This window comes from Microbacterium sp. ZKA21, assembly GCF_050434165.1.
Lineage (GTDB): Bacteria > Actinomycetota > Actinomycetes > Actinomycetales > Microbacteriaceae > Microbacterium.
Map to the genome: position 1 here is coordinate 223,145 of NZ_JBNPVV010000001.1, position 225,530 is coordinate 448,674.

Sequence of the window (225,530 nt, forward strand, 5' to 3'; positions counted from 1 at the left end):
CGAACGCCCGGACGACGGCATCCTCGGCGAGGAGTACGGCACCGACGGCTCCACCCACCGGCAGTGGATCATCGACCCGATCGACGGTACGGCGAACTTCCTGCGCGGCGTCCCCCTGTGGGGGACGATGATCGCACTCGCGATCGACGGTGCGCCGCAGGTCGGCGTCGTCAGCATGCCGGCCCTGGGACGGCGCTGGTGGGCAGCGACCGGGCTGGGCGCGTGGACGGACACCGCGGAGGAGCCGCGGGCGTTGCACGTGTCGTCCGTGGACTCGCTCGACGACGCCAGTGTGAGCTTCCAGAGCATCGCGCAGTGGGCGGATGCCGGCAAGCTCGACGACCTGCTCGTGCTCGCCTCTCGCGTGTGGCGCGACCGCGCGTACGGCGACATCTATGCGTACATGCTGCTGGCCGAAGGCCGCATCGACATGGTGGCCGAGTTCGATGTCAAGGAGTACGACATCGCGGCCGCCGTCCCCATCGTCCGCGAGGCGGGCGGGCGCATGACGTCGTACGACGGAGTCGAGACGCTGTCCGCACTCTCGACACTTGCCACCAACGGGGTGCTGCACGACGCATTCCTCGAGCTTCTGCATCCGTCCGACTGACACCGAAACGACAAGGCCCGTGATGATCCCCCGCATCCCTGCCGCCGCCGCCGCCCTCCTTCTCGCCGCGACCCTCATCGCGTGCGCGCAGACGCCCGCGGCGGTCGAGACCGACGACGCGACGCCCCCGCCGGCGGTCGAGACGACCGCGCCGATCGCGAATGAGCCCACCGGCGAGCCGGAGCCCGCTGCCCTGCCCACCTGCGAAACCCTCGTCACACCCGGAACCGTGAGCACGCTGAGCGAGCTCGGCTGGAGCGCCAGGCAATCCGAGTTCCGCATCGGCGAGACGGTGATCGAGAAGGGCATCTACTGCTCCTGGGCCGATTGGGACGAAGCATCCGACCACGGTCAGTTCTTCGCGTGGGGCGAGCTCACGCCCGACCAGGCGTCCGCCGCTCAGAGCGAACTGCTCGCGCAGGGGTGGAAGCGGGAGGACGAGAACGGCGCGCTGTACTTCACGGAACCGCCCGAGTCCGCCTTCCAGACCGATGAGGACGGCTACGGCATGACGTACCTGTTCGGCGACGGCTGGGTGCGCTTCGCCGACACGAAGCAGAGCCTGGTCCTGATCAACTGGTCCTGACCGACAGCCTGTGATACACGACGAGGCCCGCCCCTGCAGGATCACAGGAGGCGGGCCTCGTCGTTTCGCGACAGCGGTCTGTGGAGCTGGGGGGAATCGAACCCCCGTCCAACGCTGAGTCTCCACGCCTTCTCCGGGCGCAGTCTGTGCAGACGTTCTACTCGGCTCCGACCTTTGTCACAGACACCTAAGTCGACAAGCCCAGCCTGGGAAGAGTCCCGCGTGACGTCCAGACGCCATCACGCAGCAAGATTCCTAGATGACGCCAGGATCCGTATCGGAATCACATACGGCCTGACGGACTATCGGGCTCGCTTATGCAGCGAGGGCGAAGTCGTTGCGCTTTGTTTCGGCAACTATTGTTTTGCAGGGAGCGTTCACGAGATAACCCTGCATCCTCGGCCCGCTTCTCGTGGATTCACAGGCGCTGTCGAAACCGATCAGCCCCGTGGGCCTTCTTGCGAAGGAGCCGCTGTCGCTCTGTGGATTTATCAGCTCGGATGCTGGAGCACCCGAGCATTACAGCCTACAACGTATCGGAGCGCTGCGCCATTCCAGCGCCGCTCGCGTAGAGTCGCCATCATGAGCGACGTCACCATCACCGTCCGCGGCGAGAGCGAAGCGCGCATCGCTCCCGAGCGTGCCACGATCCGCGTATCCGTCCGTTCCGATGGGCCGGATCGCACGGCCGTCGTGGACCACGTCCTGCGCCTGGCCGAGCCGGTGCGCGCCGGGCTCGTCGAGCGAGCGGATGCCGAGAGCATCGCCGAATGGACGAGCAAGCGTCTCTCGGTGCGCGCCGAGCGGCCGTGGAGCAATGACGGCAAGCGCCTCGCGCCGATCTACTACGCGAGCGTCGATTTCACCGCGACGTTCACCGAAGCATCCGAACTCTCCGTGTGGGTGTCCGATGTCTCCCCCTGGGAAGGCGTCGAAGTGGGCGGGGTCGACTGGCACCTCACGCCCGCGACGCGCGCTCGGATCGAGCGCGAAGTGGCGGCATCCGCCGTGGGCGTCGCCGTGACACGCGCAGAGGCGTACGCCGGCGCTCTCGGCCTGTCCACCGTCGTTCCGCTGGAGATCGCCGACGTCGGACTCATCTCCAGCGGGCCGCAGCCGCCGCAGATGGCCGCGTTCAAGGCCCGCGGTGCCGCGTTCGCCGCGGACTCGTCGCCCGCGATGGAGTACGAGCCCGACGAGATCGTCGTCTCCGCCACCGTCGAGGCGCGCTTCACCGCGAGCTGAGCCGTCGCGCGGCACCACCGCACCACGCTGGTTCTGCGACACCTTTCCGCGATCGCGTCACGAAGACCACGTCGCGGACTCGGAGAAGTGTCGCAGAACGGGTCGGGTCAGTTCGCGACCGCGAACGGCGCCAGTTCGGCGGCGAGCCGCTCGGAGACGCGAGCGTGCACCGCTGTGCCGTGCTCGCCGTGCTCCGACGACAGCAGCATCCCCGTCTCATGGATCGCGGCGACCAGGTCTCCGCGGTCATAGGGCACGAGGGCGTGGATCTCGATCGCCGGCTTCGGCAGCGCCTCCTCGACGGCGACGCGCAGTTCGGCAATGCCCTCCCCGGAACGCGACGAGACGAAGTGCGCCGTCGGTTCGAGTCCGCGCAGCACGAGGCGCTCATCGTCGTCGATCAGGTCGGCCTTGTTGAACACGACGATCTCCGGCATATCCCGTACGCCGACATCGCCGAGGACATCGCGCACAGTCTGCAGCTGGCCGGCGGGATCGGGGTGCGATCCGTCGACGACGTGCAGCACGACGTCGGCCTCGCCGACCTCCTCGAGCGTCGAGCGGAACGCCTCGACGAGCTGGTGCGGCAAGTTGCGGACGAACCCGACGGTGTCGGTCAGCGTGAACACGCGCCCGTCGGCGGTCTCGGTGCGGCGCACCGTGGCATCCAGCGTCGCGAAGAGCGCGTTCTCGACGAGCACTCCCGCGTTGGTGAGCGCGTTCAGCAGACTCGACTTGCCCGCGTTCGTGTAGCCGGCGATCGCAACGGACGGGATCGTGTTGCGCTTGCGCTCGGCGCGCTTGGCCTCGCGAGCCGGTGCGAAGTCACGGATCTGACGTCGCAGCAGTGCCATCTTGGTGCGGATGCGGCGACGGTCGAGTTCGATCTTGGTCTCGCCGGGGCCGCGTGACCCCATACCGGCGCCGCCGGCACCGACCTGGCCACCTGCCTGGCGGCTCATCGAGTCGCCCCAGCCGCGCAGACGCGGAAGCAGATACTCGAGCTGTGCGAGCTCGACCTGCGCCTTGCCCTCTCGGCTCTTGGCGTGCTGGCTGAAGATGTCGAGGATGACGGTCGTGCGGTCGATGACCTTGACCTTGACCACGTCCTCGAGCGCACGACGCTGGCTCGGTGCCAGTTCGGTGTCGGCGATCACGGTGTCGGCCCCTGTGGCGGCGACGATGCCCTTCAGCTCCTGCGCCTTGCCGCGCCCGATGTACGTCGCGGGGTCGGGATACGGACGCCGCTGGAGCAGGCCGTCGAGCACGACCGCGCCGGCGGTTTCCGCGAGCGCGGCGAGCTCGCGCAGCGAGTTCTCCGCGTCCTCCTGCGCGCCCTGCGGATACACGCCGACGAGGACGACGTTCTCGAGCCGCAGCTGGCGGTACTCGACCTCGGTGACGTCCTCGAGCTCGGTGGAGAGCCCGGCGACGCGACGCAGGGCGTGACGGTCTTCGAGGTCCCACTGGGCGCCATCGGCATCCGTGTGCGTCGCGGTCGCGGCATCCTGGATCGCTTGTGCGGCGCCGAACACGTGCGCCTCGGTGCGTTGCCCGGCGTTCGCCAGAACTCGATCCACTGTCTCGTCCGTGCGCTTGTCGTTCGTGGTTTCCGTCATCCGTCCCTGTTCTCTGCTTCTCACGTGGAGCGCCTTAACCTTAACCCCCACTGTCCGGTACGCTCGCCTCTATGGGGTCCGACCATTACTTCACTGCGGCCCCGGCAAGCCCCGAGAATCTGCGCACCATCGATGTGACGCTGGCCGGTCGGCCGGTTACGGTGACGACAGCTGGGGGTGTTTTCAGCCCCGAGCGGCTGGATGCCGGCACTGCAGTCCTCTTCGCCAACATGCCACCTGTACCACCGGGGGGAGACTTTCTCGACCTCGGGGCCGGGTGGGGTCCGATCAGCCTGACCATGGCCATGCTCGCACCTCACGCGACCGTGTGGGCGGTCGATGTCAATGAGCGGGCGCTCGATCTCGTCCGACGCAACGCTGCGGCGTTGGGGCTCGATAACATCAACGCCGTGCGTCCGGAGGATGTTCCCGCCGACATCTCCTTCCGCACCATCCGTTCGAATCCGCCGATCCGCGTCGGCAAGGACATCCTGCACGACATGCTCGAGCAGTGGATCCCCCGTCTGGATGAACGCAGTGACGCCTGGCTGGTCGTCCAGCGCAACCTCGGTGCGGATTCGCTGCAGCGCTGGATGGCATCGACGTTCCACCCCGGCTACAGCGTCTTCCGTGCGGGAACAGGCAAGGGGTATCGCGTGCTCAAGGTGCGCAAGCACGGTACACCGCCGACGGAGCCGATCGACCTCGCCTGATCCGCTATCTCGTCGCCAGGCCGAGCAGGTCCGGCAGACGAGCCATGTCGTCGAACACCGTGGTGTTCTCCCCTTCGAGCCACGCTCGCGGAGTGATCCCGCCGGCGTACCCGAACGCGCGCATACCCGCCGCACGGGCCGCCGCGACGCCGAACCTGCTGTCCTCGATGACGACGCATGCCTCGGGAGCGACTCCCATGCGCGCGGCTGCATGCAGGAAGAGGTCGGGTGCGGGTTTGCCGTTGACAACCTCCACTGCGCTGAAGATGCGCCCCTCGAAGAGCGGCAGCAGTCCGGTCAGGCCGAGGGTGCGGTCGAGCTTCTCGTATGAGCCGCTGGACGCGATGCAGGTCGCAACGGCCGGCGCGATGCGATCGAGTGCCTCGACGACCCCCGCGACCGCCTCCAACTCGCGTGCGAATGCGTCGTCGTACAGGTGCTGGTAGGGCGCTTCCCAGTCGTCAGCGAGGGGACGCGCGAGGTATGCCTCGACTTCGGCGCGGAAGTGCGTGGCAGAGCGTCCGACGAAGCGATGCACGATGTCGCGCTCACTCAGTTCCCATCCGAGATCGGCGAGCACGTGTCGATCGACGCGCACGGCGAGCTTCTCGCTGTCGACGAGAACCCCGTCGCAGTCGAAGATCACCAGCTCGATCGGGCTCTCGTCACCCACGCGCTCTACGGACTCAGACCAGATCGATCTCGCCGCGGAAGACCAGTTGCGCGGATCCCGAAAGGGCGACGTGCTCGCCGTCCTCGGCGGGGAACATGCGCACGCCGAGCGTTCCACCCGGAACTTCGACCCGCCAATTGTCCGGCGCCCGGTCGCCGGCCCAGTGCCGCACCGCGAGCGCAGTGGCTGCGACGCCCGTGCCGCAGCTGAGCGTCTCGCCGACGCCGCGCTCGAAGACGCGCATCGACACGTGGCCGATGCCGTCGCGGACCAGCGGCTCTCCCGGGACGACGAACTCGATGTTCGCGCCCGCGGGCGGCTGCGGATCGAGGATCGGCGCGTACTCGAGTTCGAGACCGGCCAGCTCCTGGTCGGAGGCGAGAGCCACGACGACATGCGGGTTGCCGACATCGATTCCGGTGCTGGGTCGTGCGACGTCGAGCCCTCGGGCCCGCACCAGCGGATCGTCGCCGGAGAGCTTCCAGCGGCCGAGGTCGACCTGATACCCGGTCTCGCTGCGGGTCACATCGCGCACGCCGGCTCGCGTGCCGATCGGCAGCGTCGAGCCCGGCTCGATGGAGGCAAGCCCCGCACGCACCAGGTAGTGGGCGAAGACGCGGATGCCGTTGCCGCACATCTCCGCGATCGACCCGTCCGCGTTGCGGTAGTCCATGAACCACTCGGCGGCGGGCTCCTCCGACAGCGACGCGGCGCCCTCCGCGATCGCCTGGGAGCGCACGACGCGCAGCACGCCGTCCGCACCGATGCCGAAATGCCGATCGCAGATGGCGGCGACCTGATCCGCACTCAGCTCGAGCTGGCCATCAGGGTCGGCGATGATGACGAAATCGTTGCCCGTGCCGTGACCCTTGGTGAATGCGACCATGGGTCCAGTCTATTGACCGAACCTCATGAGCCCGCGATCACGCGCTTGCGCGACGACAGCATCGGCATCCGGACGATCGAATACCCTGATGACCGCGGTCACGATCCGAACCCGAACGTCGACTCCAGCGGCAGATCGCCCGCGCCCAGACCGCGCAGCACCGACAGTTCGTAGTCGGGGATCGGGTCAGGTAGGCCGTCCAGGGGCCACCAGCGCGCCTCGACGGCCTTGTGCGGCTCCTGGATCGCCGGCTCACCCTCCCAGGAGCTCGCCGTCCAGAACCACTCGATGCGCTGCTCGCGCGGCGCATCCGTTCCATCCGTGCGGTGCATGATCGTCACGAGCTCCAGGTCATCGGAGCGCAGGACCACGCCGAGCTCTTCGGCGGCCTCGCGGACGGCCGCTTGCCTGGCCGTCTCCCCCGGTTCGAGGTGGCCCGCAGCTCCCGCCACCCAGTGCCCATCCATGTAGCCCGTGTTCTGGCGCAGCTGCAGCAGGACCTCGCTCCCCCGACGCAGGAACACGTACGAAGCCGGGATGAGGGCGAAGGTGTGTGCCACCGCACCAGCCTATTGCGGCGCGAGGACTCGATAACGACCGCAGAGGAAGTTCCGGTTGCGCGCTGTCTCGACGAGTTCCAGATCGAGTGCGCGCGGAAGCACCGGCGACCCCGCACCCAGTGTGACGGGCGCGTACTGCAGCCAGACCTCGTCGAGCAGACCGGCATCCGCGAACTGCCCGGCGAGGTCTCCCCCGCCGACGATCCACAGATCCTTTCCGCCCGCGGCCTCGACCATCGCGGCGTGCACCTCGCGCACGTCGGACTGAGTGAGCCGCACGTCGCCCGTATCGGGCAGCGACAGTTCGCGATGCGTGAACACCCACGTCGGCTGCTCGTACCCCCAGACGCCCTTCTCGTGATCCATCACCCACTGATAGGTCGACGCCCCCATCACCAGCGCACCGATGGTCGTGATGAAGGAGGGGTACGCCATCGGCCCCTGCTCGTCGAAGTCCTGCTTGAGCAGCCAGTCCAGGGAATGCTCGGGCGTCGCGATGAAGCCGTCGAGGCTGGTGGCGGTGAAGTAGTGGGTGGTCATGCGTTCAGCATGTCACCGGCATCCGACATCGGTTGAACCCACTCGATTCCGGGATAGCGCTTGAACCACGACACCTGCCGCCGGGCGTAGCGGCGGGTCAGCGCCTGCGTCTCCGCGATCGCCTCGGCCTCGGTCTTCTCCCCCGACAGCTGCGCCAGCGCCTGTGCGTAGCCGATCGCCCTCCGCGCCGTCACGCCGTCTTCCAGCCCTCGATCCCGCAGCGCGGCGACTTCGTCGAGCATTCCCTGCTCCCACATCCGCTCCACGCGCCGATCAAGACGCTGCACGAGTTCGGAGCGCTCGACGTGCACGCCGAGAATACGCGTGTCCGGCTGCCACAGCACAGGCGCCTCCGGCAGCATCGCCCCGTGCGTCGGCGCACCCTGCTCCAGCACCTCCAGCGCTCGCACGATCCGACGTCCGTTCTTCGGATCCACTCGGGCCGCCGTCGCGGCATCCATCGTCGTCAGGCGTGCGAACAGCGCGCCGGCGCCCCGCGTCTCGAGTTCCTGCTCCAGGCGCTCGCGCACCGCGGCATCCCTGGGCGGAAACCGGAAGTCGAAGATCACGCTGGACACGTACAGACCCGAGCCGCCGACGAAGATCGCGTCGCCGCCCCGCGCGTGGATGCCCTCGATCACGCCCCGTGCCAACGGCTGATACCAGGCGACGGCCGCCTCCTCTGTCACCTCCCGCACGTCGAAGAGGTGATGAGGGATGCCGTGGCGTTCGTCGACCGGCAGTTTGGCGGTTCCGATGTCCATGCCGCGGTACAGCTGCATCGCATCGGCATTGACGATCTCCGCCGGGTTGCCGCGCTCGCGCAGCGCGGCGGCCAACCGGAGCGCGAGGTCGCTCTTGCCCGTGCCGGTGGCTCCGACGATCGCCCAGACCCGGTTCACGATGCGCTCCGGTCCGATGACCGAGACGCGAACGCCCTCCCGCCACGCATCGAGACCCCGTCGTATCGGCGGGGCCACGTCGGATTCGCGCTGACAGGACGGGGTTTCGCAGACAGCACGGCGTCTCGACGAGGGATCAGGGCGGTCACACCCCGACGCGCAGCGTCGGTAGGCCGAGCGACACCGCACCCGAGGAGCCGGACACGGCGCCCGCCTGCGCAGGGACTCCGCAGGACTCCGCCTGGGCGCGGTCCCACGCATCGCCACCCCTGGTGCGACGGATCCGCAGCGGCGCGCCGGTCGGGTCGTCGGCGAGCAGGTGGAACGGCGCGCCGTGAGTGATGGTGACGGTCACGACATCGCCGGGACGCGGAATCTCCGAGCCCTCGGTCACTTCGAAGTGCACCAGCCGGTTGTCCTCGGCGCGCCCGGTCAGACGGTGCGTCTCGGCATCCTTCTTGCCCTCGCCGACGGAAACGAGCACCTCGACCTCGCGACCGACCTGGTTCTGGTTCTCCTCCAGCGAGATGCGCTCCTGCAGTGCGAGCAAGCGGTTGTAGCGCTCCTGGACGACCTCTTTGGGGACCTGATCCGCCATGGTCGCCGCGGGCGTCCCCTCGCGGATCGAGTACTGGAACGTGAACGCGTTCGCGAATCGCGCCTGCTCGACGACCCGCATGGTGTCTTCGAAGTCCTCGTCCGTCTCGCCGGGGAAACCGACGATGATGTCGGTCGAGATGGCCGCGTTCGGAATGCGCTCGCGCACGCGGTCCAGGATGCCGAGGAACTTCTCGCTCCGGTAGGAACGACGCATCGCCTTGAGGATGCGGTCGCTGCCGGACTGCAACGGCATGTGCAGCTGGGGCATGACGGACGGTGTCTCCGCCATCGCGGCGATCACGTCATCCGTGAACGCCGCCGGGTGCGGGCTGGTGAACCGGATCCGCTCGAGTCCTTCGATCTCGCCTGCCGCCCGCAGCAGCTTGCCGAAGGCCTGACGGTCGCCGAACTCGACGCCGTAGGAATTCACGTTCTGGCCGAGCAGGGTGACCTCGATCGCGCCGTCTTCTACGAGCAGCCGGATCTCGTTCAGGATGTCGCCAGGACGGCGGTCCTTCTCCTTGCCGCGCAGGCTGGGCACGATGCAGAACGTGCAGGTGTTGTTGCAGCCGACCGAGATCGAGACCCAGCCGCTGTGCGCCGAATCCCGCTTCGTGGGCAGCGTCGACGGGAAGATCTCAAGAGACTCCAGGATCTCGAGCTCGGCATCGCCGTTGTGACGTGCGCGCTCGAGCAGACCGGGAAGCGAACCCATGTTGTGCGTGCCGAAGACGACGTCCACCCAGGGCGCCTTCTGCTGCACGACATCCTTGTCCATCTGGGCGAGGCAGCCGCCGACGGCGATCTGCATACCGTCGTGCTTGTCCTTGATCGACTTCAGGTGCCCGAGCGTGCCATAGAGCTTGCCCGCCGCATTGTCGCGCACGGCGCACGTGTTGATGATCACGACGTCGGCCTCTTCGCCCGAAGCGGCCTTGACGTAGCCGGCGCTCTCGAGCGACCCGGAGAGACGCTCCGAGTCGTGCACGTTCATCTGGCACCCGAACGTGCGCACCTCGTACGAGCGCTGTCGGCCGTCGTCGCCGGTGGCTGCAGAGGAGGGCGCGATGATCGTCGGTTCGCTGCGCGGAGTAGTCATGATCCGTCCATTCTACGAGCGATCGTGCGTCCCCGAGCTCGGCGGATTCAGTCGGAGTCGACGAAGCGCACGCCCGGCGCGGGCCCGCCGGAGCTCGCCTCCGCCAGGGCCGTCTTGGCCGCGGTCATCGCGACCGCGCCGTTGTATCCGCGTCGCGCCAGCTGGCCGACCAGGCGCCGAAGCGCCGTCTCGTGGTCGAGCCGGGCGAGGGATCGGGCCTTCGTCCGTGCGAACTCGAGGGCACGGTCCGCGTCATCATCCGGCAGTTCATCGAGTGCGGCATCGATCACGTCACGGGGAATTCCGCGCTGAGCAAGGGCACGGCTGAGCGCGATCCGCCCCTGACCCTTCCGCTCCACCCCAGAGGTCACCAGATGTCCTGCCAGGATCGCGTCGTCGAGATAGCCGCGGCGACAGAACTCGTCGATCACATGATCGATCTGCGCTGCATCGACGCGCTGCCCCTGCAGCTCGAATCCCTTCAGCACGGCGCGCGCCTCCGAGATCGAAAGCGAGCGCGCACGGAGCTTGCGCACCAGCACTTCCTCCGCTCGTGCACGGATGCCGTCCGGGTCGGCCACATCGTCGCCTTCGGGCGCAGACGTCTCATGAGGGCGCAATGCCCTGAGCTTCGGCGACCTTCGAGCCTCCGCACCGTACGCCGGGTGATGCGCACTCGGCGTACCGGCGTCCGCGTCTTCGCCGGCGGCCCAGGTCGGATGCCACGCATCGGCGCCGGTTGCGCGACCGACGACCGGTGCCGCTTCCCCGGACGATGTCGAACTCGCGGCGCGATCAGCTGCGGTGTGTGACGGAGACGGCCCGTCCTCTGCCGACGCGTGGCGACCGAAGAGCGGGATCACGGGGGCGAGGTTCTCCTCGCCCCCGTTCTCACCGGTCATCAGGCCGGACGACGCTGCGCGAGCTCGTCCGCAGCCTCCGGAGCGGCAGCGGCACCGCCGATGCCCAGCTTCTGCTTGATCTGCGTCTCGATCGTGCGCGCGATGTCGGGGTTGTTGATGAGGAACGTGCGGGCGTTCTCCTTACCCTGACCGAGCTGATCGCCGTCGTAGGTGTACCACGAGCCCGACTTCTTCACGATGCCGTGTTCCACGCCGAAGTCGATGAGGCTGCCTTCGCGCGAGATGCCGATGCCGTACAGGATGTCGAACTCCGCCTGCTTGAACGGCGGCGCCATCTTGTTCTTGACGACCTTGACGCGGGTGCGGTTACCCACGGCCTCGGTGCCGTCCTTCAGCGTCTCGATACGACGGATGTCCAGTCGTACCGAGGCGTAGAACTTCAGCGCCTTACCACCGGCCGTGGTCTCGGGAGACCCGAAGAAGACGCCGATCTTCTCGCGCAGCTGGTTGATGAAGATCATCGTGGTGTTGGTCTGGTTGAGGCCACCGGTGAGCTTGCGGAGCGCCTGCGACATCAGACGAGCCTGCAGTCCGACGTGCGAGTCGCCCATCTCGCCCTCGATCTCGGCACGCGGCACGAGAGCGGCGACCGAGTCGATCACGACGAGATCGATCGCACCGGAGCGCACGAGCATGTCCGCGATCTCGAGCGCCTGCTCACCCGTGTCGGGCTGAGACACCAGCAGCGCGTCGATGTCGACGCCGAGCTTCTTGGCGTAGTCGGGGTCGAGTGCGTGCTCGGCATCGACGAACGCGGCGATGCCTCCGGCGCGCTGGACGTTCGCGATCGCGTGCAACGTCAGTGTCGTCTTACCCGACGACTCCGGGCCGTAGATCTCGATGATGCGGCCGCGCGGCAGTCCACCGACGCCGAGGGCGACATCCAGCGCGATCGAGCCGGTGGGGATGACTTCGACCGGGGCGCGCTCGTCGCTGCCCAGCCGCATGACCGAGCCCTTTCCGAACTGGCGGTCGATCTGGGCGAGGGCCGATTCGAGGGCCTTCTCGCGGTCTGCGGGTGATGGCATGGTGTGCTCCTTCTGCTCGCGCTGCTGCCGCCTGTAGGCTGTCGCGGCCTCCCCTGGCTGGGTCGACTCTCCGACAAGGCGTATGGCTTTCGGCCATGTCCCTCACGGTATGCGGAGCCTCCGACATCGCGTCGGGAGAGATCCGCAGACTGTGGAGAAGACGGGGTCGATCACCACTTGTGCAGAACGATACGCGCATCTCGAACAGATCTTCGACGACACGCCGATCCGGCGATCGAAGATCGATACGTCAGACGACGTCGCGCTGAGCGCTCAACGTCCGCGCGGTTCCAGACGCCCGGCACCATGACGACGCTCGAGCGGCACTTCCGTCTCCGCGCACAGCGCGAGCCAGATCTCGCGGGGAGGGACGCCGGCCGCAAGCGCTTCGGAAGCTGTCCTGGAACCGATCGATCCGAGCACCAGATCGCTCATCAGCGACGCCGAACGCGCGCCGAATTCGGCCTCAACGGCACGGAGGAATTCACTTCGTCGCATCGAAACGGTGTCGCCGGGCTCAGTGCAGCGAGAGCTCGGATTCCATCGACGCGACGAGGTCGTCCGGAACGACATCCGGGAACACCTGCAGGCCCTCGAGGACCGAGATGCGATCGCCGACCTCCCGCATGATCGTCGAGATGGGTACGTCGAGCGCTTCTGCCACCGAGGCGAGAATCTCGCTCGAGGCCTCCTTCTGACCGCGCTCCACCTCGCTGAGGTAGCCGAGTGCGACGGAGGCCTTGCTGGCCACCTGACGGAGCGTGCGCCCCTTCTGAAGGCGGAAGTCCCTCAGCACATCGCCGATCTCCTGGCGTACAAGAATCATCGGAACCTCCTCTCGTTCCCCGTCGTCGAATTCGACGTCGAGCGGATCGCCAGTCTAACCCGACCGGCTGTGGAAAAAACTAGCGTTTCAAGCTGTGGTTCGGTTGTGAGCACGTCATCCTGAGCATTCAGCACATGAGTGATAACCGCGAAACGGGTCCCGCTATTCCTGCAGCATCCGAAGCGCCGCCGAGATCGCGGCATCCACTGACTGGCGGCGGATCTCCTCGCGATCGCCACCGAACCGGAACGAGACGCTCCGCACTCCAACCGGTGTCGCCACCCCGACGTGCACGGTTCCGACGGGTTGACCGTCCGGTGAGGCAGGACCGGCGATGCCCGTCGTCGCGATGCCGACGTCCGCAGGCCGGCCGTCGACCGCGACTGCCGCGCGTACGCCCTCGGCCATCTGCTCGGCCACGCGCGGATGCACGGGACCGTGCTCGTCGAGCAGTTCCGCGTCGACTCCGAGCAGCGTGTGCTTCACGGGGGTCGCGTAGGCGACCACGGCTCCGCAGAGCACGGCCGATGCACCGGGAACCGCCACGACCGCCGAGCTCACCGCTCCCCCGGTCAGCGATTCGGCGAGGCCCAGCGTCCACCCGCGATCGGTCAGCAGCGTCACCAGCGCCGCAGCGCTGGTCACGACCGTCCTCCCGTGCGAGCACCCCGAACCTGAGCGATGACGTAGTCGATTCCGCTCAGCACCGTCAGCAGAAGCGTCGCGTACATCAGCACCACTCCGATGCCCGTCCACCAGTCCATGCCGACGAAGACGTGCAGCGGAAGCAGCCACCAGCTCAGGGTCACGCCCTGCAGAGCGGTCTTCGCCTTGCCCATCCATGCCGCGGCGACGATGTGCTGCTTCGCCACGACGAAGCGGTGCACAGTGATGCCCCATTCGCGGATGAGGATGACGATGACGACCCACCACGGCCACTCGCCGAGGATCGCCAGCCCCACGAAGCCCGCCCCGGTGAGCAGCTTGTCGGCGATCGGGTCCCACAGCTTGCCGAAGTCGCTGACGATGTCGTACCGACGTGCGAGATACCCGTCGACCCAATCGGTGGAGATCGCGAAGACGAAGAGAATGCCGGCGATCCACCGCAGCACGAGATCATCGGAGCCGTAAGCGCCGCCGAGCAGCAGCAAGACGAAGAAGACGACCGCGAGCGGGATGCGGGCGATCGTGATCGCGTTCGGCAGTTGACGCGGGATGGCCATCAGTCGCGGCCCGTCAGACCCCAGGCGTCTTCATCGCCTTCGGCCTCCACCACTGGCAGGTCGCGGAACTGATCTTCGACCGGATCGTGCTCCACGGCCTGCGGAGCCGGAGCTGCCGGCGATGCAGCAGGCGCGGGCGGATCATCGCCGCGGATGTGCGCTAGCACCTCGGGCAGCTGCTCGGCCGTCACCAGGACGTCGCGTGCCTTGGAGCCCTCGGAGGGGCCGACGATCTCGCGCGACTCCAGCAGATCCATGAGGCGCCCTGCCTTGGCGAAGCCGACTCGGAGTTTGCGCTGCAGCATCGATGTGGAGCCGAACTGGGACGAGACGACGAGCTCGGCGGCGGCGAGCAGCAGCTCGAGGTCGTCTCCGATGTCCTCGTCGATCTCCTTCTTCTTGCCCTCTACGGCCTCGGCCACATCGGGGCGGTACTCCGGCCTGGCCTGCGCCGTCACGTGCTTGACGACCGCGTCGATCTCGCTCTCGTTGACCCACGCACCCTGCAGACGGAACGGCTTGGACGACCCCATCGGCGAGAACAGCGCGTCGCCCTGACCGATGAGTTTGTCGGCGCCGGGCGAGTCCAGGATGACGCGGCTGTCCGTGACGCTGGTGACGGCGAACGCGAGACGGGACGGCACGTTGGCCTTGATGAGGCCGGTGACCACGTCGACGCTCGGTCGCTGCGTCGCCAGGACCAGGTGGATGCCGGATGCGCGGGCGAGCTGCGTGATGCGGACGATCGAATCCTCGACGTCGCGCGGCGCCACCATCATGAGGTCGGCGAGCTCGTCGACCACCACGAGCAGGTACGGGTACGGCTTGAGGACACGCTCGCTGCCGACGGGCACCTCGACCTCCCCGGCACGGACCGCACGGTTGAAGTCGTCGATGTGACGGAAGCCGAACGACGCGAGGTCGTCGTACCGCATGTCCATCTCCTTCACGACCCACTGCAGCGCCTCGGCCGCCTTCTTGGGGTTCGTGATGATCGGCGTGATCAGGTGCGGTACGCCCGCATAGCTGGTCAGTTCCACCCGCTTCGGGTCGATGAGCACCATCCGCACGTCCGCCGGCTTCGCACGCATGAGCAGACTCGTGATCATCGAGTTCACGAAGCTCGACTTTCCCGAGCCCGTGGAACCCGCGACCAGAAGGTGTGGCATCTTGGCCAGGTTCGCGACGACGATGTTGCCGCCGACGTCCTTCCCGACACCGATCGTCATCGGATGCGTGCTCTTCTGCGCGGCCGGCGAACGGAGCACATCCCCGAGCGCCACCATCTCCTTGTCGGCATTCGGGATCTCGATGCCGATCGCGCTCTTGCCAGGGATCGGCGACAGGATGCGCACGTCGTTCGATGCGACGGCGTAGGCGAAGTTGTTGCTGAGCTGCAGGATCTTCTCGACCTTGACGCCGTGACCGACCTCGACCTCGTACTGCGTCACCGTCGGCCCGCGAGAGAAGCCGGTCACCTTGGCGTCGACCTTGAACTGCGTCAGCACGCTCGTGATCTGCTCGATGACGCGATCAGTGGCTTCGGAGCGGACGACGGGTGGCGGCCCCTCCGCCAGCACTGTGGCCGGTGGCAGATGGTACGGCGTCACCGGGGCCTGACGCCCGCGGTCCCCGGAGCCCTCGGTGCCGAATCCATCGAGGCCCGGCAGTTCCGGCTGCTCTCCGGTGTCGCCGGTGTCGTCCATGAGCGCTGTCGTCTGCTGCTCCGACAGCATCGAGGTCAGCGCCTCGACGTCCGTGAGCACCTCGGTCGCGGCATCCTGCGGATCGGCGACCACGACGGCCTGATCGTACGCGGGTGTCGCGCGCGTCGGCGCCGTCTGCGTCGGAAGAAGTTCGGTGAGGTCCTGGGATCCTGCGGACTGGTCGGGGTCCTCTTCGCGCCCGGTCTTGTTCCGGCGCCACCAGGGCAGCACGTCCGGATCGTCGGTCTTGTCCGCCTCGTCGACCGTCGGCTGCGCCACGGTCGCCTTCTCGGGGCGCTCGGCGTCGAACATCCAGGCGTACAGGTCGCCGAGGCGCTGACCGATGCGATTCGGCGGCGTCTTGGTGAGGATCAGGATGCTGAGCACGGCGAGCAGACTCAGCACGATGTAGGCGCCGATCGGCGTCAGATAGGACAACGGCTCGCCGATCATCCAGCCCGCCAGGCCACCGGCCTCGCTCAGCGCGGGCATCCCCTCCCGCGGCTGCGGGCGGACCAGGTCGCCCGCCGCGTTCGCATGCCCGGCCGCCACATGGCAGAACCCGGCCAGCGAGAGCACGAAGAGCCCGAACCCGATTCCGATGCGCCCGTTGTCGTGCACGGAGGACGGATGCCGGAACAGCCAGCCCGCGAGGAGGAGCAGCAGGACGGGCATCACGAACGCGACGCGGCCAACCAGCGCCCCGACGGAGTAAGCGCTGATGGTCGCCGCGACGTCGTTGCCGATGAAGAACCACTCGTTCACGGCACCCGCGACCGCGAGCAGCACGAGGAACAGGGGGAACCCGTCCCGGCGATCGTCCTTCTCGAGCGTCTCCGGTCCGAAGGCGCGGAACAGACCGCCGACGCCGTGCGCGAGCCCGGTCCATGCACGGACGACGAGAGGCGGCTTGTCGGCGTCGTCGATGTACTTCTTCGGGGCGGGGGCGGCCTTCGCTGACGACCGCGATCCCGTCTGCTGCTTCGAGCGCGCTGACGCGCTCTCGGTCGCGCGCGCGGATTTCGTGGTGCTTCTGGCCATGTGGTCTACGGTATTGCGGGGGTCAGACGTTTGCCCGCAGTGACGCGGCTTTCCGCGGGATCCCGGAGCATCGCGCTCACCCGATCCGGTGCACCATCGTCTGCCTGAGCAGCCCGTTCTCCGTCACGACGAACCCCTCGCCGCGGTAGAGCGATGCGGCGTGGTTGTCGCGTTCGACGCTGAGGCTGATGCGGCGATGGCCCTGCGCCGCCGCATGCGCGACGAGCGCGCGCAGAAGGGTCCGTCCGACGCCGCGCCCCCGCCAGATCGGGCGGACGCCGATGATGAGCTCGGGAACGCCCGTCCCGATGTATCCGAACCCGGGGTCGCTCCGCGGCAGCATCCGATACCAGGCCGCGCCGATCGGGACGCCGGAGTCCACCAGCGCGACGAATCCGGCATCCGCGGGGCGCATCCATCCCGCGATGTACCGGCGGTGCTCTGCGGACGCGACCACCTCATGTCGCGGCCGCGTGCTGCTGGCACGCCAGTTCGCCGCCTCGACGACCATGTCGGCTAGGAAGGCGGCATCCGCCTGGACGGCGGGGCGGAGCTGATGCGGGTCCGACATGACAGGAGCGTAGTGGCACCCTGTTACGTCGTGATGACGCTCAGCCGTGAATGCGGAGCCGCACGCCTCGTCACGCCTCGATGACGAGCGGGACGATCATCGGACGCCGACGCAGCTTCTGATTGACCCAGCGGCCGATCGTGCGACGGACGACCTGCGAGAGCGCGTGCGTATCGCGGACCCCGTTGCCCGACGCCTCCTTGAGCGCGGCGACGATCTTCGGAACCACGTCGTCGAACACGGCGTCGTCCTCCGCGATGCCCCGCGCGTGGATCTCAGGTCCTGTGATGATGCGGCCCGTTCCGGCATCCACCACCACGATGACCGAGACGAAGCCCTCTTCGCCGAGGATCCGGCGATCCTTCAGATCGGCATCCGTGATCTCGCCGACCGTCGAGCCGTCGACGTACACGAAGCCGAGATCGAGCTGACCGGCCACGCGCGCGTTGCCGTCCTTGAGATCGATGATGGTGCCGTTCGAGGCGATGATCGTATTCTCCTCGGGGATGCCGGTGTCCTGCGCGAGCTTCGCGTTCGCGATCAGGTGCCGGTATTCGCCGTGGACGGGCAGCACGTTCTTGGGCTTGAGGATGTTGTAGCAGTAGATCAGCTCGCCGGCGGCGGCGTGGCCGGACACGTGCACCTTGGCGTTCGCCTTGTGCACCACGTTGGCGCCCAGCCTCGTGAGGCCGTCGATCACGCGGTAGACGGCGTTCTCGTTCCCCGGGATCAGGCTCGAGGCGAGGATCACGGTGTCGCCTTCGCCCACCTCGATCGCGTGGTCCAGGTTCGCCATGCGGCTCAGCACGGCCATCGGCTCGCCCTGGGACCCCGTGGACATGAAGACGATCTGATCGTCTGGGAGATCGCGCGCCTTCTTGTAGTCGATCAGGACGCCATCCGGAACGCTCAGGTAGCCGAGCTGCTCGGCGATCGTCATGTTGCGCACCATGCTTCGGCCGAGGAAGGCGACACGGCGCCCGTTCGCGTGAGCGGCGTCGATGACCTGCTGCACCCGGTGCACGTGGCTCGAGAAGCTGGCGACGATCACGCGTCGCGGCGCCTTGGCGATGACCTGATCGAGCACTGGACCGATCGAGCGCTCCGTCGGCGTGAAGCCGGGGACGTCCGCATTCGTGGAGTCCACCAGGAAGAGATCGACGCCCTCCTCGCCCAGACGCGCGAAGGCGCGGAGATCGGTGATGCGTCCGTCCAGCGGGAGCTGATCCATCTTGAAGTCACCGGTCGCGAGCACGAGGCCCGCTGTGGTGCGGACGACGACGGCCAGGGCATCCGGAATCGAATGGTTGACCGCGACGAACTCGAGGTCGAACGGGCCGACCTGCTCCTGCTGGCCCTCCTTCACCGTGAGAGTGAAGGCCTTGATCCTGTGCTCCTTGAGCTTCGCCTCGACGAGCGCGAGCGTCAGTCCGGAGCCGATCAGCGGGATGTCGTTCTTCAGGCGCAACAGGTAGGGAACAGCGCCGATGTGATCCTCGTGACCATGCGTCAGGACCACACCGACGATGTCGTCGAGACGATCGCGGATCGGCTCGAAGTCGGGCAGGATCAGGTCGACGCCTGGCTGGTGCTCCTCGGGGAAGAGCACGCCGCAGTCGACGATCAGGATCTTGCCGTCGATCTCGAACATGGTCATGTTGCGGCCGATCTCGCCGAGACCGCCGAGCGGTGTGACGCGCAGGGTCCCTTCCTCGAGAGGTGCTGCTTCGGCGATCGGGATGGACATGCTGTCTCCTCTGTCGGGCGCGTCGCGCGCCCGGTCGTGCGTCAGGCGCGCTCCGCGCCCGTGATGTCTCAGCGCGTCGTGCCGTGCACCTTCGGCAGCGCACCGCCGGCGGCCGCGTTGCGGTCGGGGCGGAAGTTGGAGAAGTCGGCGCCTGGCACGTCGGTGACGAGAGCGAGCTCGTCCTCGATGAGCGCGGCCTCCCACTCCTCCGGTCCCACGAGGGGAAGGCGGACGCGGGGGCTGGAGATGCGTCCCAGCCCGTGCAGGATGTACTTCGCCGACACCGTGCCCGGCACGTGCGTCATGACTGCCCGGACGAGCGGCTCGAGCCGCTTGTGCTCGGCGGTGGCCGCCGCGAGATCACCGCGGTTCACGGCATCGACGATGGTGCGGTACGGCGTCGCCGTGATGTTGGCCGTCACGCCGATGAGCCCGGTGGCACCGATCGAGAGGTGCGGCAGCGCGTTCGCGTCATCGCCGGAGAAGTACATCAGGTCGGTCTGGTTGAGCACCCGGCTCACCTCGCTGAAGTCGCCCTTGGCGTCCTTCACCGCGAGGATGTTCGGGTGCTTCGCCAGACGCAGGATCGTCTCGTACTTGATCGGCACACCGGTGCGGCCGGGGATGTCGTACAGGATCACCGGAAGGTCGGTGGCGTCGGCGACCAGACGGAAGTGCGTCAGGATGCCGGCCTGAGTCGGCTTGTTGTAGTACGGCGTGACGATCATGATGCCGTCCGCGCCGGCCTTCTCGCTCGCCTTGTACAGCTCGATCGCGTGCGCGGTCTCGTTCGAGCCTCCGCCCGTGATGATGCTGGCGCGGCCGGATGACACCGACTTGCCGACCTCGACGAGCTTGAGCTTCTCGGCATCCGTCAGGGTCGAGGTCTCACCGGTCGTTCCCGTCACGACGACGCCGTCAGCACCCGCGGTGATGACGTCGTCGATGTGCTTCTCGACGGCGGGCCAGTCGACTTCGCCGTCGGCCGTCATCGGAGTGACGAGCGCGACGAGAACCTGTCCGAAAGGGTTGCCCGAGTGCGTCATGCTCCCAGCGTATCGGTTCGGCACCGGCTCCCGTGCGGAGATACACTCGCCCGCATGACCTGGCAGACCGAGGATTCCCGCGTCGTGTACGAGAATCCGTGGATCTCGGTCCGAGAGGATGCCGTGACCGGCCCCGGTGGCCGCGGGATCTACGGTGTCGTGACCATGCGTCATCCGGCCGTGTTCATCGTGGCCGTCGACGACCGGGAGCGCGTGTGCCTCGTCGGCCTCGATCGGTACACGATCGGCCGGTCGATCGAAGTCCCCGCCGGCGGCAGCGACGGCGAGGATCCGCTTGTGGCCGCCCAGCGGGAGCTGCGGGAGGAGACCGGGTTTCAGGCCGCCCAGTGGGTGCCGTTGGGCACCATGAATGCGCTCAACGGCGTCACGGTCGCTCCGGAGCACGTCTTCCTCGCCCGCGATCTCCACAGCGTGGACGGCGGCGACGCCCGAGCCGAAGAGGGCATCGACGAGGTGTCCTGGGTGCCGTTCGACGAGGTGCTCCGCATGATCGCCGACGGCAGGATCACCGACGGCGAGACGATCGCGGCGATCGCCTACGCCGGGATCGGCCTCGGGCGATTCCGCTGAGCGCCCTGCGCGGCTCCGGTCAGACGCGACCGCGGCGGGCCACGCGCGAGGTCAGAGAGGCCGGAAGCACCGTCGTCAGCGCGACGATCGCCTTGTAGCGCAGCGACGGAACCGACACGGCGCGTCCGCGTGCGGCATCCCGCAGGCCATCCCGGACGACGTCTGCCGCATCGAGCCACATGAGAGACGGAACGCCCTCCTCGCCCGGCGCCAGGCCCATCCGCTCGTGGAAGGTCGTGTGCGTGAACCCGGGGCACAGCGCGGTGACCGTGACGCCGTCCGATGCGTACTCCGCGTTCGCCCAGCGGCTGAACCCGATCAGCCAGGACTTGCATGCCGAATACGTGGACCGGGAGATGAAGCCGGCGACCGATGCCACGTTGATGATCCGTCCGCCACGGCCGCGCATGACCCCGAGCGCCGCATGCATGAGACGCATCGACACCTCGACGTGCAGCCGCAGGTGCCGCACCTCGTCGTCGATGTCGTTGTCCGCGAAGTGCAGCGGCAGACCGAATCCGGCGTTGTTCACCAGCAGGTCGACCGGATGCTCGGTGTCGCCGATCCGAGCGACGACACGAGCGAGGTCGGCGTCGACCAGAAGGTCGGCCGCCAGCACCTCGACGGCCACCCCGTCGTGCGCCCGCAGTTGTTCTGCGAGGGCGTCCAGTGCTCCGGCGGAGCGCGCCACGAGAATCAGGTCGGCCCCGCGCCCGGCCAGCTGCCTGGCGAACTCGGCCCCCAGCCCGGCGCTCGCTCCGGTGATCAGCGCGGTGGGCATCAGCGCTCGTAGCGGAGGAACCGATAGCGGACGCCGGTACGGGAGGTCTGCCAGTCGCCCTCGGAGACGAGGCGCCAGCCCGTCTTGTCGGGCGCGAAGGCGTCGCCGTCGACGTCGAGATCGACTTCCGTCACCTCAAGGCGATCGGCGTCTCCGATGACCTGCGCATAGATCTCGGCACCGCCGATGATCCAGACCTCGTCGAGACCGCGAACGGCTTCCGCCACGCTCGCCGCGCGACGCGCGCCGTCGGCCGACCAGTCCTGCTGGCGCGTGATGACGACGTTCTCCCGCCCCTCGAGCGGCCGGAACCGCTCAGGAAGGGAGTCCCAGGTCTTTCGTCCCATGATCACGGGAGCGCCGAGTGTGATGTCCTTGAAATGCGCCATGTCCTCAGGGATGCGCCACGGCATGCCGCCTTCGGCGCCGATCACTCCCCCGCGGGCTTCGGCCCAGATCAGGCCGACCCAGGTCATACCGCCACCGCCGCACGGATCGGCGGGTGGTGCTGGTAGTCCTCGATCACGAAGTCGTCGTACGCGTAGTCGAACACCGACTCCGGCCTCCGCGCGAAGCGGAGCTTCGGATACGGATACGGCTCGCGGGTGAGCTGCTCGCGGACCTGCTCGACGTGGTTGTCGTAGATGTGGCAGTCGCCGCCCGTCCACACGAAGTCACCGGGCTCCAGCCCGACCTGGTGCGCGATCATCTGCGTCAGCAGCGCATAGGAGGCGATGTTGAACGGGACGCCGAGGAACAGGTCGGCGCTGCGCTGGTACAGCTGGCACGACAGCCTGCCGTCGGCCACGTAGAACTGGAACAGCGCGTGGCACGGCGCGAGCGCCATGTCGGGGATGTCCGCCGGGTTCCACGCCGAGACGATCAGGCGACGCGAGTCCGGCGACTTCCGGATCTGCTCGATGACGTCCGAGAGCTGGTCGATGTGACCGCCGTCCGGCGTCGGCCACGAACGCCACTGCACTCCGTAGACCGGGCCGAGGTCGCCCGAGGCATCCGCCCACTCGTCCCAGATGGTGACCCCGTTGTCCTGCAGCCAGCGCACGTTGGAGTCGCCTCGGAGAAACCAGAGCAGTTCGTAGGCGATGGATTTGAAATGCACGCGCTTGGTCGTGATGAGAGGGAAGCCCTGCGACAGGTCGAAACGCAGCTGCCTGCCGAACACGCTGACCGTGCCCGTGCCGGTGCGGTCGTCCTTGTGCGTGCCGGTCTCCAGCACTTCACGGAGCAGGTCTTCGTACGGCGTCGGGACGGCTTCGCTCATGCTCCACACGATACCGCCACCCCGACGACATCGGCGTTTCGTCACGCTTCGCAACAACGGCCAAGGATCTCGTGGTCCGGTCGTACTCTCGATCCATGTCGCCCGCACTGGCCATCGGGATCGCGGGAGCGCTGATCGTGCTCACCGTGATCATCGGCGTGACCCTGCGCCTGCTCGACGGCCGACGCCGCGGCGGGGGTCACCTGCGGGTCGACCCCGCCGACACAGCCGGCGACTGGGGGTCCAGGGCGACGCTCGTCCAGTTCAGCACCGAGATGTGCGCGCGATGCCCGCAGGTGCGGCGGATGCTGGGCGGTCTCGCCTCGAGCGAGGAAGGACTCGCCCACGTCGAGGTCGATCTGACCCATCGTCCCGACCTGTCCAGCCGGTACCGGGTCCTCCAGACGCCGACGACCTTCGTCGTCGACCGCACGGGCGCGGTCCGCGCCCGTTTCAACGGCGTGCCGCACCCGCACGCCCTCGTCGAAGCCCTCGCCGCCGTCTGAGACGCGCAGACCGGAGCAGTCATGTCCCACAGTCCCTCACCCGCAGGCATCGATCCCCGAGGTCCGCGGTTCGCCGCCGGTATCACGGCCGTGCTGCTGCTGATCGCGTTCGTGCTCGCCCTCGTCGACACGTCGCTGCTGAGCGCCGGCTTCCTGCTGCTCGTCGTGATCGCGCTGCTGTTCCTCTGGGGCGCCGCCCGGCCGCGCACGGCGCCGTGGGGTGTGCTCTTCCGCCGCTTCGTCCGCCCGCGCCTCGCACCGCCGGCCGAGCTGGAGGATCCTCGCCCGCCGCGATTCGCGCAGGGCGTCGGGCTGTTCGTCACCGGCATCGGCATCCTGCTGCACCTGTTCGGTGTGCCATGGGCGCTGCCGATCGCGGCCGCTGCCGCGTTCATCGCCGCGTTCCTGAACGCCGCGTTCGGCTTCTGCCTCGGCTGCCAGATCTATCTTCTGCTGCAACGCGCAGGAATCGTCGGGCGCGAGGCGCCCGCCGCCTGATCGACCGGTTCCGCGGGCACGGCATGGTCGATAGGCTGACCACACAGCCCGCCTGACCCTTCGGAGGAACATCATGCCCGTCACCAGCGAAGCCGCCACCACCTGGACCGGTTCTCTCACCGAGGGATCGGGTACCGTTTCGTTCTCGTCGTCGCATCTCGGCACCTTCCCGATCGACTGGAAGGCCCGCAGCGAGGGCTCCGAGACGACCACCACTCCCGAGGAACTCATCGCCGCTGCGCACGCGTCGTGCTTCAGCATGGCGCTCTCGAATGCGCTCGCCGAGAACGGCACTCCGCCCGAGCGCGTCAACACCACGGCGTCCGTCACCTTCAAGCCCGGCACAGGCATCACCGGCAGCCACCTGAACGTGAACGCGTCCGTCCCCGGCCTGTCGGCCGAGGCCTTCCAGGAGATCGCGCAGGGTGCCAAGACCGGATGCCCCGTCTCGCAGGCGCTCGCAGGCATCGAGATCACGCTCGAGGCCACGCTCGCCTGAGCTTCCCGCTGGAGAAGCAGGCCTCAGCGGGTCTGCTTCTCCACCCGGATCGCTTCGCGGATGCCGGCGCGGGCGTCCTTGCGACGCCCCGCCGCATCCAGCACCACACCGAGACGGTACTGCGCCCTCCAGTCGTCCGGTGCATCCTCCGCCGCCGTGCGGTACCGGGCGACGATGCCTTCGGCATCCTCCTTGCCGATCTTCCCGCTCGGAGTGAGCTCGGTCTCGGCCTCCGGCATCCCGCCCTCGGCATCGAGCCGTCGTCCCAGCCGGTCAGCCGAGATGCCGAACTGGATCTCGCGCACGAGCGCCCACACGCCGATCAGCGGAAGGACGATGAGTGCTGCGCCCATGACGATCGCGATGGGCTCCCCCGTGCTGATGTAGAGGAACGCCTGCTGGCCCGCGACGACGAAGTACAGGATCAAGCAGACGCCCATCAGGGCGACGCCGATGCGTGCCATCACGACCTGGCTCGGATGCCGATGTCGACGATGTTCTCCAGCCCCACGACCACTCCGCGCGCATTCAGGGCGAAGGGCACGGCGAGACGGATGCCGGGGGCGTACGCGAGCGCGGGCTCGACCGTGTCGTGCGTGAACGTCAAGGATTCGCCGGGGCCCGCGAGCACGATGTCCTGGCGGGCGATCACCCCGGGTCGCCGCAGCGAATGGATCGGGACTCCGGCGACCTGCTGCCCGCGTGCGCGCTGATCGACGTGCGGGGCGCTCACGGGTCCCTGCTCGACACGTGCGGCCGCGATGAGTTCGGCGGTGCGCACCGCTGTTCCGCTGGGCGAGTCGATCTTCGTGTCCCGATGCGCCTCGACGATCTCGGCCGAATCGAAGAACGGTGCGGCCGCGGCCGCCAGGGCGGATCCGAGGACGGATCCGAGCGAGAAGTTCGGGATGAAGACCGCGCCGGTCTCGGCGGCATCCACCAGCGGGCGCACCAGCGCGATGCGCTCGTTCGACCAGCCGGACGTGCCGACCAGGACGTTCAGACGACGATCGACCGCTGCCCGGACGACATCGACGCTGACCTGCGGAGTCGACGCGTCGACGACGAGGTCCGCGCCGTCGAGCTCGGACCAATCGCTCGTCGAGGTGAGGACACGGGCGACCTCGAAGCCGTCGAGTTCATCGATCACCGTGCCGATGATCGAACCGAGTTTCCCGGTTCCGCCGACGAGTGCTACCTGCATGGTCATGCTTCCAGTCTATTTCGCGGTGGGTGCCGCCGGTCACGCGGCACGGGTGCGCGTGCCGAATTCCGGATGGGTCGCCGCACGATCGGTGTGGCACGGGCGCGACACGCCGAGGAGACACCCGAGCATCCGCGATTCGGCGCACGATCGGCGCGGGTAGCGTTGTTCGCATGCTCGAATTCCGCGCCGTCTCTCCCGCCGATCCCGAGGCGCACGCGACCCTCACCGAATACTTCGACCTTCGGGCCGCGGAGTTCCCTGGCGGCACGTACACGCCGACGTTCCCGATCCCCGCAGCGTTCGAGCCCCCGGCCGGCGTCTTCCTGCTGGCCGGACCTGCCGGTGCCGCCATCGGCTGCGGTGGCATCCGGCGCCTGGAGGATGCGGATGCCGGCATCCGCTACGAGGTCAAGCACCTGTTCCTTCGGCCCGAGACCCGCGGAAAGGGCTGGGGGCGCGCGATCCTGGAGGAGCTCGAGCTGCGGGCCAGGCAATGGGGTGCCGCCGAACTCGTGCTCGACACGCACCACACGCTCGAGGCCGCCGGCGGGCTCTACGCGCGCAGCGGGTTCCACCAGATCGACCGGTACAACGAGAACCCGAACGCGACGCGCTGGTACCGCAAGCGCCTCGACTGAACGCCGGTCAGACCGGGACGGCGTCCGGGAGGCCGGTGCGCAGTTCGACAGGCAGATGCCCCAGGTCGTTGTGGGTCAGCAGGGTCCAGGGTCTCCCCTGCTTCTGCGCGATGACCGTCAGACCGCAGTGCGCCTGATTCAGCGTCATCCACCGCCACTCCGGCGCCCCGAGGACTTCGCGCACGAACCATGAGATCACGAAATTGTGCGTGATGAGCACCTCGTGCACGTCCCCCTGCTTGCGCACCAGGAACTCGTTGACCGCGTCGGCCATCTGCGCCCCGCCCGCTTCGATCTCGGCATCCGTGACGGCGCCGAAGAACGGCTCGAACGCCGCAGGAGTGTCCTCCGTCAGCCCGGTCGGCACGCAGTCGAACAGCAGAGCGGAGGGCTCAGGGTCCACGGCGGGCAGCCGCGCCGCGATCGCGCGCGCCGTCTCCGTCGCCCGCACCAGCGGAGAATGCCACACCGCGTCGAGCGGGAGTCCCGACAGCCTGTCGGCGATCAGCTCCGCCTGCCGCTGCCCCCGAGGAGAGAGGGGTCCGTCATCGACGCCGTGCTCGGCATCCTGATGTTCGCCATGCCTGACCAGATAGATGTAGTGCGTCACAACCCGCTCGCTTCGTCGCCCGCCACCTTCGGTGGGCTCATCCAGCCTAACCGAGCAGCGCGGATGGTCAGTCGCCCGCGCGGGTGAGGTCGGCGATCTGCTGACGCGACAGAGCGACACCGGCGCCCTGCATCAGCTCGTCGACGTGCTGCACCGCGAACGTGTTCACGATCGGGGCGACGACCGTGCGCTGCGCGAGCAGCCACGCGATCGACACCGCGGCGACGGGAACCTGCACGTCGCTCGCCACCTGATCGAGCGCCTTCAGAATGCGGTTGCCTCGTCGGTTCAGGTGTTCGCGCAGCTGCAGTCCTCGCACACCCTGTGCCGCGAGAGCCTTGCTGCGGTGACGTCCCGAGAGGAATCCGTGCTCGAGCGCGTGCGACGGCGTAACGGCCAGTGTCTGCGCGCCAGCCACCAGCCGCATGTCGCCTTCGAACGGCTGACGGCGTACGAGGTTGTATGGCGCATCGAGCACCTCGATCCGCGGGTATCCGGCCGAGGCCAGGATACGCGCCTCGACGAGCCGTTCAGGGCTGAATCCGAATGCTCCGACCGAGCCGATCTTCCCCGCCTCACGCAACCACTCCACGGTCGCCAGCGTGTCTTCGACGTTCGTCGTCGCGTCGAACGTGGCGTCCAGATAGAGCACATCGATGCGCTCGACTCCGAGGCGCGTGAGCGATCCTTCGACAGCGCGCACGAGGTTGACCGAGCCGAGACCGGGGTTGTCGGCGTGCGATCCGATCCGCGCACTGAGCACGATCCCGTCGCGACGCCCGCGCGAGCGCAGCCACTGACCGATGATGTGCTCGCTGCGTCCGCCGGAGAAGCCGTCCGCCGTGTGCACGGCGTTGCCACCGAACTCGACATAGCGGTCGAGGATGTCGTGACTCGTCTCGAGATCGACGTTCCAGCCGAACTCGGCAGCACCCAGCATGAGCGGGAAGGTTTCGAATCCGGTCTCGCCGAGCGGGACCCGCATCGTCTCGCCGACGCCCGGTCCGACCACTGGGATCGGAGCGGACGGATGCTGCGACAGCGCGCGCTCGGCGGCTTCGGGTGTCCCGGCTGTACCGACGCCGAATATCCGCATGCTCTCACCCCCGCGAGTCGACCTGCACTTTCATGCGCTGTGTGCACCCCCGGTGCTTTCCTTACGAGAGTAAAGGACGATCCCGCCGTGCCCCGCCGATCCGGCGAACGCCAGGAGAATTCGTCATAACGTTTTCATCACGTCGCACACGAAGAAGACCCGGATCCTCCCCTCGGCGGGGTGGATCCGGGTCTTCGATCGATCAGAGGATCAGGCCTCGGCGGCCTCGGTCTCCGGTGCCGCGTCGGCCGCGGGAGCGTCGTCCAGGACGGGTTCGAGCGACAGCTTGCCGCGGTCGTCGATCTTCGTGATCTTCACGAGGATCTTCTGGCCGACCGAGAGCACGTCGTCGACGTTCTCGACGCGCTTGCCACCGGCGAGCTTGCGCACCTCGGTGACGTGCAGCAGGCCGTCCTTGCCGGGCAGCAGCGAGATGAAGGCGCCGAACGTGGCGATCTTCACGACGGTGCCGAGGAACTGCTCGCCGACCTCAGGGTTGGTGGGGTTGGCGATCGCGTTGACCTGCGCACGGGCGGCCTCGGCCGAGGGGCCGTCGGTCGCGCCGATGTAGACGGTGCCGTCCTCCTCGATGGAGATCTGCGCACCGGTCTCATCCTGGATCGCGTTGATCGTCTTGCCCTTCGGGCCGATCAGTTCGCCGATCTTGTCGACCGGGATCTGGACGCTGATCACGCGCGGAGCGGTCGGTGCCATCTCGTCGGGCGCGTCGATCGCGGCGTTGAGCACGTTCAGGATCGTCAGACGCGCGTCCTTCGCCTGCGTCAGGGCGCCGGCGAGGACCTCGGACGGGATGCCGTCGAGCTTCGTGTCCAGCTGGATGGCCGTGACGAACTCGCTCGTACCGGCGACCTTGAAGTCCATGTCGCCCAGGGCGTCCTCGGCGCCGAGGATGTCGGTCAGCGCCGCGTAGCGGGTCTGACCGTCGACCTCATCGGACACCAGGCCCATGGCGATGCCGGCGACGGGTGCACGCAGCGGCACACCAGCGTTCAGCAGCGACAGGGTCGAAGCGCAGACCGAGCCCATCGACGTCGAGCCGTTGGAGCTCAGCGCCTCGGAGACCTGACGGATCGCGTAGGGGAACTCCTCGCGGCTGGGCAGCACGGGTGCGAGTGCGCGCTCGGCCAGGAAGCCGTGCCCGATCTCGCGACGCTTCGGCGACCCGACGCGTCCGGTCTCACCGGTCGAGTAGGGCGGGAAGTTGTAGTGGTGCATGTAGCGCTTGCTCGTGGTCGGGGACAGCGAGTCGATCTGCTGCTCCATCTTGAGCATGTTCAGCGTGGTGACACCCATGATCTGGGTCTCGCCGCGCTGGAAGATCGCCGAACCGTGCACGCGAGGGATGACCTGGACCTCGGCATCCAGCGGACGGATGTCGGCGAGGCCGCGACCGTCGATGCGGATGCTGTCGGTGAGGATGCGTCCGCGGACGATCTTCTTGGTGACGGACTTGTACGCCGCCGAGAACTCGAGGGTCGCGACGGCCTGCAGCTCGCCGGCTTCGACAGCCGCGATCAGCTCGGCGTGGACGCGCTCCTTGATGGCGTCGTCGGCGCTCTGACGCTCCTTCTTGTCGGCGATCTGGTAGACGCCGACGAGATCGTCGTACGCGCGCTGCGCGACGAAGTCGTAGGTCTCCTGGCTGTACGGCAGGAAGACGGGGTAGACACCCGGCTCCTTGGATGCCGTGGCTGCCAGCTCGGCCTGAGCCTTGACCAGCTGCGCGATGAACGGCTTCGATGCTTCGAGGCCCTGCGCGACGACCTCCTCGTTGGGCTTGGTGGCGCCGCCCTTGATGAGGTTCCAGCTGTTCTCGGTGGCCTCGGCCTCCACCATCATGATCGCGACGTCTTCCGTGCCGTCGGCCTTGGTGACCACACGACCGGCGACGATGAGGTCGAACACGGCCTCCGAGACCTGCTCGGCGGTCGGGAAGGCGACCCACTGGTCGGCGTGCTGGCCGTGGCCGGGGATGAACGCCAGGCGGACGCCGGCGATCGGGCCGGAGAACGGCAGTCCCGAGATCTGGGTCGACGCGGATGCGGCGTTGATCGCGAGCGCGTCGTAGAACTCGCCGGGGGCGATCGACAGGACGGTGATGACGATCTGGACCTCGTTGCGCAGTCCGTCGACGAACGACGGACGCAGCGGACGGTCGATCAGACGGCAGACGAGGATCGCCTCGGTGGAGGGGCGGCCTTCGCGGCGGAAGAACGAACCGGGGATCTTGCCCGCGGCGTACGAGCGCTCTTCGACGTCGACCGTCAGCGGGAAGAAGTCGAAGCCCTCGCGCGGGTGCTTGCCTGCGGAGGTCGCCGACAGCAGCATGGTCTCGCCGTCGAGGTAGGCCGCGACCGAGCCCTGAGCCTGCTGAGCGAGGCGTCCGGTCTCGAAGCGGATGGTGCGGGTGCCGAAGCGGCCGTTGTCGAGAACGGCCTCGGTGGCGGTGATTTCAGGACCTTCCAAGAGGTCTCTCCTTCTTTGTTTCCTCTCGCGGGTCCGTGTGATCCGCGAGCGTGCATCGGAGTGAAGACGGAGAGTCCGGGCGCGCGGGCAATCCCGCGAATCTCACCTGCGCTGGCCACCAGTAGAAGACCACCCGACGCGTCGTGCCGAGGAACCCACCACAGGGGACCAGCTTCTCACCGGTTCCACTCCCCGCCAGCCTACCAGCGAGGGCGGCGAATCCCGCGATCACAGCGGGAATCCGCGGTCGGGACTCACCGTACGTGCGCCTCGCGCAGACTCGTCGAGCGACCGATGTACACGTAGTCGTCGTGCTTGGCGACCCGACCGTCTCCGGCCACCCGGCCGCGCATCCGGCGCCAGGCCCACGGCAGCGCGTGCTCGCGCCACCACGCCGCCCGCGTCGTCGGCTCGGCATCGTGCAGCACGGCATCCAGAGCACCCAGCGTCTCCGCATGCGGGACGTCGAGGATCTCACCGGCCCGGTACGCGAGGAACCGATGTCCTCTGCTGCCGAGGTGGACCAGGTCCTCGCCCCAGTTCGAACGATCGGCGAGCGAGGAGTGCAGGTCGGTGTCCAGCAGCATCGCACCGGTGCGCTCGGCGACTGCGGCGAGCGCGCTCGCGAAGGCGGCGAAGCGCCGCGCGAACAGTCCGGCAGCACGGCGGTCGGGGAGGAACGGCGTCACGAGCAGCACATCGGCGCCATCGGACCGGAGGGTGCGCACCGCGTCCTCGACTCGAGCGGCGAGTGCGGCGACGTCGGCCCGGGAGCGGACCAGGTCGTTCGCGCCCACGAGGATCGAGACGAGATCCGGCCGAAGCTCCCGCGCCCGCTGCAGCTGCTCACCGCACACATCGTCCACCCTCCGCGAGCGTACGGCGAGGTTCGCGTAATGCAGGCCGCCGCGCGCGGCCAGCAGCAGTGCCAGGCGGTCGGCCCACCCGCGCAGCGCGCCGTCGGGTGCCGGATCGCACAGTCCCTCCGTGAGCGAATCCCCCAGCGCCACGTAGCGGGTCCACCGACGAGGGGGATGCGTCACGACGGGCTCCGGCCGACGCACCCGCGACGAGCGCAGCGAACCGTCCACACGGTGCAGCGTCGCCGCCTCGTCGAAGTGATCCAGCAGCTGCGCGCACACCGCACTCCAGGTGCGCCCGGTCACGGCATCCCGTCCGGCTTCGCCGAAGGCGCGCCGCTTGCGCGCGTCGCCGGCGAGGTCCGCCACGCGCATGCGCAGATCGCCCAGGTCGCCGGGGCGATAAAGCCACCCGTCGATCCCCATGCGGACCAGGTCCAGCGGACCTCCGCGGCCCGTGGCCACGATCGGGACCCCGCTGGCGTGGGCCTCCTGCAGGGTCTGCCCGAAGGTCTCGCTCTCCCCCGGGTGCACGAAGATGTCGAACGACGCCATCGCGTCCGCAAGGTCGTCGCCGTCCAGATGCCCGAGGAACAGTGCACGCGGAAGGACGGTCTCGAGACGCGCACGCGCCGGCCCGTCTCCCACGATCACCAGGCGCACGCCGGGGATGTCCTGCAGGACGCGCAGATCCTCGACCTGCTTCTCGGCGGCCAGCCGCCCGACGTAGCCGACGAGGACGTCGCCGTCCGTGACGCGCTGCCACCCGGCGTCCCGGCGACCCGGATGGAACCGATCGGCATCGACGCCTCTGCCCCATCGGCGGATCCGGTCCACGCCGAGATCCTGAAGCTGCCGCTCGGACTCCGTCGAGGGAGCCAGCGTGAGGGTCGCGCGTCGGTGCAGCCGCAGGATGTGGTTCTGCGCGAACGCGGTGGTCGCGGCGAGGCGATAGCGCTCGGTATAGGCGGCGACATCGGTCTGATACGCGGCGACGGCCGGGACATCCAGTCGTGCGGCCGCGAGCGCTCCGCGCCAGCCGAGCGCGAAGGGCGAGGCGAGATGGACGACATCCGGGCGGAACTGATGGAGGGATGCCGCGACCCGGTGCGCCGTGGCCGCACCGACACGGACGTTGCGGTAGCCGGGAAGCGCGAGGCTCGGGACCGGCTCGACGCGGGCGCCGAAGAGGGAAGCGGGGATGCCGACGGCATCCGGGGCGAGCACGTGGGCGGAGTGCCCCTCGCGCTCGAGGTGACGGAGGATCTGCAGGACAGATCCCGTCACACCGTTCATGTGCGGCAGGAAGGATTCGGTCACGATCGCGACTCTCACGCTGCCAGGATGCCGCGCCGGATCGCCCTCAGCCGCCGACGGCACCCGTGGTCGCGGAGAGTTCACCCGTTGCACGACTGCCCGTCACCCGCTATCCCCGATTCGGTTGCCGTTCACCTCGGACGGCCACAGTGTCCGGGTGATCACGGATGGCGTCGCCGAACTCGTCACCGGCCCCTGGGCCCTCGCGGTGATGTCCCTGCTCGTACTCGGAGACGCGTTCTTCGTCGTGGTGCCCGGCGAGATCGCCGTCACCGCCCTCGGGGCGCTCTCCATCTCCACGGGGGCGCCACCGCTGTGGTCCGTGGTCCTCTGCGCCGCCGCGGCCGCGATGACCGGCGATCTGCTCTGCTATGCCATCGGCCGCTGGGCGGGCATCGACCGATGGCGCTGGATGCGGGCGGAACGTGTCCAGCGCGCGCAGCGATGGGCACGCGGGCGACTGGAATCCGGCACGACCGTGGTGCTGTTCACGGCGCGGTTCATCCCGTTCGCCCGTCTCGCGATCAACCTGGTCGCCGGCGCCACCCGCATCCCGCTGCCGCGCTATTGCGCGCTCGTTGCACTGGCCGCCACCGGCTGGGCGGCGTACCAGTCGGCGATCGGTGCCCTCATCGCCGCTGTCCTGCCCGGCGGGCCGGTCGTCGCGATCGTGGTGTCCGTGATCTGCGCTGTCGCGATCGGCGCGCTGATCGATCTCGCGCTCCGGCACCGGGCGCGCCGGAAGATGTCCTCCCCCTCCGACCCGGCGTCCGGCTAGGCTGACGGCATGAGCACGCCAGACGACGCCGTCTCCTCTTCGGACGAGATGAAGCGCAAGTTCAAGGAAGCGCTCGAGAAGAAGAACGCGCAGAGCCGTCAGGGAGAGGCGCACCTGGATGGCGATTCCGCCATCCACGGGACGCATTCAGCCCAGACGCACCGCGAGTTCCGACGCAAGAGCGGTTGACCGCACCGAGAAGGCCGCCCCGATGGGGCGGCCTTCGTGCTGTGCACCGATGCTCGGTTCACTCCCCCGCGAGACCGCCGAGCAGGTGGCCGAACGAGCGTCCCTCGCCCAGATAGGTCGCCGGGTCGAACGGGTCGCCGGCGGCCACGGCATCCTTCCGCGAGATCGCTACGGCGAGCTCCTTCGCCCCCTTCTCCACGCGCTTGGCCAGCGGGGCGACGTCATCGGCCGCGCTGCCCCAATCGCTGGACGCCGCGAACACGCCGGTGGAGACGGGTTCGGCATGCAGATAGGCGAACAGCGGACGGATCGCGTAGTCGATCGCGAGCGAGTGCCGTGCGGTCCCGGCGTTCGCGCCGATCAGCACGGGCTTGCCGGTGAGCGAGTCCGGATCGAGCACGTCGATGAACGACTTGAACAGTCCGGAGTAGCTCGTCGAGAAGATCGGCGTGACGGCGATCAGCGCATCCGCGGAGACCACCGTGTTGATCGCGGTCTCCAGGGCGGGCGGTGCGAAGCCGGTCAGCAGATTGTTCATGATGTCGTGCGCGAGATCGCGCAGCTCGATCACGTCGACGCTGACCTCGTCGCCCTGCTCGGTCAGCATCCGCGCCGTCTCGGCGGCGAGTCGATCGGCGAGCATGCGGGTCGACGACGGGTTCGACAGTCCTGCCGAGATGACGGCGATGCGGCGCGTGGTCATGTCATGCCTCCGTCCGGCCGAGACCGAAAGCGGCACCCGCGGGCTGCGGAGTGTCCTGGTACGGCGAACCGGCGGTGAGGTTGTCTCCGCGGTTGGCGCCGGGGCGGGCCTCGCGCGTCGGGCCGTCGCCGTAGGCCGCCGCGACCAGGGAGGCGTGCGTCGGGGCATCCGGTGTCTCAGCGGGCCGATTCTTCGCCAGCTCGCGACGCAGTGCGGGGACGACCTCGCCGCCGAGGATGTCGAGCTGCTCGAGCACCGTCTTCAGCGGGAGCCCGGCGTGATCGACGAGGAACAGCTGACGCTGATAGTCGCCGAACGTCTCGCGCATGGCCGCGTACCGATCGATGACCTGCTGCGGCGACCCGACGGTGAGCGGCGTCATCTCCGTGAAGTCCTCCATGCTCGGACCGTGACCGTACACGGGCGCGTTGTCGAAGTAGGGCCGGAACTCGTTCACGGCGTCCTGCGAGTTCTGTCGCATGAAGACCTGTCCGCCCAATCCGACGATCGCCGTCTCCGGAGCCCCGTGCCCGTAGTGCGCCCAGCGCTGGCGGTAGAGCTCGATGAGGCGCTGGTAGTGCTCCTTCGGCCAGAAGATGTTGTTCGCGAAGAAGCCGTCGCCGTAGTACGCGGCCTGCTCGGCGATCTCGGGGGTGCGGATCGACCCGTGCCAGACGAACGGCGCGACGCCATCGAGCGGACGGGGGGTCGATGTGAAGCCCTGCAGCGGAGTGCGGAACTTGCCCTCCCAGTCCACGACGTCCTCACGCCACAGCCGGTGCAGCAGGTTGTAGCTCTCGATCGCGAGCGGAAGGCCCTGACGGATGTCCTTGCCGAACCAGGGGTACACCGGGCCGGTGTTGCCTCGGCCGAGCATGATGTCGGTGCGTCCGTCGGAGACGTGCTGGAGCATTGCGAAGTCCTCGGCGATCTTCACCGGGTCGTTCGTGGTGATGAGCGTGGTCGACGTGGACAGGATGATCCGCTCGGTCTGACCGGCGATCGCGGCGAGTGTCGTCGATGGCGACGACGACCAGAACGGCGGATTGTGGTGCTCGCCGATGGCGTACACGTCGAGGCCCACCTCTTCGACGTGCTTCGCGATCGTGATCGCATCCTTGATCTTCTGCGCCTCACTCGGCGTCTCGCCCGTGACCGGGTTCTGCGTGATGTCGCTGACACTGAAGATGCCGAACTGCATCCCCGCGGTGACGTCCTGCTCGCTCATGTGCTGCTCCGTGTCCTTCGGAGCGGATGCCGTGGCATCCGCTTGTATTCGTTTGAATGTATCTGTGTCAACGCGATGCGCACAACTTTATTCCCGTCCGGAATGTAGCCTCGGAGGATGAGCAGTGCCGCACAGTCTCCGACCGGCCCGATCACCGGATCGATCCAGCGGCCCCGCCGACGCGTCCCCTTCTGGGACAACGCCCGCTACGCCTGCATCGTCCTGGTGGTCCTGGGGCATGCGATCCAGCGTCTGACCTACGACTCCGACATCGCCATGGCGCTGTACCTGTCGTTCTACGCGTTCCACATGCCCGCGTTCGCGATCATCGCCGGCTACTTCTCGAAGTCCGCACCGCCGACCAAGCGCCAGATGGCGCGCGTCATCACGGACATCCTGGTGCCGTACGTCATCTTCGAGATGCTGTGGACCCTGACGAAATGGCTCGTCGAAGGCCAGGCGTCCCCGAATCTCACCGAGCCGTCCTGGACGCTGTGGTTCCTGCTCGCCCTCGGCATCTTCCGACTCGTGCTCCCCTACCTCGCCCTGCTGCGCTGGCCCCTGCTCTGGGCGCTGCTGATCTCGATCGGGGCCGGCTACCTGCCCAACGTCGACAGCACCTTCTCGCTGTCGCGGACGCTCGGCTTCCTGCCGTTCTTCGTACTCGGATGGTGGCTGCGCGAGCACGACATCGTCGACAGGTTCCGATTGATCGACTTCCGGCCGTGGTGGCTGCGTGCGCTCGCCGTCGTGCTCTTCGCGATCGACGGCTTCGTGGCGTGGAACTGGGTGGAGATCTGGGCGAGCATCGACCTGGACAAGTGGTTCTTCTACGACGACGCGTACTCCGCCCTCGGGGTCGATACGTGGTGGTCCGGCCTCGTGCGACTCCTGCTGATCCTGATCGGGCTGCTGCTCAGCGCCGCGTTCTTCGTGCTCATCCCCCGGCGCACCACCTGGTGGACGCAGTTCGGGCAGTACACGATGTACGTGTACCTCCTGCACTCGTTCGTGCTGTATCCGTTCCGCGAATCCGGCATCCTGCGCGACGCGGAGCCCACCTGGCTCTGGCTGCCCAGCGTCATCCTGCTCTCGGTCGCGATCGCCGTCGTGCTCGCCACCAAGCCGGTGCGGTGGCTGTTCCGGCCGCTCGTCGAACCCCGACCGGCATGGCTGTTCCGGGACCGCTCGCTCGTTCCCGATCCGGCGCGGCGCAACGACCCGACCGGATCCCGCCGGCCGCGGGCATAGCGCCGCCGGAACGAGGCGTCAGGCGAACAGACCAGCCCCGACGAATGAGCCGGCCCGCGCTCCCGGCGGGATCGCCCAGATGCCCGAACCGACGTGCCGGATGTACTCGTTCAGCAGATCCGTCGCCAGCCGCCGCTGCACGGCGACGAACTGGGCGGGGTCGCGCTGGTAAGACAGGAAGAACAGTCCGGCATCCAGCCGACCGAGCTCGGTGTTGCCGCCGACGTAGTTGAAGCCGCGCCTCAGCAGCCGGATGCCGTCGTTCGCCTCGGGATGCGCCAGCCGGACGTGACTGGCGGCGTCGATCGCAGTTCCGGAGAAGTCCGGCGCGGTGAATTCGTCGCCGCCGGACAGCGGCGCGCCGACGCCCTTGTCCCGGCCGATGATCGTGTTCTGCTCGGCCAGTCGCACGCGATCCCACGTCTCGATCAGCATCGCGATCTTGCGCGCGACGAGGTAGGAGCCACCGGCCAGCCATGCCGGCGCGTCGGACTCGGACACCCAGACGTGCGCGCGCAGGGCGTCCGCATCGGTGCCGAGGATGTTCGCGGTGCCGTCCTTGAATCCGAACAGATTGCGCGGCGTGGCCTGATCCGTACTCGTGCGCGAGGTCTTCCCGTACCCGAGCTGCGACCAGCGCAGGCGCGCACGACCGAAGGCGATGCGGGAGAGATTGCGGATCGCGTGGACCGCGACCTGCGGGTCGTCCGCGCACACCTGGATGCAGAGGTCGCCGTCGCTGCTTCCCGGATCGAGATCGTCTCCGAGGAAGGCCGGCAGCGGCGCGAGCGCCTTTGGTCGGCGATCCGCGATACCGAACCGGTCCGCTCCCTCGGCCTCGAACAGCGATGCGCCGAAGCCGAACGTGATCGTGAGAGATGCCGATGGCAGGCCGAGCGCCTCGCCGGTGTCGTCCGGAGGCATCTCCGGGTCGCCTCCGACCGCGCCGGTCGCACTCACTTCGAGCCCCTGGGTGAGCCGGGACGCGGCGTAGGACCAGTCCTGGAGCAGCGAGATGAGATCCGCGCGGTTCGTCCGCGGCATCATGTCGAAGGCGGCGAAGTGCAGGTGCTCCTGCACGGGCGTCGCGATCCCGGCCTGGTGCTCGCCGAAGAAGGCGTGCGAAGCGGCGGGCTCCGCCGCAGTGCTCGCCAGGGCGGCGCCGACGGCGGCACTCGCACCGACACCGGCGACGATCCCTGCCGCACCGGCGCCCAGGGCGATCCCGAAGAGCCCTCGGCGGCTGAGACCGGAGGATGCTTCGTCCGACGGCTGATCGGTCACGTCAGGAGAGCGGTGAGCTGCGACAGCGGCTCGGCCAGTGCGTTGATCAGGTCGGTGAACTCGCGCTTGTCCTCGTCGGTCAGCTCGCCGTACGAGACGAACCCGTCGACCAGTGATCCGTGGGCTGCGAGCGAGGTCTCCAGATCCGCGTAGCCGGCATCGATCCGATCGACCAGTGCGGCCCCGTCCTCGCCCTGTGCCGCGGCGAGGTCGCGCACCAGCGAGAACGCCATCTTCGAGCCTTCGACGTTGGCGGCGAAGTCCCACAGGTCGGTGCCGGACCACCAGTCCTCCTCACCGCTGATCTTGCCGGTGGCGACCTCGTCCAGCAGTGCGATCGCACCGTTCGAGATGCCGGCGATGCCCTGGGCGTCGAGCGCGTCGGTGAACTCGGCGGAGTGCACGTAGTCGTAGAGCTCCTGGACGTCGGCGAGAAGGGTGTCGCCGAAGTCGGCGCGCTCGACGGTCGTCGACGGCGCCCAACCCTGCCATGCCGGAGTCGCCGCGTCGGCGTTCAGCGCCGTCTCGGCGGGGACCCAGAGATCCTTCTCGATGCGGTGGAACCCGGTCCAGTCGAGTCCTTCGGCCACGGCATCCACTTCCCGGTAGTCGATGCGCGGGTCCAGGTCTCCGAGCGATTCGGCCACCGGTTCGATGCGCTCGTAGAACGCACGCGTCTGCGGGAACAGTGTTCGCGCGGTCTCGTCATCGCCCGACTCGTAGGCGGCCACGAGGTCCTCGGTCGCGGGAACGAGCTGGCCGACCTGGTCCTTCACGAACGCGGCGTACAGGTCGACGGCCTGCTGCTTCTGCTCGGCGTCCTCCCCCTCGATCGCGACGGTCTCGCCGCTGACGGTGAAGGCGGACTTCCCGACTCCCGCCCCGATCATGCCCGGCTTGCAGAGGGTGAAGTACTCCCCGGGCTGGGCGACGACGGTCAGGGTGCGGGATGCCGATGGTGCGATGTTCTCGACCTCGCCGACGATGCGCAGGCCGTCTTCGGCGAGCAGGTAGAACTCGGTGATCTCGTCCGATTCGTTCACGACCTCGAACGTCAGGGTTCCGCTCTGCGCCGACGCATCCGACACGGCGCACTCCGAGGCCGTCGACGAGACCGTCAGTGCCGCTGCGCCTTCGGTGTCGCTCTTGGGGACGCACCCCGACAGGACGAGCGCCGCCGTGGCGGTGGCGGCGAGCACGCCGACGAGCCGAAGGGATGTGTTCATGATGCTCCTTGGATGAGGGATGGCGCGGATGCCGCGACGGCGGCGTCCGAAGCGGAGGAGGTTCGGCGTGTGCGCGGCATGATGCCGCGCACGTAGAACACGCCGACGAGGACGACGTACAGGGACCACGCGATGATCTGCAGCCACGTCATCGCGGGCATGAATCCGAAGACGGCCTGCAGGACCGCGGCGAGCGCGCCACGCGGTGGGACCGCAGCGCTGACGTCGAAGGCCCAGCCGAACGGGAAGCCGGAGAATCCCGCAGCCACGGCACCGGTGACCGGATCGATCGGCGCAGCCGCCGTGAACGGACCGGGCAGCACGCCGGCCTCCTGCAGATCCATGACCGCGTAGGCGAGGACGCCGGCTGCCACGATGACGAGGAAGGCGCCGGTCCACGCGAAGAACCGGCGCAGATCCAGGCGCACGGCGCCTCGAGCGATCAGGACCCCGGCGACGGCGGCGCACGCCAGGCCGAGCACGGCCCCCAGCAGCGCCTGCGGTGCGCTGCCGAACGACTGGACCATCGACCAGAGCAGCAGAGTGGTCTCGATGCCTTCGCGCGCCACGGAGACGAATCCGATGAGCACGATCGCCCACATGCCCCCGGTCGCCAGCGCACGGTCGATCCCGCCCTCCAGCGTCCTCTTCATGGTGCGACCGGCCTTCTGCATCCAGAAGATCATCCAGGTCACCATCGCGACGGCGAGCAGCGAGAGAAGACCGCCGATCAGCTCCTGCGCGACGAAGGTCAGCTCATACGCTCCGAAGGTGAGCACGGCGCCGATGCCCAGCGCGAGGGCGATGGCCAGACCGACGCCGCCCCACAGGCGCGGAAGGACGTCGCGCCTGTCGAGCCGTGACAGATACGCCACGAGGATCCCGACGACGAGGGCCGCTTCGAGGCCCTCTCGGAGGCCGATGAGGAAGGTCGCGAGCACAGGCGGAACTCTCTGAGATCGGAAAGGTTAGGGATGCCTAACCTCAAGTAAATTAGCACGTCGCGCGTCGATCTCCGCACGCCCACCTCCGGTAACGCGGCGCAACACTGTTCGCGCGGCATCCCGTCCTCGACCTAGCCTCGGGTCATGGCCGACCTGAACCTTCCGATCCTCGATCTGTCCCGCCTCGATGCCGGACCCGAAGCAGCTGCGCAGTTCCGTGACGATCTGCGCGCGGCGACTCACGACGTGGGGTTCTTCTATCTCACGGGCACCGGTGTTCCGCCCGAACTGACCGAGCGCCTCCACCGGGCGGCGCGGGACTTCTTCGCTCTGCCCGTCGAGGACAAGCTCGCGATCGAGAACATCAACAGCCCGCACTTCCGCGGATACACCCGCGTCGGCGGCGAGCGGACCCAGGGCGAGGTGGATTGGCGCGAGCAGATCGACATCGGACCTGAGCGCGAGACGGTCTCCGGTGGTCCCGCGTTCAACCGTCTGATCGGCCCGAACCTGTGGCCGGCCGCTCAGCCCGAGCTGCGGGATGTCGTCCTCGAGTGGCACGCGAAGCTCAGCGATGTCGCCCGGAAGCTCTTGCGGGCATGGGCTCTGGCGCTCGGCGCCGAAGAGGACTACTTCGAGTCGAACTTCGGCGAACCGTCCACGCTGATCAAGATCGTCCGCTACCCGGGAACAGATGAGCCCGAGCCTCAGCAGGGCGTCGGCGCGCACAAGGACTCCGGCGTCCTGACCCTGCTCTGGGTGGAGCCGGGAAAGGGCGGCCTCCAGGTCGAGCGCGACGGCGAGTGGGTCGCGGCTCCCCCTGTCGACGGCGCGTTCGTGGTGAACATCGGCGAGCTGCTGGAGTACGCCACCGATGGTTACCTCAAGGCCACCAACCACCGGGTCATCTCACCCCAGGCGCCCGATGAGCGCATCTCGGTGCCGTTCTTCTTCAACCCCGCCCTGGACAGAACCCTGCCGATCATCGAACTGCCCGCGGAACTCGCCGCTCAGGCCCGCGGCGTCACCCAGGATCCGGGCAACCCGATCCACAGCCTGTACGGCGAGAACGCCCTCAAGTCGCGGCTGCGCGCCCACCCGGACGTCGCCGCGATCCACCACGCGGATCTCGTCGAAGCGCGCGTCTGAGACGACGACGGCGCCCACTGCCCCCTGAGCGGGCGGTGGGCGCCGTCGCTGTCGTCGGAGACGGTCCAGGCGCCCGTCGAACCGCGAAGGTCCAGCCGATCGGATGATGCGCAGTGCACCCCTCATCTGCGAATCTGGCCTACCCGAACGCGAAAGGCGACCGATGCCCGTCTCTCTCCGAATCCCCCGCCGACGTCGACGCGTGAACATGGCCGCTGTTCTCACGGCTGTGGTCGCGCTCACCGCGCTCACGGCAGCCGCGTGCGCACCGAGCGATCCCCCGCCGGCGGAGGCGTCCGACACTGCGACCGACGCTCTCCGGCGCGCCGTCGAGAGCGACGACACGACGGCGATTCGACAGGCCGTCGACGACGGGGCCGACATCGAGGCGCGCGACGCCGGAGGCGCCACGCCGCTGATCACGGCCACGAAAGCGGGACGGACGGATGCTGCGCTCGCGCTGCTCGACGCCGGCGCTGACCCGAACGCGAAGGACAGCATCCGGGACTCCGCCTTCCTGTACGCCGGCGCCGAAGGGCTCGACGAGATCCTCATCGCCACGCTGGAGCACGGCGCAGACGTGACGAGTACCAACCGGTTCGGCGGGACGGCCCTCATCCCCGCCAGCGAGCACGCGCACGTGTCGACCGTTCGCATCCTCATCGAGGCCGGTGTTCCGCTCGATCACGTGAACGACCTGGGGTGGACGGCCATCCACGAGGCGATCGTCCTCGGAAACGGCTACGCCGAGCACGTCGAGACGATCCGCCTGCTGCTGGAGGCCGGCGCCGACCCGACGCTTCCGGACGGCGACGGGGCGACTCCGCGCGAGCTCGCCGCCCGCGCCGGCTACGACAGGATCGTCGCGCTGCTCGACGCGGCAGCCTGATCACCCCGCACACGATGAAGGCCTCCCCGCACCGGCGGGGAGGCCTTCTCAAGAATGTTCTGCGCGATTGAACGCTGGAACGCGGTGCGTTATCGACGGAGGCCGAGACGCTCGATCAACGAGCGGTAACGGTTGATGTCGATGTCCTGCAGGTAACCCAGCAGGCGACGGCGCTGACCGACGAGCAGGAACAGGCCACGACGCGAGTGGTGGTCGTGCTTGTGCTCCTTGAGGTGCTCGGTGAGGTCCTTGATGCGCTGCGTCAGCATCGCGACCTGCACCTCGGGGGATCCGGTGTCACCGGGGTGCGTCGCGTACTCTTCGATGATCGCCTTCTTGACGTCTGCTTCCAGTGCCATAGATTCGATCCCCTCTCTGCTTGTTGCGCGGCGCCCGACGCCTGATGCGTGGGCTCTCTTTATCCGCGGCCGATCGAACGGCAACCTGAAGAGTCTACCAGCCCGCGGCGGCACCTGAGACGCCCGAGGCCGATAGCCTCGTGAGGTGCCCTCCGCTCTGATCGATCTTCGCCCGTTCCGGGCCAGCGGAGCCTTCACCCGGATGTGGATCGGGTCCACGCTCGCGGGACTCGGCGGGCAGCTGACGATCGTCACCGTGATGCTGCACGTCTTCGATCTGACGGGCAGCACCTTCGCCGTATCCATGGTGGCTTTCGCCGGACTGGCGCCGATGATCCTCGCCGGCCTGTACGGCGGGATGCTGGCGGATGCGTTCGATCGCCGGACCGTCGCGCTGGTCGCCGCCGTCGTCACGTTCGCATCCACTGCCGCGCTGGCCGCTCTCACGTGGTCGCACCTCGAGACCATCTGGTGGCTGTACGCGCTGAGCATCGTCATCTCCGCGGCGAACTCGGTGGGGATGGCGACGCGCACGGCCATCGTGCCGCGCCTGCTCCCCCGCGATCTGCTCGCGGCCGCCTCCGCGCTGAACGGCATCACACTGGGGCTCATGGTGATGGTGGGTCCGGCGCTCGCCGGCATCCTCGTGGCGACGACCGGCTACGGCTGGACCTACACGCTCGATGTCGTCCTCATGCTCGCCATGTTCCTCGGACTCTGGACCCTTCCGGCGCTTCGGCCCGAAGGACCCATCGTCCGACCCGGCCTGGAATCGCTGGTGGACGGCTGGCGCTTCCTCAAACGCGCGGGCAACATACGGATGCAGTACCTGCTCGACATCATCGCGATGACATTCGGCCAGCCACTGGCACTCTTCCCCGCTCTCGGCACCGTGCTGCTGGGCGGCGGCGCGGTGACCACCGGTGCACTCACGGCGGCCGTCGCCGCCGGCACGTTCCTGTCGAGCCTGTTCTCGGGACGCGTCGTGCGCTACCGCTGGCACGGACGCGGCATCCAGCGCGCGATCCGCGCCTACGGCGCCGCGATCCTCGCGTTCGGCCTGGTGCTGCTGGCAGGCACCGCGCTGCCTGGCGCAACCGAGGCGGAGCCTCATCTCGCGCTCATCGCGCTGGCCTGCACGGCCCTCGCCGCATCGGGAGCCGCCGATAACATCAGCTCGATCTATCGGAACACGATGATGCAGGCGTCGGTCCCAGACGGCATCCGCGGGCGTCTGCAGGGGATCTTCATCGTCGTGGTCGCGGGTGGTCCGCGGGTCGGCGCTCTGTATGCCGGAACGCTCGCCACCCTGACCGCGCTGTGGTGTCCGCCGCTGCTCGGCGGGCTGATCGTGATCGTGCTCGTCGCGCTGCTGGCTCGACGGCATCCCCGATTCGCCGCCTACGACGCGGAGAACCCCGAACCCTGACGGGTCCGGGGTTCTCGAGAACCGCACTCAGTCCTGCTGGAGGGACCCCTGCAGGTCGAGGTTGATCGTGATGTCCTTGCCGACGAGCACACCGCCGGTCTCGAGCGCGGCGTTCCAGGTGAGGCCGAAGTCCTCCCGGTTGATCGTCGTGGTCGCCGACGCGCCGGCCTTGTAGTTGCCCCACGGGTCGACGCCGAAGCCGCCGAAGTCGAGGGCAAAGGTCACCGGCTTCGTGGTGCCGCGGATCGTCAGGTCGCCGTCGACGAGGAAATCGCCCTTCTCGACACGAGCGCCCGTGGAGACGAACTCCATGGTCGGGTGGTTCTCGACGTCGAAGAAGTCGCCGGAGCGCAGGTGCGCGTCGCGGCCCTCGTCCTTGGTGTCGACCGAGGTGACGTCGACGCTCGCGGTGACCGTGGCGTCGAGCGGGTTCTCGGGAGCCACGAGCGTCGCGCTCTTCACACCGAAGGTCCCGCGGACCTTCGAGATCATCATGTGGCGGACACTGAAGGTGACCTCGCTGTGCGCGGGGTCCAGCACCCAGGTGCCTGCGCGATAGCCGGGAACGTCGATGGTGGTCATGTGATCTCCTCGAGAAAGTCGGGCCGCGTTCGCGGCGTTCGATACAGGGTAACTCGTATGCGCATGAATGTATTCCGAACAATCGGCGACAAGGCGAAGGCCCCCGCCCTGATGGGCGGAGGCCTTCGGATCCCTGATCAGCCGACGGCGACCAGATCGATGATGAAGATCAGTGTCTTGCCGGAGAGGAAGTGGCCGGCGCCGGCCGGGCCGTATGCGAGCTGCGGCGGGATGACGAGCTCGCGTCGTCCGCCGACCTTCATACCGGGAATGCCGTCCTGCCAGCCCTGGATCAGGCCCCGCAACGGGAACTGGATCGTCTCGCCGCGCCCCCAGGAGGAGTCGAACTCCTCGCCGGAGTCGAATTCGACGCCCGCGTAGTGCACGGTCACGGTGTCGCCGGGCTTGGCTTCGGCGCCGTCGCCTTCGATGATGTCTCGGACCACGAGCTCCACGGGAGCGGGACCGGTGGGTGCGTCGAACTCTGGCTTCGTGCGTTCAGTCATGCCCTCCATACAACCGGAGGGCCGATCGAGGGTCAACGCGACAGGACGTGCCCAGAGCGAACAGCACCAGCAATGCACCCCTGGACAGACTCAGCGCCCGGTGCTGCGGCGATGCCTGCATGACTCCCGGGCGCTGAGTTGATCTGAGACCAGGGTGCACCCGGCCCGGACCGGTGTCAAGTACCTGATTCGATCAGTACGCGAGCAGCGCAGCCCGCGCGGCTCGCGTGCGCATCAGGAGCGCACGCTCGTCCTCGGCGGCATGGACGTCCCGTCCGGCGATCGCACGCTGGCGGACGGCGGCGAGCGCCGTGGCGTCCTTGATGAACCCGCGCATGATCGGACGCCGATCCCCCCGCAGCGTGGCGGCCCAGGCGAGGCCGGTCTTGCGCCCGGCCGGTGTCGCGAGCATATCGACCTCTTGCGGCGTGAACCAGCCGGCGACCGCGTACTCGGACAGGCGCTCCCTCGTCAATCGCGCCTCCTCCCGCTTGAGTGCGACGATGCCGAAGATGAACCCGACGAACAGCGGCACCTGCAGCGTCACGTACAGCAGGAAGAAGTTCGCGAACGTCGCCGAGCCGTTCCAGAATCCGTGCAGCAGCATCGCGCCGAGCATGCCGAGCGCGCCGGCCCCGAGGACACCGCCGACCGAGGCACCGCGTCGCGCCGCGAGGCCGATGGCGAAGCCGGTCAAGGCGGTGAACATGGCGTGCGCGAACGGCGACATGAGTCCGCGCAGGACGAACGTCACGGTGAGCTGCTCCCCGCCGCCCTCGATCAGACTGATGGCGAAGTACTGGATGTTCTCGGTGAACGCGAAACCGGCCCCGACGAGGGCACCGTAGACGATCCCGTCCACGGGGCCGTCGAACGTGCGCCGCGCCATGAGGTAGATGAGGAAGACGCCGAGTCCCTTGAACAGCTCCTCCACGATGGGCGCCTGCAGCACCGCCGCAGTGTTCTCGTCCCGGAAGGGGAACATCACGGTCACGCCGATGTCGACGAGCAGCGTGAGCCCGACCGCGGCGATCGCACCCCACGCGATCGCGAAGAACACGATGCGCTTCGGCTCCGGCTCCCAGCGGTCGATGAGCCGCACGCCGAGGAAGACGATCGCCAGCGGAATCAGCGCCAGCACGAGACCGATCATCGACGCCACGGAACCCAGCGCCCAGACGAAGTAACCGGCCAGGGCGATCAGGACGAAGCCGAGCACTCCGAACAGCCAGATCGACACCGTGCGGCCCTTTCGCACCGGCACCGGAAGCTGCGGGATGGCCGGTGCCGGCGATGGGGCGGCTGGGGCGGCGGGCGGTGCGTAGCGCGCCGGTTGAGCCAGGGCGGAGGCGTACACCGGGCGCGCGAACTGCGCGGGGGTGTACTGCGCCTGCTGCGGAGGCGCGTACTGCGGCTGCTGCTGGGGCTGGGGCGTGTACTGCGGCTGCTGCTGAGGCTGGGGCGTGTACTGCGGCTGCTGCTGGGGCTGCTGCGCGTACTGCGGCGGCTGCGGCGGCGGCGCATACTGCGTCGGTGCGTGGAGCGGCTGCGGCTGCGCGGGCTGCGGAGGGGGAGGCGCGTACTGCGGCCGCGGCGGGGGCGGCGTGTACGGCTGCTGAGGCTGGTCGGATCCTCCGGAAGTCATAGCTAGAGCCTAGAGGCACCTTCACCCGGGTCCGGCAGTCGTGCCGGTACCGTAGACGCATGCGATTCGCCCATCTGGTGCGTTCCGACTCGCCCGACGCCGCGCTCGCGGTCGTCGACGGCACGGACGCGATCCTCGTCTCCGATCTCCTCGATGCGCCGCCAGCGACGCTGCAGCATCTCATCGACGCAGGTGACGAAGCACTGGATGCTGTGCGCGCCGCGCTGGCGAAGGGCACGGCACCCCGGCATCCGCTCTCCGACTTCGGCTGGGCCTCGGCGGTCGTCTCCCCTCCCGTCGTGCTCGCCGTCGGGCTGAACTACGCCGCGCACTCCAGCGAACTCGGGCTCAAGACCGACACCGCGCCGACTGTCTTCACCCTGTGGCCGAACTCGCTCACCGGGCATGAGCACACCACCGGCTGGCCGCGCTCGCTCAGCGAGTCCGTCGACTACGAGGCGGAGCTGGGCGTCATCATGGGCCGGCCCGCCAAGGATGTCTCCGTCGAGGACGCGCTCTCCCACGTCTGGGGCTACACCGTCGTCAACGACATCACGGCACGCGACATCCAGTTCGCCGAGGCGCAGTGGTCCCGGTGCAAGTCGTTCGACGGCTTCACTCCGACCGGCCCCGTCGTCGTCACCGCGGACGAGATCGCGGATCCGCAGGATCTGCACATCTGGACCATCGTCGACGGACGCACCGTACAGGATGCGTCGACGGGACAGATGGTGCGATCGGTGGCGAAACTCGTCGCCCATCTGTCCCAGTCGATCACGCTGCTCCCCGGCACCCTGATCTCGACCGGCAGCCCCGGAGGGGCCGGCTACTCGCGCGATCCGCAGATCTTCCTCCGCGATCGCTCGACGGTCACGGTCGGGATCGACGGCATCGGCGAGCTGACCACCCACTGCCGCATCTACGACTGAGCGCGCACTCCCGTGGTCATCCCTTGACGATCGGGATCGCCTGCGTGACGGCCTCGAGGCCGGACAGCCGCGCCGGCGAGAGCTGCTTGGTGACCTCGTCGCGGGTCATCAGCTCGGCCTCGACGACGAGGTCGGCCACGTTGCGGTTCGTGAGCAGCGCCGTCTTGGCGAGAGCCGCCGCGGCTGCGTAGCCGATGAACGGCGTGAGCGCCGTGATCACGCCGACCGATGCTCCCACCATCGCGCCCAGGCGGTCGGTGTTGGCGGTGATCCCGTCGACGCAGTTGACCCGGAGGGTCCACATCGCCTGGCGCATCCAGGTGATGGACTGGAAGATCGAGTGGGCGATGACCGGCTCGAACGCGTTGAGCTGCAGCTGCCCGCCCTCGACGGCCATCGTGACCGTCGCGTCGGCGCCGACGACGGAGAACGCGACCTGGTTCACGACCTCGGGGATCACCGGGTTGACCTTGCCGGGCATGATGCTCGAGCCGGCCTGCTTGGCGGGGAGGTTGATCTCGCCGAAACCGGCCTGCGGACCGGAGGACAGCAGACGGAGGTCGTTGCAGATCTTGGACAGCTTGATGGCGTTGCGCTTGAGCGACGACGAGAAGGACATGAACGCGCCGGTGTCGCTGGTGGATTCGACCAGGTCGGTCGCGGTCGACAGATCCAATTCCGTGATCGCGCGCAGGTGCTTGATCACCGCTGGGGCGTAATCGGGATGCGTCGTGATCCCCGTACCGATCGCGGTCGCCCCCATGTTGACCTCGAACATCAGCGATGCGTTCTCGGTCAGCCGGCTGTGGTCCTCGCCCAGCGTCGTCGCGAAGCCGTGGAATTCCTGACCGAGCGTCATCGGCACGGCATCCTGCAGCTGAGTCCGTCCGACCTTGAGGATCGCATGGAACTCCCCCGCCTTCGCCAGGAACGAGCGGCGCAGCAGGTCCAGTTCGTCCAGCAGCGAGCGCAGAGTCAGGGAGAGACCGACTTTGATCGCGGTCGGGTACACGTCGTTCGTGGACTGGCTGCGGTTGGTGTGGTCGATCGGAGACAGGTACGCGTAGTCGCCCTTCGCGTGGCCGGCCATCTCGAGCGCGATGTTGGTGATGACCTCGTTCGCGTTCATGTTGGTCGACGTCCCCGCGCCGCCCTGGATCACGCCGACCGTGAACTGATCGTGGAACTCGCCGTCGATCACGCGCTGCGCGGCGGCATCGATGAGGTCGGCCCGTTCGGCATCGAGGACGCCGATCTCCTTGTTGGCGCGCGCGCTCGCCTGCTTCACCATCGCGAGAGCGCGGATCAGGTCCGGATACACCGAGATCGGCCGCTTGCTGATCGGGAAGTTCGCATCGGCACGGGCCGTGTGGATGCCCCAATAGGCATCCGCAGGGATTTCCATGCTGCCGAGCGAATCGGTCTCGGTACGGGTCAGGGCAGGCGCATCGGCGGCCATGTGTCACATCCTCGTGGGTCGTGGCTGAGTGGGAGGCGGGGGATGCTCCCAGTCTAGACCGCGGCGCTGGTCCATCCCGGCTTGCGCGAGAACGCCTCCAGCCGCTCCGCCGGTGACAGCTGCGCCATCCGCTCCAGCCACCCCGCGGAGAAGGTGTCGGCCGTCTCGGCATCCGTCACGGGGACGACAGTGTGCGTGATGGTGTCGTCGTACAGGTGCACGAGCTGGAACGACTGCGCCGCATCCATGCCGTTCACGTCGGGCGCAGGCTTCGCCACGTTCATCGTGTAGCAGGTCGCGGATGCCACGCTCACCGGGACGCCCGCGAACGTGCCGTGCGCCGAGTAGTGCAGGTGCCCCGCGAGGATGCCGCGGACATCCGTACCGCGGATGACAGCGGCGAGATCGTCCTGGTGGCGCAGCTCGAGGATGTCGAACAGCGGGACATGGCTCGGCAGCGGCGGATGATGCATCGCGAGCAGCGTCCCGTGCGGTGCGGGGACGCGCAGCTGATCCTCGAGCCACGCCAGCTGCGATTCGTCGAGGTCGCCGTGATGCCAGCCGGGGACAGACGTGTCGAGAGCGATCAGACGCAGACCGTCGAGATCCCAGACGCCAGTGACAGGCTCCTCGGTGGCTGCGGCATCCAGAAGCTCGCGGCGCAGCGTCGGCCGTTCGTCGTGGTTCCCCGCCACCCAGACGACGGGCGCGTGGAGCTCTGTCGCGACCGGCTCGACGGCAGCCCGCAGACGCCGGTACGCATCCGGCTCGCCGAGGTCGGTCAGGTCGCCCGTGATCACGATCGCCGAGGGCGACGGGTCGACGGCGCGGATCGCCTCGAGCGTGCGACCGAAGGTCCGCTCGACGTCGAACCGTTCCGCCAGATGCGCACCGCCGGCGAGGAAGTGCGGATCGCTGACGTGGATGATCGTGTGCGACGCCGGTTGATGGACGCCGAAGACCTGGGGGCCAGACATGCCCCCAGCCTACGGCGCGGTCAGTGACCGACGACGATGAGCAGGATGCCGGCGACGACGGCCGCCGCGCACATCGCGAAGCACGCGTACGCACCCACGAGGGCGAACTTCTTCTGCCCCTCGGTGAGGGGACTCTTCTTGGCCGCCTTGGCCGCCTGCTTCTCGGCGCGCTTGAGCTCCTTGTCGCTGATCACCGTGATGGCGTCCGTGAACTCGGCCGGGCTGACGACCGGTGCGTGCCCGCTGCGCACCAGCAGGCGCAGTCCCAGCGCGTAGAACGTGACGATCGCCGCCGCGCCGACGAGAGCCGCGACGAACACCTGGAGGAAGGCCAGCCAATCGATGGAGACGCTCATTCGCTCTTCTCCTTCGTCGTGGACTGCTGCTGCTTCTTCTTGTTCGCTTTCGCGCCGGCCTGAGCGCTGGCCTTGGTCTTCGCTTCGGCCTTCGCCTCCGCCTTGGCCTTCTGGCGCGCCTTGGCCTCGGCGCGTGCCTGCTCGATGCGCTGCTGCCGGCGCGTCGGCGGCGGCGAGTCGGGAAGCTCGACCGCGTGGCCGGATTCGGCGACATCGCTCATCGCGTTGGCAGAGGTGACCGCGTTGCGCCGGGAGCGGAGGAAGAGTCCGAGGATGATCAGCACCGCCAGCACGGCGTCGATCGCGACGCCCCACGGGCCAAGGAGCACGACGAGCAGGGCGGCGAGTGCGCCGACGGCACCGGCCGCCGGCAGCGTCAGCAGCCAGCCGATCGCGATGCGTCCTGCGGTCCGCCAGCGCACCGTCGAACCGCGGCGTCCGAGACCCGAGCCGATCACCGATCCGGACGCGACCTGGGTCGTCGAGAGCGCGAAGCCGAGGGCGCTGGAGGCGAGGATGGTCGCCGCGGTCGAGCTCTCGGCCGAGAACCCCTGAGCCGGCTTCACATCGGTCAGGCCTTTGCCGAGGGTGCGGATGATCCGCCATCCGCCCAGGTACGTGCCGAGGGCGATCGTGAGTGCACACGCGACGATCACCCAGAACTCGGGCTCGTGATGCTCACTGGACTGCCAGCCGATCGTGATCAGCGCGAGCGTGATGACACCCATCGTCTTCTGCGCGTCGTTGGTGCCGTGTGCGAGCGCGACGAGCGATGAGGTGAAGATCTGGCCCCAGCGGAAGCCGTCGCGGCCGTCCGGCTTGTTGTCGTAGCGCCGCGTGATCGCGTAGGCGATCTTCGTCGCGATGAACGCGATGATGCCGGCCGTCACGGGCGCGATCAGCGCGGGGAGCACGATCTTGGACAGCACCATCCCGAAATCGATCGCGCCGAGGCCGGCGCCGACGAGGGTCGCGCCGATCAGTCCGCCGAACAGGGCGTGCGACGAACTCGATGGCAGGCCGAGCAGCCAGGTGAGCATGTTCCAGGTGATGGCGCCGATGAGTCCGGCGAAGATCAGTGCGAGGAAGAGTTCGGCCCCGGAGTCCAGGATCGCGTCTTCCCTGATGATGCCACCGGAGATCGTCTTGGACACCTCCGTGGACAGGAAGGCGCCGACGAGGTTGAGCACCGCGGCCAGGAGCACGGCGGTCTTGGGCTTGAGAGCACCGGTCGCGATGGGCGTCGCCATCGCGTTCGCGGTGTCGTGGAAGCCGTTCGTGAAGTCGAAGAAGAGTGCCAGCAGGATCACCAGCACGACGATGAGGGCTGCGGTTTCCACCGTTCGCTTTCGGTCGTTCGGGAAGAGGGAGGTGTCGACGTGATCGACGTGGTGAACGAAGAGTTCACCGTGGGTTTTACTTCCGTTTACCGGCCCCTGAGAATCCTCCCACCCTCCTCGACGCCGGTCAACTCGGGCTCGACTAACGTGGAATCGTGACCGACGCCCCCGCAACCGCCCGCCGTTCCCATGTCCGCACTCATCACGGCGACGTGTTCGACGATCCGTACGAGTGGCTCCGCGACAAGGACTCCGCCGAGGTGATCGCGCACCTCGAGGCGGAGAACGCGTACACCGATGAGGCGACGTCGCATCTGGACGAGCTGCGCGAGCGGATCTTCCAGGAGATCAAGGGCCGCGTCCAGGAGACCGACCTCTCGGTGCCGACCCGCCGTGGTGAGTGGTGGTACTACAGCCGCACCGAAGAAGGCGCTCAGTACGGCATCCACTGCCGAGCGGCTGCGGTACCGGACGATTGGACTCCCCCGGTCCTCGCACCCGGCGTTCCCGTGCCCGGGGAGGAGATCCTCCTCGACGGCAACCGCGAGGCAGAGGGCCGCGAGTTCTTCGCGCTCGGCGCGTTCGACACTTCGGACGACGCGACGAAGCTCCTGTGGTCGACCGATTTCGCCGGTGATGAGCTGTACACCGTGCATGTGCGCGATCTGGCGAACGGCGAGCTGCTCGCTGACGAGATCCCGAACACCTCGGGCGCGTTCTTCACGCCGGATGGCACCGGCATCCTGTACACGACGCGCGACGACGCGTGGCGGCCAGACACCCTGTGGCTGCACCGCCTCGGCACTCCGGTCGACGACGACGTGCAGCTCTTCCACGAGCCGGACGAGAAGTTCTGGCTCGGTGCGGGCATCACCCGCAGTCGGAAGTATCTCGTGATCGGCGTCGGCTCCAGCATCACCAGCGAGGAGTACCTCGTCGATCTGTCCGGAGATCTCACCGCGGAGCCTCGCCTGATCTGGCCGCGGAGCGAGGGCGTCGAGTACTCGATCGATCACGCCGTCGTCGACGGCGACGACCGCCTGCTCATCCTCCACAACGACCAGGCGCTCGATTTCGAGCTCGTCTCGGTCGCGGCGTCGGACCCGCAGGGCGAGAAGCGCGTCGTCATCGCGCACGAGCCGGGACGGCGCCTTCTCGGCATGGATGCATTCCGCGACTTCGCCACCGTCGAGTACCGCCGCGACGGGATCGAGCGGGTCGGTCTGCTCGACTACGCCACGGATGCCGTGGACGAACTGCACTTCGACGAACCGCTGTACTCAGCGGGAGTGAGCGGCAACCCGGAATGGCATTCGCCGTTCCTGCGCCTCGGTTACGGATCCTTCGTCACACCGGGCACGGTGTACGACCTCGACCTGCGCACCCGTCAGTTCGTGCTGCGCAAGCAGCAGCCGGTGCTCGGCGGGTACGATCCTGCCGAGTACGGGCAGGAGCGGGCGTGGGCCACGGCATCCGACGGCACGAAGGTGCCGATCTCGCTGGTGTGGAAGCGATCCTTCGGAGCACCGGGCGACGCTCCTCGCCCGATGCATCTGTACGGCTACGGGTCGTACGAGCACTCGATCGACCCCGGCTTCTCGGTCGCGCGACTGAGCGAACTGGACCGCGGCGTGATCTTCGCGGTCGCGCACGTGCGCGGCGGCGGTGAGATGGGTCGCCAGTGGTACGAGGACGGCAAGCTGCTGCACAAGCGGAACACGTTCACGGACTTCGTCGCGTGCGCCGAGCATCTCGTGACGGCCGGAGTGACGACGCCCGATCGCCTCGTCGCCGAGGGCGGCAGCGCCGGCGGGCTGCTCATGGGTGCCGTGGCGAACCTGGCTCCGGAGCTGTTCGGCGGAGTCCTGGCCGCCGTGCCGTTCGTCGATGCGCTGACGACGATCCTCGACCCCTCGCTGCCGCTCACGGTCATCGAGTGGGATGAGTGGGGCGACCCGCTGCACGACGCCGAGGTGTACGCGTACATGAAGTCGTACTCGCCCTATGAGAACGTGCGCGAAGGGGTGCGCTATCCCCGGATCCTTGCGATGACGTCGCTCAACGACTCGCGCGTGGCCTACGTGGAACCCGCGAAGTGGGTCGCGAGGCTCCGTGAGGCCGGGGCCGCGGACGTACTCATGAAGTGCGAGATGGTCGCAGGCCACGGCGGTGTCAGCGGCCGGTACAACTCCTGGCGGGAGCGAGCGTTCGAACTCGCCTGGATGCTGGACGTGCTGGGGCTCGCCGAGTAGATCGCGCTGCGCGCCTGCGGCTCGTCGCTACGGCGGTCGGTCACGGGTGAGGTGAGGTTCGCAGCAGCGAACCCGCCCGACGTGTGACGAGCGCATCGGGGCTGGACCCCGATCGGATCAGCCGAAGAGCGCTGCGGCCTCGTCGTAGCGGTAGCGCGGCACCGTGTTCAGCTCGCCGAGGGCATCCGCGAACGGCACCCGCACGATGTCGGTGCCCTGCATGGCGACCATCTGGCCCCACGCGCCGTCGACGATCGCATCAGCGGCGTGAAGCCCGAGTCGCGTAGCCAGCACGCGGTCGAACGCGGAGGGCGAACCGCCGCGCTGGATGTGCCCGAGAATGGTCGCGCGCGTCTCGATCCCGGTGATGCGCTCGATCTCGGGCGCCAGCTGGTCGCCGATCCCACCGAGGCGCGGACGGTTGAACGCATCGAGGCCCTTGTCGCTGAAGGCCTCATCCATGCCCTTGAGCTTGAAGCCCTCGGAGACGACGACCAGAGGCGCACGTCCACGGTCGTGGGCACTGGTCACCAGTTCGGTGATCTCCTCGATCGACATCGGGACCTCGGGGATGCAGATGACGTGCGCCCCGGCGGCCATTCCCGCGTGCAGCGCGATCCACCCGACATGCCGACCCATGACCTCGGCCACCATGCAGCGCTGGTGCGAGTCGCCGGTGGTCCGCAATCGGTCCATGGCGTCGGTCGCGATGTTCAACGCGGTGTCGAAACCGAACGAGTAGTCGGTCGCCTGGAGGTCGTTGTCGATGGTCTTCGGCACGCCGATGACCTTGATGCCGTCCTTGGCGAGCCGGTCGGCCGCCGCGAGCGTCCCTTCGCCGCCGATGGCGATGATGCCGTCGATCTTGTGTCCGTAGAGCGTCTTGGCGATGTTCTCCGCACCGCCGCGCTCCCCCTCGTACGGGTTGGTGCGGCTGGTCCCGAGGATCGTTCCGCCGACCTTGGACAGGCCCTTCACCTCATGGCGGGTGAGTGGCATGAAATCACCCTCGACGACGCCGCGCCACCCGTCTCGGATGCCGACGAATTCGAGGTCGTAAGCGGTCGTGCCCTTGAGCACGATGCCGCGGATGACCGCGTTGAGGCCGGGGCAGTCGCCGCCTGATGTGAGGATGCCGATCTTCATGCTGCTGCCTTCACTCGTTCGGGTGGGAGAGGGGGGACGAGGCGACGCTGCCTGCGATCGACACTAGTGCCGATCGCACCTCTGGCGCCATTCGAGCCGACGAAAACCGCGGTTCTTGCGGCTTCTTGAACACAAACTCGACGATCTTCCCGACATCACGGTCAGAGCGACCGCAATGCCTCTCAAGAAACGCTGTTCTTGCGACCTACTCGCCGCCCAGCGCCTGCCTCAGCAGATGCATGAGGGCCGCGAGCTGAACCGATTCGCTCGCCGTCTCCGCCACGGCCTCGCCATCCAGCGCGCGGGCCGCGAGACCCTGCTTCTGGTCGATGAGTTCGGCGATCTTCGTGTCGATCGTGTGCGCTGCGATGATGCGCCACGCGGTGACCGGCTCGTCCTGCCCGATGCGGTGCACGCGGTCGATCGCCTGCGTCTGCTCGGCCGCCGTCCAGCTGAGCTCGGCGAGCACCACGTTCGACGCGGCCTGCAGATTGAGGCCGACCCCGGCCGCGGTGAGCGAGCAGACGGCGATGCCGACGCCCTCGTCGTCGTTGAAGTCGTCGATGGCCTGCTGGCGCGCCGGCGTCGTCTGGTCGCCGCGGATCGAGACGTAGCGGATGCCGGATGCGGCGAAATGCGCCTCTGCCTGATCCATCACGTCGATGTGCTTCGCGAAGAAGACCACCTTGCCCACCGAACGCTGCAGCTGCGCCGCGTAATCCGCTGCGAGCTGCGCCTTCGCCTGACCGATCTTGCGCACCATCGTGAAGACGTTGTCCCCGCCGGTGCCCGCGGCCTTGGACTCCTCGAGTTCGCCGGTGGCGACCAACCGGACGATGTCCTCGTCGATCTCGCCCCTCGACAGGCTCAGGGAACGCTGATCGCCGCGGTCACCTCGCGACTGGATGATCCGGCGGTACTTCGCCGCCAACCGCTCGCCCAGTTCCCGCTCAGCCTGCCGGATGCTGCGACCGTATTCGTCATCCAGCTGCACGGGCAGATCGGCGATGAGCTTGTCTGGCAGGTCGGCGGCGACGTCCTTCTTCTTGCGCCGGACGATGCCCATCGAGATGACGGCATCGCGCGCCTCGGCGTAGAAGGCCTTGTCCGCCGGGGTGAGGCCCGTCGCGTCGAGCTTCTCCATCAGCTCGGAACCCGGCTTGTCCCCCGTCGTCCAGCCGAGGAAGCGCCAGATCGCGTCGAAGTCCTCGACGTCGTTGATCAGCGGCGTTCCGGTCAGAGCCAGCATGAGCGGATTGCCGCCCGGCGTCTGCGCACGAACGCGCGACGCCAGCGCCAGCACGTTCTGCGACCGCTGCGAGGTGAGGTTCTTGATGAAGTGCGCCTCGTCCACCACCATGCCGCGCAGCCCGATCGAGCCGAGCCAGGACAGATGACGGTCGAGGATCTCGTAGTTCACGATGAAGACGTCGGCGAACGCGTCGATGTCGGTGCCGTCACCCTGGATGACCGTCGCGCGACGCTGCGGCGTCCAGCGCTCCACCTCGCGCGCCCAGTTCATCTTCACGACGTTCGGCACGACGACCAGCAGCGGGTACGCGCCGGCCACGGATGCCGCCAGCACCGACTGCGCGGTCTTGCCGAGACCCGGCTCATCTGCGAGCAGGAAGCTGCGGTGTCCGGCCTTGACCGCTTCGAGGAAGCGCGACTGGTGCACCATGACCTCGAGTCCCTTCGGGGACACGTGGTCGAACTCGGGCGTCGGCGGCAGATCCATCGTGGCCGACGCCCCTCCGGCGCCGGTCTCGAACGCCTTGTAGAGCGGGCCCATCAGCTCCCAGCCGTCCAGGCGACGCCGCGGAGTCGAGGACTGACGAGGGGTCAGGTCCGGTGCGAGGAAGGGATTCGCGAGCTGACGCGCCTCGACCGACGGAGGCGTCACCTGACGCTCCGCCGCGGCCGCGGACACCACCGGCGCCTGCGCGACGGGCGCGATGTCGGTGATGATGAGCTCCTCCGGGGCGAGCTCCGCACCCGATTCGAGCAGCCAGTCCCTGCGCATGCGCTTCGCGACCGGACTCGTCGCCGAGTCCACTTCGAGCAGCTGGATCAGCGAAGTGTCTCGTGCTGCCGTCTTGGCGAGGATCGTCGCCACGCCGTCCAGGCGCTTGAGCAGCTCCGCGCGAGCGGAATCGGCGATCTCGGCATCCGCCTTCACCCGCGCGCGCTCCTCGCGCACGAGGAAAGCGATCACCTGGAACTTGACCCGGTTGGTCGGGCCGAGCTTTCCGCGCTGCGCCTTCGCCTCCACCTCGCGGACCTTGCGCGCGAGGATCGGGATCAGCGGGGCCTCGTCGTCTCGACGGGACGTCTTCCTGCGCCGCGTAGCGGCGGTTGCCGTAGTCGGCATGCTCCTCCTGAGCGTGAATCGCCGGAGTGCCGCAGACGGCCTCCGAGCCGTTCTCGATGTCCGCGTGTGGCGCCAGCCAGGACCGTGCGGACGGGGTGATACCCGGCTCCCCGTCGTTCGTCACATCGAACGCGCTGCGGAGCCAGGGCCATTTTACGCCATCGCGGGCGCCGCGAGCACAGATGCTTCCGCAACGGCGCGTCGACTCGCCTTGGTCACGGCCAGAGCGTGGCCTCGATGTCGTCCAGATAGCCGGTCATGTCCGCGTTGAGCCACTTCGTCGCCACCCAGACTCCGTCGCGCAGCAGATGGATCTCGCCGCCTGCTCCCCCGCCGCCGCCCTCGTCGTCGAACGAGACCCGGATCGTGCACCTGGTGGCGCCGTCGACCTCTTCGCACTCCAGCCCCTGCGTCGTGAACGCCTCCTGCAGATCGGTCGTGTGCTGCGTGTCGACCATCGCCAGAGTCGTGGCGATGCCGACCTCGGAGGCGACTCCCCAGGTGCAGCGCAGGTTGTCGAGCGCGGCGAGCACTTCGACAGCACCGGCGAGCTCGGTGGACGGCATGGTGAGGGTCGGATCGTTGAGCGGCAGCCCGGCGCCCTCGAACTTCTCGCGCAGCGCCGGGCTGAACACCTGGTCGCAGGACTCCGGCAGCGAGACGGCCTCGCTCGGTTCCGGAGCAGGCGTCGGCTCGCCGGAGGCGGACGTGGAAGGGCTCGGCATCGGCGATGCCGACGGCACCGCCTCGGGGGCGCAGCCGACGAGCGCGACGATCAGGATGCCGATGCCGACACCGCCGATCAGACCCGTCCGTCCCATGCAGCGATGCTACTGCGCCGCGTTGCCGTCCACAGCCAGCAGTTCGCGCGCAGCATCCACATCGGCACCGATCTGCGCCTTGAGCTTCTCGATGCCCTCGAACGCGACCATGCCGCGCAGCCGATGCGTGAACTGCACGGTCACGTCGTGTCCGTAGAGATCCAGGGTCGTCTCATCGAGCACGTGCGCCTCGACCTGGCGGCGCGGCACGTCGTCGAACGTCGGGTTGGTTCCGACCGACACTGCGGCCGGATGCCGGATGCCGGTGTCGTGATCGATCAGCCATCCTGCGTAGATGCCGTCCGCTGGAACGAGCGCGTCGACGACGTCGGACAGGTTGGCCGTGGGGAACCCGAGTTCGCGTCCGCGCTTGAGGCCGTGCACGACCTCGCCGCGCACATCAGGGGTCCGCCCGAGGAGTTCTGCGGCCTGATCGACCGCGCCCTCGGCGAGCAGCTCCCGGATCCAGCTGGATGAGACCCGGCGCTCGGAGCCCTCAACGTAGACGTCGTCGACGACGTCGACCGTGAAGCCGTACACGGGGCCGAGTTCGCGCAGCAGTTCCGGCGTACCCGCCCCACCGCGACCGAACCGGAAGTCGCGTCCGACGAGCACGGTCCGCACCGTCAGCGCGTCCACCAGGATCTTCCGGACAAAATCGGCGGCCTCGAGGCTCGCCAGCTCCTCGTCGAAGCGCAGCACGAGCGTGGCATCGAGATCGAGTTCGCCGAGGAGTTCGAGCTTTCGCTCGGTGCTCACGACACTGTCCGGGCAGCGCTCCGGGCGCAGCACGGCGAGCGGATTGCGGTCGAAGGTCACGGCGACCGAACGCGCTCCGGCGGCCGCGGCATCCTCGAGCAGGCGAGCGATGACGGCACGATGCCCGGTGTGCACTCCGTCGAACTTGCCGATCGCGACGACGGACGGGCCGAAGTCCGCCGGCACGTCCGCGGGGTCGCGGAAGACGATCATGCCCCGACCTCGGACGGACGATGCGCACGCAGCCACCAGAGTCCGAACACGGGCAGCACGAGCGGGATGAACAGGTAGCCGCGGCCGTACAACGACCAGACCGTCTCGTGCTGGAAGAGCTCGGGATAGAGCAGGCTCAGTGTCCCCACGATCAGCACGCCGGCGAGTTCGAACACGATCGCGACCCACGCGACGGCGTACCAGCCCCGCCGGTTGGAGAGCACGAGCGCCAGGGTCGCGAGGATGTACACGACCGCCGCGACAGCCGAGAGCGCGTAGCTCAGAGGCGCCTCGTCGAAGCGCTGCACGATCTGGACGAAGCTGCGACCGGTGGCGGCCAGCGCCATCACGGCATAGACGATCACGAGGACACGGCCGATGCCGGTCATCCTGGTGGGGGTGGCGGTGGTGCTCATAGCGCCTTCCAGTTTAGGCGCGTGCGTCACGCGACCTGCACCGTCCAGATGACCTGCATGCGCCATGCCATGACGGCGACGGCCAGTGCGACGACGCCCAGGATGACGGTGCTCCACCGGCTGCGCTCCATGAGCGCCCAGATCACCCCGCCGACCGGCAGCAGGACCGCGGCGACGAGATAGACCCAGAACTCCAGCAGGTCGCCCGTGGGCGGGTTGCCGACGAACGGCGCCACGATCGCGATCACGACCTGCACGATCAGCAGCAGTTCGACGATCGCCAGACTCCCGACCGTGAAATCGCTCGGCCGGCGTCCGATGAAGCCGGCGCCGAGGCAGAACAGTCCGGCCGCGACGGCCACCGCGATCTGCAGGATCGTGAACCACAGGATCATCGTGCTTCCTCCGGCATGTTCATCGCGCTCTTGAGGTCTGCCCCGCGGCGTTCGACGATGCCGACGAGCGCGCCGTCCGGGTCGATGGCCGCGGCGGGAAACGTATCGACGCGGGATGCCTGACCGGCGAGCCGCTTCCCGTGCCGCAGGTCGCGCGCCTCCTCGGCGGTGATGTCCAGGCGCGCGAGCACGCGTGCGGCCGCGTCGGCCGGGGCGATCGTCACCGCGCCCACGAGGTCATCCGTCGCGACGGCGTCCGCGACGTCGAACGGGCCGATCCGCGTCCGCCGCAGGGCGGTCAGATGCCCGCCGACACCGAGTCCGGCGCCGAGATCGCGCGCCAGCGCCCTGATGTAGGTCCCCGAGGAGCAGTCCACGACGACATCGAGGTCGACCACGCCGGCCTCGTCGCGCCGCTGGAGCACGGCGAACCGCGAGACGGTGACCTCGCGCGCCTTGAGCTCGACGGTCTCCCCCGCCCTGACGCGCTCGTAGGCGCGGCGCCCGTCGACCTTGATCGCGGACACCGCACTCGGCACCTGCGAGATGGCTCCGGTGAGCCCCGCGACGCCGACGGAGATCCGCTCGTCCGAGACGGCGTCGATGGCCGCGGCATCCGCCGACGCGATGATCTCGCCCTCGGCGTCGTCGGTCGTGGTCGCCTGTCCGAGCCGGATCGTCGCGGTGTAGGTCTTGTCGGCGCCGACGATGTAGGTCAGCAGCCGCGTCGCCCCCTCGATCCCGATGACGAGCAGACCGGTCGCCATCGGATCGAGCGTGCCCGCGTGCCCGACTTTGCGGGTGCCGAACGCCCGCCGCGTGCGCGCGACGACGTCATGACTGGTGATGCCGCCCGGCTTGTCTACGAGCAGGATGCCGGGAGAGACCATTCCCCCAGCCTAAGCCGTGTCTCAGCCGCACACCTCGTACGACGGTTCGTCCCGTGTGGTGACGGTGACGGCCCAGGCCCGATCGGCGCCGGTGAGGAACTGGAAGAAGATCTGCCCGTCGGATTCCGAGGGCACCCGGATCCACTCTCCGTCGATGCTCGCGCTGCCCTCTTCCGCGTCCGGGTAGACCGCCAGGATCTCGTCCCTGGTGGCCCCCACGCCGAGGCCGTCCGCGGTCTCAGGCCCAACGGGACCTGAGACGGAGTCGGCCATCGTGGATGCCGAGATATCGGAGATCGGCTCGCTCTGATCCTCGGCGCCGCGGACGAAGTGCATGCTGAACGACGTGTCCGGTGCGTTCCAGAACGCCGCCCACGGGCACGCCGCACCGTCGCTCGTCCATGTGGTGGGCAGGTCGGCCAGCGTGGCGTCGAAGTCGCCGCCGATCAGGACCGGCCCGATGCCCTCTGCGCTGACGAGCCAGCTGGAGGGATCATCCGGATCCGGCTCGTCCGGTCCGGAAGCGCTCGGGCTCGGTGAGGCGCTCTCGGACGGCGCCGGCTCGGACGATGTCGGCGTCTGCTCAGGACCGTTCGCCGGCGTGGCGCACGCCGTGAGCAGTGTCGCGCTCAGCAGCATGACGGCAGCGATGCGGACTCTCATATCGGATCTCCCTGCTCTCCCCCGTGAACGAGCTGGTTGATCCGTCTAGGCTAACCAGGTGCCCGCGTCATCGACACCCCTGCCCGACCTCGCGAAGGTCTCGGACTGGTATCGATCGGATGCACGGGACCTGCCGTGGCGGCGGTCGGAATTCCATCGCGAATACGCCGCGTGGGGAACGCTCGTGAGCGAATTCATGCTGCAGCAGACCCCGGTCGCCCGCGTCATCCCGCATCTGGACGCGTGGCTGCAGCGCTGGCCGACGCCGACCGCGATGGCTGCGGCCTCGCCGGCGGAGGTCGTGACCCAGTGGGCGAATCTTGGATATCCGCGCCGCGCGCTCTGGTTGCACGGCGCGGCGATCGCCGTCGCCGAGCAGCACGGCGGGGTCGTGCCGCGTGATGTCGATCGGCTGCTCGCACTGCCGGGCATCGGCGACTACACAGCGAGGGCGGTCGCCGTCTTCGCGTACGGCGACCGCCATCCCGTCGTCGACACCAACACGCGCCGCGTCCTCGCTCGGGTCATCGACGGCACGGCGCAGCCTGGTCCGCCCGGCCGACGCGAGCTCGCGACGATGCAGCGGATGCTGCCCGCGGACGATGCCGAGTCGGCGCTGTTCAACGCCGCCATGATGGAACTGGGCGCGGTCGTGTGCACCGCACGCGCCCCGAAGTGCGAGCAGTGTCCGATTCGAGACGCCTGCCGGTGGTTCGCCCTTGGCCGGCCACCCGGCGAGGACGCCCGGCGACGGCAGGCGAGATACGAGGGCTCCGACCGCCAGGCCAGAGGCGCAGTGCTCAGGACGCTGCGGCAGGCGCAGCCCGTCGGCGTGCCGCTGGATGCCGTGATCCCCGACTGGCCGGACAGCGCCCAGCGCGACCGTGCGATCGACTCGTTGATCGTCGACGGCCTCGCCGAAGTCGCAGGCGACCTGCTGATGCTTCCGGCCTGAACGTCTCAGATGTGCTGACCGGTGCGATGCGCCAGCACGGTCAGTTCGACCCTGCTGCGCACGTCCAGCTTCACGAAGACCCGGCCGAGATGCACCTCGACCGTGCGGACGGACAGTCCGAGATCATCGGCGATCTCGCGGTTGGTCGCACCGTCGACGACCATCATGGCGACCTGGAGTTCGCGCTCGGTCAGCAGCGGAGCCCATGCCGCCCGACACGCATCCAACGGGTCGATGATCGTCACGGGGATCGGCACCGTGTCGAGGCCGGCGAGACGCTCGATCTGCTCGCCGAGTCGACCGAGCCGGCGCGCGATGCTGTCCCGCCAGGCATCGGCTCCCGCGTCGTCGAACAGACTGCGCGCGGAATGCAGGTGACGTCGACCGGCTGCACGATCACCACGGATCACGCAGGTCGTGCCGAGCAGCGCCTCGACGCGGCCGCGCTCGAACGGCGATCGCACGGATCGTGCCCGCTCCGCGATGTCCGGGTACTCGCGCTGCCACGCGCCCTGCGCCGCCGTCCGGATCCGGCGGTACAGCTCCAGTGCGAGCATGCGGTCCGGAGGTTCTACCGCGTCCATAGACGTGTAGGGGCCGAGCTCCTCGAGACCGGGGACGGCCAGCACGGGACCCGGACCTCCGCGGTCGTGCCACAGACGCAGCTGCACTCCGGCATCCTGGACGGCACCCGCGAGGTAGGCCTCCAGCGCACGGTCGACGAGCAGGTCAGGACGGATGCCGGTGGGCAGCGCCTCCGTGAGACTTCTCACCGCAGGGCCGACCTCGCCCTGCACAGCGACGTCGAGGCGACGCGCCAGCACGACGCCGAGCCCGGCGAACGGCAATCCGATCGGGTAGCGGATCATCGCCTCGTGCAGGCGAGCACGCGCCGCCGCGACGTCGCCCTGCCACAGCCGCAGCAGCACCTCGATCACGCACCGGTATGCGGCGGCGAGCGGTGTCCGCTCGAGTCCGTGGAGAAACGGGTCGGGCTCGCCGTCGATCCCGGCCTCATGCCGCGCCAGGATCTCGAGCGCCCGGTCGATCTCGCCGCCGAGGGCAAGACGAACCGCGGCGACGATGCCGTAGGAGAGCGTCTCGTGCTCGAGCGCCGCGTCCGATTCGTCGCCGCTGAGTAGCCAGCACAGCGCCACGGAGGGTCCGCGGATCGTGCCGTCAGCGCCCGCCCTGGCATCCGCATCGCGGACTTCGGACAGCCACATCCGCATCGCAGCGTCTGCGCCGCGCTCGGCCGACAGCATGGCCGCCATGCCCGCCGCGTGGGCCCATCCGTCCCAGGTGCTCGCGCCGTCCTCGTCGTCCGGACGGTGTGCAGACGGGTCCGCGATGGGCACCGCGCCGCGGAGCGTCGTCTCGGCGATCACAAGCGGTGCGAGTGCCCGTGCCCGCTGAGCGGCGGAGCCGTTCGGGAACAGACTCCCGAGCCAGGCCACGGCATCCGCCAGCAGTCCAGCGCACAGCGCCGCGCTTCCGGCGACCTGGCGCGCTTCGTCCGCCTCGGCGCCGTCCGCGTGATCGAACACCTCGATCGCGACGTGGAACGCGGCCAGGGACTGACCGCCATCCGCGAGCCGGCGAGCCGTGGGCAGGAGCAATGGGACGACCTCGGGCATCCGTGCCGTCGCGCCACGGGCGGCGTGCCAGGCGGCTCGTGCCGCATCGCCCTCGTGCGCATGGAATTCCCTCAGCTTCCGATGCGCCCACGCGCTTTCCACCGGCGAGATGGAGCCCTCGATCCATTCCGCGAACGCCGGGTCGCGCATCGACACGTGACCGGCGTTCACGTCCAGGTGCGCATCCAATGCCCCGACGGACAGGTCGGCGGCGGAGAGCCCGGTGATCGCGAGCAGCGCATCGACCCGATCGGTCGTGCCGAGGGTCACGACGATGAGCGCCGCGCGCTCGGCATCCGAGAGCAGGATGCGCCCGCCGATTCCGACGTCCGTCGTCGACACCGGCAGCGGGACGGGAAGGGCACGCAATCCATGGCGCTGACTCTCGCTCAGCGCCTGCACGACCGAGCGCACGACGTCGCGGGAAATACCGATCCTGTCGTGGACGCGGGCGAGGACGTGAGGAGCGATCGAGAGGCCCGCGGCGCGGAGATCGCTCACACCGTCGAGAACCGCGCGCGCATCCGGAGCGGTCAGAGGGCGCGAATCAGCAGCACGTCGCGCCTCCGTGTCGCCCATGACCCCGCTCTCCCGAGACCGCTGGGAGCGGTCCCGAACGACGCCAGGCTAACAAAAGCGTGCGCGTCGTGCGCGGAGACCGTCAGGAAATCAGTCTTCCTCGTCCTCGGTGCGGTACGGGTCCGCGTCGCCGGCGTGCGTCGACGTCGCAGCGAGCTTTGCGACCTGGGCATCCCGTTCCTGAGCCTCACGCAGCAGCGCCGAGATGTGATCGGCGTTCTCCGGCAGGGCATCAGGGATGAACTCGAGGGTCGGTACGAGGCGCGTGCTCAGCTGACGTCCCACCTCCGAGCGCAGCATGCCGGTGGCCGAGGTCAGCGCCGCAGCACTGGAGACCCGTTCCTCCTCGGTGCCGAGCACCGTGTAGAACACGCTCGCGTGCTGGAGGTCGCCCGACACGCGGACGTCGGTGATGGTGACGTATCCGAGACGCGGATCGCGCAGGCCCTTGTCGAGTCGCTCCGCCAGGATCACGCGAATGCGATCCGCCAGACGCGCCTGTCGTTCTCCAGCCATTTCCTACTCCCTCGTTGAGACTCGTCGGGCGGGGATGCGCTGTGCATCCCCGCCCGACGATCAGACTCGATCAGCCGCGAGGCTTCTCGACGAGCTCGATGGTCTCGATCTCGTCGCCGATCTGGATGTCGTTGAACTTGCCGAGGCCGATACCGGCTTCGAAGTCCGTGCGGACCTCGGTGACGTCATCCTTGAAGCGGCGCAGCGACTCGATGGCCAGGCCATCGGCGAGCACGACGCCGTCACGGATGACGCGCGCCTTGGCGTTGCGCGTGATCGTACCGGAGCGGACGATGACACCGGCGATGTTTCCGACCTTCGAGGAGCGGAACACCTCGCGGATCTCGGCCACACCCGACTGGACCTCTTCGTACTCCGGCTTGAGCATGCCCTTGAGCGAGCTCTCGATCTCGTCGATCGCGTTGTAGATGACGGAGTAGAAGCGGATGTCCACGCCTTCACGCGAAGCACGCTCGCGCGCCTTCGTGTCCGGGCGGACGTTGAAGCCCACGATGATCGCGTTGTCGATCGTCGCCAGGTTCACGTCGGACTCGGTGATCGCACCGACACCGCGGTGGATGATGCGCAGCTGCACCGAATCGTCGACCTCGATCTTGAGGAGCGACTCCTCCAGCGCCTCGACGGCACCGGACACGTCGCCCTTGATGATGAGGTTGAGCGATTCGACCTTGCCCTCTTCGAGTGCACGGGTGAAGTCCTCGAGCGAAATGCGCTTGCGGGCCTTGGCCAGCTGGGCGTTGCGCTCGACGGCTTCGCGCTTCTCGGCGATCTGACGCGCCATGCGGTCCTCTTCGGTGACGATGAAGACGTCACCGGCGCGGGGCACGGAGTTCAGACCCTGCACCTGCACGGGGCGCGACGGGTAGGCCTCGAGGACGGCCTCGCCGTTCTCGTCCGCCATCGCACGGACACGGCCGTACGCCGTGCCTGCCACGATCGCGTCACCGATCCGGAGCGTTCCGGACTGGATGAGCACCGTTGCGACCGAGCCGCGGCCCTTGTCAAGCTTCGCCTCGATGGCGACACCACGGGCGGCCTTGTTCGGGTTCGCCGTGAGGTCGAGCCCGGCGTCGGCCGTCAGCAGGACGGCGTCCAGGAGCTCCTGGATGCCGGTGCCGGCACGAGCCGAGACATCCACGAACATGACGTCTCCGCCGTACTCCTCGGCGACCAGACCGTACTCGGTGAGCTGCTGGCGGACCTTGGCCGGGTTGGCCTCGGGCTTGTCGACCTTGTTCACCGCGACCACGATCGGCACGTTCGCCGCCTGGGCGTGGTTCAGCGCCTCGACCGTCTGCGGCATGATGCCGTCGTCGGCCGCGACCACGAGGATCGCGAGGTCGGTCACCTGCGCACCACGGGCACGCATGGCGGTGAACGCCTCGTGACCAGGGGTGTCGATGAAGGTGATCGCGCGCTCGATCTCCTCGTGCTCGGTCCAGACCTGGTACGCACCGATGTGCTGGGTGATGCCGCCGGCTTCGCCCTCGATGACGTTGGTCTTGCGGATCGCGTCGAGAAGACGGGTCTTACCGTGATCGACGTGACCCATGACGGTGACCACGGGGGGACGGATCTCGAGATCCGACTCGTCCTCTTCGGCCAACTCGGCCTCGAGGTCGAGACCGAAGCCCTCGAGGAGCTCCTTGTCCTCGTCCTCGGGCGAGACCATCTGGATCTTGTAACCGAGCTCCTCGCCGAGGACCTCGAAGGTCGCCTCGTCCAGGGACTCGGTGGCCGTGGCCATCTCACCCAGGTTGAAGAGGATCGTGACCAGCGTTCCGGGCTGCACGGTGTAGCCGCGCAGCGCCTCGAGCTTGTCCGCGAAGTCGGCGATCGATGCGCCGCGGCGCAGGCGGATGATCTCGCCGTTGCCCTTCGAGACGTTGACGCCGCCGACGACCGGCGCCGACCGCATCTCGAATTCCTGCCGCTTCGCCCGCCGCGACTTGCGCTGCTTGCTCTTGCCGCCTCCCTTTCCGAAGGCGCCTGCAGTACCGCCACCGGGGCCGCGACCGCGACCGCCGCCGCCACCAGGACGACCGGCGAATCCACCGGCCGGACGCTGGAAGCCACCTGCGCCGGCGCCTGCACCGGCGCCGCCGGGGCGACCGGGACCGCCAGGACGCTGCTGGAACGGAGCGCCGCCTGGACGACCGCCCTGACCACCGCGCGGTGCGCCGGGACGGGGGGAACCGGGACGAGGTGCGCCCGGACGCGGAGCTCCGGGACGCGGAGCCTGCGGCCGCGGGATGTTCCCCGGGGTCGGACGCTGGCCCATGCCCTGCGCCGAGGCGAAGGGATTGTTGCCGGGACGGGGCCCTGCCGGGCGCTGGCCCATGCCCTGCGCCGACGAGAACGGGTTGTTGCCCGGGCGAGGAGCACCGGGCTTCGGGGCGCCCTTGTCCGCCGACTTCGGAGCCGCGGGAGCGGCCGTCGACGGTGCCGGTGCGGCCGGCTCGGCCGGAGCCTGGGGCTCAGGTGTCGCCGCCTCGGGAGCCTTGGGCTCCGGGGCGGGCTTCGGACCCGGCTTGGGTCCGGGGGTCGGCGCCGCAGCGCCGGGCTTGGGGGCGGGCGCAGCCTTCGGCTTCGCGGGCTCCGCCTTGGCCGCGGGCTTCGCGGCCCCGTCGGCCTCAATCGCCGCGCGCAGCTTGCGCGCCACCGGCGGTTCGATGGTCGACGACGGGCTCTTCACGAACTCGCCGAGCTCCTTGAGCTTCGCGAGGGCGACCTTGCTGTCGACGCCGAGTTCGGCGGCGATCTCGTGCACACGTGGTTTGGCAGCCACAATTCTCCTGTCTGGGTCGGTCCACCCAGGCAGGGCAGACCACTAGTCGCGGACGGGTCTCATTTCGAGCCGTTCACTTTGTTTCCATAGCCGTTCAGCCGTTTCTCGATGGTCTGCGTGTCCAGCGGAGCTGTGACACGGAGTGCTCGTGCGAAGGCCCGGCGCCGCAGCGCCTTGTCCAGGCACTCAGGTTCCGGATGCACCCACGCACCTCGTCCCGGAAGCACCGCGCGCTCATCGATGATGAGGGCGCCGTCCTGGGCGACCACCCTGAGGAGGTCTGACCGGGAGGCACGTGCGCGGCAGCCGACACACGTTCGTACAGGTTCCATCTTACACCTCGGAGCCGAGACCCGAGCGACGTCGACCGTCCGTCGCCCGCAGCATCATTCGTCGAGGATGCTGTCCGGCTGGATGTCGATCTTCGCGCCGGTGAGCTTCGCGGCCAGACGGGCGTTCTGGCCCTCCTTGCCGATCGCGAGCGAGAGCTGGTAGTCGGGGACCAGAGCCCGAACGGCTTTCGTGTTGGCGTCCAGCACGAAGGCGCTCGTGACCTTCGCCGGCGACAGCGCCTGCGCGACGAAGCTCGCGAGGTCCGGGTTGTAGTCGACGATGTCGATCTTCTCGCCGGAGAGCTCTTCGGTCACCGCACGGACGCGGCGGCCGAGTTCGCCGATGCATGCGCCCTTGGCGTTGATCGCCGGGTCCTTCGCCGTGACCGCGATCTTGGTGCGGTGGCCGGCTTCGCGTGCGAGCGAGACGATCTCCACCAGCCCGGCGGCGATCTCGGGAACCTCGAGAGCGAACAGCTTGCGGACGAGTCCGGGGTGCGTGCGCGACACCGTGATCTGCGGACCCTTGAGCCCCTTCGCGACGCTGGTGACGTAGACGCGGAGCCGTGTGCCGTGGGTGTACTCCTCGCCGGGGACCTGCTCCTCCGGCGGGAGGATGGCCTCGACGGAACCGAGATCGACATGGATCATCCGCGGGTTCGGCCCCTGCTGGATGACACCGGCGACGATGTCGCCCTCCTTGCCGCGGAACTCCCCCAGCACGGCGTCATCGGCGATGTCGCGCAAACGCTGGCTGATGACCTGCTTGGCTGCGAAGGCACCGATGCGACCGAAGTCGTCCGGAGTAGCGTCCTCTTCGCCGATGATCGCGCCGTCCTCATCCGTGACGGGCTGGAGCACGGCGACGTGACCGGTCTTGCGGTCGAGTTCGACGCGGACGCCAGGAGGCACCGCCCCGTCCTCGGAGACGTGCTTGCCGTATGCGGTCAGCACTGCCTGTTCGATGATGGCGACGAGTTCGTCGAACGGAATCGCCTTCTCCTTCTCGATCCCGCGCAGCAGTCCGAGTTCGATATCCATGGCGGCCTCCCTGTATTCAGCTCTCATCCGCGGGAATCCCGCGGGCATCGGACCAGGATACCGGACGCGGCGCCCTTCGACCGCGTCGGGACGGACGAGACGACGCCCTCCACCCCCGGATGCGGAGATGAAGGGCGTCGCCGACTGCTGATCAGGCCCGGTGCACCTGGACCACGGACGGACGCGGTGCCGTCGCGACGTCACCCGGCGCCGTCGAGCCGTAGTCGGGGAACAGCGATCGCGGCGCCTCGAACGTGCCGTCCTCGCCAGGGTGCTGCACGGCCACGAAGACCAGTCCGTCCTTGTCGTGGATGACGGGCCCGCAGGTCTCGGCATCCCTCGGGACGGAGAGGAACTGCTGGACGTGCCCGCGCTCGGCGCCGTTGAGCGGCACCTTGAACAGCCCGTCTCCGTACCCGATCGTGCCGGGCTGGCCGTCGGTGGAGATCCACAGTTCGCCCTCGGAGTCGAACGCGAGGTTGTCGGGGCATGAGATCGGCGAGACCTTGTCCTTCGGGAATCCGGCGAAGTACGCGTTCTCGAACGTGTTCGGGTCGCCGCACAGCAGCAGGATGCTCCAGCCGAACGTCGTGCCCGACTGCCCCGCTGTCTCGGTGATCTCGAGCACGTGGCCGTAGCGGTTGCCGGCGACCGGGTTCGTCTCGTCGACCGTCTTGCGGTTGGAGTTGTTCGTCAGAGCGACGTAGACCTTGCCGGTGACCGGGCTCGGCTCGACATCCTCTGGGCGGTCCATCTTGGTGGCGCCGACCGCGTCGGCGGCCAGCCGCGTGTAGACGAGGACTTCCTCGGTGCTGAAACCGGGGACGACGCTCCGGCCGCCCTTCGTCAGCGGGATCCACCGGCCGCTGCCGTCGAACGCACCGTCGGACGGGAGTGCACCGGTGCCGGTGATCTCGGCCACGGGCGAATCGCCCGAGAACTTCGCGACGTACAGGTCGCCCTCGCTGAGCAGACGGAGGTTCTTCTTGCGCGATCCGGAGATCCGGTTCTTCGAGACGAACTTGTACAGGTAGTCGTTGCGCTCGTCGTCGCCCATGTAGGCCACCACGCGTCCGTCCTCGGCGACGCGGACGTTGGCGCCTTCATGCTTGAACCGGCCCATCGCGGTGTGCTTGCGCGGGGTGGAGGTCGGGTCCTGCGGGTCGATCTCCACGATGTAGCCGAAGCGGTTCGGCTCGTTGACGTACTCGGGATCGTGGGCGTTGAAGCGCGGGTCGTACGTCTCCCAGCCGGTCGACGTCAACGTCGTGCTCGATCCGCTGTAGCGCTTCTGCTGCGGGGTGTCGGCCGCCCAGGCGAAGTATCCGTTGAAATTCTCCTCACCGGAGAGGACCGTCCCCCACGGCGTCGTGCCGCCGGCGCAGTTGCCCAGCGTGCCGTGCACCCAGCGTCCCTCCGGGTCGGCAGCGGTCTTGACGAGATCGCTTCCGGCGGCGGGGCCGGTCAATTCGAAGACCGTCTCGACCGTGATGCGGCGATTGCGCTTGCCGTCGACGACGTAGCTCCAGGGCTGGCCGGTACGACGGCGGCGGATGTCGACGATCGAGAGCCCTTGAGCGGCCTTGTAGATCTCGCCGCGGCGCTGGAGCTCCGCGGCATCCGAGGTCGACGGGAACATGATGTTCGGGTTGACGTACTCGTGGTTGTTCACGAGGACGCCGGTCTTGCCGCTGCGGTCGGCGATGATGTCGAGGTAGTCGCTGTTGTAGCCGAACTGCTCGGCCTGGGCTTCGGGGGTCTGCGCGTCGACATCGAACGCAGGCGTCCGAGAGAACAGCGGGTCTCCCCAGCGGATCAGCGGGTTCCAGGTGTACCCGGCTGGCACCGTGAACGCGTCGACCTCGGCGGGGACGGGCGCGATCGCGTCGAAGGGAAGACTGCCGCGTGCGGGCCGTCCGAACGATGCGCCCGAGCCCGCGACTCCGGAGGCCTGCGGCGACGAAGTCGGCACCCCGCGGCCTGCACCGACGACCACGGCGACGGCCGCGGCAGCGCCGAGACCGAGGACGGCACGGCGGGAGAACACCGTCGATGCGATCGAGCGGAAGTGCTCGTTCGATGACGTGTTGCACTCCGGCCCGAGGCAGGCGTTGGCGCACTTCAGCTCGCACGTCATCGCCGAGCGCTTTCCGCTCACGTGGGACGCCATCGGCAGGGGGCGGCGGGGGATGTCAGTCAGGCTCATCGTCGGTCCTTCGTCGTCGGGTGATCGTGCCCGAGCTACGTTGCTCGCCCCGGATGGCCGACGGGTGAACGACCGCTGAACCCCGCGTTTACTCAGTCCGCGGACGAGAGCGCGTTGAGCGCGTCGATCAGCCGGTACAGGCCGCCGACCTCGCGTTGCCGCAGCCGCAGGGCGATGCGCGGCAATTCCAGGCGGTCGCGATCGCTCACCTCGACGGGAAGCGGAGCGGTGCGTTCGATCCGACCGGAGGCGACGAACGGGGCGAACTCGGTGTTGAGAGCGTCCAACTCGGCATCCGTCGGTTCCTGCTTGAGCCGAAGGACCAGCAGGTCGTCCACCCAGCGCAGGGAGTCGTAGTTGCGCCAGAATCCGGTGATCCGGGCGACAGCCTGTTCGGCGGAGTCCGTGATGAGCACACGGTCGAAGTCGTGCGGCGAGATGACGCCGGCGGGGATCAGCTGGTCGATGACGAAGCGCTCGAGGCCCCGCCAGAAGGTTCCGCCCGGTGCATCGAGGAGCACGATGGGCGTCGGCTCGGCCTTGCCGGTCTGCTGCAGGGTCAGCAGTTCGAACATCTCATCCATGGTTCCGAAGCCGCCGGGCAGGCAGATGAATCCGCTCGACTCCTTGACCAGCATGAGCTTGCGGGTGAAGAAGTACTTCATCTCGACCGAATGCGCATCCTCCGCGACGACCGCGTTCGGCTTCTCCTCGAAGGGCAGCCGGATCGAGACGCCGAGCGCCATCTTCTGCCCTGCCCCCTCGGCTGCAGCCTGCATGATTCCGGGGCCGGCACCGGTCACGACCATCCAGCCGCGTTGCGCCAGCTCCGCCGCGACGTCACGTGCCGACAGGTAGAGCGGATCGTCCTGCCGGGTGCGCGCGGAACCGAAGACGGTCACCTTGGGCACGTCCGAGTACGGTGCGAACAGCCGGAACGCGTCGCGCATCTCGCTGAGCGCCGAGGAGGCGATCTTCAGATCGAGCCGCTCCGTCCGGTCCTGGCCGAGCTGGATGCCGGAGAGCAGGATCCGGGTGATCAATGTGCGGTTGCCGGCGACGCCGGCCTCGTCCAGAAGGGCATCGATGCGGGTGCGCAGCTCGTCCATGGCTCTACTCTCGCACGTCCGAGGCGGTCACCCCGGAGGGTGAGTCGCGGCACGCACATGGCCGCCCTGCTCCACAATGGATGCCGACACGGCATCAGCGCTGCGTCGGAGGAAGGATCCCGTCATGGGCAAGATCAGGGAGAAGATCCGCGCGAGGCGCAGGCCGCGGACCGAATTGAAGAATCCGGCATATGAGATCTTCATCGGCATCCTGTCGCTGCTCTCGATCCTGAACCTCGTGTTCGTCTACGCGATTCAGGGCGACACCGCGATGCAGATCGTGCTCGCCGTCATGAACGGCCTGTTCAGCGTGATCTTCCTCATCGACTTCATCTATCGGATGGTGACGAGCGAGGCGCGCTGGCGCTATTTCTTCCGCGGCTTCGGATGGGCGGACCTCCTGGCGAGCCTGCCGTTCCCGCAGTTGAAGGTGCTGCGCATCTTCCGGTTGCTGCGCGTCTTCCGGCTGATGCGCGACCTGGGCCCCAAGCAGATCTGGCGGACCCTCGTCCAGGACCGCGCCAACAGCACACTGATGACGCTGCTGCTGCTCGGCATCCTCGTCCTGCAGTTCGGAAGCCTGTCGGTTCTCGCGATCGAGGAGGACGCCGAGGGCGCGAACATCACGTCCGCCTCGGATGCGCTCTGGTACACGATCGTCACGATCTCGACGGTCGGCTACGGCGATCAGTATCCGGTCACGGATGCCGGCCGCATGCTCGGTGTGCTCATCATCATCGTCGGCGTCGGCATCTTCGGCACCTTCACCGGATACCTCGCGAACCTGTTCCTCGGGCCTTCGGATGCCTCTGCGGACGACTCGCGTGCTCGAGACGTCGAGTCGGCTGACGCCGCGGCTGGAGTCGCCGGCGGCGCGACGTCGGGTGCGGTCCAGGTCGGCGCGGATGCCGCAGAGACCCAGGCCGAGCTGCGGGCGCTGGACGATGAGACCCGACGCGTGCAGGAGCTGCTCGCGCAGACCGAGGCCGCGGTCGTGGAGCTGCGTGCGCTGCTCGCCACCCGCGGGGATGACCGCAGCTGAACGTTCACTCGAGCGTCGACGCGCCTCCGGCGCGGGTGACAGGCGATGGCCGTCCTGCCGCCGCCGTTCGGCTGTCGACGTCAGGCGGTGAGGCGGGCGATCGCCTCGTCGACCGAGAGCGCGTCGCGCTCCCCCGTGCGACGGTCCCAGAGCTCGACCTGGCCATCGGCCGCACCGCGACCGACGACGAGCACACGCGGGATGCCGACGAGTTCGGCGTCGCCGAACTTCACGCCGGGTGACACCTTCGGACGGTCGTCGTAGAGCACATCGAGACGGGCATCCTCCAGTCGCGCGGCGACCTGCTCGGCGACGTCGAAGGCGACCTGGTCGCGTCCTGCGGCGACCACGTGCACGTCGAACGGCGCAACGGATGCGGGCCAGATGAGGCCCTTGTCGTCGTTGTTCAGCTCGGCGATGATCGCGAGGATGCGGGTGACGCCGATGCCGTACGAGCCCATCGTGACGGTGACGAGCTTGCCGTTCTCGTCCAGGACCTTGAGCCCGAGAGCCTCGGCGTACTTGCGGCCGAGCTGGAAGACATGGCCGATCTCCATGCCGCGGGCGAGTTCGACGGGACCCGAGCCGTCAGGAGCCGGGTCTCCGGCGCGGACGTTCGCGATCTCGACGATGCCGTCGGCGAAGAAGTCGCGACCGGCGATCACCGAGTGCGCGTGCTTCTGGTCGATGTTCGCGCCGGTGATCCAGCTCGAACCCTCGCTGACTCGAGGATCGACGAGGTAGCGGATGCCGGTCGCGGATTCCTCACCGAGAACGGCACCGGTCGGCGACCACGGCCCGATGTAGCCCTTGACCAGCAACGGGTTGTTCTCGAAGTCGTCCTCGGTCGCCGTGGACACCTCGGCGGGCGCGAAGGCCACCTCGGCACGCTTCTCGTCGACATCGCGGTCACCCGGGAGGCCGACGACGACGAGCTCGCGGCTGCCGTCGAGGTGCGTCAGCCGCAGCACGACGTTCTTCAGTGTGTCCGCCGCCGTGAACTCGCCGTCCAGCACCGCATTCGAGTGCGCCACGAGCGTCTCGATGGTGGGTGTGTTCGGGGAGTCGAAGATCGTGGCCGCCGGAGCGTCCGTGAAATCGACGGGCTCGGGCGCCGCGGTCGTGAAGGCTTCGACGTTGGCCGCATAGCCGCCGGCTGAGCGCACGAACGTGTCCTCTCCGACGGGCGTCGGGTGCAGGAACTCCTCGCTGCGGGATCCGCCCATCGCCCCGGCATCCGCCTGGACCATGACGTACTCCAGGCCGAGTCGCTGGAAGATGCGCTCGTACGCATCGCGCTGCGCCATGTAGGACGTCTCGAGTCCGGCATCCGACGAGTCGAACGAGTACGCGTCCTTCATCGTGAACTCGCGGCCGCGGAGCAGACCGGCACGGGGGCGCGCCTCGTCGCGGTACTTGTCCTGGATCTGGTAGATCGTCAGGGGCAGGTCCTTGTACGAGGAGTAGAGATCCTTGACCAGCTGCGTGAAGGCTTCCTCATGCGTGGGAGCGAGCAGGTAGTCGCCGCCCTTGCGGTCCTGCAGGCGGAACAGCAGGTCGCCGTACTCGTCCCAGCGGCCGGTCGCCTCGTACGCCTCGCGCGGCATGAGCGCGGGGAAATGTACTTCCTGCGCACCGGCGGCTGCCATCTCCTCGCGGACGACGGTCTCGATCTTCGCCTTCACACGCAGACCCAGAGGCAGCCACGCGAAGATGCCCGCGGCCTGCGGCCGGATGTAGCCGGCGCGGATCAGCAGCTTGTGGCTGGCGACTTCGGCGCCGGCCGGGTCTTCACGGAGCGTGCGGAGGAAGAAGTTCGAGAGACGAGTGACCACGCGTCAAGTCTAGGGCGCGCGGCCACTCGTCCGATCCGGTCAGTTCAGCGCGCGAGTTTTCGCCGAGATGATGTTCGGGTGCTGGTTCACTGAAGGCATGATGTCACAACCGACCGTCGAGGACGCATCGCTGCCCAAACTGTGGCGAGTGGCGGAAGAACTCGCTCTCACGCCGCAGGGCACCGATACTGCTAGCCGAACCGCGCTCCGCACGGCGCGGCGCGCGCGAAGGCGCTACCAAGCTGTGTTCGTGCTCGCGATTGTCGGCACCATCGGTACGGGAGTCGCGTTCGTTCACGGATCGGCCGAGTCGGAACCGCTACGTTCCTCGCTTGCCGGGATCGGGCTGGTAGTGAGTCTCGTGGCTTTCATCGCCACGTCCACGCGCCTCATCAGCGATCGAGTCTTCCGCGCACTCAGTCTTTTCGGCAAACGAGTCGATCCCTGGCTGTGGGGCGCGTTCATCAGCTTGGCGTACCTCTTCGCAATTCTCGCCGTGGTCCTTGCGGTCTCTGCAGCGGTATTGGACGTGACCACATCGACGAGCACAGCTGGATCCAAGACATATGCGTTCGCGACCGCCCTGATCGCCGTGATGCTGGCGATGGCGACATCGGCGGCGAGCGCACCGTTGCTCTCGACCACCGGGAAGCCACGGCTCTATCAGGCTCACGGTGCGCAGATCTGCTGGACAGCCGTCCTTATCGCGACGATCCTCAGTGTCATGCCGACAGCGCTGTGGCTCACGGAAAGCGTCGATCCAGCGACCCGCTGGGTTCTGCTCTCGATACTCATCCCTATAGTCATCGGCTTCGTCGGCTCGTTGTTCGTCTGGCATCGTCACGCCGTCGAACGTCTGGAGCGAAGCCGCGAACAGTTGTCCGATCGACTTTCTGAAGCTCTGAGCGCGTTGTCCGCCCCTTCGAACTCCGTGCCACCGATGCTTGCGCTACGCCGATTGGAGACCCTGATCCGTCGCAGTCCTTTCCGGTCCCAGTCCCCCGCGGCACCGCCGTTGACCGCTTCCTGGGAGATCGGCGAGATCATCCATCTGCTGTTGTGGGCCTGCGAGGAGGAAGAATATCCCACATCGATCTGCTCGCGGACCTCATCCGATGCACCTGTCCGGGAGATATTCCGCAACGCCGAGGCGGCCACCAAAGAGGACGTGCTCCGCGGCGGAGTGCCCTTCTTGCGCACGGCGATACATCGACTATTCCCTCCGCAAGAGTGACCGCTGTCTGCGAATTCAGCGATCCGGTCAGTTCAGCGCGCGAGTGCCCGCCGGGATGACCCCGTCGGCGTAGAGGCTCGACGCGAGGTCCTGCAGGGCGGTCAGCGCGACGCGCTGGGTCGTCGGGCCGTACGAGATCCGGGCGACGCCGAGGGCCTCGTACTCGGCGGCCGTGAGGGCACCGGGCAGCCCGATGACGCTGACACGGTTCTCGCCGATGCCATCGACGAGCTGTCGCGTGACCTCGGCATCCAGGATGCCGGGCACGAAGATCGTGGTCGCACCGGCGTCGAGGTAGGCGCGACCGCGCTCGATCGCATCGGCGATGCTCTCCTGCGCCGGGCGATCGCCCCCGCGGACGAAGGCGTCGGTGCGGGCGTTGAGGACGAACGGCACGCCCTCGGCCTCACCGGCGGCGACGATCGCCGCGACGTTCGCCACGGACTCGTCGAGCGGCTTCAGGCGATCCTCGATGTTCGCGCCCACCGCTCCCGCGGCGATCGCGAGCCGCGTGGTCTCGCCGGCATCCCCGTAGCCGTCGTCCAGGTCGGCGGAGACGGGCAGATCGACGGCTGCGGCGATGCGCGACACCATGTCGAGCATGAGTTCGCGCGGGATGGTGCCGTCGGCGTAGCCGAAGGTCGCGGCGATCGAATGCCCGGCCGTGGCGAGGGCTTTGGTCTCGGGGAGGGCGGCGACGGCCTGGGCGGACACGACGTCCCAGACGTTCACGACGCGGAGGATCTCCGGCGCCCGGTGCAGATCGATGAGGGTCTGAGCTTTCTCGGCAAGAGTCATGATCACACGCTAATCCCCCCTGGAGTCGGTGGCCCTGGTTAGTCTCGATTCATGCCTCAGCGTCGTGCCCATGTCGCCCCGTCCGCTGCTCAGAGCGAATTGGCCCAGGCCCTGACGGCGTTGCGCGCGTCGCTGGATGCCCCCGTGGAGTTCTCGCCGGAGGCGGTGGCCGAGGCATCCGCTGTCTCTCCCGCGCCCCCGGAGCTCGACCTGCGGGATGTTCCGTTCGCGACCCTTGATCCGCAGGGGTCGAAGGATCTGGATCAGGCTTTCCATCTCGCTCGCTCGGGCTCCGGGTTCGAGGTGCGCTACGCGATCGCCGACGTTCCGTCGTTCGTGACGGCGGGTGGTGCGTTGGATGCTGCGGCCCGCGAGCGCGGCCAGACGCTGTATGCGGCCGACGGATCGATCCCGCTGCATCCGCGCCTGCTCAGCGAGGATCGCGCCTCTCTGCTGCCGGACGTCGAGCGACCAGCGCTGGTGTGGACGTTCGCGTTGGCTGCCGACGGAGCCGTCGCGGATTTCCAGCTGGAGCGGGCACTGATCCGCTCGCGCGCACAGCTCGAGTACGCCTCTCTGCAGCGGGCTCTGGATGCCGGGGAGGAGACACCGGGGACTCTGCTGCGCGAGATCGGCGAGTTGCGCATCGAGCAGGAGCGCCTGCGCGGCGGAGCGAGCCTCAACCTGCCGGATGAAGAGGTCATCCGGGCCGAGGACGGCACGTACGAGATCGAACGCCGCCGACCACTGCCGGTCGAGGAGTGGAACGCGCAGCTGTCGCTGATGACCGGCATGGCCGCGGCATCCCTCATGCTGGAGGCGAAAGTGGGCGTGCTGCGGACCATGCCGCAGCCGGACGAGAAGTCGTTCGCCGCGTTCCGGCGGCAGACCGAAGCACTGGGGCGGCCGTGGACGACGGGGACGTACGGCGAGTATCTGCGCGGCCTCGACCGTGCAGACCCGCTGACGCTGCCGGTGCTCGAGGCGGCGGCGATGCTGTTCCGCGGGGCGGGATACGTCGTGTTCGACGGCAACGCTCCTGCGGATGCCGAACAGGCTGCCATCGCCGCACCCTACGCTCACGCGACTGCTCCCCTGCGCCGGCTCGTGGACCGCTGGTCGCTGGCGATCTGTCTCGCGGTCGCATCGGGCGCGGAAGTTCCGGCGTGGGCGCGCGAATCGCTGCCCCAGCTGCCGGGGCTCATGCAGGCGTCGTCGCAACGGGCGTCGAAGCTGAACTCCGCGACGATCAACTGCGTCGAGGCGGCGCTGATGACGCCATTCGTCGGCTCGCGGATCGAGGCGAACGTGATCGAGCTCCGCGATGGCGGCCGAGGCACGATTCAGATCGCGGATCCGGCGGTGACGGCATCCGCTCCGGTGCCGGACGGAGTTGCACCAGGTGATGTCGTGTCTCTTCAGGTCGTGCGTGCCGACATCGCGAAGGGGGAAGTCGAGTTCGCCCTGTGAGCTGCTGGACCTCAGAATGCGAAGCCGTGCGGCAACTGCAGCGCGACGCGAAGCCGACGCGCATAGGCGGCGCGTTCTGCGCCCGGTACCCATGACGCATCGTCGTGCCGCTGGTACAACCGGTCGTCGTGGAAGCGCGGGAAGACGTGGACGTGCAGATGCCACACGTCCTGCCCACCGGCGGGTTCGTTGTGCTGCCGGAGCGAGACGCCGTCGCATCCGTACGCGTCGCGGATGCCGCGCGCGACGATCTGGGTCAGCGACCACACATCGGCAGCATCCTCCGGGGCGAGGTCGTACAGGTTCTCGACGTGGACGCGCGGGATCACCAGCGCTGCGCCGGGGTTGCCCGGCCACCATTTCGGAGCGATGCGCGCATATGCCCGTTCCGTGACCGCCACGACGTCCGTGGCCTGGTTGCGCTCATCGAACTCGCCGTACTGAAGGCGGCAGAACGGGCACGAGTAGCCAGGAGGTTCGTGAGAGACGGGTTGCATCGCTCAGTCCTCGCCGAGGAGGTTCGCGATCATCCGGTGCCCCTGCGCCTCGAACTCTTCGTCTCCGACCTGATAGGCCCATGCCGCCGTACCGACGGCCTCGAGCGTGCGCAGCGCAAGCCAATGGCCCTCGGATCCACGGCGGGGGTCGTCACCGTATCCCTCGAAGAACGCGCGCTCGCAATCGGGAGCGACTCTCCATTGCTGGGCATCCAACCGCACGAGATCGGATGCCCGGCTGCGGAACGCGAATCGGCCGAAGTCGATCACTCTGAACTCGCCGTGGTCGATCAGCCAGTTCCGCGGCTGCCAGTCGCCGTGGGTGGGCACCAGCTCGACGGCACCGGGTGCGAGTCCTTCGAGCAGCGAATCCACCCGTGCAACGGTCTGCGGGGCGATCCGGTGCTCGGACGCGAGTGCGCGCTGCACCCGTTCGACCAGTCGTTCATCCCCGACGCGCGACGCCTGGTCGTGAAACGAACGCAGCAGTTCGCCTGCACGGCGGTGCACGTTCGGGTCGACTGCCGCGGGCATCTTGTCGATCAGGTGTCCAGGCATCCAATCCGTGACGAAGATCCGATGCGTGCGCGATGCGTGCCGAACACGCGTAGCGACGCCGCCAGCTGTCCAGATCGATGTCCACCCGTCGTGCGCATCGAGCTCACGTCCGATGTGATGGTTCGTCGGTCCCCCGGCCTTGACGACCAGCCGCTCGCCGCCATGCTCGACCTCGAGAACGTAAGACTCGGTCTGGCCCCAGCTGTGGTCCGCGATAACCGTGGCGCCCGGAATCCATTCGTCCAGCTCCGCTCGTTGCGCAGTGCTCAACCGCGCGAGATCACTGACCGAGAGCTCATCAGGGTTCATGTCGGGCTCGAGACCGTTGAGGTGCATCGAGTCAGTCAAGCACGGCGTCGGCCGAGACGAGGATGTGCGCCACGGCAGCAGGGACATCGACTGCCGTGATCGTCGCGATGGATGCCGGTGTGTCTGCGTCCCCGCCGGCGATCCACGCCGTCCGCAAACCTGCAGCCGCTCCCCCCGCGACGTCGGATTCATGGCCGTCGCCGACCATCCAGCCGCGGAGCGGGACACCCAGCCGACGGGCGGCCAGCGCGAAGATCGCAGGATCCGGCTTGCGGACGCCGGCCTCGGCGGAGATCACCCAGCCGTCGACCGCCTCCGCCAATCCGGTTCGGAGGACCTTCCCCTCCTGGTTGTCGACCTCGCCGTTGGTGACGATCCCGATCGTCCATCCTGCTGCGCGCAGCGCGGAGAGGGAGTCGAGAACGTCGTCCGTGCAGGTCACCAGTTCCGGCATGCGACGTCGATAGTCGGCCCAGATCCGGAGCGGGTCGTCGTCAAGTCCGAGTTCGTCGGCGATCTCGCGGAACGCCTGCTCCTTCGAGCGCCGTTGCGCCAGCTTCGCGGCCACTCCGCTGATCTGATCCGTGGTCAGCGAATGCATCGAACCGAACTCAGCCGCCCACTGCGATGCCGCCGACGCCTGATCGATGAGTGTCCCGTCGAGGTCGAACAGCGCAAGCGGCATGGCGCCATCGTAGCGAGAGCATCCGTTATGCATCCGTTATCGCAATCGGCCGAATTCGGGTCGAATAGAGCTTCGAATGTCGGTGGCCCCGAGCACCATGTGGGTATGAACTTCTTCACCGAGATCGACGCACGGGTCGCCACCCTGCGCTCGCTCCTGGGTGAGGATGCCGCGGCGGCCGACCTTCCGACGACGCTTCGATCGCTGTCCGACGACGAACTCGTCGACGCGATGCGCGCATCGGCGGCGCTGACGCGATGCATCGAGAAGGTGGCTGCCCTCGGCGCAGGCATCGCCGCCGCCCGCTCGACGCGCGAGTCCGGCCACAGCGGCCTCGCCCAGTCCCGCGGTCATCGCAATCCGGTCGGGCTCCTGCAGGAGGTCACCGGCGGAACGCGCACCGACGCAGCGCAGCGCATCCGGGTCGGTTCCGCGCTGCTCGAGGCGGATGCCGGAGCCGACGCGGCCGTCGATCAGGACGCAGATGCCGCGTGTGACGCGGGTGTCGATCAGGTTGATCCCTCGACCGATGCGCGTCCCCTCGGCGCCTGGCATGCGCCGGCTGACGCCGCTCTGCTGGCGGGACGCATCTCCGCCGCACAGCACGATGCGATTCTGCGTGGACTCGGCGAGCCGCGCGCGGCGTCGAGCACAGATGCCGACGCGCACGACGCATGGCTGATCGCAGCCGAGCAGCTCGTCGATGAAGCGGCGCATCGAACGGTCGAAGAGCTCGGTTCGTCCGCACGCACCCTGCGCGACATCCTCGACCCCGAGGGTGCTGAACGCCGCTTCCAGCAGCGCTTCGACGCCCGGTCATTCCGCCTGTGGACGGATCGTGACGGCATCCATCACGGCTCGACCACATACGATGACGAAGGCTTCGCACTGGTTCGGAGCATCAACGACGCCGCCCTCCGTCCGCGACTCGGCGGCCCCCGGTTCGTAGACGCGACCGAGAAGGATGCCGCGCAGGCGCTCGTCGATGACCCGCGCACCAACGATCAGCTGGCCTACGACCTCATGATCGATCTGGTCTCGGCAGGAGCGCGCGCCGAAGCCGTGACGGTTTTCGGCGTCAAGCAGGCCGGCGTGCGGCTCGTGCAGAAAGTCTCGCCGACCGGCGAACGCGGAGCAGTGCTCACCGAGGACGGCCTCATCGCACTGCCACGCGCGGCCGCCGACCAACGCCTCTGCGACACGGGAGCTCTCGTCATCACCGTCGACTCGTGCGGAAACCCGCTGCAGATCGGGCGAGAGCAGCGTCTCTTCACTCCCAAGCAGCGCGTCACCCTCGCGATCCGAGACGGCGGATGCCGGTGGCGGAACTGCGACCGCCCCGCGTCGTATTGCGAAGCGCATCACATCGATGAGTGGTCGGGCGGCGGTCGAACCGACGTGGAACGGGGCATCCTGCTGTGCCGCTTCCACCACATGCAGCTTCACCACGGCGGCTGGTGGGTGACGCGTGACGGGACAGGGGACTTCGTGCTGCATCACCCCGGCGGTGCGAGCTTCATACTGCCCCAGCGCATCGCCCTTCGATACGCGTTCGCGGACCTCGACCCTCCACCACGACGATTCACACCTGCGGCGTGAAGGGTTTGCGACGCGACGGCGTACGGCTCCGATACCGGCCGGACTGCGCCCGGCGCGGCCCGATGCTGAGGTGACGTCACGGCCAGCCGGATCCGACACGGGCCCATGGTTCGAAGCGCCCGCCCAGTGCCAGACGCGACCGGACGCGACATCCAGCAAGCCCGACACCGGCCAACGGTACGAAACACCCACCCCAGCGCCAGACGCGACAGTACGGTCCGTCACGATGTCTTGAGACATGCGTCCACGATGTCCCGAAACCAGACGGTGCCAGACGCCACCCGACGCGACATCTAACAAGCCCGACACCGGCCAACGGTGCGAAACGCCCACCCCGTTGCCACGCAACGCGACGGCCAACGTCTCGGACACCGGCCAGACGACTCGACGCTGCCCCGATGCGCCTTCGACGACGCCGACATGGACGTACCGTTCGTCTAGACGCCGCAGAACGGTCCGGACATGCAGGTCGGCGAATCCTCGCGCGTATCGGTCACCGCATTGACCGACAGCTTCCAGCGCGCCGGCCGGTGACGGAAACGGCTCCCCCGAGGATCCGACCCGCGCCGTCCATGTCCTCGCACTCCCGCGTCGACGGGTCCGTCCCCTGCGTCCGGAGTCCTTAGGCTCGAACCATGCCACCATCCGAGCGAACCGTCGTAGAAAAGGCCGTCTGCTACGTGATCGTCGACGAGCACCTGCTGGTGTTCACGCACGACGACGAACCCATGGACGTCACCGGCGTGCAGGTGCCTGCGGGGAGCATCCGCACCGGCGAGACCGCAGCCGACGCCGCCATCCGTGAGCTTCGGGAGGAGACAGGGCTGCACGGCCGCATCGTCCATGCACTCGGCGAAGCGGATTACGACCTCGCACCGATGCGCGACGAGATCGCCCACAGACATTTCTTCACGATGGCCGTCGATGACGTCGACATCGACGCGTCATGGCGCGGCGGCGAGAACGATCCGTCCGACGGCGGCGCACCCCGCACCTGGACATGCCGCTGGATTCCGATCACCCAGGCGCACGTCCTGGCAGGCGGACTGGGCGCGAAGCTCGGCGAAGCGACCAGGCAGGCCTAGACCGCCGGCATCGCCGACGTCCTCATCACGAGCAGCTGCGGATCCGAGAGATCCAACGACACTGCGATCGAGGCGAACTCGGAAAGGGACTGCACATGCGTCCCGCCGCACGGGATCGACGCGATGCCCTCCGGAAGCTCGCATTCCCAGCGGCGCATGTCGACGATCGTCGGACCGTCCGTCACGATGCGGCTCGCCGCATCGGATGCGACCCACTCGGCCAGCTGCGCGTTGATCTGCCGCTCGCGCTCCGCCAGCGACGCGGCGAATCCCTCGGTATCGAAGCCGGCGCGGCGCAGGCTCTTGCCGAGTCGATACTCGTCAACCGCCCCATCCTCGTGGATGCGACTCGTCTGGTTCGCCCGCCCTTCGAAGTCGGGGTGGCCGAGCGCGTCGGAACCCGGGTCCTTGCGCCACAGATCCGCCACCGCGAGATCGAGCGCGAGCGAGGCGAGATGGCACGCGGTATGACCACGACTGAGCGCCGCCCGCAGCCCGGCATCCGCGCGCAACGAGACCGCGACACCCGGCAGCAGCCACCCGGGCGCATCCGGCGCAGACAATCGATGTCCGACCTGCCACGCCCATCCTTCGGCACCCCGCTTCACCGGGATCTCGGCGCCGACGAACAGTGCACCGTCCTCATCCTCCGCCACCATCACCGCTTCGACGACGTCGACCGCATCCGCACCGGAGGCGATCGTCCCGGCATCCCCCGGCTGATCCGGCCAGGTGTGATCGACCGGATGGAACGGCGTCGCATCGGCGACGACGATCGCGCCGTCCACATGCGACCGGACGGCATGGACGATGCTGTCGCCTCCGATCGCGCCGGAAGCGAACGAGACGCTCGTGGAGACCGCCATCAGTGGTTCGGCGGAATCGTGAAGCTGGCCAGAAGGTCGCCGTCGACGACGAAGATGCCGTTCGACTCGCCGTTGAACACGCGACTCGACCAACCGAACGTCACACGCGTCGTGTCGCCGTCGGTCTCCGCGGTCAACAGCGTCATCCGCGCACCCGCACCGATCGCGTCGCTCCCGGCCCACCGATGCACGCCGTCACGGCCCCGCATCACACGACCCCAGTCATCGATGAAGCCGTCCTCCGTGAACGCCGCCACGAACGCGTCCGTGTCCGCGGCGTTGATCGCATCCACCATCGCCTTCACCGGCACGGGAACAGTCGGTTCAGACATCCTCGTCCTCCTTCATGATCGTCATTCGGTCTCGAAATCGCCCTTCACCGCGACCCGCACGGTGATCTCGGGAATGGTGAGCTCCGGACCGCCACCGGCCCCGCGCCCGCCCTGCGGCCCGTAGCCGTCGTCCTCACGGATCGCCACGACGCGCTGCACCGTCTGGCCGAGAGCGGCGGCGAAATCGTCGGCCTTCGCCCGAGCATCCGTGACCGCGACCGTGCGCAGATGCCGGGTCACGGCGTCCCGCGTGACCTCGGTCAGCGCCCACGACGTCGAGACCGTGGCGCCGAGCGCGCTCAGCGCCGCCACGACGTCGGCCACCTCGGCCAGCCGGGACATCTTGACTCGCACCGTGCCGCGGGTGAGGTGATCGCGGTGCTTCACGCCATCCTTGTCAGTCCACACCCGCGCGCTCGTGCTGAGGACATCCACCGAATGCCAGGTCGCAGCTCCGGACGCGCGCAGACGGGCGGCTTCCTCGGCGAGCTGCGCGTGCACCGCCGTGCCCTGACGGATCGACGTCGCCCGATCAGCGTGCGCGATCGCGATCTCGGCCGTCAGCGTGGCGCGCTCGGCCCTGTGGTGGTTCTCGCCGAGGCCGGCGACGGTGATGACCGTCATCAGACGGTCGTCACCTGGGCGGTTCCGAGCGGAGCATCCGGACCCATCTCGGCGGCGATGCGGTTCGCCTCCTCGATAAGGGTGGCGACGATGTCTGCCTCCGGCACTGTCTTGATGACCTCGCCCTTGACGAAGATCTGACCCTTGCCGTTGCCGGACGCGACCCCGAGGTCGGCCTCGCGCGCCTCGCCCGGGCCGTTCACGACGCAGCCCATCACGGCCACGCGCAGCGGAACCGTCATGTCCTTGAGGCCCTCTGTGACATCCTCGGCGAGCGTGTAGACATCGACCTGCGCGCGGCCGCAGGACGGGCAGGAGACGATCTCGAGCTTGCGCTCGCGCAGGTTCAGCGACTGCAGGATCTGGTGCCCGACCTTGACCTCTTCGGCCGGCGGCGCGGACAGCGACACCCGGATCGTGTCGCCGATCCCCTCGCCCAGCAGGATGCCGAAAGCCGTCGCGCTCTTGATCGTGCCCTGGAACGCGGGTCCTGCCTCGGTGACGCCGAGGTGCAGCGGCCAGTCCCCCATCTGAGCGAGCAGACGGTAGGCCTGCACCATGATCACGGGGTCGTTGTGCTTGACCGAGATCTTGAAGTCGTGGAAGTCGTGCTCCTCGAACAGCGATGCCTCCCAGCGCGCGCTCTCGGCGAGCGCCTCCGGCGTCGCCTTGCCGTACTTCTGCAGCAGACGAGGATCCAGTGACCCGGCGTTCACGCCGATGCGCAGCGACACCCCGGCATCCTTCGCGGCCTTCGCGATCGCGCCGACCTGGTCGTCGAACTTGCGGATGTTGCCCGGGTTCACGCGGACGGCGGCGCAGCCGGCGTCGATCGCCTGGAACACGTACTTCGGCTGGAAGTGGATGTCGGCGATCACCGGGATCTGACTCTTCTTCGCGATGATGTGCAGCACATCGGCGTCGTCCTGCGATGGGACGGCGACACGCACGATCTCGCACCCGGATGCCGTGAGCTCGGCGATCTGCTGCAGAGTGCCGTTGATGTCGGTGGTCTTCGTGGTCGTCATCGACTGCACGCTGACGGGAGCATCGCCGCCGACCAGCACCTTGCCCACCTTGATCTGGCGGGACTTGCGGCGCGGGCTCAGGACTTCGGGGACACGGGGCATCCCAAGATTGACTGCTGGCACCCCTCCAGATTACGCGGCCGAAACGTGGCGAGGCTGGATACACGCAGTGTGATAGTTTCGCCCCATGCTCGCGAACGTCACCTGGTGGCCCGCCTCCTAGGCGGTGTGTTCGCGTTCCCACGAATCCAGACCGCCCCCGGGGCGGTCTTTTCGTTGAGTCGCGCCGGATGCCCGATCCTCAGGAGACCCCGATGATTCAGCTGCCCGATCAGAGCGCCGCTTTCGTGCTCATCGCACGCGACGGCTCGGACAGCATCGAGCTGCTCACGGGCGACGTCATCGACGTCGATCTGCTCGCCGACATCCCGCTGACGTCCGAGGGCACAGCCCAGGAAGTGTTCGCGCTCGTCCCGTACCGCCAGGTCCGCGAGCGCGGCTTCGAGGCGCAGGACGACGCGACCCCGTTGCGCTGCCTCATCGTCGACCATCACGAGCACCTGCCGTTCGCCGACCTGGTGGCATCGCTCCCCCGCGACCCGATCGCCCTGCATGATGCCGGGTTCGACATCTCCGACGACGACTACGCGGCGGTCGTCGAGCGCGTCATCGCCGACGAGATCGGCCGGGGCGAGGGCGCGAACTTCGTGATCCGCCGCGACTACACCGCGCGCTTCGACGCCGACGACCGCACCGCGGCCCTCACGTGGTTCCGCGCCCTGCTCGAGCACGAACGCGGTGCGTACTGGACGTTCGCGGTCGTCACCCCCGGCCAGGTCCTCGTCGGCGCGAGCCCCGAGGCGCATGTGGTGGCGCAGGACGGCATCGTCACGATGAACCCGATCTCCGGCACCTTCCGGCATCCAGCGGGCGGGGCGACCAAGGAGTCGCTCGTCGAGTTCCTCTCCTCCGCCAAGGAGACCGAAGAGCTCTTCATGGTCGTCGACGAGGAGCTCAAGATGATGAGCGCCGTCTGCTCCGACGGCGGACGCATCACCGGCCCGCATCTCAAGCAGATGTCACGCCTCACGCACACCGAGTACATGCTGCGCGGCTCCAGCCGACTCGACCCGCGCGACATCCTCCGCGAGACGATGTTCGCGCCCACCGTGACCGGCTCCCCGATGCAGAATGCGTGCACCGTCATCCGCCGCCACGAGGCGAAACCCCGCGGCTACTATTCGGGCGTCGCCGCCCTGTTCACTCCGAACGCGCATGGCGGTCACGACCTCGACGCCCCCATCCTCATTCGCACGGTCTACGCCCAGGACGGCGAACTGCGCGTGCCGGTCGGCGCGACGCTCGTGCGCCATTCCGACCCGCACGGCGAGGTCAGCGAGACCCACGGCAAGGCGGCCGGCGTCCTCGGCGCGATCGGTGCGATCGACCGGGACGAAGTGGTGGATGCGGACGCTCCGGCCCGGCCCGTCGATCTCGCCGCGGATGCCGAGGTGAGCGCCCTGCTGAACGCGCGCAACTCGCGCCTGGCCGAGTTCTGGCTCAACCCCCAGGGCGACGATGCGGCGGGAGCGTTCGCCGGCCGCTCCGCGCTCGTCGTGGATGCCGAGGACCGGTTCACCACGATGCTCGCGCACCAGTTGCGCCACCTCGGTCTCGAGGTGCGCATCCTGCCGTGGAGCGAGGCGACCGATGCGGATGCCGACGCCGCCGATCTCGTCGTCGCGGGCCCCGGACCGGGCGATCCACGCGATGGGTCGAGCCCCCGCATCGCACGCATGCGGGACCTCGTCGCCCGACGACGGGAGCAGCAGCGGCCGCTCCTGGCCGTCTGCCTGAGCCACCAGATCCTCGCCGACGGCTTCGGGATCGGGCTCGCTCCGCTCGACAGCCCGCACCAGGGGTTGCAGAAGGTCGTCCCCGTGTTCGGCGAGGACGCTTCGATCGGCTTCTACAACACATTCACCGCGCGCGTCGCGCCGGGGACGACGCTCGTCGGCGAAGCGGAGGTGTCCGCAGATGCCGTGACCGGCGACGTCTACGCGCTGCGCGCACCGCACGTCGCCAGCGTGCAGGGGCATCTGGAGTCGATCCTCTCGCGCGACGGCATCCGCACCCTCGAGCGACTCGTCGCGCACGCCCTCGCGTGACGATCCCGCGGAGCCTGTCGCACACCCGCCTCGCTGGGGCTTGACCCGCCGCTGACCGCTTGCGCCGGCGCCATGCAGCCGGGCGCAGGCACCGGCGCCATGCAGCCCGGCGCGAAGGTCAGCCGCCCAGCAGATCGACGGGATTGAAGACGTCGGCGAACCGCAGCAGCGACGAACTCGCAGGACTCGTCGCCCACCCGCCTCGCTGGGGCTCGACCCGCCGTTGACCGCAGGCACCGGCGCCATGCAGCCCGGCGCGGAGGTCAGCCACCCAACAGATCGACCCGACTCAAGACGCCGGCGAACCGCAGCAGCGACGAACTCGCCGAACTCGTCGCCCACCCGCCTCGCTGACACACGACACACCGCTGATGGCAGGCACCGGCGCTATGCAACACAGGACGGAGGTCAGCCGCCCAGCAGATCGACGGGATTGAAGACGTCGGCGATCAGCAACAGCGCACCCATCGCGATCAGCAGCGTCGCCACGACGACGGTCAGCGGCACCAGTCGCGTCGCATCCACCGGAGCGGGCGGAGGCCGGTGGAACAGCTTCGCCCACGCGCGTCGGATGCCGTCCCACAGCGCCACGGCGATGTGCCCGCCGTCCAACGGCAGCAACGGGATCATGTTGAAGACGAACAGCGCGACGTTGAGCGCTCCCAGCAGATTCAGCAGCACCGCGAACCGGTTCAGCACCGGCGCGTCCGTCGCCGCGACCTCGCCGGCGAGACGACCGACGCCGACGACGCTGAGCGGTCCGTTCGGATCCCGCTCGCCGCCCGTGAAGGTCGACACCGCGATATCCCACAGCCGCACCGGCAGCGTGGCGATCATGCTCGTGACGCGCCCCGCGGTCTCCATCGTCATCTGGAAGCCGGTCGTCAGCGGCTGCTGGATAAGGCCCATCTGGGACCCCATGCCGACGTAGCCGACTTCGGCGACGACCTCGTCGCCGTTTTCGTCGAGCAGCGGCTGCCCTGAGGCGTCGGTGAGCGTGCGCTCCACCTCGATCGGCGTGATCTCCAACGGCATCTGCTCGCCATCGCGGTCGACGATGACCTCCAGGGACTCGCCGGGCGAAGCCTGCACGATCTCGGTCGCCTCGGCGAACGTGTCGACCGCCGTGCCGTCGATCGACACGATCACGTCGCCCGGCTGTACGCCGGCCTCGGCGGCCGGCGTCGCCGGGTCATCGGCCGCGCACTCGGTCTGGGTCGTCCCGGCCGGGAGCACGCATTCCGACACCGAGGCGATCGTCGTCGTACCCTGCTGCATCCCGATGCCGGACGCGAGCACCGTGAAGATGACGATCGCGAGCAGAAGGTTCATCAGCGGTCCGCCGAGCATGACGATGATGCGCTTGTAGACGGGCAGCTTGTAGAAGACCCGGTCCTCGGCTCCGGCGGCGATCGTCTCGTCGTTGGCCGAGCGCGCGTCCTGGATCAGAGTGCGGAAGACCCCGCCGGCGGGCTTGTCGCTGGTGGATGCCGGATACATCCCGGACATCGAGATGAATCCCCCCAGCGGAAGAACCTTGAAGCCGTACTCGGTCTCGCCGATCCTCTTGGACCACAGGCGAGGACCGAAACCGATCATGTACTGCCCGACGCGCACGCCGAACAGCTTCGCGGGGACGAGATGGCCGACCTCGTGCAACCCGATCGAGACGCCGAGGCCGACGAGCATGAAGAGGATGCCGACCACGTAGAGCAGGATTTCCACCTGATCACCGTACTGGTCGGTCACGAGGAATCCGCTGAGTCCCCCTGCGTCCGCCTAGACTTCAGGAATGACCTCCCGGCAGCTGCGACTTCTGCGCGCTGCTGCGGCGACCTCGGTGGCGACGACGCTCGCCGCCGTCTCGCACACGGTCGGCGGTGGGATGCCGCCGCATCCGCTCCTCGTGGTCGCGCTCAGCATCCTGCTCGTGCCGCTCGCCTCGGCGCTGATCGGGCGACGTCCGTCGGCCGCCCGCACCGCGCTCACGGTCCTCGTCTCCCAGGCCGCCTTCCACGTGCTGTTCCAGGTGCTCGCTGGAAGCCTGACGGACACCGGCCTGCCTGCGAGCGGTCACGCCCACCATGTGGTGCAGCTCGGGCCTGTCGTCGCCGCCGTCGCCCCGGATGCACCGATGCTGCTCTCGCACGCCCTCGCGGCGCTCGCCACCACGCTGCTGATCTGGCACGGCGAGCGGATGCTTCGCGCGATCGCCGGCTGGGCACGCGCGCGCCTGCTGCCCGTGGTCCCGGTCCTGCCCGTGCGCACTCGGGCGCGGCTGGCACCGACGACGCTCGTCCTCACGACGCGGCTCGCGCCCCTGGCCGCCGTCGTCAGCCGACGCGGTCCGCCCTCGGTCTGATCCGCGCATTCCCGCCCCGCACCCTCCGGATGCGGTGCCTCGATGTGCGCGCCCGTCGGGTTTCGACGGGACCCGGCGCCGCGCCAGGCGGCGACCGCCCATCAGACTCAGGAGAATCACTCATGTCACGTACCCCCTTCCGCCGCACCGCCCTCGCCGTCGCCCTCGGTGCCGGCCTCGCCATCGCCGCACCGGCCGTTGCCTCGGCCCACGTCGGCGTCACGCCAGACGCCCTCGCGGCCGATGAGGCCACCGTGCTCACGTTCTCGTTCACGCACGGCTGCGAGCACTCGCCCACCACCGCCCTGCGGATCACGATGCCCGAGGGCCTCGCCTCGGTCTCCCCCACGGTAGAGGCGGGGTGGGACATCGCGGTCGAGCGCGGTGACGACGGCCTCGTCGACGTCGTCACGTACTCCGCGGCCACCCCGGTGCCGACCGATCTTCGAGGTGCCGTCAGCATGCAGGTGCGCCCGGCGGAGGACGCCGCCGAATCGCTCGCCTTCCCCGTCGAGCAGCTCTGCGAGAGCGGAACCGCCGAGTGGACGGAGATCGCCGAAGAGGGCCAGAACCCGCACGATCTGGACGCCCCGGCGCCAGTCGTGAGCCTGGTCGCGGCCACGGACAGCGCGGATGCCGGCGATGGCGCGCACGCGGCATCCGGCGAGGCGGCAACCGAGTCGGCACAAGGGGACCAGTCGGCAGACGCATCCGACGCCGCCGAGCCGCTGGCGATCGCGCTCGGAGCAGGGGGCCTCGTGGCCGGCATCGCGGCCCTGGTCGTCGCGATCCTCGCGTACCGTCGCCGCTCGGCCTGACTACCCCGGGGTGGGAGCCCTTTGCTCCCACCCCGGCCAGAGCGTCCGCGACATCCTCCGGCACCGTCGGCTCCAGCGCGCCGGCGATCGCGCGAGGGGCCGACGGCCTCCTCGCCGGCCCCTCCGCCCCGGCCGTGACGATCCTCGCGTACCGTCGCCGCTCGGCCTGACTACCCCGGGGTGGGAGCCCTTTGCTCCCACCCCGGCCAGAGCGTCCGCGACATCCTCCGGTGCCGCCGACACCTCTGACTGGCGATCGCGCTCCGGACCAGCGGCCTCGTCGCCGGCATCGCGACGCTGATCGTCGCCTTCCTCGCCTAGCGACACCGCTCGGCGTAAGAGTCCGGGGGCGCTGCTCCCACCTCTCATCCAAAGCATCCGCGACATCCTCCGGCGCCGCCGACACCTCTGACTGACGATCGCGCTCCGGACCGGCGTCCTCGTCGCCGGTATCGCGGCACGGCTCGTCGCCATCCTCGCCTACCGACACCGCTCGGCCGACGACCCGGGGTGGGAGCATGCGCTCCCACCCCGGCATCCGCACACCGCGTGAGAAACTGGACAGGACATGGTCATCGAACCCGCATCCGCTCCCCTGCCTCCCGTTCTCCGCCCGGAGGACCCGCCTCGCAGATCGCTGGCGGAACTCGCCGACCACTTCGATCTCGACGTCCGCGGCGACCTGACGGGGTCGTACGCGCAGGGCATCACGCTCGCGACGGCTGATCTGCGCGGCGGGGAGATCTTCGTCGGCATCCAGGGGGCCCGCCGACACGGGGCCGAGTTCGCGCAGGCCGCGGCGGACCAGGGCGCCGTTGCGATCCTGACCGACGAATCCGGTGCCGCTCTCGCCGCGCCGACAGGGCTTCCCGTACTCGTCGCCGACGACCCGCGCGCGGTGCTCGGACACATCAGCGCCTGGCTGTACGGCACGGACCACGACATGCCGCAGCTGTTCGCCGTCACCGGGACCAACGGCAAGACCAGCACCGCCCACGTGCTCGAGGGCGTCCTCGGGCAGCTCGGCGTCACCACCGGCCTGAGCTCGACGGCCGAACGGCACATCGCCGGTCGCACCATCGTGTCGCGCCTGACCACGCCGGAGTCCTCCGAGATGCACGCGTTGCTCGCCCTCATGCGCGAACGCGACGTGACGGCGGTGGCGGTCGAGGTCAGCGCGCAGGCCCTTTCGCGGCATCGTGTGGATGGCATCGTGTTCGACGTGGCCGGCTTCACGAACCTGACGCACGATCATCTCGACGACTACGGCGACATGGCGACGTACCTCGAGGCCAAGCTGGCGCTGTTCCGCCCCGATCGCGCGCGCCGCGGCGTGGTCTGCGTGGACACGGCATCCGGGTGGGAAGTGGTCCGGCGGTCCGAGATCCCCCTCGTCACGGTGGGGGCGCCGCAACTCGCCGAGGACCGGGATGCCGCGGCCGACGCCGATTGGATCGTGACGATCGTCGACGAGAACCAGCGCGGCACGACCTTCACCGTGCAGGCCCCCGACGGCGCCGAGGTCACCACGAGCATCCCGGTCATCGGCGCGCACATGGCAGCCAACACGGGCCTCGCGATCGCCATGCTCGTCGAGGGCGGTCACCCGTTCGAGCGCATCGCCGCGTCCCTCGCCAGGGACGGACGCGTCGATGCGGCGCTCCCGGGACGCACCGAGCTCGTCTCGGGCGCCACCGGACCCGCCGTCTACGTCGACTTCTCGCACACGCCGGATTCCTTCGAGAAGACGCTCGCCGCGGTGCGGAAGGTGACCCCCGGTCGCGTCGTGATGATGTTCGGCGCGTCGGGCAACCGAGACACGCTCAAGCGTCCGGTCATGGGACGCGTCGCCGCCGAGGGCGCCGACGTCGTCATCGTGACCGATCACCATCCGCGGTACGAGGAACCCGCACCGATCCGCGCCGCGCTTCTGGAGGGAGCGCGCAGCGCCGGGTCGGATGCCGAGATCATCGAGGTCGCGGCTCCCGAGGACGCGATCCGCACGGCCGTCGGTATGACCGGCGACGGCGACGCGATCCTCTGGGCGGGTCCTGGGCATCAGGACTACCGCGAGATCGACGGCGTCCGGACGCCGTTCTCGGCTCGCGCGCTCGCCCGCCAGGCGCTGGAGGATGCCGGGTGGCCGGTCCGCTGACCCCGCCTGCCCCGCTCCGGCCCGCGCAGACCCGCGTGCGCTGACCTGTCCGACCCCGGCCCGCTCGCCCCGCGAGACTTGCCTTGTGCGGCGACACTTGCCCTGGCTGGCCAAGCATCACCCCGCAAGGCAAGTCTCGCGGGATGAAATGTCAGGAGGCGATGAGCCGGTCGGCGCGCTCGCGCGCCCAGCGCTCGGCCTCGTTCAGCGTCGCCACGGAGAGCACCTCCGGCGGCTCGTGCGCATCGACCACCGCGGCGATCGTGTCGACGATCCCGAGAAACGGCAGCCGGCCGTCGTGGAACGCGTCGACCGCCTGTTCGTTGGCCGCGTTGTAGACCGCGGGGAACGTCGCTCCGGCTCGTCCGACCGCTTTGGCCAGCGCGACGGCGGGGAACGCCTCGTCGTCGAGCGGTTCGAACGTCCACTGGGCCGGCTGCGTCCAGTCCATCGGTCGTCCGACTCCCCCGACCCTGTTCGGCCAATCCAGTCCGAGTGAGATCGCGAGTCGCATGTCCGGCGGAGACGCCTGCGCGATCGTCGAACCGTCGATGAACTCGACCATGGAGTGCACGATCGACTGGGGATGCACGACCACGTCGATGTCGTCGTAGTCCACGTCGAACAGCAGGTGCGCCTCGATCACCTCGAGTCCCTTGTTCACCAGCGTGGCCGAGTTCGTCGTGACGACCCGTCCCATGTTCCAGGTGGGATGGGCGAGCGCTTCGGCGGGGGTGACGTTCGACAACTCGCCGCGGGTACGCCCCCGGAACGGCCCGCCGGAGGCCGTGACGACCAGTCGGCGCACTTCTTCCTTGGACCCGGACCGCAGCGCCTGCGCGAGTGCGGAGTGCTCGGAGTCGACAGGGACGATCTGCCCCTCGGATGCTGCGGCCAGAACGAGCTCACCGCCGACGATGAGCGATTCCTTGTTCGCGAGAGCCAGGGTGCGGCCCGCCTTCAGTGCTTCGAGCGTCGAGCCGAGGCCGATCGATCCGGTGATCGCATTGAGGACCACATCCGCCTCGACATCGCGCACCAGTGCCTGCGCCTCGTCGGCACCGAGTGCGGTGTCGTCGACTCGGAACTCCTCGGCCTGCTGCGTGAGCAGTTCGGTGTTGGACCCCGCGGCGATCCCGACCAGCTCGAACCGGCGCGGGTTCGCTCGGATCACATCCAGCGCCTGAGTGCCGATGGAACCGGTGGAGCCGAGGACGATGACGCGACGCATGCCGCCAGCCTAGCGGCGAGGCTACTGCTGGGTGACGGCCGTCTGGTTCGCGAGGATGTCGATCACGAAGACGAGCGTCTTGCCCGCGAGCTCATGATCGCTGGTGCCGGCCTCGCCGTAGCCCAGCGCCGGCGGAATCACGACGAGCACCTGCGAGCCGACCTTCTGGCCCTCGAGAGCCTGGATGAACCCCTCGACGTAGGTGTTGCCCTGGATCGAGATCGGGGCCCCGTTCTGCCAGGACGCGTCGAACACCTCGCCGGTCTCCCAGTCAACGCCCTGGTACTGCAGCAGGGTCGTGTCCCCGGCCGCGACCGGCGCGCCGTCGCCCTCCTTGAGCACTGCGATCTGCAGCTCGGCCGGCGCCTCGGCATCCGGGATCTCGACGCTGGGCTCCCCGTCGTCGGCGAGCTTCACCGTCGGCATGCCGTCGACGGGCTCCTGCTCGGTGCCCCAGGCAGCGGTCGGCGTGACGCCGAGCACGTCGATGATGTAGAACTGCGCTGCGGCCTGCTCGCTGGTCGGGAACGCGACCGAGAGGCGCGTGCCGACAGTGGCGCAGCCTATGACCTGCGCGAGCGAGGCGTCAGCGGTGATCTGCGCGGGCAGGAGTTCGCCCTCGGTGTAGCCCGCGTCGCCGACCCGCTCACCGGTGTCGGCGGCGAATGCGCTCAGTGCGTAGGCGACGTAGTCGCCATCGGCGATCTTCTCGCCATCGCCCTCACTCACCACGGTGCGCTGCAGTTCGTCGACGGTCTGACCGGTCTCGAAGGTCGCGGTCGACACCTCGCCGAACGTTCCGTCGATCGTCACGCCATCCGATGCGTCACCGGATGCCGCCGCCACCGAGCACAGATCCGTCGAGGCATCCGGGGTCTCCGTGGCCTCCGGTGTGCTCGAGCCGCAGCCTGCGAGAAGCAGGGTCGCTGCGGCGAGGGTGGAAAGGAGGACGATCGGACGCGTGCGCACAGTGAAACCTCGAGTCGAAGAAGGGAACCCCACCATCCTGGTGCATCCGCCTTTGCCCGCGCTGGGAGACACAGCGAATCGAAAGCCGACGCGATTGCATTCCGATAACGGAATGATCTCGGGCGTAGGCTGAGCGGATGACCTCTGAGCCGTCCGACGCGCCCGAAACGTCGGTGGAAGAGTCCGATACCCCTCGCCACGCCGGTTTCACGTATACCCTCGGCCGCGCGGTCATCCGCCCGTTGGCGGGTCTGGTCTACCGACCGCGCGTCGAGGGAAAGGACAACGTCCCGCGCACCGGTCCCGTCATCTTCGCGAGCAATCACCTGTCGTTCATCGACTCGATCGCGATCCCGGTCGCCGCTCCTCGCCCAGTGCACTTCCTCGCGAAGTCCAGCTACTTCGAGGGCACCGGATTCAGCGGTGCCCTCAGTCGGACCTTCTTCGAATCCATCGGCGCGATCCCGGTGCGCCGCGGCGCAGGCCAGGCTGCTCTCGATGCGCTCGATCAGCAGCGCAAGCTTCTGGAGGAAGGGCTCGCGGTCGCTCTCTATCCCGAGGGCACTCGTTCGACGGATGGCCGGTTGTACAAGGGGCGCACCGGCGTCGCCTTCCTCGCCCTGCAGACCGGTGCGCCGGTCGTCCCGGTCGGCCTCATCGGCACGGACCGCGTCATGCCGAAGGGTGCCAAGATGCCCTCGCTGCGGGAGCGGATCACCGTGAAGTTCGGCGAGCCGATCGACGTCTCCCCGCACGGCCCTGCGTCCAGCGGAAAGGCCCGCCGTCTCGCGACCGACCAGATCATGGCCGCGATCCACGCGCTGAGCGGCCAGGAGCTCGCCGACGCGTACAACGAGGCCCCGGCGCAGGGAACCATCGAGAAGATCAAGCAGGCGCTGCCGCACGAGCGGCGCTGACCTTCGGCGGGCTCAGGGCCCGACCCGCTGCGGGCTCAGAGCCCGACCTGGAGTTGTCCCTGGGCCGCGGTGACCGTCGCCTCGTGGTGCACCGGGAAGTTCACCGAGTTCGCGATGAAGCACCACGCGTTGGCCTGGGCGTGCGCCTGCTCGGCGGCGGCGATCATCCCGGCATCCGCCACGACGACCTCGGGATGCAGAACCACCTCGGCGAACGCACCGCCGCCTTTCCCGTCCTCGCGCATGACGCCGGTCGCCCGATCGCGATACGACACGACGACGACGCCGGCCGTGACGCACGCGTGCAGGTACGACAGCAGATGGCATTCCGACAGGGATGCGAGCAGGAGATCCTCGGGGTTCCACCGCGCAGGGTCGCCGCGGAACGGCTTGTCCGCCGAAGCGAGCAGTTCGGGCTTGCCCTCGATCCCGATCGTGACGTCGCGGGCGTATTCGCGGTACCCGCTCGTGCCCGTGCCCTGATTGCCGGTCCAGGTGGACGTCAGTTCGTAGTGGTGTTCGCCCAGGCTCATGTCTCCAGTCTGGCACCCGCGTTAGGCTTGTGAGGTGCTGGAGACTCTCACTGCTGCGGATGCCGTCGAACTCGCTGTCGTCGAACGGAGCGGCTTCATCGAATCCCGCCATGTCGGCGCCGCCGTGGTCCTCTCACCCGAGGGCGATGTCGTCGCCAGGCACGGCAACGCGGATGCGCTGATCCTTCCGCGCTCCAGCCTCAAGCCGCTGCAGGCCGTGGCATGCATCACGGCAGGCGCCCCGCTCGAGGGTGAGCAGCTGGCGCTGTCCACAGCCAGCCACGTCGGCACGGACCGTCATGTCGAGACCGTGCGCGAGATGCTCGTCGCCGGCGGCCTGAACGAAGACGATCTCGGCTGCCCGCCGGCGTGGCCGAGCGACAGCGCAGCGCGTGACGACCTCGTGCGCGATCACGGCTCCCCCAGCCGCGTGCGCATGAACTGCTCGGGCAAGCACGCGGCGATGCTCCGCGCCTGCGTGGCCACGGGCTGGCCGACCCAGGGGTATCTGGATCCGTCGCATCCGCTGCAGGTCCACATCCGCGAGGTGGTCGAGCGGCTCACGGGCGAGAAGATCGCGCACACGGCGATCGACGGGTGCGGTGCACCCGTGTACGCGATGACGCTGACCGGTCTCGCTCGCGCGATCCACCGGATCGGGTCGGCATCCGAGCGATCCCCGTTCGCCCTGCACCGGGTCGCGGGCACACTCGTGCGCGCAGTGCGCGAGAACCCGTGGACCATCGAGGGCCCCGGCCGCCCCGACACGATCGCGATCGAGAAGCTCGGCGTGTTCGCCAAGGGCGGCGCGGAGGGCGTCATGGTCATGGTCGCCCCGAACGGAGCCACGGTCGCGCTGAAGATGCTCGACGGCGGTGCCCGCGCCTCCACGATCGTCGCCGCGACGCTGCTCGTCCGCGCCGGCGCACTCGCCGACGCGGACGTGCGCGCGCTGGCCGAACAGCTTCCCCTCGCCATCACCGGCGGCGGGAGCGATGTCGGGGTCATCCGCCCCGGCAGCGCCATCTGAGCCCCCACCTGGGGCGGTGATCCCCCTCGATGAGGAGGGGAGGAAAGGAGCCACGATGAGGATCAGCGTCCCCACCGAGGTGAAGAACAACGAGTACCGCGTCGCTCTCACGCCCTCCGGCGTGCACGATCTCGTGAGGAGCGGCCACGAGGTGGTCGTGCAGGCGGGAGCAGGTGCCGGTTCGTCCATGCCGGATGCCGAGTACGTCGACGCCGGTGCCCTCCGGGTCGACGACCCGGCCGAGGTGTGGGGCCGCGCGGAGCTCGTGATGAAGGTCAAGGAGCCGATCGCGAGCGAGTACGCGCACTTCCGCGACGACCTCACGCTGTTCACCTACCTGCACCTCGCCGCCGATCGCCCGCTGACCGAACGGCTGATCGCGTCCGGCATGACCGCGATCGCGTACGAGACCGTCCAGCTCGCCGGCGGCGGACTGCCGCTGCTCGCCCCGATGAGCGAAGTCGCCGGCCGACTCGCGCCGCTCGTCGGCGCGCACACGCTGATGCGTTCGCAGGGCGGTCTCGGCCTGCTGATGTCCGGCGTACCCGGGACCCGGCCCGCGCGCGTGACCGTGATCGGCGGCGGCGTCGCCGGCGCCAACGCGGCGGTCGTCGCGAGCGGCATGGGCGCGGATGTCACGATCTACGACACGAACATCGCGCGTCTGCGGATGCTGGACGATCACTTCGGCGGCCGCGTCAAGACCGCGGCATCCAACCCGATGGACCTCGGACGTGCCGTCGTCGACTCCGACCTGGTCATCGGCTCGGTGCTGATCCCGGGCGCGCGAGCGCCCAAGCTCGTGACGAGCGACATGGTCGAGCGGATGCGACCCGGCAGCGTCCTCGTCGACATCGCGGTCGATCAGGGCGGATGCTTCGAGGACACGCACCCGACCACGCACGATGCGCCGACGTTTCCTGTGCACGACACCGTGTTCTACTGCGTCGCGAACATGCCGGGCGCGGTGCCGAACACGTCGACCTCGGCTCTGACCAACGCCACTCTTCCATACGCACGCGCGATCGCGGCGAACGGGTGGCGCGCGGCGATGACGAAGGACGGCGCGCTCGCCGCCGGATTGAACATCACCGGCGGGTCGGTCGTCAACCCGGGCGTCGCGGCCGCGCACGACCTGCCGCTGACGCCGCTGGCCGACGTGCTCCGACCGCTCGGTCGGCCCGCCACAGATCGGCCGGACCGCGCTCAGCCGGCCGGACCCGGACCGCCTGATCCTCGCTGAGCAGCGCCGGGCGACTCTGCTCAGCCGGCCTCCGTCTCGCGCGGCAGCACCACGCGCGTCGGAGGCCGGCCGTCGAGCACACGCCATGCACGTGCCCGGTGCGGCCGCGCGTAGGGAGCGAGCTCGCGGACGCCGACCATCGTGCGCAGCTGCGCTGCGCATTCGGCGATCACCAGGATCTCCCCCTCCGCGCGTACACGCTGCCACCTGGTCCAATCGCGCTGCCAGCTCTCGCCGTCGCCGACGATGATGCAGCCCGTCGTCCCTTCGACGGCACCTGGTTCCCCCTCCCCTGCTGCCGCCGCGGCAGGTCCCGCGGGAACGACCTCCCAACCCGGGAATGCCGATCGGAGCCCATCGAGGAGGCGACCGGAGCCGTTGCCGACGATCCCAATGAGACGGCGTTCCGGATGCCAGCGGTCCTCCGATGCCGGGCCATCGGAGGCGGGCGTGTCGGGCCCGGACGGCACCCAGGCGACCTGCACCTCGCGTGCCGCCAGATGCCCCCGCCCGGCCGGTCGCTCGCGGAGGAAGGTCGCGGTCTCGCCCCCCGCAGCGAGATGCTCGCTCCGGGTGGGCAGTCGGAGCAGCATCCGCTCCGGGAGCGCCTCGAGCACACGGGTTGCCGTGCCGGACGACCGCCCGGCTGTGAGCACTACTCCGCGCCCTTCCGCTGCGCGGATGAACTGCTCCATGCGATCCGCGAAAGCGAGCGCGTAATCGGTCGGATAGGCGGCGAGCAGCCGGTCCACGTCGTCGCAGAGGATGAGGCTCGCGGCCGTCTCACCGCGTTCCAGGACGCCGAGGGCGTCCCAGGCGCGCTCCGGGTCGGACGGGATCGTGAACGCCGTCGGATCCTGCGCGCGCAGTGTCCGGAGCACGGTGCTCTTTCCGGCGCCGGGTCCGCCGATCACTCCGAACCCGCGCTCGCGCCCCGCACGCAGCGTGATGACCGGCTGCCTCTGGCGCTGCGGCTCATCCGCGAGCCCGATGATCGCCTCGCCCGCCGAGGCTGGCGCGAGCGCATCCAGCGGGAGCATCGTCGGCAACGCGGGCAGCCACGGACCGAGCGGTCGTTCGACGTGCGACCAGCGCGTGACGATCTCCTCGAGATGGTCGTGCCCGGTCAGCGCCACCCGCATCGCACCGGCCGCAGCATCCTGCGGACGGCGGACGAATGCGATGCCGCGCGCGAGCGGCCCGCCATCGAGGTCGGCGGCGTCTTCGGATCCGATCACCATCCGGCTGTCCGCGGGGTCCGAGACGCGCAAGCTGATGCGCAGCGGGCAGTTCGCCGCGAGTGCATCCCTGATCACGCCGGCCGCGCGCTGCGTGCCGAGGATCAGATGCATGCCGAGCGCTCGTCCTCGTGCGGCGATGTCGGTGAACACGGCGCCGAGATCCGGATGCTCCTGCAGCAATGCTGCGAACTCGTCCACCACGATCACCAGGCGCGGCATCCGCACTGCGGGGTCGGAGATGTCCTTCGCCCCTGCAGCGGCGAGAATCCGTTCCCGGCGTCGCAGTTCGGCGGTGAGACTCTCGACCCCTCGTCGTGCGCCTTCTTCGTCCAGATCGGTGAGCACGGCCGTCACGTGCGGGAGCCCCGCGAGCGGGTCGAAGGCAGTCCCGCCCTTGAAATCGGCGAGGACGAACACCACCTCCTCCGGCGCACGCGTCGCGGCGATGGCGGCCACCCAGGTCACCAGCAGCTCGCTCTTGCCGACCCCCGTCATCCCGGTGACCATGGCGTGCGGCCCGTCCGCGACCAGGTCGACCACGACGTCGCCGTCGATCCGGCGTCCGATCGCCGCCGCCAGTCCGCCCGGCCGCGCCTCGATCGCTGCCAACTCTGCCAGTCGCACGCGCTCGGGCAGTTCCGCTGCGCCGCCGATCCGCTCCGCGCTGGCGCGTGCGAGCTCGGCGAGCTGCGCCGCGGACAGGCATTCGACGGCGATCCGCTGGTCGCCGTCCGCCGTGCGCAGCGTCGCGTCGGTCGGGTCGGTGCAGTCGATCACGGTCGTGATGCCGTCCGGCACCGCATCCCCCTGATCGCAGACCCAGATCACGGAGTCGGCTGCGGATGCTGCTTCACCGCCCAACCCGAGACCGACCGACCAGGCCCCTCGCATGCCCGATCGGGCGTGCCCGAAGCTCCAGCCCTCGGGCAGCGGTCCCGCCAGAACGAGCCGGGACGGCAGGTACCGCAGGCACAGCTGTGCGACGAGAGCCCGCGCGATCGCGAGTCCGATCGTGCGTGGTGCCCTGATGCAGACACCGCGCCCCAGCGCGACAACGACCGGCGCGTCGTCGAGGAGTACCGCCCGCCGGCGCATCTCGCGGCCCCGCTCGTCGTCGCCACCGGTGAGCCGGATCTCACTCGGTGTCTCGCCGCAGCCCAGCACGATTGCCGTCCCTGCGTCCACCGGAAGATCCTCATGCAGGGGTTCCGCCGTCAGGCACCTTGCCACGTCGGGATGCCTCCGCCACAGGCGAGCGCTCTCCTGTCTCCGTCGTTCGGCGAGCTCGTCCTCCGCGCGTGTCCATGCCGCCTCGGCCTCTGCGGCCAGACGCTTGGTCTCACGACGACGCTGGCGGATGCCGTCGAGCAGGGAGCCGAAGATCATGAGCGGCCCGAGCAGTGCGAAGCACAGCGACAGGATCGAGCCGGTGACCGTCCAGAGCACGACACCGGCGGCCAACGGGACGAGCGCCGCGACGAACGGGATCGGCGGGCGACGCGGCGGAGGGACGGCGGCCGGGAGTGCGATGGAATCGGACGTCATGCCGCCCAGCGAACACCCTCAGCGCGGCGCGGGGAGCCCTGTGCACAGGGTCACGCCCGGAACCGGCGGATCAGGACTCTGTGGAGGGCGAGTGCGCGACGACCTGCACGACGATGAGCGTGACGTTGTCGCGCCCGCCGTTCTCCAGCGCGGCATCCAGCATCGCGTCCACGGCAGCGGCCGGGTCCGAGTGCTCACGCAGGAAGTGCTGGATCCCGTAGTCGGTCAGTTCCTTCGTCAGCCCGTCCGAGCAGATGACGAAACGGTCCCCGTCGTGGACCTCGATCCCGAGGTAGTCGGGGGCGAAGAGTTCACTGGCCCCCACCGCGCGCGTGATCACGTTGCTGTAGGGATGACCCTCGGCCTCTTCCGGACTCAGCCTGCCGGAGGCGATGAGCTCCTGAACGACCGAGTGGTCCGTCGTGATCTGGGCGAGCTGGTCGTCCCGCAGCAGGTACACGCGGGAGTCTCCGATGTTCAACGACACCCAGCGCGGCGGGTCCGAGACGACGTCGATGTAGACGCCGGTCAGGGTCGTGCCCGTTCCCTCGTCCGTCGTCTCGGGATGCGAGGCGATGTCCTTGACGGCGAGGGCGAGCGCGTTCTCGATCGTCTCCGCATCGACGGTGCCGTTGTGCACGACGGCCTCGAGCCGCTCGATGGTGCTCCGGCTCGCGATCTCGCCCCCGGCATGACCGCCCATGCCGTCGGCGACGACGAACAGCGGGTACTCCGCCAGGAAGGCGTCCTGATTGGAATCGCGACGACGACCGCGATCGGTCGCTCCCGCCCAGGTCAGCGTGAAGCGATCGTCGACGTCGAGCGTCTGCGCTGTTCGGTCAACCACGAGCTTCCTCCGGTGTTCCAGCGGCGATCCGGGTGGCCGCAGGACTCCCACACATCGTAGTGGACACGGAACGGTGCGAGAACGCCATGCCTCAACGCTATCCGGTGTGGGACCCGGCGGATGCGGAAGACGCCCGGCCGTGTCGCCGCACACAGGAGAGGGGCTCCCGACGAGATGTCGGAAGCCCCTCTCCTGTCACGCGTTCGCGATCACTTCACCCACTTGGGGGCGAGGTAGAACTTGCCCTCCTGACCCGACTGCAGCTGCGTCGGGACGTTGATCGCGTGGATGATGCCGATGATCAGCTGAGCGATCGGCAGCAGGAAGTACAGGAACGCCCCGATCCCGAAGGTGACGATCGTGAGCAGACCCGCGGCCGCATACGCGATCACGACGATGATCTGGTAATTGAGGTTGGCCGCGTTCGCGCGCTGATAGTTCGGCGCGACCTTGTCCTTCTCGACCAGGTAGAAGATCAGCGCCGGAATCCAGCTGAAGAACACCGAGAGCCACAGGTTCGCGGTGATGTTGCTCGGCTGGAGCGGTGCCCCGCCGTAGCCGGGGGCGCCGTAACTGGCCTGCTGACCGTACTGCGGCTGCCCCGCGGCGGGGTAGCCGGGCTGAGCGTACCCGGGCGCGGGCTGGGCGTATCCCGGAGCGGGCGGCGCGGGCTGACCGTAGACCGGTGCGCCGGGCTGGGCCTGAGCGGGCTGCTGAGGCGGGACAGGCGGCTGCGGAGCTGCCGGAGGAGCCACCGGAGGCTGCGGGGCGGCAGGCGGCGTGGCCGGAGGCGCTGCGGGCTGCTCCGGTGCGGTGGGCGGAGTCGGCGGCACGCCAGCTCCGGGCTGCTCTGAGTTGTTCGGATCCCCGGATCCGGTTGCATCGTTCGACATGGAAGTCCTTCCCTGGAGTGGCTTCTTCAGAAGCCGAAGCACGACTACTCTCCCATACCGCTCCAGACCAAGCAACGAACCGCCCGGCCCGTCGGACACGTCGTGCCGGACCCCGATGCCGCACGCCTCAGGATGCGACGACGAGCTCCCAGATGCCCTGCTCCGGGGTGGTCCGCAGCCGGATACCGCTCCTGCCCGCCCACTCCAGGAGCTCCTGTGCCGACCGCGGCACGAAGCGACCTTCGGCGAAGGCGCGGACGAATGCACCCTTCGCCTTCTTGTTGAAGTGGTTGAGCGCACGGGTCGTGCCGTCGGCATCCGTCACGACGCGCACGTACGCCGAGGGCACGGATGCCGGGACCGGCCCGAGCGCGACATAGGCCTCGCTGCGCAGGTCCAGCACGAACGGTGCATCCTGCTCCGCCAGCGCGAGCGTCACGGCATCCGCCCAGTGCCTCCGCAGCGGCGGGACCCCTGGCAGGGACGTCCCCGCCGAGAGCCGGTACATCGGGATCGGGTCGAGCGCCGCGATCGGGCCGAGCGGTGCCGAGTGGATCAGCACGTGCTCATGCAGACGCGCTCTGGCCGCGGCGTCCAGCGTCGCGGCATCCAGTGCGTCGTAGAGCACGCCGGTGTACCTGTCCACCGCCGGCATCGTCGGAGCGGTGCGCAGCTCGCGGTTGTGCTGCACATCACCGGACTGACGCTCGCTCAGTTTGAGCACGCGGCGAGCGGCGGCCTCATCGGCGGCGAGCCCCACCAACGCATCGATGACGCTCTCCCGGTGCGCGCGCAGCGCAGGCAGCGCCAGATGCTCGCTGCGCAACGGCGACGGCGCACCGCCGACGCGCTTCGTCTCAGACGGCGGCAGAAGGATCTTCATGGGTGCTTCCCTGGCGGACGCGTCGAGGCGCCCGCCCCGGAGAACCGGAGACGGGCGCCTCGATGAGATGAATCGGTCGGATCAGGCGATGAGCGCGGCGTTGCCCGCCACGATCGTCAGGGTGTCGCCCTCCATGGAGAGGAACCCGTCCTGCGCGTTGGCGAGCACCTTGGACCCGTCCTCACGGGTGATGCGCACCTCGCCCTGCGCGAGGATGGCGAGCACGGGCTCGTGACCGGTCATGATGCCGATCTCCCCCTCGACGGTCTTGGCGACGACGAGGCTCGCCTCGCCCGACCAGACCTCCGCATCCGCGGAGACAAGGCTGACGTTCAGGGCCATGATCAGGCGTTCTCCTTCTGGATCTTCGCCCACTGCTCTTCGACGTCGGAGATGCCGCCGACGTTGAAGAAGGCCTGCTCGGCGACGTGGTCGAACTCGCCCTTGGCGATCGCGTCGAAGGACTCGATCGTGTCCTTGAGCGGGACCGTGGAGCCCTCGACGCCGGTGAACTTCTTCGCCATGTAGGTGTTCTGCGAAAGGAACTGCTGGATGCGACGTGCACGCGACACGACGATCTTGTCCTCTTCGGAGAGCTCGTCGACACCGAGGATGGCGATGATCTCCTGCAGTTCCTTGTTCTTCTGGAGGATCTGCTTGACCGTGGTCGCGACGCGGTAGTGGTCCTCGCCCAAGTAGCGGGGGTCCATGATGCGCGACGTCGAGGTCAGCGGATCGATGGCCGGGTACAGACCCTTCGACGCGATCTCGCGGCTCAGCTCGGTCGTCGCGTCGAGGTGCGCGAAGGTCGTCGCCGGAGCCGGGTCGGTGTAGTCATCGGCGGGCACGTAGATCGCCTGCAGCGAGGTGATCGAGTGACCACGCGTCGACGTGATGCGCTCCTGGAGCACGCCCATCTCGTCGGCGAGGTTCGGCTGGTAGCCCACGGCCGAGGGCATGCGACCCAGCAGCGTGGAGACCTCGGAACCGGCCTGCGTGAAGCGGAAGATGTTGTCGATGAACAGCAGCACGTCCTGCTTCTGCACGTCGCGGAAGTACTCCGCCATCGTCAGTGCCGACAGCGCCACGCGCAGACGCGTTCCCGGCGGCTCGTCCATCTGGCCGAAGACGAGGGCGGTCTTGTCGAAGACGCCCGCCTCTTCCATCTCGGCGATCAGGTCGTTGCCCTCACGAGTGCGCTCGCCGACACCGGCGAACACCGAGACGCCACCGTGGTCCTGAGCCACACGCTGGATCATCTCCTGGATGAGGACGGTCTTGCCGACGCCGGCGCCGCCGAACAGGCCGATCTTTCCACCCAGCACGTAGGGCGTGAGGAGGTCGATCGACTTGATGCCGGTCTCGAACATCTGCGTCTTCGACTCGAGCTGGTCGAAGTTCGGCGCCTTGCGGTGGATCGGCCAGCGCTCGGTGATCTCGATCTGCTCACCCGGCTCGGCGTTGAGGACCTCGCCGATCACGTTGAAGACCTTGCCCTTGGTGACGTCGCCGACGGGGACCGAGATGGCCTCGCCGGTGTCGCGCACTTCCTGGCCGCGGACGATGCCGTCGGTCGGCTTCAGGGCGATGGCGCGGATCAGATCGTCACCGAGGTGCTGTGCGACCTCGAGCGTGATCTCGGTCGACTCGTCGCCGATCGTGATCGTGGTCTTGAGCGCGTTGTAGATCTCGGGGATCGAGTCGTGCGGGAACTCGATGTCGACGACCGGGCCCGTGACGCGTGCGACGCGCCCGACGACCGCGGTCGCAGCCTCAGCTGTGGCGGTGGGGGTCATATCTTCGTCTCTTTCTTGAGGGTCTTATTTGCTCGACGAGAGCGCGTCGGCACCGCCGACGATCTCTGCGATCTGCTGCGTGATCTCCGCCTGGCGCGCGTTGTTGCGCAGACGGGTGTAATCGGTGATGAGCTTGTCGGCGTTGTCGCTGGCGGACTTCATCGCCTTCTGCGTCGCGGCCTGCTTGGCGGCCGACGACTGCAGCAGGGCATTGAAGACCCGGCTCTGGATGTACACCGGCAGGATCGCGTCGAGCACGGTCTCGGCATCCGGTTCGAACTCGTAGAGCGGGTAGACGGCGCCAGCGGCATCCGTCTCGTCCGACTCCGTGATCTCGAGCGGAAGCAGACGCACCGTCTCCGGGCTCTGCGTCATCATGCTCACGAAGCGGTTGTACACGAGGTGGATCTCATCCACTCCCCCGTTCGCACCGCCGCGGTTGAAGGCCTCGAGCAGCGCAGCCGAGATCTCCTCCGCAGTGGAGAAGTGCGGGGTGTCCGTGTCACCGGTCCACTCCGCAGCCGCCGCGATGCCGCGGAACTGGAAGTAGCCGACGGCCTTGCGACCGATCAGGTAAAACACCGGCTCGCTGCCCTCGGAGCGGATGAGCTCCGCCAGCTCCAGCGCCTCTCGCATGATCTGCGAGTTGAAGGCACCGGCGAGACCGCGGTCCGACGAGAAGATCACCACCGCGGAGCGGTGGACCGTCTCGGGCTCACGGGTGAGCGGGTGATCGACATTCGAGTACGTCGCGACGGCGGAGACGGCTCGGGTCACGGCACGCGCGAAGGGAGACGACGCGCGGACGCGCGCCATCGCCTTCTGAATGCGCGAAGCCGCGATGAGCTCCATCGCCTTCGTGATCTTCTTGGTCGTCTGAGCAGAAGAGATCTTCTGCTTGTAGACCCTGAGTTGAGCGCCCATAAGTGCGTACCCCGCGCGTTACGCGCGACGACCCTTGACGATCTTCTCCTGGTTGACGTCCGAGGCCTCTGCCGCAGCGTGCTCCTCGTGCCCAGGGGCGCCGATGGACTGTCCCTTGCCGCCCTGGAACTCCAGGATGAACGCGTCGGTGGCCTTGGTCAGCTCGGCGACCGTGGCGTCGTCCAGCACGTTCGTCTCGCGCAGCGTGTCGAGCACCTTGGTGTTGCGACGCAGGTGATCGAGCAGCTCGCGCTCGAAACGGAGGACATCGGAGACCTCGATGGTGTCCAGCTTGCCGTTGGTGCCGGCCCAGATCGAGACGACCTGGTCCTCCACCGGGTACGGCGAGTACTGCGGCTGCTTGAGCAGCTCGGTCAGTCGCGCACCGCGGGACAGCTGGCGACGAGATGCCTGGTCGAGGTCGGAGGCGAACATCGCGAACGCCTCGAGCGAGCGGTACTGCGCCAGCTCGAGCTTCAACGTACCCGAGACCTTCTTGATCGACTTGACCTGGGCGTCACCACCGACGCGCGACACCGAGATGCCCACGTCGACCGCAGGACGCTGGTTGGCGTTGAACAGGTCGGACTGCAGGAAGATCTGGCCGTCCGTGATCGAGATCACGTTGGTCGGGATGTACGCCGAGACGTCGTTCGCCTTGGTCTCGATGATCGGGAGACCCGTCATCGATCCTGCGCCGAGCTCGTCGGACAGCTTCGCGCAGCGCTCGAGCAGACGCGAGTGCAGGTAGAAGACGTCACCCGGGTAGGCCTCGCGGCCCGGCGGGCGGCGCAGCAGGAGGGAGACGGCACGGTAGGCCTCGGCCTGCTTCGACAGGTCGTCGAAGATGATGAGGACGTGCTTGCCGCCGTACATCCAGTGCTGACCGATCGCGGAGCCCGTGTAGGGAGCGATGTACTTGAAGCCGGCCGGGTCGGAGGCGGGAGCCGCGACGATGGTGGTGTACTCCATCGCACCGGCGTCCTCGAGGGCGCCCTTCACCGAGGCGATGGTCGAACCCTTCTGGCCGATGGCGACGTAGATGCAGCGAACCTGCTTGTTGGCGTCGCCGGACTCCCAGTTGGCCTTCTGGTTGATGATCGTGTCGATCGCGATCGCGGTCTTGCCGGTCTGGCGGTCGCCGATGATCAGCTGACGCTGACCGCGTCCGACCGGGATCATCGCGTCGATGGCCTTGATGCCCGTCTGCAGCGGCTCGTGCACGCTCTTGCGCTGCATGACGCCTGGCGCCTGCAGCTCGAGCTCGCGGCGACCCTCGGCAGCGATCGCGCCGAGGCCGTCGATCGGAGTGCCGAGCGGGTCGACCACGCGGCCGAGGAAGCCGTCGCCGACCGGGACGGAGAGGACCTCACCCGTGCGGGTGACTTCCTGACCGGCCTCGATGCCGGTGAATTCGCCGAGGACGACGACACCGATCTCGTGCTCGTCGAGGTTCAGCGCCAGGCCCTTGGTGCCGTCGCCGAACGTGACGAGCTCGTTCGCCATGACGCCGGGCAGTCCCTCGACGTGCGCGATGCCGTCGGCGGCGTCGATGACGGTGCCGACCTCGGTCGCTGCAGCGCCACTGGGCTCGTAGGCGGCGGCGAAGTCCTTCAGCGCGTCACGGATGACGTCGGGGCTGATCGATAGTTCTGCCATTGTCTTCCCTTTGTATCTGGGTGCGCGGTTCCCCGCGCGAAGTCGTGTTAGCCGGCGAGCTTCTGGCGAAGATCGGCGAGTCGTGCGGAGATGCTGCCGTCGATGACGTCATCGGCGACCTGAACGCGCAGGCCTCCCACGACGCCTGCGTCGATGATCTCGGTGAGCGTCACCTGACCGTCGTAGCGACGGGACAGGCTGTCGACCAGGCGGTTGCGCTGTGCGTCGCTCAGAGGCGTCGCCGTGTGCACGGTCGCGACGATGAGGCCGCGCTGCGCTGCGACGATGCGGATGGCGCGGTTCAGCAGCTGGCGCACCCGGCGCTCTCGCGGCTGGCGCACCAGCGACGAGATGATCAGCGTGGCCGGGGCACCGGTCGCACCGCTGATGACCTTCTCGACCAGCGCACCCTTCGCGTCCGAGTCGCCCAGGCGGCTGCCCAGCGCGAGCTCGAGCTCGGGGTTGCCCGAGACGACCCGGAGGAAGCCGAACAGCTCTCCCTCGATGTCGTCCTTCGGCTTGGCGATCGCCACCGCGCGGATGGCGAGCTCCTCGATCCCGTCGATGAGATCGGAGGCGTCCGACCAGCGCTGCACGGAGAGCGAGACGAGTGCGTCCTGCGCACTCGCCGACAACCCGGCGAACACCGTACGGACGACCTTCTCGCGTGATTCGGCCGTGGCAGACGGGTCTGCGAGCGCGCCGCTCAGCTGGGACGAACCGCCCACCAGCCGCGCGGCGGCGAACAGCTCTTCCGCGGTGCCGAGGGTCACGCCCTTGGCCTGCGAGAGAGCCGCCGTCGTCGCCGACAGAGCCTGAGTGGTCGCGCTGCCCATTACTTTGCCGCCTCGGATGCCTCGAGGTCGGCGAGGAAGCGATCGACCACTGCCGTGGCACGCGCGTCGTCGGAGAGCGTCTCGCCGACCACGCCACCGGCGAGGTCGAGGGCGAGCGTGCCGACCTCGGAGCGCAGCGAGACCAGAGCGGACTGGCGCTCCGCCTCGATCTGCGTGTGCGCGGCTGCGGTCACGCGTGCGGCTTCGCTCGTCGCGGCATCCTTGGCCTCGGCGACGATCTTCTTGCCGTCCTCACGGGCGGCCTCACGGATCTCACCGGCCTCGGTGCGCGCCTCGGCGAGCTGGCGGGTGTACTCCTCCAGCGCGGCCTCGGCCTGCTTCTGAGCCTCATCCGCCTTCGCGATGTTGCCCTCGATGGCTGCGGAGCGCTCGTCGAGCATCTTCGTGAAGCGCGGAAGGGCGACCTTCCAGACGACGACGAGGATGACGACGAACCACAGGGCCGACCAGATGATGTCGTACCACGCGGGGATCAGCGGGTTAGGCGTTTCCTCGGCCGCGAGGTTCGTGACAAGAGCGTTCAGCATCCTGTCTCCTTCAGAAGTCGGTATGGATCAGGCAGGGAAAGGGATGAATCCGACGGCGATGCCGACGAATGCAAGCGCCTCGGTGAAGGCGATACCGATCCACATGAGAACCTGCAGGCGGCCGGCCAGCTCGGGCTGACGAGCGACGCCCTCGATCGTCTTGCCGACGACGATGCCCACACCGATGGCCGGACCGATCGCTGCGAGGCCGTAGCCGACTGCCGCGAGGTGACCGTTGATGTCAGCGAGAACCGTAGTTGCGTCCACGGGTTTTTCCTTTCGTTGGGTGGGAAGGCAGTTGCCGACCCGCTCAGTGCTCTTCTGCCACCGCGAGCTGGATGTAGATCGCGGTGAGGACGGTGAAGACGTAGGCCTGCAGGACGACGACCAGGATCTCGAAGATCGTGAACGCGCCACCGAAGGCGAGGGTTCCGATGCCGAGCAGCGACCATCCGCCGCCGGCCGTGAAGAAGAAGAACCAGGTGGCCGAGAAGCACAGCACCAGGATCATGTGCCCGACGACGAGGTTCATCATGAGTCGGAGCGTGAGCGTCACGGGCCGGATGATGAAGGTCGAGATGAACTCCAGCGGCGTGACGATGATGTAGACGGGCCACGGGACTCCGGCGGGGAAGAGCGAGTTCTTCCAGAACCCGAGGGGGCTCTTCTTCATGCCTGCGTAGATGAACGTCACGTAGCTGATGATCGCCAGCGTGAGCGGCACGGCGATGATCGCGGTACCCGGCATGTTCAGGAACGGGATGATGCCCGTGATGTTCATGAACAGGATCATGAAGAACATCGTCGTGAGGATCGGCAGGAAGCGGTCGCCGTCCTTGCGTCCGAGCAGGTCGTGCGCGATGCCACTGCGGACGAAGCCCAGGCCCATCTCGACGACGCTCTGGAAGCGGCCGGGGACGACGCGCATGCGTCGCGTGCCGAGCCACAGCAGCAGCACCACGGCCAGCACCGAGATGAACTGGATCAGGTGGATGCGGTGCACCGGCACGCCGATGACGCTGAACAAGATCTCCGGGAAGAAGTCGTCCATCGACGGGCCGTGGAACTCGCCATCGGCGGCCAGGCGGGGAATCAGGGTCGCAGCAAGATTAGACAGCGCGGGCTCCAGCTTCGGGGCACCGGTTCAGAACCGGGGCGACGATGGTCGGTGTGATGCGGTGGCGCAAGCGCTCATGGGACACGAGCGGGCACTCCTCAACACTATCAGAATCAGGACTTGGGCAAGTTCGGCCCGGCCCCGTCCGCATTGGTCGACGGCTCTTCGTCCTCGGGATTGACGGTCGGCAGCGAGATATCGCTGACGTTGGGCAGACGCATCCGGGTGAGCACGACCACGTCGATGATCAGCGACATCGCGACGCCGGCGACGATCGACAGGAAGAACACCATCGGCACGATCCACGGCTGACCCGCCAGCACGATCATGATCACGACGAACAGCCCGAGCTTGAGCAACCACCCGCCCAGTACGATCGCGAAGAAGAACTGCACGTACAGCGGGTCGCCGTACCAGCGGTTGGCGATCAGGATGCTGAGGCCGGTGATCCCCAGGAACACGACGGCGAGCAGAACGCCGAGCAGACCGCTGGCGAGGCCCTCTCCCCCGGCCACGGCGAAACCGATCCCGCCGGCGAGGACCGCCAGGATGCCGGCGGCGATGGCGGACCAGATCAGGGTCCTGCGCAGGATTGGCGTGCTTGAGACAGGACTCGGGCTCATCGGGGCTCCAGGGTTTCGGTGGCGGAGGCTGCTGCCTCCGCCGTCGACGGATCGGGGGTGGTCGTGTCGGCGGGCGCAGCGCGCCTGGTCGGCATCAGGGTGACCACGAGGCAGGCGGCCACGCCGATCGCGCCGAAGATCGCGCCGATCCAGTACTGGCCGGGCCAGTCCTCCCTGGTGCCGATGTACATCAGCAGCAGCGCGAGCGAGATCACGGCGGTCCAGGCGTAGAAGATCAGCACGGCGTCGCGGTCGCGGTGGCCGAGATCGAGCATCCGGTGGTGCAGGTGCTTGCGGTCGGGCGAGAACGGGGACTTGCCGGCGCGCATCCGACGGAAGACCGCGAGGCCGAAGTCCAGCAGCGGCAGCATGACGACGACGATCGGCAGCAGGATCGGGATGAAGGCACCGAGCAGCTGGGAGCGCCCGAACTCCTCCGGGTCGAGCGCCGATGCGGGCCACTGCCCGGTCAGCACCACGGTCGACGTCGCCATGAGCAGGCCCATGACGAGGGCTCCGGAGTCGCCCATGAACAGCTTCGCCGGGCTCCAGTTCCACGGGAGGAAGCCGATGCACGCGCCGATGAGGGTCGCGGCGAGGAACGTCGACAGGTTGAAGTAGGTGGTGGCGCCGATGTCGCGCGAGACGATGTACGAGTAGGCGAAGAACACGCTGTTGGCGATGAGGCAGACACCGGCGACGAGGCCGTCGAGCCCGTCGATGAAGTTGACGGCGTTCATCACGATCACGATCGCGAACATCGTGACGGCGATGCTGACCCAGCTGGAGAACAGGATCATCTCGCCGAACGGCAGCGAGAGGATCTGCATCCCGCCCCAGACCGTGATGATGCCTGCCGCGAGGAACTGCGCGCCGAGCTTGATCATCCAGTCGAGGTCGATGAGGTCGTCGATCACCCCGATCACGGCGATGAGCAGAGCGGCGCACAGCACCGACCACATGGTCTGCGGCGGAACCCACAGCGTCGCGAAGAACGGGTTCGCCGCCGAGACGCCGATCGCGGTGGCGATGCCGAGGAAGATCGCGACGCCGCCGAGCCGGGGCGTCGGCGTGGTGTGCACGTCGCGCTCGCGGATGCCCGGGTACAGCTTGAACCTCAGGCTGAGCTGCCAGACCACCCACGAGAGCGCGAACGTGATCGTCGCTGTGAGGATGATCGTGAACAGGTACTGCTTCACGCGGTGCCGTCCGAGACGTCGTCCGGATCGACGTCGCCAGGCTGCTCGGCGCGCTCGAGGAGGTCGCCGAGCACGTCTTCGAGCTGTTCGCGGGTGATCGCACCCTCGCGGAGGATCCGGACGAGGGGCTCCGGTGAATCCTCGCCGCGGGCGACGAGCGACGTCGCGTCGATGATCGTCGAGGCGATGCCGTCGCGGCTGATCCCGGTGTCCAGGTAGACGGTCACGCTGTCGCCCAGCATGCTGAGGGCGTCGGATGCCGTGAGGGCGGCATCCTTTCCGGTGAGGTTCGCGCTGGAGACGGCCAGCGGACCGGTCTCCTCGAGCAGCTCCAGGGCGACGCGGCTGTCCGGCATCCGGACGGCGACCGTGCCCTGCGTCTCCCCGAGGTCCCAGCTCAGCGAGCGCTGAGCGGGGAGCACGATCGTGAGTCCGCCGGGCCAGAAGGCGTCGACGAGTCGCTGAACGGGCTCGGGGACGCTTTCGGCGAGTGCGTTGAGCGTCGACGGTCCCGCCACGAGGACGGGCGGCGGCTGGTTGCGTCCGCGACCCTTCGCATCGAGCAGTCGTTGCACGGCTGCAGGCGAGAAGGCGTCGGCGGCGACGCCGTAGACGGTGTCGGTGGGGATGACGATGAGCTCGCCGCGGCCGATGGCCTGGCGGGCACGGCGCATGCCGGCGAGCAGCTGCTCCTCATCGCGGCAGTCGAAGACAGGGGACATGACGGGTCGATTCTACGCGGAGGTGTCTGGGAAGCGGGGGACGCGGATGCTCAGGGTCGGATGGCCGTCGTCGCACGGTCGCGGTGAGTGAGGTCGGGATGCGTGGCCGCAGCGCGCCAGCCGTCCGCCACGAGCAGCGCACGGATCTGGGCGCCCTGCTGCTCGCCGTGCTCGAGGACGAGCAGGCCGCCTGGGCGCAGCAGCTCCTGTGCGCGCCTGCTGAGGACGCGGACGACGTCGAGTCCGTCCGGTCCGCCGTAAAGCGCCAGCGCCGGATCGAACAGGCGCACCTCGATGTCCCGCGGGATGGCGTCATCGGGAACATACGGCGGGTTCGAGATCACCACGGCAGCCTGGCCGTCGAGCTCGTGGAACGCATCGGCGAGGTCGTCGTTGACCAGGGTCAGATTCGATGCGGATGCCGTGTTGCGCGCCGCCCATTCGTAGGCGTCCGGCGACAGTTCCGCGGCGTAGATCCGCGCATGCGGCACCTCCGTGGCCATCGCCAGCGCGATGGCGCCCGATCCGGTGCCGAGGTCAACGCCGATGGGCTCGGCATCCGGCGCGTTCAGGAGCGCATCGATCGCGAACTGCGCGACCTGCTCGGTCTCTGGACGCGGGACGAAGACGCCGGGGCCGACGGCGAGCTCGAGGTGCCGGAACGGGGCGGTTCCGGTGATGTGCTGCAGCGGTTCGCGTGCCGCGCGGCGCTCGGCGAGCAGCGCGAGCGCCGCGGCATCCGCATCCTCCAGCGCATCGCCACGGACCACCGCCGCCTGCACGGCACCGCGGCCGAGGCCTGCGACGTGGCCGATGAGGAGCTCGGCATCCACGACGGGATCCGCGACCCCGGCATCCGCGAGCTGCTGGGCGACGGAGCGCAGGAGCGCGGCGATCGAGACGGGCATCCCTCCAGCGTACGGCGCAACGGAGAGTCACATATGCGCCGCCGCTATGCCGCTCCCCTAGGCTGACGACAGTCACCCGCTCAGGAAAGGCGTCTTCATGCCCGGAATCCACTCCGACATCACCACGGCGTTCGGCAACACCCCGCTGGTCAAGCTGAATCACGTGACCGAAGGGCTCAGCTCCGAGGTGCTCGCGAAACTCGAGTACTTCAACCCCGGATCCAGCGTCAAGGACCGTCTCGGAATCGCGATCATCAACGCGGCCGAGAAGGACGGATCCCTCACGCCGGGCGGAACCATCGTCGAGGCCACCAGCGGCAACACCGGCATCGCGCTCGCGCTCGTCGGCGCGGCCCGTGGTTACAAGGTCATCCTGACGATGCCGGCATCGATGTCGAAGGAGCGCCGCGTGCTCCTCAAGGCATTCGGTGCCGAGCTCGTGCTCACAGACCCCGCGGTGGGCATGAAGGGCGCTGTCGCCGAGGCCGAGCGCATCGCCGAGGAGACCGACGGCGCGATCCTCGCTCACCAGTTCGAGAACGAGGCGAACGCGCAGATCCACCGCGAGACCACCGCCGAGGAGATCTGGCGCGACACCGACGGCGACGTCGACATCTTCGTCGCCGGCGTCGGCACAGGCGGCACCATCACCGGCGTCGGCCAGGTGCTCAAGCAGCGCAAGCCAGGCGTGCAGGTCATCGCCGTCGAGCCGACCGCGTCGCCGCTGCTCTCGCAGGGCACCCCTGGTCCCGCCAAGATCCAGGGCATCGGACCGAACTTCGTCCCGCCGATTCTCGACACCGATGTGTTCGACGAGGTCGTCACGGTCGAGTTCGAGGACGCCATCGCCACGTCGCGTGCCCTCGCCGCCAAGGAGGGCCTGCTCGTCGGAATCTCCAGTGGTGCGGCCGCGTGGGCCGCCCTGCAGGTCGCCGCGCGCCCCGAGAACGCCGGCAAGAAGGTGGTCGTGATCATCCCCGACACCGGTGAGCGCTACCTGTCTACGGCACTGTTCGAGGACCTTCGCGAAGATTGATGGGCCGTATCAGACGGGCTGTCGAGCCCGTCGAATCGTGGGTCGGGCGGATGCGCGAGGATGTCGCGTCCGCCCGACTTCGTGACCCTGCCGCGCGCAGCGGACTGGAGATCGCACTGCTCTACCCCGGCCTGCACGCCATCTGGGCGCACCGAGTCAGCCATGCGCTGTGGACCCGCGGGCTGCGCTTCCCTGCGCGCCTCGGCTCGCAGCTGAGCCGCTGGCTGACCGGCATCGAGATCCACCCCGCAGCGCAGATCGGCCGCCGCTTCTTCATCGACCACGGCATGGGCGTCGTGATCGGCGAGACGGCGGAGATCGGCGATGACGTGATGCTGTACCACGGTGTGACGCTGGGTGGACGGACCAGGGACGCCGGCAAACGGCATCCGACGCTCGGCAACGGCGTGGCCGTCGGCGCGGGTGCGAAGATCCTCGGACCCGTGACGATCGGCGACCGCACGGTCGTCGGCGCGAACGCGGTCGTCACGAAGGACTCGGCGGCCGATTCGGTGCTCGTCGGCATCCCCGCCAAAGCGCGCAGCCGCGTGGCCGGCGAGGACACGCGCGCCCTGCTGACGGCGCCCGAATATTCGATCTGACTCGGGTTCGTCCCGCCGGTCGCGCCGGACCCGAACCCGCTCACTTCCTGGCGGACTGCTGCTTCCTGTCCTTGAGCAGGATCTTCGAGAGCACGATCATCGCGATCGCGGCGACCAGCCAGACGATCACGCCACCGGCGATCCATCCGACGAGCCCGTCGATGCGGATCCCGTCGGCGGGCAGCAGCACGACGATCAGCAGCGAGATCAATGTCGACAGAATCCCGACACCGCCGACGAGGACCGGGAGGAACCGGTGCAGGATCTTCTCGGCCAGCCACGACAGCACGGTCTGCACGAGCGCGAAGATCACGATGCACAGCAGGAACTCCCACCATCGCGACCACACGATGGTGAAATCATCGAGGATGAGGTCCGCGACGATGAGTCCGAGGGCGGCCGAGGCGAGGAAGATGCCGGCGCGCAGCAGATGCGTGATCACGCCCCGAGCCTAGTGCCGCGGCATCCGATCCGGCGGAACGGCGCGCCTCAGGAATCCTGGCCGACGGCGGCCAGACGTGCTTCCTCGTCGGCCTGGATCGCGCTCTCGATCAGCGGATCGAGAGCTCCGTCCATGACCTGATCGAGGTTGTACGCCTTGAAGCCGGTCCGGTGATCCGCGATGCGGTTCTCCGGGAAGTTGTACGTGCGGATGCGCTCGGAGCGATCCATCGTGCGGATCTGCGATTTCCGGGCGTCGGATGCCACGGCATCCAGTTCCTCCTGCTGCTTCGCGAGCAACCGCGCGCGCAGGACGCGCATGGCCGCCTCGCGGTTCTGCAGCTGCGACTTCTCGTTCTGCATCGACACCACGATGCCGGTCGGGACGTGCGTGATGCGGACGGCCGAGTCCGTCGTGTTGACCGACTGACCACCTGGTCCGGAGGAGCGGAACACGTCGATCTTCAGATCGTTCTGATCGATCTGGATCTCTTCGGGCTCATCGACCTCGGGAAACACCAGCACACCCGTGGTCGAGGTGTGGATGCGGCCCTGCGACTCGGTCGCGGGAACCCGCTGCACCCGGTGCACGCCGCCCTCGTACTTCAGGTGCGCCCAGACGCCCTGCGCGGGGTCGGACGAGGCGCCCTTGATCGCGACCTGGACGTCCTTGTAGCCGCCGAGGTCGGACTCGTTGCGCTCCAGCAGCTCGGTCTTCCAGCCCTTGGATGCCGCGTACTGCACGTACATGCGCAGCAGGTCGGCGGCGAACAGCGCCGATTCGGCGCCGCCCTCCCCCGCCTTGATCTCCATGATCACGTCGCGGGCGTCATCGGGGTCGCGCGGGATCAGCAGGCGCCGCAGCTTCTCCTGCGCCTGCGCGACGGCCGCCTCGAGCTCCGGGACCTCGGCGGCGAAGGCGTCGTCCTCACGGGCGAGCTCGCGCGCGGCCTCGAGGTCCTCGGATGCCGCGATCCACGCCTCGTGCGCTGCGACGATCTTCGACAATTCGGCGTAGCGCCGATTCACGCGCTTCGCGCGTGCGGCGTCGGCGTGCACCGCCGGGTCGGAGAGCTCCTCCTGCACCCGGCGGTGTTCGTCGATGAGCGCCTTGACGGACTCGAACACTTCGTCAGCTCGACGGACTCAGCGGATGTTGTTCTCGTGCCCGTGGCTGGAGCCGGTGGCCGGAGCCGGGATCGACTTCTGCATCTGCACGAGGAACTCCACGTTCGAGTGGGTCTCCTTGAGCTTGCCCAGCACGACCTCGAGGGCCTGCTGGGTGTCGAGACCGGCCAGCGCGCGACGCAGCTTCCAGGTGATCTTGACCTCGTCGGGGCTCAGCAGCATCTCCTCGCGGCGGGTGCTCGACGCGTTCACGTCCACCGCCGGGAAGATGCGCTTGTCGGCCAGCTGACGCGACAGGCGCAGCTCGCTGTTGCCAGTGCCCTTGAACTCCTCGAAGATGACCTCGTCCATCTTGGAGCCGGTCTCGACGAGCGCCGTGGCGAGGATCGTGAGGGATCCGCCGTTCTCGATGTTGCGCGCCGCGCCGAAGAAGCGCTTGGGCGGGTACAGCGCCGAGGCGTCGACACCGCCGGTGAGCACGCGACCGGATGCCGGAGCCGAGATGTTGTAGGCGCGGCCGAGGCGCGTGATCGAGTCGAGCAGCACGACGACGTCGCGGCCCAGCTCGACGAGACGCTTGGCGCGCTCGATCGCCAGCTCGGCGACCGTGGTGTGGTCCTCGGCCGGACGGTCGAAGGTCGAGGCGATGACCTCGCCCTTCACCGAACGCTGCATGTCGGTGACCTCTTCGGGACGCTCGTCCACGAGCACGACCATGAGGTGCACCTCGGGGTTGTTCTGCGAGATCGCGTTCGCGATCTGCTGCAGGACGATCGTCTTGCCCGCCTTGGGCGGCGCGACGATGAGTCCGCGCTGGCCCTTGCCGATCGGGGCGACGAGGTCGATGATGCGCTGGGTCAGCTTTTCGGGCGCGGTCTCCAGACGGAGGCGCTCCTGCGGGTACAGCGGAGTGAGCTTGCCGAATTCGACGCGCGTGGCGGCGTCGTCGACGGACAGGCCGTTGATCGAGTCGACCTTGACCAGCGCGTTGTACTTCTGGCGGCCCTGCTGCTCGCCCTCGCGGGGCTGCTTGATCGCGCCGACGACCGCGTCGCCCTTGCGCAGGTTGTACTTCTTGACCTGGCCGAGCGAGACATAGACATCGCTGGAGCCGGCGAGGTAGCCGGAAGTGCGCACGAAGGCGTAGTTGTCGAGAACGTCGAGGATGCCGGCGATCGGGATCAGGACGTCGTCCTCGCCGATCTCGGTGTCGAACTCGTCCGCGGTGGTGTTCGCCGCGCCGCGGCGCTTGTTGCGCTGGCGGTTGCGGCCGGAGGACTGCTCGTCGTCGACAGGAGCCTGCTCCTGCGCGTTGCTGTTCTGCGCGTTGCCGCTCTGACCGTTCCCGGTCTGGCCGTTGCCATTCTGGGCGTTGCCGCCACGGCCTCGGCTGCGGCTCCGGCTCCGGCTGCGGCTCCTGCCGGAGCCCTCTTCGCCGTTGTCGCCGGCGGCGTCGGGGGCGTCGGCGTCCGAGCCGTTCTGCTTCTGAGCGTCGGCGGGAGCGTCGTCCTTCGTGCTCTCGGGAGCGTCGTTCTTCGGCGCCTCCGCCGTGACGTCGCTCTTGGCCTCCGCGGATGCCTCAGCGGGCGTCTCGGCCGAAGCCGCCGCCTTCTTGGCCGGGCGCTTGCGTCCCTTCGGCGCCGTGGCCGGGGTCTCGCCATCGGCAGCCGGAGCCGCAGCCGGAGCGGCCTCGGCGGGTGCGTCGGCGGCCGGGGTCTCGGATGCCGCGGCATCCGCCTTCTTGGCACGCGTGCGACGCGGGGTCTTGGGGGCGGCCTCGGCCGGGGCCTCCGCCGCAGGAGCGGCTTCGGTCGCGACAGGCGCCTCGGCCGCTGCAGCCTTGGCTGCGGCCGTTGCGGTGGTCGCGCGCCGCGGCGCACGCTTGCGCGCCGGAGCCTTGGTCTCGGCCGCGGCGGAAGTGTCAGCCGCGGGTGCCTCGGCGGCGGGTGCCGCAGCAGGCTGGTCGTTCTGGGTCTCGGAGAAATTCTCCACGAGTACTCCCTTATATGTCGTGGGATGTGAGCGTCAGCCGCGCACGACGGGTGCCGTGCACGTTCGTACGCACGGGCGCTTGGCGCTCGTAGGCCAGAACGATGAAGGCTCTGGATGTGACGTACGGAATTCGCAGATTGCGATGGGGGTCAGCTTCACGAAACTACGCGGACCCCTCCGCTCGTTCCTTTACTGTACCACCCCGCACATCGACCGCCGGCAGGACGGCGTCCCACGGGGTGTCGGTGACGCGGCGCGCCACGTCCACGGCTTCGAGCCGCCGGCCGGGGCCGTCGCACAGCACGAGCACGCTCGGGCCGGCACCCGAGACGACGGCGGCGAACCCCTCCTGGCGCAGCGCCTGCACGAGCGCGTACGTCTCCGGCATGGCCTGGGCACGGTAGTCCTGGTGCAGGCGATCGGCGGTGGCGTCCAGCAGCAGTTCAGGACTCTGCGTCAGCGCTGCGATCAGCAACGCAGAGCGCGACACGTTGAACACGGCATCCTCGCGCGGAACCTGCGTCGGCTGCAGCGAGCGGGCCAGCGTCGTCGACACCGTGTGCTCCGGGACGAGCACGAGCGGGGCCACGCCGCGGTGCACCTGCAGCTTCTTGTGGCGCGGTCCGTCCGCGCCGGTCCAGGCGATCGTCAGACCGCCGAACAGAGCAGGGGCGACGTTGTCGGGATGCCCCTCGAGCTCGGTCGCCAGGCGGAGCAGGGCGTCGTCATCGAACGCGACGACGCCCTCGAGCAGCCCCTGCGCGGCCAGAATGCCGGCGGCGACCGCGGCCCCGGAGGACCCGAGTCCGCGGCCGTGCGGCACACCGTTGGACGCGACGATCCGCAGCCCTGGCACGTCGAGGCCGGCATCCGCGTAGACGTGCGCGATCGATCGGTAGACGAGGTTCGACTCGTCCCTGGCGATCTCATCCGCACCGGTGCCGGACACCTCGATCTCGAGCCGGTCGTCCGGCAGAGCCGTGACGACGAGGTCGTCGTAGATGCTCAGCGCGAGGCCGAGCGTGTCGAACCCGGGGCCGAGATTGGCGCTCGTCGCGGGGACGCGGATGGCGATGGAGCTCAACTCACTCCCCCTCGACGCGCAGCACGGCGATGACGCGGTCGACGACGTCGCTCGCGGCGAGGCGCTCGACCGTGGCGCTGAGCGCGCCCTCGGTCGCGCGGTGCGTGCCGATCACCAGGCGAGCGGTACCTTCGACCTCCGCCGTCTGCACGACGGTCGCGACCGAGACGTCGCCTTCGCTCAGGATGCCGGCGACCCTGGCGAGGACGCCGGGCTGGTCCTCGACCTCGAGCGTGATCTGGTAGCGCGTCGTGACGTGTCCGATCGGGACGATCGGAAGGTTCGCCCTCGTCGACTCTCCGACGCCCACTCCACCGGCGATGTGGCGACGCGCGGCCGACACGACGTCGCCGAGCACGGCGGATGCCGTCTGCACGCCGCCGGCGCCCGCGCCGTAGAACATCAGCGAACCGGCCGCCTCGGCCTCGACGAAGACCGCGTTGTTCGCACCGTGCACGGAGGCGAGCGGGTGGCTGCGAGCGACGAGCGCGGGGTACACGCGCACCGAGATCGACTCGACGCCGTCGACCGTGATGCGCTCGCACACGGCGAGCAGCTTGATCACGTATCCGGCGGCTTCGGCCTGCTGGATCATCCCTGCGGTGACGCCGGTGATGCCCTCACGGTGCACCGCATCCAGCGGAACGGTGGTGTGGAACGCGAGGCTGGCGAGAATCGCCGCCTTCTGCGCGGCGTCGAAGCCCTCGACATCGGCGGTCGGGTCCGCCTCGGCGTAGCCCAGACGCTGCGCGTCGGCGAGCACGTCGTCGAAGTCGGCGCCTTCGGTGTCCATCCGATCGAGGATGTAGTTCGTCGTGCCGTTCACGATGCCCATGATGCGCACCACCCGGTCGCCGGCGAGCGAATCGCGCAGCGGGCGGATGATCGGGATGGCGCCGGCCGCGGCTGCCTCGTAGTAGACGGACGCGCCGACGCGGTCGGCCGCCTCGAACAGTTCGGGGCCGTGCGATGCGAGCAGCGCCTTGTTGGCGGTGACGACATCGGCACCGGAGCCCAGCGCCGCCAGCACCTGGGTGCGGGCCGGCTCGATGCCGCCCATCAGTTCGATCACGATGTCGCTGCCGAGGATCAGGTTCTCGGCATCCGTCGTCAGCAGCTCCTGCGGCAGTTCGACGTCGCGCGGCGCATCCGGATTGCGCACGGCGATACCGATGAGCTCCAGACGGGCACCGGCACGGTCTGCCAGTTCGTCGCCGTGCCGCAGCAGCAAGGACGCGACCTGCGACCCCACCGCTCCGGCGCCGAGCAGCGCCACTCGAAGCCGTCGGTACTGTTCCGGATCGTTGCCGAGGGTCATCGTTCTCCTTCTGCGAGGCCGGCGGCCACGCCATCAGCGGTCGGGATGCCGTGGACACCGGCATCCCGAGCAAGCAGGTCGTCGATCGTCTCTCCGCGCACGATCACCCGGGAGACGCCGCCGGAGACGGCGACGACGGGAGGACGCGGGACGTGGTTGTAGTTGCTGGACAGGGAGGCGCAGTACGCACCGGTCGCGGGGACCGCGAGCAGGTCGCCGGGCGTCAGATCATTCGGCAGGTACTCGTGGTCGACCACGATGTCGCCCGATTCGCAGTGCTTGCCGACGACGCGGACGAGCACCGGCTCCCCGGTCCCGGCGCGGGACGCGAGCCGGGCGGAGAACTGCGCGCCGTACAGGGCCGTCCGCGCGTTGTCGCTCATGCCGCCGTCGACGCTCACGTAGCGGCGAGTGCCGGCATCCAGAGCGACGTCCTTGGTGGTGCCGATCTCATACAGGGTGACCCCAGCGGTCCCCACGATCGCACGGCCGGGCTCGAAGGCCAGCTCCGGAAGCGGGATGCCGCGGACGGCGCAGCCCGACGCCACCGCGTCCACGATCTCGGCGGCCAGCTCGGCGATCGGCGTCGGATCGTCCACGCGGGTGTAGGCGATGCCGAAACCGCCGCCGAGGTTCAGCAGCGGCAGCTCTCCCCCGGCGCGCAGTCGCTCGTGCAGTTCGAGCACGCGCGACGCCGATTCCTGGAACCCGGCGACGCCGAAGATCTGCGAGCCGATGTGGCAGTGCAGTCCGAGCAGGCGGAGGCCGTCGAGCTCGCGGATGCGGGCGACGGCGGCCTCGGCATCCGGGAACGCGAAGCCGAACTTCTGGTCCTCGTGGGCCGTCGCGAGGAAGTCGTGCGTCTCCGCGTGGACTCCGCTGTTCACCCGGATCAGGACATTCTGGCGCGTGCCGGTGCGCGCGGTGATGGCGCCGAGCCGCTCGATCTCGATCAGGCTGTCGACGATGACCGTGCCGACCCCGACCTCGACCGCCCGTTCGAGCTCGGAGACGGACTTGTTGTTGCCGTGGAAGCCGATGCGTCCCGGCTCCACGCCGGCGGCGAGCGCGACCTCGAGCTCGCCGCGCGTGCAGACGTCGACGTTCAGACCTTCGTCCGTGACCCAGCGAGCCACGGCGGTCGAGAGGAATGCCTTGCCCGCGTAGTACACGCGTGCCGTGGTGCCGCGCTCGGCCGTCGCGGCCGCGAAAGCGTCGTGGAACGCGCGCGCCCTGGTTCGGACCTCGTCCTCGTCGAGCACGAGCAGCGGCGAACCGTAGGTGCGCACCAGGTCTCCCGCGCCGAGACCGGCGATCCGGAGCTGGCCGGCGTCGTCGCGCACGGCGGAGGCGGGCCACACACCCGGGGCGAGGTCGTTGGCGTCCTCGGGGGCGTGGAGCCATTCGGGGGCGAGTGAATCGGCGGGGGGAAGCACAGCGGACCAATCGTGGGTTCGGGATTCTCGGGCGACGAGACGCACGGCGAGGTTGCCCCGATTCTAAGGCAACGGCAGGTCGCCCTCCGTCACGGTGACGCCGTGTTCCACGCCGCTAGTCGATCCTGCCGGATGGTGGCAAGCCCCCTCGATCGCGGCGGGCGCGTGCCCTACGTTGGCGGCATGGAGTCAGCACACGTCGAGCCCTCTCCCCTGTCGCCGAAGAAGGGCGGCCTGCCGCGGATGCTCGAGCGCGTCACCGCGTGGGCGCTGCAGCGCAAGCTCGTTCGAGCAGTGCTGCTCTACGGGGAGAGGCGCGGTGCCATGCTGGCCGACAGCGTCACCTATCGTGCACTGTTCAGCGTGTTCGCCGGCGTGCTGCTCGGCTTCTCGCTCGCCACGGTGTGGCTCGCGGACAACCCCGAGGCGTGGAAAGCGCTCATCGCCTCCGTGGATGCCGCGATCCCCGGCCTCTTCGGCGAAGACGGCGTGATCTCGGACCCCGATGAGATCGCCGTGCCGGTGGGACTGTCGATCGCGAGCGTCATCTCGATCGTCGCGCTGGTCGGCGCGGCACTGGGCGCGGTCGGATCGCTGCGCACCGCGGTGCGCACCATCGCCGACACCGTGATGGCGGATGCCTTCATCATCTGGGTCGTGCTGCGCAACCTGCTCCTCGCGGCCGGGATCGCCGCCGCCTTCCTGGCCGCGGCGGTGCTGACCGCGCTCGGTCGGCTCGGCATCACCTGGGTGACGGAGCTGCTCGGTATGCCGACCGGCTCGGTCGCCGCGGAATGGGGCGTCCGCGCCGTCTCGCTCCTGGTCGTGTTCGCGCTCGACGCCGGTCTCATCGCCGGCGTCTTCGTCCTGCTCTCCGGGCGCCGAGCGCCTGCCAGCGCGCTGTGGTCGGGCGCGTTCCTCGGCGCGGTCGGACTCATCGTGCTGCAGGAGCTGTCGAGCCTGTTCGTCGGCGGCGCGGCATCCAATCCCCTGCTCGCGACGTTCGCCTCGCTGCTGGCGCTGCTGATCTGGATGAACTTCTCGACGCAGGTGATCCTCATCGCCAGCGCGTACATCGTCACCGGGATCGAGGAATCCGAGGATCGCGTGAGCGCCCGGTTCGGTGCCAGCACGTTCGCGCAGCGTCGCGTGCAGCGGGCAGAGCACGATCTCGCCGTCGCCGTCGCCACCCTGAAGGCCGCCAGAGAGGCCGCTCAGGGCGCCCCGGTTCCCGCTGGTTCCGCTGCTCCCTCCGGTTCCGCCGCGACGGTCGAGGACGCGCGCTCCTCCGGATGACGCTCTACTCGCAGACGCCGTTCTCCTGGAGCGTCGGATCCGAGACGATGCCACCCGCGACAGACAGGTCGATGACCGCGGCGGTGCCGTCGATCGTCAGGCCCGTGAGCGTGAGCCCCGCCGGCAGCTGGTCGGCGATGCAGATGTGCTGGGTCTCGGTCAGGCGCGCACCGAGATCGCCGAGACGATCCGACACCTGGTCCGCATTCAGCTCGACTCCCCCGATGAGCAGCGCGACCGGCGTGAGCGTGAGCTCACCGCCTTCTGCGCCGGGGGTGGCGGTGAGCGCGAGGGGCAGACTGAAGCCGAGGACGTCGACGGAACCTGATGCCGTGACGTCTGGCGCCTCGAAGGTGAGCGCATCGATCGGAAGGTCCGTGTCGCCGAGCAGCGCCTCGAACTGATCCTGATCGATCCGAACCGTTCCGCTCGCCGACTCGAGATCGCCGCCGCGCAGCGGAACGCCCAGAGCCGTGACGTCGACGGCGCCGGTGATCTCGCCGATCGTCACGGAATCCGTCGAGAGCTTCAGGTCCGTCAGGGTGCCGGAGATCAGCTGCGGCAGCAGAATGCCTTCCGCCTGAACGTCGAGCTGCTGGTCGGCGGGCAGATCGAGTTGATCGATCACGATGCCGCGGACGATGCCGGGGAGCACCGCGCGCGCGATCAGCTCAGCCGCGACGACGAGGACGATGAGGACGACGACGATGCCGCCGACGACCCAGGGCCACCGCTTGCGTTTCGGCTGCGGTGCCGATGCCGCGGCATCCGCCCTTCCGGGGATCACGAGGGTCGGATGCTCGATCGAGAGGTCCGGATACGGCTCGGTGCGATTGTCGTCGTTCATGATCCCTTTCGGCCGGTCACCCGGGACTACATCCGTTCCGGGGCGGAGACGCCGAGCAGGTCGAGGCCGTTGCGGAACACCTGTCCGGCCGCGTCGTTCAGCCAAAGACGGGTACGGTGCACGCTCTCGATCGGGTCATCGCCCTGCGGGATGACGCGGCAGTTGTCGTACCAGCGGTGGTAGAGGCCGGCGAGTTCTTCGAGGTAGCGCGCGATGCGGTGCGGCTCGCGGACCTGCGCAGCGAACGCGACGATGCGCGGGAACTCCTGCAGCGCGCCCAGGAGCGCGGACTCGGTCTCGTGCGTGAGCGTCTCCGGCACGAACTCGCTGCGGTCGACCCCGGAATCGCCGGCGTTGCGTGCGACGTTGTGCGTGCGGGCGTGCGCGTACTGCACGTAGAACACCGGATTGTCGTTGGTGCGCTTCTGCAGCAATTCGGGATCGAGGTCCAGCGGCGAGTCGGCAGGCGAGCGCTCGAGCGCGTACCGCAGAGCGTCCGTTCCGATCCACGCCTGCAGATCATCCATCTCGATGATGTTCCCGGCGCGCTTGCTCAGACGCGCGCCCCGGATCGATACGAGCTGCCCGATGAGCACCTCGATGTTCTTCTCAGGGTCTTGACCGGCCGCACCGGCGACGGCCTTGAGACGGTGCACGTAGCCGTGGTGGTCGGCGCCGAGCAGGTAGATCTTGTTCTCGAACCCGCGGTCGCCCTTGTTCAGGTAGTACGCCGAGTCGGCCGCGAAATACGTGTACTCGCCGTTCGAGCGGCGGATGACGCGGTCCTTGTCGTCTCCGAAGTCGGTGGTGCGCACCCAGACGGCCCCCTCCTCGTCGAACACGTGCCCCTGTTCGCGCAGCCGATCGACGGACTGGTCGATCAGGCTGGAGCCCTCGGCATCCTTCGCGTGCAGCGTGCGCTCCGAGAACCACACGTCGAACGGCACGTTGAAGCGCGCAAGGGAGGCCTGGATCTCGGTGAGCTGATACTCGTAGGCCAGGTCTCGGGCGACGATCAGCTGCTCGTCTTCCGGCAGTCCGAGCAGATCGGGTCGCGCCGCGAGCACACGCCCGGCGAGTTCGGTGATGTACTCGCCCGGGTACCCGCCCTCCGGAGTGGGCTCGCCCTTCGCCGCGGCCAGCACGGAGATCCCGAAGCGCTCCATCTGCGCTCCGGCGTCGTTGATGTAATACTCGCGCACGGCGTTCGCACCGCTGGCCAGCAGCAGCCGCACGATGGAGTCGCCGAGCGCCGCCCAGCGGGTGTGACCGATGTGCAGCGGACCGGTCGGGTTCGCCGAGACGAATTCGACGTTCACGCTGACGCCGGCCTGCGAGTCGTTCGTGCCGTAGGCGGCGCCGGATTCGACGATCGTCTTCGCCAGGACGCCGGCGGCACCCGCCTCCAGACGGATGTTGATGAACCCTGGTCCCGCGACCTCGGCGCTGGCGACGCCGTCGACATCGGCGAGTGCCGTCGCGATCTGCTCGGCGAGCGCGCGCGGGTTCGTGCCGAGCGGCTTCGCCAGGCGCATGGCCAGGTTGGATGCCCAGTCGCCGTGGTCGCGGTTGCGCGGGCGCTCCAGCACGATGTCGGATGCCGTGAGAGTCAGGGCTTCGTCCGGACGCAGCGATGCCGCGATCGGGGTGACGACGGTGAGGAGGGCGGCGGCGAGGGTGTCTGGGTTCATAACGACCCCAGTTTACGGCTCGGACCGGGTCGGAATTTGCGCTGGGCGGTTCGTGATCTACTCTCATGCCATGAACCTGGCCTCCCGCGCGCACCGAGGGCGCGTTCTCGCGTTCTGCGCACTGGGCCTGGTGGCGATCTCGGTATTGCTTCTCGGGATGTGGCGGCCATGGGCACCGCTCCCCGAAGCAGCCCCCGTCGGCGCCGGCGACGAGGCCATGGTGGTGGAGCCGGCGCCGCTCGCGCTTCCCGAGCATCCGGTCGTACTCGTGTTCGGCGACTCGTGGACGTACGGCTCGGCGGCGGCGCCCTTCACCCATGGCTACGCGTATCTTCTCGGTGGACTGCTGCACGGGGAATCGGTCGTCAAGGGCGTGCGCGGCAGCGGGTACCTCAAGCCGGGGCTCGACGGTCCGGCGTTCGGTGAGCGCATCGCGGCGTTGAATCCGGGGCTGGACCCCGACCTCGTGATCATCCAGGGATCGATCAACGATCGGCTGCAGGGTGAGCCCGGGTACCGCGAAGCCGTGAACGCGGCGTGGGATGCGCTCGCGGGTCTGTATCCGGATGCCGCGATCGTCGTACTGGGGCCTGCGCCTCACGAGCTGCCCGTCGGCGACGGAACGGCTCGCATCGACCGGGATCTCGGCGCCCTCGCCGCGGAGCGCGGCTGGTGGTACATCTCGCCGATCGCGCGGGAGTGGATCACCCCAGACAACTACCTCGACGTGATCGACGTGGAACTCGGGCGAAAGCATCCTTCCACCTCGGGTCACCAGTATCTGGCGCAGAAGGTGGCCGAAGCACTCGCGGAGTTCGGCGGTGAGCCGGTGGCACCGGCCGTCGGGTCGGAGACCGTGCCCGAGCAGTGATATCGTCGTTCGGTACGCCTCCGTAGCTCAGTGGATAGAGCGCCGGTTTCCGGTACCGTAGGTCGCAGGTTCGACTCCTGTCGGGGGCACATTCGCGAAGAGGGCCGTCCATCCGGACGGCCCTCTTCGCGTGCGCCGCGGAGGGCGGGAAAGAAGACAAATGTCGGTTCTGAACGTCCAGAATCGACATCTACCTTCTTTGCCGATCTCGGTGCGCCGATGCGCACCTCGATGCGAACCCGCACAGCGTCCTGATCGCGTCGACGGACACGAGTCATCTGCGCCTCGCGCGCAATCAAGCGCACCCCGGATACTGCCTGGTCATCCTTCGCGAACACAGGACAGACCTCGCAGATCTCGCGCCCGACCAGCTGGCCTCGTTCTGGCGAGACGTCCAGCGCGCCGGTCGCGCGGTCGGAGCCGTCCTGGAACCCCGCAAGATCGACTACCTCGTCATGGGACACCGGATGCCGCACCTGCACTGCCACCTGCTCCCCCAGCACGCGGGCGATGATCCGACACGGAACGTCGACATCGCCGACGGGCCCGTATTCCTCGATCACGACGCGCTGACTGCACGCGCCAACGGCCTCAGGCGGTTGTGGAACACGTTCTGACGCGGTTCATCGTCGTCCCACGAGCGTGTCGGGACATCGCGGGTGACCATCCGGACGACGCGTTCCCGTCGCAATTCATGCCGCTCGTCGCGCGCGATAGCAGCACAGACTGCGACCCGAACGTGGGGTGCGGCATCCAGAGCGGCGGAAAGTGCGACCTGAACGACCAACTCACTCAAGTTGTGCACAACTCAATTGCGTGCAATGCTTGACGCATGAGCATCACGGACGAGATGGTGTGCTTCTCCCTCTACTCGGCGGCACGCGCGACGACCCAGGCGTACCGCGCCCTGCTCGCCCCCTGGAAACTGACGTACCCGCAGTACCTCGTGCTCGCCGTCCTCTGGAACGAGGGCGAACAGACGATCGGCTCCCTCGGCGATGCCATGCAGCTCGACTCCGGCACCCTCTCCCCCCTCGTCCGACGACTCGAGCAGGCGGGCCTGGTCGCCAAGGTGCGCAGCCCGGCCGACGAACGCGTCGTCACGGTGCAGCTCACCGACGACGGCCGTGCTCTTCGCGCCGAACTCGCCCCCATCCGCGCACAGGTCGCCGAGCTCGCCGGCATCCATGACGATGCCCACCGTCGCCGACTGATCGCCGAGCTTCAGGAGCTGACCGCCCTGCTCCACGCGGGCACCCCCGCAGCCAAGAACTGACAACCGAAAGGAATCCACACGATGGAAGCCCTGTACACCGCCGAGGCCGTCGCCACCGGCGCCGGCCGCAATGGCCGCGTCGCCACGAGCGAAGGCCGCCTCGACCTGAATCTCGCGATCCCGAAGGAGATGGGCGGCTCCGGTGACGGCGCCAACCCCGAGCAGCTCTTCGCCGCAGGCTACGCCGCGTGCTTCCACTCGGCGCTGCAGAGCGTCGCCCGTGCGCAGAAGGTCTCGCTCGCCGACTCCTCCGTCGGAGCCCGAGTGCAGATCGGTGCCAACGGCGCCGGCGGCTACGGCCTCGCGGTCCAGCTCGAGGTCGTCATCCCCGACCTCCCCCACGATCAGGCCCAGGCGCTGGCGGATGCCGCTCACCAGGTCTGCCCCTACTCGAACGCGACGCGTGGGAACATCGACGTCGCCATCACGGTCTCGGAGGACTGATGCGCGCTCTCATCCACCACACGTTCGGCCCGGCGGAGGACGTCCTCGTCGTCGAAGACCGCCCGATGCCGGACCCGGGCCCCGGCCAGGTCCGACTGCGGATCGTGCTCTCCCCCATCCACAATCACGACATCTGGACGATCCGCGGGACATACGGCTTCAAGCCCGAGCTGCCCGCGGCATCCGGAACCGAGGCACTGGGCATCGTGGATGCCCTGGGCGAAGGCGTCGAGAACCTCGCCGTCGGACAGCGCGTCGCGAGCGGCGGAGCGTTCGGAGCCTGGGCGGAGTACATCGTCACGAGCGCGGCCGGGCTCATCCCCGTGCCGGACGCCCTGCCCGATGAGGCCGCCGCCCAGCTGATCTCCATGCCCTTCAGCACGATCAGCCTGCTGCAGTTCCTCGAGGTGGACGAGGGCGACTGGATCGTCCAGAACGCGGCGAACGGCGCCGTCGGCCGCATGCTCGCGCAGCTCGGCAAGGCGCGTGGCGTCAACGTCCTCGGCCTCGTCCGACGTGCAGAGGGCATCGAGGAGCTCCGCTCCCAGGGCATCGAGAACGTCCTCTCCACCGACCAGGACGACTGGCGCGAGCAGGCGGCGAAGCTGACCGGCGGTGCACCGATCGTCGCGGGCGTCGACTCGGTCGGCGGCGCGGCATCCGGACACGTTCTGTCGCTGCTCGCCGAGAACGGCACTCTGGTCGCGTTCGGAGCGATGAGCTCCCCCGTCATGGAGATCGCGTCCGGGGACGTCATCTTCAAGCAGGCGACGGTCAAGGGCTTCTGGGGAAGCAAAGTCAGCAAGACGATGGATGCCGCGACCAAGGGCGCTCTCTTCGGAGAGCTGATCCAGCGCGTCTCCGACGGAACGCTCACGCTGCCGGTCGCGGGCATCTTCGACGCCGCGGATGCCGCGGACGCCGTGCGCGCGAGCAGCACGGCGGGACGCATCGGCAAGGTGCTCCTGAAGTTCTGACACGTTCTCGCGGCGACCAGGGAAGACAGATGTCGGTTATCGCTCCGGATAACCGGCATTTGTCTTCCCGCTGAGCTGCCGAGAGCGCGTCGAAGCCTGCCGGACTCAGGATTCAGACGTGTACACGCCGTCGCGCTCCCACCGGCGTTCGTGCAACGCCCTCAGCTCGTCCGCGAAGTCGAGTGCCGGTCCGTCGACGACGGCACCCGGCACGACCTCCTGGATCGACAGCGGCGCCACCGGCCCGTCCGGAACGCCGTGCTCGGCCGCCCACGCCAGCAGCTGCGCGGTCGAGCCGGCATAGACGATCCGGCCGAGCCCGACCCACCCGTGCGCCGCCGAGCACATCGGGCAGTGCTCGCCGGACGTGTACACCACGGCATCCGCGCGCTCCGCAGGAGTCAGATGCGCCGCGGCCCACCGGCTGATCTCGAACTCCGGATGCCGCGTGGCATCGCCGTCCTTCACACGATTGCGATCCTCGAAGAGAACCTCACCGCCGGCCGACACCAGCACGGATCCGAACGGCTCGTCGCCGTCCTCGAGCGCTTCACGCGCGAGGTCCACGCATCGCCGCAGGTGGACAAGATCAGCTTCCGAGATCGCCATGGATCAAGCGTCTCGCCTGCACGACTGGACGCGCAAGGCGAATCAGTCCGTCCCGGAGACCCAGGCGTACGGCAGGAACTTCCCGTCGATCGTGATCACGACGCGGTCACCATCCGGATGCGCGACGCGGTCGAAGGAGACGCTGCAGTTGATCGCGCTCATGATGCCGTCGCCGAACTCGTCGTGGATGAGCGACTTCAGCGCCGGGCCGTACACCTGGATGAGCTCGTGGAAGCGGTAGATCGTCGGGTCGCTGGACACGTCGGCTGCCGGCGCACGGTTCGGTTGCCGGACGAGTGCCGCTACGAGATCGTCGTCCAGGTCGAGCGCGTATCCGAGTTCCTCCGCCTGCCCGGCCGTGAGCGGATGCATCCCGAGTGCCGCCGCGACCAACCAGACCGGCGGGACGTCGAGCCGGTCGGCGAGCGCCCGCCAGCTGAGTCCGACTCCGGTGCGCCGTTCCTCGATCAGCGCACCGGCATCCTGCTTCGAGATCATCTCTTGTCGACTCCTCCCGGCGCTTGTCGCGCCTGTGTTGTGTTCGCACAACGCTAGGGAGGCCACGTTGCGGCGACGCATCGCGCGCGTCACGAGCGGGTTACGTCAGATCCGGCCGCGCACCGGCGTGCGCTCGATCGGGTCGCCTTCCTCGGGCATCGGCATCTCCGCGCGAACCCCGAGAAGGCGCACCTCGCGCTGCGCATCGAGTGTCTCGGCGAGCGCGACGGCAGCGTTCAGAACATCGTCGCGGTCGACCGTCGGCGCCGGGAGTCTTCGCCCGAACGTCTTCGTCTCGAACGGCGCGTACCGCACCTTGAGGTGAACGCGGATCACCGGACGTCCCTCGGCGGCGCAATCGTCGAACGCCTGACCGGCCAGCTCGCGCACGGCGTCGGCGACCTCGTCCGGCGTTGTGAGATTGTGCTGGAACGTGGTCTCCCTGCTGTGGCTGCGGGCGACCCAGGGGGTGTCGTCGACGACGTCAGGGCCGTTCCCCGAGCCGAGCCCGTGGTACCAGACGCCCATCTTCGGCCCAAACTCGGCGACCACGAGACCCTCGTCGGAATCCGCGAGTTCCTGCACCGTCGTGATCCCGTGCTCGGCGAGTCGCTTCTGCACCTTCGGGCCGACTCCCCACAGGTCCCGCGTGGGTTTCGCCCCCATGACGTCGAACCAGTTCTCGCGCGTCAACCGGAACATCCCACGGGGCTTGCCGAACTCGGTCGCGATCTTGGCCCTGATCTTGTTGTCTCCGATGCCCACGGAGCAGTGCAGACCCGTCGCATCGAGCACGGCATCCTGCGCCTGGCGCGCGACGGCTTCCGGATCGTCGGTCTCGACACCGAGGAAGCACTCGTCCCAGCCGATGGTCTCGAGAACCACGCCCGGCAACGCGCGCAGAGCGGTCATCACCTCGTGGGATGCCTGCTCGTAGGCCTCGTGGTCGACCGGCAGGAACACCGCGTCGGGCGGGGCCTTTCGCGCGGCGATCTTCAACGGCATCCCTGATCCGATGCCGAATGCACGCGCCTCATAGGATGCCGTGGACACCACCGCTCGCTCGGTCGGATCGCCCCGCCCGCCGACGATGACGGGGAGGCCCGCGAGCTCGGGCCGGCGCAGGACCTCGACGGCAGCGATGAACTGATCCATGTCGACGTGCAGCACCCAGGCGCCCATGCGACGAGTCTGACGCGTGCCGGCACGGATGTCACGCGCCGCCGAGGAAGCCCGCGCCCGCAGCAGGTCGCGATTCGCCGCGTCCGCTGACCGGAGGCGACGATCTGCGCCCCCCTCCCGCGCTTCGGCACACGGCAGAAACGGGCCGCGGCACCTAGGCTGACCACGTGAACCGTCTGATCGCGTCGCCTGCCCTCGGGATCGCGCGTGTGACCGTCGGCGTGGTCGCGATCGGAATCCTCATCTACGCCTACGCGCTGCGTATCGTCGCAGGCGACAGCAACCCGTTCGACTACTTCGGCTACTTCACGAATCAGACGACACTGTTCTCCGCCATTGTTCTGGGTCTCGCCGGCGTCACGAACCTGCGCGGCCGTGCTGTTCCTGGTTGGCTCGTCACGCTCCGCGCCCTGGCGGCGACGTACCTCATCGTCGTCGGCGTGATCTACAACGTCCTGGTACCCGGAACAGGATCAGCGCCTCCCTGGGTGAGCGCTGCGCTTCACATCTGTCTGCCCGTCGTCGTCCTCGCGGACTGGGTCTTCGCCCCCGATCGACGGCCGCTTCCCTGGCGGATGATCTGGATCGTGCTTCCCTATCCCCTGGTCTGGCTCACCGTCGTCCTCCTGCGTGGAGCGACCGACGGATGGGTGCCCTATGGCTTCCTGCTGCCCGGACGCGGTACCGCGTCGCTGTGGCTTCACATCGCGGGCCTGCTCTACGCGATGCTGGCCGCGGCCGCACTGATCTGGTCGCTCAGCAGGACCAGGACGGTGGTGTACCCTTCAGGAGGCCGATCCGGCCCCGAACCGACCCGAAGCGAGGTGATGCGCGATGTCCAGTGATAGTCGCCGCGCCACCGTTCATGCTTCGCTGGTCGGCATCTCGATGCGCTGATCCTCGCACGCAGGCGGTGGCGTGAACGCGCGTGTGCGCGCCCCACCACGACGCTGACCGGCGTCGTGTCAACGCCCCGATCGAGGTGAATCATGACCGCTCTCATCGACAACGCCGTATACGTGGACGGACATCGCGCCGGGAGCCCGGCCGACCTGACCGACACCTACGAGACCATGCGCGAGCACAAGGGGATGGCGTGGATCGGGCTGTATCGCCCGAGTCCCGAAGAGGTGCACTCGATCGCCGAGGAGTTCTCGCTGCATCCGCTCGCGGTCGAGGACGCGCTGTCCGGCCACCAGCGCGCCAAGCTGGAGCGCTACGGGGAGACCCTGTTCGTCGTCCTGCGACCCGCCCGCTACCTGGATGCCACCGAGGTGGTCGAGTTCGGCGAGCTGCACATCTTCGTCGGCGCGGACTTCGTCGTGACCATCCGCCATGCCGAGTCGCCGAGCCTGGCGACCGTGCGGCGCCGACTCGAGGCCGCACCCGAACTGCTGGCGATGGGACCCGAAGCCGTCCTGTACGCGATCCTCGACGAGGTCGTCGACGAGTACGGACCGGTGATCGCCGGGCTGGAGAACGACATCGACGAGATCGAGGACCAGATCTTCGCCGGCGACGAAGCGGTGTCACGACGCATCTACGAGCTCTCCCGCGAAGTCATCAACTTCCAGCGCGCCACGCGCCCGCTCGTGGCAATGGTCGAGGGGCTGCGCCGCGGGTCCGACAAATACGAGGTCGACATCGAGCTGCAGCGCAGCCTGCGCGACGTCCTCGACCACACGATGCGCATCGTCGAGCGTGCCGACTCGTTCCGCGCGATCCTCGAGAACGCCCTGAGCCTGAACGCCACGCTCGTCGCGCAGCGCCAGAACGATGAGGTGCGCCGCATGACAGAGCTCAGCCTCGTGCAGAACGACGAGGTGAAGAAGATCTCGGCCTGGGCCGCAATCCTGTTCGCACCGACGCTGGTCGGCAGCGTCTACGGAATGAACTTCGACGTGATGCCCGAACTGCACTGGACGTGGGGATACCCGTTCGCGATGCTCCTCATGCTCGGCGTCGGCGTCGGTCTCTACGCCGCGTTCAAGTGGAAGAAGTGGCTCTAGGTCGGATGCCGCGGCCATGATGGCCGTATGACCGAGAAGCTCGACCTCAAGAAGTCGCTCGATGCGTACCGCGCACGCAAGGGCGCCTTCCGCGTTCTCGAGGTCCCGCCGCTGCAGTATCTGATGATCGACGGGCGCGGGGATCCGAACACCGCACCCGATTTCACGACCGCCGTCGAGGCGCTCTACCCGCTCGCGTACACGCTGAAGTTCGCCAGCAAGCGCCTGCTCGATCGCGACTTCGTGGTGATGCCGCTGGAGGGACTCTGGTGGGCAGAGGACCACGCCTCGTTCACCACCGCTCGGGACAAATCGCAGTGGTCGTGGACACTCATGCTCCTGCAGCCCGACTGGATCGACGACGCGATGGTCTCGGATGCCGTGGCGACGGCGTCCGAGAAGAATCCGTCGGCTCGCATCGACGAGGTCCGCTTCGAGACGCTCACGGAGGGACTGTCGGTGCAGACCCTGCACGTGGGAACCTACGACGACGAGGCGCCGCTGCTCGCGCGGCTGCACGACGAGTTCATCCCTCAGAACGGCCTGTCGATGACGGGACGTCATCACGAGATCTACTTCAGCGATCCGCGCAGGGGCGACCCGTCGAAGCGCCGCACGATCCTCCGCCAACCCGTCGCACAGAGAGCTGAAACCGCATGAGCGAATTGACCGAGCTTCTCGAGCAGCACATCGCGCGTGGCACGGCCCCGGGCATCATCGTCGCGGACGGCAGTGCGGGCGGGCATCTGGACATCACCACCGCCGGAGATCTCTCGGATGATGCGATCGTCCGCATCCAGTCGATGACCAAAGCGGTGACAGCGGTCGCCACGCTGCGACTCGTGCAGAACGGACACCTCGAACTGGATGAGCCGGTCGAACGGTGGCTCCCCGAACTCGGGAACCGTCGCGTGCTCCGCACGCCGACCTCGCCCCTGACCGAGACCGTACCGGCGGCCGGTCCGATCACCGTGCGCCATCTGCTGACCAACACGTCCGGGTACGGCATGGTCGCCGTCCCCTCCCCGTTGAAGGACGCGATGATCGCGAACCGAACCGAAGCATCCCAGGACGCGGTCGAGCTGGGCGCTCAGGACTGGCTGAACGCGCTCGCGGATCTCCCGCTGGCGTTCCAGCCGGGGACCGGCTGGCGATATCACCAGTCCTTCGGCATCCTCGGCATCCTGCTGTCCCGGGTGACAGGCGGACCGCTCGGAGATCACCTGGCCGCCGACATCTTCGCACCTCTCGGGATGGTCGACACCAGCCATGTCGTGCCGCCGGAGAAGGCCGATCGGCTGCCCGCCGCCTATCGCCGCGACGATCAGGGTGCGCTCGTCGAGATCGAACCGCGCGCCGGCGGCTTCTACCTGGCCCCTGCGCCCTTCGACGTCAGCCATGCCGAGCTCGTCTCGACGGCGCGCGACTACGCGGCGTTCGCGCGGATGCTGGCAGCCGGCGGCGTCCTCGACGGCGAGCAGTTCGTGGACCCCGCGCTGCTCGGCCTCATGCGCTCCGATCAGATCGACGATGCGCTCAAGACGCCGGACAGCTTCTTCCCGGGATTCTGGGACGGCCTCGGCTGGGGCTTCGGCGTCTCCGTCGTCACGGCGGGCGAATACGTCGGACGCTTCGGCTGGTCCGGCGGGCTGGGCACGGACTTCTTCATCGACCCGGACTGCGGTTTCCGGATCGTGCTGATGCAGATGGAGATGGGCCCTGCCGTCATGGGGCTGTTCGACGACCTGCAGCAGTTGCCGGTGCGACCGCTCAGCTGATCGCGACGCCGATCGCCGTCGCGATCACCGCCAGAAGCGGCAGCGTGCCCTGCATGGTGGCCGCGCGCGCTTTGGAGCGGTCCGACAGGATCAGCACGAGCGCCGCCGCGAGCATCATGCCCGTGCCGGCGAAGACGAGCGTGAGGCCGACGGTCGTCGCCCCGACGATGTACAGTCCGACACCGAGGAACGCCGTGAGCGCGAGGAACAGGTTGTAGAAGCCCTGGTTGAATGCGAGCGCTTTCATCGTCTCGGCATCCGCCTCGCTCGCGACGCCGAACACCTTCCGTGTCGACGGCTCCGTCCACTTCAGCGACTCGAGCGCGAAGATGAAGACATGGAAGGCGGCAGCGGCCGCGGCGAGGATGAGCCCTGCGATGATCATGCTCTGATTCTGTCGTCTTTCTCCGACTCCGGGGTCGCGGCGGGCCGATCGACCGGGCGTGCGATCACCGCGCCGACGACGCCGAGCGCTGCGGCGACCATCATGATCACCGCGACGGGCCACCAGTGTCCCGTCGACGCGACCAGGGCCGTGGCCGCGAGCGGCGTCAGCCCTCCACCGATGACTCCGGCGATCTCGCGGCCGACCGAGATCCCGGAGTAGCGCCGGCGCGCGGGGAACAGCCCTGCGAACCACAGGGGCTGCACGCCGTCGGCCGCCGCGTTCACGATGCCGATCGTGACGGCCACCACACCGACGATCGCCGCGGCGCTGCCGCCGTCGAGGATGAGGAACAGCGGCACGGCGAGCAGGCCGAGCCCGCCGAGGCTGCACGCCGTGAGCGCCGTCATGCCGATCCGCTCGCCGAGCGCACCCCAGACGGGGCACATCACCGCGGCGAGCGCTGCCGCGATCAGCAGCGCCGTGAGCGAGGCCTGAGCCGAGAACCCCAGCACCGCCGTCGCGTACCCCAGGCAGAACACCGTGATCGTGTAGAAGCAGGCGTTCTGCCCCGTCCGCACGAGCACGACCGCGATCACGTTCCGGGGCGCGCTGAACGCCTCGCGCAGAGGCCGTCGGCGCTCGAGGTCGGCGTCCCCGGCGAGGAACTCCGGGGATTCCGCCACGCGGCGCCGCAGCACCAGACCGACCACGACGAGCAGGATGCTGGCCAGGAACGGCACCCGCCAGCCCCATGCGACCAGCGCCTTCTCGTCCAGCAGCGCGACCGTCACGACGAAGGCGAGATTGCCGAGGATGAGGCCGACGTACAAGGATGCCGCGACGATTCCGCCGCGCAGGCCGCGCCGGTGCGGTGCATGCTCGAGCGCGATCAGAACAGCACCGGGCCACTCCCCGCCGGCTGCCAGGCCCTGCACGAACCGCAATGCGACCAGCGCCATCGGCGCGAGCACGCCGAGCTGCGCGTATCCGGGCAGGAGGCCGATGCACACCGTGGCGAGGCCCATGACCAGCAACGTCGCCGTGAGGACCGGCCGGCGCCCGAAGCGGTCGCCGAGGGACCCTGCCAGCAGTCCGCCGAGCGGGCGGGCGATGAATCCCGTCGCGAACGTGGCGAACGACAGTAGGATGCCGATCAACGGGTCCTGGGCGGGGAAGAACACGACGGGGAAGACCAGAGCGGCCGCCGTGCCGTAGAGGAAGAAGTCGTACCACTCGAACGCGGTGCCGGTCGCCGCGGCTGCCAGGGCGAGTCCGCCACGGTCTGTGCGGGGCTGCGTCATCGGGTGGACGTGCTCGGTGAGTGCGTGCGTGTGCATCGCGACATCCCTTCGCTAGTACGAGCTAGATCAGGTTCGACGGGTGTGATCTCAGCCGCGCAGGCGGCACCCCGTGTCACTGCAGGAGAGCTTATCTATACGAGGAAGATCGGCAGCAGCCCCGGGTTGTGCGCGTGCACCAGAACGGCGAACACGACGGCGTCGAAGAGCAGATGCACCGTGACGACATACGCGAGCGAATGCGTGCGCAGGAAGATGAAGCCCTGCAGCAGCGCGAACGGGATGGTCAGCAGCGGACCCCACTCGCGATATCCCAGCTCCCAGAGGAAGGACACGAACACGATGGCCTGCAGGACGTTCGCCACGGCATCCGGGAAGTGCCGGCGCAGCAGCGCGAACACCGTGCAGATGAAGAACAGTTCATCCCAGATGCCGACCGCTCCCACACCGACGAACAGCCTCGCGATGAGGTCGGGCGAATCGACGACCGGCCAGTTCATGTACACGCCGCTGGTGATGAAGTAGAACGGCAGGATCAGCCAGCCCAGCACCAGCACGGCTGCAAGCCAGCCCCACTGCAGTCGTCCCCAGCGCTGCCCGGTTAGCCACGGGAAAGAGATCGCCCTGTCCCGATACACGTACCGCGAGACGACGTACGGCACGACGACCGCGCCGCCCAGCGCCAGCGTGAACCGCATCATGGCGGCGTTGTCGAGTTCGGCCGCCAGCGGGATGACACTGACGATCAGCATCCCGATGGCGATCAGAGACAGGTCCCGCGTCAGTGACGGAGCGGATGCCGTGACGGCACGCCGCTCCAGCGCCCACGCAGCCCCGACGCCGGCGGCCAGCAGCACCCAGCCGAGCCAGGCCCACTGCACGACGAAGAACGCCGGAGCTGCGAGGCAGACCAGCACGGCCGGTGCGATGCTCCAGCGCACGGCCACCACCCGGCTATCGGTCACGCGCGGGGCTTCCGCCGATACACGAGGTCACGGATGTCGCGCCCCTTGTTCAGCCCCTTGCGCTCGAACGCCGTCATCACGCGGCCGTCGAAGCGCTCGGCCCACTCCCCCTCGAACGCGCGCTCGAACGACGGATCCGCGTCCAGGACCTCGCGCATCTGCCGGGCGTAGTCCTCCCAGTCGGTCGCGAGGCGCAGCAGGCCGCCGTCGGCGAGCGCCCTGGCGGCGGTCGCCCCGAACCCCTCGCGGATCAGGCGGCGCTTCGTGTGCCGTTTCTTGTGCCACGGGTCGGAGAAGAAGACCCAGATCTCGGACGCGCTGCCCTCGGGCAGATAGGTCGACAGCACCTCGGGCGCGTTCGCCTCGACGAGGCGCAGATTGCGGACACCCGCCTTGTCGGCATCCAGCATCGTCCGGGCGAGACCGGCGCGGAACACCTCGATCGCGAGGAAGTCGTCCTCGGGGCGGGACGCCGCGGCCGATACGATCGCGTGCCCCTGACCGGAGCCCACCTCGACGATCAGCGCGGCGTCGCGACCATATTCGGCAGCGACATCGAGCCGGGAATCCGGATGCACGCTCGTCGACGCGGCATCGCGCGCCACCTCGAGCAGATAGTGACCGGCGAGCTCCTCGAACGCCCGTTCCTGCGCCTCGGACATGCGACCGCTCCGGCGGACGAAGGACACGGGTTCATCGCGGAAGGTGCGGGGCTCGGGCATACCTCAAGGGTAGCCGGGCGCGCCCCGCCGCCTCACGGCGCCGTGACGAAGTCGATGAGCTCTTCCACGCGGCCGAGCAGCGACGGCTCGAGGTCGCGGTACGTGGTGACCTTGCTCAGGATCGCCTGCCAGGCGCGCGCGATGTCCGCCTGATCCTCGTGCGGCCAGCCGAAGGCGCGGCAGATGCCCACCTTCCATTCGATGCCCCGGGGGATCTCCGGCCAGCGCGCGATGCCCAGCGCCTCCGGCCGCACGCACTGCCACACGTCGACGTAGGGGTGCCCGACGATGCAGACGTGCGCGCCATGAGGCCCGCGAGCCACGGCATCCGCGATGCGCGACTCCTTGGATCCGGGGACGAGATGGTCGACGAGGACTCCGTACCGGCGCTTCGCGCTGGGCGGTTCGGAGGCGAGCAGCTCGTCCAGCAGATCGACGCCCTGCAGGTACTCGACCACGACGCCCTCGACGCGCAGGTCGGCTCCCCACACCTTCTCGACGAGCTCGGCGTCGTGGCGCCCCTCGACGAGGATGCGGCTGGGCAGCGCGACACGAGCGCGCTGGTCCGCCACGACGAAGGATCCGGATGCCGTGCGCCGAGGCCCCTTGTCCTTCGGCGCGGGCGGGACGAGCGTCACGGGTTCGCCTTCGATGAGGAAGCCGCCGCCGAGCGGGAACAGGCGCTTGCGCCCCTTCCAGTCCTCCAGCTCGACCGTGCCCGACTGCACCGTGGTCACCGCGCCGCAGAACCCGTCGTCCGCGACCTCGACGACGAGATCCGTCTCCGCCGGCACCTGCGGGATCTTCTTCGCAGCGCGCTCGCGCCAGCCTTTCGCGAGCACGTCAGCGCCGTACCTGTCCTCCATGCCTTCCAGCGTATGTGCGCTCCGGCCGCTTCCCCGCGAGGACACAGACAGTTTCCCTAGAGTCGGTACCTTCGATGCACGACAGTGAATAGACTCGTGCTCAGGTGGGGGCCGAGCGTCTCCCCGGAGGGAGCAGAATGCGGTCTCGGACGACCACCATCCTGGGGATGATCGTGGCGCTGCTCGCCTCCGGTTCCATCGCGTACAGCGCTGCGGCGACATCTCCGGTCGCCCTGGATGCCGGATTCGTCACGGATGACGCGGGCGTCCTGAGCTCGTCCGAACTCGACGCGGCGAACGCGCGGCTGACCACGTTGAGCGAAGCGGGCTCCGGAGACCTCTACGTCGTGCTCGTCGACGAGTTCACGAATCCGTCCGACAGCCTCGGCTGGGCTGATCAGACCGCGATCGACAACGGACTCGGCGCCGATCAGTACCTGCTCGCCATCGCGGTCGATTCCCGGCAGTACGCCCTGTCGGTGGACGACGCCGCTGCGCTCAGCGACGGCCAGATCGACACGATCAACCAGGCCGTCGAGGACCGGTTGCGGGCGGACGATTGGGACGGCGCCGTCATCGCCGCCGCCGATGCCTTCCCCGGCCCGTCGAACGCCGGCTGGATCCTGCTGTTCGTGCTGATCGCAGCGGCCGTCATCGTGCTCATCATCTGGCTGGTCGTCCGGTCGAGGAAGAAGGCGCGAGGCGCGCAGCCCGCCGTCGCCGACCCGAACGATCCGTTCTCGAGCATGAGCGACGCCGATCTGGAACGTCAGGCCGGGCGCGCGCTGGTCGAGGCCGACGACGCGATCACCTCCAGCCGTGAGGAGCTCGGCTTCGCCGTCGCGCAGTTCGGCGATGATTCCACGGCGCCGTTCACCCAGGTCGTCGACGCCGCGAAGGAGAAGGTCGCGCAGGCCTTCGCCCTCAAGCAGCAGCTCGACGACGAGAACGAGGACACCGCCGAACAGCGCCGCACCTGGCACATCCAGATCATCCAGCTCTGCGCGGCGGCTGATGAGCTGCTGGACGACAACATCGAGAGCTTCGAGGAACTGCGGAAGGTCGAAGCGGAGGCGCCGGCGGCCCTGCAGCGCGTGCAGGTGCGCCGGAACGAGGCGCAGTCCGCGATATCCGCGCTTCCCGGCGCGCTGGCCGGCCTCGCCACGACCTATGCCGCCGGTGCGCTCAGCACGGTCGCCGAGAACCCCGTTCAGGCAGCAGAGCGGCTCGCCCTCGCCGACACGGAGATCTCCGAGGCGACGACGCTCCTGGCCGAAGGCAGGACCGGCGAGGCGGCCTTCTCGATCCGCACGGCTGAGCAGGCTGTCGCGCAAGCCGAGCAGCTCGCCCTCGCTGTGACGACGCTCGGGTCGGACCTGGCCGCGATCCAGGAGCAGGCGAAGGCGCTCATCGCCGACCTCGAAGCCGACCTCGCCGCCGCGGCGCAGGCACCAGACCCGCACGGCACCGTAGCCCCGCTCCTCGCCGGCACACGCACCCGTGTCGACGAGGCGACGGCAGCGATGAACTCAGCGAATCGCGACCCGCAGCGCATCGTCGACACGCTCACCGAGGCGAACACGCGGATCGATGCGGCGCTGGCGCAGATGCGCGACGCGGCGGAGCAGACGCAGCGCGCCGCGCGTTCGCTGCAGCAGCGGCTGCTCCAGGCTCAGGCGCAGATCTCCGCCGCCACCGACTTCATCGCCACCCGGCGCGGCGCGATCGGCGCGACGGCCCGCACGCGCCTGGCTGAGGCCGATGCCGCCTACCGCGAGGCTCTCGCGGTGCAGGCGACCGATCCGGCGGTCGCGCTCGAGCGAGCGAACCGCGCCTACAGCCTCGCCACCGAAGCCATCTCGTCCGCGGAGGGCGAGGTGCAGTCATGGACGCCCGGAAATCCGTTCGACACCGGATACGGCACGGGTTACGGCGGCAACCGCAGCCAGAACAGCGGCATCGGCGGGGACATCCTCGGCGGCATCCTCGGCGGCCTGTTCGCCGGGGGCGGCGGAGGAGGCGGCGGCGGCTCGTGGAGCGGCGGCAGCAGCTGGCGCTCCAGCGGAGGCAGCAGCAGCCGCGGCCATCGGCCGTCGAGCTTCGGCGGCGGATCACGCGGCAGCTCGCGCGGCGGCAGATCCCGAGGCGGCCGTTTCTGAACCGCACCCTCCGACCTGAACGACATCCACGACCAACCGAAAGGAAAACCCATGGCCAAGCAGTCCATCTTCGGGCGAATCTCGACCCTCGTCCGTGCCAACATCAACTCGCTCCTCGACTCGGCCGAGGACCCGCAGAAGATGATCGACCAGCTCGTGCGCGACTACACGAACAGCATCGCCGACGCCGAGGCGGCGATCGCCGAGACGATCGGAAACCTGCGTCTGCTCGAGCGCGACCACGAGGAAGACGTCCAGGCCGCGAAGGACTGGGGCAACAAGGCTCTCGCCGCCAGCCGCAAGGCCGACGAGCTGCGTACGGCCGGCAGCACGGCTGACGCCGACAAGTTCGACAGCCTCGCCAAGATCGCCCTGCAGCGCCAGATCAGCGAAGAGCGCGACGCGAAAACGGCCGAGCCGACGATCGCTGCCCAGACCGAGATCGTCGACAAGCTCAAGAGCGGCCTGAACGGCATGAAGGAGAAGCTCGGCGAGCTCAAGGCCAAGCGCAGCGAGCTGCTCGCCCGTGCCAAGGTCGCCGAGGCGCAGACCAAGGTCCAGGACGCGGTCTCGTCGATCAACGTGCTCGACCCGACCAGCGAGCTGGGCCGGTTCGAGGACAAGGTCCGCCGCCAGGAGGCGATCGCCCAGGGCAAGGTGGAGCTCGCCGCCTCCAGCCTGGACGCCCAGTTCGAGAGCCTCGACGACCTCGGCGAGCTCACCGAGGTCGAGGCGCGTCTGGCTGAGCTCAAGGCCGGCGGCACGCCGCAGGCCCAGCTCGAGTCCTGATTCCCTGCGGATGCTCCGGGCCACCGGTCCGGAGCATCCGCGTTTCTCCCCCCGGAGGCCGACATGGCACATTTTCTCGTCGTGCCGCAGTGGCAGGGCTCTCCTGCCGCCCGCGCGATGCTGCTCACCGAGGGTGCCGCGGCCATCGCCGGCGATCTCCCTCGCGCCGCGACCACGATCCTCGACGTCCCGCTCGAGGCGGGTGAATCGCTCGGCACCGGCGTCCACCGGCTCAGCGCGCTGCAGCGGGTCCGCGATCTCGTACGCGAGAACCTCGAACCAGGAGCCGTCCTGATCGGCGGCGACTGCAGCATCACCGTCGCAGCACTCGACGCGATCGACGGCGGCACCGACGGCCTCGCGGTCGTCTGGTGCGACGCGCACCCGGATCTGCACACACCGGAGTCCTCTCCTTCCGGTGCTTTCTCGGGGATGGCGCTGCGTGCGGTGCTCGGCGAGGGCGAGCCGCAGGTCGCGCTCTCGCCTGGCATCCCGGCGGAGCGCGTCGTCGTCGTCGGCGCCAGGGCCGTGGATGCCGCAGAAGAAGCGCCCCTCGGGCGTCTCCCCCAGATCTCCGTTTCCGACCTTTCCGACGCGGACGCGCTTGCCGATGCGATCGCCGCGACCGGGGCGACCCGCGTGTGGGTCCACATCGACGTGGACGTCCTCGACCCGTCCGAGATCGTCGGCGTCTCGAGCGCCGTCCCGTTCGGAGCGAGCATCGCGGATCTGAGCGCGGCGCTGCGCAGACTGCGCGAACGCGTGCCGTTCGCCGGGGCGACGATCGCCGGGTTCGCGCCTCGCTCCCCCGTGGATGCCGTCGAGGACATGGGCGCGCTGCTGCGCCTCGTCGGGGCCGTCGCGTGAAGCCGGCCCCTCCGACCGGGTGGCGCGAGCGCTCCGAGATCGAGCTCGCGCGCGGCCGACGCTTCGACCGCCGCATCCCGTCGTTCCTGCTGCGATCCCCGATCAGTCGCGTCGGCTACTGGTGGGGCACCGCCGTGGGGTGGACGTGGGGTGCACTGTGGAGCACAGGGCCGATCGAACGCCGCCAGGGGCTGTGGGTCTTCCGCGGGATGCCGTCATGGACGTTCAATCGGGGCGGCGTCTGCGTCGGCGGCTGCTTCCTCACCGGCGACCGGGATCCCAGCGACGCCGTCCTGCGGCACGAGGCCGTGCACAAGGCCCAGTGGCTGCGCTACGGCTTCCTCATGCCGATCCTGTACCTGTTCGCCGGCCGCGATGCGCTGCGCAACCGCTTCGAGATCGAAGCGGGACTCGAGGACGGCAACTACGTCCGTCGCACTCGGCGCTGACTCAGCGGTCGGTGGGCAGCAGCCCGAACTGCTCGGGTGCGTTGATCGACGAGGCGGGGACGTCCAGCGCGACGGTCAAGTGCTCGACGATGTCGGCCGTGCCGAGGAAGCCGCCGAGCAGCGTGATGTTCGTCCCAGCGCTGTCTTCGCAGAGCATCTCGTCCGCCCAGGCGCACGTCGCTCTGGACAGCGCCATGCCCGACGCGCAGCCGCGTCCGGTGCCAGGGGCTCCGGATCGCGACGAACGCGCGAGCCAGGTGACCGTCATGCGCGGCGGGGCCTGCACCGTGCCGATGTCGGCCCGATCGGCGACCTCGATGAAGATGCGACCGGTTGCGCACAGCGGCAGCGTGGCGAGGAAGACCTCGAGGTCCGCGAGCGAGTTCTCGTCGGCGGTCACCAGGTGGTGGGATCGCTGACGCGCCGCTCGGCGCTCGGCGCGTGCGGATCGGAACTCGACGGAGGTGCTGCTCATGATGCCTCCATCGTATCACCGAGTGAAGGGTTGCCTAACCTTGCTCGACAGTCGCCGCAACATCCTCCTCGACGAGTGCCGCGCGCAGGGCGGTGAGCTCGGCATCCGTCATCCCCTGAGCCCTCAGGTACGCGGCCGTCGATCCCCATCGCTCGTCGATCGAGGCCAGCAGGGCGCGCATGACAGGCGCCGGCGACAGGGTCGCCAACGCGACGACGTGCTGGGCGTCCGGATGCTGAGATCGCAGATACGCGGCGATGCGTCGGTTGCGCTCGGCGGGCAGCTGAGATTCGGTCAACGCGTAGTCGTCGATGATCGCCTCACGGTCGGCGCCCACGGCATCCAGAGCGAGCGCGATCGTCACACCGGTCCGATCCTTGCCGACCGTGCAGTGCACGAGGTTGCGTTCCCCGCGCGCGACGATGCGCAGAGCCTCGACCAGGCGCGGCCCGCTCTGCTCCAGCAGATGCGAGTACAGCTCGTCCAGACTGCTGTCGTCCTCGAAGAACGATGCGACCGAACCGAGGAACAACGGCAGGTGCGTCGTCGGAAGCCCTCGGACCGCCGACGGCTCGGAGGCGACCTCTTCATCGGCACGCAGATCGATGATGTGATCGACCAGCGCACTCAGATTCCGCGCCCCGTCGTGGGTTATCCCCGCCAGGTTCGCCGAACGCAGCAGCCGCCCGGACACGATGCGCCCGCCGTCCGCCGGCATCCCGCCGACGTCGCGGACGTTCCACACGCCATCGACCGCGAGAACCGTCATGCCTGCCCCTGAGAGCCCCGCGAAGGCACGGGGTAGCGCCCCGCCACGACGATGCGGTTGAACGCGTTGATCGACACGCAGGCCCAGCTCAGAGCGGCGTACTCCTTCTCGGTGAACACACCGCCGACGGCGTCGTACACATCGTCGGGGATGCCGTCCTCGTGGATGAAGGTGAACGCCTCGGCGAGTTCGAGCGCCGCGCGCTCACGGTCGGAGAACACACCGCTCTCCCGCCAGGTCGGGATCTGCGTGAGCACATCGGCGTCCAGCCCCGCCGCGATCGCCCGATCGACGTGGATGCGGGTGCAGTACGCGCATCCGTTCAACTGCGAGCAGTGGATCATGACGATCTCCTTGAGGCGATCATCGATCCCGTTCGCCGCACAGATCTCGCCGACGGTCTTGGAAAAGGCGTCCAACGCCTGATAGGCGGTCGGCTCAGTCCTGGACAGGTGCACGCGCGTCTCGGTCATGCCTCCAGCCTAGGACTTTTCGTCCGCGCCGCTCCCGTGAGAGGAGATGCAGTTCATCCATCACAATGACCAGCCGAAGAACATAATGCGTAATGCACGACCGACCTCAATTATCATTCTGCTCTCGCATTTCGCTGACCCGATCCGACGGAGCAGAATAATCACGTGCCGACCGACACCAGCGAGTTCCGCTACCTTCCCGCACAGGCTCAGAGCATCGACGTTCCCGTTCCGAGGGCCAGCCGCGTCGAGTTCGAGCTCCCCGACGGCCGCACCCTCAGCGCGCTGCGCTTCGGCGATGCCGAGCCGCAGGTCGTCCTCCTGCACGGGGCCGGCCTGAACGCGCACACGTGGGACACCACGATCCTGCACCTGCAAGCACCCGCGCTCGCGATCGACCTCGCCGGACACGGCGACTCCTCGTGGCGCGACGACGTCGACTACTCCCCCCGGAATCTCGCGGCGGACGTCGCCGAGGCGCTCGCGCAGTGGACGGTCGCGCCGGTCCTCGTGGTCGGCCAGTCGCTCGGCGGGCTCACCGCGGCCGCGCTCGCCCATTCGCATCCCGCACTCGTCCGCGACGTCATCATCGTCGACATCACTCCCGGAATCGACGCGACGGGCGGACCGGCCGAACTGCGCGAATTCTTCCGGGTGTCCGACTTCGCCAGCCGCGATGACCTCGTCGATCGCGCGATGGCGTTCGGACTGGGCGGCTCCCGCGAGGACACCGAACGCGGAGTCTTCTTCAACTCCCGCATCCGCGACGACGGCCGGGTGGAGTGGAAGCACCACTTCGCGCATCTCGCCGCGCAGGTGTTCGCGGCACCGGATCACGACGCGCAGCCGGCCGCAGGCGCGGTGCTCGATGCGACGGGGTGGGACGACCTCGCCGGAGCGACCGCGCCGTTGACTCTGGTGCGCGCCGCGCGCGGGTACGTCACCGCGCAGGATGCCGAGGAGTTCCGATCCCGACTCCCCCGGGCCGCCGTCGTCGAGATCGACGCCACCCACAACGTCCAGGAGACCGCGCCGGCTCGCCTGGCCGATCTGATCCGCACGCACCTGCCCGGCGGAATGTGACACCGCGTTCCGACGTTTCCCCCGCGGTACCCGCCGCACCCTAGGCTCGACCCGACCGGCACACAGCACCGCCGGATGAGAGGACCCGCACTCATGTTCACCCGCTCCCGACGCCGCCTCACCGCCGTCTCCGCCCTGGCCGCCGCCGCGATCGTGCTCACCGCGTGCGCCGGCTCGCCCGAACCGGCCGAGACCGCGGTCGGCGAGCCAGACCCGGAGGCCACGCTCACGGTGGGTCTGGTCCTCGAGCCGACGAACCTCGACATCCGTCACACCTCAGGTGCGGCGCTCGAGCAGATCCTCATCGACAACATCTACGAGGGGCTGGTCACCCGCACCCAGACGAACGAGATCGAGCCGCGCCTCGCGTCCGACTACGAGGTCTCCGAGGACGGCCTGACCTACACGTTCACGCTCAACGACGGGATCGTCTTCCACACCGGCGAAGCCCTCACCTCGGCCGACGTCGTCGCCTCGTACGAAGCCGTGCGCACGGACGCCACACTGCAGGGCAACTCGGACTTCGCGGGCATCGCGTCCATCACCGCACCGGATGCCGCGACGGTCGTGATCACGCTCACCGAGCCGAATCAGAACTTCCTGTTCGCCCTGACCGGCCCTGGCGGGCTGGTTTTCCGCTCCGGCGACGCCACCGATCTGCAGACCGCCGAGAACGGCACCGGTCCGTTCACGCTGACCCGCTGGAGCAAGGGGTCGTCGATCACGTTCGCCCGCAACGACGCGTACTGGGGCGAAGCGGCCGGCGTGGCCGAGGTCGTGTTCGAGTACACCCCGGACTTCACCTCGGGCGTCAACGCCGCGCTCGACGGCAGCCTGGACGTGCTCACGGCTGTCGACCCGAACCTCGCGCCGCAGCTCGAGGACTCGGGTGACTTCACCCTGACCACCGGCAGCACCACCGACAAGGCCACGCTGGCGTTCAACAACGCCGCGGCCCCGCTCGACGACATCCGCGTGCGCGAGGCGCTGCGCCTGGCCATCGATCACGAGGGCCTCGTCGAGGCGGTCGGCGCCGGACAGACACTGTACGGCCCCATCCCCGAACTCGACCCGGGGTACGAGGACCTGTCCGAGCTCGCTCCGTACGACCCGGAGCGCGCCAAGGAGCTGCTCGCCGAGGCCGGCCAGGAAGACCTCGAGCTGACCCTGACGATCCCCAACTTCTACGGCACCACGGTTTCGCAGGTGCTCATCTCGGACTTCGCCGAGGTCGGGGTGACGCTGGACGTCGAACCCGTCGAGTTCGCGACCTGGCTCGAGGACGTCTACACGAACAAGGACTACGACCTGAGCTTCGTGCTGCACGTCGAGCCGCGGGACTTCGGCAACTTCGCGAACCCGGACTACTACTTCGGCTACGACAACCCCGAGGTCCAGGCGCTCTACACCGAGGCCCTCGCCGAGGTTGACCCCGATGCCTCCGCCGAGCTGTTGGCCGAGGCCGCGCGCCTCGTCTCCGAGGACCACGCGGCCGACTGGCTCTACAACGGCGAGACGATCACGGCGCTCACGCCGGCGGTCGCCGGATTCCCGCAGGACTCGATCAACTCGCGGATCAACCTCGCCGGCGTGACGGTCGCCTCCGAGTGACCATCGGATGCTGAGATACGCGCTCACACGAGGAGCCCTGCTCATCGCAGGGCTCCTCGTGTCGAGCGTGTTGATCTTCCTCACGCTGCGCGTCTTCCCCGGAGACGTCGCGCAGCTCATCGCCGGCACCCAGGCCGGTCCGGAGCAGGTGGCGCAGCTCAGGGAGTCCCTCGGCCTGAACCGGCCGCTGGCGGTGCAGTACGCCGACTGGATCGGCGGCATCCTCACCGGGGATCTCGGCACGTCGCAGTTGTCCGGCGCCTCCGTCGGCGAGGAACTGGCGCTGAAGGCGCAGGTCACCGTGCCGCTCGGCATCCTGGCCCTGCTCATCGCCCTGCTGATCGCCGTGCCGTTCGGCATCCTGTCGGCCGTGCTGCGCGGCCGGGCATCCGGTACCGGGATCAGCGTGGCCGCGCAGGCCCTCGCAGCCGTCCCCGTCGTATGGGCAGGCATGATGCTCATCGTGGTCTTCGCGATCGGGCTCGGCTGGCTGCCCGCGCAGGGGTTCCCGCGGGACGGCTGGTCGCAGCCGTGGCAGGCCCTGCGCGCGCTCGTGCTCCCCGCACTCACGATCGGAATCGTGGAGGGTGCCATGCTGCTGAGGTTCGTGCGCAGCGCCACCCTGCAGGCGGCCGGCCAGGACTTCGTCCGCACCGCCGCCGCCAAGGGACTCAGTCGCAATCGCGCGCTCGTCCAGCACGGCATCCCGGCGGTCGGTCTGTCGATCATCACGGTGCTCGGTCTGCAGGTGGCCGGGATCATCGTCGGTTCCGTGGTGATCGAGCAGTTGTTCACGCTCCCGGGGATCGGCCGCATGCTCGTCGCCGACGTCGGCACACGGGATCTCATCAAGGTGCAGAGCGAACTGCTCGTGCTCACCGGTTTCGTGCTCGTGGTCGGCTTCGTCGTCGACCTCGTGCACCACATCGTCGATCCTCGGCAACGGGAGGCGGCATGACGCCTCGCTGGCTGCGCGCGCTGTGGTCGTCCGGTACCGGTCGCTTCGGCATCATCGTCGTGCTCGTGATCGCCGCGACCGCACTCGTCTCGCTGTTCTGGACGCCCTTCAACCCGCTCTCGACCGACCTGCGCGATCGGTGGGCGACGCCGGGCTGGCCCCACCTGATGGGCACGGACGGCACGGGTCGTGACATCCTGAGCCTCGTCATGACGGGTGCGCGCACCACGGTGTTCGTCAGCATCGGCGCCGCCATCATCGCCTCCGCGGTCGGGATCTCCCTTGCCGCGCTCGGTGCGCTGACCGCGCGCTGGATGCGCGAGACGATCGCCGTGCTCGTCGACATCCTGATCGCATTCCCCGTCCTCATCATCGCGATGATGATCTCATCGGTCTGGGGCGGATCGCTGTGGGTCGTCATCTGGGCCGTCGGCATCGGATTCGGGGTGAACATCGCCCGCGTCACGCGCCCCGAGCTGCGCCGTGTCCAGCAGAGCGACTTCGTGCTCGCCGGCCGCGCATCCGGGCTCACCCCGTCCCAGAGCCTCACGCGCCACCTGCTGCCGAACATCGCACCGGTGTTCATCGTCCAGCTGTCGTGGTCGATGGCGGTCGCGGTGCTCGCCGAGGCAGGGCTGAGCTACCTCGGCTTCGGCGCCAGCGTCACAGAGCCGTCCTGGGGCATCCTTCTCGCCGATCTCCAGCGCTACATCGGCGTGCATCCGCTGTCCGTGATCTGGCCTGGGCTCGCGATCACCGTCACGGTGCTCGGACTCAACCTTCTCGGAGACGGATTGCGCGAAGCCACCGATCCGACCCTCGCGCATCGCTCGGCCGAGGTGCACACGCCGGCGGTGGTGGCATGACGAATCCAGCCCGGGCCTCCGCTCGCCTGACCGTGTCCGATCTCGTCGTCGAGATCGACGGCCGCCGCGTGATCGACGGAATCTCCTTCGACGTGCCGCCGGGCGCGCGGCTCGGCCTGATCGGAGAGTCCGGGTCCGGCAAGTCGCTCACCGCGCTTGCGATCCTCGGCCTGCTCCCGGCAGGCGCGACTGCGCACGGCAGCGTCCGCTGGGGCGACACCGAGCTGCTCGGGATGCCGGACCGCGAGCTCGCGCACTTCCGCGGCGACGACATCGGCATCGTCTTCCAGGAGCCGCGGACGGCGTTGAACCCGATCCGCACCGTCGGCCGCCAGATCGCCGAGTCGCTGCGCATCCACACCGGCGCCACGCGTCGCGAGGCCGCAACCCGCGCGATCGAGGAGGCCGCACGGGTGCGGCTCCCCGAGCCGGAGTCGATCGTCACCCGCTATCCGCATCAACTGTCCGGCGGCCAGCGGCAGCGCGTGGCGATCGCGATGGCGCTCGCCTGCCGCCCGCGGCTGCTCATCGCGGACGAGCCGACGACCGCGCTCGACGTGACGATCCAGGCCGAAGTCCTCGACCTGATGCTCTCGCTCGTCGACGACGAGGGGATGTCGCTCGTCTTCATCACCCACGACCTCGCCGTCCTCGCTCGGGTCGCCACGCACGGTGTCGTGCTCGAGCGCGGCAGGGTCGTCGAATCCGCGCCGGTGCCGACACTGCTGAGCACACCGTCCTCCCCCATCACCCAGGGACTTCTGCGCGATGCCACGGCGACGCTCTGGCGCCCGGATGGAGGCGCACGATGAGTCTGATCGAGGCGCGCGGGCTGAGCCGCGAGTTCGCAGTTCCGAAGCGCACCATGTTCGAGCGCGCCCGCACGTCGATCGCGCTGCATCCTACGGATCTCGACGTCGTCGCCGGATTCTCGGTCGGGATCATCGGAGAGTCCGGCTCCGGCAAATCCACGCTCGTCCGGCTGCTGCTGGGACTGGACCGGCCGACGGCCGGCACCATCGACATCGACGGACGCCGCGTGGATGCCTCGGCATCCGCTCGCTCCCTGCACTGGCTGCGCCGTCTCACCGGACTGGTTTTCCAGGATCCGTACGCGTCGCTCGACCCGCGGATGAGCGCGGGACGCATCATCGCCGAGCCGCTCTGGGCGCTGGGCATCGACGGCGATCGTCGCTCGCGCGTGAGGGAGGTCCTCGCGCAGGTGGGACTCGACGCCGACATGGCCGATCGCTTCCCGCACGAGTTCTCCGGCGGCCAGCGCCAGCGCATCGCTCTGGCTCGGGCGATCGTCCATCGTCCGCGCATCCTCGTCGGCGACGAGCCGATGTCGGCGCTGGATGTCACGGTGCGTGCGCAGATCCTGCAGCTGCTGGCGGAGTTGAAGAAGACCGAGGACCTCACGCTCCTGCTGGTGTCGCACGACATCGGCGTCGTGCAGAACCTCTGCGACGCGGTCGTCGTCATGAAGGATGGCCGTGTCGTCGAACGGGGAACCACCGACGACGTGCTGCTGCATCCGCGCGAGGACTACACCAGGGCGCTGCTCGCGGCGATTCCGGTCATCGACCAGCGCGACTGATCAGCGGGCCGGACGCATGCCCCAGCGCCGCCCCTTCGGCTTGAGCTTGCGCTGCAGATAGACCGACCCGATCGTGCGGCCGAACTTGTAGTCGACCTTCCCCAGGCGTCCGACCTCGACGAACCCGAGTCGCTTGTGCAGTCGGATGGATGCCTCGGCGTTGCTGTCGCTGATCACCGCCATGATCTCGCGAAGTCCGACGCTTTCGCATGCATCGATCAGCGCCTGCAACAGAGCGGTGCCCAGTCCCTTTCCTCCGGCCCCGGGGCCGAGGTAGATCGAGTCCTCCGCGGTGTACCGATAGGAGTTCTTGCCCTGCCATGGGGAGACGAGGGCGTAGCCGAGCACATTCCCCGTCGGCGAGACCGCGACGAGGAAGGGCAGTCCGAGTCTGGTGAGCGTGGCGAGCTTGTCGCGCCAGTAGCGATGCGTGCTGGCCTTGCCGTCGAACGTGACGGCCGAGTTCGCGACGTAGTGGTTGTAGATCTCCCTGACATCCGGCAGATCCCGCGCCGTCGCCGGCCGGATCGTGTAGGTGAAGACCTCGGGTGGCCCGTCTGGTCGACGCAGATGACGCGGCAGCTGACGACGTCGGTCGCCGGGTTCGAACTGCATGCGCTCAGCTTAGGGCGTGCTCGCCGGCGACCCGCCAGTCCACGGCATCCGCACCTTGCAGCGCGAGCAGCGCGTTCGCGCGCGAGAACGGCCGGGAGCCGAAGAACCCGCGGCTCGCCGACAGCGGGGACGGATGCGCGGACACGATCAGGGGCGTCGAGCCCAGCATCGGCTGCAGCTTCTCGGCGTCCCTCCCCCACAGCACGGCCACCAGCGGGCGCTCTCGTGCGACGAGAGCGCGGATCGCCAGGTCGGTCACCTGCTCCCAGCCCCACCCCCGGTGGGATGCCGCAGCCCCAGGGCGCACGGTGAGCACCCGGTTCAGCAGCAGCACGCCCTGGTCGCTCCAGGAGGTCAGGTCGCCGTGCGGCGCCGGCGGGATGCCCAGATCCGACTCGCGCTCCCGGTAGATGTTGACGAGGCTGCGCGGCAGCGGCCGCACGTGCTCCTCCACGGCGAACGACAGCCCGATCGGGTGCCCGGGCGTCGGATATGGGTCCTGTCCGGTGATGAGCACCCGCACATCGTCCAGCGGACGCCGGAACGCACGCAGAACGTTCTCGCCGGAGGGCAGGTATCCGCGGCCGGCGGCCTGCTCGGCCCTCAGGCGGTCGCCGAGGGCGGCGATGACGCCTTCGGCGGGCGCGAGCGCGTGCGCCCACCCAGGATCGATCAGCCCCTCATCGGCGAGCTGGACCAGTGATCGCTGCGGCATCCGCCGATCACTCCTCCAGACGCGGGCGCAGCGGACCGCGTGCCAGAAGGTGGTGCGCGGACTGCGCGACCGGACGCATGGTGACGAGGTCGAGGTTGACGTGGCCCGGCGCATTCAGCGCATAGGCGATCACGTCGGCGACGTCCGACGCCTGCAGGGGCGCCTCCACTCCGGCGTATACCGCCTCGGCCGCGACCCTGTCTCCGCCGAGCCGGTTCAGAGTGAACTCCTCGGTGTGCACCAGGCCGGGGGCGATCTCGACCACGCGGATCGGCTCGCCGTTGAGCTCCTGGCGCAGCGCCCGCACCAGCATCGCCTCGGCCGCCTTGGCCGCGTTGTAGCCGCCGCCGCCCGGGTACGCCACGTGAGCGGCGGTCGATGTCACGAAGATCGTGTCGGCGTGCCCATCGGCCTCGGCCGCGCGACGCAGCAGCGGCATGAGTCCGGCGACGAGCCGCTGCGTCGCGAGCACGTTCACCTCGTACATCCACTGCCAGTCCTCGACCGAGCCGTCCTCGATGCGATCGGTGCCGCGCGCCCCACCGGCGACCTGCACAAGAGCGTGCACAGGTCCGCTCGACTCGAGCTCGGAGATCAGCGCCTCGACTGCAGCGGCATCGGTCAGATCGCACGCGATCGCGGATGCGCCGGTCTCGGAGACGAGAGCTGCGAGCCTGTCCTCACGACGTGCGACGCCGACGACGTCCCAGCCGCTCGCGCGCAGCGCACGAACCGTGGCCGCTCCGATTCCTGTGCTCGCTCCGGTCACCACTGCGCGCCTTGTCACCATGTCATCCACCGTACGACGTTCTGCGCCGTTTCCCACGTCGACGCGTGTTACGTCACATTTCCCGACTGTTGTTGACAGGCATCCCTGTTCCGTACTCTCGCTGCAACGGCACCTGCCACACACGTATCCGAGAGTTCCAGGGGGAACCCAATGTCCGCACCCGAGACCTGGCGTTTCGAGACCAAGCAGATCCACTCGGGCGCAGCCCCTGACCCGGTCACCAAGGCACGAGCCACGCCGATCTACCAGACCACGTCCTACGTGTTCGACAACGCGGACCACGCGGCGAACCTGTTCGCCCTGGCGGAGTTCGGGAACATCTACACCCGCATCCAGAACCCGACGCAGGACGTCGTGGAGCAGCGCGTCGCGGCTCTCGAAGGCGGCACCGGCGCTCTGCTGCTGGCCAGCGGCCAGGCGGCATCGACCTTCGCGGTGCTCAACATCGCCGAGGCCGGCGATCACATCGTCTCGTCCAGCTCGATCTACGGCGGCACGTACAACCTGTTCAAGTACACGCTGGCCAAGCTGGGCATCGAGACGACGTTCGTCGAGAACCAGGACGACGCCGAGGAGTGGCGCCGCGCCGTCCGCCCGAACACCAAGCTGTTCTTCGGCGAGACCGTCGGCAACCCCAAGATCAACGTCCTCGACATCCGCACGGTCAGTGATGTCGCGCACGAGGCCGGCATCCCGCTCATCGTCGACAACACGATCGCCACCCCGTACCTGCTGCGCCCCTTCGAGCACGGCGCCGACATCGTCATCCACTCGGCCACGAAGTTCCTCGGCGGGCACGGAACCACGATCGGCGGCGTGATCGTCGACGGCGGCACCTTCGAATGGTCGAAGAACGTCGAGCGCTTCCCCGGCCTGACCGAGCCCGACCCGTCCTACCACGGCGCCAGCTACACCACCGCCGTCGGCGACTCCCTCGCCTACATCATCAAGGCACGCGTGCAGCTGCTGCGCGACCTCGGCTCGGCCATCTCGCCGCAGAGCGCCTGGCAGCTCATCCAGGGCATCGAGACGCTCTCGCTGCGTGTCGAGCGCCACGTGCAGAACGCCCAGGAGATCGCCGAGTGGCTCGACAGCCACGCCGACGTCGCAAGCGTCAACTACTCGGGTCTTCCCACCTCCCCCTGGTATGCCAAGGCCAACGAGTACCTGCCCAAGGGCGTCGGCGCCGTGCTGTCGTTCGAGCTCAAGGGCGGCGTCGAGGCCGGCCGCGAGTTCGTGAACAGCCTGAGCCTGTTCAGTCACCTGGCGAACATCGGCGACGTGCGATCGCTCGTCATCCACCCGGCATCCACCACGCACTCCCAGCTCACGCCGGAGCAGCAGCTCACCGCCGGGGTCACGCCCGGACTCGTGCGCCTGTCGCTGGGACTCGAGAACGTGGAAGACCTCAAGGCGGACCTCGAGCAGGCGCTCGCCGCCGCGCGCCGCGTCTCGGACGCCGCGCGCGCGTAAGAACTCCTCCTGCAGGAACACGGATGCCCCGGCCCTCACGGTCCGGGGCATCCGTGCGTTCGGGTGCGGTGCGGCGTGTGGTGGAAGACAAGTGCCTGTTATGCACGGCCTGAATCGACTTTTCCCTTCTCTCATGCGGCCTTCCGCGCGGCGATCGCTCGACGCAGGACCCGCAGGAGGGATTCGCCACCATCGGCGAGGTCCGCTTCCGTCACCCGGATCACGATCCACCCCGCTGCTTCGAGTTCGCGCTGGCGTCGGATATCACTGCGCCATTGCCGGCGATCGACGCGGTGACCGTCGCCCTCGTACTCGATGGCGATCTTGAGCTCGGGATACGCGAGATCCACCCGTCCGATGAAGCGCCCCGCACGCCGAACGACGAACTGCACCACTGGCTCCGGCAGACGTGCGGCCATGATGAGCAGTCGCGTCTCGGTCTCCTTCGGAGACTCGACGCGCTCGCGCGCGAACGGCAGCGCCGCGCGCACCGTGCCGGAGCCGGGGAACCGTCTCCATTGGGCCAGCCGTTCGCCGACCTCGACGAGCGTGGCCATCGGCCGCCCTGGCCCGAGTCCCGGATACTCGTGGAAGGTCGTGACCAGAGCATCGATCACCACTACCGCCTGGGCGACCGTCAGCGTCGCCGCCGCCGAGAAGAAAGCGGCGATGGGGTCCACGACCGGTTGTCCCTGCAGGTCAAAGGTGCGCGCGCGATCCACGCCGAGCCGGCGCCCTTTCACGCCTCTGGCCTTGGGCGGCGCCTGGTGCTGTTCGACCATCACTTCGATCGGTTCGGACGAATTCCACCTGTGCGGCAAGGGCAGACCCCAGAGGCGCATCGCTGTGACGCCGCCATAGCGGTGACCGGGTTTCAGTCTCCGGGTGCAGCACGCGACGATCTCGAAGAACGTCATCGGCGCCGTTCTCGCCCTGATGCCGTGGAATGGACGTGCCAGGTCCTCCGCGTCGCGTCGGCTCCTTCCGACTCCGACCGAGGCAGCCTCGGCCACGGTGAATCGTTCTCCGAGTCGGCGGGGCAGGGCGTTGCGTGCTCTCATCAGCCCATGGTCGGCCCCGCGGCTTCACCGCACCCGCGTGAACGCCCGACCTGTGGAGTTTCCGTTGCGTTCGCGGTTCCGTGCAGGGCGACTCAGCGCGCGACCAAGGAAGACAAATGTCGGCCAGACGTCTCCACACCCAGCACTTTTCTTCCATGCCGGCGGGGGCAGGCGCGCTCAGGGGATCTGGATGCCGTGACCCGACAGGTGCTTCAGGAGGGCTGCGTGACCGGCATCGAGATGCCAGTGGATGGCCACCAGGCCCGCCTCTCGCGCGGCGATCACGTTGCGCTCGCTGTCGTCGATGAACAGGATGCTCTCGGGCGGGACGCCGAGCCGGTCGGCGACCGCGGTGAAGAAGCCGAGGTCGGGCTTGGCGACGCCCAGGTCGCAGGAGTAGAAGCAGGTGTCGAAGAGGTCGCCGTACCCCAGGGCCGCCTGCATGTGACCGGCCCGGTACTTCTCCTGGTTGGTCCCGAGGTGCACGCCGTACCCCGCGGTACGCAGTCGGTCGACGAGCTTCAGCGACGCAGCATCCGGCGCGATCCGATACCAGACCTCGGCGAGCACGTCGTCGACCGGCGCCGTCACGCCGTACTGCCGCAGCGAAGCCGCCAGCATCGGCCGGTAGTCGCCGATCCCGGCGAGCGTCGGCAACTCGTCCTTCCACGTCGCGTGCAAGAATTCACGAGAGCGCTCGCCCACGTACGGCTCCATGGCGGCGTACCAGCCACCGGGGATGTCCTGGATGACGCCGTCCGCGTCGAACAGGATGTGGCTGAATGCAGAGGACGGCACGCATCCACCGTAGCGCCGCGAGGCTCCGGTACCAGCGGTCAAGGGACCCGGATGCCGTAACCTGCCGCCGCCCCGACCCGAACCGGGCGACAATGGAGGCATGGACTGGCAGACGACTTCGGAGGAGACGGTGCCCTCGCGGCGCGTGACCGAGGCGCAGGCCAGCATGATGCGCACGGCGCGTCCCCCCGTCACCGGCGCCTGGCGCGACGGCGACCCCGTCGGAGAGCGCCGGTTCGCCGCCTTCGGCGCGTTCCGCACCGAGAGCGGACAGGAGCTCCCCGGCATCCGCATCGCCTACGAGAGCTGGGGCGAGCTGAACCAGGCGCGCGACAACGCGATCCTCATCAACCACGCGCTCACCGGCGACAGCCACGTCCGCGGCGAGGCGGGCCCCGGGCACGCGACGGCCGGCTGGTGGAACGAGATCGTCGGGCCGGGGGCCGCGATCGACACCGACCGCTGGTTCGTGATCGCGCCGAACATCCTCGGCGGATGCCAGGGCTCGACGGGCCCCGCCAGCGTCGCCCCCGACGGCTACGAATGGGCGTCGCGCTTTCCCTACCTCACCGTGCGCGACCAGGTCGCGGCGCAGGTGCGGCTCGCGGACGCCCTCGGCATCGACGAGTGGGCGGCCGTGATCGGCGGTTCCATGGGCGGCATGCACGCCCTGGAATGGGCTGTGACGCACCCCGCACGGGTGCAGCGCCTCGGGGTTCTGGCTTCGCCGCCGGCCAGCACGGCGGACCAGATCGCTTCGAACATGCTGCAGCTGGAGACGATCCGGATGGACCCGCGCTTCGAGGGCGGCGAGTACTACGACGCGGCCGTCGGCGAGGGACCGCACCGCGGCCTCGCGCTCGCGCGCCGCATGGCGATGCTGAACTATCGCTCCCCGATCGAGCTGAACAGCCGCTTCCAGCGCTCGTGGCAATCCGACCTTTCGCCGCTCGGTCACGGTGGCCGGTTCGCCGTGGAGAGCTACCTCGACTTCCACGGCAACAAGTTCACCCGCCGCTTCGATGCGAACAGCTACATCACGCTCGTGGAGGCGATGAACGCGCACGACGTGGGCCGCGACCGCGGCGGCATCGAGGATGCGCTGCGCACCGTGACCGCGACGACGCTCGTGCTCGGCATCGACACGGATCGGCTCTTCCCGCTGGAGGGGCAGCACCGGATCGCCCGCAGCATCCCGAACACGCTCGACGGCGACGAGGCCGTCGTCATCACGAGTGATTTCGGGCACGACGGCTTCCTCATCGAGACGGACGTCGTCAGCGATCACCTGCGCCGGCTGCTCGCGAGCTGATTCATTCGCGCCGGTAGCGCCACGGCCGCTGCGCCGTCTCGAGCCGGTGCACTCCGTCGCCGCCGTCCGGATGCTGCGCATCGCCGATCCAGCAGAACACGTCGCCGGGAAGCAGCCGCGTCGCGTACGTCGGAGCATCGGATGCCGCGGTCAGCGCCTCGTCCGTCGAACGGAAGCGCAGCAGCTCATGCAGCGTCACCCAGGTCGGCGGGTACAGCTCGATGTCCCCGTCGGCGTGCCGCTGGAGCGCGTCCGCCGGGCTGATCCACGCCCAGTCCACCACCTCGTCCGGCGACGGGACGACGGTCCCACCGGGGTCGGCCGCGAGGAAGAACCACGTGCCGACGCGCTTCGGCGCCTGCGCCGGCGGGATCCAGCGCGACAAGGGCACCAGACCCACCGGGAGCAGGCCGATCTCCTCGAAGCACTCCCTGGCCGCGGCGGCGCGCGCGGCATCCTGCCCCGATTCCTCAGGCGCGCGGTCGGCGGGCTCCACGAGCCCGCCGGGGAACACCCATGCTCCGGCGAACGATCCACGCGTTGGGCGCTTCAGGATCAGCGCCTCGGGTGTCGCGCCGTCGCGTAGCAGCACCACGGTCCCGGCGAGCGGCAGTGCGTCCATGGCGCCACTCTACGAGCATCCGCGCGGTATTCGAATCGCCTGATCTGCTCGAATCGGGCGATTCACGAGCAGGTCAAGCGATTCGAACCACGGAGTGCCGTTGCATCCGCAGCGCCAGAACGGTGATCCCGAGACCGACCAGCGCGAGCGCGGCGCCGATCCAGGCCGGGGCCGTGTAGCCCCAGCCGATGGCGATCGCCGTGCCGCCGAGGAACGCGCCGAGGCTGTTGCCGATGTTCAGTGCCGAGTGGTTGAGCGCCGCTGCGATGGACTGGTTGTCGCCGGCGACATCCATCAGCCGGGTCTGGATGGCCGGACTCAGCATCGCTGAAACGGCTCCCACCGCAGTCGCGAGCAGCGCAAGCAGGATGATGTGCGAGGACAGCACTCCGAGAAGCACGAGGATGCCAGCCAGCACGGCCATCCCGACGACGAGCGTCCGGTCGAGGTCGCGATCGGCGAGATAGCCGCCGAGCAGGTTGCCGATCGTCATGCCGATGCCGACGAGGACGAGCACGATCGGCACGCCCCATTCGGGAGATCCTGCGACCTCGGTGACCATCGGCGAGACGTAGCTGTACACGGCGAAGAACCCGCCGAATCCGATGGCCCCGATGCCCAGCGTCAACCAGACCTGACCGACGCGGAACACGCCGAACTCGCTGAGCAGACCGCGCCCGCGGTCGCCCTCGTGCTCGGGGACGAACAGCGCGATGCACAGCGTCGCGACGGCGAACACGGCCGTCACGACCAGGAACGCGGTGCGCCATCCGTAGTTCTGACCGAGATAGGTCCCCAGCGGCACACCGACGACGTTCGCGATCGTGAGCCCGGTGAGGATGAATGCCGCGCCCTGCGCGCGTCGTCCGGGGCCCAGCACATCGGCCGCCACGAGCGCCCCGATGCCGAAGTAGGCGCCGTGCGGCAGCCCGGCGAGCAGCCGGGACGCCCCGACGAGACCGAATGTGGGCAGCACCACGGTGAGAGCGTTGAACAGCGTGAGCGCCAGCGCCAGCGCGATCATCACGCGGTGCCGGGGGAATCGTGCGACGAGCCCCGCGATGGTCGGCGCGCCGATCACGACACCGAGCGCGTACAGCGAGATCAGGATGCCGGCGCGACCGATGGCCTCCTCGGGCGACGCCGCCCAGAGATCGGGCAGCAGGTCCTGCGCGATGTCGGGTAGCAGGCCCATGGCGACGAACTCGGTCATGCCGATGCCGAAGGAGCCGATGGCGAGAGAGAGGAGCGCCTTCGTCGCCGCACCCCTCGAGAGTGTCGAGGAGTGGTTCACCCGTCAATGCTACGCGGAATCGGAGTCCTCGATCGCCGCTTCGAGCCGGTCGATCTTCGCGTCCAGCTCACCGGTCCAGCCAGGACGGATGTCGGCCTTGAGCACGAGCGACACCCGGGATCCGAACGGCATGACGGCGTCGGTCGCGCGCTTGACGACGTCCATGACCTCGTCCCACTCCCCCTCGACCTCGGTGAACATGCTGGTGGTGCGGTGCGGCAGGCCGGACTCGCGGACGACCCTGACGGCGGCCGCGACCGCGTCGTGCACGGATCCGTCCGCGCTGCCGGTGCCGGATGGAGCGACGGAGAAGGCGATGAGCATGGTTACCTCCGGGTGGTGGGGACTTTCGCGATCGAGCGGATGCCGATCACGAGCAGGACGATCAGGAGCAGGTTGCGCACGGTGAGCTGCAGCACGGGGACGAACTCGACGCGAAGCAGCGCGTCGTACGTGAGCGGGTAGATGAGGCAGGTGAGTCCGCACAGCACGAGGACGATCGCCGCCGGCACGCGGGCCCTGGTCCGGTCGTACACGAACCACAGGACCATCGGGGCGATGAGCCAGGTCTGGAACTGCGGCGACCCGACCTTGTTCGTCACGATCAGGGCCGTCACCAGAGACAGCGCCAGCGGCGGGAACAGGCGCGCGAACGCTCCGCCGCGCGCGGCCTTCACGACGGCCAGCGCGGAGATCGCGGCGACGGTCAGCAGCATGATCGGCGTCAGGATGTCGGAGACGAACGGCACCCCTGGACCCTCGACCTGGAACGTCAGGATCTCGAAGCTGTAGCCGACGGATGCCGCGCCTGAGCGCGCCGCCCACAGGTACGGGGTCGCGGCGACCGCCTCGACCTGGAGCCCGCGCCCGGTCTGCTGGCCGAGGAACGCGAACAGGTGCTGGTCGGCACCGAGCAGGAACAGCACGACGACGACGCCGGCGGCGACAGCGGCCGCGGCGACCACGATCCTCAGCCGTGTCTTCGCCGCGATGACGGCGGCCAGCATTAGCGCGCCCGGCCAGATCTTGATCCACGCGCCGATCGTGAGCAGGGCCGTCCCGACCGCGGGATGCCGCAGCAGCAGCAATCCGCCCACGACGGCGAGCGGCACGGTGACGGCGTCGAGCCGGTACAGCGCGATCGGCCCCAGGAGCAGCATCGCCGCGATCCAGAACCACGCGGCGGCTCGACGCGGCGCAGACGGTCGCCTGCCGATCAGCAGGGCGAAGGCCACAGCATCCAGAATCGAGACCAGCACCGCCCAGGCGATCAGATACGCGCCGGAGGCGCCGAGCCAGGCGATCAGCGGCATCGACAGCGCCTTCGCGAGCAGCATCGGCAGCAGCGCCAGCTGCGGATACACCCACGGCTGAGTGATGCCCACGATGGCGCCGCCTGCCAGTGCGGACGTCGACCAGGGTTCGTACACGAGCACGACATCGCCCATCGGCTGACTGGGGTAGACCCAGCCGAGCCATGCCGTCAGCGCGTGCACCAGCAGGAAGGCGGCCCACAGGGGCGCTGTGCGGCGGGTCACGACAGCAGATCCGCGATCGCGTGCGGCAGAGCCTCGGCGACGTCCAGCGCCACGATGGGCCTGCCTCGACCTCCGTCGGCCATGCCTGCGGCGAAGCGGGCGGCATGGCCGTGCAGCCACGCGCCCGCGGCGGCGGTCTCGGCGAGCGCGGCATCCGGATTCGCGGCGACCAGCGCCCCGAGCATCCCGCCCAACACATCACCGGCGCCGGCAGTCGCCAGCCACCCTGGCGCCCGCGACACGGAGATCACCGAGCCGTCGGACGCCGCGACGAGAGTGCTCGCCCCCTTGAGGAGCACGGTGCGTCCGAGCGCGCCCGCCGTCTGAGCGGCATCCGCCGCGCGATCACCGCTCCCCTGCGGCGCGAGCTGCAGGCGTTCGCGCAGCCGGACGAGCTCGCCGGCGTGCGGAGTCGCGAGCACCGGAGCGGTCGCCCCTGGCGCGAGATCGAGCGCCCCGGCGTCCACGATGACAGGGACGGTGCTGTCCAGGATCAGGCGCAGGGCATCCGTCTCCTCGGGGGTGCGCGCCGCGGCATCCGTTCCGGACCCGATCACCCAGGCATCCGCCCTGGTGCGTCCGATGTCCGACGAGGCGACCGTCTCGGGACGGCGGGCGAGCACGGCGTCCGCCGCTGAGCCGACGTAGCGCACATAGCCGGCACCGGCGCGCCACGCGGCCTCCACCGACAGCACGGCGGCGCCCGGGTACTCGGCCGATCCGGTGCGCACCGCCACCACGCCGCGGGAGTACTTGTCGTCCGCCGGACCGGGAACGCGCAGGAAGCGGACGGTGTCGTCTCGTCCCCACTCGCGCACCTCGACCATGACTCCACGCTACCGGGATCAGCCCTCACGCGTCCGAACCCCGATAGCGTCGAGGGGTGAGCCTGCTCTTCTCTCCCCTGCGTCTGCGTTCCGTCACTTTCCCGAACCGGCTGTGGGTGTCACCGATGTGCATGTACAGCGCCGTCGACGGCGTCGTGCAGGACTGGCATCGCACGCACCTGACCCAGTTCGCCTCCGGCGGCGCCGGACTCATCGTCGCCGAGGCGACGGCCGTCGTCCCCGAAGGACGCATCAGCCCGCGCGACGCCGGGATCTGGACGGACGAGCAGCGGGATGCCTGGGCGCCCATCGTCGCCGGCATCCACGCCCGCGGCGCGCTGGCCGGCATCCAGCTCGCGCACGCCGGACGCAAGGCCTCGACCTGGTGGCCGTGGGCGCCGGAGCGCGGCTCGGTGCCGGCATCCGACGGCGGCTGGGTGACCTCAGCGCCGTCCGCGGTGGCGTTCGAGGGGTTCGATCCGCCGCAGGCACTGGATGCTGCGGGCATCGATGCGCTCGTCGACGCCTTCGCAACGGCTGCCCGCCGGGCACTGGATGCCGGGTTCGACGTCCTCGAGCTGCATGGCGCGCACGGGTACCTGATCCACCAGTTCCTGTCCCCGCTGTCCAACCGGCGCGACGACGAGTACGGCGGATCTCTCGGGAACCGTGCGCGCCTGCTTCTGCGCGTCGTGGATGCCGTCCGCGACGTCGCGGGCGAGGAGGTTCCGCTCTTCGTCCGGATCTCCGCCACCGATCACGCGGACGGCGGTATCGCCCCCGACGAGGCGACGATCGTCGCCGAGTGGGTGCGCGAGCACGGGGCCGACCTCATCGATGTGTCCAGCGGAGGGCTGGTCGCGCATCAGCGCATCGACGTCTTCCCCGGGTACCAGGTCGGGCTGGCCGGCACCGTGCGTCGCGGCGGCCGCATCCCGACCTCCGCTGTCGGCCTGATCACCGCCGCGGAGCAGGCCGAGCGCGTCCTCGAGGACGGCGACGCCGACGCGATCTTCGCCGGACGGGAGTGGCTGCGCGATCCGCACTTCGGGCTGCGCGCGGCGCACGACCTCGGCGTGGACGCGCCGTGGCCGGCGCAGTACGAGCGCGCGCGGTGGCGGTGAGTCGCCCCACCGCCACCGCGTGAATCACTCCCCGCGGTGGATCACCCGCCTGGTCGCGTCCTGCACCTCGCCGACGAGCTCCTCGAGGATGTCCTCGAGGAACAGCACGGCGGTCGTCTCGCCCTCGGCGTCCCTGACCTTCGCCAGGTGACGGCCGGCACGGCGCATGACGGCGAGCGCATCCTCCAGGTCGGTGTCCTCCTGGACGGGCACCATGTGATGGATCCGCTTCGACGGGATCGGTACGGCGACCTTCGCCTCGGCATCCGGACCCTCCGAGGCACGGAGGATGTCCTTGAGGTGCACGTAGCCGATCGGCGTCTGCTCATCGTCCACGATCACGTACCGCGAGAAGCCGTAGCGGGCTACCGCCCGCTCGATGTCGTCCGGGGTCGTCGACTGTGGCAACGTGACCAGCTCGGCGAGCGGGACGGCGACGTCGCGCGCCTTCTTGTCCGTGAACTCGACGGCCGCGGCCACGGTGCCCGCCGCGTCGGACAGCAGACCTTCGCGGCGCGACTGGTCGACGATCGTCGCGACCTCGTCGATGGTGAACGTCGACGCCGCCTCGTTCTTCGGCTCGACGCCGAACAGCCGAAGTACGCCGTTGGCGGCCGCGTTGAGCAGCCAGATGACCGGGTGGAACACCTTCGAGATCCACACCAGCGGAGTCGCGAGGATCAGGACGGCGCGATCGGGCACCGAGAACGCGAGGTTCTTCGGCACCATCTCGCCGAACACCACGTGCAGGAACGACACCAGCACGAGCGCGATCACGAATGCCGTGACGTCGACGGCCGCATCCGACCAGCCGATCGCGTGCAGCGGAACGGCGAACAGATGATGGATCGCCGGCTCCGAGACGTTCAGGATCAGCAGCGAGCAGATCGTGATGCCCAGCTGAGACGTCGCGAGCATGAGCGTCGCGTGCTCCATCGCGTACAGCGCCGTCCTGGCGGAGCGCGACCCCTGCTCCGCGCGCGGTTCGATCTGCGAGCGTCGTGCGGAGATCACTGCGAACTCGGCAGCGACGAAGAAAGCGTTGCCGACCAGGAGAACTGCGAGCCAGACCAATCCTGCCCAATCGTTCATCGCGACACCTCCTCTGACGCGGCATCCACCGGGGTCGGCGTGTAGCGCAGACGATCGACACGGCGACCGTCCATGCGCACCACCTCCAGCACGCCGCTGTCCAGTGTCACTTCGTCTCCGGCTGCGGGGACGCGCTCGAGCACGCTCATGACATAGCCGGCGACGGTGTCGTAGACCTCGCCCTCCGGGACGTGGACTCCGGTGCGGCTCTGCAGCTCATCCGGTCGCAGCTCGCCGGGGAACGTGATCGAGCCGCGGCCTCGCACGATTCCCGCGCGCGTGCGGTCGTGCTCGTCCGAGACCTCGCCGACGATCTCCTCCACGAGGTCCTCGAGGGTCACGACGCCCGCCGTCCCGCCGTACTCGTCGACGACGATCGCGAGCTGGTATCCCTTGGCACGCAGTTCGGCGATGAGGGTGTCGAGGTGAACGGTTTCGGGAACCCGGAGCGGCTCGGTGGCCAGCGCGCCGACCGGAACCTCGGAGCGGCGCTCGCGCGGAACCGAGACGGCGGCCTTGAGGTGCACGACCCCGGTGATGTCGTCGAGGTCGTCGTCGTAGACGGGGAAGCGGCTGTGGCCGGTGCGCCTGGCGAGCTGGATCACGTCATCGGCCGAATCCCCGACGGCGAGCGCGTGCATGCTCGGCCGCGCCGTCATGACGTCCGCCGCCGTCAGACGGGCGAACGTGAGGCTGCGGTCGAGCAGCGAGGCCGTATCGGCCTCGAGCACGCCGGCCATCGCGGAGCGGCGGACCAGCGAGGACAGCTCCTCGGCGCTGCGCGCACCGGAGAGCTCCTCCTTCGGCTCGATCCCCATGCTGCGCAGCACGGCGTTCGCGCTGCCGTTGAGAAGTCGGACGACGGGCTTGAACACCGTCGTGAAAGCGACCTGGAAGGGCACGACGAGCTTCGCCGTCTGCCGCGGCAGTGCGAGTGCGAAGTTCTTCGGCACCAGTTCGCCGAGGATCATCGACAGGACCGTCGCGACGAGCATCCCGACGAACGTGGAGATCGGTGCGACGACGGCTTCCGCGATGCCCCAGGAGGTGAGCACTGGGCCGAGCAGCCGCGAGATCGCCGGCTCCATCGTGTAGCCGGTCAGCAGCGTCGTGAGCGTGATCCCGAGCTGCGCGGAGGAGAGATGGGTCGAGGTGTGCTTGAGGGCGCCGATCGTCATCGCGAGGCGTGACTCGCCGCGCGTCTGGCGCGCTTCGAGTTCCGCACGATCGAGATTGACGAGCGCGAACTCGCTCGCCACGAACAGGCCGGTGCCGACTGTCAGCAGGAGCCCCACGCCCAGCAGGACGAAGTCCATCAGCTGTCCCCTCCTGAGAAGCGGAAGGTCGGGCGGTGGGGCGAGAGACTGCAACTGGGAGGGTCATCCATAGTGCGACGATTCTACAGATGTTCCCCGAGCCCTCTCCTGGTTCTGCGACACCTTTCTGAGATTGCGCCTGCTTCTTCGTGGCGCGAACTCGGCAGAACGCGGGTCACCACGATCGGAACGCCGCCGAAGGCCGCGAGCGTGATGATCGCAGGCCATCGGCCGTCAGGATGTCGTAGAGCTGCCGGGGATCGTCGAGTGCAGGCACGCGCCAGCGCGATGCTCGCGTGACGACGCGGCGCATCGCATCCGCTCGATCCTTCTCAGCGATGAGCGCTGCCTCCGGAGATCGCCCGTTCAGCAGCGCAGGGTCGAGGTACTTCCCCACACCGTCGAGCGTCATTCTCGAGCGTCATGACTCCAGCGTCCGACTCTGCGGGTCCGTGCTGTCGCGCGGTCATGCGACCCGGTGGACGATTCGCTCGAGCATCCGATCTGTGCAGGCCGAGTCAGCCCGCGTGGTTCTGCGCCATTTGTCTGAGAATGCGCCAGAAAACAACAGGCGCAGACTCAGGTATGTGTAGCAGAACCTCGGCGGGCCAGCGGGGCGGGGCGGGCGGGGCGAGGCGGGAGATCACCAGCTGACCGGCAGCGCCTTGCCCTCCTCGTACCCCGCGGCGGACTGCAGGCCGACCAGGGCGCGATCATGGAACTCGGGCACGCTCGCGGCACCTGCATAGGTGAACGACGACCGGACGCCGGAGGTGATCATGTCCAGCAGATCCTCCACGCCGGGGCGCAGCGGATCCAGGTAGATCTTCGACGACGAGATCCCCTCGGCGAACAGCTCCTTGCGCGCGCGTTCGTAGGCGTCGAGCCGCCCGAACCGGGCCTGGACGGCTTTGGTCGATGCCATCCCCCAGGACTCCTTGTAGATGCGTCCCTGCGCGTCGGTCTGCAGCTGGCCGGGCGCTTCGATCGTTCCGGCGAACCAGGAGCCGATCATGACGGATGCCGCTCCGGCCGCGAGCGCCAGCGCCACATCCCGCGGGTAGCGCACGCCGCCGTCGGCCCACACGTGCGCCCCTGCCGCTCGAGCCGCCTCGGCCGTCTCGAGCACGGCGGAGAACTGCGGCCGTCCGACCGCGGTCATCATGCGCGTCGTGCACATCGCACCCGGCCCGACGCCGACCTTGAGGATCGACGCTCCGGCCGCCACGAGATCCTGGACGCCGTCCGCCGTGACGATGTTGCCCGCCACGATCGGGATGCCGAGATCCAGCGCCGCCACGGCGGACAGCGCGGCGAGCATCCCCTCCTGGTGGCCGTGCGCCGTATCGACGACGAGCACGTCGACGCCAGCGGCGGCGAGTGCCTTCGCCTTGCCGGCGACGTCGCCGTTGATCCCGACGGCCGCGGCGACTGCGAGTCGCCCGTTCGCATCGATGGCCGGGCGGTAGAGCGTCGCGCGCAGCGCGCTGCGCGCGCTGAGGGTGCCGACCAGATGCCCGTGATCGACGATGCTCACGGTCTCGACCCCGGCCTCGGTGATCAGGTCGAACGCCTGACGTCCGTCCGTGACGTCCTCGGCGTCCAGCGCCGGAGTGCCGGCATGCACGAGATCGCCGAGTTGAGCATCGGGAAGAGCGGTGGCCAGGCGCGTGGCGGGAAGGATGCCGTGGATCGCGGCGACGTCGATGCGCCCCTGTCCCTCGGCGACGACGATGCCGTGTCCCGCCGTGGCCGGCAGCAGTCGCAGCGCTTCGGTGACCGTGGCGCCCGGCGGCAGGACCAGCGGCGTGTCCCACGCGACCGGTTGCGCCTTGACGTCCCTGATCGCGGCATCCAGATCCTGCAACGGCATGTCCTGCGGCAGCACCCCGAGACCGCCTCGCCGCGCCAGCACGGCGGCGAGCCGCGGGCCGGTCACGGAGTTCATGTTCGAAGCCACCAGCGGGAGCGTCGCCGGCGTTCCGTCGTGGGGCGCGAGATCCACCTGCAGGCGGCTCGTGATGCCGGATCGACGCGGCACCAGGAACACATCCGAGTAGGTGAGGTCGACTGTGGGTTGCGCGCCGATGAAGTCCATATCCCCACGGTAGCTTTCCGTGCGGCCGAGGGGTGCGCCGTGTCGCCTATTCGGGGGACAAAACACGTTAGGCTTGTTTCTCGAGAATGCATGGGGGCAGGGGATCTCCTGACGCCGTGCATGGCACAGTGCTTCAGCGATGAAAGAGGGCGATCGAGCGTGTCGAGCCAAGGGACCGGCGTCGGATCGGGCGACGGGGGGTTCGGAGCCAATTCATGGCTCGTCGACGAGCTCTACGAGCAGTTCACAGCGGACCGCAACTCCGTCGACAAGGAGTGGTGGCCGATCCTGGAGAACTATCAGCCGGATGCCGCGGCCAAGACCGCATCCGCTGAGGCCGCTCCCGCCCACCCGGTAACCGCGCCGATCCCCGTGATCGGATCGCAGCCCGTCGCCCGCACGACGGCCAAGCCCGCCGCCCCGGCGCCGATCCCGGCCCAGGCGCCCAAGCCCGAGTCGAAGACGGTGGATGCTCCGCCCGCCGAAGAGGACAAGATCACGCCGCTGCGCGGCATGACCAAGACCCTCGCGGCGAACATGGACGAGTCGCTCACGGTTCCCACAGCGACCAGCGTGCGCACGATCCCGGCCAAGCTGATGATCGACAACCGCATCGTCATCAACAACCACATGTCGCGCACCCGCGGCGGCAAGATCAGCTTCACGCACCTCATCGGCTGGGCACTCATCCAGACGCTGAAGGAGTTCCCGAGCCAGAACGTCTTCTATGCGGAGGTCGACGGCAAGCCCTCCGTCGTGGCACCGGCGCACGTGAGCCTCGGCATCGCGATCGACCTGCCCAAGCCCGACGGCACCCGCGCCCTGATGGTCCCCAGCATCAAGCGCGCCGACACCCTGAGCTTCAGCGAGTACCTGTCGGCATACGAGGATCTCGTCACGCGCGCCCGCGGCAACAAGCTCACCGCCGCGGACTTCCAGGGCACCACCGTGTCGCTCACGAACCCCGGTGGCATCGGCACCGTGCATTCCGTGCCGCGCCTGATGAAGGGTCAGGGCTGCATCATCGGTGCGGGCGCCCTCGAGTACCCCGCCGAGTTCCAGGGCGCGAGCGCGAAGACCCTCAACGAGCTGGCGATCGGCAAGACGATCACCTTGACCAGCACCTACGACCACCGCGTCATCCAGGGTGCGGGCTCCGGCGAGTTCCTCAAGAAGGTCCACGAGCTGCTGCTCGGACAGCGCGGCTTCTACGACGACATCTTCGCGGCCCTGCGCATCCCGTACGCCCCGATCCGCTGGAACCCGGACATCGCGGTCGACCTCGCCGAGCGCGTCGACAAGCAGTCCCGCGTGCAGGAACTCATCAACTCCTACCGCGTGCGCGGGCACCTCATGGCCGACATCGACCCGCTGCAGTACGTGCAGCGCTCGCACCCGGATCTGGAGATCGAGAGCCACGGCCTGACCTTCTGGGACCTCGACCGCGAGTTCGTCACCGGCGGCTTCGGCGGCAAGCGCGTCATGAAGCTCCGCGACATCCTCGGGGTCCTCCGCGACTCGTACTGCCGCACGCTCGGCATCGAGTACATGCACATCCAGGACCCGGAGCAGCGTCGCTGGTTCCAGGAGAAGGTCGAGATCAAGTACCAGAAGCCGGGCCACGACGAGCAGCTGCGGGTGCTCCGCAAGCTCAATGAAGCCGAGGCGTTCGAGACCTTCCTGCAGACCAAGTTCGTCGGCCAGAAGCGCTTCTCGCTCGAGGGCGGCGAGTCGCTCATCCCGCTGCTGGACGAGATCCTGCAGGGGGCGGCGACGGCCGGGCTCGACGGCGCAGCGATCGGCATGGCGCACCGCGGCCGGCTGAACGTGCTCACCAACATCGCCGGCAAGACGTACGGACAGGTGTTCCGCGAGTTCGAGGGAACGCAGACCCCCGGCAACCAGCGCGGCTCCGGTGACGTGAAGTACCACCTCGGCACCCAGGGCACCTTCGTCGCCGACGACCGATCCGAGCTGCCCGTCTACCTCGCCGCGAACCCCTCGCACCTCGAGACCGTCGACGGCGTCCTCGAGGGCATCGTGCGCGCCAAGCAGGACCGCAAGCCGATCGGGACGTTCTCGTGGCTGCCGATCCTCGTGCACGGCGACGCGGCGTTCGCAGGGCAGGGCGTGGTCGTCGAGACGCTGCAGATGTCGCAGCTGCGCGGCTACCGCACCGGCGGAACCGTCCACGTCGTCGTCAACAACCAGGTCGGCTTCACGACCACCCCCACCGACGCACGCAGTTCGGTGTACGCCACGGACGTCGCCAAGACGATCCAGGCGCCGATCTTCCACGTGAACGGCGACGACCCCGAGGCGGTCATCCACGTCGCGCAGCTCGCGTTCGAGTACCGCGAGCGCTTCCATCGCGACGTCGTGATCGACCTCATCTGCTACCGCCGACGCGGCCACAACGAGGGCGACGACCCGTCGATGACGCAGCCGCTCATGACCGACCTGATCCAGGCCAAGCGCTCGGTGCGCAAGCTCTACACCGAATCCCTGGTCGGTCGCGGCGATATCACCGAAGAGGAGTACGAGCAGGCCAAGGACGACTTCCAGCGCCGACTCGAAGTCGCGTTCGCCGAGACGCACGCGGCCGAGACCGGGGCGACCCCGATCGCCCCGGTGCTCTCCCCCGTCGAGGAGACCGTCGGCGCGCCGGAGGTCACCGGTGTCGCGAGCGAGGTCATCCAGCTCATCGGCGACGCGTTCAACAACAAACCGGAGGGCTTCAGCGTCCACCCGAAGATCCAGCAGCTGCTGGACAAGCGCGTCGACATGAGCCGCAACGGTGGCATCGACTGGGGCTTCGGCGAGCTGCTCGCGTTCGGCTCGCTGCTGGTAGAGGGCACTCCGGTGCGGCTCGCCGGTCAGGACTCGCGACGCGGCACCTTCGTGCAGCGCCACGCCGTCATGCACGACCGTGCGAACGGCCAGGAGTGGCTGCCTCTGGCGAACCTGTCCGACAACCAGGGCCGGGTGTGGGTGTACGACTCACTGCTCAGCGAGTACGCGGCGATGGGCTTCGAATACGGCTACTCGGTCGAGAACCCCGAGGCTCTCGTGCTCTGGGAGGCCCAGTTCGGCGACTTCGCGAACGGGGCGCAGTCCGTGATCGACGAGTACATCTCGGCTGCGGATCAGAAGTGGGGCCAGCAGTCCAGCGTCACGCTCCTGCTCCCGCACGGCTACGAGGGTCAGGGGCCGGATCACTCCTCCGCCCGCATCGAGCGCTTCCTGCAGCTGTGCGCGCAGGAGAACATGATCGTCGCGCGGCCGTCGACCCCGGCATCCTATTTCCACCTGCTGCGCCGTCAGGCCTACGCCCGTCCGCGCAAGCCGCTGATCGTCTTCACCCCGAAGGCGATGCTGCGCCTGCGCGGCGCGACGAGCCCGGTCGAGGACTTCACGCAGGGGCGCTTCGAACCCGTCGTCGACGACGGTCGCGGTCTCGACCGCGCCGCCGTCAAGCGGGTGCTCGTGCACTCCGGCAAGATCCACTGGGACCTGCGCGCCGAGCTCGACAAGAACCCGAACCCCGAGGTCGCTCTGGTGCGGCTCGAGCAGCTGTACCCGACCCCGATCGACGGGCTCAAGGCCATCACGGACTCGTACCCGAACGCCGAGCTGGTCTGGGTGCAGGACGAACCCGAGAACCAGGGCGCCTGGCCGTTCCTCGCGCTCGCGTTCGCCGAGGTCCCAGGGCCGCGTCAGTTCCGCACCGTTGCCAGGGCGGCGTCCGCATCGCCGGCGACCGGTTCGTCGAAGGTCCACGCGCTCGAGCAGGCCGACCTGCTGAAGCGGGCTCTCACGCTCTGACCGAGGCGCGTACGACGAAGCCCACCCGATTTCGGGTGGGCTTCGTCGTGTCAGCGGTGATCGGCCGCCATCGTCCGCTCCGGTCGCACTTCGTGCCGCCAAGGGCGCTCGGCCGTCGTTCCGGTCGCACTTCGTGCCGCTAAGCGGCGCTCGGCCGTCGTTCCGGTCGCATTTCCTGTCGGAATCGCGCCGAGAGAACAGCATCAACTGCGACCGGAGCCGCCAATCGCCTCATCGAAGCGGCATCGACTGCGACCGGAACGCGGCGGGGCCGGTTGGGGCCGGAGGTCAGTACCAGATCGCCAGCAGCGGGGCCTCGACGGAGCGGAACGCGTCGTCGACGGATGCCGCGATCGCCGCCGTCGTCTCCAGGCGACCGGCCGCGCGCAGCTGCGCTGCGCTGACTCCGCCGGCACACAGCGCCGAGAGGGCGGCGATGTCGAGCGACACGTCGGCGGGCGTGCCGGCGTCGGCGACCGTGACCGATGGCTGCCCGTCGACACCGACGGTCAGACGCCAGGATCCGTCCGCGAACCCCAGCGAGTCGTCGACGCGCAGGACGAGATCCAGCGGAGCGCGATAGCGGCGACCGCCGAGGACGCCTGGAACATCGAGGATGCGCAGCCAACCGTGATCGTGCACCGCGACCTCGACGGCGCGCTGGTCGGCCACGAGCCACGTGATCGGATCATCGACCGGGCGCAGATCCGCCGTGACGGTGTCGACGAGGTCGTGCTGCACGGCGAAGCGCCACAACGCGACCAGCGCGTCGGGGGTCACCGCTGACAGGTGCTGGATCTCGAGCTGGCACCGGAACGCTCCGGGAATCTCGGTGAGCCGGTACGCCATGACTCCCCTGACCGCCCCCGAGGCGTCGCGGTAGCGCACTCCGCGGATCGCCGTGGCGTTCGGGTGGCCCGCGGACAGCCCTGCTGCCCTGGCCCAGCGCCCGGGCCATCCGGCGATCTGTCCGGAACGCAGCGTTCTCGCGACCTCGTGCACTGTATCGAGGGTGTCCTTGAGCACCTCGCGATCGATGTACTCGACCCGTCCGGCGACGCCCGGCCCTGCCCATCCTGCCCGTCGCGTATCGATCCTGACCCGCGCGGCCGGGATCGCCGGGGCGAACCCGTACCGACTGTAGATGGTCGCCTCCGATGCCGTGAGGCCGGCGATCGGCACGCCGGCGGATGCCGCGGCGCGCAGCTCTCCCTCCAGGAGCGCCCGTGCGATGCCACGGCGACGGTGCGTGCCGGAGACGGTGACCGAGCTGATCGCCCACATGTCCAGCTCGCCACCGGGGACCGTCAACGGCGTCACCCACGAGTTCACCGTCGCGATCGGCCAGGTGCCGACGGGGACGTCGGCCTCGAACACGCCGATGTTGCGCCGGTCGACGAGAGCCGTGCGCTGGTCCGTCACCTGCTCGGATGTGGGGTCGGAGTCGAGGAACCCACGGGCATCGGCCCGCAGGAACGCCTCGGTATCGGCATCCGAAGCGGTGTCGATCAGCCGATAGGTGAGGCTCTGGGCCGCCAACCGGTCGGCGGACGCGGAGTCGACGGGGATGCTGCGTGCGTCAGTCATGGCACCAGCCTATGGGCACCCTGCGACGTGCGGTGCGGTTCAGTGCGCGGTGGCCTGCACGGCCCTGAGCTTGGCGAACACCTGGTCGCGCAGCTCCTCCGGAGCACTCTCCCGGCACGCACGGGCGAGCACCTCGGTCAGCGTGGTCGCCACGAGCGCCTCATCACGGCATCCTGGGCAGTTCTCCAGATGCTCGCGGATCTCGGCGTGCTCGGTCTTGCAGACCTCGTTGCGGAGGTATTCCTCCAGATCCTGACGCGCCTTCTCGCAGCCGCAGTCGCTCATTTCCTGCTCCTCGTCGTGGCCGTGGCGATGCCTCGCTCAGCGGCGTAATCTGCCAGCAGCTCCCGCAGCATCCGCCTGCCACGATGCAGACGGCTCATCACGGTGCCGATGGGGGTCTTCATGATGTCGGCGATCTCCTGGTAGGCGAACCCCTCGACATCCGCGAAGTAGACGGCCAGCCGGAAGTCCTCCGGCAGCTCCTGCAACGCATCCTTGACGACAGATGCGGGCATCCGGTCGATCGCCTCGGCCTCCGCCGAACGGCTGTGCGATGCCGTCGTCGACTCCGCACCGCCGAGTTGCCAGTCCTCGAGCTCGTCGATCGTCCCCTGGAACGGCTCGCGCTGCTTCTTGCGATAGATGTTGATGTACGTGTTGGTGAGAATCCGGTACAGCCACGCCTTCAGGTTCGTCCCCTGCGAGAACGACGACCACGAGCCGAAGGCCTTCACGAAGGTCTCCTGCACGAGATCCGCCGCGTCGGCGGGGTTGCGGGTCATGCGCATGGCCGCGGCATACAGCTGATCCATGAAAGGGATCGCCTGTTCCTCGAACTCGCGCCGAGCGTCGCCGACCGTGTCGGCAGGTGCGGTGTCATCCATCACCGGCCAGTCTAGGCCGACGATGTCCGCGAATTCCTGATCGACCGTCGCGATCATCACCACTCCTTCTCGGTGTACGCATCACCGTTCACTACAGTGGGAACCGATGAGTGACACACGGTATTCCCCCGCCCCCGCCCGCGGCGCCTACACCGCTCCCACTGCCGACGGGTCGGTGCACGCCGCCGTGACCATCCCCGGCTCGAAGTCGCTGACGAACCGCGAGCTCATCATCGCCGCGACGGCGGACGGCCCCGGCCGCCTCGTCGCGCCGCTGCACTCCGACGACTCGCGCCGCATGGTCGACGCCCTGCGGGCGCTCGGCACCGGGATCGAGGAAGTGGATGCCGGCAACGAGTTCGGCCCCGACCTCGTCGTGACCCCTGCGCCCCTGGTCGGTGGTGCGACCATCGACTGCGGACAGGCCGGCACCGTCATGCGCTTCATCGCGCCGCTCGCCGGACTCGCGAGCCAGGATGTGCACCTCACGGCGCATGAGACGGCCCTTCATCGCCCGATGGGCGCCATGATCACGGCGCTGCGGGATCTCGGCGTCGACATCGACGACGAGGGCACCTGGTCCCTGCCGTTCACGATCCGCGGCCACGGTCGGATCCGCGGCGGCCGCATCGAGATCGATGCGTCGGCGTCCAGCCAGTTCGTCTCCGGACTGCTGCTCGCCGCCCCCCGCTTCGACGTCGGGCTGCACCTCGTGCACACCGGCGAGCACCTGCCGAGCCTGCCGCACATCGACATGACGATCGAATCGCTCAGCCGCCGCGGCATCCGCATCGAGCGCCCCGCCGCCGGAGAATGGCTCGTCGAGGCCGGCGTCCCCCGCGCCAAGGAGATCGCGATCGAGCCCGACCTGTCCAACGCGGCCCCGTTCCTCGGCGCGGCGCTCGTGACCGGCGGCGACGTGACCGTCAAGAACTGGCCGCTGCACTCGACGCAGCCGGGTGCCCTGCTGCCCGAGATCCTGCAGGCGATGGGCGCTCACGCGAGCCGCCAGCACGGCGATCTGACCGTGCGCTCCGGCACCGGCATCCGTGGCGTCGACCTCGACCTGTCGGCGGCGAGCGAGCTCACCCCGACCATCGCAGGTCTCGCGCTGTTCGCGGATTCCGCCACGACCATCCGCGGCATCGGCCACATCCGCCTGCACGAGACCGACCGCATCGCCGCACTGGTCGGCGACATCCGCGCGATCGGCGGCGAGGCCGAGGAGCTCTCCGACGGCCTGCGCATCGTGCCGCGCGCGCTCAGCGGCGGCACCTGGGCCGCCCATCACGACCACCGCATGGCGACGACGGGAGCCCTGGTCGGGCTGCGCGTGCCCGGCATCCAGATCGACGACATCGGTACGACGGCGAAGACGCTGCCCGAGTTCACACAGCTGTGGGAGCGGATGCTGGGGTCGCTGTGAGCTGGCTCGATCCGGACGACGACCTCGACGACGAGTTCGAGGACTTCGACGAGTCGAGCATCCGGATGCGACCCAATCCGAAGGCGAATCGTCCGCGGACCAAGCGTCGGCCCGCACATGAGGACGCCGTGATCGGGCGCGTCCTCGGCGTCGACCGCGGTCGCTACGCCGTCATGATCGACGAGGACACCGACGACGAGCGCACGATCACGACCACGCGGGCCCGAGAGCTGCGACGGACCCCCATCGTCACCGGCGACCTGGCCAGGGTGGTCGGCGACACCACCGGCGACGAGGGGACGCTCGCGCGCATCGTCGGCATCGTCGAACGGACGTCGTTGCTGCGCCGCAGCGCGGACGACACCGACCAGGTCGAGCGCGTCATCGTCGCGAACGCCGATCAGATGCTCATCGTCGTGGCGGCGGCCGACCCCGAGCCGCGCCCACGTCTGGTGGACCGATATCTGGTCGCGGCGCTGGATGCCGGCGTCCGGCCGCTCCTGGTCGTCACGAAGACCGACCTGCACGATCCGACCGACTTCCTCGCGCATTTCGAGGGGCTGGACCTGCGCGTGTTCACGAGCGCCAGGGACGAGATGCCCGTGGACGAGATCGGCGAAGCGCTGATCGGGCATTCCACGGTGTTCGTGGGGCACTCCGGCGTCGGCAAGTCGACGCTCGTCAACGCCCTGGTCCCCTCTGCGGACCGCGCGACCGGGCACGTGAATCAGGTCACGGGGCGCGGGCGGCACACCTCCTCCTCCACAGTCTCCCTGCGGTACGAGAGCGCACACGGCACGGGCTGGGTCATCGACACTCCCGGCGTGCGATCGTTCGGCCTCGGGCACGTGGACACGGCCAACATCCTGGCCGCGTTCACCGAACTCGCCGCGATCGCGGAGGACTGCCCTCGTGGCTGCACCCACCTCGCCGACGCTCCGGACTGCGCGCTGATCGAGGCCGCGGATCGAGGCGAGCTCAGCCCGGCCGAGCTGTCGCGCCTTGACTCCCTGCAGCGGCTGCTGCAGACCTTCGCGGACAAGGCCGAGCAGACTCCGGGGCGTTAGGGTGGGAGCGTGACCGAACTGCGCCTCGCCCCCGGATCGACCGCCCCTGACTTCACCCTGCTCGACCAGGACGGAAGCGCGGTGAGCCTGGCCGATCTGCGCGGCGAGAAGGTGGTGCTGTACTTCTATCCGGCGGCGATGACGCCGGGCTGCACGACGCAGGCCTGCGACTTCCGCGACAGCATCGCCTCGCTGCAGGGCGCGGGGTACCGCGTCGTCGGCATCTCTCGCGACGAGCCGGCGAAGCTCGCGGAGTTCCGCGATCGCGACGCGCTGACCTTCATGCTCCTGAGCGATCCGGACCACGCGGTGCACACCGCCTACGGCGTGTGGGGCGAGAAGATGAACTACGGCAAGGTCGTCGAGGGCGTCATCCGATCGACGTTCATCCTCGACGAGCACGGCGTGATCACGCAGGCGCTCTACAACGTCAAGGCGACGGGGCACGTCGCTCGACTGCGCAGGATCCTCGGCATCGACGGCTGAGTCGGCGGGCTCAGCCCTCGTCGGTCATCGCCGCGCGCTCGGCCTCGGCCTCGCGGCGTGCGCTCGAGATCAGCAGCATGAAGCCGAGGATGCCGGGGACACCGGCTCCGATCACGAAGAGCCACGTCACGGGCTGGATCGTCAGCGCCATCAAGGCGAGCGCGACGCCCAGCACCTGGAAGACGATCCCGCCGGAGCGCGCCCATGAACGACCGCGCAGTGCGCCGATCGCGAAGGCGAACAACGCCGCGGCACCGATGAGGGTCAGCACGATCAATCCCAGCGCCGTCGACGTGTTCGACGCACCCCCGGAACCGAGCCCGAACGCCTCGATGAGGGCGATGACGACAAGCGCGGCGCCTTCCAGTGCCAGAACGGCCGCTGCGGCGCGGGCGAGACCGGGAGCGTGCACGTTTCTCCCCTGAGAATCGAATATGAATGCACAAAACCCTTGATTTTGTGCGGATGCTGTAACACAATGTTAACAGTCATGTGCTCCCACAGCGGCGTGGGGCGAGCAATCGCTCGCATCACTTCACCAGGGTAGCGGACCCGATATCCCGCCGCCCGAATCAGAGCCATCGAATATCCGCTGGTTCATCAAGAATCCACACCGAGGAGCCCCCATGGACTGGCGCGACAAAGCCGCCTGCTTGACTGTCGACCCCGAGTTGTTCTTCCCCGTCGGGAACACCGGACCTGCCGTCGATCAGATCGAAAAGGCGAAGACCGTCTGCGCCACCTGCACCGTCACCGAGATCTGCCTGCAGTACGCCCTCGAGACCAGCCAGGACTCGGGCGTCTGGGGTGGCCTCAGCGAAGACGAGCGCCGTGCGCTCAAGCGCCGCGCCGCGCGCGCCCGCCGCGCCAGCTGATCACCGGATACGACAAATGCCCCTCTTCATTCGGAGGGGCATTTCTCGTTCCCGCGGTTCGACCGCGGTCCTCGCTCTAGGCGATCACTTCTTGATCCATCGCAGCGGGATGTCGATGGTCACCTCGGTTCCGACGCCGTCGGTGCCGTTCCATTCGATCGTTCCGCCGAGCTCGCCCTGGATGAGCGTGCGGATGATCTGAGTTCCGAGGCCCTGGCCGATCCGGCCCTCCGGCAGACCATGGCCGTTGTCGGACACCGTCACGCGCAGATTCTCGTCGGTCCGTGTGGCGTCGATCGTCACGAATCCCTCCTGACCGGCGAGACCGTGCTCGACCGCGTTGGTGACGACCTCGGTGAGCGCCAGCGCCAGTGGCGTGGCGTACTCGCTCGGCAGCACGCCGAAATGACCGGTGGACTTCGTCCGAGCCCGGGTGTTGGGGGCGGCGGCGACCTCCGCGACGAGCTTCAGGACGCGATCGAACACCTCGTCGAAGTCGACCTGCTGCGTCAGACCCTGAGCGAGCGTGTCGTGCACCACGGCGATCGAATCCACGCGTCGCATGGCCTGGGTCAGCGCCTCACGGGCTTCGTCCGAATGCGTGCGGCGTGCCTGGATGCGCAGCAGCGAGGCGACGGTCTGCAGGTTGTTCTTGACGCGATGATGGATCTCCCGGATCGTCGCGTCCTTCGTGATGAGCTCCTGCTCCTGGTGGCGCAGCTCTGTCACGTCGCGGCAGAGCACGATCGCACCGATCCGGGTGCCGTGATCGCGCAACGGGATCGCGCGCAGCGATACGGTCACACCGCGGGCCTCGATGTCCGTGCGCCAGGGGGCGCGACCGGTCACGACGACGGGAAGAGACTCGTCGACCTGACGCGTCACGGGCAGGATCCGGGTGGTCACCTCGGCCAGCGACTCCCCCTCCAGCTCGTCGTCGAAGCCCATCCTGTTGAAGGCGGACAGGGCGTTGGGGCTCGCGAAGGTGGTGACGCCGTCCACATCGATGCGGATGAGGCCGTCCGAGGCGCGCGGAGCACCGCGCCGCGGCGACGTGGGAGCCGCCAGGTCGGGGAACTCGCCGGACGCGATCATCCGGAACAGGTCGTTCGCGCAGTCCTCGAACGTGATCTGCTGGCGCGACGGCGTCCTGGCCTCACCGAGATTCGTGTGGCGAGTGACGACGCCGATCACCTTGGTCGGGGCATCCTTCGACCGGCTCGCCAGGATCGGAACGGCCCGCACCCTGGTCGGGGTCTCCTCGAACCAGTCCGGCGAAGACGAATCGACGATCTCCCCGGACTCGAAGGCCCCCTGCACCTGCGTGCGCCACTGCGGCCGCACCCGTTCGCCGACGATGTCGCGGTAGAACAGCGTTGCTGCCCCGCTGGGGCGCGCGTGCGCCACGGCGATGAACGACGCGTCATCGGTGCGCACCCACACGACGATGTCGGCGGATGCGAGGTCGGCGAGAAGCTGGCCGTCTCCGGCGAGGCGGTGCAGCCATTCGACATCGCTGTCGGTCAGGCACCCCTGCGCGTGGACGAGATCACTGAGCGTTGACACCCCTCAAGCCTAGGGCTCGGGGAAGCGCCCGCCGCGCAGTCACCCGACCTTGATCGCGGAGATCTCGAACTCGAGCGTGATCTTCTCGGAAACCAGCACACCGCCGGAATCCAGCGGAACGTTCCACTCCAGCCCGTAATCGCGTCGCTGCAATCGCCGGGTGCCCTCGAATCCTGCACGCAGCTTGCCATCGGCATCCGTCTCGATGCCGATGAAGGCGAGCGGGATCACGACCTGCTGCGTGACATCGCGGATCGTCAGATCGCCGGTGACCGCGAACGCCTTGTCGTCGACCTCTTCGATGTGCGTGCTGACGAAGGTGATCTCCGGCCAGCGCTCGGCATCGAAGAAGTCGGCGCTGCGCAGGTGATCATCGCGCTGCTGGTTGCGCGTGTCGATGCTCGCGACGCGCAGGACCACGCGAGCCGACGAATTCGCCGGCGTCTCGGTGTCGACGTGCAGGCTGCCGGCGATGTCGTTGAACGACCCGCGCACGGTGGTCACCATGGCGTGCCGTGCCGAGAATCCGATCCGAGTGTGCGCGGAATCGAACTCCCAATCGCCGTTGACTTTCTGGAGGTCGTTCATCAGGCTCCTACCCAATCACGATGCGGGTGAACCGGATGAGCATACCAAGCGCCGCCTGACCGACGACTGCCGCGCCCGATCACAGCACGGCGAGCGACGTCGCACGCCAGCGACGATCGAGGCCTTCGAGACGGATCGCCACAGCGCGCGTGCGCCCTGGGCCGGCGACGACGACCACCGCCTCGACGACACCGTCCGCCGGGGCCGTCCGTCGCACGGACAGGATCTCGAACACCGGGCGGCTCGGCGGCACGTCCCGCGCACTGCGGGCACGGGCGGCGAGATTGGCGCGGATGACCAGCCGATTGTAGGCATCCTCGCTGAACCAGCGGGCCAGCTGATCGACCTCCCGCACGCCGGCGAACACCTCCAGAGCTCCCTGCGTCAGGCTCCGCAGCAGCGGTTCGGGGTCCGGCAGATCAGCCGCCGGCGTCGGCTGGTAGGAGAAGTACTCGTGCAGTGTCATGTCGTGCCGTTCTCGTGCGTGAGGTGCCGAAAGTAGAACACGTTCGGACGCCGCCGTGCGGATCTGACGACCCCATTGTGGATAACTCGTACACGGTTCGCGCCTGCTCCCCTACGCTCGACGCGTGCATTGGGACGGGCTGTTCGAGGACCTCGAGGGTCAACTCGCGTCGGAGTGGGAGGCGGAACGCGCCGCGCTGGATGCCGAGTCGGAACGGCTGCGCATCTCCCGCATCGAGCTGCGCGCCCGGCTGCGTGCGCTGGCAATCGCCTCCGCCGACGTCGCGCTAGAGCTGCCAGGCGGGCGGCTGCTGACGGGACAGATCGTCGAGCTCGGAGCCGACTGGGTCGCGGTGAACGCGCATCCGCATCTGCGGGAATCGCTCGTCCCGCTCCACGCCGTCCGCAGCATCCGCATGGATCATGGGATGCTGCTGGCCAGCCTCGAACCGACGCTGCCGTCCTCCGAACTGCGCGAACGCATGTCACTGGGTTTCGTGCTCCGTGACCTCGCCCGCCGACGGGTGCCCGTGACGATCGAGGACCTGGACGCTTCCCGCCGACACGGGACGATCGATCGGGCAGGGGCCGACCATCTCGACCTCGCCGTGCACGATGCCGGCGCGCCCCGCCGAGCACAGGACGTCCGCGCCCACGTCATGATCGCGTTCTCCTCGATCGCCCGCGTCGAGCTGCCTCAGAGCTGATGTTCCAGATCAGGGGCGGTGCGGCGTCGTTCCCCACACCTCGGGAAAGCTCGCCTCGTTCGCCTGACGCCACAGCGCCATGCGGCGGGCATGCTCGGACTGCTCGGCGAGGTACTCCGCCAGGCTGCTCTCCTCGACGCGCCAACGCGCCGGGGAACCCAGCTGGGAGCCGCGAAGCCGCCCCTCGTGCACGAGCGCGATGACCTCATCGACCTCGATGCTCAGCAGTTCGGCGACCTCGGCAGGGGCGAGGAAGCGCGGAGCGCGGGACGACGGTTCGGACATGCTCCTATTGTCCACTCCCGGCGGCATCCGCGCCTGGGACCGACACCCCTGTGGATAACTTTCTCCGCCCTGCGCGGTTTTCTGTGACCATGTCCCTCATGACCACGCATACGCGCGTCCGCCGCACCCCGTGGGGCGACGCCCGCTTCTACATCGGCATCGCCCTGGTCGCGCTCTCGATCCTCGGAGTTTGGCTGATCGTGAACGCCTCTCGAAGCACCGTCCCCGTGCTCCGAGCTGATCGCACGATCACGCAGGGCGAGGCGCTCAGTTCGTCGGACTTCAGCGTGGTCGACGTGTCGCTCGGGGCCGCATCGGAGGGCTACCTCTCCCCTCAAGACCTGGCCGCCGGTCAGATCGCGACCCGCAGCATGGCCGAGGGCGAGCTGCTGTCCTCCGCCGCGGTCGGCGACGCGGCCGATGCCCGCACCACGACGCTCGTGGTCGAGAGCAGCGTCGGTCTTCCCGCCGGGATCGAACCGGGCACCGTCGTGGAGCTGTGGCAGGCGCCGCCCCTGGACGAGGGCTTCGACGAGCCCCGCATCCTGGTCGCCGACGTCACGGTCGCGTCGCTCGTCAAGACCGAGAGCATGATGGCGCAGGATCATCCGGCTGTCGAACTCGTCATCGACCGCTCGGATGTGTCCGATGTGCTGTCCGCGATCACCGGCGGCGCCGCGCTGTCCGTGGTGCCGATGGGGTCGCGATGACCACGGTCGCCATCGCTCTCGAGGAGCCGCGGGCATCGACGCTCGCCGAGGAGCTCGATGATCTGGGCATCCTGGTCGCCGCAGTGCTGCCCGTCGGATCCGTGCCGGACGCGCGCTTCGGCGAACTCGACGCGGTGGTGATCCCCACCACGCGGGTCTCCCTGACTTCCGAGGTCGTCTCCGCGTGCGACAGAGCAGGCATCCGCATCGTCGCGCTCGGAGACGGGGAGTCACGCCTGCTCGGACGCTTCGGAATCACGGGGGCGCTCCCCTCGGACGCGACGGCCGCGGCCGTCGCCGCCGCGATCGCGGGCGACGCTCCGCCGGCGCCCCTCCCCGCCCCCGCCGCCCGGGCGCGCGTCATCGCCGTCTGGGGAACGCACGGCGCACCCGGACGCTCGACCGTGGCCATCCAGCTGGCCGTCGAGCTGGCGAGGTCAGGAAACCGCACCGCCCTCCTGGATGCCGACAGCGTCGCCCCCGCGATCGCCCTGCTGCTCGGGCTCAGCGACGAGGCTCCTGGACTCGCTGCCGCGTGCCGTCGCGCGGAGCTGGGCGGACTGGACGCCGCTGAACTGACGCGACTGGCTGCGACCGTCGAGACGTCGGGGGGAAGCGTCGAGGTCCTCGGCGGGCTGAACCGTCCGAGCCGGTGGCCCGAGCTCTCTGCCGCGCGTCTTCATCGCACCCTGGCCGCGAGTCGGGAGTGGGTCGACCGGATCGTCGTCGACACCTCGGCGGCGTTCGAAGCCGACGACGAGGTGACGTGGGATCTGGAGGGCCCCAGGCGGCACGCGGCGACGGCCGCGGTTCTCGCCGATGCCGACGAGATCATCGCCGTGGCCTCAGCCGACCCGCTCGGCGTCGCACGCTTCCTGCGCGATCACGCCGAGCTGCGCAGCATCGTCGGGGAGACCCCGGTGCGCGTCGTGATGAACCGCGTGCGCCCCGGCCCGCTCGGCATCGACGCACGAGGCCAGGTGCGGCGCACGCTCGAGCGGTTCGCCGGCATCACCGACGTCGCCTTCCTTCCGCACGATCAGCGGGGGACGGATGCCGCGCTGCTGCACGCGCGTCCGATCGCGGACGTGAATCCGCGATCCCCGTTCGTGGCCGGCATCCGTCGTATCGCTCAGGCCGCCGAGGACGCGCCGACCGACGGTGTCACTGCCGGTAGTCGGCGAGGAAGTTCCCGAGCCGTTCGATCGCCTCGCCGAGCACGCGCGGCTCCGGCAGCGTCACGACGCGGAAGTGATCCGGGGTGGGCCAGTTGAAGCCCGTACCCTGCACGAGAAGGATGCGCTCGGCCACGAGCAGGTCGTACACGAACTTCTCGTCGTCGTGGATGTCGTGCACGTTCGGGTCGAGCCGCGGGAAGGCATAGAGCGCCCCCTGCGGTCTGACGCACGACACACCGGGAATCGCCTCCAGTCCCTCCCAGGCGACGTCGCGCTGCTCGTGCAGCCGTCCGGTCGGCGCGATCAGCGCGTCGATCGACTGCACACCGGACAGCGCCGCCTGCAGGGCATGCTGCGCCGGCACGTTCGGACACAGGCGCGTCGAGGCCAGCAGGGTGATCCCCTCGATGAAGCCCTTGGCGTGCGCCTGCGGGCCGGTGATCACCATCCAGCCGGACCGGTAGCCGGCGACGCGATACGTCTTGGAGAGACCGTTGAACGTCAGACACAGCAGATCGGGGGCGAGTGTCGCCGTCGGGATGTGCACGGCGTCGTCGAAAAGGATGCGATCGTAGATCTCATCCGACAGCAGCAGCAGTTCGTTCTCGCGCGCGATCTGGATGATCCCCTCCAGCACGGCCTTCGAGTACACCGCGCCGGTGGGATTGTTCGGATTGATGATCACGATGGCCTTGGTCCGCGGCGTGACCTTGGAGCGGATGTCTTCGAGGTCGGGCTGCCACTCGGCATCCTCATCGCACAGATAGTGCACCGGCGTGCCGCCGGCGAGGCTGGTCATCGCGGTCCACAGCGGATAGTCAGGCGTGGGGATCAGCACTTCGTCGCCCTCGTCGAGCAGCGCCTGCATCGTCATGGTGATGAGCTCGGAGACGCCGTTGCCGAGGTAGACGTCGTCGGGATCGACCGGCGGGAATCCCTCGATCTGCTCGTAACGGCTCACGACGGCGCGACGGGCGGAGATGATCCCCTTGCTGTCGCTGTAGCCGTGCGCCGTCGGCAGCGCGGCGAGCATGTCGTGCACGATCTGATGCGGTGCTTCGAAACCGAAGATCGCCGGGTTGCCCGTGTTGAGCTTCAGGATGCTGTAGCCCTCGGCCTCCAGCCGCGCCGCCTCTGCGGGGACCCGTCCACGGATCTCATACAGAACGTTCTTGAGCTTCGACGACTGGTCGAAATGGCGCGAGTGGGTCATTGAGAAAGCCTACCGCCGCCCAGACAGTGCCCTTAGCCCGCCGGCCAATGCATGATCCACCGGCGCGCTTGCGGTCCGTCGGCTGACCGGAGTCAGCCGACGGATCGCCTCACTTCTTCTTGCCTGCGCGGCGCTGCGCGCGATTCTGCGCCGGCGCGTTCTGGCCACCGGTGGGCTGCCCGAACGCACCGCGCTCGGCCGGAGCCTCCGCAGCGGGGGCGGCAGAGGCGGCTTCTGCCGCGCGGCGGACCCGATCGGTCGCCGCCTGCTGGACCTGGCCGCGCTCGTTGCGGACCTCGACGTCACCGGAATCGGTCGGCGCCGAGTACTCCAGCCGCTGCTCGGGTGCGCCGTCGGCCAGCCCCTTCGCCTCGACGGACGCCGTCGCGGAGTCGCCGGCACGACGCACCTCGACCTCGAGGTTGTAGAGATAGCCGACCGACTCCTCCTTGATCTGGCCCATCATCGCCTGGAACATCGCGTAGCCCTCGCGCTGGTACTCGATCAGCGGGTCGCGCTGCGCCATGGCACGCAGGCCGATGCCGTCCTTGAGGTAATCCATCTCGTACAGGTGATCACGCCAGCGGCGGTCCAGCACCTGCAGCACGACGCGGCGCTCGAGCTCACGGGTCGCCGGCGTACCCAGGGTGGACTCCCGCGTCTCGTAGGCGATCTTCGCATCCGAGAGCAGCTCGCGGATGAGCCCGTCGGATGTGATGCCGCCCTTGCGCCCCTGCGCCTCGGAGACGACCTCGTCGATCGTGACGCCGACCGGGTAGAGCGTCTTCAGCTCGGTCCAGAGCGCGTCGAAGTCCCAGCTCTCGTTGTGCCCCTCGGCGGTGTGATCCTTGACGACACCCGTGATGGCATCCTCGATGAAGTGCTGCACGCGGTCGGCGATGTCATCGCCGTGCAGGATGTGACGGCGGTCGGCGTAGATCGCCTCGCGCTGCCGGTTGAGGACGTCATCGTACTTGAGCACGTTCTTGCGCATCTCGGCGTTGCGCGCCTCGACCTGCGACTGCGCGCTGCGGATGGCCCGCGAGACGAGACCGGATTCGATCGGCACGTCATCCGGGAAGTTCGTGCGGGCCAGGATCGCCTCGGCGGCCCCGGACTGGAACAGGCGCATGAGGTCGTCGGTGAGGCTGAGGTAGAAGCGGCTCTCGCCGGGGTCGCCCTGACGGCCCGAACGACCGCGCAGCTGGTTGTCGATACGACGCGACTCGTGGCGCTCGGTGCCGAGGACGTAGAGGCCTCCGGCTTCGACGACCTTCGTGCTCTCCTCCGCGACGATGGCCTTCATGGCCTCGTAGGTCTCGTCCCACGCGGATTCGTACTCCTCCGGCGTCTCGGCCGGGTCGAGGCCCTTGGCCTTGAGCTCCTGCACGGCGAGGAACTCGGCGTTGCCGCCGAGCATGATGTCGGTGCCTCGACCGGCCATGTTGGTGGCGACGGTCACGGCGCCGAGGCGCCCGGCGCGCGCGACGATCTCGGCCTCACGGGCGTGGTTCTTCGCGTTGAGGACTTCGTGCTTGACGCCCTTCTTGGCGAGCAGGCGTGAAAGGTACTCGCTCTTCTCGACGCTGACGGTGCCGACGAGCACGGGCTGCCCCTCGGCGTGCCGCTGCGCGATGTCCTCGACGACCTGCGCGAATTTCGCGGTCTCGTTCTTGTAGACGAGGTCCGCCTGGTCCTTGCGGATCATCGGGCGGTTCGTCGGGATCGGGACGACGCCGAGCTGGTAGGTCGACATGAACTCCGCCGCCTCCGTCTCGGCGGTACCGGTCATGCCGGCGAGCTTGTCGTACAGACGGAAGTAGTTCTGCAGCGTGACGGTGGCGAGCGTCTGGTTCTCGGCCTTGACGGGCACGCCCTCCTTGGCCTCGATGGCCTGGTGGATGCCCTCGTTGTAGCGACGCCCCACCAGGATGCGGCCGGTGTGCTCGTCGACGATCATGACCTCGTCGTTCATGACGACGTAGTCGGTGTCCTTCTTGAACAGCGCGAGCGCCTTGATCGAGTTGTTCAGGAATGAGATGAGCGGAGTGTTGGCCGACTCGTAGAGGTTGTCGATGCCGAGGTAGTCCTCGACCTTCTCGATGCCGGGCTCGAGGACGCCGACCGTGCGCTTCTTCTCGTCGACCTCGTAGTCCTCGCCTTCGACGAGCGTGCGGGCGATCTTGGCGAACTCGGCGAACCAGCGGTTCGCCTCGCCCGATGACGGGCCGGAGATGATCAGCGGCGTGCGGGCCTCGTCGATGAGGATCGAGTCGACCTCGTCGACGATCGCGAAGAAGTGCTCGCGCTGGACGAGATCCTCCTTGCGCCACGCCATGTTGTCGCGGAGATAGTCGAAGCCGAACTCGTTGTTCGTGCCGTACGTGATGTCGGCGGCGTACTGCTCGCGGCGCACGGCCGGCGTCTGACCTGAGACGATGATGCCCGTGGTCATGCCGAGGGCGCGGTAGACGCGGCCCATCAGCTCGGCCTGGTACGACGCGAGGAAGTCGTTCACCGTGATGACGTGGACGCCCTTGCCGGCGATCGCGTTCAGATAGGTCGGGAAGGTGGCGACCAGCGTCTTGCCCTCACCGGTCTTCATCTCGGCGATGTTGCCCATGTGCAGGGCAGCGCCACCCATGATCTGCACGTCGTAGGCGCGCATGCCCAGCGTGCGCTTGGCCGCTTCGCGGACGGCGGCGAACGCCTCCGGCATCAGCTGGTCGAGCGTCTCGCCCTTCTCGAACCGGGCGCGCAGCTCGGTGGTCTCGTTCGCGAGCTCTTCGTCGGTGAGCTTCTCGAAGTCCTCCTCCAGCGCGCCGACGGCCTTCACGACCTGGTTGAGGCGGCGAAGGATGCGACCTTCACCCGCGCGCAGCAGCTTCTCAAGAGGATTCGCCACTTAAGTCATCTCCCTGTTCTGGGTCAGATCCCGGCCGCCCCGATGGGGCCGGTGCCGGGCATACTGTGCCATGTTACCGGGCTGTGACCTGCGCGTCGCCTGCATGGGACGCTGGACGATGTTTCCGTGTATGTATATACTCGGTATTGCTTTCGCACCTCCACCCGAAGGAGACCGCATGTCCGTCCGTCAGAGCCTGCTCGCCATTCTCGACCAGGGGCCGTGCTACGGCTACCAGCTGCGCGCGGAATTCGATCGGCGCACGGGGTCCACCTGGCCCCTGAACGTCGGCCAGATCTACAACACGCTCGAGCGCCTCGAGCGCGACGGCCTGGTCGAACGCGGAGCGCCGGACGACCAGGGGCACGTGTACTGGGAGATCACGGATGCCGGCTCCGTCGAGGTCGCCTCCTGGCTGTCCTCCCCGGTCGAACGAGGGCAGGCTACGCGCGACGAGCTCGCGATCAAGCTCGCGGTCGCAGCAACTCTGCCCGGCATCGACGTGTCCGCTGTGATCCAGACGCAGCGCGTCGCATCGCTGCGGCAGCTCCAGTCGCTCCAGCGCGCCAAGTACGCCGGCGGAGATCCGGACGGGCCGCAGGAACTGGCCTGGTCGCTCGTCGTCGACTCGATGATCTTCGCGGCCGAGGCGGAGGTGCGCTGGCTCGACCACACCGAGCAGCGCCTGGCGATGCATCCCCAGCACGCCATGGCGCTCGAGCTCACGACCGAGCGGCCCAAGCGCGGCCGGCCGGCCAAGGCCGAGGCGGAAGCCGCGGTCGAGGCATGAACGAGGAGATCCTGCGCCTCGACGGCGTGACGCAGGAGTACGGCGAGGGCGACCTCCTGGTGCAGGCTCTGCAGGACGTGAACCTCACGGTCAAGCGCCGGGAACTGGTGGCGATCATGGGCCCGTCCGGATCCGGAAAGTCCACATTGCTGTCGATCGCGGGCGGGTTGCAGGTGCCGGCCGCCGGCGGCGTGTACATCGAAGGCCGTCGGCTCGGCGGCATGACCGACGGTGAGGTGGCGAAGCTCCGTCGACGCTCTCTGGGCTTCGTGTTCCAGGACTTCAACCTGATCCCGACGCTCACCGCGCTCGAGAACGTCATCCTCCCGCTCGAACTCGACGGCTTCCGCCAGCGCGTCGCCCGACGAGCGGGCGCGGAAGCGCTCGAATCAGTCGGCCTCTCCGAACGGATGCACGCCTACCCGGACGATCTCTCGGGCGGGCAGCAGCAGCGCGTCGCGATCGCGCGCGCCGTCGTCGGCGGGCGATCGCTGATCCTCGCCGACGAGCCCACGGGTGCCCTCGACTCCGTCACGGGCGAGGGCGTCCTGCGCATGCTGCGAGGGCGGGTGGATGCCGGAGCCGCGGCGATCCTCGTGACGCACGAGGCGCGGCACGCCGCCTGGGCCGATCGCATCGTCTTCCTGCGTGATGGCCGCGTCGTCGACGATTCGCGCCGCGACGGCGCCGAGAGCCTGCTCAGCGGATCCGCGCGATGAGCACGACGCTCGAGCGCCCGACGAACCCGGCATCCGACGACGGCGAGCGCACCAGAGCGGAGGTCGCAGCCCACGGGCGCCGCGGCGGATGGTCCCGTCGCCGGGTTGAACTGCGGCTGGCCGCCCGCCAGGCGCGCCGCGCCTGGCCCACGAGCCTGCTGGTGATCGCCCTCGTGGCGCTGCCGATGGCGCTGATCTCAGGAGCGGCGACGTTCTCCGCAAGCCGCGCGGGCACCACCGAGCAGAAGGTGGCTTCCGAACTGGGGCACGCGGATTCCTGGCTCATGATCGTGGGCGGCGAGGACCCGACCAGGCAGCAGATGACGTCGGACCCGTACTGGTACGAGATCGATCGCGATGACGACGGGATGCCGGTGAATCCGGAGCTTCCGCCGGCGTCCGATCTCGACGGCCTCGTCCCTGATGTCGAGCTGCTCGAAGTCGCGGAGGCGACGGTGACGGCCAGGACACCGGGTGGCATCGGCACGCTGAAGGCGTACGTCGGCGCCGCGGTCGACGAACGCCTCGACGGGCGGTACGAACTCGTGGACGGCCGTCGTCCGCGGACCGACGGCGAGACCGCCGTCTCCCCCGGTGCCCTCGCCCGGTGGGATGTCGAGATCGGCGACACGCTCGAACTCGACGAGCCCGCTGCGACGCTGCGCATCGTCGGCATCATGAAGGACGCGGCCTCACGCGACGACGAGCAGACAGCCTTCGTCGCGGATGCGGTCGTCCCCGAGGACATGCGCGAGCCGATGGCGACCCGGTGGTTCGCCCCGGAATGGCAGCCCACGGCATCCGAGCTCGCAGAGCTCAACCGTGCCGGCGTGATCGTCTACGCACGGGATGCCGTGACCCGTGCGCAGGCCGACACGTACACGGACCCGGCGTCGGCCTGGAACATCGCAGGGATCGCGATGATCGTCGGAGGCTTCACGGCGTATCTCGTGATCCTGCTGGCCGGAGCCGGTTTCGCCGTGAGCGCGCGTCGGCAGGAGCGCTCGCTCGCCGTCGCCGCCAGCGTCGGCGCGGACCGCGGCAGCGTGTTCCGGATCGTGCTGATGCAGGGCGGCGTGCTCGGCCTCGTCGGCGGTGTGCTCGGCGCCGGCATCGGCATAGCACTCGCCTACCCTGCGTTGGTGCTGTTCGACGACGGAGCCGTCGCCGGCTTCTGGGGTTTCCATGTGCCGTGGTGGGGCATCGCCGGGGTCGTGCTCTTCGCGACGGCTGTCGGCACGGCATCCGCTCTCGCACCGGCGAGAGCCGCCACGAAAGGCGACGTGCTCGCGTCCCTGCGCGGCACGCGTCGGCCGCCGGCGATGCGGACGGATCGACCGTTCTGGGGCACCCTTCTCGCGGCCGTCGGTGTCGGGCTCACGGTCGCCGGCGGGCTCGGGCTCGCCGCCCTGAACGCGGCGGACGTCGTCGACTACGGCAACCCTGCGCGCACGTTCTGCCTGATCGGCATCATCGCAGGACCCCTGCTGTTCCAGATCGGCGCGATCCTCGCCGGACACTGGATGCTGACGATGATCGCCCGCGGATCATCGCGGATCGGGCTCGCTCCGCGGATCGCCGCACGGGACGCCGCGGCGAACCCCGCGCGCATCGTCCCGGCCTTCGCCGCGATCGCCGCCTGCGTCTTCCTCGCGTCCTTCGCGTTGACGGGTGCGAGCGTGTACATGGCGCAGTCCGCGCGGAACTGGTGGTACCAGGCACCGGTCGGATCCGTCGTGGTGAATGTGTGGACGGACGGCGAGAATCCCGCCGTGCTCGCGCAGGCGGTCGCGGCTCTCGAGGAGACGGACCCGTCGACGATGGGAACCGTGCGCGGCGATGTCGATGCGTACGCCAGCGGAGATCTCGCGACGCGCGAGTGGCAGGATCCGCTCTACCCCGAGGTGTTCGGCTACGACGATTGCGCGACGATCGAGGCGGGCTTCTGCCTCGATCGAGCAGGCGCCCTGTTCGGCACCAGCGGGAGCGCCGTCGTGGTCGGCGCGGACGATCTGGACACGGTGCTCGGCGTGCCGATCGACCCTGCCACCCGTGCGGCCTTCGCCGACGGCGGCGCCGTGGTGACGACGCCGGCGTCCACCATGGCCGGCGGCGCGTATCTCGACGGCGATGAGGTGGTGCTGAACCGCTGGAACCGCGAAGAGCTGGATGAGTACTGGACCCGTGGCGGCGGCGCTGCCGCCCTGCCCGATCCGTTGGAGAGCGTGCGGGTGCCCGCTCAGGAGATCCGCCTTCCGCACACGCTCCCCTGGCCCGTCATCATCTCGCCGCAGGTGGCTGACCGGATCGGCTACGAGACCATCCCCGCGCACCTGATCGCGGCGTACGATCGGCCGCCAGCACAGCAGTCGCTCGATCGGCTGGCGCAGATCGCAGGGCAGCCGTGGTCCGCGGAAGGTGGGTTCGACTACGCCGTCGAGAACGGTCCCCCGGCATCCGATGGCTGGCTCTGGCTCATCCTCGGCGTCGCGGGCATCCTCGTCCTCGGTGCGGGCGGGGTCGCGCTCGGGCTCGCGCGCATCGAGCGCAGACCGGACGACGCGACCCTGTCGGCCGTCGGGGCGAGTCGCCGCCTGCGCCGCGGCATCGCGTTCTGGCAGGCGATCGTCATCGTCGGCGTCGGCTCCCTCACCGGGACGATCGCCGGTCTCATTCCGATGTGGGGCATCGTGATGCAGTCCGCCTCGAACGATCAGTACGCGCTGCGCATGGCCGACACGCCCTGGGCATGGCTGGTGCTGCTCGCCCTCGGCCTGCCGCTCGCGATCGCCGTGGTCAGCTGGCTCGTTCCACCGCGCCGCCCCGATCTGACCCGCCGCACCGTGATCGCCTGAACGCGTGCCGGGCGTTCACCCCGAGCGGATGCACAGCCTCGGCATCCGCTTCGGAAAGTAGGATCGGCTCATGGCTGGATTCTGGGGCAAACGGAAGCGCGAAGAAGAAGCGGCACTGGCGGCGCAGGATGCCGACCTCGCACGCAAGGCCGAGCAGGCGCTCGTCGCGGCCGATGAGCGCATCCGCACGGCGAGCGACGAACTGGTGTTCGCCGAAGCAGAGCTCGGAGCGTCGCTGACCGCGGACCTGAAATCCGCGCTCGACGCCGTGCGCACGCACCTGCGCGAAGCGTTCCAGCTGCACCAGCTCAACCACGACGAGATCCCCGACACGGCCGAGGAGCTGCGCACGCGCAACGCACGCATCGCCCAGCTGTGCGAGTGGGCAGAGCAGCTGCTCGATGAGAAGACCGCGGCGCTCGCACAGCAGGTCGCCAAGGTCCGCCAGGCTCCGCAGATCATCGCCCAGCTGCGTCAGGATGCCGAAACGCTGACCTCGCGCCTCCCTCAGGCGCGTGCGACGATCGAACGGCTCTCGAGCCGGTACTCCGAGTCCGCGATGGATCAGATCGCCGCCTCCGCCGACGAGGCCGAACAGCTCGTCGCATTCGCCACGCATGGCGCCGATGTGTCCGAGCGCCGCCGTGCTGCGCGACAGAACGAAGAGGCCAACCTCGCCCTGGAGACCGCTGCCGAGGCCGTGCGACGTGCCGGTGTCGTCCTGGACGCCGTGGAGGACTTCGAGATCGAGGCGCTTCGGGCCGAATCGACACTCGCCGAGGTCGTGGCCGATTCGCGCGGCGATATCGTCGCTGCGCGCACCGCGCCGCAGGTGCCTGCCGTGACCGCCGCGATCTCCGACCTCGAGAAGGCGCTGGCATCGCTGAGCCCGTCCGGGACGCGCAACGATCCGTTCGCGGAGCTGAGCAGGCTGCGCACGGCGAACACCGCGCTCGACGACGCGATCGCCACGGCGCGCCACCGCGCCGAGCACCCGCTGCCCTCGCTGGAGCACGTGCAGCACGCGCTCGACGATGCCGACCGTCAGCTCGGCGTCGCCCGCAGCCTCATCGCAGGACACCGCGGCTGGATCGGCGCGGATGCCCGCACGCGCCTCGCCGAAGCCGAGCGGCTTCGCACCGACGTTCCGACGCTTCTGCCCGCCGAGGAGACGAGGGAGCAGGCTCTCGCCGCCGCGCGACGTGTGGCGCAACTCGCCTCCGAGGCGCTGCAGCTCGCCCAGCGCGACATCGATTCCTCCCGTCCGCAGCAGCAGAACGACGGCTGGGGCGGCGACGCGCCCGGTTGGGGTGGTGGCGGCTGGGGTGGCGGACGCCGCGGTGGCGGCGGCGGCGACCTCGCCTCCGGCATCCTCGGCGGCCTCGTGATCGGCAGCATCCTGGACGGGATCTTCGACTGACTCTCCCGCTCACGACGAAGGCCCGGCGCGAGCCGGGCCTTCGATGCGTTCAGGGACGGCTCAGGACGCCATTGCCTCCTCCGGCGACGCCTGAGTGGTCAACGAGATGACGCCGTAGTCCCATCCCTTGCGCCGGTAGACGACGCTCGGGTGATCGGTGCGGACATCGACGAAGAGGAAGAAGTCGTGTCCGACCAGCTCCATGCGGTCGACGGCCTCCTCCACTGTCATCCATTCCGCGTCGAAGTTCTTCGTCCGGATGACGACCGGTGAGTACGCCTCCTCCTCCTGGGCGAGCACCGGGACCGCGCCGGTCGCGACGGCATGCAGGACGTCGGCGGATGCCGGCTGCACGTCGATTCCCTCCAGGGCGCCGCTGCCCTTCTCGAAATGGGCGCCTCGCGGATGCTGGCGACCGTCGACGCGCTTCTCCTTCGCGCGACGCAGCTGCTCCGACATCTTGTCGAGCGCGAGATCGAGGGCGACGAACTTGTCGCCGTCGGTGGCCTCCGCTCGCACGACGGGGCCCTTGCTCACCAGGGTGAGTTCGACAGTCTCATCGGGAATGCGACCGCCGCGATACGCCCGATGGGTGACCTTGACATCCAAGCGCTGAGCTCGGCCCGCGAGCGTGGAGATCCGGGCGATCTTCTCCTCGACTACGGTGCGAAAGCGATCCGAAATGCTCACTCCCACGCCGACGATGCTCGTTTCCATTCGTGCCTCCTTGTCCCGGTCCTCCCGGCCAAGGGCGGACCGTGGTCGCCTTGTGAACCCCTACCGTAGTCCCCGTTCCGATGGATGTCACGACCCATTTGCCTCGTGTCGGCCGAGCGTTCATCTCCGCTTCGGCGTGGCGGCGAGGGCGACCGCTCCGCGCACACGGAATCCCGCTTCGGACAGGACCTCGGCTGCTTCGACGAGAGTGGATCCTGTCGTGATGACGTCGTCGACGAGCACCACCTCCTCCCCGGCGCCGAGGTGCCTCGCGCGCATGCTCCCTGCGACGTTGCGTTCCCGCGCTGCCCGGCCGAGCCCGCGCTGATCCTCAGTGCCGCCGGCATGGGCGAGCAGGCGTGCCGTGCGTCGCCCGCATGCGCGCACGAGCATCTCTGGAACTCGATAGCCACGACGCCGGAAGGACGCTCGGGAGGTCGGCACCGGCACGAGCAGAGCCTTCGGATCCGAGGGCAGCGCCTCGTGCAGGGCCGCCGCGAGAGGCCGGACGAGCAGCGTGCTCCCCTCCTCCTTCACGGCACGGATGCAGCGCGCGGCCACGCCCTCGAACGACAGCGCGGCCGTGGCGGAGAGGCCGCCAGTGAGGACGCGCTGCGCCGGCGCAGCGCGCAGCAGCTCACGGCATCCGTCGCACAGCACGCGCCCCGGCTCATCGCAGCCTGCGCACGAGGCGCCCAGGAGCACGCTGAGGATCTCATCGATCAGGCGAGCGTCGGTATCGCGTTCCGGCATCCGGTCAGTGTGTGCGGACGGTTGGGGGCCGTGCCCGGCGGAACCCGCAGCATCTCCGGCATCGGTGCAGAACTCATCGATCGCGAGCGCTGTGCAGGGCCGGTCGGATCAGTACCCCGCCCTGGTCCCCAGTACCAGGACGCCCGAGAAGAACTCCTGCCAGGCCGATGCGCGGGGTGCGTACAGCGTGCCGTCGGAGCCGAGGATCCGAAGACCCGCCTGCGACTTCGCACCCGCGAACGAAACGCTGCCGGTGGGCGCCGTCTGCTCGCTGCCGGGGCCGCCGACGATCTGCGTCCTGAGTGCCGCATCCTCGCCCTTCGCCAGGATGCCGAGGCTGTCGCTCCCCGACCACACCAGCCCGTGCGCCGGAGCGCTCAGCTCGACGACCTCGTGGGTCGGTCCGAGACCGGTGGGGACGTTGCTCTCATCACGGAGGATCACCGCGGTCACGACGCTCTGTCGACCGCCGATGGTGACCAGGGCGGCGATGCGCACGCCATCCGTCGACACGCGCAGCGCCGAGATCGCCGATGCCTCCGGCCAGGCATCCGCGACGTCGTGGGGCGTGACGTCCTCGGTCCACGCGTGCAGTTCCTGCGGATCACCGGCGGGCACAGACCAGATGAAACCGTACGGATCGATCGACGGCTTGACCAGACCGGGCCGGGAATCGAGCTCGTTCGCCTTCGAGTTCGTGATCGCGAAGACGACCCCCGTGCTCACCTGCACCGCGGCGAGTCCTTCGCCCTGCGCGAGATCGATCGCCGTGATCGGATCCTGGAACTGCCTGAGCGGATCGGTGATGCCGGCGATCGGCGTCACCTCGCCGCCGACCAGGCTGCCGAAGCCGTCCTCGGTCAGAACGATCGTGCTGACGTCGCCGCCGTCACCCGCGAGGCCCGCCTCGTCGGTCTCCAGAGCGCTGCCGTTCACGGTGAAGCTCACCTCGGTGACGCCGGTCGCCGTGAGGCTCCTCTCCAGCTGCGTCCGCATCCGCGCGAGTGTGGCCGCGTCCAGCGACAGTGCGGCATCCGTGAGTGCGACGCTCGCGATCTGCTCCGACACCGGAACCGAATTGCCGTCCAGCAGCACATCGGCGGGGAACGCGGTGTGCACGGCGGGCTCGAGCCAGTCGCTCGGCGTCCCCTCGATCACGGCCTGAGTGATCGACGTGGCGACGTTCGATCCGCGCGGGTACCAGCGCACGTCGGGCACGAGGTGGCGCCAGCTCTGGTCGAAGTACTGCAGCGAGTACCGGCTGTACACCTGCTGGAACGAACCCTCGTCGAGCACGATGCCGTCCGGCGCGCTCGAGATCCGCCACTCGCCGTCCTCGCCGCGCGCCAGCTGGAAGTCGAGCTCGGTGCCGCCTCCCGCCTCGGTGTAGCGGCCGTCCGCGTCCACACTCGCGCGCTGATCCAGGTCGACATCGACGTCGGCTGCGTTCGCCGACTCGAGTTCCTCGGCCGTGTCGACGCTCGACGCGTAGGTGCGGGACCCGGCGACGTCGATCGTGACGCCGGCGCCGGGGCGCCAGGTATCGGCGAACTCCGGGGTGAGGAACTCCTTCGCGATCGCCCAGTTGTCGGTCGGGGTGATGGAAGCCTCCAGGAACCCGGCGACGATCACTTCGGGCCCGGCACCGGCGATCGGACTCGACGCGCGCTCAGTGAAGGGCGAGTCGGCTTCAACGGCGCCGACGGGAAGGCCGATGCCGACGGGACCGGACGTGGGCAGTCCTGCGCAGGCGGTCAGGGCGGCGGCGAGCGCCACGACGACGGCACCGCGCAGAGCCGTGCGGATTCTCATGATCGGTCCTTCCGCTTCGCCGCGTCCGGATCGACGGCGCCGTGCGCCTCGGCATCCAGCTCGTAGCGCACCTGTGCGACATGCAGGGGCTGCGTCGCATCGGAGAGATCGCCGAGCGCGTCCGCCGGTTCCAGCGGAACAGGCGATGCGCCCTGCATCGGCCCAGGATGCCGCGGGATGGTCAGCACGAAGTTCGACCCGACGGCGAGCTCGGACCAGACCGCCAGGCTGCCGCCGTGCAGGCGCGCGTCGCCGAGCGCGATCGACAGCCCGAGCCCCGTCCCGCCGATCGTGCGCTGGCGGGACGGATCAGCACGCCAGAACCGGTCGAACACCCGCTCGGCGTCGGCCGCTGACATCCCGAGCCCGAAGTCCCTGACCCCCACCGCGACGGCGTGCTGGTTGCTGTCCACCGTGACGACCACGGGGCGTCCTTCACCGTGCTCGATCGCGTTGCCGATGAGGTTGCGCAGCACACGGCGGACCCGGCGGGCATCCATGTCGACGGGCGAGTATCCGCCAGGGGCGACCAGGCGCAGCTCGGTGCCGTGACCGTCGGCCAGCGGTCGCATCTGGTCGATCACATCCTCGGCGAGGTGCGCCAGACTCGTCGCCTCCAGCTCGAGCTGCACGGAACCGGCGTCGTAGCGGCTGATCTCGAGCAGGTCGTTCAGCAGCGTCTCGAAGCGCTGCACCTGGGTGTGCAGGAGCTCGGCCGTCCGCGCCGTCGTGGGATCGAAGTCGCCGCGCTGATCGTTGAGCATGTCGGCGGCGAGACGGATCGTCGTGAGCGGGGTACGCAGCTCGTGCGAGACGTCGGACACGAACCTCTGCTGCACGAGGGACAGCTCGCCGAGCTCCTTGATCTGGGCCTCGATGCTGTCGGCCATGGCGTTGAACGAGTGCCCGAGCGTCGCCAGCTCGTCCTCGCCGTGCACGGGGATGCGCACGCCGAGATCGCCCGTCGCGAACCGCGCGCTGGTCTCGGCCGCCTCGACGATCGGCACCGACATCGAGCGCAGCACAATCCACGAGATGGCCGCGATGATCGCCACGAGCGAGATGCCGGCCACCCAGAGGGTCCGCTGCACGAACAGCAGAGTCTGCTCCGAGTCGGACAGGTCGTACGCGATGTACACCTCGTACGGGCCGACGTCCGGCACGAAGAGCTGCTGTCCGACGATGACCCCCGGCACCTCGGAGCCGTCCTCCTCCAGCGCGACGGACTGCCAGGCCTGCACGTCGTCGATCTCCTCGACGCGCGTGCGCAGCGCCGATGTGACCAGGCCCTCGTCCAGCAGCTCGATCGATCCGAAGGTCGGCGGCGCGTACCCGCCAGGCTCGATGTCGCCCTGGAACACGGCGATGCGGTCGGAGGAGGACGTGCCGCGAAGATCGCGCTGGACGACGCGCCACAGCGCCACGAAGGCGGCGCGGTCGTCGCCGACCTCTGCCGCGTCCAGCGTGGTCTGGGCCGCCGCCACCGCACGGCGCGCATCGGCGAGCGCCTGGTCCTTGCGCGACTCGAACAGGTCGTTCGCGATCACGAGCGCCATGGTCGCGCAGGTCACGAACACCGCGGATGCCGTGAGCAGCAGCGTGATGGCGATCGTGCGGAAGCGCAACGACCGTCGCCAGAGCGCGCTCATGTTCGACGGCCAGCTGCGCCAGTCGCGCCAGAGGCCGACCTGCGTGACCGTCGCGGTCGTCGCGATCACGCGGACTCCTAGACGACGGTGCCGGCGCGATATCCGACGCCGCGCACCGTCATGACGATCTTCGGGTTGTCCGGGTCGAGCTCGACCTTGGCGCGCAGACGCTGAACGTGCACGTTCACCAGACGGGTGTCGGCCTTGTAGTGGTAGCCCCACACCTGTTCGAGGAGCATCTCGCGCGAGAACACCTGCTGGGGCCGCGATGCCAGTGCGACGAGCAGCTGGAACTCCAGCGGCGTCAGTGCGATCGGCGCGGTGCCGCGGCGGACCTCGTGCGCGTCGACGTCGACGACGAGATCCCCGATGCGCAGCACCTCACTGGCGGCCTGCGTCGACGGGCGCAGCCGGGTGCGGATGCGCGCCACCAGCTCCTTCGGGTTGAACGGCTTGACGATGTAGTCGTCGGCTCCGACTTCGAGCCCGCGCACGACGTCCGCGGTGTCGCTGCGGGCGGTGAGCATGATGATCGGGATGCCGGATTCGGCACGGATCCGGGTGCAGATCTCGATGCCGTCCATTCCGGGGAGCATCAGGTCGAGCAGGATCAGGTCCGGCCGCTGCGTGCGCCACTCCTCCACGGCCCGTGCGCCGTCGGCGCAGAACACCGGTTCGAATCCCTCGGTGCGCAACACGATCCCGATCATCTCGGCGAGTGCGGTGTCGTCGTCGACAACGAGGATGCGTGAGGTCATATGTGCCCAGCTCCGATTTTCTTCCCAGGGCGGTCGTCGGGAACACACCGAACGGCCGCAGATTTTCCCAGCGTACTTCACGACACGCCGTCCTTCACGGAACCCTCGCCGCCCCGCCGGCCCTCGCGGGCGGTATGACACGATGGGAACAGCACTGTCGGAGGGAGCGCCGTGAGCGGACAGACGTGGACACCGGCCCCGAAGCGGGGGATCGTCCCGCTTCACCCGTTCACCTTCGGCATGCTCCTCGGCCGAGCCTTCGCCGTGCTGCGCCACAACCCGAAGGTCGTGTTCGGCTTCGCCGTGGTGATGCAGCTTCTCATGGCGCTCGTGGCCGCGGGCATCATGGTGACCGTCCTGATCGTGACGATCCTCCGGCTGCAGAACGTCTCCCCGGGTTCGCCGGACTTCGAGCCCCTGCTGATCGGCACCTTCGCGATCAACGGACTCGTCGCGTTCGGCGTCGGCCTGCTCTCGCTCGGATTCACGGCGCTCGTCCAAGGCATCGTGGCCGCCGAGGTGCGGTTCGCAGCCGTCGGCGAGAAGGCCGGGCTCTCCCGGCTCTGGACGCAGGTGCGGCCGGTCTTCTGGCGTCTGGTCGGCTTCGCGCTACTGCAGATGCTGTTCACGCTCGGGGTGATCGCCATCGCCGGGGGCATCATCGCGGGTCTCGTGATCGGGTTCATCGGCGGATCCTCCGACTTCCTCGGCCTCGGGATCGGCCTGGTCCTGCTCGTCATCGCCGCCAGCATCCCGCTCGCCGTCTGGCTGGGCACGAAGCTGCTGCTCGTGCCGAGCGTGCTGGTGTTCGAGCAGGCGACGCTGCGCGAAGCACTCGTACGCAGCTGGCGCCTGACCCGCGGGCGGTTCTGGGTCGCGTTCGGCGTGATGTTCCTCATCAACCTGATCATGGGCTTCGCCGCGCAGCTGGTGAGCTTCCCGCTCTCCCTGCTGTCCAGCCTGCTGATCCCGGTGCTCGCGCCGACCGGGAGCGAGGATCCGGCCGTCGTCATCACGGCGGGGATCCTCGCCACGGTGCTGCCGCAGGTCCTGGTGCTCGTGATCCAGGCCGTCGCATTGGTCGTGCAGGGCACCGGCGCCGCCTTCGTGTACATCGACTGCCGGTACCGCTACGAGGGACTGGATCAGACGCTCATCGCCTTCCTCGAACGCCGCGACCTGGGCTGGAATCCCGAGCAGCTGGGCGATCCTTTCGTCGTCGACCCGGCGCGTGCCGTCACCAGCGCCCCGCCGACGCCCGTTCCGACGACGATGCCGATGCAGCCCGGATGGGGTCCGGCACCGGGATACGCGCCGGCACCGGGCTACGGACAGGCCCCCGGATACGCGCCGGCGTTCGGCGCCGCACCGGCAGCGCAGCCAGGTCAGCCGTATGCCCAGCCGTCGCAGCCGTACCCGGGCCAGCCCGCGCAGCCGTACCCCGCGGCCGAGCCGCACGCCGCCGCGGCCCCGCAGCCGCCTTACGCGCAGCCGGCACCTCCGCCCGTCCGCCCGCAGGCCGAGCCTGCGCAACCCGAGTCCCCCCAGCCCGAGTCCACCCAGCCCGAGCCGCCGTCCGACAGCCCGTGGGCTCCTCCCGGCGGGCGCGCATGATCCTGCCCTTCGAGCCGTTCGTCCCCGACGGGGACGAAGCGCGGCGCTGGGCCGAGCAGGAACTCGCCGAGCCCCGCTACGACGCGTCGCGGCCGACCTGGTTCGACCTGCTCGCCCGCGATGTCGTCCGCTACCTCGGCGACCTGTTCACGCCGGACGGCGGCGGACAGGTGGGGCCGCTCGCACTGGTCGTCGTCTGCGTCGTGATCGTCGCCGCGCTCATCGCAGCGCTCATCGTGTGGGGACGCCCCCGCGCGTCGCGCACCGTGCGCGGCGCCGGACGAGATCTCCTCGGCGAGCGCGACGACCGCACCGCTGCGCAGTTGCGCGCCGACGCCGAACGCGCAGCGAGATCGGGCGACTGGGAGGCGGCGACCATCCTGCGTTTCCGCGCGCTCGCCCGCGGCCTGCTCGAACGCGACCTGATCGACCCCGCCCCCGGCGCCACCGCCCAGGCGATCGCCCGGGACACCGCGCGGGTGTTCCCGGATGAGACCGCCGCGTTGCACGAGGCGGCGAGCGCCTTCGACGATGTGCGCTACCTCGAGCATCCGTCCTCGCCGGAGAGCTACCGCGCCCTGAGCGACATCGACGAGCGGCTGGCGGCTCGGCATCCGCAGGCGGTGCCGGCATGAGCACGACCACCGAGCTGCCCGCATCGACAGCGGCCGCACCGCCGCGCCGCACGCGCCGCGTGCTCGGCTGGATCGTCATCATCCTGCTGGTGATCGGCGGAGCGCTGCTGATCATGCGGATCGGGGCTGCGACGTCCGTGCCGTTCCGCGGAGGCGGCGACCCCGACGGCACCGGCGAACACGGCATGCTCGCTCTCGCCGAGATCCTGCGCGACCAGGACGTCGAGGTCGAGGTCGTGCGAACACGTGCGGACGCGATCGCCGCGATCGAAGACGACACGACACTCGTCATGACCGATCCGTACTCGCTGTCGGACGAGGCGGTCCTGCAGCTCCTGGAACCCGCGCACCGGATCGTGCTGCTGTCGGCGAGCTCCCGCATGCTGTCCCTGCTCGAACTCGGCGAGAGCACGTCGGCCAGCACGGCGGCCGCCGTCACGGCGTCCTGCGACCTGGCCGAGTTCGCGCGGGTCGGCGAGATCCACCCCGGGCGCCTGTTCATCCCGGCCGACGGCGTCACAGGGTGCTATGGCGACGACGACGGCAACGCCGCCCTGCTCGTCGACGAGACCGAAGTCGGGGAGCGGGCGATGATCGACGGCACCCGGCTGTTCGGAAACGGCTACCTGGCCCAGGACGGCAACGCCGCGCTCGGGCTCGCACTGCTCGGCCAGACCGGCCACGTGGTCTGGTACGTGCCGTCCTTCGCCGACTCCGATCTCGAGGCGCAGACCGAGCCGTCACTGGGCGAGCTCACCCCCAGCTGGGTGACGCCGGCGATCGTGATGCTGATCCTCGCGGGTGTCGCCGCAGCCCTGTGGCGCGGCCGCCGGTTCGGTCCTCTCGTCGCCGAGACGCTGCCCGTGACCGTGCGCGCATCCGAGACCATGCACGGCCGCGCGCGGCTGACGGCGAAGGCCGCCGACGCCGGGCACGCGGCCGAGGCCATCCGCGACGGCACCGTGCGCCGGCTCGCGCGCCGGCTCGGCCTGCACGATCGCGCGGGCGCCGGCGAGGTCGCGGATGCCGTGGCCGATCGACTCGGCATCCCGCGCACTTCGGTGCAGGAACTGCTGACCGGTGCCCTCCCGGCATCCGACGATCAGCTCATCGACCACGCGCGGAACCTCAGCGACCTCGAGTCCGCCGTCGACGACGCCATCCGGACCGAACGGGGCACGCGATGACCCCTGCCCCCTCACCGACTGCTTTCGACCTTCTGGAAGGGAACCCATGACCACCCCGCTGACGAATCCCGCCGACGACGCGGCGCTGCGCCAGGCCATGCACCGCGTGCGCCAGGAGGTCGACAAGGCCGTGATCGGACAGGCCGGCACTGTGACCGGTCTGCTGGTATCGCTGCTGGCCAGAGGGCACGTGCTGCTGGAAGGTGTACCCGGCGTCGCCAAGACGCTCGTGGTGCGATCGTTCGCCAGGGCGCTGGGACTCGACACCAAACGCGTCCAGTTCACCCCCGACCTCATGCCGGGAGATGTGACGGGGTCGCTCGTGTACGACGCGCGCACGGGAGAGTTCGAATTCCGCGCGGGTCCGGTCTTCACGAACCTGCTGCTCGCCGACGAGATCAACCGCACGCCGCCGAAGACCCAGGCCGCGCTGCTGGAGGCCATGGAGGAGCGCCAGATCTCGGCCGACGGGGTGAGCCGTGCGCTGCCGGATCCGTTCCTCGTCGCCGCGACGCAGAACCCCATCGAGCACGAGGGGACGTACTCGCTCCCGGAAGCGCAGCTCGACCGGTTCCTCATGAAGCTGGTCGTCGCCATGCCCGAGCGGGATGCCGAGGTGAACGTCCTCCGCCTGCACGCGAGCGGCTTCTCGCCGCGTGCGCTCACCGGCATCGAGCCCGTCGTCACCGCCGATGAGATCCGTGCAGCGCAGGATGCCGCAGCGCGTGTCGACGTCACCGACGATGTCCTCGGCTACGTCGTCGACCTGGCGCGCGCTAGTCGGCAGTCGCCGTCGGTGCAGCTGGGCGCCAGCCCCCGCGCCTCGACCGCGTTGCTCGCGGCCGCGAAGGCGTGGGCCTGGCTGAACGGTTCGTCCGCCGTGACCCCGGACCACGTGCAGACCATGCTCGTGCCGGTCTGGCGTCATCGCCTGCAGCTGCGCCCGGATGCCGAGATGGAAGGCGTCTCGGCGGACGCCGTGCTGACCGCGGTCGTCCAGCAGACGAGAGTCCCGATCTAAGTGTTCCTCACCGGCCGCTTCGCCCTGCTCATCGGGCTGGGAATCCTCCCCGTCGTCGTGCTGTCGTCGACGACGGGGAGTCCGGCGTGGGCGGTCGTCGGCGGCTGGGTGCTGCTGTGCCTCGTGCTGCTCGCGGTGGACGTGGTGCTCGCGGCATCCGCTCGCTCGGTCGTGGTGACCAGGCGCGTGCCGGCGCGGGCGCGGCTGAACGAGCCGGTGCCGGTCAGCGTGGCGTTGCACAACACCGGGTCGCGGACGCTGCAGGCGCGCATACGGGATGCGTGGCAGCCGACGGCCGGCTCGTCGACCGAACGCCAGCGCGTGATCGTGCCCGCTGGCGAGCGGCGCCGGATCGAGATCCCCCTGCACCCGCGCCGACGCGGCGAACTGGTCAGCGGATTCGTGATGATCCGGTCGTCCGGGCCGCTCGGACTCGGCGGACGTCAGGCACGGCATGATGTCCGCGGGGCTGTGCGGGTGCTCCCCGCGTTCACCTCGCGCAAGCACCTGCCTTCGCGACTCGCACGGTTGAAGGAGCTGGACGGCAACACGAGCATCCAGGTCCGCGGCCAGGGAACCGAGTTCGATTCGCTGCGCGAGTATGTGCGCGGCGACGACATCCGATCGATCGACTGGCGGGCGACCGCGCGGGCAGGCACGACGATGCTGCGCACGTGGCGACCGGAACGCGACCGTCACGTGGTGATCCTCATCGACACCGGCAGGACGGCGGCCGCGCGCGTCGGCGACGGCACGCGCCTGGAGGCATCCATCGAGGCGGCGCTGCTGCTGGGGGCTCTTGCCTCACGCGCCGGCGACCACGTGCACGTGCAGATGTTCGACCGCGTCGTGCGCGGCCGCGTGACGGGGGTCGACGGCGCCGCGCTGCTCCCGGCGATGAGTGACGCGATGGCGCCGGTGCACGCCGGGCTCGTCGACACGGACTGGCCGGCCGCGTTCGCCTCGCTGCGCACGCTGACGACACGGCCGTCGCTGATCGTCGTGCTCACCGCACAGGATGCCGCGGAGTCCGCGCGCGGCTTCCTCGGCGCATTCCCCCAGCCGGGGCGCGCGACCACTGTGCTGGTGGGATCGGTGACCGACACGTCCGTCGCCGAGATCGCACGCGGACGCGGGTCCCGCGAGGACGTCTATCTGGCCGCGGCCGCCGAACGCACGCTCCGGGATGCCGAGAACGTCGCCGATGCTGTGCGCCGCGCGGGTGGCGAGGCGATCGCGGCCGATCCGGAGTCGCTCCCCCCGCGGATCGCTGACCGCTACCTCGAGCTGAAGGCCGCAGGCCGCCTGTAGGCCGTCGCCGGCGTCTGTTCCGGTCGCAGTTGACGCCGCTCTGCCCCGAACGCGCATCCGTTCCCGTCGCACTTGACGCCGCTCCGCGTACCCCGCGACCGTTCCCGTCGCACTTGACGCCGCTTGGCCCACCCCCGCGACCGTTCCCATCGCACTTGACGCCGCTCTGCGCGAACCGAGGCGGCATCAACTGCGACCGGTTCTTTGAACTCGCGTGCCTTTGCGACATGAATCGCGACCGGAGCATCGGCTATGCCCTGTGGAGAACTTTCGCAGCGCTCGGCGGATCGGTGCCACCATCGAGCCCATGCGAAAGCCGGCCGATCTGCCGCCCGAGATGGGCAGGTCCTTCACTGTGCAACGAGCTCTGAGCGCGGGCGTCACCGCGGGCCGATTGAGACGATCGGACCTCGAGATCCCGTTCCGCGGGATTCGCTGGGTCCCGGAGGTGCCGCCGACGTCGACCCCGTCCGGATCCGGCGTCGTCCGTCGGTCGACGAAGCCCGATCCGTTCGAAGTACAGGCACGCGAGCGCCGAGTACAGGCGAGGCGATATGCACCCCGTCTCAAGGACGACCAGTATCTGAGCCACGAGAGTGCCGTGGCTCTTCTCGGCGGGCCGATCCCGTTGGTCGCAGTCAAGGGCCTCGCCGTCGATGGATCGACGCTGCCCGTCCACGTCACCACCAACGGAACCGGGCCTCTCGTCCGAGCCATCGGCGTCACGGCGCACCGCTCGGACCCATCGTCCACTCGCGTGATCCAGCGTGGAAACCTGGCCTTCGCCGCACCGGAGACAGCCTGGGCTCAACTGGGCGCGTGGGACCTGGAGGATCTGGTCGCCCTCGGAGACCACTTCTGCCGCGTCTGGCGACCTGGCGTCGGGCGACCCGATGCCGGAAAGGCCCCCATGACGACCATCGACACGCTTCGCGCGACGATCGCGGCACGCCGGCGCACCGGCATCCAGAACCTCCGCGAAGCCGTCGAACTGATCCGCGAGGACTCGTGGTCTCCACGCGAGTCGAAGCTGCGGGTGCGAATCGTCCGCGCGGGTCTCCCGGAACCCCTGCTCAACCAGGACGTGTTCGACGATCACGGTCGCTTCCTCGGGTGCGTCGATCTCGCGTATCCGCACCTGAAGGTCGCGATCGAGTATCAGGGCAGGCTCCACTCCGGGAACTACGCCGCTGACGTGGAGCGGATCGCCGCGCTCCGCGCCGCGGGATGGATCGTGATCGAGGTCTCCAGCGAGCTCTTCACGCGACCTGGGGAGCTGATCGAGCGGATCCGCCAGGCGCTGTCCCGCTGACCGTGCCGAGCGGTACGCGTTTCGTACCGCTCCTCGATATCCGCGGTGCCCGCTCCGGTCGCAGTTGATGCCGGTCTCCGCCTGCCGAATGAAGTTCCGGTCGCAGTTGATGCCGCTGTTTTCGCCTCGAAGCGGCATCAATTGCGACGGGAACGCCCGGTCGCCCCCGCGAAGCGGCGCCGACTGCGACCGGAGGGCCGAGGATGGATCGGCACAAGGGCTCGGAACCGCTCGCGATCCTGGACGACGCCGAACGGCCCCCGCCGTGAGGCGAGGGCCGTTCGGAGACCGGGATCAGACCAGGTCGAAGCGGTCGAGCTCGGTGACCTTGCCCCACGCGGCGACGAAGTCGCGCACGAACTTCTCCTTGGCGTCGTCGGAGGCGTACACCTCGGCGATCGCGCGCAGCTCGGAGTTCGAGCCGAACAGCAGGTCGACGCGGGTCCCGCGACCGACGACCTTATCGGTGCCGTCGACCCGACCCTCGAAGGCGTGCGAGCCCGGGTCGAGCGGCTTCCACGTGGTGCCGAGGTCGAGCAGGTTCACGAAGAAGTCGTTCGTCAGCACACCGGGCGTCTCGGTGAAGACGCCGTACTGCGAACCGTCCCAGTTCGCCCCCAGCACGCGCAGACCGCCGACGAGCACGGTGAGCTCCGGAGCGGTCAGCGTGAGCAGGTTCGCCTTGTCAAGCAGCAGATGCTCGGCCGGGATCGCCGCGACGTCCTTCGAGACGTAGTTGCGGAAACCGTCCGAGGCGGGCTCCAGGAACGCGAACGACACGACGTCGGTCTGCTCCTGCGAGGCGTCGGTGCGTCCGGCGTGGAACGGCACGACGGCGTCGACGCCGGCATCCTTCGCGGCCTTCTCAACACCCGCGTTACCGGCGAGCACGATCAGGTCGGCCAGCGACACCCGGACGTCGCCGGTCTGCGCGTCGTTGAACTCGGCACGGATGCCCTCGAGGACGTTCAGGACGCGGGCGACGCGCTGCGGGTCGTTGACCTCCCAGTCCTTCTGCGGAGCCAGACGGATGCGGGCGCCGTTGACGCCGCCGCGCTTGTCGCTGCCGCGGAACGTGGATGCCGCAGCCCACGTGACCGAGACCAGGTCGGCGACCGAGAGCTCGGACTCCAGCACCTTCGCCTTGAGCAGCGCGGCGTCGGCATCCGAGATCAGCGCGTGGTCGACGGCGGGCACGTTGTCCTGCCAGATGAGCTCCTCGGCCGGGACCTCGGCGCCGATGTAGCGGGCACGGGGGCCCATGTCGCGGTGCGTCAGCTTGAACCACGCACGCGCGAACGCGTCGGCGAATGCCTCCGGGTCGTCCTTGAAGCGCTCCGAGATCGGACCGTAGATCGGGTCGAAGCGCAGCGCCAGGTCGCTGGTCAGCATGCGCGGCTCGCGGCGTCCGTCCGAGTGCGCGAGCGGGACCATGTCCTCACCCGCACCGTTCTTCGGACGCCACTGGTTGGCGCCGGCCGGGCTCTGGAACAGCTCCCAGTCGTACGCGTACAGGATGTGGAAGAACTCGTTGTCCCAGCGGGTCGGGTGGTAGGTCCACGTGACCTCGAGACCACTGGTGATCTGGTCGTCGCCCTTGCCGGTGCCGTGGTTGTTCTTCCAGCCGAGGCCCTGACGCTCGAGACCAGCGGCCTCCGGGTTCTCCTCGAGGTTCGAGTCCGGAGCCGCACCGTGCGTCTTGCCGAAGGTGTGTCCGCCGGCGATCAGCGCGACGGTCTCCTCGTCATCCATGGCCATGCGCGCGAAGGTCTCGCGGATGTCGCGGGCCGACGCGAGCGGGTCGGGGTTGCCGTTCGGGCCCTCCGGGTTGACGTAGATGAGGCCCATCTGCACGGCTGCGAGCGGACGTTCGAGGTCGCGGTCGCCCGAGTACCGCTCGTCGCCGAGCCAGGTGGTCTCGGGGCCCCAGTACACGTCGTCGTCCGGCTCCCATGCGTCGATGCGTCCACCGGCGAACCCGAAGGTCTGGAAGCCCATGGACTCGAGCGCGACGTTGCCGGCGAGGATCATCAGATCGCCCCAGCTGAGCGACTGACCGTACTTCTTCTTCACTGGCCACAGGATGCGGCGGGCCTTGTCGAGACCGACGTTGTCCGGCCAGCTGTTCAGCGGCGCGAAGCGCTGCTGTCCGGTGCCGCCGCCGCCACGACCGTCGGTGACCCGGTAGGTGCCTGCACTGTGCCAGGCCATGCGGATCATCAACGGACCGTAATGACCGAAGTCCGCGGGCCACCAGGCCTGCGAGGTGGTGATGGTCTCTTCGATGTCCTTCTTGACGGCATCCAGATCCAGCGCCTCGAAGGCGGCCTTGTAGTCGAAGTCGCCGTCGAGCGGGTTCCGCTCGGCGGTGTTCTTCGCGAGGATCTTGAGGTTCAGCTGCTCGGGCCACCAGACGCGGTTGGCCGAGCCCATCGTCGGGTGCGGCTGTGCGTGGATGACGGGGCAGGCGCCCGCTTCGCCGGGCTCGACGGGCTCGTCGGTGACGGTCTTCGACTGGTCGATTCCGGTGACGTCGTCACCGATGCCGGGGACCTGTTCGTGAGCGGTCATGGTTGTCCTTCCGATGTGAGGGCAGGGTGGATGTTGTGAGGATCAGGAGTCTTCGGCCGCACAGGAGGCGCACAGCCCCCAGTAGGTGACCTCGGCGACGGCGACACGATAGCCGTGGGCATCGCTCGGCACGAGGCAGGGGGCGTGCCCGACCGAGCAGTCGACGTCTTCGACCGCACCGCATCGTGTGCACACGAGGTGGTGGTGATTGTCGTCGACGCGCAGTTCGAACAGCATCGGATGGCCGGCGGGCTCGATGCGGCGCACGAGACCGGCGGCGGCGAAGTCGCCCAGCGCGTTGTAGACCGACTGCAGACTGGTGGACTCGACCAGCGGCCGCACGGCGGCGTGGATCTCATCGGCACTCGCGTGCGGGTGCGCGTGCAGGGCGTCGAACACGGCTCGACGGGATTCGGTCACCCGGAGACCAGCGGCGCGGATCGCGTCGTCGGTGTCGTGCAGGGCGATCGTCATACGAACACTCTACTTGTTTTGATTCATTCAAGAAAGTGCGGCGCGCGATCCGCACGGCGCGCCTTCTGGGAGTTCTCTGTGAACAGCGGAATCATGTGGTTCGCCGGGCCAGCTGGGCCGGTCATGCGAAAGGACACAGATCATGAGTGATTCCACGTCGGCTGTGCCCACCCTCGGCGCGAAACTCGCGGCCGAAGGATTCGGCACCTTCCTCCTCGTCTTCGGCGGCGTCGGCACTGCGCTGTTCGCCTCCAACCTCTACACCGAGCCCGCTCCGAACGCGGCGGTCTACAGCGCGGTCGCGCTCGCGTTCGGCCTCACGGTCGTCGTCGGCGCCTACGCGTTCGGCCCGATCTCCGGCGGTCACTTCAACCCGGCCGTCACGCTGGGCGCCGCGGCCGCGGGGCGTATCGGGTGGAAGGACGTCCTGCCGTACATCGTCGCGCAGGTCGTCGGTGGCGCGGTGGCCTCGACCCTCCTGTTCCTGATCGGGCAGTTCGGCCCTGAGGGCTGGCTGACCGGTGCGCAGAATGCCGGCTTCGCCAGCAACGGGTTCGGCGAGCACTCCCCCGGCGGCTTCGGTCTGGGCTCGGCGATCATCGCCGAGGTCATCCTGACCGCGATCTTCCTGCTCGTGATCCTCGGCACCACGCACTCCAAGCGCGGCACGCCGTTCGCAGGACTCGCGATCGGTCTCACGCTGACCCTCATCCACCTGATCAGCATCCCGGTGGACAACACCTCGGTGAACCCGGCGCGTTCGATCGCAGCGGCGATCTACGGCGGCGTCGGCCCGCTGTCGCAGCTGTGGGTGTTCCTCGTGTTCCCGATCGTCGGCGCGCTCATCGCGGGCTTCGCCTACAAGGCGCTGTTCGACGGCACCAAGCAGGCCTGACGTTCCGGGAAAGGGGGTCGGCGCTTCGGCGCCGACCCCCTTTCCTGTGTTCGGATGCCGGGTTGACGGCGCCTCGAGCGGGGGATGCCGCGGCGTGACGCTCCGCGGCGGCGCCTGCCGCGATTCCGGTCGCAGTTCCTGCTACTCCGCCGCGATGAGCTTTGATTCCGGTCGCAGTTCCTGCTGCTCCCCCGCGGTCAGAGCAGCAGAATTCGCGACCGGAACGGCCGTGCGACGGTCAGAACAGCAGGAAGTGCGACGGGGACGGCCGGTTCGACAGTTCAAGGGCCGCGCGCTTCGACGGGCTCAGCGAGCTCGCGCGAGCGATCCGAACGGGCTCAGCCGGCGACGGGCTCAGCCGGCGACGGGCTCAGCCGGCGACGGGCTCAGCCGGCGACGGGCTCAGCCAGCGACGGGCTCAGCCAGCGACGGGCTCAGCCGGCGACGAGTCGCGGCGTCCCCGCCTCGTACTCCAGCAGGTCGCCCGTCTGACCGCGGCGATGCGCTCGCCCGCCGATCACGAGCATGTAGATGAGGAACACCGCGAGGGCCGCGGCGCCGATGCCGATCTTGATCGGCCACGGGAGTCCCCAACCCGTCACGAAGCCCTCGACGAGCCCGGACAGGAACAGCGCGAAGATCAGGCCGATCGCGACGGTCGCCAGTGACCGCCCCTCCTGCGCGAGCGCCTCGCCGCGGGCGCGGTGCCCCGGTGCCACCCAGGCCCAGAACACGTGCAGCCCCGCCGCCGCCGCGACGAAGAGGCAGGTCATCTCCAGCATCCCGTGCGGGAGGATGTACAGCACCATGATGTCGGCGCGGTCGTGCGCGGCCATGACGGCACCCGAGACCCCGAGACCGATGGCGTTCTGCACGATGATGTACACCGGCCAGATGCCCGTGATCCCGAACAGCACGCACTGCGCCGCGAGCCAGGCGTTGTTGGTCCACACCATCCCGGCGAACACTGCCGCCGGATTCTCGGTGTAGTAGCCGGTGAAGCTCTCCTCGGCGTACTCGGCGAGGAACTCCGGCGTGCCCAGCGTGGCGACGAGGTTCGGATCGGCGGAGATCCACATGGCCGTGCCGACGGTGATCGCGATGAAGACGATCGCGATGACGAGGGTCGTCCAGCGCACCCGGTACAGCGCCGCCGGAAGCTGATCCGCGAAGAACCGCGAGATCTGCGTGAGCACGTTGTCGCCGGCGCCGGTCAGCCGCAACCGTGCTCTGGCGAGGACGGTCGACAGGTAGGCGCTCTGCGGCGACTCGCCCACCGACGTCTTCAGTTCGGCCAGGTCAGCGGATGCCGCGCGATAGCGCACGATCAGTTCGTCGACGCTGTCGCCCTCCTCGAGTCGGGCACGGCTCAACTCGTCCAGGCGCGCCCACTCCGCGCGGCGCGCATCGCTGAGAGCATCGGCATCCACCTGATTTACTGTACTCATGTCCGCGCCGATCGAGTCCGCTGAAGAGATCCTCTCCGGCGAGGCCGTCGCGATCGACGTGCAGCCGATCGGCTTCTTCCTGCGCGTCATGGGCGCCGTCATCGACATGCTGCTGTCGATCGCCCTGTACGTCCTGTTCCTCTTCCTGCGGATCTGGATGATGGATGCCGGCCTCATCGACGAGGCGCTCGATCGGATCCTCAACGTCACGTCGATGGTCGTGTGCTTCGTCGTCGTTCCGGTCGCGATCGAGGTGTCCCTGAAGGGGCGCAGCCTCGGCAAGCTCGCTGTCGGCGGGCGCATCGTCCGGTTGGACGGCGGCGCGACCGGCTTCCGCCATGCCTTCATCCGGGCGCTGCTCGGAGTGCTCGAGATCTACATGACGTTCGGCTCGGTCGCCCTGCTCGCCGGCGCGTTCACGGCCCGCTCGCAGCGCCTCGGCGACCTCGTCGCCGGAACGTACAGTCAGCGGGTGCGGACCCCGAAGCTGATCCCCCACGAACCGGCGATGCCGCCCGAGCTCGCCGAGTGGGCGTCGATCGCCGACGTGGCCCGGCTGCCGGATCGTCTTGCCAGGCGCATCTCGCAGTTCCTCCGCACCGCGCCGCAGATGATGCCGCAGGCGCGTGCGCGCATCGCCGAGCAGCTGGTGGCCGAGACCACCGACTACGTCTCTCCCCGCCCCGCGGCCACTCCTGAGCACGTGCTCGCCGCGATCACGGTGATCCGGCGTCGGCGAGAGCTGCGAGGACTGCAGATCGCCGACGCGCGGGCCGAGCGCCTGACCGGCCGGTCGATCGGCGTCTGAGCAGCACGCCGCGACCGGACGCGATCAGAACCGGATGGCGTCGATCACCTTGACGCGCAGCGCCACGAGCGCCGGAATGAATCCGGCCACGGCGCCGACGATGACGGAGGCGACGAGTCCGGTCACGGCTGCACGCATCGGGAACGGCGGGATGTCCTGCATGCCCTGGAACATGCTCGTGACGATCCAGTCCGAGCGCAGGACGGCGACGACGACGGCGATGCCGATGATGCCCGCCACCGTCGTCGCGACAAGGCTCTCCAGCAGCACGGTCGTGAAGACGCGGCCGCCCGTCGCGCCGAACGCGCGGCGGACTCCGATCTCGCGCACGCGCTGTCGCATCGCGACCAACTGGATGTTGATCAGGCTCAGCGCACCCAGCGCGAGGATCAGCACGGCGATACCGCCCGTGATGAGCTCGAAGATGCGCGCGGCCTCCTCGCTGCCGGACATGGATGCCCAGTCGGTGCGATTGAGCGAGACCTGCTGGCCCTCAGGCAGACCCGCGCGCAGATCCATGGCCAGCACCGGCCCGATCTCGGCGGCCTGGTCGGCGCCGACCCAGACCTCGTACGTCGGCATCAGGCCCTCGGGCAGGCTGTCGACCTGCGAACGATATGCGTCGTAGAGCACGTCGATGCGCGGCTCCTCGTCCCAGATCCCCTGTCGCGGCGTGACTCCGACGATCTGATACGTCCCTGCGGTCGGCCCGGAGAGCGTGAGCAACGGATGCTGAGTCAGCGCCACGCGTCCGAGACGGTCCCAGAGCGGCTCGCTGATCACGACCGCCGGGGCCAGGGCCTCGGCGTCGCCGTCACGCAGCGATCGTCCCTCGAGCAGCTCTTCGCGGTGGATCTGGGGGAAGGCCGCATCGATCAGACGGGCAGGAATCTCGGTCACCCCGTCCGGCATCTGCACCGGCAGGGTCAGACCCTGCACATTGCGCGACGTGTGCGAGAAGCCGAAGCGCTCGCTCACGCGCTCGAAGCGCTCATCGAACGCATCCGCGTCCACCGGCGCGCCGGTCTCGCTGTACACCGAGATGGCGATCGTGGCCACGCGGCCGCCCCACCTGTCGGACTGCTCTGCCTGGTACTGCTGCTGGAACTCGCTGAATGCGACGACAGCGGTCAGGGCCGCCACCGAGACCGCGATGCCGATGAGGCTGAGAAGCACGCGCAGCTTGTGCACGCGGATCTCGGCCCACGCGTCCGCCAGCGCTCCGATGATCCCGGTCACGACACGACCTCCTCGGCCGGCTCGGCATCCGCCTCGGCAGCCGCGTCGCGGACCACCGGCTGCAGCTCCGCAGGGGGCTCGGCCGTCGGGACCGACTCGGCGAGCGTCGACGCCTCGAACGCGCGGGTCAGATCCGCGGGCGCGAGGAGTCCGGCATCCAGTCGGTAGTGCCGTCTGGCGCGGGCGGCGACGTGCAGGTCGTGCGTGATCGTCACGAGAGCGGCATCCGTCTCGGTCGCCACCTCGTCCAGCAGCGCCATGACCGACGCCCCCGTGTCGATGTCGAGCGCTCCGGTGGGTTCGTCGGCGAGGATCAGCACGGGCTTGCGCACCAGCGCCCGCGCGATCGCGACGCGCTGCTGCTCACCGCCGGAGAGCCGGTCGGCGATCTGGTCGATGCGGTGTCCCAGGCCGACGCGCTCGAGCATGTCCGTGGCGATGTCGCGTCGTCGCCAGAACAGCCGCCCCGACGCGTGCCCGAGCGGCATCATGACGTTCTCGAGAGCGGTGCGGCCGGCGAGCAGGTTGAACTGCTGGAAGACGAAGCCGACGTTCGCGCCGCGCAGCCGGTCGAGCCGGCCGGTGCGCATCTTCTTCACCGGTCGCCCCTCGAAGGACACGGAGCCGCTCGTCGGCGCATCCAGCATCCCGAGGATGTTCAGCAGCGTCGATTTGCCCGAACCCGAGCGTCCGACGATCGAGACGTGATCCCCGGCGCCGACTTCGAGACTGATGCCGCGCAGGATCTCCAGCGTCGAGTCGTCCGCCAGTGTGACGCTCTTCGTGACGTCCTCGAGCGCGACGAGGGTCACCAGCTGGTCCCGCTCTCGCACTGCTCGACGCCCGGCTCGACCTCGTAGCAGACCTCTTCCACCGGTGCCACGAAGCCGGGGACGAACTGTCGGATGCTGTCGCCCTCGGCGAGCCCCTCGACGACCTCGACCACGGTGCCGTCGTTGACGCCGAGGGTCACCGGACGCTCCTCGGGCTCGCTGCCGTCACCGGCATCCACCCACACGACGCCGGAACCCGAGCCGCCCTGAACGGCTGTCACGGGGATGACGACGGCATCATCGACCTGTCCGAGCGCAAGGTCGAGCTGGGCCGGGAGGCCGGCGAACACGGTCTGCTCGGCGGGAACGGCGCAGCGCACGCTCGCGGTGCCCTCCGCGGAGACCTCGACCCGCACACCGGTGCAGACGAACGGCGCAGGCCCACCCGTGATCGTGACCGTCGCCTCACTCGGCGCACCGACGAGGCGGTACAGTTGCACGGGGTCGACCGTGGCGAGCACGTGGTACCGCGCGGGACTCAGCGTGGCGATCTGGTCGCCGACCGAGGCGACCTGCCCCTTGACGAGCGCGATCTCGGAGATCTCGCCGGCCTCGGCTGCGAGGATGTCGATGTCCTTCTTCGGGTCGTCCTGCTTGATCGTGAAGAGCTTCTGGCCCGCGGCGACCGTGGCGCCGTCGGCGACGTGGACCGCGGTGACGGTGCCGTTGACGTCGCCGCGCAGCGGGAACGACTCATCACGCGCGATGTTGGCCGGCAGCGACAGCGCGTTGACCACCGAGCCGCGTTCGACCGGGATGATCGGTTCGGAGACGCCGGCTTCGGGCGAGACGACCGCCGCGGTCGAGCTGTCGGGGAAGAACGCCAGCTTCACGAGCGCGGCGGCGCACGCGCCGAACACGATGAGCAGGAGGATGGGGAGGACCCAGCGACGCCAGACGACCACGGCAGATGCCTTTCCGTGTGCGCCGCCCTGACGCACTTTCGGAACAGGATAGCCGGAAACTGTTTTCCCGGTACATATTCGCTCTCGACGGCGCGCCGCGCCGCGCCGAGGGTCAGGCGCGCAGCGCCTCGTGACGGACGACGATCCAGCCGCTGGGCACGGACAGCCGGTCGGCATGCTGCGCGCACAGATCGTGGGCGTTCGGATGCCGGGAACCGCCGAGCGGGCCGAGAGCAGCCATCTGATCGCCGTAGTCGTACGTCAGCGTGGCCACCGCCTCGCGAGCGCAGCCGACCTTCGAGCAGAGTCGTTCGTCCATCTCCCCCAGGCTAAGCCTCCCCCGCCCCTCTCGAGCGGATGCCGCGCCCAGCGCTCTAGACTTTCGTCATGCCCCGTCGCCGTCTTCCCCGCACCGCGCCTCGCCGTGGAGCCAGGCACGGCAGGCACGGCCGCCTCGGGCGCAGCGAGGTCGTCCGGCCGCCGCTGCCACCGCTGGACGGACGTGTCGACCGCTTCGATCTCGCCGTGGGCACCGCGGTCGAGTTCCTGCGCGGCACGTGGCCGGAACTCGAGGACGTGCGGTTCGAGATCGGCGCGATGCCGCTCGGCGACGACGGGTCCGGGGAGGTCCCCAGATGGACGATCGATCGAGACGCCCGGCGCGTCGTGCTGTACCGGATTCCGATCGAACGGCTCCTGCCTCCCGGGCACGACGACGCCGCGCATCGGCGCATCTCGATCGAGAGTTCGGTGTTCCGCGCCGCCGCGGAGTTCGTGGGGCGCGATCCCTGGGAACTGGGGCCCGAGGGCTGAGTTCCCGGCGATCGTCGGCGTCTACGGATAGACCGTGATCTCGCGTTCCTCACCGGCCCCTGGCGCCACCGGCCATCCGGCCAGCCGCCCCGACTCCGCCATCGTCACCGCGGCGGTGAGCTCGCCGTCCGCCGACAGGCGGTAGACCGTCGCCGGACGCACCGAGATGAGCTCGGCGGACTGCGCCGGCACCGCGACCTCCCGCTCCGTCCCGCCGACCGCCGAGAGCACGACCGTGAGGTCCTGATCGGTGCTGTTGACGAGGTGCAGCTTCGGCGATGGTCCGGCGGGGACGGCGAACAGGGTCTCCTCCAGGGGGGACGCCGGGGTCATCCAGGCGAAATCGGTTCCGCCCCCCGTGCCCTCGCTCTGCCAGATCGCCGCGACCACGGGGGTCGCGGCCGTCACCTCGACGCTGTAGATGCCGAGATCGAGGTCTGCCAGTGCGACATCGAGCGGTGTGGCAGCGGTCAGCGGGACGACGAACTCGGCAGCCGTCGCGCCGGAATCGTCGCGCACGACGACCTGCGCCTCGGTGTCGGCGTCCGGCGCCAGCAGGCGCACCGCGTTCGTCGCCGTTCCGTCCGTGGGGGCGGCGACGATCTGGACGCCGGCGAAGCGCAGGGTCTCGGATGCCTCGATCGCGGATCCCTGCAGGTCGCTTCCCGCCGGATCGAGGGTGCGCGTCAGGGCCGATTGCAGCACCGCACGCACGGGAGCGCCCTCGGCCGTCACGCGCACCACCGGGTCCTCGGCATCCGCCGCGATCGAGGCGAAGGGCATCGCGACCTGCGTCGCCGCGGGGATCACCTGCGTGACAGGCGTGGATGCTCCGCCGTAGACGGTGAGCGTCACGGTGGCGGGGACGGCGCCGGGGTTCGAGAGCACGAGCACGTCGTTGGCGCCGGTCTCGACCGACCCGCCGACGATCCAGGACTGGGTGGCCGCCGGCGAGCACGGCCCGGCCGCAAGCCCTGCGAGATCCTCCTCGGCGAGCGCCAGCGACTCGGATGCCGCGATCTCGGCGCTCGTGCGCCCTTGGACGACCCCGGTGAACACGGCGGACCCGTCGCCGCCGACGAGATCCGGCGTGGCGATCGTGCTCTGCGCCGGTGTCGTGGGCTCGCCGTCGACCGTGATGCGTCCGACACCGGCCGCCTGCATCTGGTCCGCGCTCTGGGATTCGCGACCCAGGGCGCGGAAGGGTCCGGTGCACACCAGGACCGGGTTCCCGGGGACCGTCGCGACCTGCGTGGACGCCGCAGTGGTCTCGATGCCGGGCCAGGGCGCCATGATCGCGGCGCCGGCGCCGACGACGCAGGCGACGACGACGACAGCGCCGATGAACAGGCGTGCCCCGGTCGCGACAACCGCGATCGCGCGCTTTCTGGTAGCCATCAGCGGTCCTCCTCCGGCTCGACGGACGGGCGGGGATCTTCAGCGGCGGGCTCATCGCTCGTGCTCTGTGCATCCGAGGCGTCAGGCGCATCCGAGTCAGCAGCATTGGTGGCCGGTTCGTCCTCGACGCCGCTCTCGGCGGGAGCGGATTGCTCTTCGGCCGGCGGTTCGGCGGCCGCCGTCTCCTCGACGGCCGGTTCCGCGGGCGCAGTGGCGGCATGCTCCTGCACCGCGGCATCCGCTTCATCGTGCGCGGCATCGCCGCCGTGGTGCCGCACCGGAGTCAACGGCTCCTCCGGCGCCTTGCCGACGACACGTGAGATCGCCCTGGCGGCGCGGCGCGAGGCACGCGTCGGCACGGCGAGCAGCAGTGCAGCGAGGATCACGATCAGCTGCAAGGCCGTCACCGAACGCGCGACGCCATGATCGTCACCCGCCTGCGCCGCCCGTGCGGCTCCGTCGGCGCCGGAGTCCTCGAGACGCCAGAGGACGCCGACGCCTGCCACGTCGCCGCCTCGGACGAAACCGGTGCGCTGATCGAGCGCGATGACCGCATCGAGACGGAAGCCCTCGGCCCCGTCATCCGATCCCGGCGGCAGCTCGTCGAGCAGGACGAAGTCGATGCCGAGTTCCGCGAGCTCGGCCGCCGCGTCGAAGTCGCGCGACGAGACGAGATCCACCGCGAGCGCGCTGACGTCGGTCCCCTGGACCTCGGTCGCCGTGCTGAGGATCGTGGTCTGCGCGCCGAGCGTCTCGCTGGCGCCCCACACGACGCGCGTGGCGGCGCTGTCCTCGCCGAGGGGCGTGATGACGAGCGTTCCGAGGTCCCGGTCACCGCGCGCGTTGGCGGCGATGAGGGCGGGCAGCGTGCTTCCGGAGCCCTCCACGAGAGCGCTGCGCCCGGTGTGCACGGCGGTCAGTGCCGGCACGGCGGCCACGGCGAGAGCGGCGCCGGCGACGACCACCGCGATGGTGCGCAGCAACGGCAGGGCGATGAGTGTGTCGAGGGCGACGGCCGCGGCGCCGACGACGCCGACCCACGCGAGGCTCAGCGCGGCGCCGGGCCAGATCGGCGACGGCGTCCCGTGGACGAAGCCGATCGCGACTCCGACGACGAACATGGCCGTCGCAAGGCCCGCGAGGGCGACCGCGAGGAGCACGAAGCCGGCGCGCCAGCGCGGAGCCAGCGCCGACGCCAGGGCGAGCAGCGCCAGCGGAGCGAGCAGCAGCGGTGCCCATGCGGCGATCGCGGGGTCCAGGATCTGCGCCCAGCCGGCGAGATCACCGGTCGGGAATCCGGTCGCCAGCAGCGTCCGCCCCGCAGCATCCGCCTGCGCCTGCGGCGAGAGCCAGAGGTAGCCGGGGTCGGCGATGACGGCCAGGAGATCTCCGCGGCCGAGGCGCCACAGCACCAACGGCAGGAACACCACCAGCGTCGGGATGAGCAGCCACACGATGCGCACCGCGCCGCGCAGCCTCCGCTGCGCCAGCACGATGATGAGGCAGATCGCCCAGATGACAGCCAGCGCCGGTGCGAGCGACGGAGACGCGGCGACCACGCCGACCAGGAGGACGGAAGCCGCACCGGCGGCGCCCCAGGATCGATGAGCGACCGCAGCGCTGTGGAACAGCCACGGCAGCAGCAGGTGGACGATGACCGCGGCAGGACGACCCTCGATGAGCGCGGTCAGGAAGGTCGGGGCGAGGGCCCACGCGATTCCGACGAAGATGCGCAGTCCCGCGCGATCCGTGACGCGCGTCGCCGCGAACCAGCCGCCCAGCACCGCCAGGGGCAGCGCCAGCAGCCAGAGCAGGACGAGCGCGTACGACGGACCGGCAGGCCAGAGCGAGCCGAGGACGGCCAGGACCGCGGCGAAGGGATCGGCGGGTCCCGTGACGCCGACGCCCAGCCCGCGCAGCCCCCACGTGGCGTCCTCCCAGAGGCCGGCGAGCGTGTCGCGCATCGGCAGGAGCCCACCGCCGGCGATGTTCTGCCAGGCCAGGAGCGATGTGAACGCCGCGATGCCGACGACTGCCCCCGCGAGCACGGCCCAGGCGCCGCCGCCGGAGAAGAAGCGCAGTTCGCTGACCGCGCCGCGTTCGCTGCCGTGACCGTCGTCGAGGCGTCGCCGCAGCTGCGACGCGGTCACCCGCAGCGGAGCGATGCTGGACCATCCGGCCGACCGGAAGGCACGGATCCTCCCCCGTGCTCTGGCGACGGCGCCGAAGCGCACCATCGCGGTCGCTGCGGCACCCCATTCCGGCAGCACCGCGGCGGGACGCTTGCCGATGAGATGGATGATCGTGCGCCACAGCGCGAGCGGGAGGAACGACAGCCAGTGCAGCGGCATGGCGAGGGCGGGGGCGTACGCGAGACGCCGGTGCAGCTGGGCGAGCCGCGTGACGTATGCACGCTGCGACGGCCGCTGCGGGAGAGCTGCGGGTCCGTCGGGTTCGACGCGGATGCGGGCGTCCGCGTTCAGGACGACGCGGCCTCCGCCGAGTCGAGCCCTGACACCGAGGTCGAGACCCTCGTCGGCGCCGGCGAGCGCGTCGTCGATCGTGAGGTGCTCCCGCACCTCGGCGCGGATGAGGATGCCGCGGATGTCGGCGCCCAGAGCCTCATCGGCACCATCGTGCTGCCCCTGATCGAGCTCGTTCGCCGCGAGCTCCACAGAGCGGCCGAGGCTCGTCATGGTCTGTCCGAACGAGACGATCTCACGATCGTCATCGGAGCGGACGAGCTTGGGCGCGGCGATGGCGGCGGACGGCGAGCGCTCCAGCGCTCCGGCGAGCTGCGCGAGGGCGCCTGGCGCCGGCGCGCTGTCGTGCGTCAACAGCCAGAGCGAGCTGTCCTCGGGGATCCGCGCCGTCGCCAGAGCGACCGCGTCCGCGAAGGACGTCGTCTGCCTCGTCTCGATGATCGCGTCCGCGATCGCGGCGACGGCCGGGCTCTCCCGCGCAGTGGTGACGTCACCGCACACCACGAGGGTGACCGCGTCGGGGCGACGGGTCTGGGCGGTGAGCGCGTCGATGGTTCGAAGCAGCTGCGCGCGGGCGGTTGCGCCGGAGCGCGCGACGATGACGGCATGAAGTCGGGCTGGCATGGCGTGGTCAGCCTAAGCGCCATGCGTCGTCGTCGCGCTCACCGTCACCGGCGCGCCTGCGAAGCTATGAGTCTCAGCTGGCGCGGCGCTTGAGCTTGCGGCGCTCTCGCTCGGAGAGTCCGCCCCAGATGCCGAAGCGCTCGTCATTGCCGAGCGCGTATTCGAGGCATTCGCCGCGCACATCGCACGAGGTGCAGATGCGTTTGGCGTCACGAGTCGAGCCGCCCTTCTCGGGGAAGAACGCTTCTGGGTCCGTCTGCGCGCACAGCGCATCCGTCTGCCAGGCGAGCGTGTTCTCCTCTTCGGCGTCGATGCGCCGGACCCCGGGAACCCCGAGGTTGACTGGATCGACGAACCAGTTCTCGGGAACGTCGGAACGGTAACCCGTCATGTCGCTCTCCTTGCCCTGTCAGTTGCCCCCCACCGGGCCGTGCTCAACTAATTACACCCGTGTCATTCGCCCTGGTCAAGTCGCGGAGAATAAACCCTCAATCCGGTCTTGAAGGTTCTTGAGCGCTCATCGGCGTGTCGCGCCGGGCGTGTCGGGCGCATGTGCGGGTGCGGCTCAACCGGGCTGCGCGATGAACGCCTCGCCGGTCCCGGTGAGAGTGAGGACGGCTTCGTCGGCGGCGAACAGCGCGGAGCCGATCGCGACGGCGTGCGGCACGTCATCCGCTGCGGACACCGAGACCGAACCGGCCGTGGCGAGCACCATCGCCGGCGAGTGCACGTCGATCGTCACCGGCTCCCCCGCCAGCGTCACGCGCCGGAGGGCGAAGTCGTCCACGCCGACCGGGTAGGACGTCACCGCGGCATCGGCCGGAGACAGGACCGGGACGATGCCGGGCGTCGCATCCACGATGCGCATCAGCTCGTCGACGTCGATGTGCTTGGGGGTGAGACCTCCGCGCAGCACGTTGTCGCTGGCGGCCATGATCTCGACGCCGAGCCCCGCCAGATACGCGTGCAGCAGGCCTGCGCGCAGGAAGATCCCCTCGCCCCGGCGCAGCACGATGTGGTTCATCAGCAGGGCGACCACGACGCCAGGGTCGGAGGGGTACCGCTCGGCGACGACGCGGATGGCGCGCAGCGTCTCGTCGAATTCCGGATCGGATGCCGTGGCGAGCGCCGCGGAGATCTCGGCGACCTCGCCCGCGGCATCCCCCGACAGCAACCAGGCGATGGTGTCACGCAGCCCGTCCTCGCCGGT

General features: G+C 68.9%; 219 protein-coding genes, 1 tRNA gene, 1 other RNA gene and 1 riboswitch (2 of these 222 running past the window's edge). Of the genes, 77 read left to right on the forward strand and 144 right to left on the reverse strand.

Annotated elements, in window-relative coordinates; translation table 11 throughout:
* Positions 1–610: the 3' portion of an inositol monophosphatase family protein gene (locus M2317_RS01190; protein WP_429456534.1), read on the forward strand. It extends 194 nt beyond the left edge of the window; only the last 610 of its 804 coding nucleotides appear in the window; the start codon falls outside the window, past its left edge; its stop codon occupies positions 608–610.
* A gap of 22 nt (positions 611–632) precedes the next feature.
* Positions 633–1,196 carry a hypothetical protein gene (locus M2317_RS01195; RefSeq protein ID WP_429457628.1) on the forward strand — a complete coding sequence of 188 codons (564 nt, stop codon included), beginning with the start codon at positions 633–635 and terminating at the stop codon, positions 1,194–1,196.
* Positions 1,197–1,274: 78 nt separating this feature from the next.
* Here the strand turns inward: M2317_RS01195 and ssrA are convergent.
* Positions 1,275–1,644, reverse strand: a transfer-messenger RNA (tmRNA) gene (ssrA, locus tag M2317_RS01200).
* A 134-nt stretch (positions 1,645–1,778) separates the two neighbouring features.
* On the opposite strand from ssrA, the gene M2317_RS01205 reads away from it, so the two are divergent.
* Positions 1,779–2,441 (forward strand): SIMPL domain-containing protein, encoded by a 663-nt coding sequence (locus M2317_RS01205; protein ID WP_429456535.1) that lies wholly within the window; start codon positions 1,779–1,781, stop codon positions 2,439–2,441.
* Between the two features lie 107 nt (positions 2,442–2,548).
* On the opposite strand, the gene hflX is transcribed toward M2317_RS01205, so the two are convergent.
* Positions 2,549–4,060: a GTPase HflX gene (gene hflX / locus M2317_RS01210; RefSeq protein ID WP_429456536.1), complete on the reverse strand. Its 1,512-nt coding sequence runs from the start codon at positions 4,058–4,060 to the stop codon at positions 2,549–2,551.
* A gap of 71 nt (positions 4,061–4,131) precedes the next feature.
* On the opposite strand from hflX, the gene M2317_RS01215 reads away from it, so the two are divergent.
* Positions 4,132–4,773 (forward strand): class I SAM-dependent methyltransferase, encoded by a 642-nt coding sequence (locus tag M2317_RS01215; protein WP_429456538.1) that lies wholly within the window; start codon positions 4,132–4,134, stop codon positions 4,771–4,773.
* Positions 4,774–4,777: 4 nt separating this feature from the next.
* On the opposite strand, the gene M2317_RS01220 is transcribed toward M2317_RS01215, so the two are convergent.
* From M2317_RS01220 to dapA, 16 genes are all read right to left on the reverse strand, one after another.
* Entirely contained in the window at positions 4,778–5,446 is a 669-nt protein-coding gene (locus tag M2317_RS01220; protein ID WP_429456540.1) for an HAD family hydrolase, read from the reverse strand.
* A 13-nt stretch (positions 5,447–5,459) separates the two neighbouring features.
* Positions 5,460–6,332: a diaminopimelate epimerase gene (gene dapF, locus M2317_RS01225; RefSeq protein ID WP_429456542.1), complete on the reverse strand. Its 873-nt coding sequence runs from the start codon at positions 6,330–6,332 to the stop codon at positions 5,460–5,462.
* A gap of 98 nt (positions 6,333–6,430) precedes the next feature.
* The gene (locus tag M2317_RS01230; protein ID WP_429456544.1) at positions 6,431–6,892 is read right to left on the reverse strand and encodes an NUDIX hydrolase; all 462 of its coding nucleotides are present in this window, start codon (positions 6,890–6,892) and stop codon (positions 6,431–6,433) included.
* Positions 6,893–6,901: 9 nt separating this feature from the next.
* The gene (locus tag M2317_RS01235) at positions 6,902–7,432 is read right to left on the reverse strand and encodes a dihydrofolate reductase family protein (protein ID WP_429456546.1); all 531 of its coding nucleotides are present in this window, start codon (positions 7,430–7,432) and stop codon (positions 6,902–6,904) included.
* On the reverse strand, positions 7,429–8,337 hold the full coding sequence (miaA, locus tag M2317_RS01240) for a tRNA (adenosine(37)-N6)-dimethylallyltransferase MiaA (RefSeq protein WP_429457630.1): 909 nt from the start codon (positions 8,335–8,337) through the stop codon (positions 7,429–7,431). The genes M2317_RS01235 and miaA overlap by 4 nt, the downstream gene beginning before the upstream one ends.
* Before the next feature lie 142 nt (positions 8,338–8,479).
* A complete protein-coding gene (gene miaB, locus M2317_RS01245) occupies positions 8,480–10,033 on the reverse strand; it encodes a tRNA (N6-isopentenyl adenosine(37)-C2)-methylthiotransferase MiaB (protein ID WP_429456548.1) in 1,554 nt (517 codons plus the stop codon).
* Positions 10,034–10,080: 47 nt separating this feature from the next.
* The gene (locus M2317_RS01250) at positions 10,081–10,935 is read right to left on the reverse strand and encodes a regulatory protein RecX (protein ID WP_429456549.1); all 855 of its coding nucleotides are present in this window, start codon (positions 10,933–10,935) and stop codon (positions 10,081–10,083) included.
* On the reverse strand, positions 10,935–11,984 hold the full coding sequence (gene recA, locus M2317_RS01255; protein WP_429456551.1) for a recombinase RecA: 1,050 nt from the start codon (positions 11,982–11,984) through the stop codon (positions 10,935–10,937). The genes M2317_RS01250 and recA overlap by 1 nt, the downstream gene beginning before the upstream one ends.
* A 273-nt stretch (positions 11,985–12,257) precedes the next feature.
* Positions 12,258–12,482 carry a DUF3046 domain-containing protein gene (locus tag M2317_RS01260; protein ID WP_429456553.1) on the reverse strand — a complete coding sequence of 75 codons (225 nt, stop codon included), beginning with the start codon at positions 12,480–12,482 and terminating at the stop codon, positions 12,258–12,260.
* Positions 12,483–12,501: 19 nt separating this feature from the next.
* Positions 12,502–12,810 (reverse strand): helix-turn-helix domain-containing protein, encoded by a 309-nt coding sequence (locus tag M2317_RS01265; protein WP_429456555.1) that lies wholly within the window; start codon positions 12,808–12,810, stop codon positions 12,502–12,504.
* 162 nt (positions 12,811–12,972) lie between these two features.
* Complete coding sequence (locus tag M2317_RS01270; protein WP_429456557.1) at positions 12,973–13,455, reverse strand: CinA family protein; 483 nt, start codon at positions 13,453–13,455, stop codon at positions 12,973–12,975.
* Positions 13,452–14,033, reverse strand: coding sequence for a CDP-diacylglycerol--glycerol-3-phosphate 3-phosphatidyltransferase (gene pgsA, locus M2317_RS01275; protein ID WP_429456559.1), 582 nt, complete (start codon positions 14,031–14,033; stop codon positions 13,452–13,454). The genes M2317_RS01270 and pgsA overlap by 4 nt, the downstream gene beginning before the upstream one ends.
* Positions 14,033–16,780: a DNA translocase FtsK gene (locus M2317_RS01280; protein ID WP_429456561.1), complete on the reverse strand. Its 2,748-nt coding sequence runs from the start codon at positions 16,778–16,780 to the stop codon at positions 14,033–14,035. Before M2317_RS01280 ends, pgsA begins: the two co-directional genes overlap by 1 nt.
* A 76-nt stretch (positions 16,781–16,856) precedes the next feature.
* Positions 16,857–17,351 carry an N-acetyltransferase family protein gene (locus M2317_RS01285; RefSeq protein ID WP_429456563.1) on the reverse strand — a complete coding sequence of 165 codons (495 nt, stop codon included), beginning with the start codon at positions 17,349–17,351 and terminating at the stop codon, positions 16,857–16,859.
* Between the two features lie 70 nt (positions 17,352–17,421).
* Positions 17,422–19,098 (reverse strand): ribonuclease J, encoded by a 1,677-nt coding sequence (locus M2317_RS01290; RefSeq protein WP_429456565.1) that lies wholly within the window; start codon positions 19,096–19,098, stop codon positions 17,422–17,424.
* A 68-nt stretch (positions 19,099–19,166) separates the two neighbouring features.
* Positions 19,167–20,144 (reverse strand): 4-hydroxy-tetrahydrodipicolinate synthase, encoded by a 978-nt coding sequence (dapA, locus tag M2317_RS01295; protein ID WP_429456567.1) that lies wholly within the window; start codon positions 20,142–20,144, stop codon positions 19,167–19,169.
* A gap of 54 nt (positions 20,145–20,198) precedes the next feature.
* Between dapA and M2317_RS01300 the strand changes: the two genes are divergently transcribed.
* Positions 20,199–20,735 carry an NUDIX domain-containing protein gene (locus M2317_RS01300; protein ID WP_429456569.1) on the forward strand — a complete coding sequence of 179 codons (537 nt, stop codon included), beginning with the start codon at positions 20,199–20,201 and terminating at the stop codon, positions 20,733–20,735.
* A 19-nt stretch (positions 20,736–20,754) separates the two neighbouring features.
* Here M2317_RS01300 and M2317_RS01305 read toward each other — a convergent pair whose 3' ends face one another.
* From M2317_RS01305 to M2317_RS01315, 3 genes are read right to left on the reverse strand one after another with little or no spacing between them, the layout of a single operon-like run.
* A complete protein-coding gene (locus tag M2317_RS01305; RefSeq protein WP_429456571.1) occupies positions 20,755–21,516 on the reverse strand; it encodes an SDR family NAD(P)-dependent oxidoreductase in 762 nt (253 codons plus the stop codon).
* Positions 21,516–21,992 carry a dihydrofolate reductase gene (locus M2317_RS01310; RefSeq protein ID WP_429456573.1) on the reverse strand — a complete coding sequence of 159 codons (477 nt, stop codon included), beginning with the start codon at positions 21,990–21,992 and terminating at the stop codon, positions 21,516–21,518. The genes M2317_RS01305 and M2317_RS01310 overlap by 1 nt, the downstream gene beginning before the upstream one ends.
* Positions 21,989–22,798 (reverse strand): thymidylate synthase, encoded by an 810-nt coding sequence (locus tag M2317_RS01315; RefSeq protein ID WP_429456575.1) that lies wholly within the window; start codon positions 22,796–22,798, stop codon positions 21,989–21,991. Before M2317_RS01315 ends, M2317_RS01310 begins: the two co-directional genes overlap by 4 nt.
* A 95-nt stretch (positions 22,799–22,893) precedes the next feature.
* Between M2317_RS01315 and M2317_RS01320 the strand changes: the two genes are divergently transcribed.
* The 3 genes from M2317_RS01320 to M2317_RS01330 all read left to right on the forward strand — a co-directional run bounded on the left by M2317_RS01320 (position 22,894) and on the right by M2317_RS01330 (position 24,301).
* Positions 22,894–23,304 (forward strand): thioredoxin family protein, encoded by a 411-nt coding sequence (locus M2317_RS01320; RefSeq protein ID WP_429456577.1) that lies wholly within the window; start codon positions 22,894–22,896, stop codon positions 23,302–23,304.
* A 21-nt stretch (positions 23,305–23,325) separates the two neighbouring features.
* Positions 23,326–23,802: a DUF4395 domain-containing protein gene (locus tag M2317_RS01325; RefSeq protein ID WP_429456579.1), complete on the forward strand. Its 477-nt coding sequence runs from the start codon at positions 23,326–23,328 to the stop codon at positions 23,800–23,802.
* 73 nt (positions 23,803–23,875) lie between these two features.
* Complete coding sequence (locus tag M2317_RS01330; RefSeq protein WP_429456581.1) at positions 23,876–24,301, forward strand: OsmC family peroxiredoxin; 426 nt, start codon at positions 23,876–23,878, stop codon at positions 24,299–24,301.
* Positions 24,302–24,324: 23 nt separating this feature from the next.
* Here the strand turns inward: M2317_RS01330 and M2317_RS01335 are convergent, their stop codons facing one another.
* Positions 24,325–24,765, reverse strand: a complete 441-nt coding sequence (locus tag M2317_RS01335) for a hypothetical protein (RefSeq protein ID WP_429456583.1) — start codon at positions 24,763–24,765, stop codon at positions 24,325–24,327.
* Positions 24,765–25,511 carry a 4-hydroxy-tetrahydrodipicolinate reductase gene (dapB, locus tag M2317_RS01340; protein ID WP_429456585.1) on the reverse strand — a complete coding sequence of 249 codons (747 nt, stop codon included), beginning with the start codon at positions 25,509–25,511 and terminating at the stop codon, positions 24,765–24,767. The genes M2317_RS01335 and dapB overlap by 1 nt, the downstream gene beginning before the upstream one ends.
* Positions 25,512–25,678: 167 nt before the next feature.
* Here dapB and M2317_RS01345 point away from each other — a divergent pair, with 167 nt between their 5' ends.
* The gene (locus M2317_RS01345; RefSeq protein WP_429456587.1) at positions 25,679–26,146 is read left to right on the forward strand and encodes a GNAT family N-acetyltransferase; all 468 of its coding nucleotides are present in this window, start codon (positions 25,679–25,681) and stop codon (positions 26,144–26,146) included.
* Positions 26,147–26,153: 7 nt separating this feature from the next.
* Here M2317_RS01345 and M2317_RS01350 read toward each other — a convergent pair whose 3' ends face one another.
* The 4 genes from M2317_RS01350 to M2317_RS01365 form a co-directional block, all read right to left on the reverse strand.
* The gene (locus M2317_RS01350) at positions 26,154–26,756 is read right to left on the reverse strand and encodes a histidine phosphatase family protein (protein ID WP_429456589.1); all 603 of its coding nucleotides are present in this window, start codon (positions 26,754–26,756) and stop codon (positions 26,154–26,156) included.
* Between the two features lie 67 nt (positions 26,757–26,823).
* Positions 26,824–27,852 carry an aldo/keto reductase gene (locus tag M2317_RS01355; RefSeq protein ID WP_429456591.1) on the reverse strand — a complete coding sequence of 343 codons (1,029 nt, stop codon included), beginning with the start codon at positions 27,850–27,852 and terminating at the stop codon, positions 26,824–26,826.
* Positions 27,853–28,062: 210 nt separating this feature from the next.
* On the reverse strand, positions 28,063–30,339 hold the full coding sequence (locus M2317_RS01360; RefSeq protein ID WP_429456593.1) for a polyribonucleotide nucleotidyltransferase: 2,277 nt from the start codon (positions 30,337–30,339) through the stop codon (positions 28,063–28,065).
* Between the two features lie 254 nt (positions 30,340–30,593).
* Positions 30,594–32,519 (reverse strand): GDSL-type esterase/lipase family protein, encoded by a 1,926-nt coding sequence (locus tag M2317_RS01365; protein ID WP_429456594.1) that lies wholly within the window; start codon positions 32,517–32,519, stop codon positions 30,594–30,596.
* Positions 32,520–32,673: 154 nt separating this feature from the next.
* Between M2317_RS01365 and M2317_RS01370 the strand changes: the two genes are divergently transcribed.
* Positions 32,674–33,294 carry a DedA family protein gene (locus M2317_RS01370; protein WP_429456595.1) on the forward strand — a complete coding sequence of 207 codons (621 nt, stop codon included), beginning with the start codon at positions 32,674–32,676 and terminating at the stop codon, positions 33,292–33,294.
* Between the two features lie 9 nt (positions 33,295–33,303).
* Complete coding sequence (locus tag M2317_RS01375; RefSeq protein WP_429456597.1) at positions 33,304–33,483, forward strand: DUF5302 domain-containing protein; 180 nt, start codon at positions 33,304–33,306, stop codon at positions 33,481–33,483.
* A gap of 58 nt (positions 33,484–33,541) precedes the next feature.
* Here the strand turns inward: M2317_RS01375 and M2317_RS01380 are convergent, their stop codons facing one another.
* Entirely contained in the window at positions 33,542–34,186 is a 645-nt protein-coding gene (locus M2317_RS01380) for an FMN reductase (RefSeq protein ID WP_429456599.1), read from the reverse strand.
* Between the two features lies 1 nt (position 34,187).
* Positions 34,188–35,387: an LLM class flavin-dependent oxidoreductase gene (locus M2317_RS01385; protein ID WP_429457632.1), complete on the reverse strand. Its 1,200-nt coding sequence runs from the start codon at positions 35,385–35,387 to the stop codon at positions 34,188–34,190.
* 144 nt (positions 35,388–35,531) lie between these two features.
* Between M2317_RS01385 and M2317_RS01390 the strand changes: the two genes are divergently transcribed.
* On the forward strand, positions 35,532–36,665 hold the full coding sequence (locus M2317_RS01390; protein WP_429456601.1) for an acyltransferase family protein: 1,134 nt from the start codon (positions 35,532–35,534) through the stop codon (positions 36,663–36,665).
* 18 nt (positions 36,666–36,683) lie between these two features.
* Here M2317_RS01390 and efeB read toward each other — a convergent pair whose 3' ends face one another.
* The 3 genes from efeB to efeU are packed head-to-tail and all read right to left on the reverse strand — an operon-like array spanning position 36,684 to position 40,116.
* On the reverse strand, positions 36,684–37,949 hold the full coding sequence (efeB, locus tag M2317_RS01395; protein ID WP_429456603.1) for an iron uptake transporter deferrochelatase/peroxidase subunit: 1,266 nt from the start codon (positions 37,947–37,949) through the stop codon (positions 36,684–36,686).
* Positions 37,946–39,175, reverse strand: coding sequence for an iron uptake system protein EfeO (gene efeO, locus M2317_RS01400; protein ID WP_429456605.1), 1,230 nt, complete (start codon positions 39,173–39,175; stop codon positions 37,946–37,948). The genes efeB and efeO overlap by 4 nt, the downstream gene beginning before the upstream one ends.
* Positions 39,172–40,116 (reverse strand): iron uptake transporter permease EfeU, encoded by a 945-nt coding sequence (gene efeU, locus M2317_RS01405; RefSeq protein WP_429456607.1) that lies wholly within the window; start codon positions 40,114–40,116, stop codon positions 39,172–39,174. Before efeU ends, efeO begins: the two co-directional genes overlap by 4 nt.
* Positions 40,117–40,263: 147 nt before the next feature.
* Here efeU and M2317_RS01410 point away from each other — a divergent pair, with 147 nt between their 5' ends.
* Together M2317_RS01410 and M2317_RS01415 are read left to right on the forward strand one after the other, a co-directional pair.
* Positions 40,264–41,268: an isopenicillin N synthase family dioxygenase gene (locus tag M2317_RS01410; RefSeq protein ID WP_429456609.1), complete on the forward strand. Its 1,005-nt coding sequence runs from the start codon at positions 40,264–40,266 to the stop codon at positions 41,266–41,268.
* Between the two features lie 208 nt (positions 41,269–41,476).
* The gene (locus M2317_RS01415; RefSeq protein WP_429456611.1) at positions 41,477–42,157 is read left to right on the forward strand and encodes an ankyrin repeat domain-containing protein; all 681 of its coding nucleotides are present in this window, start codon (positions 41,477–41,479) and stop codon (positions 42,155–42,157) included.
* Between the two features lie 89 nt (positions 42,158–42,246).
* Here the strand turns inward: M2317_RS01415 and rpsO are convergent, their stop codons facing one another.
* A complete protein-coding gene (rpsO, locus tag M2317_RS01420) occupies positions 42,247–42,516 on the reverse strand; it encodes a 30S ribosomal protein S15 (RefSeq protein ID WP_005048780.1) in 270 nt (89 codons plus the stop codon).
* A gap of 202 nt (positions 42,517–42,718) precedes the next feature.
* On the opposite strand from rpsO, the gene M2317_RS01425 reads away from it, so the two are divergent.
* A complete protein-coding gene (locus M2317_RS01425; protein WP_429457633.1) occupies positions 42,719–43,945 on the forward strand; it encodes an MFS transporter in 1,227 nt (408 codons plus the stop codon).
* A 27-nt stretch (positions 43,946–43,972) separates the two neighbouring features.
* Here M2317_RS01425 and M2317_RS01430 read toward each other — a convergent pair whose 3' ends face one another.
* From M2317_RS01430 to M2317_RS01440, 3 genes are all read right to left on the reverse strand, one after another.
* Positions 43,973–44,527 carry a YceI family protein gene (locus M2317_RS01430; protein WP_429456614.1) on the reverse strand — a complete coding sequence of 185 codons (555 nt, stop codon included), beginning with the start codon at positions 44,525–44,527 and terminating at the stop codon, positions 43,973–43,975.
* Between the two features lie 137 nt (positions 44,528–44,664).
* On the reverse strand, positions 44,665–45,033 hold the full coding sequence (locus M2317_RS01435; RefSeq protein WP_429456616.1) for an FKBP-type peptidyl-prolyl cis-trans isomerase: 369 nt from the start codon (positions 45,031–45,033) through the stop codon (positions 44,665–44,667).
* A gap of 193 nt (positions 45,034–45,226) precedes the next feature.
* Complete coding sequence (locus M2317_RS01440) at positions 45,227–46,678, reverse strand: PrsW family intramembrane metalloprotease (RefSeq protein WP_429456618.1); 1,452 nt, start codon at positions 46,676–46,678, stop codon at positions 45,227–45,229.
* A gap of 59 nt (positions 46,679–46,737) precedes the next feature.
* On the opposite strand from M2317_RS01440, the gene M2317_RS01445 reads away from it, so the two are divergent.
* Positions 46,738–47,607, forward strand: a complete 870-nt coding sequence (locus tag M2317_RS01445) for a fumarylacetoacetate hydrolase family protein (protein WP_429456620.1) — start codon at positions 46,738–46,740, stop codon at positions 47,605–47,607.
* Positions 47,608–47,623: 16 nt separating this feature from the next.
* Here M2317_RS01445 and M2317_RS01450 read toward each other — a convergent pair whose 3' ends face one another.
* From M2317_RS01450 to M2317_RS01465, 4 genes are read right to left on the reverse strand one after another with little or no spacing between them, the layout of a single operon-like run.
* A complete protein-coding gene (locus tag M2317_RS01450) occupies positions 47,624–49,066 on the reverse strand; it encodes an aspartate ammonia-lyase (protein WP_429456622.1) in 1,443 nt (480 codons plus the stop codon).
* A 53-nt stretch (positions 49,067–49,119) separates the two neighbouring features.
* Positions 49,120–50,043, reverse strand: coding sequence for a metallophosphoesterase (locus M2317_RS01455; protein ID WP_429456624.1), 924 nt, complete (start codon positions 50,041–50,043; stop codon positions 49,120–49,122).
* A gap of 20 nt (positions 50,044–50,063) precedes the next feature.
* Complete coding sequence (locus M2317_RS01460; protein WP_429456626.1) at positions 50,064–50,399, reverse strand: peptidase; 336 nt, start codon at positions 50,397–50,399, stop codon at positions 50,064–50,066.
* Positions 50,396–51,739, reverse strand: a complete 1,344-nt coding sequence (locus M2317_RS01465) for an inorganic phosphate transporter (RefSeq protein ID WP_429456628.1) — start codon at positions 51,737–51,739, stop codon at positions 50,396–50,398. Before M2317_RS01465 ends, M2317_RS01460 begins: the two co-directional genes overlap by 4 nt.
* Before the next feature lie 155 nt (positions 51,740–51,894).
* Between M2317_RS01465 and M2317_RS01470 the strand changes: the two genes are divergently transcribed.
* Entirely contained in the window at positions 51,895–53,991 is a 2,097-nt protein-coding gene (locus M2317_RS01470; protein WP_429456630.1) for a S9 family peptidase, read from the forward strand.
* Positions 53,992–54,108: 117 nt separating this feature from the next.
* On the opposite strand, the gene M2317_RS01475 is transcribed toward M2317_RS01470, so the two are convergent.
* The 8 genes from M2317_RS01475 to M2317_RS01510 all read right to left on the reverse strand — a co-directional run bounded on the left by M2317_RS01475 (position 54,109) and on the right by M2317_RS01510 (position 61,665).
* Positions 54,109–55,137, reverse strand: a complete 1,029-nt coding sequence (locus M2317_RS01475; RefSeq protein ID WP_429456632.1) for a 6-phosphofructokinase — start codon at positions 55,135–55,137, stop codon at positions 54,109–54,111.
* A 205-nt stretch (positions 55,138–55,342) separates the two neighbouring features.
* Positions 55,343–57,508, reverse strand: a complete 2,166-nt coding sequence (locus M2317_RS01480) for a DEAD/DEAH box helicase (protein WP_429456634.1) — start codon at positions 57,506–57,508, stop codon at positions 55,343–55,345.
* A 215-nt stretch (positions 57,509–57,723) separates the two neighbouring features.
* Entirely contained in the window at positions 57,724–58,329 is a 606-nt protein-coding gene (locus M2317_RS01485; protein WP_429456636.1) for a hypothetical protein, read from the reverse strand.
* A 9-nt stretch (positions 58,330–58,338) separates the two neighbouring features.
* Positions 58,339–59,301 carry a bifunctional riboflavin kinase/FAD synthetase gene (locus M2317_RS01490; RefSeq protein WP_429456638.1) on the reverse strand — a complete coding sequence of 321 codons (963 nt, stop codon included), beginning with the start codon at positions 59,299–59,301 and terminating at the stop codon, positions 58,339–58,341.
* Positions 59,298–59,717 carry a hypothetical protein gene (locus tag M2317_RS01495; protein WP_429456640.1) on the reverse strand — a complete coding sequence of 140 codons (420 nt, stop codon included), beginning with the start codon at positions 59,715–59,717 and terminating at the stop codon, positions 59,298–59,300. Before M2317_RS01495 ends, M2317_RS01490 begins: the two co-directional genes overlap by 4 nt.
* Positions 59,718–59,743: 26 nt before the next feature.
* Complete coding sequence (locus M2317_RS01500; protein WP_429456642.1) at positions 59,744–60,112, reverse strand: hypothetical protein; 369 nt, start codon at positions 60,110–60,112, stop codon at positions 59,744–59,746.
* Positions 60,109–61,002 (reverse strand): tRNA pseudouridine(55) synthase TruB, encoded by an 894-nt coding sequence (gene truB / locus M2317_RS01505; RefSeq protein WP_429456644.1) that lies wholly within the window; start codon positions 61,000–61,002, stop codon positions 60,109–60,111. The genes M2317_RS01500 and truB overlap by 4 nt, the downstream gene beginning before the upstream one ends.
* Positions 61,003–61,023: 21 nt before the next feature.
* Positions 61,024–61,665: a hypothetical protein gene (locus tag M2317_RS01510; protein ID WP_429456645.1), complete on the reverse strand. Its 642-nt coding sequence runs from the start codon at positions 61,663–61,665 to the stop codon at positions 61,024–61,026.
* Between the two features lie 79 nt (positions 61,666–61,744).
* On the opposite strand from M2317_RS01510, the gene M2317_RS01515 reads away from it, so the two are divergent.
* Positions 61,745–62,620, forward strand: coding sequence for an A/G-specific adenine glycosylase (locus tag M2317_RS01515; RefSeq protein WP_429457635.1), 876 nt, complete (start codon positions 61,745–61,747; stop codon positions 62,618–62,620).
* A gap of 5 nt (positions 62,621–62,625) precedes the next feature.
* On the opposite strand, the gene M2317_RS01520 is transcribed toward M2317_RS01515, so the two are convergent.
* The 7 genes from M2317_RS01520 to M2317_RS01550 all read right to left on the reverse strand — a co-directional run bounded on the left by M2317_RS01520 (position 62,626) and on the right by M2317_RS01550 (position 72,849).
* A complete protein-coding gene (locus M2317_RS01520) occupies positions 62,626–64,836 on the reverse strand; it encodes a LuxR C-terminal-related transcriptional regulator (RefSeq protein ID WP_429456647.1) in 2,211 nt (736 codons plus the stop codon).
* A 90-nt stretch (positions 64,837–64,926) separates the two neighbouring features.
* Positions 64,927–65,352, reverse strand: coding sequence for a 30S ribosome-binding factor RbfA (gene rbfA / locus M2317_RS01525; protein ID WP_429456649.1), 426 nt, complete (start codon positions 65,350–65,352; stop codon positions 64,927–64,929).
* 70 nt (positions 65,353–65,422) lie between these two features.
* On the reverse strand, positions 65,423–68,161 hold the full coding sequence (gene infB / locus M2317_RS01530) for a translation initiation factor IF-2 (protein WP_429456651.1): 2,739 nt from the start codon (positions 68,159–68,161) through the stop codon (positions 65,423–65,425).
* A gap of 59 nt (positions 68,162–68,220) precedes the next feature.
* Entirely contained in the window at positions 68,221–68,493 is a 273-nt protein-coding gene (locus M2317_RS01535; RefSeq protein WP_429456653.1) for a YlxR family protein, read from the reverse strand.
* A 54-nt stretch (positions 68,494–68,547) separates the two neighbouring features.
* Positions 68,548–69,534, reverse strand: a complete 987-nt coding sequence (gene nusA, locus M2317_RS01540) for a transcription termination factor NusA (protein WP_429456655.1) — start codon at positions 69,532–69,534, stop codon at positions 68,548–68,550.
* 151 nt (positions 69,535–69,685) lie between these two features.
* Positions 69,686–71,740: a PhoX family protein gene (locus M2317_RS01545; protein ID WP_429456657.1), complete on the reverse strand. Its 2,055-nt coding sequence runs from the start codon at positions 71,738–71,740 to the stop codon at positions 69,686–69,688.
* A gap of 92 nt (positions 71,741–71,832) precedes the next feature.
* Entirely contained in the window at positions 71,833–72,849 is a 1,017-nt protein-coding gene (locus M2317_RS01550) for a TIGR00730 family Rossman fold protein (protein WP_429456659.1), read from the reverse strand.
* A gap of 124 nt (positions 72,850–72,973) precedes the next feature.
* Here M2317_RS01550 and M2317_RS01555 point away from each other — a divergent pair, with 124 nt between their 5' ends.
* Positions 72,974–73,891 carry a potassium channel family protein gene (locus M2317_RS01555; protein WP_429456661.1) on the forward strand — a complete coding sequence of 306 codons (918 nt, stop codon included), beginning with the start codon at positions 72,974–72,976 and terminating at the stop codon, positions 73,889–73,891.
* An 80-nt stretch (positions 73,892–73,971) separates the two neighbouring features.
* On the opposite strand, the gene M2317_RS01560 is transcribed toward M2317_RS01555, so the two are convergent.
* Complete coding sequence (locus tag M2317_RS01560) at positions 73,972–75,726, reverse strand: proline--tRNA ligase (RefSeq protein ID WP_429456663.1); 1,755 nt, start codon at positions 75,724–75,726, stop codon at positions 73,972–73,974.
* A 97-nt stretch (positions 75,727–75,823) separates the two neighbouring features.
* On the opposite strand from M2317_RS01560, the gene M2317_RS01565 reads away from it, so the two are divergent.
* Positions 75,824–76,960, forward strand: a complete 1,137-nt coding sequence (locus M2317_RS01565) for a hypothetical protein (protein ID WP_429456665.1) — start codon at positions 75,824–75,826, stop codon at positions 76,958–76,960.
* A gap of 27 nt (positions 76,961–76,987) precedes the next feature.
* On the opposite strand, the gene M2317_RS01570 is transcribed toward M2317_RS01565, so the two are convergent.
* Positions 76,988–77,758, reverse strand: coding sequence for an isocitrate lyase/PEP mutase family protein (locus tag M2317_RS01570; RefSeq protein WP_429456667.1), 771 nt, complete (start codon positions 77,756–77,758; stop codon positions 76,988–76,990).
* A gap of 51 nt (positions 77,759–77,809) precedes the next feature.
* Here M2317_RS01570 and M2317_RS01575 point away from each other — a divergent pair, with 51 nt between their 5' ends.
* Positions 77,810–79,228 (forward strand): RNB domain-containing ribonuclease, encoded by a 1,419-nt coding sequence (locus M2317_RS01575; RefSeq protein WP_429456669.1) that lies wholly within the window; start codon positions 77,810–77,812, stop codon positions 79,226–79,228.
* 11 nt (positions 79,229–79,239) lie between these two features.
* On the opposite strand, the gene M2317_RS01580 is transcribed toward M2317_RS01575, so the two are convergent.
* Genes M2317_RS01580 through M2317_RS01590 form a run of 3 tightly spaced genes read right to left on the reverse strand, consistent with a single transcriptional unit; the run spans position 79,240 to position 81,277 of the window.
* Positions 79,240–79,725, reverse strand: coding sequence for an HIT family protein (locus M2317_RS01580; protein WP_429456671.1), 486 nt, complete (start codon positions 79,723–79,725; stop codon positions 79,240–79,242).
* Positions 79,726–79,728: 3 nt separating this feature from the next.
* The gene (locus M2317_RS01585) at positions 79,729–80,619 is read right to left on the reverse strand and encodes a phosphotransferase (protein ID WP_429456673.1); all 891 of its coding nucleotides are present in this window, start codon (positions 80,617–80,619) and stop codon (positions 79,729–79,731) included.
* 4 nt (positions 80,620–80,623) lie between these two features.
* Positions 80,624–81,277 carry an HAD family hydrolase gene (locus M2317_RS01590; protein WP_429456675.1) on the reverse strand — a complete coding sequence of 218 codons (654 nt, stop codon included), beginning with the start codon at positions 81,275–81,277 and terminating at the stop codon, positions 80,624–80,626.
* A 105-nt stretch (positions 81,278–81,382) separates the two neighbouring features.
* On the opposite strand from M2317_RS01590, the gene M2317_RS01595 reads away from it, so the two are divergent.
* Complete coding sequence (locus M2317_RS01595) at positions 81,383–82,876, forward strand: HNH endonuclease signature motif containing protein (RefSeq protein WP_429456677.1); 1,494 nt, start codon at positions 81,383–81,385, stop codon at positions 82,874–82,876.
* Between the two features lie 635 nt (positions 82,877–83,511).
* Complete coding sequence (locus M2317_RS01600; RefSeq protein WP_429456679.1) at positions 83,512–83,961, forward strand: NUDIX domain-containing protein; 450 nt, start codon at positions 83,512–83,514, stop codon at positions 83,959–83,961.
* Here the strand turns inward: M2317_RS01600 and M2317_RS01605 are convergent.
* From M2317_RS01605 to ispG, 4 genes are read right to left on the reverse strand one after another with little or no spacing between them, the layout of a single operon-like run.
* Positions 83,958–84,827: a hypothetical protein gene (locus M2317_RS01605; protein ID WP_429456681.1), complete on the reverse strand. Its 870-nt coding sequence runs from the start codon at positions 84,825–84,827 to the stop codon at positions 83,958–83,960. The genes M2317_RS01600 and M2317_RS01605 overlap by 4 nt on opposite strands.
* Positions 84,827–85,159, reverse strand: coding sequence for a nuclear transport factor 2 family protein (locus M2317_RS01610; RefSeq protein ID WP_429456683.1), 333 nt, complete (start codon positions 85,157–85,159; stop codon positions 84,827–84,829). Before M2317_RS01610 ends, M2317_RS01605 begins: the two co-directional genes overlap by 1 nt.
* Before the next feature lie 21 nt (positions 85,160–85,180).
* Positions 85,181–85,783, reverse strand: coding sequence for an SIMPL domain-containing protein (locus M2317_RS01615; RefSeq protein WP_429456685.1), 603 nt, complete (start codon positions 85,781–85,783; stop codon positions 85,181–85,183).
* Positions 85,783–86,934 carry a flavodoxin-dependent (E)-4-hydroxy-3-methylbut-2-enyl-diphosphate synthase gene (gene ispG, locus M2317_RS01620; protein ID WP_264157510.1) on the reverse strand — a complete coding sequence of 384 codons (1,152 nt, stop codon included), beginning with the start codon at positions 86,932–86,934 and terminating at the stop codon, positions 85,783–85,785. The genes M2317_RS01615 and ispG overlap by 1 nt, the downstream gene beginning before the upstream one ends.
* Positions 86,935–87,125: 191 nt before the next feature.
* On the opposite strand from ispG, the gene M2317_RS01625 reads away from it, so the two are divergent.
* Positions 87,126–88,979: a chorismate-binding protein gene (locus tag M2317_RS01625; protein ID WP_429456688.1), complete on the forward strand. Its 1,854-nt coding sequence runs from the start codon at positions 87,126–87,128 to the stop codon at positions 88,977–88,979.
* 118 nt (positions 88,980–89,097) lie between these two features.
* Here the strand turns inward: M2317_RS01625 and M2317_RS01630 are convergent, their stop codons facing one another.
* Entirely contained in the window at positions 89,098–89,250 is a 153-nt protein-coding gene (locus M2317_RS01630; RefSeq protein WP_429456690.1) for a hypothetical protein, read from the reverse strand.
* Between the two features lie 137 nt (positions 89,251–89,387).
* Positions 89,388–90,704, reverse strand: coding sequence for a M50 family metallopeptidase (locus tag M2317_RS01635; RefSeq protein WP_429457637.1), 1,317 nt, complete (start codon positions 90,702–90,704; stop codon positions 89,388–89,390).
* 67 nt (positions 90,705–90,771) lie between these two features.
* Here M2317_RS01635 and M2317_RS01640 point away from each other — a divergent pair, with 67 nt between their 5' ends.
* The 3 genes from M2317_RS01640 to M2317_RS01650 all read left to right on the forward strand — a co-directional run bounded on the left by M2317_RS01640 (position 90,772) and on the right by M2317_RS01650 (position 94,314).
* A complete protein-coding gene (locus M2317_RS01640; RefSeq protein WP_429456692.1) occupies positions 90,772–91,341 on the forward strand; it encodes a hypothetical protein in 570 nt (189 codons plus the stop codon).
* A gap of 122 nt (positions 91,342–91,463) precedes the next feature.
* Positions 91,464–92,159, forward strand: coding sequence for a YcnI family protein (locus M2317_RS01645; protein ID WP_429456694.1), 696 nt, complete (start codon positions 91,464–91,466; stop codon positions 92,157–92,159).
* Between the two features lie 568 nt (positions 92,160–92,727).
* Positions 92,728–94,314 carry a Mur ligase family protein gene (locus M2317_RS01650; protein ID WP_429456696.1) on the forward strand — a complete coding sequence of 529 codons (1,587 nt, stop codon included), beginning with the start codon at positions 92,728–92,730 and terminating at the stop codon, positions 94,312–94,314.
* A gap of 151 nt (positions 94,315–94,465) precedes the next feature.
* Here the strand turns inward: M2317_RS01650 and dxr are convergent, their stop codons facing one another.
* Both dxr and M2317_RS01660 read right to left on the reverse strand, forming a co-directional pair.
* The gene (dxr, locus tag M2317_RS01655; RefSeq protein WP_429456698.1) at positions 94,466–95,545 is read right to left on the reverse strand and encodes a 1-deoxy-D-xylulose-5-phosphate reductoisomerase; all 1,080 of its coding nucleotides are present in this window, start codon (positions 95,543–95,545) and stop codon (positions 94,466–94,468) included.
* Between the two features lie 21 nt (positions 95,546–95,566).
* Positions 95,567–96,514, reverse strand: coding sequence for an FKBP-type peptidyl-prolyl cis-trans isomerase (locus M2317_RS01660; protein ID WP_429456700.1), 948 nt, complete (start codon positions 96,512–96,514; stop codon positions 95,567–95,569).
* A gap of 137 nt (positions 96,515–96,651) precedes the next feature.
* Between M2317_RS01660 and M2317_RS01665 the strand changes: the two genes are divergently transcribed.
* Positions 96,652–97,431, forward strand: a complete 780-nt coding sequence (locus M2317_RS01665; RefSeq protein WP_429456702.1) for a lysophospholipid acyltransferase family protein — start codon at positions 96,652–96,654, stop codon at positions 97,429–97,431.
* A gap of 35 nt (positions 97,432–97,466) precedes the next feature.
* Here the strand turns inward: M2317_RS01665 and M2317_RS01670 are convergent, their stop codons facing one another.
* Positions 97,467–97,964 carry an OsmC family protein gene (locus M2317_RS01670; RefSeq protein WP_429456704.1) on the reverse strand — a complete coding sequence of 166 codons (498 nt, stop codon included), beginning with the start codon at positions 97,962–97,964 and terminating at the stop codon, positions 97,467–97,469.
* Between the two features lie 34 nt (positions 97,965–97,998).
* Between M2317_RS01670 and M2317_RS01675 the strand changes: the two genes are divergently transcribed.
* On the forward strand, positions 97,999–98,994 hold the full coding sequence (locus M2317_RS01675) for an asparaginase (RefSeq protein ID WP_429456706.1): 996 nt from the start codon (positions 97,999–98,001) through the stop codon (positions 98,992–98,994).
* A gap of 55 nt (positions 98,995–99,049) precedes the next feature.
* Complete coding sequence (gene ald / locus M2317_RS01680) at positions 99,050–100,237, forward strand: alanine dehydrogenase (protein ID WP_429456708.1); 1,188 nt, start codon at positions 99,050–99,052, stop codon at positions 100,235–100,237.
* A gap of 20 nt (positions 100,238–100,257) precedes the next feature.
* Here the strand turns inward: ald and M2317_RS01685 are convergent, their stop codons facing one another.
* From M2317_RS01685 to prmC, 16 genes are all read right to left on the reverse strand, one after another.
* Positions 100,258–103,023 carry an FtsK/SpoIIIE domain-containing protein gene (locus M2317_RS01685; RefSeq protein WP_429456710.1) on the reverse strand — a complete coding sequence of 922 codons (2,766 nt, stop codon included), beginning with the start codon at positions 103,021–103,023 and terminating at the stop codon, positions 100,258–100,260.
* Between the two features lie 70 nt (positions 103,024–103,093).
* Entirely contained in the window at positions 103,094–103,870 is a 777-nt protein-coding gene (locus M2317_RS01690) for a PP2C family protein-serine/threonine phosphatase (RefSeq protein WP_429456712.1), read from the reverse strand.
* Between the two features lie 209 nt (positions 103,871–104,079).
* Positions 104,080–104,763 (reverse strand): DUF4870 domain-containing protein, encoded by a 684-nt coding sequence (locus M2317_RS01695; protein ID WP_429456714.1) that lies wholly within the window; start codon positions 104,761–104,763, stop codon positions 104,080–104,082.
* Positions 104,764–104,890: 127 nt separating this feature from the next.
* Entirely contained in the window at positions 104,891–105,646 is a 756-nt protein-coding gene (locus M2317_RS01700; RefSeq protein WP_429456716.1) for a YaaA family protein, read from the reverse strand.
* A gap of 81 nt (positions 105,647–105,727) precedes the next feature.
* On the reverse strand, positions 105,728–105,988 hold the full coding sequence (locus tag M2317_RS01705; RefSeq protein WP_264157494.1) for a F0F1 ATP synthase subunit epsilon: 261 nt from the start codon (positions 105,986–105,988) through the stop codon (positions 105,728–105,730).
* Positions 105,989–105,990: 2 nt separating this feature from the next.
* The gene (atpD, locus tag M2317_RS01710; RefSeq protein ID WP_406249748.1) at positions 105,991–107,442 is read right to left on the reverse strand and encodes a F0F1 ATP synthase subunit beta; all 1,452 of its coding nucleotides are present in this window, start codon (positions 107,440–107,442) and stop codon (positions 105,991–105,993) included.
* A gap of 24 nt (positions 107,443–107,466) precedes the next feature.
* On the reverse strand, positions 107,467–108,366 hold the full coding sequence (locus M2317_RS01715; protein WP_429456718.1) for a F0F1 ATP synthase subunit gamma: 900 nt from the start codon (positions 108,364–108,366) through the stop codon (positions 107,467–107,469).
* An 18-nt stretch (positions 108,367–108,384) separates the two neighbouring features.
* Complete coding sequence (atpA, locus tag M2317_RS01720; protein WP_429456719.1) at positions 108,385–110,025, reverse strand: F0F1 ATP synthase subunit alpha; 1,641 nt, start codon at positions 110,023–110,025, stop codon at positions 108,385–108,387.
* Between the two features lie 47 nt (positions 110,026–110,072).
* Complete coding sequence (locus M2317_RS01725) at positions 110,073–110,861, reverse strand: F0F1 ATP synthase subunit delta (protein ID WP_429456721.1); 789 nt, start codon at positions 110,859–110,861, stop codon at positions 110,073–110,075.
* On the reverse strand, positions 110,861–111,409 hold the full coding sequence (locus M2317_RS01730; protein WP_429456724.1) for a F0F1 ATP synthase subunit B: 549 nt from the start codon (positions 111,407–111,409) through the stop codon (positions 110,861–110,863). The genes M2317_RS01725 and M2317_RS01730 overlap by 1 nt, the downstream gene beginning before the upstream one ends.
* A 27-nt stretch (positions 111,410–111,436) precedes the next feature.
* Positions 111,437–111,676 carry an ATP synthase F0 subunit C gene (gene atpE, locus M2317_RS01735; protein WP_429456726.1) on the reverse strand — a complete coding sequence of 80 codons (240 nt, stop codon included), beginning with the start codon at positions 111,674–111,676 and terminating at the stop codon, positions 111,437–111,439.
* 43 nt (positions 111,677–111,719) lie between these two features.
* A complete protein-coding gene (atpB, locus tag M2317_RS01740) occupies positions 111,720–112,460 on the reverse strand; it encodes a F0F1 ATP synthase subunit A (protein ID WP_429456728.1) in 741 nt (246 codons plus the stop codon).
* Positions 112,461–112,639: 179 nt separating this feature from the next.
* Positions 112,640–113,149: a hypothetical protein gene (locus tag M2317_RS01745; RefSeq protein WP_429456730.1), complete on the reverse strand. Its 510-nt coding sequence runs from the start codon at positions 113,147–113,149 to the stop codon at positions 112,640–112,642.
* Positions 113,146–114,348 carry an MraY family glycosyltransferase gene (locus M2317_RS01750; protein WP_429456732.1) on the reverse strand — a complete coding sequence of 401 codons (1,203 nt, stop codon included), beginning with the start codon at positions 114,346–114,348 and terminating at the stop codon, positions 113,146–113,148. Before M2317_RS01750 ends, M2317_RS01745 begins: the two co-directional genes overlap by 4 nt.
* Positions 114,345–115,070 (reverse strand): L-threonylcarbamoyladenylate synthase, encoded by a 726-nt coding sequence (locus tag M2317_RS01755; RefSeq protein ID WP_429456734.1) that lies wholly within the window; start codon positions 115,068–115,070, stop codon positions 114,345–114,347. Before M2317_RS01755 ends, M2317_RS01750 begins: the two co-directional genes overlap by 4 nt.
* Before the next feature lie 50 nt (positions 115,071–115,120).
* Entirely contained in the window at positions 115,121–115,978 is an 858-nt protein-coding gene (gene prmC / locus M2317_RS01760) for a peptide chain release factor N(5)-glutamine methyltransferase (RefSeq protein WP_429456736.1), read from the reverse strand.
* A 97-nt stretch (positions 115,979–116,075) separates the two neighbouring features.
* Here prmC and cysK point away from each other — a divergent pair, with 97 nt between their 5' ends.
* Together cysK and epsC are read left to right on the forward strand one after the other, a co-directional pair.
* Positions 116,076–117,014 carry a cysteine synthase A gene (cysK, locus tag M2317_RS01765; RefSeq protein WP_429456738.1) on the forward strand — a complete coding sequence of 313 codons (939 nt, stop codon included), beginning with the start codon at positions 116,076–116,078 and terminating at the stop codon, positions 117,012–117,014.
* Positions 117,014–117,616, forward strand: coding sequence for a serine O-acetyltransferase EpsC (gene epsC, locus M2317_RS01770; RefSeq protein ID WP_429456740.1), 603 nt, complete (start codon positions 117,014–117,016; stop codon positions 117,614–117,616). The genes cysK and epsC overlap by 1 nt, the downstream gene beginning before the upstream one ends.
* Positions 117,617–117,656: 40 nt before the next feature.
* On the opposite strand, the gene M2317_RS01775 is transcribed toward epsC, so the two are convergent.
* The 6 genes from M2317_RS01775 to lysA all read right to left on the reverse strand — a co-directional run bounded on the left by M2317_RS01775 (position 117,657) and on the right by lysA (position 125,015).
* Positions 117,657–118,058 (reverse strand): hypothetical protein, encoded by a 402-nt coding sequence (locus M2317_RS01775; protein ID WP_429456742.1) that lies wholly within the window; start codon positions 118,056–118,058, stop codon positions 117,657–117,659.
* Between the two features lie 47 nt (positions 118,059–118,105).
* Complete coding sequence (gene prfA, locus M2317_RS01780; RefSeq protein ID WP_429456743.1) at positions 118,106–119,185, reverse strand: peptide chain release factor 1; 1,080 nt, start codon at positions 119,183–119,185, stop codon at positions 118,106–118,108.
* 18 nt (positions 119,186–119,203) lie between these two features.
* Positions 119,204–121,177 (reverse strand): transcription termination factor Rho, encoded by a 1,974-nt coding sequence (gene rho, locus M2317_RS01785; protein ID WP_429456745.1) that lies wholly within the window; start codon positions 121,175–121,177, stop codon positions 119,204–119,206.
* A gap of 163 nt (positions 121,178–121,340) precedes the next feature.
* Complete coding sequence (gene thrB / locus M2317_RS01790) at positions 121,341–122,261, reverse strand: homoserine kinase (protein WP_429456747.1); 921 nt, start codon at positions 122,259–122,261, stop codon at positions 121,341–121,343.
* 1 nt (position 122,262) lies between these two features.
* Positions 122,263–123,579 (reverse strand): homoserine dehydrogenase, encoded by a 1,317-nt coding sequence (locus M2317_RS01795; protein ID WP_429456749.1) that lies wholly within the window; start codon positions 123,577–123,579, stop codon positions 122,263–122,265.
* Positions 123,576–125,015 carry a diaminopimelate decarboxylase gene (lysA, locus tag M2317_RS01800; protein ID WP_429456750.1) on the reverse strand — a complete coding sequence of 480 codons (1,440 nt, stop codon included), beginning with the start codon at positions 125,013–125,015 and terminating at the stop codon, positions 123,576–123,578. Before lysA ends, M2317_RS01795 begins: the two co-directional genes overlap by 4 nt.
* 183 nt (positions 125,016–125,198) lie before the next feature.
* On the opposite strand from lysA, the gene M2317_RS01805 reads away from it, so the two are divergent.
* Positions 125,199–126,311, forward strand: coding sequence for a YihY/virulence factor BrkB family protein (locus tag M2317_RS01805; RefSeq protein WP_429456752.1), 1,113 nt, complete (start codon positions 125,199–125,201; stop codon positions 126,309–126,311).
* Between the two features lie 4 nt (positions 126,312–126,315).
* Here M2317_RS01805 and M2317_RS01810 read toward each other — a convergent pair whose 3' ends face one another.
* Together M2317_RS01810 and argS are read right to left on the reverse strand one after the other, a co-directional pair.
* Positions 126,316–127,158 (reverse strand): LmeA family phospholipid-binding protein, encoded by an 843-nt coding sequence (locus tag M2317_RS01810; protein WP_429456754.1) that lies wholly within the window; start codon positions 127,156–127,158, stop codon positions 126,316–126,318.
* Between the two features lie 26 nt (positions 127,159–127,184).
* On the reverse strand, positions 127,185–128,849 hold the full coding sequence (gene argS / locus M2317_RS01815; protein ID WP_429456756.1) for an arginine--tRNA ligase: 1,665 nt from the start codon (positions 128,847–128,849) through the stop codon (positions 127,185–127,187).
* A gap of 70 nt (positions 128,850–128,919) precedes the next feature.
* Here argS and M2317_RS01820 point away from each other — a divergent pair, with 70 nt between their 5' ends.
* From M2317_RS01820 to M2317_RS01845, 6 genes are all read left to right on the forward strand, one after another.
* On the forward strand, positions 128,920–129,720 hold the full coding sequence (locus M2317_RS01820; RefSeq protein WP_429456758.1) for an SGNH/GDSL hydrolase family protein: 801 nt from the start codon (positions 128,920–128,922) through the stop codon (positions 129,718–129,720).
* Positions 129,721–129,736: 16 nt separating this feature from the next.
* Positions 129,737–129,809: transfer RNA gene (locus tag M2317_RS01825), tRNA-Arg, on the forward strand.
* A 165-nt stretch (positions 129,810–129,974) separates the two neighbouring features.
* On the forward strand, positions 129,975–130,337 hold the full coding sequence (locus tag M2317_RS01830) for an HIT family protein (RefSeq protein ID WP_429457639.1): 363 nt from the start codon (positions 129,975–129,977) through the stop codon (positions 130,335–130,337).
* A 215-nt stretch (positions 130,338–130,552) separates the two neighbouring features.
* Positions 130,553–130,996, forward strand: coding sequence for a MarR family winged helix-turn-helix transcriptional regulator (locus tag M2317_RS01835; RefSeq protein ID WP_429456760.1), 444 nt, complete (start codon positions 130,553–130,555; stop codon positions 130,994–130,996).
* Positions 130,997–131,017: 21 nt separating this feature from the next.
* Positions 131,018–131,440 carry an organic hydroperoxide resistance protein gene (locus M2317_RS01840; protein WP_429456761.1) on the forward strand — a complete coding sequence of 141 codons (423 nt, stop codon included), beginning with the start codon at positions 131,018–131,020 and terminating at the stop codon, positions 131,438–131,440.
* A complete protein-coding gene (locus M2317_RS01845) occupies positions 131,440–132,417 on the forward strand; it encodes a zinc-binding dehydrogenase (protein ID WP_429456763.1) in 978 nt (325 codons plus the stop codon). Before M2317_RS01840 ends, M2317_RS01845 begins: the two co-directional genes overlap by 1 nt.
* A 105-nt stretch (positions 132,418–132,522) precedes the next feature.
* On the opposite strand, the gene M2317_RS01850 is transcribed toward M2317_RS01845, so the two are convergent.
* From M2317_RS01850 to M2317_RS01860, 3 genes are all read right to left on the reverse strand, one after another.
* Entirely contained in the window at positions 132,523–133,026 is a 504-nt protein-coding gene (locus tag M2317_RS01850; protein ID WP_429456765.1) for a nucleoside deaminase, read from the reverse strand.
* 42 nt (positions 133,027–133,068) lie between these two features.
* On the reverse strand, positions 133,069–133,524 hold the full coding sequence (gene cynS / locus M2317_RS01855) for a cyanase (protein ID WP_429456767.1): 456 nt from the start codon (positions 133,522–133,524) through the stop codon (positions 133,069–133,071).
* A 105-nt stretch (positions 133,525–133,629) separates the two neighbouring features.
* On the reverse strand, positions 133,630–134,706 hold the full coding sequence (locus M2317_RS01860; RefSeq protein WP_429456769.1) for a DNA polymerase IV: 1,077 nt from the start codon (positions 134,704–134,706) through the stop codon (positions 133,630–133,632).
* A 167-nt stretch (positions 134,707–134,873) separates the two neighbouring features.
* On the opposite strand from M2317_RS01860, the gene M2317_RS01865 reads away from it, so the two are divergent.
* The 4 genes from M2317_RS01865 to M2317_RS01880 all read left to right on the forward strand — a co-directional run bounded on the left by M2317_RS01865 (position 134,874) and on the right by M2317_RS01880 (position 138,493).
* Positions 134,874–135,551 (forward strand): Pr6Pr family membrane protein, encoded by a 678-nt coding sequence (locus tag M2317_RS01865; RefSeq protein ID WP_429456770.1) that lies wholly within the window; start codon positions 134,874–134,876, stop codon positions 135,549–135,551.
* Positions 135,552–135,695: 144 nt separating this feature from the next.
* Positions 135,696–136,715 carry a magnesium and cobalt transport protein CorA gene (locus tag M2317_RS01870; protein ID WP_429456772.1) on the forward strand — a complete coding sequence of 340 codons (1,020 nt, stop codon included), beginning with the start codon at positions 135,696–135,698 and terminating at the stop codon, positions 136,713–136,715.
* Between the two features lie 27 nt (positions 136,716–136,742).
* Positions 136,743–137,375, forward strand: coding sequence for a GyrI-like domain-containing protein (locus M2317_RS01875; protein ID WP_429456773.1), 633 nt, complete (start codon positions 136,743–136,745; stop codon positions 137,373–137,375).
* Positions 137,372–138,493 carry a serine hydrolase domain-containing protein gene (locus M2317_RS01880; RefSeq protein WP_429456775.1) on the forward strand — a complete coding sequence of 374 codons (1,122 nt, stop codon included), beginning with the start codon at positions 137,372–137,374 and terminating at the stop codon, positions 138,491–138,493. Before M2317_RS01875 ends, M2317_RS01880 begins: the two co-directional genes overlap by 4 nt.
* Here M2317_RS01880 and M2317_RS01885 read toward each other — a convergent pair.
* From M2317_RS01885 to M2317_RS01905, 5 genes are all read right to left on the reverse strand, one after another.
* Entirely contained in the window at positions 138,486–138,878 is a 393-nt protein-coding gene (locus M2317_RS01885) for a DUF1304 domain-containing protein (protein WP_429456777.1), read from the reverse strand. The two genes, M2317_RS01880 and M2317_RS01885, sit on opposite strands and share 8 nt — an antisense overlap.
* Positions 138,875–140,218: an MFS transporter gene (locus M2317_RS01890; RefSeq protein WP_429456780.1), complete on the reverse strand. Its 1,344-nt coding sequence runs from the start codon at positions 140,216–140,218 to the stop codon at positions 138,875–138,877. Before M2317_RS01890 ends, M2317_RS01885 begins: the two co-directional genes overlap by 4 nt.
* Positions 140,209–140,302, reverse strand: a riboswitch (TPP riboswitch). It overlaps the preceding gene by 10 nt.
* 11 nt (positions 140,303–140,313) lie before the next feature.
* Complete coding sequence (locus M2317_RS01895; RefSeq protein WP_429456782.1) at positions 140,314–141,144, reverse strand: CPBP family intramembrane glutamic endopeptidase; 831 nt, start codon at positions 141,142–141,144, stop codon at positions 140,314–140,316.
* Positions 141,141–141,866 (reverse strand): tRNA (guanosine(46)-N7)-methyltransferase TrmB, encoded by a 726-nt coding sequence (trmB, locus tag M2317_RS01900; RefSeq protein WP_429456784.1) that lies wholly within the window; start codon positions 141,864–141,866, stop codon positions 141,141–141,143. Before trmB ends, M2317_RS01895 begins: the two co-directional genes overlap by 4 nt.
* Before the next feature lie 32 nt (positions 141,867–141,898).
* Entirely contained in the window at positions 141,899–142,732 is an 834-nt protein-coding gene (locus tag M2317_RS01905; RefSeq protein WP_429456786.1) for a DUF3097 domain-containing protein, read from the reverse strand.
* Positions 142,733–142,869: 137 nt separating this feature from the next.
* On the opposite strand from M2317_RS01905, the gene M2317_RS01910 reads away from it, so the two are divergent.
* From M2317_RS01910 to M2317_RS01925, 4 genes are all read left to right on the forward strand, one after another.
* Positions 142,870–144,891: a TPM domain-containing protein gene (locus M2317_RS01910; RefSeq protein WP_429456788.1), complete on the forward strand. Its 2,022-nt coding sequence runs from the start codon at positions 142,870–142,872 to the stop codon at positions 144,889–144,891.
* Positions 144,892–144,942: 51 nt separating this feature from the next.
* Positions 144,943–145,680, forward strand: coding sequence for a PspA/IM30 family protein (locus M2317_RS01915; protein ID WP_429456790.1), 738 nt, complete (start codon positions 144,943–144,945; stop codon positions 145,678–145,680).
* A 63-nt stretch (positions 145,681–145,743) separates the two neighbouring features.
* Positions 145,744–146,547: an arginase family protein gene (locus M2317_RS01920; protein ID WP_429456791.1), complete on the forward strand. Its 804-nt coding sequence runs from the start codon at positions 145,744–145,746 to the stop codon at positions 146,545–146,547.
* Positions 146,544–146,996 carry a Fe-S oxidoreductase gene (locus M2317_RS01925; RefSeq protein ID WP_429456793.1) on the forward strand — a complete coding sequence of 151 codons (453 nt, stop codon included), beginning with the start codon at positions 146,544–146,546 and terminating at the stop codon, positions 146,994–146,996. Before M2317_RS01920 ends, M2317_RS01925 begins: the two co-directional genes overlap by 4 nt.
* A 1-nt stretch (position 146,997) precedes the next feature.
* On the opposite strand, the gene M2317_RS01930 is transcribed toward M2317_RS01925, so the two are convergent.
* The 3 genes from M2317_RS01930 to M2317_RS01940 are packed head-to-tail and all read right to left on the reverse strand — an operon-like array spanning position 146,998 to position 148,713.
* On the reverse strand, positions 146,998–147,471 hold the full coding sequence (locus M2317_RS01930) for an SIP domain-containing protein (protein ID WP_429456794.1): 474 nt from the start codon (positions 147,469–147,471) through the stop codon (positions 146,998–147,000).
* Positions 147,472–147,505: 34 nt separating this feature from the next.
* Positions 147,506–148,240 carry a tyrosine-protein phosphatase gene (locus tag M2317_RS01935; protein ID WP_429456796.1) on the reverse strand — a complete coding sequence of 245 codons (735 nt, stop codon included), beginning with the start codon at positions 148,238–148,240 and terminating at the stop codon, positions 147,506–147,508.
* A complete protein-coding gene (locus M2317_RS01940; protein WP_429456798.1) occupies positions 148,237–148,713 on the reverse strand; it encodes a carboxymuconolactone decarboxylase family protein in 477 nt (158 codons plus the stop codon). The genes M2317_RS01935 and M2317_RS01940 overlap by 4 nt, the downstream gene beginning before the upstream one ends.
* Before the next feature lie 165 nt (positions 148,714–148,878).
* On the opposite strand from M2317_RS01940, the gene M2317_RS01945 reads away from it, so the two are divergent.
* The 6 genes from M2317_RS01945 to M2317_RS01970 all read left to right on the forward strand — a co-directional run bounded on the left by M2317_RS01945 (position 148,879) and on the right by M2317_RS01970 (position 154,831).
* Entirely contained in the window at positions 148,879–149,796 is a 918-nt protein-coding gene (locus M2317_RS01945) for an alpha/beta fold hydrolase (RefSeq protein ID WP_429456800.1), read from the forward strand.
* A gap of 93 nt (positions 149,797–149,889) precedes the next feature.
* On the forward strand, positions 149,890–151,407 hold the full coding sequence (locus M2317_RS01950) for an ABC transporter substrate-binding protein (RefSeq protein WP_429456802.1): 1,518 nt from the start codon (positions 149,890–149,892) through the stop codon (positions 151,405–151,407).
* Positions 151,408–151,414: 7 nt separating this feature from the next.
* Entirely contained in the window at positions 151,415–152,365 is a 951-nt protein-coding gene (locus M2317_RS01955; protein ID WP_429456804.1) for an ABC transporter permease, read from the forward strand.
* Positions 152,362–153,231 (forward strand): ABC transporter permease, encoded by an 870-nt coding sequence (locus tag M2317_RS01960; RefSeq protein ID WP_429456806.1) that lies wholly within the window; start codon positions 152,362–152,364, stop codon positions 153,229–153,231. Before M2317_RS01955 ends, M2317_RS01960 begins: the two co-directional genes overlap by 4 nt.
* Complete coding sequence (locus M2317_RS01965) at positions 153,228–154,043, forward strand: ABC transporter ATP-binding protein (protein WP_429456808.1); 816 nt, start codon at positions 153,228–153,230, stop codon at positions 154,041–154,043. Before M2317_RS01960 ends, M2317_RS01965 begins: the two co-directional genes overlap by 4 nt.
* Positions 154,040–154,831, forward strand: a complete 792-nt coding sequence (locus tag M2317_RS01970; protein ID WP_429456810.1) for an ABC transporter ATP-binding protein — start codon at positions 154,040–154,042, stop codon at positions 154,829–154,831. The genes M2317_RS01965 and M2317_RS01970 overlap by 4 nt, the downstream gene beginning before the upstream one ends.
* Here the strand turns inward: M2317_RS01970 and M2317_RS01975 are convergent, their stop codons facing one another.
* Genes M2317_RS01975 through M2317_RS01985 form a run of 3 tightly spaced genes read right to left on the reverse strand, consistent with a single transcriptional unit; the run spans position 154,832 to position 156,951 of the window.
* Entirely contained in the window at positions 154,832–155,446 is a 615-nt protein-coding gene (locus M2317_RS01975; protein WP_429456812.1) for an N-acetyltransferase family protein, read from the reverse strand.
* A 4-nt stretch (positions 155,447–155,450) separates the two neighbouring features.
* Positions 155,451–156,161 carry a uracil-DNA glycosylase gene (locus M2317_RS01980; protein WP_429456814.1) on the reverse strand — a complete coding sequence of 237 codons (711 nt, stop codon included), beginning with the start codon at positions 156,159–156,161 and terminating at the stop codon, positions 155,451–155,453.
* A 7-nt stretch (positions 156,162–156,168) separates the two neighbouring features.
* Complete coding sequence (locus tag M2317_RS01985; RefSeq protein WP_429456816.1) at positions 156,169–156,951, reverse strand: SDR family oxidoreductase; 783 nt, start codon at positions 156,949–156,951, stop codon at positions 156,169–156,171.
* A gap of 150 nt (positions 156,952–157,101) precedes the next feature.
* On the opposite strand from M2317_RS01985, the gene M2317_RS01990 reads away from it, so the two are divergent.
* Positions 157,102–158,424, forward strand: a complete 1,323-nt coding sequence (locus M2317_RS01990; protein ID WP_429456818.1) for a bifunctional o-acetylhomoserine/o-acetylserine sulfhydrylase — start codon at positions 157,102–157,104, stop codon at positions 158,422–158,424.
* Between the two features lie 131 nt (positions 158,425–158,555).
* Here M2317_RS01990 and M2317_RS01995 read toward each other — a convergent pair whose 3' ends face one another.
* Both M2317_RS01995 and M2317_RS02000 read right to left on the reverse strand, forming a co-directional pair.
* Positions 158,556–159,206 carry an endonuclease domain-containing protein gene (locus tag M2317_RS01995; RefSeq protein WP_429456820.1) on the reverse strand — a complete coding sequence of 217 codons (651 nt, stop codon included), beginning with the start codon at positions 159,204–159,206 and terminating at the stop codon, positions 158,556–158,558.
* Between the two features lie 456 nt (positions 159,207–159,662).
* A complete protein-coding gene (locus M2317_RS02000; protein WP_429456821.1) occupies positions 159,663–160,283 on the reverse strand; it encodes an HAD family hydrolase in 621 nt (206 codons plus the stop codon).
* 100 nt (positions 160,284–160,383) lie between these two features.
* Here M2317_RS02000 and metX point away from each other — a divergent pair, with 100 nt between their 5' ends.
* A complete protein-coding gene (metX, locus tag M2317_RS02005) occupies positions 160,384–161,595 on the forward strand; it encodes a homoserine O-acetyltransferase MetX (protein WP_429456823.1) in 1,212 nt (403 codons plus the stop codon).
* Position 161,596: 1 nt separating this feature from the next.
* Here the strand turns inward: metX and M2317_RS02010 are convergent, their stop codons facing one another.
* From M2317_RS02010 to M2317_RS02030, 5 genes are all read right to left on the reverse strand, one after another.
* A complete protein-coding gene (locus M2317_RS02010) occupies positions 161,597–162,217 on the reverse strand; it encodes an NUDIX hydrolase (RefSeq protein WP_429456825.1) in 621 nt (206 codons plus the stop codon).
* Positions 162,218–162,290: 73 nt separating this feature from the next.
* Positions 162,291–163,430, reverse strand: coding sequence for an MFS transporter (locus M2317_RS02015; protein ID WP_429457641.1), 1,140 nt, complete (start codon positions 163,428–163,430; stop codon positions 162,291–162,293).
* 90 nt (positions 163,431–163,520) lie between these two features.
* Positions 163,521–163,835, reverse strand: a complete 315-nt coding sequence (locus tag M2317_RS02020) for a thiamine-binding protein (RefSeq protein ID WP_429456827.1) — start codon at positions 163,833–163,835, stop codon at positions 163,521–163,523.
* A gap of 2 nt (positions 163,836–163,837) precedes the next feature.
* Positions 163,838–165,049, reverse strand: coding sequence for a hypothetical protein (locus M2317_RS02025; RefSeq protein WP_429456828.1), 1,212 nt, complete (start codon positions 165,047–165,049; stop codon positions 163,838–163,840).
* The gene (locus M2317_RS02030; RefSeq protein ID WP_429456830.1) at positions 165,046–165,876 is read right to left on the reverse strand and encodes an ADP-dependent NAD(P)H-hydrate dehydratase; all 831 of its coding nucleotides are present in this window, start codon (positions 165,874–165,876) and stop codon (positions 165,046–165,048) included. The genes M2317_RS02025 and M2317_RS02030 overlap by 4 nt, the downstream gene beginning before the upstream one ends.
* Before the next feature lie 56 nt (positions 165,877–165,932).
* Here M2317_RS02030 and M2317_RS02035 point away from each other — a divergent pair, with 56 nt between their 5' ends.
* Entirely contained in the window at positions 165,933–167,000 is a 1,068-nt protein-coding gene (locus M2317_RS02035) for an NADH:flavin oxidoreductase/NADH oxidase (protein WP_429456832.1), read from the forward strand.
* Between the two features lie 24 nt (positions 167,001–167,024).
* Here the strand turns inward: M2317_RS02035 and M2317_RS02040 are convergent, their stop codons facing one another.
* The 4 genes from M2317_RS02040 to M2317_RS02055 form a co-directional block, all read right to left on the reverse strand.
* A complete protein-coding gene (locus tag M2317_RS02040; protein ID WP_429456834.1) occupies positions 167,025–168,092 on the reverse strand; it encodes a hemolysin family protein in 1,068 nt (355 codons plus the stop codon).
* On the reverse strand, positions 168,089–169,408 hold the full coding sequence (locus tag M2317_RS02045) for a hemolysin family protein (RefSeq protein WP_429456836.1): 1,320 nt from the start codon (positions 169,406–169,408) through the stop codon (positions 168,089–168,091). Before M2317_RS02045 ends, M2317_RS02040 begins: the two co-directional genes overlap by 4 nt.
* Positions 169,409–169,583: 175 nt before the next feature.
* Positions 169,584–169,820, reverse strand: coding sequence for a hypothetical protein (locus M2317_RS02050; RefSeq protein ID WP_429456838.1), 237 nt, complete (start codon positions 169,818–169,820; stop codon positions 169,584–169,586).
* A gap of 231 nt (positions 169,821–170,051) precedes the next feature.
* Positions 170,052–171,506 (reverse strand): GuaB1 family IMP dehydrogenase-related protein, encoded by a 1,455-nt coding sequence (locus M2317_RS02055; protein ID WP_429456839.1) that lies wholly within the window; start codon positions 171,504–171,506, stop codon positions 170,052–170,054.
* 159 nt (positions 171,507–171,665) lie between these two features.
* Here M2317_RS02055 and M2317_RS02060 point away from each other — a divergent pair, with 159 nt between their 5' ends.
* Positions 171,666–175,331 (forward strand): multifunctional oxoglutarate decarboxylase/oxoglutarate dehydrogenase thiamine pyrophosphate-binding subunit/dihydrolipoyllysine-residue succinyltransferase subunit, encoded by a 3,666-nt coding sequence (locus M2317_RS02060; protein ID WP_429456841.1) that lies wholly within the window; start codon positions 171,666–171,668, stop codon positions 175,329–175,331.
* Positions 175,332–175,619: 288 nt separating this feature from the next.
* On the opposite strand, the gene M2317_RS02065 is transcribed toward M2317_RS02060, so the two are convergent.
* From M2317_RS02065 to M2317_RS02075, 3 genes are read right to left on the reverse strand one after another with little or no spacing between them, the layout of a single operon-like run.
* Positions 175,620–176,918 (reverse strand): GNAT family N-acetyltransferase, encoded by a 1,299-nt coding sequence (locus M2317_RS02065; RefSeq protein WP_429456843.1) that lies wholly within the window; start codon positions 176,916–176,918, stop codon positions 175,620–175,622.
* A 39-nt stretch (positions 176,919–176,957) separates the two neighbouring features.
* On the reverse strand, positions 176,958–177,203 hold the full coding sequence (locus M2317_RS02070; RefSeq protein WP_429456845.1) for a zf-HC2 domain-containing protein: 246 nt from the start codon (positions 177,201–177,203) through the stop codon (positions 176,958–176,960).
* Positions 177,200–177,862: a sigma-70 family RNA polymerase sigma factor gene (locus M2317_RS02075; RefSeq protein ID WP_429456847.1), complete on the reverse strand. Its 663-nt coding sequence runs from the start codon at positions 177,860–177,862 to the stop codon at positions 177,200–177,202. Before M2317_RS02075 ends, M2317_RS02070 begins: the two co-directional genes overlap by 4 nt.
* 49 nt (positions 177,863–177,911) lie before the next feature.
* On the opposite strand from M2317_RS02075, the gene aroA reads away from it, so the two are divergent.
* From aroA to bcp, 3 genes are read left to right on the forward strand one after another with little or no spacing between them, the layout of a single operon-like run.
* Positions 177,912–179,231, forward strand: a complete 1,320-nt coding sequence (gene aroA / locus M2317_RS02080; RefSeq protein ID WP_429456849.1) for a 3-phosphoshikimate 1-carboxyvinyltransferase — start codon at positions 177,912–177,914, stop codon at positions 179,229–179,231.
* Positions 179,228–180,298: a ribosome small subunit-dependent GTPase A gene (rsgA, locus tag M2317_RS02085; protein ID WP_429456851.1), complete on the forward strand. Its 1,071-nt coding sequence runs from the start codon at positions 179,228–179,230 to the stop codon at positions 180,296–180,298. Before aroA ends, rsgA begins: the two co-directional genes overlap by 4 nt.
* A gap of 9 nt (positions 180,299–180,307) precedes the next feature.
* Positions 180,308–180,784: a thioredoxin-dependent thiol peroxidase gene (gene bcp / locus M2317_RS02090; RefSeq protein ID WP_429456852.1), complete on the forward strand. Its 477-nt coding sequence runs from the start codon at positions 180,308–180,310 to the stop codon at positions 180,782–180,784.
* A gap of 10 nt (positions 180,785–180,794) precedes the next feature.
* On the opposite strand, the gene M2317_RS02095 is transcribed toward bcp, so the two are convergent.
* Positions 180,795–181,196 carry a hypothetical protein gene (locus M2317_RS02095; protein WP_429456854.1) on the reverse strand — a complete coding sequence of 134 codons (402 nt, stop codon included), beginning with the start codon at positions 181,194–181,196 and terminating at the stop codon, positions 180,795–180,797.
* A gap of 214 nt (positions 181,197–181,410) precedes the next feature.
* Between M2317_RS02095 and M2317_RS02100 the strand changes: the two genes are divergently transcribed.
* Positions 181,411–181,659: a WhiB family transcriptional regulator gene (locus M2317_RS02100; protein ID WP_017203224.1), complete on the forward strand. Its 249-nt coding sequence runs from the start codon at positions 181,411–181,413 to the stop codon at positions 181,657–181,659.
* Positions 181,660–181,743: 84 nt separating this feature from the next.
* Here M2317_RS02100 and M2317_RS02105 read toward each other — a convergent pair whose 3' ends face one another.
* The 3 genes from M2317_RS02105 to M2317_RS02115 form a co-directional block, all read right to left on the reverse strand.
* Entirely contained in the window at positions 181,744–183,225 is a 1,482-nt protein-coding gene (locus M2317_RS02105) for a sensor histidine kinase (protein ID WP_429456857.1), read from the reverse strand.
* A gap of 39 nt (positions 183,226–183,264) precedes the next feature.
* Entirely contained in the window at positions 183,265–183,813 is a 549-nt protein-coding gene (locus M2317_RS02110; RefSeq protein WP_429456859.1) for a YceI family protein, read from the reverse strand.
* 79 nt (positions 183,814–183,892) lie between these two features.
* The gene (locus M2317_RS02115) at positions 183,893–184,279 is read right to left on the reverse strand and encodes an Rv3235 family protein (RefSeq protein ID WP_429456861.1); all 387 of its coding nucleotides are present in this window, start codon (positions 184,277–184,279) and stop codon (positions 183,893–183,895) included.
* Between the two features lie 124 nt (positions 184,280–184,403).
* Here M2317_RS02115 and M2317_RS02120 point away from each other — a divergent pair, with 124 nt between their 5' ends.
* Positions 184,404–184,985 carry a hypothetical protein gene (locus tag M2317_RS02120; protein WP_429456863.1) on the forward strand — a complete coding sequence of 194 codons (582 nt, stop codon included), beginning with the start codon at positions 184,404–184,406 and terminating at the stop codon, positions 184,983–184,985.
* Between the two features lie 9 nt (positions 184,986–184,994).
* On the opposite strand, the gene M2317_RS02125 is transcribed toward M2317_RS02120, so the two are convergent.
* Positions 184,995–185,270 (reverse strand): helix-turn-helix domain-containing protein, encoded by a 276-nt coding sequence (locus tag M2317_RS02125; RefSeq protein WP_429456864.1) that lies wholly within the window; start codon positions 185,268–185,270, stop codon positions 184,995–184,997.
* A 98-nt stretch (positions 185,271–185,368) separates the two neighbouring features.
* Between M2317_RS02125 and M2317_RS02130 the strand changes: the two genes are divergently transcribed.
* Together M2317_RS02130 and M2317_RS02135 are read left to right on the forward strand one after the other, a co-directional pair.
* Positions 185,369–185,980 carry an SAF domain-containing protein gene (locus M2317_RS02130; protein ID WP_429456866.1) on the forward strand — a complete coding sequence of 204 codons (612 nt, stop codon included), beginning with the start codon at positions 185,369–185,371 and terminating at the stop codon, positions 185,978–185,980.
* Positions 185,977–187,254: an AAA family ATPase gene (locus tag M2317_RS02135; protein ID WP_429456868.1), complete on the forward strand. Its 1,278-nt coding sequence runs from the start codon at positions 185,977–185,979 to the stop codon at positions 187,252–187,254. The genes M2317_RS02130 and M2317_RS02135 overlap by 4 nt, the downstream gene beginning before the upstream one ends.
* Here the strand turns inward: M2317_RS02135 and M2317_RS02140 are convergent.
* Both M2317_RS02140 and secA read right to left on the reverse strand, forming a co-directional pair.
* Complete coding sequence (locus tag M2317_RS02140; RefSeq protein ID WP_429456870.1) at positions 187,145–188,371, reverse strand: pyridoxal phosphate-dependent aminotransferase; 1,227 nt, start codon at positions 188,369–188,371, stop codon at positions 187,145–187,147. The two genes, M2317_RS02135 and M2317_RS02140, sit on opposite strands and share 110 nt — an antisense overlap.
* A 109-nt stretch (positions 188,372–188,480) precedes the next feature.
* Positions 188,481–191,276, reverse strand: a complete 2,796-nt coding sequence (secA, locus tag M2317_RS02145) for a preprotein translocase subunit SecA (protein WP_429456872.1) — start codon at positions 191,274–191,276, stop codon at positions 188,481–188,483.
* 178 nt (positions 191,277–191,454) lie between these two features.
* Between secA and M2317_RS02150 the strand changes: the two genes are divergently transcribed.
* The 4 genes from M2317_RS02150 to M2317_RS02165 all read left to right on the forward strand — a co-directional run bounded on the left by M2317_RS02150 (position 191,455) and on the right by M2317_RS02165 (position 197,060).
* Positions 191,455–192,066, forward strand: coding sequence for a PadR family transcriptional regulator (locus tag M2317_RS02150; RefSeq protein ID WP_429456874.1), 612 nt, complete (start codon positions 191,455–191,457; stop codon positions 192,064–192,066).
* Complete coding sequence (locus M2317_RS02155; RefSeq protein WP_429456876.1) at positions 192,063–192,785, forward strand: ABC transporter ATP-binding protein; 723 nt, start codon at positions 192,063–192,065, stop codon at positions 192,783–192,785. The genes M2317_RS02150 and M2317_RS02155 overlap by 4 nt, the downstream gene beginning before the upstream one ends.
* A complete protein-coding gene (locus tag M2317_RS02160; protein WP_429456878.1) occupies positions 192,782–195,640 on the forward strand; it encodes an FtsX-like permease family protein in 2,859 nt (952 codons plus the stop codon). Before M2317_RS02155 ends, M2317_RS02160 begins: the two co-directional genes overlap by 4 nt.
* Positions 195,641–195,710: 70 nt before the next feature.
* Positions 195,711–197,060, forward strand: a complete 1,350-nt coding sequence (locus M2317_RS02165; protein WP_429456880.1) for a hypothetical protein — start codon at positions 195,711–195,713, stop codon at positions 197,058–197,060.
* A gap of 60 nt (positions 197,061–197,120) precedes the next feature.
* Here M2317_RS02165 and hpf read toward each other — a convergent pair whose 3' ends face one another.
* From hpf to mtrA, 5 genes are all read right to left on the reverse strand, one after another.
* A complete protein-coding gene (hpf, locus tag M2317_RS02170; protein WP_429456882.1) occupies positions 197,121–197,777 on the reverse strand; it encodes a ribosome hibernation-promoting factor, HPF/YfiA family in 657 nt (218 codons plus the stop codon).
* A gap of 120 nt (positions 197,778–197,897) precedes the next feature.
* On the reverse strand, positions 197,898–198,530 hold the full coding sequence (locus tag M2317_RS02175; RefSeq protein WP_429456884.1) for a ComF family protein: 633 nt from the start codon (positions 198,528–198,530) through the stop codon (positions 197,898–197,900).
* A 108-nt stretch (positions 198,531–198,638) separates the two neighbouring features.
* On the reverse strand, positions 198,639–200,342 hold the full coding sequence (locus M2317_RS02180; protein WP_429456886.1) for an LpqB family beta-propeller domain-containing protein: 1,704 nt from the start codon (positions 200,340–200,342) through the stop codon (positions 198,639–198,641).
* Positions 200,339–202,060 (reverse strand): MtrAB system histidine kinase MtrB, encoded by a 1,722-nt coding sequence (gene mtrB / locus M2317_RS02185; protein ID WP_429456888.1) that lies wholly within the window; start codon positions 202,058–202,060, stop codon positions 200,339–200,341. The genes M2317_RS02180 and mtrB overlap by 4 nt, the downstream gene beginning before the upstream one ends.
* An 8-nt stretch (positions 202,061–202,068) precedes the next feature.
* Positions 202,069–202,749 carry an MtrAB system response regulator MtrA gene (gene mtrA / locus M2317_RS02190; RefSeq protein ID WP_406249642.1) on the reverse strand — a complete coding sequence of 227 codons (681 nt, stop codon included), beginning with the start codon at positions 202,747–202,749 and terminating at the stop codon, positions 202,069–202,071.
* A 171-nt stretch (positions 202,750–202,920) separates the two neighbouring features.
* Between mtrA and M2317_RS02195 the strand changes: the two genes are divergently transcribed.
* From M2317_RS02195 to M2317_RS02220, 6 genes are all read left to right on the forward strand, one after another.
* A complete protein-coding gene (locus M2317_RS02195; protein ID WP_429456890.1) occupies positions 202,921–204,363 on the forward strand; it encodes a glycerophosphoryl diester phosphodiesterase membrane domain-containing protein in 1,443 nt (480 codons plus the stop codon).
* Entirely contained in the window at positions 204,360–204,998 is a 639-nt protein-coding gene (locus M2317_RS02200) for a DUF4129 domain-containing protein (protein WP_429456892.1), read from the forward strand. Before M2317_RS02195 ends, M2317_RS02200 begins: the two co-directional genes overlap by 4 nt.
* Entirely contained in the window at positions 204,995–206,185 is a 1,191-nt protein-coding gene (locus tag M2317_RS02205) for a DUF4350 domain-containing protein (protein ID WP_429456894.1), read from the forward strand. Before M2317_RS02200 ends, M2317_RS02205 begins: the two co-directional genes overlap by 4 nt.
* Positions 206,186–206,231: 46 nt before the next feature.
* Positions 206,232–207,206: an AAA family ATPase gene (locus tag M2317_RS02210; RefSeq protein ID WP_429456896.1), complete on the forward strand. Its 975-nt coding sequence runs from the start codon at positions 206,232–206,234 to the stop codon at positions 207,204–207,206.
* Complete coding sequence (locus M2317_RS02215; protein WP_429456898.1) at positions 207,207–208,517, forward strand: DUF58 domain-containing protein; 1,311 nt, start codon at positions 207,207–207,209, stop codon at positions 208,515–208,517.
* Between the two features lie 601 nt (positions 208,518–209,118).
* A complete protein-coding gene (locus M2317_RS02220; protein ID WP_429456899.1) occupies positions 209,119–209,829 on the forward strand; it encodes a hypothetical protein in 711 nt (236 codons plus the stop codon).
* A 294-nt stretch (positions 209,830–210,123) separates the two neighbouring features.
* Here M2317_RS02220 and katG read toward each other — a convergent pair whose 3' ends face one another.
* Both katG and M2317_RS02230 read right to left on the reverse strand, forming a co-directional pair.
* On the reverse strand, positions 210,124–212,400 hold the full coding sequence (gene katG / locus M2317_RS02225; RefSeq protein WP_429456901.1) for a catalase/peroxidase HPI: 2,277 nt from the start codon (positions 212,398–212,400) through the stop codon (positions 210,124–210,126).
* Positions 212,401–212,442: 42 nt separating this feature from the next.
* Positions 212,443–212,874: a Fur family transcriptional regulator gene (locus M2317_RS02230; protein WP_429456903.1), complete on the reverse strand. Its 432-nt coding sequence runs from the start codon at positions 212,872–212,874 to the stop codon at positions 212,443–212,445.
* 142 nt (positions 212,875–213,016) lie between these two features.
* On the opposite strand from M2317_RS02230, the gene aqpZ reads away from it, so the two are divergent.
* Entirely contained in the window at positions 213,017–213,769 is a 753-nt protein-coding gene (gene aqpZ, locus M2317_RS02235) for an aquaporin Z (RefSeq protein ID WP_429456905.1), read from the forward strand.
* 434 nt (positions 213,770–214,203) lie between these two features.
* On the opposite strand, the gene M2317_RS02240 is transcribed toward aqpZ, so the two are convergent.
* The gene (locus M2317_RS02240) at positions 214,204–215,199 is read right to left on the reverse strand and encodes a stage II sporulation protein M (RefSeq protein WP_429456906.1); all 996 of its coding nucleotides are present in this window, start codon (positions 215,197–215,199) and stop codon (positions 214,204–214,206) included.
* Positions 215,200–215,215: 16 nt separating this feature from the next.
* Here M2317_RS02240 and M2317_RS02245 point away from each other — a divergent pair, with 16 nt between their 5' ends.
* Positions 215,216–216,025: an RDD family protein gene (locus tag M2317_RS02245; protein ID WP_429456908.1), complete on the forward strand. Its 810-nt coding sequence runs from the start codon at positions 215,216–215,218 to the stop codon at positions 216,023–216,025.
* A gap of 24 nt (positions 216,026–216,049) precedes the next feature.
* On the opposite strand, the gene M2317_RS02250 is transcribed toward M2317_RS02245, so the two are convergent.
* The 4 genes from M2317_RS02250 to M2317_RS02265 form a co-directional block, all read right to left on the reverse strand.
* Complete coding sequence (locus tag M2317_RS02250; protein ID WP_429456910.1) at positions 216,050–217,264, reverse strand: ABC transporter permease; 1,215 nt, start codon at positions 217,262–217,264, stop codon at positions 216,050–216,052.
* Positions 217,261–218,076, reverse strand: coding sequence for an ABC transporter ATP-binding protein (locus M2317_RS02255; RefSeq protein WP_429456912.1), 816 nt, complete (start codon positions 218,074–218,076; stop codon positions 217,261–217,263). The genes M2317_RS02250 and M2317_RS02255 overlap by 4 nt, the downstream gene beginning before the upstream one ends.
* Positions 218,073–219,002: an efflux RND transporter periplasmic adaptor subunit gene (locus M2317_RS02260; protein ID WP_429456914.1), complete on the reverse strand. Its 930-nt coding sequence runs from the start codon at positions 219,000–219,002 to the stop codon at positions 218,073–218,075. Before M2317_RS02260 ends, M2317_RS02255 begins: the two co-directional genes overlap by 4 nt.
* Before the next feature lie 112 nt (positions 219,003–219,114).
* Positions 219,115–219,321, reverse strand: a complete 207-nt coding sequence (locus tag M2317_RS02265) for a DUF3499 family protein (protein WP_376177182.1) — start codon at positions 219,319–219,321, stop codon at positions 219,115–219,117.
* A 68-nt stretch (positions 219,322–219,389) separates the two neighbouring features.
* Here M2317_RS02265 and M2317_RS02270 point away from each other — a divergent pair, with 68 nt between their 5' ends.
* Positions 219,390–219,815 carry a hypothetical protein gene (locus tag M2317_RS02270; RefSeq protein ID WP_429456916.1) on the forward strand — a complete coding sequence of 142 codons (426 nt, stop codon included), beginning with the start codon at positions 219,390–219,392 and terminating at the stop codon, positions 219,813–219,815.
* 21 nt (positions 219,816–219,836) lie between these two features.
* Here M2317_RS02270 and M2317_RS02275 read toward each other — a convergent pair whose 3' ends face one another.
* The 4 genes from M2317_RS02275 to manA form a co-directional block, all read right to left on the reverse strand.
* Positions 219,837–221,213, reverse strand: coding sequence for a DUF5719 family protein (locus tag M2317_RS02275; protein ID WP_429456918.1), 1,377 nt, complete (start codon positions 221,211–221,213; stop codon positions 219,837–219,839).
* Positions 221,213–224,320, reverse strand: coding sequence for a glycosyltransferase (locus tag M2317_RS02280; protein ID WP_429456920.1), 3,108 nt, complete (start codon positions 224,318–224,320; stop codon positions 221,213–221,215). Before M2317_RS02280 ends, M2317_RS02275 begins: the two co-directional genes overlap by 1 nt.
* 73 nt (positions 224,321–224,393) lie before the next feature.
* Positions 224,394–224,711, reverse strand: a complete 318-nt coding sequence (locus M2317_RS02285) for a WhiB family transcriptional regulator (protein ID WP_429456921.1) — start codon at positions 224,709–224,711, stop codon at positions 224,394–224,396.
* A 174-nt stretch (positions 224,712–224,885) separates the two neighbouring features.
* Positions 224,886–225,530, reverse strand: the 3' portion of a protein-coding gene (gene manA, locus M2317_RS02290; protein WP_429456923.1) for a mannose-6-phosphate isomerase, class I. The gene runs 462 nt beyond the window's last position; 645 of the gene's 1,107 nt are visible here — the last part of the coding sequence; its start codon lies beyond the right edge, outside the window; the stop codon is at positions 224,886–224,888.

Bases quoted from the DNA above. Each gene is read 5' to 3' on its own strand.
- M2317_RS01195 (WP_429457628.1), top strand. From the start codon at position 633: ATGATCCCCCGCATCCCTGCCGCCGCCGCCGCCCTCCTTCTCGCCGCG.
- M2317_RS01205 (WP_429456535.1), top strand. From the start codon at position 1,779: ATGAGCGACGTCACCATCACCGTCCGCGGCGAGAGCGAAGCGCGCATC.
- hflX (WP_429456536.1), bottom strand. From the start codon at position 4,060: ATGACGGAAACCACGAACGACAAGCGCACGGACGAGACAGTGGATCGA.
- M2317_RS01215 (WP_429456538.1), top strand. From the start codon at position 4,132: ATGGGGTCCGACCATTACTTCACTGCGGCCCCGGCAAGCCCCGAGAAT.
- dapF (WP_429456542.1), bottom strand. From the start codon at position 6,332: ATGGTCGCATTCACCAAGGGTCACGGCACGGGCAACGATTTCGTCATC.
- M2317_RS01235 (WP_429456546.1), bottom strand. From the start codon at position 7,432: ATGACCACCCACTACTTCACCGCCACCAGCCTCGACGGCTTCATCGCG.
- miaB (WP_429456548.1), bottom strand. From the start codon at position 10,033: ATGACTACTCCGCGCAGCGAACCGACGATCATCGCGCCCTCCTCTGCA.
- M2317_RS01250 (WP_429456549.1), bottom strand. From the start codon at position 10,935: ATGACCGGTGAGAACGGGGGCGAGGAGAACCTCGCCCCCGTGATCCCG.
- recA (WP_429456551.1), bottom strand. From the start codon at position 11,984: ATGCCATCACCCGCAGACCGCGAGAAGGCCCTCGAATCGGCCCTCGCC.
- M2317_RS01260 (WP_429456553.1), bottom strand. From the start codon at position 12,482: ATGCGACGAAGTGAATTCCTCCGTGCCGTTGAGGCCGAATTCGGCGCG.
- M2317_RS01265 (WP_429456555.1), bottom strand. From the start codon at position 12,810: ATGATTCTTGTACGCCAGGAGATCGGCGATGTGCTGAGGGACTTCCGC.
- pgsA (WP_429456559.1), bottom strand. From the start codon at position 14,033: ATGGCCATCCCGCGTCAACTGCCGAACGCGATCACGATCGCCCGCATC.
- M2317_RS01280 (WP_429456561.1), bottom strand. From the start codon at position 16,780: ATGGCCAGAAGCACCACGAAATCCGCGCGCGCGACCGAGAGCGCGTCA.
- M2317_RS01285 (WP_429456563.1), bottom strand. From the start codon at position 17,351: ATGTCGGACCCGCATCAGCTCCGCCCCGCCGTCCAGGCGGATGCCGCC.
- M2317_RS01290 (WP_429456565.1), bottom strand. From the start codon at position 19,098: ATGTCCATCCCGATCGCCGAAGCAGCACCTCTCGAGGAAGGGACCCTG.
- dapA (WP_429456567.1), bottom strand. From the start codon at position 20,144: ATGACGCACTCGGGCAACCCTTTCGGACAGGTTCTCGTCGCGCTCGTC.
- M2317_RS01300 (WP_429456569.1), top strand. From the start codon at position 20,199: ATGACCTGGCAGACCGAGGATTCCCGCGTCGTGTACGAGAATCCGTGG.
- M2317_RS01305 (WP_429456571.1), bottom strand. From the start codon at position 21,516: ATGCCCACCGCGCTGATCACCGGAGCGAGCGCCGGGCTGGGGGCCGAG.
- M2317_RS01310 (WP_429456573.1), bottom strand. From the start codon at position 21,992: ATGACCTGGGTCGGCCTGATCTGGGCCGAAGCCCGCGGGGGAGTGATC.
- M2317_RS01315 (WP_429456575.1), bottom strand. From the start codon at position 22,798: ATGAGCGAAGCCGTCCCGACGCCGTACGAAGACCTGCTCCGTGAAGTG.
- M2317_RS01320 (WP_429456577.1), top strand. From the start codon at position 22,894: ATGTCGCCCGCACTGGCCATCGGGATCGCGGGAGCGCTGATCGTGCTC.
- M2317_RS01325 (WP_429456579.1), top strand. From the start codon at position 23,326: ATGTCCCACAGTCCCTCACCCGCAGGCATCGATCCCCGAGGTCCGCGG.
- M2317_RS01330 (WP_429456581.1), top strand. From the start codon at position 23,876: ATGCCCGTCACCAGCGAAGCCGCCACCACCTGGACCGGTTCTCTCACC.
- M2317_RS01335 (WP_429456583.1), bottom strand. From the start codon at position 24,765: ATGGCACGCATCGGCGTCGCCCTGATGGGCGTCTGCTTGATCCTGTAC.
- dapB (WP_429456585.1), bottom strand. From the start codon at position 25,511: ATGACCATGCAGGTAGCACTCGTCGGCGGAACCGGGAAACTCGGTTCG.
- M2317_RS01345 (WP_429456587.1), top strand. From the start codon at position 25,679: ATGCTCGAATTCCGCGCCGTCTCTCCCGCCGATCCCGAGGCGCACGCG.
- M2317_RS01355 (WP_429456591.1), bottom strand. From the start codon at position 27,852: ATGCGGATATTCGGCGTCGGTACAGCCGGGACACCCGAAGCCGCCGAG.
- M2317_RS01375 (WP_429456597.1), top strand. From the start codon at position 33,304: ATGAGCACGCCAGACGACGCCGTCTCCTCTTCGGACGAGATGAAGCGC.
- M2317_RS01380 (WP_429456599.1), bottom strand. From the start codon at position 34,186: ATGACCACGCGCCGCATCGCCGTCATCTCGGCAGGACTGTCGAACCCG.
- M2317_RS01385 (WP_429457632.1), bottom strand. From the start codon at position 35,387: ATGCAGTTCGGCATCTTCAGTGTCAGCGACATCACGCAGAACCCGGTC.
- M2317_RS01390 (WP_429456601.1), top strand. From the start codon at position 35,532: ATGAGCAGTGCCGCACAGTCTCCGACCGGCCCGATCACCGGATCGATC.
- efeO (WP_429456605.1), bottom strand. From the start codon at position 39,175: ATGAACACATCCCTTCGGCTCGTCGGCGTGCTCGCCGCCACCGCCACG.
- M2317_RS01410 (WP_429456609.1), top strand. From the start codon at position 40,264: ATGGCCGACCTGAACCTTCCGATCCTCGATCTGTCCCGCCTCGATGCC.
- M2317_RS01415 (WP_429456611.1), top strand. From the start codon at position 41,477: ATGGCCGCTGTTCTCACGGCTGTGGTCGCGCTCACCGCGCTCACGGCA.
- rpsO (WP_005048780.1), bottom strand. From the start codon at position 42,516: ATGGCACTGGAAGCAGACGTCAAGAAGGCGATCATCGAAGAGTACGCG.
- M2317_RS01425 (WP_429457633.1), top strand. From the start codon at position 42,719: ATGTGGATCGGGTCCACGCTCGCGGGACTCGGCGGGCAGCTGACGATC.
- M2317_RS01430 (WP_429456614.1), bottom strand. From the start codon at position 44,527: ATGACCACCATCGACGTTCCCGGCTATCGCGCAGGCACCTGGGTGCTG.
- M2317_RS01435 (WP_429456616.1), bottom strand. From the start codon at position 45,033: ATGACTGAACGCACGAAGCCAGAGTTCGACGCACCCACCGGTCCCGCT.
- M2317_RS01440 (WP_429456618.1), bottom strand. From the start codon at position 46,678: ATGACTTCCGGAGGATCCGACCAGCCTCAGCAGCCGTACACGCCGCCC.
- M2317_RS01445 (WP_429456620.1), top strand. From the start codon at position 46,738: ATGCGATTCGCCCATCTGGTGCGTTCCGACTCGCCCGACGCCGCGCTC.
- M2317_RS01450 (WP_429456622.1), bottom strand. From the start codon at position 49,066: ATGGCCGCCGATGCGCCTGCCCTGACCCGTACCGAGACCGATTCGCTC.
- M2317_RS01455 (WP_429456624.1), bottom strand. From the start codon at position 50,043: ATGTCTGGCCCCCAGGTCTTCGGCGTCCATCAACCGGCGTCGCACACG.
- M2317_RS01460 (WP_429456626.1), bottom strand. From the start codon at position 50,399: ATGAGCGTCTCCATCGATTGGCTGGCCTTCCTCCAGGTGTTCGTCGCG.
- M2317_RS01475 (WP_429456632.1), bottom strand. From the start codon at position 55,137: ATGAAGATCGGCATCCTCACATCAGGCGGCGACTGCCCCGGCCTCAAC.
- M2317_RS01480 (WP_429456634.1), bottom strand. From the start codon at position 57,508: ATGCCGACTACGGCAACCGCCGCTACGCGGCGCAGGAAGACGTCCCGT.
- M2317_RS01485 (WP_429456636.1), bottom strand. From the start codon at position 58,329: ATGGGACGGACGGGTCTGATCGGCGGTGTCGGCATCGGCATCCTGATC.
- M2317_RS01490 (WP_429456638.1), bottom strand. From the start codon at position 59,301: ATGATCGTCTTCCGCGACCCCGCGGACGTGCCGGCGGACTTCGGCCCG.
- M2317_RS01495 (WP_429456640.1), bottom strand. From the start codon at position 59,717: ATGAGCACCACCGCCACCCCCACCAGGATGACCGGCATCGGCCGTGTC.
- M2317_RS01500 (WP_429456642.1), bottom strand. From the start codon at position 60,112: ATGATCCTGTGGTTCACGATCCTGCAGATCGCGGTGGCCGTCGCGGCC.
- truB (WP_429456644.1), bottom strand. From the start codon at position 61,002: ATGGTCTCTCCCGGCATCCTGCTCGTAGACAAGCCGGGCGGCATCACC.
- M2317_RS01510 (WP_429456645.1), bottom strand. From the start codon at position 61,665: ATGAGAGTCCGCATCGCTGCCGTCATGCTGCTGAGCGCGACACTGCTC.
- M2317_RS01520 (WP_429456647.1), bottom strand. From the start codon at position 64,836: ATGGGCGACACGGAGGCGCGACGTGCTGCTGATTCGCGCCCTCTGACC.
- rbfA (WP_429456649.1), bottom strand. From the start codon at position 65,352: ATGGCTGGAGAACGACAGGCGCGTCTGGCGGATCGCATTCGCGTGATC.
- M2317_RS01535 (WP_429456653.1), bottom strand. From the start codon at position 68,493: ATGGAACCTGTACGAACGTGTGTCGGCTGCCGCGCACGTGCCTCCCGG.
- nusA (WP_429456655.1), bottom strand. From the start codon at position 69,534: ATGGATATCGAACTCGGACTGCTGCGCGGGATCGAGAAGGAGAAGGCG.
- M2317_RS01545 (WP_429456657.1), bottom strand. From the start codon at position 71,740: ATGAGCCTGACTGACATCCCCCGCCGCCCCCTGCCGATGGCGTCCCAC.
- M2317_RS01550 (WP_429456659.1), bottom strand. From the start codon at position 72,849: ATGGACGAGCTGCGCACCCGCATCGATGCCCTTCTGGACGAGGCCGGC.
- M2317_RS01555 (WP_429456661.1), top strand. From the start codon at position 72,974: ATGGGCAAGATCAGGGAGAAGATCCGCGCGAGGCGCAGGCCGCGGACC.
- M2317_RS01565 (WP_429456665.1), top strand. From the start codon at position 75,824: ATGATGTCACAACCGACCGTCGAGGACGCATCGCTGCCCAAACTGTGG.
- M2317_RS01570 (WP_429456667.1), bottom strand. From the start codon at position 77,758: ATGACTCTTGCCGAGAAAGCTCAGACCCTCATCGATCTGCACCGGGCG.
- M2317_RS01575 (WP_429456669.1), top strand. From the start codon at position 77,810: ATGCCTCAGCGTCGTGCCCATGTCGCCCCGTCCGCTGCTCAGAGCGAA.
- M2317_RS01580 (WP_429456671.1), bottom strand. From the start codon at position 79,725: ATGCAACCCGTCTCTCACGAACCTCCTGGCTACTCGTGCCCGTTCTGC.
- M2317_RS01585 (WP_429456673.1), bottom strand. From the start codon at position 80,619: ATGCACCTCAACGGTCTCGAGCCCGACATGAACCCTGATGAGCTCTCG.
- M2317_RS01590 (WP_429456675.1), bottom strand. From the start codon at position 81,277: ATGCCGCTTGCGCTGTTCGACCTCGACGGGACACTCATCGATCAGGCG.
- M2317_RS01595 (WP_429456677.1), top strand. From the start codon at position 81,383: ATGAACTTCTTCACCGAGATCGACGCACGGGTCGCCACCCTGCGCTCG.
- M2317_RS01600 (WP_429456679.1), top strand. From the start codon at position 83,512: ATGCCACCATCCGAGCGAACCGTCGTAGAAAAGGCCGTCTGCTACGTG.
- M2317_RS01605 (WP_429456681.1), bottom strand. From the start codon at position 84,827: ATGGCGGTCTCCACGAGCGTCTCGTTCGCTTCCGGCGCGATCGGAGGC.
- M2317_RS01610 (WP_429456683.1), bottom strand. From the start codon at position 85,159: ATGTCTGAACCGACTGTTCCCGTGCCGGTGAAGGCGATGGTGGATGCG.
- M2317_RS01615 (WP_429456685.1), bottom strand. From the start codon at position 85,783: ATGACGGTCATCACCGTCGCCGGCCTCGGCGAGAACCACCACAGGGCC.
- M2317_RS01625 (WP_429456688.1), top strand. From the start codon at position 87,126: ATGATTCAGCTGCCCGATCAGAGCGCCGCTTTCGTGCTCATCGCACGC.
- M2317_RS01640 (WP_429456692.1), top strand. From the start codon at position 90,772: ATGACCTCCCGGCAGCTGCGACTTCTGCGCGCTGCTGCGGCGACCTCG.
- M2317_RS01645 (WP_429456694.1), top strand. From the start codon at position 91,464: ATGTCACGTACCCCCTTCCGCCGCACCGCCCTCGCCGTCGCCCTCGGT.
- M2317_RS01650 (WP_429456696.1), top strand. From the start codon at position 92,728: ATGGTCATCGAACCCGCATCCGCTCCCCTGCCTCCCGTTCTCCGCCCG.
- dxr (WP_429456698.1), bottom strand. From the start codon at position 95,545: ATGCGTCGCGTCATCGTCCTCGGCTCCACCGGTTCCATCGGCACTCAG.
- M2317_RS01665 (WP_429456702.1), top strand. From the start codon at position 96,652: ATGACCTCTGAGCCGTCCGACGCGCCCGAAACGTCGGTGGAAGAGTCC.
- M2317_RS01670 (WP_429456704.1), bottom strand. From the start codon at position 97,964: ATGAGCCTGGGCGAACACCACTACGAACTGACGTCCACCTGGACCGGC.
- ald (WP_429456708.1), top strand. From the start codon at position 99,050: ATGAGGATCAGCGTCCCCACCGAGGTGAAGAACAACGAGTACCGCGTC.
- M2317_RS01685 (WP_429456710.1), bottom strand. From the start codon at position 103,023: ATGACGTCCGATTCCATCGCACTCCCGGCCGCCGTCCCTCCGCCGCGT.
- M2317_RS01695 (WP_429456714.1), bottom strand. From the start codon at position 104,763: ATGTCGAACGATGCAACCGGATCCGGGGATCCGAACAACTCAGAGCAG.
- M2317_RS01700 (WP_429456716.1), bottom strand. From the start codon at position 105,646: ATGAAGATCCTTCTGCCGCCGTCTGAGACGAAGCGCGTCGGCGGTGCG.
- M2317_RS01705 (WP_264157494.1), bottom strand. From the start codon at position 105,988: ATGGCCCTGAACGTCAGCCTTGTCTCCGCGGATGCGGAGGTCTGGTCG.
- atpD (WP_406249748.1), bottom strand. From the start codon at position 107,442: ATGACCCCCACCGCCACAGCTGAGGCTGCGACCGCGGTCGTCGGGCGC.
- M2317_RS01715 (WP_429456718.1), bottom strand. From the start codon at position 108,366: ATGGGCGCTCAACTCAGGGTCTACAAGCAGAAGATCTCTTCTGCTCAG.
- atpA (WP_429456719.1), bottom strand. From the start codon at position 110,025: ATGGCAGAACTATCGATCAGCCCCGACGTCATCCGTGACGCGCTGAAG.
- M2317_RS01725 (WP_429456721.1), bottom strand. From the start codon at position 110,861: ATGGGCAGCGCGACCACTCAGGCTCTGTCGGCGACGACGGCGGCTCTC.
- M2317_RS01730 (WP_429456724.1), bottom strand. From the start codon at position 111,409: ATGCTGAACGCTCTTGTCACGAACCTCGCGGCCGAGGAAACGCCTAAC.
- atpB (WP_429456728.1), bottom strand. From the start codon at position 112,460: ATGGACGACTTCTTCCCGGAGATCTTGTTCAGCGTCATCGGCGTGCCG.
- M2317_RS01745 (WP_429456730.1), bottom strand. From the start codon at position 113,149: ATGAGCCCGAGTCCTGTCTCAAGCACGCCAATCCTGCGCAGGACCCTG.
- M2317_RS01755 (WP_429456734.1), bottom strand. From the start codon at position 115,070: ATGTCCCCTGTCTTCGACTGCCGCGATGAGGAGCAGCTGCTCGCCGGC.
- prmC (WP_429456736.1), bottom strand. From the start codon at position 115,978: ATGCCCGTCTCGATCGCCGCGCTCCTGCGCTCCGTCGCCCAGCAGCTC.
- cysK (WP_429456738.1), top strand. From the start codon at position 116,076: ATGCCCGGAATCCACTCCGACATCACCACGGCGTTCGGCAACACCCCG.
- epsC (WP_429456740.1), top strand. From the start codon at position 117,014: ATGGGCCGTATCAGACGGGCTGTCGAGCCCGTCGAATCGTGGGTCGGG.
- M2317_RS01795 (WP_429456749.1), bottom strand. From the start codon at position 123,579: ATGACCCTCGGCAACGATCCGGAACAGTACCGACGGCTTCGAGTGGCG.
- M2317_RS01805 (WP_429456752.1), top strand. From the start codon at position 125,199: ATGGAGTCAGCACACGTCGAGCCCTCTCCCCTGTCGCCGAAGAAGGGC.
- M2317_RS01810 (WP_429456754.1), bottom strand. From the start codon at position 127,158: ATGAACGACGACAATCGCACCGAGCCGTATCCGGACCTCTCGATCGAG.
- argS (WP_429456756.1), bottom strand. From the start codon at position 128,849: ATGAACCCAGACACCCTCGCCGCCGCCCTCCTCACCGTCGTCACCCCG.
- M2317_RS01820 (WP_429456758.1), top strand. From the start codon at position 128,920: ATGAACCTGGCCTCCCGCGCGCACCGAGGGCGCGTTCTCGCGTTCTGC.
- M2317_RS01835 (WP_429456760.1), top strand. From the start codon at position 130,553: ATGAGCATCACGGACGAGATGGTGTGCTTCTCCCTCTACTCGGCGGCA.
- M2317_RS01840 (WP_429456761.1), top strand. From the start codon at position 131,018: ATGGAAGCCCTGTACACCGCCGAGGCCGTCGCCACCGGCGCCGGCCGC.
- M2317_RS01845 (WP_429456763.1), top strand. From the start codon at position 131,440: ATGCGCGCTCTCATCCACCACACGTTCGGCCCGGCGGAGGACGTCCTC.
- M2317_RS01850 (WP_429456765.1), bottom strand. From the start codon at position 133,026: ATGGCGATCTCGGAAGCTGATCTTGTCCACCTGCGGCGATGCGTGGAC.
- cynS (WP_429456767.1), bottom strand. From the start codon at position 133,524: ATGATCTCGAAGCAGGATGCCGGTGCGCTGATCGAGGAACGGCGCACC.
- M2317_RS01860 (WP_429456769.1), bottom strand. From the start codon at position 134,706: ATGGGCGCCTGGGTGCTGCACGTCGACATGGATCAGTTCATCGCTGCC.
- M2317_RS01870 (WP_429456772.1), top strand. From the start codon at position 135,696: ATGACCGCTCTCATCGACAACGCCGTATACGTGGACGGACATCGCGCC.
- M2317_RS01875 (WP_429456773.1), top strand. From the start codon at position 136,743: ATGACCGAGAAGCTCGACCTCAAGAAGTCGCTCGATGCGTACCGCGCA.
- M2317_RS01880 (WP_429456775.1), top strand. From the start codon at position 137,372: ATGAGCGAATTGACCGAGCTTCTCGAGCAGCACATCGCGCGTGGCACG.
- M2317_RS01885 (WP_429456777.1), bottom strand. From the start codon at position 138,878: ATGATCATCGCAGGGCTCATCCTCGCCGCGGCCGCTGCCGCCTTCCAT.
- M2317_RS01890 (WP_429456780.1), bottom strand. From the start codon at position 140,218: ATGCACACGCACGCACTCACCGAGCACGTCCACCCGATGACGCAGCCC.
- trmB (WP_429456784.1), bottom strand. From the start codon at position 141,866: ATGCCCGAGCCCCGCACCTTCCGCGATGAACCCGTGTCCTTCGTCCGC.
- M2317_RS01905 (WP_429456786.1), bottom strand. From the start codon at position 142,732: ATGGAGGACAGGTACGGCGCTGACGTGCTCGCGAAAGGCTGGCGCGAG.
- M2317_RS01910 (WP_429456788.1), top strand. From the start codon at position 142,870: ATGCGGTCTCGGACGACCACCATCCTGGGGATGATCGTGGCGCTGCTC.
- M2317_RS01915 (WP_429456790.1), top strand. From the start codon at position 144,943: ATGGCCAAGCAGTCCATCTTCGGGCGAATCTCGACCCTCGTCCGTGCC.
- M2317_RS01920 (WP_429456791.1), top strand. From the start codon at position 145,744: ATGGCACATTTTCTCGTCGTGCCGCAGTGGCAGGGCTCTCCTGCCGCC.
- M2317_RS01930 (WP_429456794.1), bottom strand. From the start codon at position 147,471: ATGAGCAGCACCTCCGTCGAGTTCCGATCCGCACGCGCCGAGCGCCGA.
- M2317_RS01935 (WP_429456796.1), bottom strand. From the start codon at position 148,240: ATGACGGTTCTCGCGGTCGATGGCGTGTGGAACGTCCGCGACGTCGGC.
- M2317_RS01940 (WP_429456798.1), bottom strand. From the start codon at position 148,713: ATGACCGAGACGCGCGTGCACCTGTCCAGGACTGAGCCGACCGCCTAT.
- M2317_RS01950 (WP_429456802.1), top strand. From the start codon at position 149,890: ATGTTCACCCGCTCCCGACGCCGCCTCACCGCCGTCTCCGCCCTGGCC.
- M2317_RS01955 (WP_429456804.1), top strand. From the start codon at position 151,415: ATGCTGAGATACGCGCTCACACGAGGAGCCCTGCTCATCGCAGGGCTC.
- M2317_RS01960 (WP_429456806.1), top strand. From the start codon at position 152,362: ATGACGCCTCGCTGGCTGCGCGCGCTGTGGTCGTCCGGTACCGGTCGC.
- M2317_RS01965 (WP_429456808.1), top strand. From the start codon at position 153,228: ATGACGAATCCAGCCCGGGCCTCCGCTCGCCTGACCGTGTCCGATCTC.
- M2317_RS01970 (WP_429456810.1), top strand. From the start codon at position 154,040: ATGAGTCTGATCGAGGCGCGCGGGCTGAGCCGCGAGTTCGCAGTTCCG.
- M2317_RS01975 (WP_429456812.1), bottom strand. From the start codon at position 155,446: ATGCAGTTCGAACCCGGCGACCGACGTCGTCAGCTGCCGCGTCATCTG.
- M2317_RS01980 (WP_429456814.1), bottom strand. From the start codon at position 156,161: ATGCCGCAGCGATCACTGGTCCAGCTCGCCGATGAGGGGCTGATCGAT.
- M2317_RS01985 (WP_429456816.1), bottom strand. From the start codon at position 156,951: ATGGTGACAAGGCGCGCAGTGGTGACCGGAGCGAGCACAGGAATCGGA.
- M2317_RS01990 (WP_429456818.1), top strand. From the start codon at position 157,102: ATGTCCGCACCCGAGACCTGGCGTTTCGAGACCAAGCAGATCCACTCG.
- M2317_RS01995 (WP_429456820.1), bottom strand. From the start codon at position 159,206: ATGGTCGAACAGCACCAGGCGCCGCCCAAGGCCAGAGGCGTGAAAGGG.
- metX (WP_429456823.1), top strand. From the start codon at position 160,384: ATGGACTGGCAGACGACTTCGGAGGAGACGGTGCCCTCGCGGCGCGTG.
- M2317_RS02010 (WP_429456825.1), bottom strand. From the start codon at position 162,217: ATGGACGCACTGCCGCTCGCCGGGACCGTGGTGCTGCTACGCGACGGC.
- M2317_RS02015 (WP_429457641.1), bottom strand. From the start codon at position 163,430: ATGACCGAGTTCGTCGCCATGGGCCTGCTACCCGACATCGCGCAGGAC.
- M2317_RS02020 (WP_429456827.1), bottom strand. From the start codon at position 163,835: ATGCTCATCGCCTTCTCCGTCGCTCCATCCGGCACCGGCAGCGCGGAC.
- M2317_RS02030 (WP_429456830.1), bottom strand. From the start codon at position 165,876: ATGGTCGAGGTGCGCGAGTGGGGACGAGACGACACCGTCCGCTTCCTG.
- M2317_RS02040 (WP_429456834.1), bottom strand. From the start codon at position 168,092: ATGAACGATTGGGCAGGATTGGTCTGGCTCGCAGTTCTCCTGGTCGGC.
- M2317_RS02045 (WP_429456836.1), bottom strand. From the start codon at position 169,408: ATGGACTTCGTCCTGCTGGGCGTGGGGCTCCTGCTGACAGTCGGCACC.
- M2317_RS02050 (WP_429456838.1), bottom strand. From the start codon at position 169,820: ATGACGCTCGACGGTGTGGGGAAGTACCTCGACCCTGCGCTGCTGAAC.
- M2317_RS02055 (WP_429456839.1), bottom strand. From the start codon at position 171,506: ATGGACTTCATCGGCGCGCAACCCACAGTCGACCTCACCTACTCGGAT.
- M2317_RS02065 (WP_429456843.1), bottom strand. From the start codon at position 176,918: ATGACTGACGCACGCAGCATCCCCGTCGACTCCGCGTCCGCCGACCGG.
- M2317_RS02070 (WP_429456845.1), bottom strand. From the start codon at position 177,203: ATGAGCGACTGCGGCTGCGAGAAGGCGCGTCAGGATCTGGAGGAATAC.
- M2317_RS02075 (WP_429456847.1), bottom strand. From the start codon at position 177,862: ATGATCGCGACGGTCGATCAGGAATTCGCGGACATCGTCGGCCTAGAC.
- aroA (WP_429456849.1), top strand. From the start codon at position 177,912: ATGAGTGACACACGGTATTCCCCCGCCCCCGCCCGCGGCGCCTACACC.
- M2317_RS02100 (WP_017203224.1), top strand. From the start codon at position 181,411: ATGGACTGGCGCGACAAAGCCGCCTGCTTGACTGTCGACCCCGAGTTG.
- M2317_RS02110 (WP_429456859.1), bottom strand. From the start codon at position 183,813: ATGAACGACCTCCAGAAAGTCAACGGCGATTGGGAGTTCGATTCCGCG.
- M2317_RS02115 (WP_429456861.1), bottom strand. From the start codon at position 184,279: ATGACACTGCACGAGTACTTCTCCTACCAGCCGACGCCGGCGGCTGAT.
- M2317_RS02125 (WP_429456864.1), bottom strand. From the start codon at position 185,270: ATGTCCGAACCGTCGTCCCGCGCTCCGCGCTTCCTCGCCCCTGCCGAG.
- M2317_RS02130 (WP_429456866.1), top strand. From the start codon at position 185,369: ATGACCACGCATACGCGCGTCCGCCGCACCCCGTGGGGCGACGCCCGC.
- M2317_RS02135 (WP_429456868.1), top strand. From the start codon at position 185,977: ATGACCACGGTCGCCATCGCTCTCGAGGAGCCGCGGGCATCGACGCTC.
- M2317_RS02140 (WP_429456870.1), bottom strand. From the start codon at position 188,371: ATGACCCACTCGCGCCATTTCGACCAGTCGTCGAAGCTCAAGAACGTT.
- M2317_RS02150 (WP_429456874.1), top strand. From the start codon at position 191,455: ATGTCCGTCCGTCAGAGCCTGCTCGCCATTCTCGACCAGGGGCCGTGC.
- M2317_RS02155 (WP_429456876.1), top strand. From the start codon at position 192,063: ATGAACGAGGAGATCCTGCGCCTCGACGGCGTGACGCAGGAGTACGGC.
- M2317_RS02160 (WP_429456878.1), top strand. From the start codon at position 192,782: ATGAGCACGACGCTCGAGCGCCCGACGAACCCGGCATCCGACGACGGC.
- M2317_RS02165 (WP_429456880.1), top strand. From the start codon at position 195,711: ATGGCTGGATTCTGGGGCAAACGGAAGCGCGAAGAAGAAGCGGCACTG.
- hpf (WP_429456882.1), bottom strand. From the start codon at position 197,777: ATGGAAACGAGCATCGTCGGCGTGGGAGTGAGCATTTCGGATCGCTTT.
- M2317_RS02175 (WP_429456884.1), bottom strand. From the start codon at position 198,530: ATGCCGGAACGCGATACCGACGCTCGCCTGATCGATGAGATCCTCAGC.
- M2317_RS02180 (WP_429456886.1), bottom strand. From the start codon at position 200,342: ATGAGAATCCGCACGGCTCTGCGCGGTGCCGTCGTCGTGGCGCTCGCC.
- mtrA (WP_406249642.1), bottom strand. From the start codon at position 202,749: ATGACCTCACGCATCCTCGTTGTCGACGACGACACCGCACTCGCCGAG.
- M2317_RS02200 (WP_429456892.1), top strand. From the start codon at position 204,360: ATGATCCTGCCCTTCGAGCCGTTCGTCCCCGACGGGGACGAAGCGCGG.
- M2317_RS02205 (WP_429456894.1), top strand. From the start codon at position 204,995: ATGAGCACGACCACCGAGCTGCCCGCATCGACAGCGGCCGCACCGCCG.
- M2317_RS02210 (WP_429456896.1), top strand. From the start codon at position 206,232: ATGACCACCCCGCTGACGAATCCCGCCGACGACGCGGCGCTGCGCCAG.
- katG (WP_429456901.1), bottom strand. From the start codon at position 212,400: ATGACCGCTCACGAACAGGTCCCCGGCATCGGTGACGACGTCACCGGA.
- M2317_RS02230 (WP_429456903.1), bottom strand. From the start codon at position 212,874: ATGACGATCGCCCTGCACGACACCGACGACGCGATCCGCGCCGCTGGT.
- aqpZ (WP_429456905.1), top strand. From the start codon at position 213,017: ATGAGTGATTCCACGTCGGCTGTGCCCACCCTCGGCGCGAAACTCGCG.
- M2317_RS02245 (WP_429456908.1), top strand. From the start codon at position 215,216: ATGTCCGCGCCGATCGAGTCCGCTGAAGAGATCCTCTCCGGCGAGGCC.
- M2317_RS02265 (WP_376177182.1), bottom strand. From the start codon at position 219,321: ATGGACGAACGACTCTGCTCGAAGGTCGGCTGCGCTCGCGAGGCGGTG.
- M2317_RS02270 (WP_429456916.1), top strand. From the start codon at position 219,390: ATGCCCCGTCGCCGTCTTCCCCGCACCGCGCCTCGCCGTGGAGCCAGG.
- M2317_RS02275 (WP_429456918.1), bottom strand. From the start codon at position 221,213: ATGGCTACCAGAAAGCGCGCGATCGCGGTTGTCGCGACCGGGGCACGC.
- M2317_RS02280 (WP_429456920.1), bottom strand. From the start codon at position 224,320: ATGCCAGCCCGACTTCATGCCGTCATCGTCGCGCGCTCCGGCGCAACC.
- M2317_RS02285 (WP_429456921.1), bottom strand. From the start codon at position 224,711: ATGACGGGTTACCGTTCCGACGTTCCCGAGAACTGGTTCGTCGATCCA.